Raw genomic sequence first — 230,686 nt, 5'->3', positions numbered from 1 at the left:
TTATGCTTTATGATGGCTTATTGACGTTTTTGTATACAAATTTAGGGTCTAGGAAATTAATGCCATGAAGGCAATTGAACAACCTCATTCGCAGAACTTGCATGAAGCGATCTTCCAAAAGCTCAGACTGCTGTTGGTGGAAGGCAAGATTGCACCTGGCAGCAAACTCAATGAGCGGGAACTCGCTGAAAGCTTGAACGTTTCTCGTACTCCGATTCGGGAAGCAATTCGTCGCTTAGCGGCAGATGGCCTAGTCGAACTGATTGCGAATCGTGGTGCAATTGCAGTGCAACTCAGTCTCGAGGATGTGATTAACACTTTTAATGTGATTGCAGACCTGGAAGGATTTTCGGGTGAGTTAGCCGTAAACAATATCAGTGATACCACCCTCTCAGAATTAGAAGCCCTCCAATATGAAATGATGGCTTCGTATGCGCGCCGTGATTTGTCCACTTATTACAAACTCAATTTGCGTATTCATCACCTGATTAATCAAGCAGCCAATAATCCAGTGCTCACCCAACTCTTTTCACAGGTAAATGCGCGTATTGAAGCATTGCGCTTTCGATCCAATCAAGACGGCGTCAAATGGGAGAAGGCAGTTGAAGAGCACCAAGAGATGCTCGATGCCCTCAAAGCCAGAGACAGCGCCCGCATGCGTAAGATTATGATCCAGCACGTTCACAATAAACGGGATGTTGTGGTCCAACTGCTTAATGCGGAAGCCATAACTACAGCAGAGGCAGTCAAATGAACAAACCCCTTGACCTTAAAGAGCTGATGGTAGACCAGGCGCAATTAGCGAAACGCTTACGCCAAGAAACTTCTGGCGATGTCATGACCGATAGTGCTAGTCGTGGTCGTTATGCTACTGATGCTTCTATTTATCAAGCGATGCCAGTCGCAGTATTTATTCCGAAGACTGCGCAAGATATTTCGAGCGCTATTCAGATAGCAGCAGAACTGGGTGTACCCGTTCTTCCACGCGGCGGCGGTACTAGTCAGTGCGGTCAAACCACTGGCGCAGCTTTAGTGATTGATAACACTAAATATTTCAGAAACGTTCTTAATCTCAATCTAGATAAAGGCTATGTCGAAGTGGAGCCAGGCATTGTGCTCGATCACCTCAATAGCTCACTAAAACAACATGGTCTTTGGTATCCAGTAGACGTATCGACTGCTGGGCAAGCAACGATTGGCGGCATGGCCGGTAATAACTCCTGTGGTAGTCGCTCGATCGCTTACGGCAATATGGTGCATAACGTTTTAGGAATCAATGCCTGGCTTGCCAATGGTCAGGTTGGTGAGTTTGCCAATTATGCGAATAGCTCTGGGGTTGCTAAAGAGCTTGGCAGCTTTGTTAAAGATCTGGCCTATACCCTCAAGCCTGAGATTGAAGCACGCTTTCCGAAAGTTCTAAGGCGTGTTGCAGGCTACAACCTCGATATCTTCCATCCTCAAAGTGAATTACCTTACACCCAAGATGGCAGCGTGAACTTAGCACATCTATTAGTGGGTAGCGAAGGAACACTAGCCTATTTCAAATCCCTCAAACTCAAATTAGCACCACTGCCACAACATAAAGTGTTGGGTATTGTGAACTTTGCCAGCTTTTATAAGGCAATGGATAGTGCTCAGCATATTGTCAAACTGGGCCCTACCGCGGTTGAGTTAGTTGATCGGACCATGATTGATCTTGCCCGCAGCAATCCTAGCTTTAAGAAAACTATCGAGACTGCACTAATTGATCACACGGCACAAACTCCAGAAGCCATTCTGCTGGTAGAGTTTTCTGGTGAAGCGCATGCACCGCTACTCGATAAACTCAAATCCTTGCAAGAGCTGATGAGCGACTTAGGTTTACCAGGTTCAGTAGTGGCGATGCCAGATGCAGCCTTGCAAAAGAATTTATGGGAAGTACGCAAAGCAGGTTTGAACATCATGATGAGCCTTAAAGGTGATGGCAAGCCAGTGAGCTTTATTGAAGACTGCGCTGTACCGCTAGAGAGTTTGGCTGATTACACTCAGGCTTTAACGGATGTCTTTGCTAAATATGGATCACGCGGCACTTGGTATGCCCATGCTTCAGTAGGAACCTTGCATGTGCGCCCTATTTTGGATATGCGCAGAGACGGCGCCCAGAAGATGCGTGCTGTAGCAGAAGAGGCCTCAGAATTAGTCCGTAAGTACAAAGGTGCTTATAGCGGTGAGCATGGCGATGGTCTGTGTCGCGGCGAGTGGATCTCTTGGCAGTTTGGCCCTACGATTACTGAAGCACTCTCTGAGATCAAGCATGCATTTGATCCTAAGGGATTGTTTAATCCCGGCAAGATTGTGAATCCACCGAAGATGGATGACTCCATCAACTTTAGATTTCCGCCGAACTATAAAGTCATTCCTTTGCAGCCTGCATTAGATTGGTCTGCCTGGAACGTGCAGAACGATCCTGTTACAGAAGAAACGACCGCGCCTGGCACCGGCGGTGATCCAGCAATGGGCCTGGCTAAAGCCGTGGAGATGTGCAATAACAATGGTCATTGCCGCAAGTTTGATGCTGAAGTAATGTGCCCAAGTTATCGCGTCACTCGGGATGAGAAGCATCTCACCAGAGGAAGAGCGAATACTTTGCGTCTGGCACTATCCAATCAACTCGATCTTCAGAGTGGGGCATCAACACAAACCTCCCCACTAGCCAGCGATGCTATTAAAGAAGTGATGGAGCTTTGCGTCAGCTGTAAAGCCTGTCGTCGTGAGTGCCCTACTGGCGTAGACATGGCCAAGATGAAGATAGAGTTCTTATCAGCGTATAAGAAACGGGTAGGTCACTCTTTGCGAGATCTTGCAGTAGCTTATCTACCAAAATATGCTCCTACGATTAGTAATATTCCATTATTGCCAGCACTCTTGAATCTACGTAATCACCTTGCACCAGTAGCAAAGCTGCAAGAGTGGATCATGGGCATCTCCGCGCAGAGGAGCTTGCCGATCTGGAAGAGTAGAACTTTCTGGAACCAGAAAGCAGCACAAAAGTATCAGTTCACACCAGAAGAATTAACGCAAGATAGCAATAGCAAAGGCGTAGTCTTGCTTGCTGATACTTTTAATGCCTATTTTGAGGATGAAAATCTCCAGGCCGCACTGAAAGTTCTCAAAGCAGCAGGTTACCGGGTACATATTCCGAATAAGAGCAGCGGTAAGGCAAAAGCAACAGACAATGCCTGCTCTAAAGAGTTTTGTTGTGGCAGAACCTATCTTGCTGCGGGCATGGTAGATAAAGCCAAAGAAACTCTTGGTGAATTAGTCGATCATCTTGCGCCTTATGCGCAAAAGCACATTCCAATTATTGGCTTAGAACCTTCCTGCCTCTTCACTCTCAAGGATGAAGCTCTAGTGATGGGCTTTGGCGACAAGGCTATCAGCGTTTCTAAACAGGCCCAACTCTTAGAAGAGTTTTTAGCAAGTGAAGTTAAGGCAGGAACTCTCAAACTGAATCTTAAGGAGGCTAGCAAGCCAGTACTCTTTCATGGTCACTGTCATCAGAAGTCTTTTGCTGCCGTTACGCCTGCCATGGAATTACTCAAACTCATTCCTAAGGCAGAGCCTAAGTTAATTGAATCTTCTTGCTGCGGTATGGCAGGTAGTTTTGGCTATGAGGCTGAGCACATCCAAGTATCTAAACAAATGGCTGAACTCAGTCTATTGCCTAGTATTCGTAAATCACCCGATAGCTGGGTGGTAGCGGATGGTACGAGTTGTCGCCATCAAATTGCGGATGGCACTCAAAGAGAAGCGGTACACATTGCCAGAATTCTGGCAGCGCACCTATAAAGACAGCTAAAAGAAATTTTTAGCGAATCAACGTATCACGCCGTAACCCACCATCAGCAAGGTTCCAGTTAGCAATGCTGGGACCAATCGCTTGGTGGGTTTGGATACCATGACGCCAATTGCCAAGCTGCAAATCAGAATGCGTATCCATAAAGGCACGGTTGCCATCAAGCCTAAGGGCATCACAATCAAACGAATGGTTAAAGCAGCTACCATTGCATAAGTGACGGCAGCCAACCAACGAAAGATCTCGCTTTCCTGATTGATGCTATTAGAAAGTAGTACGCCAATTGCGCGACAGAAGTAAGTACCGAGGCTAGCGCCAATCAAAGCAATCCATAAACCCCAACCAGAGAGTGCATTTGCCATGGTGTTCATCATCCGATGACTCCAGGCTTCTTACGCAAGAACTTGCGATCAATTAAGTAAGCTAGTGTTCCTGCTACAAGACCTGATGTGAGCAAGCTGGTATCGCGATCAACGATAAAAAAGATTGGGCCAAAGATACAACCCAACATCAATGCAATACGATTAATCCAAGGCTTGACTTCAGTAAAGGTTAATAAGAAGAAGAGTGGATTAATAAAAACGAGGCCTAAGGTCACGGCTGGCGGCACCATACCTGCTAAGTAAAAGCCTAAGATCGTTCCCGGAATAGAAATCAACCAGCAGAGTAAACCTAAGCCTACAAAGTAAGCTAGGCGGTGCTTAGTCTCGATCGCATGAAATTCTCTCATCGAGATTGCCCATGCAGTCATCGCCAATAAATGGACTGAAGCGTATAAACTGCGATTGCGATCTTTTTGATGAAACTGCGGAAAGAGTGTCACCGTCATCGTGATAAATCGGGTGGAAGTTAAGGTGACTGCTAAAGCAATTGCAATTACAGATGAGCCAGTAATGGCCATCTCGAGCAAGACTACCTGTCCGGGTAAGGCGAACATCAAAAATGAAGTGGAGGTAGTGAACCAAACATCAAAGCCATTGGTCTTTCCCATTGCTCCAAAGCCCACCATACCGGCAAAGAGCACCATCGCTGGCGCGCCAGCAGCGTCTTTGATTCCTATCCAGAATGCGTCTTTGGGGCTCTTAAAGCGCTCGGCCGTCGAACCCTCTATCGCGATTTCGCTAGAATCAATATAGGGCTTTTCGGACGATGACATGACTTAATTGTAAGCTCTTCGTAAGCCTTTAGTGAGTCTTTAGAGCCCACTCAATATGTTCAGCCACTAAAGAATCGGCGGAATTTAATGCACCACTTAAAGCCTGATGAATAAGACTCTTATCAGCTACATCTGTTTTGGGGTTTGCCAGCGCATTACCCATGGCTACCGCCAGATTACGCCGCCAACGACTATAGCCAATTCTCCGAATAGCACTACCTTCATGGCGCTGCTCAAACTCTGACTCAGTCCATGACCATAGATGCAAGAGGCTGGCCTGACCTAAGCCATGACGCTGAGCGAAGTCTGGTAACTCTGAGCGCTTGGCAAATTTATTCCATGGGCAAATCAATTGGCAATCATCGCAACCATAAACACGATTACCCATTGCACTTCGAAACTCAATCGGAATTGCCTCTGGGTTTTCAATGGTGAGGTAAGAAATACACCGTCGGGCATCTAATTGATAAGGGGCAGTAATGGCTTGGGTTGGACAGATATCAATACAGGATTGGCAGGTGCCGCAATGCTCTTCCTGCTCTTGATCAATTGGTAATGGCACGTCCACCAAGATCTCGCCCAAGAAAAAGGTAGAGCCAGATTCTCGGTTGAGTAAGAGCGTATGTTTGCCGCGCCAGCCTAAGCCTGCTTTACGAGCAAGCTCTACTTCCATCAAAGGCGCTGAATCTGTAAAGACGCGATAGCCAAAAGTACCAATCTTTTCCTCAATAGCTTTAGCAAATTCTTGCAAACGATTGCGGAGTACTTTGTGATAATCACGCCCACGCGCATACATCGAGACTACTGCTTGAGAAGGATCTTCCAATCGCTGCCACTCAGCATCAAAATCACTTTCGGGTGGGAGGTAATTCATCGAGACGCAAATGACCCGTACTGTGCCTGGAACTAGTAACTGAGGATTGGTGCGTAAGTCTGCATGGCGTTGCATATATTCCATATGGCCATGACGCCCTTCTGCTAGCCATTCTTGCAAACGCTCAGAGGCAGGACCTAGGTGGGTATCAGTAATGCGTAAGCCATCAAAACCCAAGCTCTCAGCCTGCTCCCCCAGCCAAGCGCGAAGCTTGGGCTGATCTAGAGACTTAGAGTTTGTAGATAAAGACATAGGCAATACAGAATGTAGCGCAATAATTGAATAAACTAGGACAATGACCGGAAATCAGATGCCTCAGGCATCTCCCAAAGCATCGCTTAAGCAATATTGTAGGCAGGAAGCAGAAACTGCGTCCCTAGCCCAGCATCTTGCCGCCTCCATACAGAAATGGCTTGGACAATCGCCAGCAGCTCACCTCAACATCTCTTTAGAAGGCGACCTAGGAGCAGGTAAAACGACTTTTGCCAGACATTTGATTCAAGGCTTAGGCTATGCAGGAAAAGTAAAGAGTCCTACCTACACCTTATGCGAGCCCTACGAACTCCAAAGCCATCAACAAACTTTTACTGCGCATCACTTTGATCTCTACAGAATGCGCGATCCATTGGAATGGCAAGAAGCAGGATTTGCAGAATATTTTGATGTGCCGGGATTTTGCTTAATCGAGTGGCCAGAAAAGGCTGAGGGCACTCTACCCGCATTTGATATTCAGATTGAGTTAACGGCTGGCGAAGATGAAAATGAACGCGTTATTCATATCAGTGCATTTTCTGAGCAAGGCAAAAAAGTAGTGGATATCATTCAGGTAGCGCCCAACTAAATATATGAGTAGTAAAAAAACTAATCTCTCTAGACGCCAGCATCTCAAGACTTCAGTCAAGTTCTTGAGCTTTGCCCTCCTTCTTACTGAGATTGATATCGCTTGGGGCGCCAAGATATTGGGTGTTCGTATTTGGCCCTCAGAGGATTACACCCGTATTACTTTAGAGTCTGACACCCCACTACCGATTACACAGCAGATCCTCACCAATCCAGATCGATTAGTGGTTGATGTGCAGGGCTTAGAGCTGAACCCAACGCTGAAGGACTTGGTGGCTAAAGTTAAGCCTAATGATCCTTATGTATCGCAGATTCGGGTCGGGCAATTTCAACCGGGGATTGTGCGTTTGGTATTTGACTTAAAAGAACCCATCAAGCCACAACTCTTCACACTCGATCCTGTTGCTGAATACAACTACCGCATGGTGTTTGATCTTTACCCTACAACTCCACTAGATCCACTGATGGCTTTGGTGAGAAGTAGTGCTAAAAAAGAAATTGCGCTTGAAAAAGCCAATGAAGAGATTGATCTAATTGCACAGTTTGCAACCAAGAAAGATAAAGAAGCAGCAAAAGCACCTTCAACACCAGTAGCGCAAGCCATTCCAGAAACAAAAGAGATTCCAGCGCCCGCCAAATACAAACGATTAATCACGATTGCGATTGATCCTGGACATGGCGGTGAAGATCCGGGAGCTATTGGAGCTGCAGGATCTAGAGAAAAGAATGTCGTGCTCTCAATTGCAAGAAGACTCAAAGAAAAGATTGAGAGCGAGGCGTATATGCGCCCCTACTTGACCAGAGACGGTGATTACTTCGTACCACTGCATGTCAGGGTTCAAAAAGCCAGGCGTGTTGAAGCGGATTTATTTGTATCGATTCATGCAGATGCCTTTATTGAGCCTAGAGCCAAAGGTGCATCCGTATTTGCACTCTCCCAAATGGGTGCAAGTAGTTCAATGGCCCGTTGGATGGCCAATAAAGAAAATGCTTCGGACCTCATTGGTGGCATCAATATTAAGACTCAAGATCGTCAGGTGGCGAACCTACTTCTCGATATGTCGACAACCGCTCAAATCAAAGACTCCATGCAAGTGGGTCAATCTATTCTGAAACAAATTGGAGGTTTTGCACCTCTGCATAAGACAAAGGTTGAACAAGCCAGCTTTGCTGTTTTGAAGGCCCCAGACATCCCTTCGATCTTGGTAGAAACTGCTTTTATCAGCAATCCACAAGAAGAAGCCAGATTGAATGATGAGAACTATCAGGATCGTATTGCAGAGGCTATTTTGAGAGGAATTAAGGAGTATTTTTCCAAAAACCCACCAGTGGCCAGACGGGTTAACTCATAACGTACTTGTAAGTACAAGGGCTTACGGGCAGACGGCCTAGACCCCAGGAGCAGCTACAAACTTCTTGCTATAATTTCTGTTTTACCGGGTCGGTAGCTCAGTCGGTAGAGCAGCGGACTTTTAATCCGTTGGTCGCGAGTTCGAATCTCGCCCGACCCACCAAGCATCACTAAGCCTCGCTCTGCGGGGCTTTTTTAATGCTCAATGTCTATGAGATCATATTGACATGACTAGCAAACTATACGATTACTTTCTCGCAAGAAATCCAAGCCTGCAAGAGCGGCTTGATTTAGGAAAGTCGATTCGCAAAGAGATCAATCGATCCTCAATTGGAGAATTTACTGTAAAAAGTAAGCGCCAAGAACCAATTGAGATTTTACTTGCTCAAGCAAAAACCAGAATCCCAGATTACGTCCCAATTCGCCATGCTCGAATGGCGGTCGATCCCTTTGCCTTTTTTAGAGGCGGTGCTGCGTGCATGGCCCAAGACTTAGCCAAACTACCAAGCCCCTCTATTGAGGTTCAATTATGTGGGGATATGCATGTTAGCAATTTTGGATTCTTTTCGACTACAGAGCACCAACTAGTCTTTGGAATTAATGATTTCGATGAAACTCTACCGGGTAACTTTGACTGGGATTTAAAGCGCCTTGCAGCCAGTGCCATGATTGCCTCCCAATTGCTTGGTCAAGATCAGACTTATGGTGAAGAATTAGTACGGAATATCGCTAGAGCATATCGAATTAATCTACGCCAATATGCCTCTATGCCATACATTGATTTAAAGCGTACCTATATTGATGAAAAATCACTGAAAAGTATTGCAGCGAAAAATGCAGCACCAGCAAGCCAACAATATTTAAAGGAATTACTAGATAAAGCGCGGAAAAATAGCGGTCACGGTATTCTCGGGAAATTAACAGAAATAACCGAAGCAGGAATTCGACTCATTAATAACCCTCCGCTTATAGAGCATCCCGAATTTTCACCTCATGGAAGAAGTATTACAAAGCTAAATGACGAAGGTCTTAATTCCTACATTCAGTCTCTACCACCAGATCGCAAACATTTATTAGCGCGCTACAAATGGATTGATTGGGCAAGAAAAGTTGTTGGGGTTGGTAGCGTAGGAACCGGTTGCTGGGTAATGTATTTTGAGGGACTCGATAAAAACGATCCGCTTTTCCTCCAAACAAAAGAGGCTCAAAAATCTGTACTTGCATCATTTTTTCCCAATTCAAAATTTAAGTCAGAGGGGGAGCGCGTTGTCCATGGGCAATGCCTAATTCAGGGAGCCCCTGATCTCTTTTTAGGTTTTGGCAAATCAGCAGAATCAGATTTCTATGTTCGGCAGTTACGCGATATGAAGGGTGGAATTTCAGTTGGTGGAGATGGTATCAACACTGAAGTATTTCCTGATTTTGCAAAACTCTTTGGATGGGCATTAGCCAATGCCCACGCCCGTTCAGGAGATCCTGCCGTTCTGGCTGGCTACTGTGGAAAAAGCGAAGCCCTAGATGATGCTCTAGTAAAGTTTGCGATTGCTTATAGCAAACAAAATGAGGCCGACTATGCCACATTTTTAAGAGCGATTAAATCTGGAAAGATCTCTTGTGCAACTGAAAACTTTTAGCTAAAGCATGAGTTCGAATCCCGCCCGACTCTCCAGCAATACAAAAGCCAACCTCGGGTGGCTTTTTCTTTTTAGGTTTTATACCCATGAAAATGATTGTCTTTTTTGGATGCTATTGCGTAAGGCCTGGCAAAGAACCGCTAATAACCAAATAAAAAATGTATCCCGAAGCCAGTATTAGTAAGCCTCCAACTACATACTGTGGATATCGAATACCCTGATCAGGTAACCCCTGTTTTTTTCCATCTACCATTGCTTTCACCAAATTCTCTTTTTGTAGAAAGCTCATCATGATGGCAGCAGCAACGTGAATCGCAACTACTGCTAAGGCTAGGCTTGATATCGCCTCATGTGCCTCACTCATCAAATCCCCCAAAGACTCCTTCACACTGAGGTAGCCGGTGAGACCTATCAATAAAATCAGTAGCATTAGACCAACCATCACAATGCCGCCTAAGGGATTATGTCCGGGGTTCGCATCTTGATGGTTGCCCAGTAATGTCTTAGCGTGTTTCCACATTTCTGCTGGGCCCTTAACAAATTGGGTAAAGCGCGCGTACCTTGTGCCAACAAAACCCCACACAACCCTAAAGAGAATTAATGCACACGCAGAATATCCAAATGCATAGTGGATCATTTGGAGGCGCTCACTCTCTGCAGTAAGCCAAGCGCCAGCAAAGCAAACCACTAAAAGCCAATGAAAAACCCGGGTCGGTACATCCCATACCAAAATTGTTGTCTTATTAATCATTTAGCGGGTATTGAAATATTCTTTTCGCTGAAGATGCCCTCAGTCGCATTAATATGACAGGCCCCGCAATTAGCCGGACTTTTGATACCAACTCTTTTCCAAACATCAGACTTGATCTCGTCATGTTCACGAATAAACCATGGTGTTTTAGTAATGCGATTATCTGGTGCTAACACGTTATATTTTTGCTTAGTGGCGGCATTTTTCTTTAACCAAGCACTGATTTCTTTTTTCTCTTTATCGTCAATGCTGGCGTCCGCACCAAAATGCTTACTAAGTCCGCTCATGATGTTTTGCCAAGTCTGCTCTCCAAGCAATCCAGGTGGATATAGCATATGACAGCTAGCACACTCGGCTTCATATGACTTAGGCATATCAGATGGCATGGGCATTTTTGCTCCCATGGCTGGACTGATCAGTAATACAGCTAGCAACAAGCTTAAGTAATTTTTCATATACACCCTACTTAATACTTAAAAGCCAAACAAGAACATCTGCTTTTTCTTGCGCAGTACATTCACGCCCTAGAACATCATTACAGTTACGCTTAAACCACTTATCCGCCTTAGCTTCATCAGTAAAGCGAGTTGGATCAGTATTGGGTGATAGGGGTTTAATTACCTTACCCGTAACGATATGCTTAGTTTCATGGTTTGGTGGATTCTCATGACATGAAGCGCAGCTCCACTCTTTTCCATGTTTGGCATTAAAAAATTGCTCACCCTTGCTTACTGACGCTTTGCCAGACTTGGACTCATAAGTCTTCAAAAGATCCCGTGGCGTGATTGCATGAGCGACGCCACAGCAAGTCAAAGATAAAGCCAATATTAATACTCTCATCCGCATTTATTCCCCATATATCCTACTAGTATGCGCCTTCAGGATGAGAGCATTGAATACCCCATCTAATTACTGGGGATAATCTCGTCTAACCTACCAGTAATACAAAAGCTACCTTCGGATGGCTTTTTCTTTTAAATTTATTAGGCTAAAAATATAAACTCAATAGCTGAAATTCAATCTAGATGCTACATTAGCCTAATGCAAAAAATTTCCTACTTAATTAAATTAATCTTCATTCTCGCTCTTCAAGTATTTTTCTTAAAGGCCGCATTTGCATGGGGAGCTGAGGGCCACCAAGTAGTCGCTCAAATCGCCCAATCCCAACTGTCACCGAAAGCCAAGAGTCAAATTAGTAAATTATTAAGCTTGGAGCCCGGCTCTTCTCTGGTAAGTATCTCAACCTGGCCAGATGAGCATGTAACCAAGATTTCTGCTCGGTGGCATTACATTAATTTTCCAAAAGGGTCTTGTTTATATGTTCCCGAGCGAGATTGCGCAAACGGGGGTTGCGTAATTGAGGCTTTACAACAACAGATGCAGATTTTGGGATCAAAAGAATCCGACCAGAAAAGACTACTTGCCCTTAAATACGTTGTTCACTTTATGGGTGACATCCACCAGCCTTTGCATGCGGGCTACATTGAAGATAAAGGCGGCAACAATTACCAAATACAAGCTTTTGGCAAGGGAACTAATTTGCATTTGTTTTGGGACTCTGATCTTATTAAGAGCTTTAACATGCCAACCAATACATTAGCACTGGATCTAACATCCAATCAGATGAAATCCGGGGATTACTTAAATATAGATCCGCTCAATGCTGCCACCGAGTCCTGCAATATCGTCCATGAAAAAAATTTCTATCCAATACGCATTGTTGATCAGCAGTATATAGATCACTACACCCCAATTCTTAAAGCCAGACTTAAGCTTGCGGGTGATCGGCTGGCCCAGTTGCTTAATACCATCTTTCAATAGCAATCAAAGATCGATAAATCCAATGTAGTCATGCTCACTCACTATAAAAGCCACCCTAGGGTGGCTTTTATTTTCTTAATCAAAATTATCTACTGCGATATGCTCCATTCATTTTGATGACACAACTAGCTGAGCTGCATAGTCTTCTGGGAGCAAACGATTCTGAAAGGTTGGCACCCTTTTTAATAAGGCATCGACAGTACTGTATTTCGTATCCGCAACCCAAGGACGCCGAGCCAAAATACGATCATTTAGCCAATAAGCGTTCCACCCCTTGGTCGTTGCGATAAGTTCCCTAGCGTACTCCTCGCCGTACTCAAGCCCGCCCTCAACCACAACATCAATGTAGGATTGGAGCAATGGATACCTGCCATTAGGTATAGGCAACCCAACGCCTGGCTCACCTCCTGAGCGAACTGGTACATAGACCCAAATGCGCCCCTCATTGGGAAGACTTTGCCATGAGAGAGCTTCAATTTGTGAGCGGGGTACTTCTATACGGGCATAGCCCTCTTCCCGCTTGTCGTAAGCAGCAATATCGCCACCAGCCACTGGAAATAATACGCCATTGATAGTAGTGGCGGGCATAGAGGAATCTGCTTTTCTTAAACCGAGTGCAGTAAAACCTGATGGTGCTCTATCATTCCATACACGAGCAAAGCCAAACTGAGCAGATACTCTTACAGGTATCGCAGGAATTGGCGTGGTGACTGAAGAATTTCTGCTGGCGGTATTAATTAAACTTCCATAACCAAAAATATAATCGCTGGGCTGCTTGATAACACTCTTGCCCCAATAATCTTGAGCAAATGCCATCGGCAAAATGCCGATGAAGCAGATGATAAAAAAAATAAACTGTTTTTTTAGAAAATAAATTCTGCTGTTCATAAAAATTCCAGAAGTAGAGGATGTTGACCATAGAGTTGGCAAGAAATAAGTGTGGTCATGCAATTTCTAAACAGTATTAATAATGTCTAATAAGCTGTAAGCCTGTGTTCATTATTACATCAATAAAAGATATGGGTCTGAATTCACAAATTTAATATACAACAACCCAGCACATTTTATTCCCTCCGAAAGGAGGGTTTGAGCTTATCTAGGAACGATAAAGCCAGTGAATTTTTAAAATTTATAACCGCAAGCATTCACTCTAAAAAATAATATCTAGTGTGGTTTTCCGCGTTAAATTTTGTCTTTCGGAGTTAAAAAACTCTTTAAATCCGTTGGTCGCGAGTTTGAAAACGAAGTTTCGACGCAGTCAATCTCGCTTGACTCACCAGCATCCAGAAACCTTCACTAGCAATAGCGGGGGTTTTGTCTTTCTGGGCTTGTGAAATGTGGCACCCTTTGGAAAAAATAAGGGGCCTACTGGATAGTAGCGATTGAGGATGTATGATTATTAATACTACGACTACTCCGCAGAGAAAATGATGCTGGATGATGAAAAGAAAAAATTAATTGCAGCTGAAGAGCGTTATCGCAACGAAATAGCCAACAAGCTTAGAGATGCAGAAAAGATAGTTATAAAAGATGTAGAAACGACTAGCAATAAAATATGGGCTAAGATATTTGGCGTCCTTAATAGCAATGTAGGCATGTTAGTCATATCCTCAGTGTTAATAAGTGGCGGCGCTACTTTATATCAAAATATTCAACATCAATATGAAGCTCGTAGTCATGCTCTAAAAGAAATTATGTCGTGTGAATTTGAGATTGCCAACCGACTTTATATTATCAAGCATTTATTAAGCAATGCGACGACGGTTGCAGATGCTCAGCTTGCATTAGCTGAAGCTAAAAAAAGTATAGGCCCAATTAAACCTGAGTATGAAAATGTCGGCCTTGCAATTTTATATTTCAACCTATATCAGTTAACCGGGATAAGAAGGCCTCTCACAGAGCAATATGTGAAAGAAATTGAGCGAGTAAATTTATCTTTAAGGGTACAAAATCCAAGGGGGGCTTTTGATAAAACGGAAAAAGCATCTCTATTAAAAATTATCAACGCAATGAATGACGATATTATTGAGGATATACACCACTTAAAATAATAGATTTTGTAGGCTCTTCACGGCCGAAAGTAGTCACTTGAGGCGATAGGATCAATCATCCGTTGGTCGCGAGTTTGAAAACGAAGTTTCGACGCAGTCAATCTCGCCCGACTCACCAGCATCTAAAAGGGTTTGCAGAAATGCAGTGTTTTTCAGTTAAATAGAATGTGTTCGTCGCTATTGGCGACATTGCAGGATCTTAAATATTGTTATGGGTCAGCACAAGATAGACTGAGCTGAGACTAATTTATACACAACTGACAGTCAAGGTGAAAGTATGAATGGTTTTACTAATAAATACCAGGAATTAATTTTTTGACCCGAGCCTGATAGTCCTTATAGCTTGAGAAACGCTCCGCCAGCCAAGCCTCTTCACGCCTAGCTTTGATGTCAAATAATAGAAATAAGCAGATCGAATATGCCAATATATACAGCCCAGGAAAAATGAGTAGCCATGCCAGTGCCGCCAAGAGGACTCCAAAATAGATTGGGTGCCGAACATATTGATATAAGCCAGTCTGAATTAATACAGAATCATCTTTAGGATGAGGCAAGGGAGTGAGATTTCTACCTAGATTGATCGCAGCAAGCACCATAATTAAACAAGCTAGCAAGCCAATGGCGATGCCGCAGGATTGAAGGATGGTGACGAGAGGCTCCGAACTAATGAGCGGGGATCCTTGGGGCCCGAATAAGATTAGACCAATCAGGATTCCCTGAACCACCACATACCATGCACCTCTCTTGAATATGGATTTATGGGGTGATGAATTCATGTTTTAGCCTTATGTAGATAAGACCATAGTCTATCTCTCTTTACTAGCTGAAGGTCTGACTTGGTGATTATCGATAATGCCTGATCTTACGTTGGAACATACTGCGCGATAAAGAATAATGCCGACCTGCCAAGCCTCACTAGACCTCGCTCCGCAGAGCCTTTCTTTCTTGACATCCCGATAGTGTGCCAATACTCAATCTAGGTAGATTTCTGCACAGAATTCTGAACGGCATCATAATATTCCTCATATGACACTTACAGAATTACGCTATATCGTCGCAGTTGCTCGCGAGCGCCACTTTGGCAGAGCAGCAGATGCCTGCTTTGTTTCTCAACCAACCTTATCAGTGGCCGTCAGAAAACTTGAGGAAGAGCTCAATACGCAAATTTTTGAGCGGACCAATACTGAGGTTTCGATGACCAGCTTAGGTGCACTCATTGTTGATCAAGCCCAAAGAGTACTCGAAGAGGCAAATTCTTTAAAACATCTTGCGATGCATGGGCAGGATCCCTTATCGGGTCCTTTGCGACTCGGCGCGATTTATACCATTGCGCCCTACTTACTTCCAAGCTTGGTGAGGATTGCAAGAGAGCGCTTACCTAATGCTCCGCTATTTTTAGAGGAAAACTATACCGTTCGTTTGCTTGAGATACTGCGTCAAGGTGCTTTAGATTGTTTAGTTTTAGCGGAGCCCTTTACAAACTCCGGCTTAAACCAAATTGATTTATATGATGAACCATTTTTAGTTGCTGTACCTAAGGGTCATCCTTGGGAGTTCCGCACCTCAATACCGCACCTTGAGCTCAAGGAGCAAAATACTTTATTGCTCGGAACCGGTAACTGCTTTCGAGATCATGTCCTAGGGGTTTGCCCAGAGCTAAACCGCTTTGGCTCAGGAGCTACTCTTGGTGAACAACGCAGCTTTGAAGGATCTTCTTTGGAAACCATTCGACAAATGGTAGCCAGCGGCATTGGCATCTCTGTGATGCCTCGCACCTCGGTTAGTGACCCAGATGCGACAGATCAACTCATTCGCTATATCCCTTTTGAAGACCCCATACCGACCAGAAGAGTTTGTCTTGTCTGGCGCAAAAACTTCCCCCGTGCTACTGCCATGGAGGAGTTAGCCAAAGTCATACGCGAGTCCGCTCTACCGGGAGTTACCTACCTTTAGAGCGAACTTTGCTAGCTTAAGTCAGAAACTAAAGATGCCAAGGTTTCCAGTGGCAATGTTTGAACATGCATTGGGTAACCCTTGTGATCACAACCCACCATTAATTGAGCGCCGGCTTTCAAGGCTCTTTTCATATCGTCGCTCAGATCAAAGCGCATGAAGTGCACTGCAGATGTTTTCTCAGCAGTAGAACGCTCTAAATCTTCATCAGCAATAGCGTAGACACGGGGCTGCCCTTCTACTTCAATAAATATCTGATGCTCAATACCGACTAATTTAGCAAGTGCGACTTTACGATCGGCTTCATTAGGATACTCAATCATCATGGTTGCTTTGAAGTCAGAGCCTCCTGGAACCAAGGGGTTGTAGGCATTCAATTCATCCTCAATGCCCTCTTCCTCAAATGTCTTTTCTACGCGTAACATTTCTTGTATCTGATAACGCATGAGAAATTCATTCTCAAAAATCATCGTCACATGATCACCAAGATGAACAGTGCGTAAACGACGCTCTTTAATTGCCTTCTCACGAAACTCAGGGCGCTCTTTGTGATAAGCCTCAAGACTTAGAAGGCTATCGCGTGTAATAGTTGCCATACTTTAATAATTCCTTTGTATTTTGTTTGTTTTACTTACAGACCGTATGCTTTAGCGAGCAAGGTGAGTGGATGCGCCATTTCTGATTTAGGCAATCCCAACTCTTCCATGCCTTGCTCAATATGATGACCAGCAAGCTGACAATCTGAGCTAATGTAATTGGGCTCTTCCTCTGCCATTCTTTTGAAAACAGGCTTGCCAATCTTCATCGCTGTTTCATGAAACTCTTTTTTGACGCCCCAAGTTCCAGAATGTCCAGAGCAACGCTCAACAACATTAACTTCCGTACCAGGAATGAGCTTCAGAGTTTCAGCAGTTTTTTGACCCACGTTTTGTACGCGAGAATGGCAAGCCATGTGATAGCTAACATGCCCCAACTCTTTGCTGAAATCTTTTTTCAGCAGCCCATCAGAATTGCGCGCCATAAAGTATTCAAATGGATCCCACATCGCCTCTTTTACCAACTGTGTATCAGCACAATCTGGGAACATCAAGGGCAGCTCTTGCTTAAACATCAGGGTGCATGATGGGATTGGGGTCAAAATCGCATATCCTTCACGCGCTAATTTAGCCAATTTAGGAATATTCTTTTCCTTGTTCTCTGCAACAGACTCCAAGTCACCGAGCTCCAGCTTTGGCATGCCGCAGCAGGCCTCCTTGTCCACTAACTCATATGGAATTTGATTGTGTTTGAGAACTTTAATGAGATCCTGACCAATTCCGGGTTCGTTATAGTTAATGTAGCAAGTGGCATAGATGGCCACCTTGCCTGGAGTCTTAGCGCCATCAACGACTGGCCATGCGTCTGACTTCTTCGCTAACTGTGGAAAAGTCTTCGGTGCGTATTCAGGAATCCAAGCATTCTTATCAACACCTAAGGCGCCTTCCATTACCAAGCGCGCAAGTCCAGTGCTATTTACTGCATTGACTGCTTGAGTGACAATCGGAATTCCAGCGAAGTGGCCAAGCTTGTCCGTAGATGAAAGTAATTTATCGCGGAAGGTTGCTTTGTCATCTTTGAAATTTACTGCTTTTGCGCGCAACATCAGGTGCGGGAAATCAATATTCCAAGGATGAGGTGGAACATAAGGACACTTAGTCATATAGCAAACATCGCAGAGGTAGCACTGATCAACTACCTTCTGGTAGTCAGCCTTATCGACCTGCTCCATCTCGAGATCTTCAGTAGCATCAACCAAATCAAATAAAGTTGGGAAAGAACCGCAAAGACTGACGCAACGACGGCATCCATGGCAAAGATCGAATACACGTTCCATCTCGGCCTCTAAATCAGCCTTATCGTAGAACTTAGGATTTTTCCAATCCAAGGGGTGTCTTGTTGGAGCCTCTAGGCTGCCTTCACGTGTAGTCATATTCGTTCTCTTCTGTTTTTCTGCATGGGCCATGCAACTCAATGAGGCTAGTGTATGACCCAACGATCTGATAGTAAAATTGTATTAATTAACAATTTCAATAGAAAATAACTAAATACCTAGAAATCTGGGGTTAATTGATTCCAAGAGAATGCTAAACCCTCAAATAGAGCCTTTATTTGAAGGTTTTTGCCCTAAAAAATCATCTTAATGAAGTTTGGGTGTTTTATTTTATTAATTGAAATATTTATATCAGTTGTTTTTAACTATCAAGACCATACAAAAATACGATTATTCAGGGTGCTAATTTTGTCCATAATAGGCCCGTGGTGACGCAATCACCCCTATTTCAAATAACCCGTTTTTAGGAGTCAAACATGGCTAAAACTGTAAAAGGTACGAAGACTGAACAGTCTTTGAAAGAAGCATTTGCTGGTGAATCACAGGCAAATCGTCGTTACTTGTATTTCGCGAACCAAGCAGATATCGCTGGTGCAAATGATGTTGCAGCAGTATTCCGCTCAACAGCTGAAGGCGAAACAGGCCACGCTCACGGTCACATGGAGTACTTGATCGAAGGCGGCGCAGGCGAGCCAGGCACTGGTATGCCAGCTAAGACAGTTGCTGAAGCATTGCAAGCAGCTATCGCCGGCGAAACTCATGAGTACACAGATATGTACCCAGGTATGGCAAAAACAGCACGCGACGAAGGCTTTGATGAAATCGCTGACTGGTTTGAGACATTAGCTAAAGCTGAGCGTAGCCACGCTAACAAGTTCACCAAGACTTTAGAAGCACATTTAGCAAACGCTTAATTAGCTAAGTCATTTAATTAAAAGCCCTCGAATGAAAGTTCGAGGGCTTTTTCTTTGGGGTCGAACTAATAAAAATCATTAGTGCACGAATTAAATCTCATTTGGCATCGTCTCAATCCTTGGTCGGGCACAGTCGCAGGCCTGACAAGATTAAAAGGTCAATTTACTAACCTTACCTTGTCCAATGCTAATCTTGGTAAGCTTACAGATATGGCAAAGAGTGCAGGACTTCCTTGGTACTTAATTCTTTCAGCTGAAGTATTTCCCTACAACAAGGCAACTCCAGAGGCTTATCTGGATGTTGCGGACATCTGGGATGTCCGCCCTGAGCAAGTGGTGCTTGTAGCAGCAAAATGCTGGAGACTGCAAACCGCTTTTATAGAAAGGCCTCTAGAGTTTGACCCCATTTTTTCAAGGCAAGACTTGCATTGAGAATTTACCAACCATCAGACTAAAGATCTCAAAGATCTTGCAAGCCAATTGCATTGAAAAGTTGATTGCAATAAAAAATTGACTACATGGAGTTTATATAGAGAAATTTGGCTAACTAAGGCTATGCCACAAATACAAAAGCCTGGGTTATGATTCAGGTGGACTAGTGGCCTTAAGCCCATTTTGACGCTGCTATAAACGGCCTGAAATCAATTCAATACTTTTAGGGAGAGATTCAATGTCTCGGGATAAATGGGGATTATTTGCATTTGGTCTGGCATTTATAGGTTTTATTGTCTACGTCAAAACAGGATCTTTTTTACTCTTTGCCATAGGAATCGTATGCGTTGCTTTCATCATTTTCTCAAAAAGCAAATACATTAAATAGATGACTGGAGAAATGTTAGCGCTCATAATTGAGTTTAGCGTAATTTAATTTCACTGATTATCTATTGCATCTATCTTTTAAAATATAAAAAATTCTCGAGAATTTTTTTTAAAGACTCAATTTAAAACTTACTTGCGGTAAATTGATATTTAAAATTATGAACCAATTGGAACAAAAACAATTAATAAAGTTAGCAGAGCATTACTTTCAAAGTAATCACTATCAGCTTGCTAAAGACGTTCTTAAAATAATAATTAACACAGATCCAAGCAACTCAAAAGCTAATGAATTGCTGGCATATATATATGAAAATCAAGGCGATAGGAGTGCATCCTATCGATTACTGGAGTTAGCCTGCACAAAAGATGACTGCTCCCCAGAGGCCCTTTACTACCTAGGCTCAGCCCAGCTAGAAAAGAGTCTTTACGATGAAGCTTCAATTACGTTACAGAAGTCCATTAAAAAAGCAGGGGTATTTTTTGAAGCCCTACATGACTTAGGGACAGCGTATGGTCAACTAGGAAAGATTCAAGAAGCACTCTTGTGCTACGAAGACTGCCTCAAATTAAATCAAGGCTCCCATGAGCTTCACTACAATATCGCTAGATGTCTTGATGATCTAAAACGTTACGATGAGGCGCTCACCCACTACGACCGAGCTATCGAATTGAAGCCAGATTATGCTTCTGCTTGGTATAACAAGGGCGTCACCCTGCATGATCTAAAGCGCTACGATGAGGCGCTCACCCACTACGACCGAGCTATCGAATTGAAGCCAGATTTTTTTGATTCTCATTGGAATAAGGCTTTAACATGCCTAGTCTTGGAGGACTTTGAAAATGGATGGAATTTTTTCGACTACAGATGGAAAAAAATAGACGCGGATCACTATCGTCATTACGAATTTCGCGAACTTGAAACACTGGAAAATATAGCTGAAAAAAATATTCTAGTTTCTCATGAGCAAGGTTTAGGCGACACTATTCAATTTTTCCGCTACATACCTAAGCTAATTGAGCTTGGAGCTCATGTAACCTTTAAGACACAAAAACCGCTATTAAATCTCCTAAGCCACCAAATAGAGTGTGTGACGACCTGTGAGATAGAAAATAACTCTCAATTTGATTTTCAAGTGCCGTTATTAACACTACCAAAATTATTTAAAACAAATATTACCAATATCCCTCCGTCGATCGATTTAAAGATAAATAATAATGAAATATTGAAATGGAGAAATCAACTCAATCTATCTAAGGATAAGCTTAATATAGGACTGGCTGTATCAGGCAGCCCAATTCATAAAAATGATCTAAATAGATCAATGCCCTTAGAGTATTTTTCATCACTTTTCCATTTTGGAAAATTTTTCTTAATCCAAAAACAAATCAATAATTTAGATAAAGAAGTTTTAAGCCAACATAAAGAGGTTATTTTTCTTGGTGATGAAATTAATGATTTTGTAGATACGGCTTCGATAATTCAGAATATGGATTTAATTATCTCTGTAGACACATCCCTTATTCATCTGGCAGGAACCTTAAACAAGGAGTCATTTCTCATGCTGCCTTGGTGTCCCGAATGGAGATGGTTCTTAGATAAAGCAGAATCACCTTGGTACCCATCAATCGCGATCTACAGACAAAAATCGCCTGGAGATTGGGATTCAGTGGTTGCTCAAATAAAGACTGCCCTAGAAAAAAATCTTGATTAATGGGCAATTTTCATTTACTGACTTACTCTTTACTTACCTCACTAATGATTCCGAAAAGTAAATATTCCAAATAGATGAATGGAAAAATATTAGAACTCATCATTGAGTTTAGCGTGGTTTTGATATCCCTAATTATCCGTCACTTTTATCTTTTAAATTATAAAAAATTCCTCTAGAAATTTTTATAAAGATATCAAAATTTAATTCATCCTGTATGGACTGATCGCAATCACCGGCGCATTTCTGCGCTGCAGGTGAAACCTAGCATCGGGAATGAAGAGCTCTAGCTAGTCTGGTGATTGATGTCTCACCGGGCCTGCTGGCAATAGAAAAGGCAATCTCGCAACACCGTCTTTTTTAGCAAAAAGCTGATACGCTTAATGCTCCTGAATGCGTAAACTTAAAAATTAAGGCTTGATAGAAACCAGGCGCAAACTGCAATTGTTGAGAAAATACCTGTGAATACTACAATACCTATCAGATAAATATTTTTTGATTTATCGCGTACTGTAATCATGCGTTTTTGGTCCATATATACCTCCTGGTGTTGGTTAACATAAACATATTAATACATGCCAATTAATGTGCATAGGAAATTTCACTCAAATTACGGGCCTTTCTCAATAGGATATGCGTCAACCGCAAGCAAATACATTAAATATAGATGTATAGATGCTGATTTCCTATATAACTAAAGGATGTTGATGCCCCTGCAACGATGAAACAAGCCCCCCCTAATCCGAGTACAGTCTTATTAGCAATAACCCATGATGAGGAATGCTTTTTCAGCTTACTGCAGAGTACTTAAGTAAATAGCAACGGCCTCAGCATCTGAATCAGAAAGAGCCTCCTTTTGCATTAATACTCCGCGAGGACGGGCAAAGGTAACGGTTCTCGGAGCCCAGGTATTGCCACCCACTTCCATGAAGCGTTTTTGATTTGGGTATTTCCAAACATGGAGCTGTTGGATTAAGTAGTAAGCCTTTTGACCTGCTAACCTAGGAAACGTTGCCATACCAGCACCACTTGGTCCATGACAAGAATTACACTGAATAACACCCTGCTCCGGAATGCCCTTCTCGAAAATTTCTTTACCACGTGCCAATTGAGGATCACCAGGAATTCCATTACTTGCTTTAGCGGGTAATTGTTTAGAAAAATAATCTGCCAAGTCTTGTATCTGCTTATCTGTCAATGGGCCAGCCATACCCCACATATACTGCACAGCATATTCGTTACTTCTACTGCGATCTCGGTAATCTTGTAATTGATTTATCAAATACTCTTTTTGCTGAGCAGCCAGATTTGGAATCATTGGTGATTGGGATTGCCCATTAATGCCATGACAAGAGGCGCACACTTGAACCGCCACAACTTTACCGGCAACCTCATAGTCACCTAATGTTCTGCTTCTAGTCGGGTTTTCCAAGGTGCTGACCGGGGGAATGTTATTGAAATAGGTACAACCCGCTAAAACAAATGCAGGAATTAAAACCAGCATGAGGAGAGCTCTAGAGATATTCATCACATAGCCACCCATAAATAGAGCCAGCTTGCATTATTTGCACTAGCGTTAGTTCCTAAACCGTTGTAATTGATGGTTCCGCCGTTATATTTGGTAAATGCTGTGTACTGAAAAGTGAGACGTACATTTTGTAGAGGCTGATACCAAATTGAAGGAATCCATGCGGTGGAATTAGGATTCAAATTAGCGCCAGTTACTGCGTTAGTGCCGTAATACGCATCACTTGTTCCACTAAAAGTCTGAAATGCAACAGCAGCTCCATAGGTAGCGTTATATACATAGCTGACCTTGGACATAAAAGAATTGGTTTTATTATTGGGGTTGCTATACAAGATGCCAGTTGGATCAGAGATACTTTCTTTGGTATAGCGGGCTTGCGCAGTGACTGTATGGGGATCAACTAAATATTGATACTGTCCATCAATCGCCCGATCCTGATACTTCACAGTTCCCCCGCTCAAGGCGGGTGCATTTACGGGGCCACTACAAGTAGGTGCAGTCCCTCTATATGAACTGCTATCCGCCACGGTGTTGCAGCTAGAGTATTGATTGATGTTGGCACCCAAGAACCCTAGCATCCAATTATGGCCAGCATGCTCATCACTCTGGTATGCAAACCGAAAATACGGATTTAATCCCTGCAGATAGACTGGCGCATTATTGGGATTGCTATTGGAGGCAGGATAGGTTATCCAGGAGAGCGCCCCCGATCCACCTGATTGATAGAGGTTCACTTCACTATAAAAATTACGATTCACATAACCATAAACACCATACCCAGGGTTATGAATAGAATATGCAGATAGTCTCGAGTTATAGGGTAGTCCATAAGTTGAGTAGTTTCTAGTGGATCCCATATAGGGATACATCCACATCGGAGAGGAATTCCATACATCAGTAGCGCCAGCATAGTTATTGAGAGAAGCCCCCCAAATAAAATCCTTGACAATATCTTTGTCGTTTCCTACATAGTGATCTGCATAGCGCCAGTCTTGTATATCTGCTGCAAATTGATTTTGATTGGGAATGGTCCCATTACCGCTAACCTGCTCATCAAATGCGTAATACCACTGGCTGAAGGCGCCAAAGTTATCCGTGATCTTTCCACCGACATTTAAGAAAAGATAGTTAGGCTCTAACTTACCACTTTGATGTGCCTGACCCGTGCCATTGTTTCCATTGGTACTTGTAGCGGCACCACCAACAAACTGGACTGAAATCGGAATATCGGTACGCTTTCCAAGCGTATAGGCCGTCAACTTAAAATAACGACCGTATGGAGTGAGTTCTGGATACTGACCTCCAGCATGACAAGAAACACAATTTTGCCCCGTTTGCCGAGAAAATAAGGGTAAAGCGTTTGCAGAACTAAAACAAAGTGCGAGCAGAAGTCCGAGTAAAAGCCTGGCAAGCAGGTTCTGAAAATTAGTGCGCATATTTCAAAAAGTTACTTTAATAATTCTTGCGCTTGAGATGGCATAGGGCCCAAAAAACATTATCTGATCAGAGTGTTTTTTTAAAATATCATCTGAAATTTTTGAGAATCGATCTACGCTTTCATAAACATAGAACTCATATACCGTTTCACAATGAAGCCTTAGGGAGCGAATTAACTCTTCCGTTTTTTTAAAATCATTCAGATCACAATGCGCAATTAATGACATTCCATTTTTTGTCATTCGCTGTGGCAATTGATGAATTAACCGATCAACCAAGCCTCTTCCACCCCCTCCCCAAGTTGGCGGTCTATCTATAGAACCTATATTTATTGGTAATTGAGGTAAGTTAGCAACAATCAGATCAAAACTCAAATGAGGATCAAGTTTTTCAAACATATCTCCATGCACTAAGTTAACGCGATCTTTTTTAAACTCCGAGCAAAGTAACTGATTTGCAAATTCAATGCTATCTTTTGATATGTCTAGGCCCCACATATTAGAAGCACCCAATCGCCCTAGTGCTGCAAGGCATATACCACTTCCAACGCCGACATCTAAAACATGGTTCATGCTGAAATTAGCACAGTTGCTATCTATCGCTTTTAATAAAGAAGCCGTATAAATACTAGGACGGTATAAATCAGAGCTACTAATAACTGTCATATTGGTATAGATAGGCCAAGAAATAGCCTGATCTTATCAACCTGAGGGAGCTTGACAAGCCTACGATCGGAGGGATATTGAACCCCATTAAGTGATAGCAAGAGTGAAGTTTTGACTCAACGATTCTCAAACAGCCTAAAAGATAGTAATAGTATGGCTAAATATATTTCTAGGCCTGTACTCAACAATAATTCACCACTTGCATTCTCAAGAATAGACCTTTAATTGACTGGCTTTACTAAATCAGTCTTCCATAGCTCAAGAATTTTATTGAACTCAACTGGTTGAATAGCGTTAGAACCAGAGAATGGCGTGTTGTAGCTTAGGATTAGAAAGAAGATTAAACCTAGTGAAATAGCTAGCAATGAGATCATCAATATATGATGCCGCCGTTGAGCCATTACATATAGAGACTGATAAAAAATATAGACAAATGCGCCTAGGCATAAGGTCAAAAGCATTGAATAATCTAAAGCCGCTTTAGAGCTAGTAATACGCTCTAAACGTAGTTTGTAATATTCAGAGATCAATCTCAGTTCTTCTTGCTGTGCAATTAACTCCGCATTATTGATTGGAATATGTCGCAGCATGAGTAACTGGAATTGATGAAATTCAGAAAAATTTTGGTCGTCAAATTGACTTTTAGCCATCATTGGCCACTCTTTTGTAATTACATTTTGAACATAGTTCGTTAAGAGCTTGGTGCTTTTCACTTTGAGCTCAGGCTGAAATGCATCCAAGGATCTATAGATGGTTGTGAGGGTTGTAGCCTCCTGCACGACAATTGAGTTAATACGGTTGTAATTTTGCCAGGTCGAAACTGTGATAAAAGCTAAAGTTAATCCAAAGATAGTGCCTATGGCAAACGAAAAAATCGTTGCATGACTAGTGTCATCGATTGTTAAGAAAGAAAGAAATTTTTGGACTACAAAAAATATGACTAATGCGCCAGCAAGAAAAGCTGCAAGAACAAGTAGAAGAGTTAACAGAATTGTTAGCATGGATTTTTAGAGGTAAAACTCAATATAGCGCATATCTCATGCAGCGCTATTTATGGGGCAACCCATTGCTTTGTGAGAACCCTTCTCACCATTGGATCAAAGGTAGATAGAGGCTCGCTTTTGTAATTGGGGTCGAAAGAGATTTCATCGTACTTGGCACAAAACTCTGCAGTTTGCTCATAGGCAGGATCAGATTTGTATTGATCACGTGCATTAGGATCCAGACCAAGCTTGTCGCCATAAAAATAAGTCTGGAATAAACCATGCTGAACCAACATCCAATAATTATTTCTAGAGATAAAGGGATGCAGGATGGATGCAATTACCTCCCCATGATTAAAGGGCCCTAATGGTTCTGCAATATCATGAAATAGAGCAACGACAATATATTCTTCGTCTTTACCATCCCGCAAGGCTCTAGTAGCGGTCTGCAAACAATGCTCTTTTCGAGTGATGTTGTAAGCCGTATCTTTAGAAAGATTCTCCAGAAGTGCGTAGAGCTGATCTGGTAAAACAGCCAATGTATGCTCATGTACCTTTTTCAACATCTCGAAATCAGCAACCGTTCCTTGATCCATTCTGGTGAAATGCATTTTTTCCATAAGAAGCCTCTAAATATAAATGGAATAATCTTATTAGTTTACTTGCATCAAGAATGGGAACCTATGGCTGTCTTGTAATGTCATGACAATCTGCAACTGGTCCAGCTGACTTGTCATAGCGATCCGTGGTTGTGGAGGCAAAACAGACTGACATCTCATTTGAGTTGCTCATCTTAAAGGTATAGGTACCATCTTTATCTGCCATTGTGCCACTCATTAGATCACTGCTAAATGAGCCAACGATTTGAACTGTATGTCCCTCAATAGTAAACGTTCCTGCGAATGCCCGATTAGACTGCTGGTTGAATTGATAAGTCACTGCTAGACCAAGAAATCGAACTTCACCTTTCTCGCCATTGGGATAATGGCTTCCGCCCCCAATCACCGTATCATTTGTCTTTCCCACCCATGTGCCGATGACATTAGGAGCTTGTTTGCTTGAATCAGACATACTCATTACCCTTTCAATTAACGAAATTACACTCTAGCGTTTGCTTTTGCCACATGGCTTCCCCATTCTGCTAATTCTTTAGAACAGTCATCGCGTAATAGTGGGCACTCAATTAAAACGGGGCCTCCCCGATGCGTAATAGCTTGGCTAATGGCAGCAGTCAGATCACCTGCTGTCTTCACCTTAATTCCAAGACCCTTGCCATCATTAGCATTAAAAACATTTATTAAGCCTGCGTAATCCCAATTCTTGATCTGGTTATAAGGTCCATCATGCAGTTCAACCTCAATGGTGTAGCCACCATTGTTCATGAGAAAAATGATCGGATTAACTTGATAGCGAATCATCGTTGATAGCTCTTGTGCTGTCATCTGAAAGGAACCATCGCCTATCAAAGTAATGACTCTCGTGTCTGGCTTGCTTGCCATAGCCACTCCCAAAGTTGCCCCAGCAGACCAGCCTATAGAACCATACTGCATTTGTACGTGATAGCTTGCGCCCTTTGGCAAACACATTCTTTGGCCATTAAACCAAGAATCGCCAGTCTCTACTAATAAACTTGTCTCAGAGTTAATCATTCCCTGTATTTGCCTTCTCAGCTCTCGCAATGTCAAGACATCGCCAGCTGCTGCAACAGCGACTGGAGCAATGGGCTCTTGATAACGTTGAAACTCAAGCATTGAGGCATCTTTTTTAGCTACTTTTACTACCAACGCTTTTAAAAAATCGGCCATATAAATTTGAGAAAAGACACCCTCAGGCATGCTGACTTGATCAATTCCAATGTTAATTGCGCTATCCATCTTATAGAGCGCTGTCCATCCAGTGGTGGTGTAATCTGTTTGCTGCACTCCAATCAATATCTGGCAATCGCTTGACTCAATAATTTCTGAGCAATTAGGGCTACTGACCTCAGACCAGTATGTTCCGATGAAATTGGGGTGATCTTCTGAAAAAATTCCTTTGGCATCTGGAGTTGTAGCTACGGCACAACCCATTGCATTCGACAAACCCAAGCTTGCATCACCTGCCTGAGCAGGTCGCACTTTGACTCCGACAACTATTGCTGGCTTGACAGCAGCATTAATACGTTGTGCAGCAGCCTCGACGGCGGACGCTAAGGCGGTAGGGTCGCTTTTAGCAGCAGGAATTGGAAATAACATTGAAGTAGGCGCCGAAATTTTAAGCCCAGTTAGATTGCAAGCTATCTCTAAGTACACCGGTTTTTTCTGCGTCAAGCATGTGACAATCGCCTCATCAATCATTCTGGCCGCATCATCTAGATGGCGAATATTAAATACAGCAGCTACCACAGGAGCAAAGCAACGCTCAGCCTGATAGAGGTCTAATTCTCCGATCGTATGATGAATTCTGTGATGATCATGTTGATCATTTGAGTTAGGGCCCCCAGATACGGCCAACAAAGATAGATCATCTCCATAAGCCCCTGCAACAGCATTGATCAAACTAAGACCGCCAACGGTGTAAGTGACAACCGCCGCTGAAAAACCAGCAGTCCGTGCATAGCCATCAGCGGCATATCCTGCATTGAGCTCATTACAACAACTAATCATTCGTAAACCAGGCGTGGCTATTAATTGATCCAGCAAGACCAAAGTAAAGTCGCCGGGTACGGTAAAAAAATCTTTTAGACCGGCTTCGACCAGACGCTGACCAAGATAAGAACCAACGGTGACCTGCTTAATGTCATTCATATTTAGATCCTTTCGATGTCTGAAGAAAAATACTATAAGCGCAACTCAAATTATTGAATGCTGATTACTGAGGTGGCCCAAAAAAAACATTGAGACGCGACTTCCAGCTTGTAGCATTTATGAGGCCCATGGCTATTCTCCGATATTGCCCAAAAGCAATATCGAACACATTAGAGGGCCTAGGCAGCGCAGGGACTAATCCAAATTGAGCTTTGTTATCGGGAAGCTCAGCTTGATATGTGCCGAAGATATGATCCCAAATCATCAAAATTCCACCGAAGTTCTTATTGATATAAATATCATTAGTACCATGATGAACTCGGTGGTTCGACGGCGTATCAAAAATATAATCAAGCCATCCTAAGCGTGGGACCAATTCTGTATGGACAGCAAACTGATAGGCTAAAGATGCACTTACCATTCCAAAAACCCATTGGGGCGTAAAGCCTAGCCAAACAATTGGTAAATAGAATAGAAAAACACCCGATATTAGGGGGGTCCATGTCAATCTGATAGATGCTAAAACAATCATTCTTTGGGCAGAATGATGAACCGCGTGAGAGCCCCACAGTAAATTTACAGAATGACTAGCCCGGTGCATTACATAATAAGCAAAATCACATAGTACAAATAGAAGCACTCCCATATACCAATGATTCATATCTACTGTTATTGTAAATAATCGATAGTGGTATACGCCAAAAGCAATAATTCCAAAAATGATTCCATGAACTGCAGCGCCAGCAAGCAAGTGCCCCGACATCAGCGCCAAACTAACACCAGCCTCTTCCCAGGGATATACCTTTTTTTGCATTCGATAGGCAATAACCTCAATGAGCATGGCGAAAATGATTAATGCAAAAGCCACTCTTCCGGCTGCATAACCTTCATTGAAAACTAACTTATACCAATCCTCTGTACTTAAAAACCATTCCATCTAGTATTCCCTCTGAATGGGCAAATGTTTGTTTGAATAACTTGTAGGCTTGCTTACTATAGATATTATTTTCTGCTTATCTCATGACAATCCGCTACAGGACCAGCATTCTTATTGGCAGGATCTATAGTGGTAGTTGAAAAACAGAGAGCGATCTTATTGGGATCGACAATCTTAAATGTTGTTATTCCCTGCTTGGTCGCAATTGCACCGCTTGAGAGATCATTAGACAAAGAGCCAACAAATGTAATACTGCTGCCTTTAATGGTAGCGGCACCTGAAAAAGTTCGACCCTCTTGCTTATCGACTTTATAGCTAATTTTTTCTTTTAAAAATCGAATTTGGCCTGGGCTACCACCAGGATAAATACGGCCCTCACCAATCGTAGCGTCATTGGTTTCACCATTCCAGGTGCCAATTAAATTAGGTGCCTGTTGCGCAAAAGCACTCATAGAAAAACCAAGAGTGAGAAAGAGGGTGACGAATTTTTTCATTTTGAATTTACTTTCATTAACGTAAGGATAAAAAAGGATGAGGGATTTCAAAAGCAAATCATTAAGTAGCTATCTGCCATCAAAATGTTCTACTCAGTGAGCTACAAATGACTCTACAGATTAGAGAATTTCATTTCTAAGATAGATTATTTATGAGCAGGTTGTATCGGGATACCCGCCGATCGAAGGGAAAGCTTGAGAGTAATGAAGAGTGAGCCGCGATTAGTGAACTCAAGAACCCGGGAAATTAGTAGACAGGGCAATCAACTCGGCAAGAGAGCGTAGTCGTAGTTTATACATGACCTCAGATTTGTATTCTTTTACGGTTGATAGCGAGATACCCAAGGCTTCAACTAGCTCCTTGTTGCCATAGCCCTTTGCCAATAAATGAAATACCTGCAACTCTCTAGGGGATAGAGTCTTCAAAGCCTCCGCTAACCGCGACTTACGTATTAATTCTTGCATTGCAATACTATCTTGCTCAATTGCCTTAGCAACTGTACTTAAAAAGGCTTCGCGACTAAAAGGTTTTAATAGAAAATCAAACGCTCCATTTTTAAAGGCTTTAACAATTTGTTCGTCCAAACTCTCACCACTAATAAAAATAATGGGTATCTTATGACCTTTTTCAATGAGCTCAGACTGCAATTCAACCCCAGATAACTTCGGCATACGCATATCGGTCACTAATACCGCAGGAACTAGCGGTTTGAATTCACTTAAAAATTGCGCAGGATTGGAAAATGTAAAAACGGTATAGCCGCAAAATTGCAAAGCACGCTCTAGATCAGAGCGTAAGCCATCATCGTCTTCAACCAAAAAAATGAATTTTTTATTTGAGTTCATTATTTACTGAGCAAATGTATTTACCAGTTGGACCACCCAATACATTTTGACAAACATACAGTCTTGCCAATACCCTACGAATGGGGGATACCAATGCGATTAGGTTCTCGCAAGACTCATGCACCCATCCCGCTAGTCTTTAAATTCCTGGGAATAGTAGCAATGAAGCTTACACCGGCATCACCTGGTAAGTTCTTATAGATGAGTGATCCTTTATGCCGCTCAATGATGTAGCGTGAAAGCCAAAGACCTATTCCAGTGCCAGAAGACTTGGAACTTGCAAATAGGCTGAATATTTTAGCTCCTTGCTGAGCATCAATTCCAGGACCGTTATCCGTAATAATTAAGCAATAATCTCCGAACTGATCAAGACTACTTTGAATTTGAATCACCTTATCACCCCTAAAGCTTGTATCAAGCGCATCAATAGCATTCGAGAGTAAATTAACAACAACTTGTCGAATTAACGACTCCCAAATGAATTGCTGCCCGCCAGCCTGAAGATCCATCACTATTTGTATATGTGATTTTTGAATACGGTTCTGAAACAGCGCAACAACATCTCTTGCTAAATCATCAACACTGCATAATGAAGAATCTACTTCGCCTCGATTAAATAGCTTTCTTAAACTTACAATTAATTTGGCCGCTGAATCATTCGCCCTCTGAATATTATCCAGCGGTAACTTGATGTCTTCAGGCTTTATAACTGGTTGGTTAATCAACGTCAGCACTTCGTCTCGATTGAGCGCTATGCGACCTAGAAATTGGTTAAGCTCATGTGACAAACCCGCAGATAAAGCACCGCTCTCAATCAAGGCACTATTATTAGAAAGATTTTCAATGAGCATATCTTTTTCCTGCATCAAATCTTGAATCTGCTCGTCCCTGATCTTGAGCTTAATCGCGTTATACGAAAAATTCTCCATCCAGTGCATCAGAATTAATAGCTGGATAAATAGAAAGAGGGTGCCTCTTAAAACACGGGAAGAAACATCAAAATGTGAAATTTCAAGAAGTGTAAATCCAAAAATATGGCCTTGATGATTAGCGACAAAGATAACCAGCATCCAGATCAGAAAAATTCCAATGAATATCAAGCTGGTAGAGCGAATTAAATTAAACCAGATTGTTGGGAGCTGCTTGTTACTGATAGTAGCTTCGATAAGCGTCCAACTCAAAAGGCAAAGAATAAAGATATAAACGGCAAATGATCGATCTAAATAGTTTCCTTTTTTTCCGACCACCAAAAAGCTAAAGTAAAAAAGAATTAAACATCCCAAACTCGCTAGAAAAAACCTCTTGGAAACTCTTTGCCGAAGAGCCCTAAAGTAAAGAGGCTGACACAACATCGCGAAGCCAAAAAGAAAATACCCTATAAAAAATGTTTTTTTAAAGTCAGAATCTGGCAACTCTTCAAAAAAACGGTACGAATCTAAATCACGCCCCAAAAATATAAAGGCCATGACAACTATTGCCGTACCCAAAAAACCAATCAGACTCGTAAAAGACATGAAATAAAAACTCTGATTTCTTGAAACTCCTTTAGATAGTTGAATTCCCGAAATCAACATTGACAACAAGATCAATGATATTGAGGCGAAATAGAAAGATAGATACTGAGACATTCTTGATATTTTAAGGCTTGTAGACGTAGCCGATTCGAGAAAGAATCAAAACTGGTAGCCTAATCCTATAAGAAATTGACTGGTTTTTGGCGTTGTTGTCACAGAAGCATTGATGGTGAGGCCTGAGGAGACGATGGATCTCTATAGTTTGCGAACCATAAGAGGAGGAATCAAACTCACCAAATGCATAAATTGAATCATAAATTAACTGCTTATAACCAAGGCCCAATAAGTAACCATTAAAGTTAGGACTCGTATTGCCGTTATTAACCTGGGTCTGAGTGCCTAACTTTCAATATGCCAAGCCATCACCATGCCCGGTGCAAGAAAGAAGCCATAGTTATAGAGTGACTTAATGCCAGCCAGTGGAATCGTTTGGTTTGATAGCCCACAAGAACTAAGCCTCGCATAAGCGAGACTTTTTCATTCTTAACTTGATGATTTGGCAATGAAGAATGCCTTGGGAACAGGGGTGCACCAAACGACACCATCCCCCATTTGCCCGGTCTGACAGACTGCCACTATCCTATCCATCAGGACTTCTGCAATTTCATCGTTACACACAATTTCGAGGCGAACCTTTGCCGAGTAATCTGTTAACTCATCTTTGATATTGGCTTTACTAGTTTTAGAAGGTGCACTGCAGCCCTCAACCTTAGTAACAGTCATTCCTGGAAATCCAGGGGTTTCTAATAAGGCCGTTCTAAGAGTAGCCAATTTATTTGGGCGAATCACCGCCTTGACTTCCATCATGCTTCCACCTCTTTTTCTTCAAACCATCTATATAAGACAGGTAGTACTAATAATGTTAAGGCTGTTGAGGTCACCAAGCCAGCAATAACCACTGCAGCAAGAGGGCGAGTAACCTCAGACCCCGGTCCACCCGAGAACAACATTGGCACTAGGGCCAACATCGCAACTGAAGCTGTCATCATGACAGGCCGAAAGCGATGGCCGCAACCATGTAATAAAGCATCTTCCATGCTGTAGCCATCCTCGCGCAGCTGCTTAATAAAAGAAATCAGGACGACTCCATTGAGCACTGCTATACCCCAGAGATTGATAAACCCTACTGCTGCTGGCACGGAGAGATACTCGCCAGTCAGGAATAATCCAAAGACCCCGCCAATGGAAGCAAATGGCAGCACCAGAATAATTAAGCTAGCCAATCTGAGCGATTTGAAGAGCATAAATAGCAGGAAGAAAATTGCCAGAATGGTTAGCGGAATAATAATCATGAGGCGCGCCATCGCTCTTTGCATATTTTCAAACTGACCGCCCCATTGCAAGGTATAGCCTTCAGGCAGCTCTACGTTTTTAGCGATCAGACTTTGGGCCTCTTGAACGAATCCGCCCAAGTCTCGACCTTCAACGTTAACACCAACAACTAAACGACGTCTACCGGACTCACGAGAAATTTGGGCAGGCCCCTCAACCAGTGAGATCTCAGCTAAATCTCGCATCAATACCTGAGCGCCATTAGGTGAATGCAAAATAATATTCTCAATTGCATCAATGTTATTTCTATAGGAACTTGGATAACGGAGTACTAAAGGAAAGCGTCTCTCCCCTTCGTACACAATACTGGCTTGCTTGCCACCAATCGCTGTTTCAATCACTTCGTTGACATCAGAAACATTAATGCCGTAACGCGCAATGGCATCGCGATCAATTTTGATATTGAGATAGTTCTGACCAGAAGCCTGCTCTATGCGCAAGTCATTGCTACCCTTCATCTTGGTTAAGATTTGACCAATCTGTGAGCCCAGCTTTTGCAAGACAGCAAGGTCCTCACCAAAAATCTTCACAGCAACTTGTGAGCGGACCCCAGAAACCATCTCATCCACACGAGCAGCAATCGGCTGAGAAATTGCCAACTCAATACCAGGTAGCGTTTTCAGCTTTTCTCGAATTTGTTGCGCAATTTCTTCTTGGCTTAAATCTCTATCTCCCAGCGGCTTCAGCGTAACGATAGGATCTGACTCATTCGGCTGCCCTGGATCAGCAGGAGATTCCCCTCTACCTAAGCGAGATACAGCCATCTCTACGCCGGGAATAGTCATGATGCGTTTAATCGCCTCGAATTCGAGCTTAATCGATTCATCGAGAGAGATATTAGGCGCTCTCACAATCACCGGTGTAATTGAGCCCTCTTGCATTACTGGAATAAAGGCCTTACCCAAGAGAACAAAGCCTACTAGGCTGATACCCAATGCAATTAAGGAGCGTTTGACTACTAACTTAGGATTTGCCAAGCTCCAATGCAACCAACGCTCATAAGGTGCTCGCAGTTTTTTGACAATTTTCGTATCGTCCTCGCTGCCGCCTTTCAATATATAAGAGCAAAGCACTGGCGATAAAGTAAATGACAAAATCAGGGAGATGGCCAAAGCAATTGCAATCGTAATTGCCATTGGCGCAAACATCTTGCCTTCCATCCCCTCTAAAGATAGTAATGGCATAAAGACTAAGATGATGATGCCAACACCAAATAGCACTGGCGTACCTACTTCAGATGCCGCTTCTAAAATAATTCTGTTCTTAGACTCGCCAGACTTGAGGCGCTCACCCAATTTTGCAAACGTATTTTCAACCACAACTACTGAGCCGTCGACCATGATGCCAATCGCAATCGCCAGACCGCCCAATGACATCAAGTTCGCAGAAATACCGTAACGATTCATGACCAAGAATGTGAGTAGTGGCGTGAGCAATAAAGTAGCAACCACAATCAGGGATGAACGAACATCGCCTAAAAATAAGAAGAGCAAAATGATGACGAGGATGACGCCCTCGACCAGAACCTTAGCCACGTTAAACATGGCAGCATTGACTAAATCGGTTCGATCGTAGAAGGGTACGATTTGCAAGCCATCCGGTAGCAATTTACCTTCATTAATCTCTGCAACCTTGAGCTTAATGCGATTGACTACTTCCCGGGCATTGCCACCACGAATCATTTGCACAATACCGGCAACGCTCTCGGTATAGCCATTCTTAATCGCAGCACCTTGGCGGATTTCGCTACCGATGGTGACTTCAGCTACGTTCTTCACGTAGACCGGGATGCCCTTCACTTCTTTCAGAATAATTTTGCCAATGTCTTCAGGCTTGGTAATTAAGCCCAAACCACGGATGAGATAGCGCTCAGCATAGCTAGGTAGCTGACCACCGCCAGAATTTGCATTATTTCTTGCGAGCGCTTGATAGACTTCCTGTAGGCTAATTTGGTAATGGCGTAAACGCTCAGGATTCACCAGGACTTGATACTCTCTTGCATAACCACCCTGAGTATTAATCTCTGCAACCCCTGGGATAGAACGCAACATGGGGCGTACGATCCAATCCTGTACGGCACGCCTATCTGATAAGTCATCAATCGAAAGCTCTCTGTGTCGATCCGAAGGGTGATCTAGGGTGTATTGATAGATCTCACCCAAACCAGTAGATGGAGGTGCCAAGACCGGAGTAATCCCTGGTGGCATCTTCGAGGCAACTTCAATCAATCTCTCGGTAACTAGTTGGCGCGCAAAATAAATATCCGTCTTTTCAGTAAACACTAAGGTAATTACAGAAATACCATTGCGATTTAATGAACGCATTTCTGTCAAACCAGGTAAGCCAGTCATCCCTAATTCAATCGGAATAGTGACAAAGCGCTCCACTTCTTCCGGTGATTTACCGGGGGCTTCTGCAGCGACCTGCACTTGGACGTTCGTTACATCCGGAAATGCATCTACTGACAAACGTTTAGTAGCCAGTAGTCCTGCCACCATTAACACAATGGCAATAATGACTACCAGCAAGCGCTGTTGTAAAGAGAGGCGGACTATTCTTCCAATCATCTACTCATCCACCACTCAGCTGACGCTTACGTTCCGTATTTAAGTGATAGGCGCCTTCGATGACAATTTCTTGATGCTCTTTTAGGCCAGAGATCACAGGGCGGTAGCCTTTACCTTCAGGACCTAACTTGACCGGCACCATGCGATATACATCATCATCCAACCTCACAAACACGTGATCATGATTATCCTCACGAACCACAGCACCGACAGGCACAACTAACTTATCTAATGGCTGGCTTTCAATTAACATTGTTGCCAACATTCCAGGCTTAATTTGCCCCTCTTTATTGGCGAGCTCCATACGCACTACTACAGTACGAGTTTGTGGATTCACAATCGAGTCCACATGAGCAACCGTGCCCTCAATCTCTTGATTGCGCAACGCCGGAATAATGACGGAAGCTTTTTGACCTTTACGAATTAAATACGAGTTACTTTCAGGAACTTCGGAGATTGCCCATAAGGTACTTAGATCCGCGACAGTAAAAAGTGCATCGGCAGGCTGCACAACCTGCCCTTTGTTGATCTTACGCTCAACAATCTCGCCAGGGATAGTAGCAACGACATTATTAATTGACTCAATCACACCTGACTTCGCTAACTTATCAATGCTCGCCTGATCCATACCCTGCACACGTAACTGGTCATTGGCCGCACGAAACTCTGCCTTTGCACTATTCGATTCAGCTTCGCGTCTTTGTAATTCTGCAAGCGCAATAACATCCTCTTTATACAAAATCTTGGCGCGACTAGCTGCTTGATCAGCCAATTGACTGGCACTTTTTGCTTTGAGGTAAGAGAGTTGTGATTGAGTTAACTCAGTAGAGGTAATTTTTGCCAACACATCGCCTTGCTTCACCATTTGGCCAGGGACAGCCAAAATCTCTGAGACTCGGCCAGTAACGTTAGCACCAATACGAGATAAGTAGAGCTCATTAAAATCAATTCGTCCTGAAGCACGCAACTCTTCTACAAATGGAGAGATCTGAGCCTCACCATCTACCATCATTTTGCGCAAATCTTCGTTAACAATGACAACGTTAGGATCTTGCACAGATTTAATGTGTGGACTTCTATCAAACACATTGAAATAATTCAGAATGATGATGAATGCGCAAAACCAAGGTAAATAAAACATTCCCTTTTTGAACCATGGCGCAGTTTTATCGTAACGTCCGCCAATAGCTGGTGCATGTTCTGAGATCCACTGATGCACATGCTGATACAGTTGATTTTGCGTCTGAAGAACCTGTCCACAGAACTCTTTCTGAAAGAATTTAATCTTTCCAATCAGAAATCTCTTCCAGACTCTTAACCGCTTCATCATTGCCGATAGCTCTTGCTTCATTGCATTCCACTTTCTATCTTCGCCAACCACTCTGGGCTTGCTCTTAATCTCTGAATTTCCGTTACCACCGATGCCAAATCAAAACGGGCTTTTATCAAATCATTTCTAGCCGCACGAAATGTCCTCTGCGCATCTAAGTACTCCAGCATGCCTCGCTCTCCATATCGATAGGAGACCTCTGCAATACGTTGCGCACTTGCCGCTAATTGCACAACCTCTTGGCTCAGCACCTTAACTTGATAACTAGTCATTTGATAAAGCTTATAAGCTGTCTCTAGTTGCTGGTCCAGACTTTGAATCTGAGCATTTAATTGATTCTTTGCCTTAGATGCATTTGCTTGCGCCTCATCAATTTGACCGCCCCTAAAGTCCCAGATGGGGATGCTAATTTGCAAGCCATATAGTCGATCGGTGAAGTTGGGATCGTTATATTGAGAGGCTTTAAAGGCCAAACGGGGTAAGCGAGAATTTTTTTCAAAGCTTAATTTTGATTCAGTTGCCTCAACCTCAGCCTTTGCTTTTTGTAACTCAGGGCTTTGCGTCTGCACTTCGTTCAATAATGCTGACAAGGGCGGCAAGGTTTCGATCTTGGGCTGCTCTGCTACCACTTCATAATCAGCTGGTAAATTATGGCCCACCACCTGTCGAAGTTGACTGCGTGCTTGCTCTACCCGCAGCTTGCTAGACTCGTTGGCGATTTGTGCATTCAGAAATTCGGTTTGTACTCGAATTAATTCAAACCTTGCAGTTTCACCAACGTCATAACGAATTTGCATACGATCACGAATCTGCTTGGTTAAACTCATATCCTCTTCTGTCGCCTTAGATTCTGCTTCACGACGCATCAACTCGTAAAAACGTTGCTGTACTCTTGAAATAGTTTCAATCTCAAAGGCGATCCGAGTTGCCTCAGCTGCCCGTAAATTGGCTTCGGCTGCATTGACTCTGGGATAACGGGTGTATGGCATATCCAATGGCTGCGTTACTGCCCAAGAAGAGACATTGCCAACTGTTAATGGCCCAGTTACTGACCGCTGCTGACCTGTGCTGATCTCAAACTCTGGATTCGGAATCGCCCGAGCGGTTGATAACTGACCCTTAATGGCTTTTGACTGATCGCGTGCTGCCAAGACTTGAGGGCTAGACTCCAGTGATATCGAAATCAAGTCGTTTATCGTATAGGACTTCTTGGTCTGCGCAGAGGCACTAGCAAGCAATAAAGTACTAGCGAATACAAATAGAAGCCAACGGTACAACCTCATGCGATCAACTTGTGATGAATTTAAAGATGAATTATCCAACCCCTCTGCTAGAAGCACAAGGAGACGTCCCCAATTTGGGGCAAACAGACGATAAAAAGTGCTAGTGACTATCAATTGGGGTAAAAAGTTCAAAATTTGGCCATTTACATAAGTTAAATGGTCTTGCCTTAGTAAATTACCCATATACCGGACCTTGCAGTCGTAATGTCGATATATAGGACCCATTGCTGGGCAGGCTACTCCCCGTTTATCTGCCTAATTAGATCACAGTTCTATTAAAAAATAGGATGCTTGATCAAGCATAGACATATTGAGATATTCGTCCATATTTTTGGGTCTTATTCAATGCCCTCTGAATGTGCTTGTAGACTTTTTTCAAGCCCATCTCTGGGGTAGCACGGCGATCTCTGGCAGTAATGCTGACCTCAATCAAGCGATGATCAAAGGTTTGCAGCTCGATGCGGCAATTTTGGTTACAACTGGATTTTGCGTTGGTCACCAAAGAGTATTTCACTTTGATTTTTCGGACCAACCAAACCAGGCGCTTAAGAGAAAACTTCGCGCGATTCTCAGTAAAGGTTTTAAGTTCTGCTTCAATGCCGTCTTTACTGTCTAGTATGACATCCATCATTAATCTCCTGAGTTGATTGAGCTCTTAATATAAAGAACGCTTTATTCTTAATAAAGCAGAGTTTTATTGATATTTATTCTGTTTTAAACGAATATATAAACAAAAAAACGCCCTCGCGAGGAGGGCAAAAGAGAGAACAGCGGGAAAACTATTCGATCACAGCAGCCATGATTGCGGTTGCGGCACCTGCGCCAATTGCTGGGATACCCCAACGCTCTAGGGTAGGAATAGATTTGCCAGTGACCACTTCAACTGGGATGTCACTGATTTCCAACAATTTAGCCGTAGCAGAATTTTCAAACAATCTGCTGAGTGAGTTTTTCTTAGATGAGCCGATAACAATTCGACTGCAACCTAGTCGCACCGCCTCATCACGCAAGGCCTCGCCCTTGTCACCGGTAACGTAAGTAAAAGAGAAACCTACTCCAGCCCTTTCAAGATACTCTGCAGCAGACTGTGCAGCTAACTTTGCACGCTCTTCTTGCCACTCAGAAATCGTTTGTTTACTCAAAAACTTACCAATGTGGCGGTAAATTCTGGGCTGTACATTGCAAATATGAAACTCAGTTTTGGAATCCTTGCCATATGCACTGACTGCATGTTTCAGGGCCAATAAGGTGTTGCTTGAATCATCAACTGGAATGAGAACTTTATTCATCACTTCATCTCCTAAGATATGGGACTGCTTTTGGGACTGCTTTTCGAACAGCACTTCAGGTACAACACTAACAACTTCAGCTGGCGCAATAATCTCTTCAAGCGAGCGCCGACTGTTAATAAATCCACCAAACAACACACCTAGAATGACTAGTGCTTGTATTGCATAGTCGAATGCTGGATTTTGGAACAAGGGTAATTCGCGAACCATCGGCTCGGAAGTCATCATCTTTGCAGCTGTCCAAGCCAAAACGCCAGCACCTATATAAGTGACCGATGGGTAGCGCTCTACCAGCTTCAGAATTTGAGTGGAACCCCAAATCACAATAGGAATACTGATTAAAAGTCCTAATACGACTAGGAGATAACTTCCATGGGAAGCACCTGCTACAGCTAAGACATTATCCAAACCCATCACAGCATCAGCAATCACGATGGTTTTCATTGCACCCCAAAAACTGGTTGATGCATGATCATTCCCACCATCATCATCTTGGGCAGGATTAAGTAATTTATAAGCGATCCATACTAGCAATAGACCGCCAATGAGCATTAATCCTGGGATCTTTAAAAGATAAACAACCACCAGCGTCATTGCACTTCTTACTGCAATAGCGCCTACCGCACCCCAGATAATGGCCTTCTTCTGTAGGTGTGCCGGCAGATTTCTGGCAGCCATCGCAATCACAATTGCGTTGTCACCAGCTAAAACTAAATCAATCACAATGATTGCAAGTAGTGCCGAAAAAAAATCAGGGCTAAATAGTTCCAATTTAATAACCTCATTTCAAAAAAGGAGCACATGAATGCCATGGCTCTCGATGGGGTTAATTTAGGCATATTTGCACTAAGCTAAAAGCAGATATATATTGACAATAATTTCGGAAAAACCTGACTATGACAAATTCCTATAATTACCGACACCTCTACTACTTCTGGGTAGTAGCTAAAGAAGGCAGCATGTCCAAAGCAGCAGAGCGTCTGGATATGGCTATTCAAACGATTAGCGCTCAAGTGCACGAGCTAGAAAAATCACTGGGATATTTACTCTTTAAACCCGCTGGACGCGGTATTGCTCTCACAGAATCTGGCTTTGCCGCCCTAGAAATTGCTGATCAGATTTTTTCTATCGGAGAAAAACTACCAGAGGCGGTACGAGATGCTGCTAAATCTCCAAAAACAAAAATCAGCATTGGCGTATCAGATGGCTTACCAAAACTAATCACTAGACAGCTACTGGAACCGATCCTAAAAAATAAGGATGTTCAGCTCATTGCTCATGAGGGTGATTTTGAAAGTTTGTTAGCAGATCTTGCTTTGCATCGTCTGGATATTATCTTAGCAGACCGCCCTGCACCGCACAATAAAAACCTGAATGTTTACAGCGAAGAGCTTACGAGAACTTCAATGGCTTGGTTCAGCCCAAAACAATTTGTGAAAAATTCTAAAAGAAATTTTCCTGAATGCCTTAGAGAGTTGCCAGTGCTTCTTCCAACAGCACACTCTACAGTTCGCTTCTTGATTGACCAATGGTTTAGCAAGCATGGCATTACCCCTAATATCGTTGGCGAGTTTGAGGATAGCGCCCTACTCAAAACCTTTGCAGCCAGTGGTCTCGGAGTTTTTCCAGCAGGCAAAATGGTTGAGAAAGATCTCAAGGAGACCTATGGGATGGAGTTCCTAGGGGACTGTGAGGAGATTTATGAATACTTCTATGCCATCAGGTCTGAGAAGAAAATTCAGCATCCACTCGTGCAGGCAATTATTAAGCAATAGCCTGTGATTGCCGTGTAAAGCAAATCTATGACTAACTTTCTTGATCCCGCCATTCTATTTTTTATCTTTGGCGTATTTGCTGGAAGCGTTAAATCCAATCTCGAGATACCCCCACAAATCTCTCGATTCTTATCGCTTTACTTATTAATGGCTCTAGGTTTAAAAGGCGGCTTTGCTCTACATAAGTCGGGCTTTACTAGTGAGATTGCCTTTTCATTAGGTCTAGCCATTTTTCTAGCGATCATTATTCCAATCATTGGATATCTTTTGCTGAGAAGAACCTTAAGTGTATTTGATGCTGCAGCAATTGCTGCTACTTATGGATCAGTTAGTGCCGTTACGTTTATTACTGCCACCCAGTATTTGGATCAATTTAATATTGATTATGGTGGTCATATGGCTGCTGCTATGGCGCTCATGGAGTCGCCAGCAATCATTCTGGCAATTGTGTTAGCCAATAAAGCACGTGCATCCCAGTCAAATGACCCAACGGTAAAACAAGAAGCCTCCAGTATTTCCAAAATACTGCATGAATCCTTTACCGATGGCGCGCAGCTACTTCTTCTGGGCTCGATGGTGGTAGCTCTAGTCAGTGGTGATGCTGGTCAAAAACTCATGGCGCCTTTTTCAATTGATTTATTTAAAGGCATGCTGGCATTTTTCTTACTAGATATGGGTTTGATGGCAGCGAGAAACATCAAAGGCTTAAGAGGTAAACCTCCTATCACTCTCCTCTATGCTATCGGGTCACCCCTCTCCCATGCATTACTCGCTTTAGTACTTTGTAAATTGATTGGACTGCCATTAGGCAATACTATTTTGCTCATGGTGCTTGCCTCAAGTGCATCTTATATTGCAGTACCTGCAGTATTACGTCATGCCCTGCCAGAGGTGAACCCAGGGCTCTATATGGGAATGTCTCTAGGGATTACCTTTCCGTTCAATATCATTCTTGGCATTCCGCTGTACACCATGATTGCCAAACTATTTTTGTAAAGCAATAGTTTGATGAGCATCTTTCGCAATCGATCGGCTAGCTTATTAACTAAGCATGGTAAGGAAGCAGTCATTTCTTCTGTATTGGATGCAGAACTTGGGTGCCAGATAAAGCAAACTGATGCTTATGACACAGATTTATTGGGTACCTTCACACAAGAAATCCCCAGATATGGATCGCAACTAGATGCAGCTCGTAAAAAAGCGCAGCTTGGCATGGAACTGCTCAATCTCGACTTAGGAATTGCGAACGAAGGCGCCTTTGTGAATGACCCCTACGCAGGTATCCTGTCTTGGAATAATGAATTAGTAGTATTAATTGATCAGAAAAATGATTTAGAGCTCACTGGCTTTTCTGGGGCGCCCGCTCAAAGTGATAGTGGCTACTTTAGTCATTGGGAAGAGTTATCGCAGTTTGCTGATTCAGCTCTTTTCCCACCACATTATTTAGTGATCAAGCCTACCGATGAGTACCACCCACAATCTAGAAAAGGCATTAAAGACCTAGCTGAATTGAAGGATTCATTTAAGTGGGCAAAAGCACTTTCATCCAAAGGCATTGTCTATGTTGAAAATGATCTTCGTGCTTTTGCAAACCCAACTCGCATGGAAAACATTCGCAAGGCCACCATGGATCTCGCTCAGAAGATGAAGTCCTTGTGCCCTAAATGTCAAACACCAGGATTTTGGGTCAAAGATATTCAGCGTGGGCTACCCTGTAATGCCTGCGGACTGCCTACCGATCAAGAGGTTGCCAAAATTTGGGGGTGCCTCAAGTGTGATCATCAAGATACCGAAGGCATGAAAGTTCTACGCTTTGCAGACCCCTCAAAATGCAAACATTGCAATCCATAATAGTGAACTTTTGACTAGTTAGCTGAAAGCTACTTTAGCAATACCGATGGTGAAGCCGGAATACTTCCCGGAACCTTTTGTAGCGACATCAATTGCGCTAACAGTTTGATTGTTAGAGGTGAATAACCATTGTTCTCACTGGGAATGCTATAAGTATCCCCATCAAGCCCTTCGATTACCGCAAAAGGTTTTGGTTTTGGCTTATCTTTGTCCACAACTAATAAAGCATATTGATTTAATTTACCGCGATTGCTATTAAAGGTGTCTGCCGTAGGAGGCAAGGTAATTAGATAAGGCTTTTCAGCTAGTTGAGCTCTAACCACTTTCCCTAAATATTCAAAAACATTATTCGTAGATCGAATACGAACAATCAGTGTAGGTTGCGCTTTTTTAGCAGCACTTGTTTTTGCCAAGTCTTCTTGATTGTTGTTTTCGCAGTAAAAGGTTTGGCCATACTTTTTTGTTGGCAGGTAATTTGCAAACTGATCTGAATTAATGCAAAGCTTATACATGCTAGAGACCTGAATCGGCTGATAGAGTGGGTTTTTAGGGCTGCCGACCGATTTGAGTGTGATATTTGAATCTTTAAACATCGTAAAAGCAGTTTCTCCAAACCTTGGGGTAACTTTTTCCATGGTAATTGGAGGGCCCAGCTTCTCTGATGTATCAATTAGCTCCGCAGTAAAGCCATTATTGATGAGCCTATAAAGAGATTGCTGAAACTGTGGGTGCTCTGGTCTTAGTGGATTATTGACTAATACTGTAGTTTTGCCATTTGCCTCAAAGATTTCAATCTCATCAACCACCAAACTCAAGAGCACTTCTTTTGGAATGTGATTGTGAGAGAAATATTTTACAGTCTCCTTTGGTAGCTCACTGAGATAGTTCTTCCAGAACACCGCATTATCCAAAGAGGATTGGGTGAAATTAAACGTATTATTCAACGTCAGTGAAGTACTTGGTGTTGCATATGAAAGCCCGCCTTGAATTACTTGATAGCTAGCGTTGTAGGGTATTGCTCCGCCAGTAAACAAAGCGCTCACAGAAGGTGTTACGCCAATTGATCCAGAACCATTGATTGTTGGCATATCCAAAAAGCTTACTGGTCTATTCTCTGAGGCGCGCAATATATTTTGGAAAATCATATTGATCTGGTATTGCTCAAGAGAGTTGGCATATTTAGCAGACATCTGCCCAAAGTCTGGAGTCAGCGGAGAGGTGCAGCCGCCTAAAAAAAGACTGGCAATACCCAGAGAGATGTATTTACGAATTCTTAATGGTGCTTGCATATCAATAGTATTTCGTTAATTTATGAGAAATAAATCGCAGTAGTTCATTTATACCAAAGATATTTGAGAACGAACCCCTACTTTCGGAGGATATTTGATATTACGTTGCCACTGTTAGTATTAAAACCATATTACTCCGATTCATATTGCGAATGATCCAAACTAGATACTTAATTCACTTTATGAAACAGAAAATGGGATTTGATCTTCCAGGAATCTTGACCCTGATTTCCTTAGGTGGATGTGCCTCTGGGGACCCTGTCTATGTTGTACCCGCTGGGCCAGACTTTCCGCCCCCACCAGCACCTTTCTTTGCACCACCTGGCGAACCAGGTTTTGGACCACCTCCTGGCCTTGGAGTCCCGCCGCCGGGTCCTTAATTATTAATCCTCTTCGACTGGCTAATCGCTCGAAACTCTTCTGAGTTTTTAATTTTGCTTGGTTAGATGGTCGACTTTGATGAAGATACATACCAGCAGCAAGAGCAAGCAATGAGAAAGCTATAACTCCCAACCGAATCCTAAAAGCAAGAAGGCACAAAGAAGTTTGATTTTTTTATTCAGGATGAGATAAATAGCCTCAATATTTAGTTAAATGCTAATAAGAAAAACTTGCTTTATGGTGAGTATCATAACTAAGATGTGAAGTAGCTTACTACCCTGAAATATCAAATTAGAGTGAAGTTATGAGCAATCAACTAGACACCATCGCACCCCTGCGAGAATTCGTGATCGACATGACCAATTTAGTTTCTCATGAGTCTACGGAACCCAATCTCATTGCAAAGTGTTCTGAGTTACTTAAAACACTGATAAAGTCAGATGACTGGCTTCCAGAATTTTGCACTATTCCACACCCGGAGTTTTATCAACAGTATTTGCTGCATGCAGATCCATTAGGAAGATTTTCTGTAGTGAGCTTTGTATGGGGTCCCGGTCAAAAGACGCCAATACATGATCACTGCATCTGGGGACTCATTGGCATGCTCAGGGGAATGGAAAAGGGGCAGCGCTATCAGCAATTGCCCTCAGGTGAATTAGTTACCGATGGTCCTCAAACTGTTTTACGTCAGGGTGAAATTGAAGCCGTTGGTCCGACTATTGGCGATATTCATGTGGTGAGCAATGCCATTCCAGACAAAACCTCTATCAGCATTCATGTATACGGAGCCAATATTGGCGCTGTGAAACGTCATACCTATGACTCCCTAACCGGCCAACCCAAGCAATTTGTTTCCGGATACTCCTCCAAACAAGTGCCCAATCTTTGGGATCGCTCAGCCGAAGTAAGAGCAAGCCTGAATTAATCTGGCTTTTTGCGCCTACAGGCATCCGAACAATATTTCACGGATTCCCAGTTCTTAGCCCAAGATTTCCTCCAAGTCATCTCTTTCTTGCAAACGATGCAGGGCTTACTTGGTAAGAAGCTTTTATTTCCCTTGAAACTGGTTTTCATCATCGCGCCTAGATTACATCCAAATTACTGAGAATCTTTTTGGCATGAATAGTGATTGATTGTTGATCTTCATCGCTAATTCTTTTTAAGTTAGCAGTCATTAGCCTAGTCCGTGGACTTGCTTCAAATTGATTCCGATGTTTGATTAAGAAATTCCAATACAGGGTAGTAACTGGACAAGCATTTTCCCCAAAACGCACATCAGGCTTGTATTTACAATCATTGCAGTAATTACTCATACGCTTAATGTAAGCGCCGCTCGCAATATACGGCTTACTGGTAAATCTTCCCCCATTAGCAAATAGCGCCATCCCTGCAGTATTCGGAAGCTCAACCCATTCAATGGCATCCACATAAATTGCTAGATACCAATCACACACCTCTGATGGAAGCACTTCTGCCAATAATGCAAAGTTTCCAGTAACCATTAAGCGTTGTATATGGTGTGCGTAACCGTATTGCAGTGTTTGTCCAATGGCATCTTTCATGCAAGCCATCTCAGTCTTACCGTTCCAATACCAGCTTGGTAGCTTGTTTGTATGCTTGTAATGGTTATCCTGCGCCATCTGTGGCATATCCAAGTAATACATGCCACGCACAAACTCTCTCCAGCCCAGTATTTGACGTATGAAGCCCTCTACCGTAGAGAGGTCTAAAGAATACTTTTTCCAAGCGATCAGTACTGCGTCCACCACTTCCCTGGGGTTGAGTAATTTTAGATTCATGGAGCTAGAAAGGATGGAGTGCCAACCAAAGGGGGTATCGGTCCACATCGCATCTTGGTAAACGCCAAAGTTTCTGAGGCGATACTCAACAAAATAATCTAGCGCCTCTAGAGCTTGTTTTCTAGTTACAGGCCAGTCAAATGCATCCAAGGATCCCGGGTGATCTTTGTAGGTCTTGCCAACAAAATCAAGCACCTCTTTGGTAATCGCATCGTGCGCAAAAGAAAGCGGCTTATCAATCAGGCCAGGACCTTTCTTTGGGTATGGCTTGCGATTATCCTGGTCGAAATTCCATTGGCCGCCCTCAGGGTTGCCATCAGCGTCCACCAAAATGTGATGGGTCTTACGCATGAGCCGATAAAAATATTCTAGCCTGAGCTCTTTTTTATTGGCTACCCACTGAGTAAATTCTTGATGAGTGCAGTAAAAATGATTGTCTTCACGCATATCCAAATCAATGCTCAGCTCTTGGGTTAGCTTCTCAATAGCAACTTTGAGTCGATATTCTCCAGGCTCTACACAAACCAGTTGTTGAGTACCTTGCTGTTGTATGTACTCCTTTAAGGTATCGGCAATCGATAGGCTTGATTCTTTGATATAGACGAGGGGATACTTAAGGTCCTTGAGAGCTTTAGCAAAATGCCGCATAGCAGATAAAAATAGAGTTATTTTGGCTTTATGAGACCAAACATATTGAGCCTCATCGACCGACTCAATCATGATGACTTCATCGGTCTCGAAATTAAAATTCTGGAGCGCTGCACTCTGGAGATCTAATTGATCTCCCAGAATCAATATCAGCCTCTTTGGTTTACTCATTTGTGTTTATATTGAGTTGGGCAATGTGCACGATTAACCAATTTACTCCTCAAGGCTACATGCTTAGTTGTCCTGCCGGTGACACGCTTGCGCCATAAATTAAAGGAACTGCGCTTTAATTGACTGCGCATTAACTCAATGACTGCAGATTCAGATAGGCCAAACTGGCTCTCAATGGCATCAAATGGCGTGCGATCCTCCCAGGCCATTTCGATTAAGCGAGATAGATCAGCATCTGTCAGATTATTTTTGGAAAATTTTGTCACCCTGCAAGTTTAAGACTTATTTACTAAACTGGCTGGAACCCTTCACCTTTAAAAGTACCAACATTAGACCCTATGCTTGGCAAAGTTCGTAAAAAGCTAATCTCTCTTGAGCCCCGGCCTATCAATAAGGCGGAGAAACTCGTATGTCCAATTTGCGAGAGACTTATTCCGGAATCCCAAAAAGACGCCCATCACCTGGTACCAAAATCTAAAGGGGGTAAGACCACAGAATATCTGCATCGTATCTGCCATAAACAAATACATGCTCTATTTACTGAATCTGAATTAGCTCAGCAGTTTAATACTGCCGAAATTTTGAAGAGCCACCCAGAGATGGATAAGTTTATTACTTGGGTAAAGTCAAAACCGGATAACTTTTACGAAAGAACTCGCAAGAGCGCTCGTATCAAGAATTAATTACCTAAGCCAAGTAGTAAATTCTTCGGCAGCAACTCGAGGCGTATGGAAGGTATTCACAATATCGGTCTTATCAGCATAGCCAAGTGCCATACCGCATACCAACATCTCATTCTCTTTTGCACCGATGAACGGTAAGATGATTTTGGAGTAATAATTCCAAGCGGCTTGCGGGCAAGTATCTAAGTCCTCACCCCTAGCCGCCACCATAAAGCTCTGCAAGAACATGCCATAGTCAAGCATGGAGCCTCTGCCCAACTCTTTATCAATGGTAAAGAAGATACAAACGGGTGCACCAAAGGCCTCAAAGTTCTTACGGTGCTGTGCATGCATCTTATCTTTATCGCCCTTGGTAATTCCAAGAAGACCGTATAAGCTCCAGCCATTTTGACGACGTCTGTCGATATAGGGACTAAACCATTTAGTGGGGTAATAGTCGTAGCCAGCTTGATATTCTTTTTCTAGTTCAGGGTTAGCAGCGATACTGTCATATGCTGCACATACCTTTGCACATAAATCTACAAGAGCATTGCCCTCTAATACATAAGCCTTCCAAGGCTGAGTATTAGTGCCCGATGGCGCTCTAGCAGAAATATTTAGAAGCTTAGTGATGACCTCTTTTGAAACACTCTCTTTAGTGAAAGCTCTGACAGACTTGCGTGAGGTAATAGCATCTTCAACTGTCGACGACTTCATCTCTTCATTCTTCTATTTATTTTTCTTGATTACTTATTTTCTATGCCACTGCTTTAATGCCACCCATACAAAGATACTTCATCTCTAAGTAGTCTTCGATACCATGCCGGGACCCCTCGCGACCAAGACCGCTTTCTTTGGCGCCGCCAAACGGTGCTACCTCATTACTGATGAGACCCTCATTAATGCCAACCATGCCGTATTCCAGTGCTTCAGCTACACGCCAAATTCGACCGATATTCTGACTATAGAAATATGCCGCCAAACCAAATGGAGTGTCATTCGCCATTTCTATAGCTTCAGCCTCGCTAGAGAACTTAAAAATTGGAGCCAATGGCCCAAAGGTTTCCTCTCTGAAGGCCAACATATCTCTAGTAGCGCCTGAGACCACGGTAGGCTCATAGAAAGAACCTCCTAAGGCATGACGTTTGCCGCCAAGAACCACTTTTCCGCCTTTTGTAACAGCATCGTTGACCTGCTCTTCCACTTTCACAAGTGCACGTTCGTCAATCAATGGCCCAATCACAGTCCCCGTATCAACGCCATTACCAACCTTAAGGGCGCTCACTGCTTTAGCGAATTTTTCAACAAAGACATCGTAGATTGAGTCTTGCACCATGATGCGATTCGCGCAAACACAAGTTTGTCCTGCATTTCTATATTTAGAAATAATGGTGCCCGCCACTGCTAAATCAATATCGGCATCATCAAAAACAATGAAGGGCGCATTACCACCCAACTCCATCGAAACTTTCTTTACGGTCGTTGCACATTGCGCTAGTAAGAGCTTGCCAATTTCAGTTGATCCAGTAAAGCTAAGTTTTTTGACAATCGGATTTGATGAAAGCTCGCCGCCAATAGCAGTTGCGGAACCTGTTACACAAGAAAATACCCCCGGAGGAATGCCCGCCTCTTCAGCCAATTGGCATAGCGCTAGTGCGCTAAATGGTGTTTGGCTAGCAGGCTTCAAAACAATCGTACAACCGGCCGCCAAGGCAGGTCCGACTTTACGGGTAATCATGGCAGACGGAAAGTTCCACGGTGTAATCGCAGCACAAACACCAATAGCCTGCTTAATCACAATCAATCTTTTATCGCTTGCATGGCCAGGAATAGTTTCGCCATAAAGACGCTTTGCTTCTTCACCAAACCATTCAATAAAGGAAGCGCCGTATGCGATCTCACCCTTACTCTCAGCCAAAGGCTTTCCTTGCTCTGCAGTCATCAACTGAGCAAGGGCATCTTGGTTCTTCATGATGAGATCAAACCAGTTACGCAAGATTCGCGCACGCTCTTTAGCAGTTTTAGAGCGCCATGCAGGTAAAGCCTTATTTGCAGCCTCAATTGCTCTGCGAGTTTCGGTAGCCCCCATATTAGGAACGGTGCCAATGAGCTCGCCTGTTGCAGGATTGGTAACGTCAATAGTAGATTTATTATCAGAATCTACCCATTGGCCATTAATGTAGGCTTTTTCAAATTGGAAAGCGAATTTACTCATATCTTATGGACTCAGTGATCAGTTATTTATTGGGCTCTTCATTTAGAAGGAATGAGTAATCTTAACCCTTTCTGATAACCTCTTCAGAGACAATTGAAACCTTTTCTTTTTCCATTGAAATAGTTTAGGCTATAGCCTTCACTCCGCAGTATTGGAGCCTCCTATTTTTACTCTTATTGATACGGCGCCACCATGGATTTTCCTTTATTAAGACATGTCCTCGAGTTCTCTGACGTTGGCCTAAGAATTACGCTTATTACCGTAGTCCTAGGGCTCTCCTTCTCCGTATTCTGGGTTTTTCAGAAATTATTTCCAAGTTATCTTTTTGGGGAAGATTCAGAGTATGCCGGCTATATTTATAACGCCATGGGGGTTATCTTTAGCCTTGTATTTGCCTTTGTGACCGTATTGGTTTGGCAGAACTATACCAATGTGAGTGATGCTGTTGCTAAGGAGGCAAGCACTCTAAACAATATGTACCGATTATTTTCTGCGTTTCCACCCGAAGTGGATCGCAAAGGAAAAGAGGCTCTGAAAAGTTATACCAATATGGTCATCAATGAAGAATGGCCACTGCTTAGCAAGGACCAATTTAGTCTTGATACCTATAAAGAATTATTAAAAATTGAAGATATTGTGATCCACATCCAACCTCAAAATGTTGGACAATCAAATGCACATCAGCAACTAATGAAATTGGCTTTAGAGGCAACTGAATTGCGGAGAAGTAGAATATACAACGCCCACTTCGCCCTTGCCCAACCTGCCTGGATGGGATTAATTAGTAGTTCCATGGTCTTTTTATTTTTCTCGTGCTTATTTAAGATGAACTCAGGCAAGACTCATACCATGTTGATCTTTTTTTTAGGATTAACTGTTGTTGGTGTCATCTATTTCTTGGTGCTGTTTATTCATCCCTTCTTAGGTCCGATGGCAATTAGCTCCGACCCATTCGTCAATCTGCTCAAGCTATCTTGGGCATATTAAAACGAGTAGGCTGTAAATATGATCAATACCAATCGTCCAAGGCGCTCTGTTCTATACATGCCTGGCGCAAATACAAGGGCCCTAGAAAAAGCCAAAAGCCTGCCTGCTGATTCTTTAATATTAGACTTAGAGGACGCAGTTGCCCCAGATGCGAAAGTAACTGCACGAGCAAATATACTTGCAGCATTAGAGTCAGGATTCGGCTATCGCGAGGCGGTAGTCAGAATTAATAACCTTAATACTCCTTGGGGACTCGATGACTTAAAGACTTTTGCCAATAGCAAAGCAGATTCCATCTTATTACCCAAGGTAGAGTCTGCTGCACAAGTACAAGAAGTGGCCTCTCTACTTCAGCAAATGAATGCCCCTACGAACATGACCATCTGGGCCATGATTGAAACTCCGCTTGCCATCTTTAGGCTACAGGAAATAGCGAGCTCACACCCGCTTCTAGAGGCCTTAGTCTTAGGAACCTCAGATCTCGTAAAAGATTTGCATGCCCGCCATACGCCCAATCGGATCGAGAACCAAGCCGCACTATCCCTTTCAGTACTCGCTGCTAGAGCTTATGGTCTTTGTGTATTAGATGGGGTTCACCTCTCCTTAGATGATGAAGCCGGCCTAAGGCAGTCCTGTATTCAGGGAAGAGATATGGGGTTTGATGGCAAGACCCTAATTCATCCAAATCAAATTGCTTTAGCCAATGAAATCTTTGGCCCCTCAGATCTTGAAATTACTGAAGCACAAGAAAAAATTGCTGCTTATGAGGTAGCAATTAAGTTGGGTGCAGGAATTGCAGTACTCAATGGCAAGCTCATTGAGGAACTACATATTCAGGATGCTAAAAGAATCTTGGCCCTAGGAAGGGCTATAGCTAACGCACTGAATCAACCGACTCCTTGAGCATCAAGAACTCTCGATTAATTTCCTCATAGGGCATCAAGATATTCGGAACCTCTAAAGAGAGAATGACGTAGAGCGAGAAACCCACCAAAATAATGTAAAGGCTAGCTAAGAGCCAGTCACTCTCATTCTTTACTGCCATCGTGTACCCAATTAAGAAGGCGCCAACACATAAAAGTGCATACAAAAATCTCATCAATAAACTTGGTGGGTGAGACTTAGTATTAATCAGTCCTTCTGCAAATACTGTAGATAGACTTCTAACTTGAGGTAGGAGTATTTCATTGGCAAGCGCTCGGCTACTAGCTGGAGCATTAGAAATGGCCTGAGTAGCCTGCTCATAAACCTTTCTGATGGCTGCTGACATTTTTCCTGCGCCCCGATCAATATCTAGTCGACTGTTAGCATCTCTATAGACGGTTAAGCGTAAGTTTAGCAAGTCATTTAAGGATTTTTTAAGTTCGATTTGATCGCTGGGGGCAAGATACTTGAGTGAACTATATACATCCCCCAAGATTTGAGCTTGGGCACGGATTGAATCTACTCTCATAGAGTATCGATTGGCAGCCGACGAGAAAGTAAAACCAAGCACTAAAGCGGATAGGCCAAAAATCGCTGCGGCTAGCGAGTCGCGAACTGCAACCCCGCTACCTCCATGTAGCTTTAAACGGTAACGGCCAAAATACCAACCGATAGTCGCAAATATAAAAATAGACCCGGCAAAGAAATAAGGGACGTAAGCAATTACACTGAGGTTAGACTCGAAGAGTGAATTCATAGGTTTTTACAGTTTATATAAGGATATTCTATGCTTTTGGCTAGATAAAAGTTTTACGACTCAATTCTCGGTTGTCATCTATAAAATCGCCAGATTCAATACGTTCTAGATTATTGACATCTAACAGATAGATATATCCAAGCAGGGATCACTTGTTCAAATAGTGACAATTTAGTGACTTGCACTACTTTGGCGCAAACGGCAGATCATATTTACACCGATACCAGAATAAAGCTTTGCCAAAAGGCTTTATTGGCATTCATTTTTAAAACCCAAAAATGGTGCATCGGCTTGTCTAGACTGTGCAAACCAAGAAATGCTGCTAATTTCTATAGCCTAAGATACGGCATGCGTATCAAAATTACAAAAAGCCTTGTACTGGAGCAAATGCAGGAGATAAAAACTATTCCAGAGGCCCTCTTTCTGGAAGGCGAGTATCTTGCTAATTTAACCCCCGAGGGCAAGATCGAAGTTATTAATACCAGCAAAATAAAGGTGCTATTTTCTTTTTCTCAATTCAGAGAAAAATTAATGCTTGGTGAATTCGTGGTCGTGGAAAGCTAAACTAGTTCAACGATCTAAATCTAGGTTCCCCCATCAAACTCCAATGGGAGAACAGCTGATTTAATAATCGACTCATCATTTGATTCAGCTTTATTGTTGGGGTTGGCTACCCCAAAGCTTTTTGAGGTACTCTATTGATCTTCAAGATTAAGAACCTCATACCTACCGGATACCTTATGGCATTACTACCTTGCATCGAGCTAGAAACCATTCCAAACCCGACAGCAGCTGTTATTTGGCTGCATGGCCTTGGCGCTGACGGCAACGACTTTGTGCCGATCATTCCAGAGCTCAATTTAACCGGCTGTCCTGGTATTCGATTTATATTCCCAAGTGCGCCAAGTATGCCCGTCACCGTGAATGGTGGTTATGTCATGCCAGCTTGGTATGACATTGTTGGGCGGAACCTGATGGATCAAGAAGATGCTGCTGGTATTCAGAAATCGGCTGCATCGATTGTTCAATTAATTGAGCATGAAGCCAGTCGAGGTATTACTTATGAAAATATTGTCTTAGCTGGTTTCTCACAAGGTTGCGCAATGGTCTTGCAAACTGGCTTGCGCTTTCCACATAAGCTAGCTGGCATTATCGCGCTCTCAGGTTATCTACCGCTGGCAGTTACCCTCCCTATTGAAAAGCATTCAGCAAACCAAAACACGCCAATCTTTATGGCTCATGGTGAATATGATCCGGTTGTTGCGCTTGACCGCGCTCAAGCCTCTCATGCGCTGCTTGAAAAGATGGGGTATTCGGTGGATTGGAATGAATATCCAATGGAGCATTCGGTTAACCGTGAAGAGCTGGCAGATATCTCACGCTTCTTGCAGCAGGTTCTTGGCTCTAAATAAGTCTAGATCAAACCATCAGCAATCAGCTTGATGCTGGCTATGAGTAGGAAGAACTGCACGATACGGTAATACCATTTCATGGAAATTTTCTTAGCCAGATAAAATCCAAGATACACGCCGACTGGCACACAAGGCAGAAGAATCACCGATGTTGCTAACTGCTTAAAATTGAGTAAATCCAAATAAGCATACGGACCTAACTTACCAAAGTTAATGAAGGTGAAAAATACCCCCAGTGTAGAGGTGTACACCATGGGTAATAACTTCTCGCGCAACATAAAGATGGTAATGGGTGGGCCACCATTGTGTGCTACAAAAGAGGTAAATCCAGAAGTAAGCCCCATCAAGCGACCCAACCAAGGATAGGGCTTAGCCTCCTGTAAATCAAAGTGGGATATCACCAGCATTTGAATTAAAAATAGCATGATGAAAATGCCCACGAAAAGCGTCAAAGCTTTAGGCGTAATGATGGTGAAAAAAATCATTCCGAGTAGCATTCCAATAAACGCAGGGGGAATAATAAGTTTAAGAATTCGCCAATTAGCATGCTTCAGAAAGCGCTGAATACCCACTAAATCAATCGCAATGAGTAGTGGCAGCAAAATGGCCAGCGCCTCATTAATACTGGATTGACTAGCCATGATTGGCAAGGAAAGGACCCCTAGGCCAGCACCAAAGCCACTCTTAGATATTCCCACTACAACCACGCTCACAATTGCGCAAATAAAAAATGTGAGCGAGTGCGTATTGAAGGATTCAATGACTGGACTAATAAGAGTATCGAGCATCAGACAATACTAACAAGTCATGTGGAGTTGGGTAGAAAAAGAAAAAGGGCTTTGCAGCCCTTTGATGGCATTAGTCAATTATTTAAAGTTTCTTATTAAAGCTATATTGCGCAAAGGCTTGCTCTGCCACCCCAAACCACTGGGCCTCCATATTCCTGAAGACGCGATAGTCTTCGAAAATCTTCTTAAACTGAGGATTCTTAGCAGATTCTTCTGCATAGGTCTCTTGAGTGGCTTTAAAGCAGGCATCCATAATGGAGGCATTGAACTTGCGTAACACCGCGCCATTCTGAAGCAGGCGTTGTAATGCTGGCGGGTTCAACGCATCGTATCTAGCGCACATATCAGTGTGGGCCTCAAAGCAAGCAGACTCCCAAGCAGCTTGGTAAGAGGGCGGCAAGGCATCCCACTGCTTCTTGTTCACCAAGAAAGAAAGGTTTGCACCCCCCTCCCAGAATGCTGGGTAGTAATAGTTCTTGGCTACCTTGGCTAAGCCAAGTTTTTCATCATCGTATGGCCCAACAAATTCAGCGGCATCGATCGTACCTTTTTCAAGAGCCGAATAAATTTCACCAGCAGGTAATTGCTGTGGCACTACCCCTAATTTCGCTAACACTTGACCTGCAAAACCAGCAATGCGGAATTTCAAACCCTTGAGATCTTCTGGTGATTTGATTTCTTTACGAAACCAACCACCCATCTGGGTTCCTGTTTGTCCACCCAAGAAATTCACGATGTTGTAGCTGGCATAAAGCTCACGCATCAGCTTCATGCCATTGCCATGCAGCATCCATGCTGACTGCTGGCGTGCCGTCATGCCAAAAGGTGCCGCAGTATCAAATATAAATGCACTGTTCTTACCTAAGTAGTAGTAACTAGCTGTATGTCCACATTCAACTGTGCCATTCTGAACGGCATCTAAAACTTGCAAAGCAGGAACCACTTCGCCCGCTGCAAATACTTTGACATTGAACTTACCGTCAGTGGCTTTTCTAAGCGCATTAGCAAATACCTCTGGAGTGCCATAGAGAGTATCTAAAGACTTCGGAAAGCTAGAGACTAAACGCCAATTGAGAGTTGGCAGGCTTTGCCCAATGGCTGGTGCAGCAAGGGCTACAGCACCTGCGCCAATAGTCGCTTTCTTTAAAAATGAACGTCTTTGCATTCTCATAACCCTTCAGAATTTATTTTCCACCAACCGTCATCGAGCCAATCAAAATGGAACCGGTTTCTTTCGTACCCCGTATCAGGGTATCACTCCCAATCATGGCAATATCCAAGAGCATATCGCGAAGATTTCCGGCAATCGTTACCTCTTCTACTGGATATTGAATTACACCATTCTCAACCCAGTAACCAAAAGCTCCACGGGAATAGTCGCCAGTAACGTAATTCACGCCCTGCCCCATTAACTCAGTCACCAATAAGCCAGTACCCATTTCTTTTAATAGCGCAGGCAATCCACCTTTGGGCGTTTTCTTACTTTGTAGTATTAAGTGATGTGAGCCGCCAGCGTTACCAGTGGTCTTCATTCCTAATTTACGCGCTGAGTAAGTTGATAGAAAGTAGCCTTCTAATGTTCCTTTATCCACTACTGTTCTTGCGGTAGTCTTGACACCTTCCTCATCAAATGGAGCGCTACCCGTCATTGACTTTAGGTGGGGATTTTCATAGAGACTGATGTGTTTTGGTAGCACCTGCTTACCCAGACTATCGAGTAGAAAACTAGAGCGTCTATATAGTGCACCACCTGATACCGCCTGCACTAAGCTACCCAATAACCCAGCGGCCAAAGGCGCTTCAAAGATCACGGGGCAACGACGGGTTGTTAGTAATCTCGCTTTTAAGCGAGAAAGTGCTCTTTGCGCCGCGTACTTACCAATGGCAGCGGGCTCAGCCAACTCCTCTGGAATTCGTGAGCTGGAATACCAATCATCGCGCTGCATATTAGATTGCTTGCCACCTTCACTTGCAATGGGCGCACAAGAAATATAGTGGCGAGAAAATGGATAGCCGCCCATAAAGCCATGTGAAGTTCCCATCATGAAATGCGCATGATGCGCAGATACAGAGGCGCCATCACTATTCTGAATTTGCTTGCTCACTGAGAATGCCGCGCCCTCTGCAGTGCGAGCGATTTCAATCGCATGTGCCGCATCAATATTCCACGGATGAAATAAATCTAAATCACGAGGATTTTTTTCCAAGAGCTCACGCTCTGCTGGTCCTGCACAATTATCTTCGGCCGTATGTTGCGCAATGTGATACGCAGCATCTACCGTTGCCTTTAAAGAAGCTTTAGAAAAATCACCTGTACTCGCGTTACCGCGGTGATGACCTAAAAATACGGTAACGCCAACCTGCTTATCTAGACTCTGCTCAATCGTTTCGACCTCGCCCTTACGAACCGTTACGGATAAGCCTTGCCCTTCCGAAACTTCGGCAACAGCGTCCGAAGCCCCTCTTCTTTTGGCTTCTTTTAGCAAGAAATCGACGATTTCTTGAAACTGGCTGGATGTATATGTAAACATGCCCTAATAATAGCTAGAATAGAAACATGAAGCATACCGAAGACCAAAAACGCAGCTCCCCAAATGAAGTCAGAATTGGCCTAATCTCAATCTCTGATCGAGCCAGCAAGGGTGTCTACCAAGATGAAGGCATCCCTGCTCTCCAGACCTGGCTAATGAATACCCTCACCAACCCCTGTGCTTTTCATGAGCGCTTAATTGCTGACGAATCTGAAATCATTACCGAGACCATCGTGGAATTGGTAGATGAACTGGGATGCGATTTAGTGCTGACTACGGGTGGTACAGGCCCCTCTCGCAGAGACGTCACCCCAGAAGCAACTCTAGAAGCTGGAACCCGTGAAATGCCCGGCTTTGGCGAACAAATGCGCCAGATTAGCCTGAAGTTTGTCCCAACAGCGATTTTGTCTAGGCAAGTTGCTGTTCTGAGAGAAATTGAGGGACATGCGGCCCTGGTGATTAATTTGCCAGGTCAACCAAAAGCGATTGCGGAAACACTTGAGGGGCTTAAAGATGAGAACGGGAAATCGATTGTTCCCGGCATCTTTGCCGCAGTACCTTACTGTATTGACCTTATTGGCGGGCCTTATATTGAGACCCGTGAAGAGGTCATTAAAGTCTTTAGGCCTAAGAGCGCCCTGAAGAAATCACTTTCCTGAGTCCTGCCTGTATTACTACTTACTGCGGCAATGGAACGATAAATTTCTCGCGGTAGTACTTGAGCTCTTCAATCGATTCTTCAATGTCGGCCAAAGCAGTATGAGCCTGGTTTTTAGTGAACCCCTTTACCAACTCAGGATGCCAGCGCTTACATAATTCTTTCAGGGTTGAGACATCAATACTTCGATAATGAAAGTAAGCTTCTAATTTGGGCATGTACTTGGCCATAAAGCGGCGGTCTTGACCAATGGTATTACCGCACATTGGCGCAATGCCTGCCTTAATGTGTTTCTTTAAAAAGGCAATACACTCCGCCTCAACCGTTGCCTCATCCAATGTGGATGCCTTGACTTTATCGATCAGGCCGGAACGCCCATGGGTTCCCTTATTCCAGGCATCCATAGCATCTAAAACGGTGTCATCCTGATGCACCACCCAAACAGGGGCAGTGGCTATCGTATTGAGATGCGCATCGGTCACGATAATCGCAATCTCTAAAATTCTCTCAGTTTCGGGGTTTAAACCCGACATTTCCATATCCACCCAAATGAGGTGTTCGCTGGCAGGGGGTGCCTTATTCTCGGCCGTGTTCGTTTGTTCGCTCATATCTATAATGATCTCATGACATTCACAATTGTTTTTCTAATCGCCTTTATCGCCAGTTTTGGCCTACGCCACTGGCTTTCTCAACGTCAAATTCGCTATGTAGCCCAGCACCGCGATCGGGTTCCTGCAGAATTTTCCGAAAAAGTGAGTCTAGCCGAACATCAAAAAGCGGCTGATTACACTATCGCCAAATTACGCCTTGGTATTTTAGAAAACGGTGTCAGCGCCATCATTTTAATTGGCTTCACTTTATTAGGTGGCCTACAGATTCTCAACATGGCTCTCCTGCAATTCTTCGGCGAGGGCATTGCCCAGCAGATTGCTTTACTAGTCTCTATTGTGATCATCTCCGGAATTCTTGACCTACCCTTCTCTTGGTACAAACAGTTTCATCTAGAGGAACGCTTTGGTTTTAATCGTATGAATACGAAATTATTCTTTAGCGACATGATCAAAGGAATCGGTGTTGGTGGCGCAATTGGCGTACCACTACTTTGGGTCATTCTGAGCTTAATGGATCAAGCTGGTGATCTATGGTGGCTTTGGGCCTGGGGAGTATTGACTGTATTTAGTTTACTAATGCAGTGGATCTTCCCAACATTTATTGCACCCCTCTTTAATAAGTTTCAAGCTTTGGAAGCAGGTCCTTTAAAAACTCAAATTGAAGCCCTCCTTAATCGCTGTGACTTTGCAAGCCAAGGATTGTTCGTAATGGATGGCAGTAAGCGCAGTGCTCATGGCAACGCCTTCTTTGCCGGTATGGGCAAAGCCAAACGCATTGTGTTCTTTGACACCCTCATTGAAAAGCTCAATCCCGGTGAAGTAGAGGCTGTACTTGCACACGAGTTGGGTCATTTCAAGTGCAACCATATTCGCAAGCGTCTATTAGTTTCTTTTGCTTTGAGCTTTGGAATGTTTGCCTTGCTGGGCTGGATTAGCACTAAGGTGTGGTTCTATACCGATCTAGGTGTTATGCCCAATCTCAATGGCTATAACGGCGGCCTCGCACTAGCACTCTTTATGCTGATCTCTCCGGTATTTAGCTTCTTCTTTACACCTCTAGGTAGCCTTGCCTCACGCAAACATGAATACGAAGCAGATGGGTTTGCTGCCGAGAAATCTTCTGCAAAGGATTTAATCTCTGCTTTAGTGAAGCTATATCAAGACAATGCTTCAACCCTAACTCCTGACCCAATTTACACCGCCTTTTATAGTTCACATCCGCCTGCTCCACTACGAATCGCTAACTTACAGCGATTTAATTCGTAAGCATGGATCAATTTCACGCGCTACTGAGTGCCTCCTATGGAAGACACTATCTAGCACAGCGTTTGGTGAAAGATGCACAAGGAAGTGAATCCCCTCAAGGGCCATTAATACAAGTTAGCACTCCTGCTAAACAGCACGTTGGCGCAGTGGGTGATCGCCTGCTCCTAGAGATGACATCAGCAGATCAAGCACGCATTATTCAAATTGAACCACGTGAAAATATTCTATATCGCTCAGACGCATTTAAGAGCAAGATCATCGCCTCTAATGTAGATCAAATCTTGGTAGTACTAGCGACACAGCCCGCCTTCTCACCCGATCTTTTAGGTAGAGCAGTAGTGGCTGCGGAAGCTAATCAAATTGGCTTACATATTCTCTTAAACAAATGCGATCTCAAAGATAACTTAGAGTATGCTCGCAAAATCATTGCGCCCTATGCCCGCATGGGCTATCAGGTGAGCGAGGTCTCTGCCAAGTTTGATGCCGCGTCGATTGATGCGCTCCAAGGTGCACTGCGGGGTAAGGTATCGGTCTTCGTAGGTCAATCCGGCATGGGTAAATCTAGCCTGCTTAATGCTTGGGTCCCCAATGCTGCAGCCCTCACCCAAGAATATTCAGTCCGTCTAGATACCGGCAAGCACACCACCACTGCTTGTCGTTATTTTGAATTGCCTGAAGCCTGGGGCAGAGATGAATCTGGCAAGCTTGGAGCGCTGATTGATTCGCCAGGCTTTCAGGAATTTGGCTTAGCGCATATGTCGGTAAGCGAATTGCAACATGCCTTTAGAGAATTTAAAGACTTGTTAGGTAAGTGCCGCTTTCATAATTGCGCACATCAATCAGAACCTGATTGCGCTGTACGTGATGCGGTAGACAGAAATGAAATAGCGCCAGAAAGACTAGCGCTATTTAGGCAACTACGTTCTGACTCAAAAACTGCCGATACCCAAATTCAGGGAATTAGCCAAGCCAAAGAGCGATGGTCAGCATTAGCAACAAAGCCATCCAAGCGATAACTAAGCGCCAGACCAAACCAACGGCAGAGCGCATCGTACGCTCAGTTGGCTCAAGACCTACCTCATAGATTAGCGGCTCTCCAGCCTCTGCCATACGCAAGGCCTCATCGCTATCGGGCTCACTCAAAGGCTCACCCAAGCGCACGCCTAGAGCGCCACCACCGGCAGCCAAGATAACGGCTGATAAAGAATCGGCCCATTTTTGGGTGAGGTAACGCCAGGCATAAACAGCACCTTCGAAGTTGCCAACGATTGCAAAGCCCATTGCAGTAATACGAGATGGAATCCAATCGAGAACATAAAAGAAATGGCGCGCTGCTTCGCTCAAGTTAAAGTCACCACGCTCGGACCAGCGTTGTGCAGCAATATCAGCTAAACGATAGAGCACAACACCTGCAGGTCCCATTGGCATCATGAACCAAAACAAGACACCGAAGACATGGCGATGTGAACCAATGATGGCGCGCTCCAGTGCCAAGGAAATCACTTGAGTCTCTGTCAGATTGGTAGCATCCAAATCTGGACCATACCACTCAGCTAAAGCAGCACGGGCTGCCGGCAAATCATGTGCCTCTATGGCTTCATGTACTAGGGTAAAAGAATGACTGAACTGACGGAAGCCAAAAAATAAATAGGCAATAACTACGTTCCACAAGAAACCTAAAATTGGGTAAGTCACCATACAAACGACATACACCAAGAAGACCAAAAAGGTCGGCAAAATAAAGGCGACCAAGCAGGCCATACGAGCGCCAATAGGGCTTGAACCATCTTCAGTCTTACCGCCAAACTCTCCGGCGACCCAATTTAACCAACGGGTGCTCATACGCACAATCCAATGGCTTGAGGTTACTGGGCGATATTGCTCAGCAATAAGGGCGAAGAGAATAGAAAAGAAAGTCATACTTTTAATAAATGATAAAGGTTGCGCAACATTCCCGCAGTAGCACCCCAAATAAAGCGGTTCTCATACGGTATTGAATAAAAACGACGCCCACCCTGCTCACTTTGCCACAATCTGACCTGATGGTTTGCTGGGTCCAACAAAAAACTTAAGGGCACTTCAAAAACATCTGCCACTTCAAATTCATCTAAGACATATTCTGCCTGAGCTTGTACCAATCCTACTACTGGGGTGACGCTATAGCCAGAAACAGTTAAATATTGAGGCAAATGCCCAATAATCTCGACCCGCTTGGGATCCAAACCAATCTCCTCTTCGCTTTCTCGTAAAGCAGTGTCATTAGGACTGAGATCTTCAGGATCCATACGCCCCCCAGGAAAACTAATTTGCCCAGCATGATCACGCAGATGGTTGGTGCGTTGGGTTAGAAGCACTGATAAACCATCTTCCTTTAACACCAAGGGTATCAATACTGCTGCCTTAGTGACCTTACCTGCTGCCTGCCGCTTGGCAATAATGTCTGCCGCAATCACATGGCGATTTTCATCAGTAATCTCGGGCTGCCACTCTGGTGGAGATTGCAGACGCAGCCTTAAAGCCTCTGGCTCTAAAAATATCGAGGATACCTTTTTGTCGCCACTACGAACCTCATGAATCGGAATAGCTTGCGCGTCAAATCCTGGAGGCGTAGCAACGTTGATTACGTCTACTTCAGGCTTGGGGGTCTTGGGCATATTTATATTCTAAGGCAGCAAAAAAGGCGACCTAGGCCGCCTTTCTATTTGCATCAAAGCAGCAATTATTCAGCAGCTGGAGCAGCTACTACCTTAGTGCGAGCTTGAAGCTTTTCTTTAATACGGGCTGACTTACCAGAACGATCGCGCAAGTAGTACAACTTCGCACGACGTACATCACCGCGACGCTTCACTTCAACGCTAGCGATCAATGGTGAGTATGTTTGGAAAGTACGCTCAACGCCTTCACCAGAAGAAATCTTACGCACGATAAAGCTGGAATTGAGTCCGCGATTACGCTTAGCAATCACAACGCCTTCAAAGGCCTGGGTACGCTTACGTGTACCTTCAACAACGTTAACGCTAACAATGACAGTGTCACCAGGCGCAAAGCTTGGCAATACTTTATTAACGCTTAAGCGAGCAATTTCTTCTTGCTCAATTTTTTCGATCAAATTCATTTTTAATCCTTAAACATCTTATTAGCGTTTAATCCCGAGATTTAAATCAACGGACCTAACAGAGGATGCAGTTAAAACAATTTCACTAAACCAAAAACTAAACTTTTAATCACAACTCGATTTATAGAGAGCGAAGAAATTGTTCATCTTCTCGGGTTAGCAACCCATTGGTTCTGGCCGATTCAATTAAATCTGGCCGGAGCCTGAACGTCAGCTCTAAAGACTTCTGCCGACGCCAATCCGCTATTTTAGCGTGATGTCCGCCTAAAAGCACGTCCGGCACCGATAAATTTTCATATATTTCAGGGCGGGTGTAGTGCGGATAGTCCAAAAGACCGTTCATAAAGCTATCCTGAGTGGCTGATTCGCCATCCCCAAGAGCCCCTGGAATCAACCTAATAACCGCATCCATCATCGCCATAGCAGGGATTTCACCCCCGGAAAGCACAAAATCCCCAATCGAAAGCTGTAAATCCACGTTTCGATCCACAAAACGTTGGTCTACCGCCTCATAGCGACCACAAATAAAGCTTAAATTGCCGTAATTGAGCATATCCGTAGCAATTTTTTGAGTAAATCGCTCCCCCTGAGGTGCCAATAGGCAAACTGGGCCTGATTTGATATTGGCTGCCTGGTGGGCTGATTTAATACCGGCAACGGTATCTTCTAAGGGCTTGGCCATCATGACCATTCCTGGACCACCACCATAGGCACGATCATCTACCGTCTTGCGAGGATCAGAACAAAAATCTCTTGGATTCCATAGATGAACGTTAGCTAGGGATTGTTCACATGCGCGACCAGTCACGCCCCACTGCGTGAGAGCGGAGAACATTTCTGGGAACAGAGTTACAACATCAAAGCGCATATCTCAATTTGTCGGTTTTTACCAGTCACTCTGCCAATCGAGCGTGATGGTTTTATTTTCTAAGTCTACGTTTTTTACCACTTCTTTTACAAAGGGTACCAATTGCTTAATTGCATTGGTGACGATATCTCCAATGACAATCACACCATGTGCGCCGTGCTCGGTAACATCAATCACTGTACCAAGGGCTTCGCCTTGCTCATTATTTGCCTGACAACCAATCAGATCAACCCAATAATAAGAATCACTATCTGCTTTCGGAAAAGCATCACGTGCCACTAATATTCTGGCGCCTTTTAAGGCCAGCGCTTGATCGCGATCGCTAACGCCCTCTAGCGCCATGACAACATTACCGCTATGCATCTTGGCGCTCTTCACTTTGTATTGAGTTAAAGAAGCTTGCTCAACAGACGCAGAAACGCCTGCACCCCTGCGCTGGACAAGAGATAGCCAAACAGCTTTAGAAGATAGAAGTGCTACAGGTTCTGATGAGTGAGGTCTCACCTTCACTTGACCCTGCAATCCTTGTGCCTCAGAAACGGCGCCAAGTTCAATCAAATCATTTAGGGATGGTGTACTCATTTGAAAGACACCTTATTTTCCCGAAATAGAACTACTGAAAATCCTGCCACTAAAAACTCCACCGCAAAGATGAAGTCTTTAGCAAATTACTTAAACAGCAGGATTGTTTTTGATCAAACGAACAACGGTTGGAGATACTTGCGCACCAACACCAGTCCAGTAAGTCAAACGATCTTGAGCGATGCGCATAGCTTGCTCAGATTCAGCTGCTTTAGGATTGAAATAACCAATGCGCTCGATAAAGTTCGAGTCACGACGGTTGCGCTTATCAGTAGCAACGATGCTGTAAAAAGGGCGCTTCTTAGAACCGCCGCGTGCCAGTCGAATGACGACCATACTTATTCCTTAAAAAATCTAAAATGAAAACAGGTTGATTACAACCCAATGAAATTTCTACAAAAAATCCTAGGCTCCTACTCACCAACTAAACGTACGGTAGAGCGGAAAACCTCATATTCTAGACGAAAACCCTTACTTCTTCCACCTATTTAAGTGTCTAAGACGATAGAATACAATGCTATAACGCATAAAAAATATATATAAAACAATAACTTAGATGAATATCTCCAAAAAAATAGTAGCCCAGACCTCTTTTAAAGGCCTCTCTAGGAGCTTCTCCAATAGCTTATTTGTGGTGTTTTCATCTCTTGGCATTGCCCTTTTGAGTGGTTGCGCCAATGTCATCCCACCGTGCAGCGCTAAAACCAGTCCGCCAAGCAGCGAACTGCGCAACACTAAATGGGAGCTCACTCGCTGGAATTTACCCCCCAACAGTAATGGTGAGGTACGTACCCGCCAAATTCCTCAGGGCGAAGCTAGCAACCCGATTCAAATTCATTTTGATGCGAATGGTCAGCGTGTGAGCGGCTCAACTGGCTGCAATAAATTCACAGCACAACTAGATGAAGACTCTCGCGGCTTTACCTTCTCAAAAATTACCAGCACCAAAATGGTATGCACACCACAACGCAATGAATTAGAAAATGACTTTCTGTATGAGCTCAATGACTATCGCAGCATTGTGCGCAATGGCGATCAATTGCTCATGATTGGTGCTGATAGACAAGTGCTGAGCTTCACACAACGTCCAAACACTAGTAAATAAACAATTACCAAGATTAAAGATTCATGAAAAACTCTAAACTCCTTTTTTGCGCTCTCGGATTCTTTTTGCCTGGCAGTGGTCTCAACTGCTTTTACCTACAAGGACTTAAATCCTTTTGGGCATGGGTGCAGTTATTTGCGCTCATTGGTGGAATCGCTGGCTGGACTATTCTGAAGAGCGAGCACTTTCACTCTGCACCCGGCTGGGTCCTATTAACCTTTGGCTTCATTGCTATCGAAGCCAGTTGGTTAACCACTATTACCTTTGGCCTTCGCCCTGATGAAAAATGGGATGCGCAATTTAATCCCGGGATTGGAGAACAGGGTCGTACCCGCTCTGGCTGGCCAGTCATCCTTACGGTGATCTTCTCACTCGTCTTTGGTGCTGGCGTCATGATGACTTTTTTAGCCGTTTCTTTCGAGCAATTCTTTATTTCTCAAATCCACGAAGCAAAAAAGCTATCTCAATAATTGTAGATAGACTTAGAACTGCTCTACCTCTAAGGCATTGGTAGAGTGGCCGCTTTCAATAATGGAAGTTGCTAAAGCGCCAGCTTGTGGCAATAAATTCTCGGCAAAGAAACGTGCTGTAGCAATCTTGGCACTATAAAAAGCAGGATCGTCATCATGCAAACGCTCCGCAGCTAAGAGACTCCGTGCCATTTGCCAAGCACCCAACACCAAGCCACATAAGCGCAAATACGCAAAGCTACCGGCATACACTGCTTTGGTATCACTCTTAGCGTTTGCCACGATGTATGCCACAGCCTCTTCAAATGCAGCACGCCCAGCAGCTAGCTGTTTAAGTACTGCCTTGGCATCTGCTGAACCACTAGCCGCTAATGCTTTTTCGGTCTCTGCAATCTTTTGTACAAATACTTTTGCAGTAGCACCACCATCACGTACGGTTTTTCTACCAATCAAGTCATTCGCCTGAATAGCAGTGGTTCCTTCATAAATCGTCAAGATACGAGCATCGCGATAATGTTGTGCTGCGCCCGTCTCTTCAATGAACCCCATACCACCATGCACTTGAATTCCTAAGCTAGCAACCTCAATCGACATCTCCGTAGAGAAGCCTTTCACAATCGGCACTAAGAACTCATAAATAGCCTGGTTCGCTTTACGCTGTGCTTCATCAGGGGCTGCATGCTGTGCATCATAAGCAGCAGCAGCGTAATACGCTAATGCGCGGGAAGCTTCTGTGTAGGCACGCATAGTCATCAACATGCGCTTGACATCTGGCTGATGAATAATTGCCACTGGACCCGGAGATCCAGTGAGATCACGACTTTGCACACGATCCTTTGCATACTGCACTGCCTTTTGATAAGCGCGCTCAGCAACTGCAATCCCTTGCATGCCTACTGCAAAGCGAGCTGCATTCATCATCACAAACATATATTCCAGGCCGCGATTTTCTTCACCAACCAGATAGCCAATGGCGCCACCATGATCACCAAACTGCAAGACTGCTGTTGGGCTCGCCTTGATTCCCAATTTGTGCTCAATCGAGACACAATGAACATCGTTACGCTCACCTAAAGAGCCATCCGCATTAACCAAGAACTTCGGAACTACAAACAAAGAGATTCCCTTTACACCTTCTGGCGCATCTGGAGTTCTTGCCAAGACCAAGTGGACAATATTCTTCGCCATATCGTGCTCACCATAGGTGATATAGATTTTGGTACCAAATATTTTGTAGGCGCCATCACCTTCAGGCACAGCTTTGGAACGAACCATAGATAAATCAGAGCCTGCTTGTGGCTCGGTCAAGCACATGGAGCCGGTCCACTCGCCTGAAATCATATTCGGTACGTATTGCTCTTGAATCTCTGCGCTAGCAGCTGTTAATAAAGCCTCAATTGCACCATCAGTCAGCATCGGGCACAAAGCAAAGGACAAACTTGCTGAATGAACCATTTCAAAACAGGCGGTAGCAATTAATTTTGGCAGTCCTTGACCACCAAACTCAGCAGGATGCACTACACCCTGCCATCCTGCAGCAGCAAATTGCTCAAATGCTTCCTTAAAACCAGGAGTTGTTGTAACAATACCCTCTTTCCAAGAACTTGGATTTTGATCGCCGGGCCAATTGAGCGGAGCAACCACGTCTTGATTAAATTTTGCAGACTCTTCCAGAATTGCTGGCGCTAAATCAACATCAACCCCAGCCTCGGCATAAGAAGGATAAGCAACAACTTCCGATAGCCCAGCTAACTCATTCATCACAAACAACATGTCTTTAACTGGGGCTACGTATGGCATTACTACTCCTCTTTATTCACATCGAATAACTCAATTACCTTTAACTGAGTGCTTTAGTTAACTCAGGTACTGCAATATTAAGATCTGCAACCAAACCATAATCTGCAACACTAAAGATTGGCGCTTCTGGATCTTTGTTGATTGCAACAATCACCTTAGAGTCCTTCATACCCGCTAAATGCTGAATTGCACCAGAGATGCCAACAGCAATATAGAGCTGTGGAGCCACAATCTTGCCAGTTTGACCAACTTGGTAATCATTTGGGACATAACCTGCATCTACCGCAGCACGTGAAGCACCTAAAGCAGCGCCTAGCTTATCAGCCAATGGAGCAATCAGCTCTTGATACTTCTCTCCAGAGCCTAAACCGCGACCACCAGAAACAATAATCTTGGCAGCTGTCAATTCAGGACGATCAGACTTTGTTAATTCACGACCAACAAATGATGAAGAAGATTTGCTATCAACAGCCGCTTGTTTTTCAATACTAGCTGTACCACCAGTTGCAGCCACCGGATCAAAGCCGGTAGTACGCACTGTGATTACCTTTATTGGATCAGCAGATTGCACAGTAGCAATGGCATTACCGGCATAGATTGGGCGCTCAAAAGTATCCGCACTGACTACCTTAGTAATGTCGGATAACTGAGCAAGGTCTAACTTCGCAGCCACACGTGGCATCACGTTCTTACCATTCGCTGTTGCAGGCGCCAAAAGATGACTGTAATGATTTGCAATCGAAAGAATTTGGGCTGCCAAAGGCTCAGCCAACTGATCACCTAGAGTAGCTGCATCAACCTGAATCACCTTACGCACACCTGCGATTTGCGCAGCTGCTTGTGCAGCCACATCAGATTGGTTGCCAGCAACCAACACATCCACCTCAGGAGAGCACTGCAAAGCTGCTGCTACGGCATTTAAGGTTGCAGCCTTTAAAGATTGATTATCGTGTTCAGCAATAACAAGAGCCGCCATTTAGATCACCTTCGCTTCATTTTTTAATTTATCAACAAGGGCTGCTACATCTGCAACCATCACGCCAGCACTGCGCTTAGGGGGTTCTTCAACCTTGAGCGTTTTAAGATGCGGCGTGATATCTACACCCAAATCCTCAGGCTTCACGATATCAATTACCTTCTTCTTGGCCTTCATGATATTTGGCAGAGTCACATAGCGTGGCTCATTCAGACGCAAGTCAGTCGTGATGACCGCTGGCAAAGTCAGCGCAATTGTTTCCAAACCACCATCTACTTCACGAGTCACAGTAGCCTTACCATCTGCTATTACTACCTTAGAAGCAAAAGTGGCTTGTGGAATATCTAAAAGACTGGCCAACATCTGACCGGTTTGATTGCTGTCATCATCAATTGCTTGCTTACCGAGAATAATGATTTGGGCCTGTTCTTTTTCAGAAAGGGCTTTAAGAAGTTTCGCTACTGCTAGTGGTTGCAGATCAGCATCAGACTCAACCAAGATCGCACGATCAGCGCCGATGGCCAAAGCAGTGCGGAGCGTTTCCTGGCACTGAGTCACACCTGCACTCACTACCACTATTTCTTTAGCAACACCAGCTTCTTTAAGGCGCATCGCCTCTTCAACTGCAATTTCATCAAAAGGATTCATGCTCATTTTGACGTTTGCAAGATCGACGCCCGAACCATCGGACTTCACTCGAATTTTGACGTTGTAATCAACGACTCGCTTTACTGCAACTAAGATCTTCATTTGGAATTCTCAATATTGATAAAAATTTGCAAACATTGGTTTAGCCTCATATTTTATCCGCCCTAGCCTCTAGGAGGCTAAACATCAATAGCGGTGGCAGAGCCAGCTTGCTTGCGCAGTTCAAACTTCTGGATTTTTCCAGTTGAGGTCTTCGGCAACTCACCAAACACAATCGCCTTAGGCACCTTAAATCCCGCCAAATGCTGTTTACAATGGGCAATGATGTCCGCAGGGGTCACCTCAACTCCTGGCTTGATTTCTAAGAAGGCGCAAGGGGTTTCGCCCCATTTTGGATCAGGCTTGGCAACTACCGCTGCAGCCAGTACTGCAGGGTGGCGATATAAAACATCCTCAACTTCAATAGAAGAAATATTTTCTCCGCCAGAGATGATGATGTCTTTACTGCGATCTTTAATCTTGACGTAACCATCGGGGTTCATTACCGCCAAGTCACCCGAATGAAACCAGCCTCCTTCAAAAGCTTCTTTGGTGGCCTTCTCATTCTTGAGATAACCCTTCATTGCAATATTGCCTTTGAACATAATCTCGCCCATGGTTTCACCATCGGCAGGAACGGGCTTCATTGTTTCTGGATCAAGCACATTAATCGCTTGTTGCAAGTGATAACGAACACCTTGACGCGCATTCAAACGAGCACGCTCACCAATATCTAAATTGTCCCATTCATCTTGCTTCACACAAATTGCGGCGGGACCATAAGTCTCAGTCAAGCCATATACATGGGTTAAATCAAAACCGAGCTTTTCCATACCTTCGATAATGGAGGCTGGCGGTGCAGCGCCTGCGATGAGCCCCTTCACGCCAGCAGGTACGCCTATCTTCATTTCATCTGGGGCATTTACCAAAAGGTTGTGCACAATCGGCGCAGCACAGTAATGAGTAACACCATGCTCTTTAATGGCTGCAAAAATATGTTGGGCATCCACACGGCGCAAACAAACATTAATGCCAGCACGGGCAGCAACAGTCCATGGGAAGCACCAACCGTTGCAATGGAACATAGGCAAAGTCCATAAATACACCGGATGCTTATTCATATCCCAATCAAGTACATTAGAAATAGCATTGATTGCAGCGCCACGATGGTGATAGACCACGCCCTTGGGATTACCTGTAGTACCAGAAGTGTAGTTAAGGCAAATCGCCTGCCATTCATCTGCAGGTAGCTGCCAAGCAAATTGGGGGTCTCCTTCGGCTAGCAATTGCTCGTAGGTCAGTTTTCCTAATTTCTCACCTGCCACATCAAATTCTTTTTCCTCAACATCTATCACCAAAATATCGCGGCCACTTTCTTTCTTGGCAATTTCGAGTGCCTTTTTCATCACCGCTGAGAATTCTGGATCAACGATGACTATCTTAGCTTCACCATGGTTCAACATAAAGGCAATCGATTCTGCATCTAAGCGAGTATTCAAGGCATTTAATACAGCACCAGCCATCGGAATACCAAAGTGAGCCTCCACCATAGGCGGTGTATTGGGTAGCATCACCGCAACCGTATCTCCCAGGCCAATGCCATGCTTTTGCAAAGCGCTCGCAAGTCGATGGCAACGTTCATTGGTTTGCCGCCAAGTTTGACGCAATTTCCCATGAATGATGGCTGTCTTATTTGGATAAATCTGGGCAGAACGTTCCAAAAAAAGTAGCGGAGTAATAGGAGTAAAGTTCGCTGAATTGCGATCTAACCCCTGTTCATAAATATTTGCCATCACACACTTTCAATAACAGTTTTTTTAATTCGGTTGGTATCGCTTAAAGATCAGCTAACGCCTTGACATGAGCCACCACACTTCGACCCAAAGCAGAGAGGTTATACCCTCCCTCTAGGCAACTCACGATGCGATTTTGTGCATAGTCTTTTGCAATTTCTTTGAGGCGTTTTGTAATCCAAACATAATCATCCTCAACTAAGCCCATTTGACCCAAGTCATCTTCGCGATGTGCATCAAACCCAGCGGAAATAATGATGAGCTCGGGCTCAAAATTACGCAGGGCAGGCAACCAGCGCTCCTCCACAATGGAGCGCACTACGTCGCCGCGAGTAGTTGCAGGCAATGGCACATTCACCATATTGTCTGAGGGATCTAGACCGCTGTATGGGTAAAAAGGGTGCTGGAAAAAACTGCACATCATCACATGAGGGTCGTTGATAAATGCCGCTTCAGTACCATTGCCGTGATGTACATCAAAATCAATGATGGCGACACGCTCTATACCGTAGGCTTCTTGTGCATAACGAGCTGCAATGGCAACGTTATCAAACAAACAAAAGCCCATCGAACGGGTTGGCTCAGCATGATGTCCAGGCGGCCTTACAGCACAGAAAACATTTTCAACTTCACCCTTCATCACGGCATCAACCCCTGCGATTGCAGCGCCTGCTGCACGTAAGGATGCTCTATAGGTATGAGGGTTCATGATGGTGTCACCATCCAGCATGAAATAGCCACTTTCTGGCGCGCGATCTCTCACAAATGCCACATGGTCTGGGCTATGCACTAATTCCAGTTGGTCTTCAGTTGCTAGGGGAGCATCCAAATGATGAAGAAAGCGATCTAAACCGCTACGAATCAATTGATCATTGATCGCCTGAATACGCTCGGGGCACTCTGGGTGGTGACTTCCCATCTCATGTTTTAGAAAATCTGGATGAGTTATGTATCCTGTTGTCATTGCTCTTAATCCTTAATAGCAAAACTCTTATTTTTATAATCTAATAAAATGTGTTTATTTCTCAAAAATCGACTAAAGCGCACATGAATCTTCGCGCCTCCTGCTTACTACTAGCTCTCGCTCTTGCTGGCTGCTCTAGCGCGCCAACACAACCAACTAAGCCAGAGCAATCCATCGTAAACCAAGCTGATGATGCAGCCTCTGAAGTGCGGTTTAGTCAAAACATCAATGAACTCCTAAACCAGGTTTCCCAAACCCAAGAAATCCCTCTACAAAGCCTAGAATCAGGCTTTCTTGATGGTAAAACGATTCCTTCAATACGCAAATTGGTATTACCCCCATCGGGGACTTTTAAGAAAAATTGGCTGGCATACCGCAAGCGCTTCATCGAACCAGTTCGCCTGAAGGCTGGAAAGGCCTTTTGGGATGAAAACCAGGCATTTTTAAGTCAAGTGGAGCAGGATTCCGGAGTCCCCGTCGAGATCATTGTTGCCATTATTGGCATTGAGACCATTTATGGGCGCCAGACCGGTAATTTTCGAGTTAAGGATGTCTTATCAACCCTAGCGTTTAGCTACCCTGAGACGGTCAATAAGCCAGCCCGTGAACAGCTTTTTAAGGATCAACTGAAAGAACTCATTCTTCTATGCTGGACTGAAGCCGGTGGAAAGTTGCCAGCAAAGAACAGCATCCAGGGCGTCAACAGCGCTCGCTTTAGCGCTTGCCTCAATCAAAATAGCTCCTATGCTGGCGCCATTGGTTTACCGCAATTCATGCCCAGCAGTATTCGCAGTTTTGCAGTCGATGGTGATGGCGATGGAAAAATTGATTTAAAGCAGAGCCCCAAAGATGCAATTGCCAGTGTTGGTAACTTCATGAAAATGCATGGCTGGCAAAGCGGCATGCCAATCTCTTTTTCCGTGCAATCTAAAGGCATAGCGGCCGCCAAAGAGCTCGCTGATGGACAACCAGAACTAAAATATACGGTTCAAGAGCTGATTGAAAAAGGTATTTTGACCAAGCAACAAGGTGATTTGCAAAGCGGTGGTGTTGAACCCAGCAGCAAAGCATTTATTGTGGATCTACCCTACCCAGATAAAGATGGTTCAGACCAAGTCCAGTATTTTGTAGGCTTAAATAACTTTCTGACAATTGTTCAATACAACCGCAGTTATTTCTATGCACAAAGTGTTGCTGAGTTTGCAGAAGCCTTGGGATACAAGAATCAAAGCGTAGTGCCAGTCGAAAATACTGGTAAAGCAAAAGACGCCAAAAGTACTAGTGAAAAATCGAAGCCAAAAAAATCTAGCGCAAAGAAAAAACCTAAAGTAAATTAAGCTGGGAACACACCGGTAGATAGGTAGCGATCGCCACGATCGCAAACAATAAAGACAATCGTAGCATTCTCAGCCTGACGTGCAATGCGCAGAGCCACTACCAAAGCACCGCCAGCTGAGATACCGCAGAAGATACCCTCTTCGGCAGCTAGACGGCGAGCCATCTCTTCCGCATCGGCTTGTGTGACATATTCAATGCGATCGACTTTATCGCCCTGATAAATCTTCGGCAAATACTCTGGAGCCCATTTACGAATTCCCGGAATTTGCGAGCCCTCTTCAGGCTGCGCACCAATAATCTGAATGGCAGGATTCATTGATTTGAGATAAGTCGACACACCAGTAATCGTTCCAGTAGTTCCCATTGCAGAAATAAAATGGGTGACTTGACCATCAGTATCGCGCCAAATCTCTGGTCCGGTAGTTTCAATATGGGCCCGAGGATTATCTGAATTGGCAAACTGATCCAATAATCTACCGCGCCCCTCTCGTTGCAGTTGGAGAGCATAATCGCGCGCAAACTCCATACCACCAGAGGCGGCTGTCAGGATCAACTCAGCTCCATAAGCAGCCATACTTTGACGGCGTTCAATGCTTTGATTCTCTGGCATGACTAATACCATCTTGTAACCTAACATCGCGGCTGTCATAGCCAAAGCAATGCCGGTGTTGCCACTAGTTGCTTCAATCAAGGTATCACCGGGTTTAATTTCGCCACGCTCTTGCGCACGCATGATCATCGACAGCGCAGGTCGGTCCTTCACCGACCCGGCTGGATTATTTCCTTCTAACTTACCCAAAATCACATTATTGCGAGTCGAGTTCTCGAGCCCGGGAATACGTTGCAACTGAACTAAAGGCGTATTGCCTACAGTCTGTGAAATAGTGAGGTAAGAAGGTTTGCTCATAAGGCCATTTTAGCCATAAGCCCACCTACACGCGGAAGGGTTTAATTTCTGCGACCTGCTCCCGCACGCTCCGGCTGATGGCGATGACTATTTTGATTACGAGAATGGCGTCTGCCAGAGGCGCTGCCTTCCTTCTGAGTTCTGCCATTGGGCTCCCGAAAAGAGCCAGGAGCCTCAATCGTTAAACCGTTATCCACCATCTTTTCAACGGATCTCATCCCAATGCCGCGGACTCGTTTCTGTAAGTCATTGGCATCTTGAAAGTGACCGCCATCCAAACGCTCAGAAATAATGGTTTTTGCCTTAGAGGGTCCAATCCCCTTAATGCTCTCTAACTCTGATTGAGTAGCAGTATTAACATTAATTGGGGATGCATTAGCAACACCAAGGGCAGAAACAGTCAACACTGCAGCAAGTCCAGCAGATCTCACTAAACTAGTTACAACACTAATATTCAAATATCGACTCATACGTTCTCCAGTAGTAAATAAAAAATCCACGAACACAAAGTGCGCATGGATCGTTTACAACGAATGGCTATGAGTATGGTTGACTTAAAACTTGAGTAGACGCAGTAATCAGTAAAGTCTGATAGGGGACTATTTATTGGCCCAGAATAAATTTGGCAGCACGCTTGACTAGCTCTGGCTCAGTTTGATTAAAGCCATGATATCCAAATGAATCGCAAACATTACCTTCACTGATGCCACCTTCAATAATCTCTAGTTGAGAAATATAGCTTTTAGGTCTTGATGAAATAATGTATTCAGAGGCGGAAAGAGGTGTACCAGCGCACTGATCATTGATATGATGAATTGCCAAAACGGGAAACTGAGGGTCGCCACTCAATCTGGCGGTTCGTACCGTCCCCGCAATAATAATTCCGGCTAGTGAGTTTGTTTTTACTTGATTTGCATAATATGTAGCGGTAGATGTCCCCATGCTATGACCAAAAATCCAAATCGGTAAGCCAGTTTTACTTTTATAAAAACTAAGCACTTCACCCACTCTTTTGAGATGATCTTCTTGATCTCTACGATCACCCCTTTTTAGATCGCCTAAGTCATATGGAGTGTCGACTAGCACGGCATCAATCTGATATTGTGCCCAGAGGTCAATTGAACGGACAAAGGTATGGCGATTTCTAGTCGTGCCGTCATCTTTCAGACGTAGCATGCCTCCGCCACCTGGAAATAACAGAACTAGGGCTTTTGGATTTTTAGCATCAACCAAAAGTGTACGTGTAGGGACATCCTGTTGATGCGGAACATCAAATACCTGCCCATGAGCGGCAATACTAATTTGACATAGACACCATGCCAATAAAAATCTAGTTACCAATGATTCCCTTAAGACCGGTATAAATCGATACAGCAGTAGTGCCTAATGCAACAACCGTTCCACCATACTCTTGCAATTTTTTCATTAAGCCATGTACATTTTTTATAGATGCTCCGCCATCCTTTAGGTTTAACGATGCAACTTTCATCATCGAATTTACAAGACCAGCCCTTCTGGCTCTTTGCTTGGCCAAGTATGAAACTCTCCCCAGCAGCATGCCCGTTAAGAAACTAAACGCAATGCTGGCGGAATACTCCAATACCTCTTTCCATTCAAATAGATTCTGGGGTAATACAGGAGTTTTATCCACCAGGCTCGTAATCCAACTCATGCCAATGACTGAGGAGATCGCCAAAAAAATTACCCCAATAAACCAAGGAAATAATTTATATGCGCTCTTATTAAATAATGCATAAGCAAATGGCAGGGGCAGGACCATTGAAATAATGCGCAGATAGAGCATCTTGGTGTCGTACACCACCACAATCAACCAATGTGCTGAGAGTAATAGCAGTAATGGGATGATGAGATATAAAGCAATATCTGATATCCACTGCAATGAAGACCTTTTTTCCAGCTTTTGATTTTGCTCATCCAATAACTGTTCTAGCTCAGCTATTCTGAGCTCATAAAGCGCTGGGCTTGGTGCTGCTGCTAATTGACCCTCTAGATCTGCAACCTTCGCCATCATTGGCTTAAATAAATAGAGGTCGCGACTACAGGTTTTGCAGACGTAAGCCTCATCAGAAACTTCTGAAAGGCAATAAGGGCAATTCATCATTTATTGACTACTAAATTTAATACTGAATTAGTCTCACGACCTTCAGAGTCTTTAACAGTGACTCGTATTGTGTGCGTTCCTGGAGGAACTTCTGCTTTTGCAAAATCAATACCATTGGCTGAGATTGCATTTTTAAGGCGCGGGGTGAGATCCACAAAGGGTGACTTCATATAAACCACCTTCACAGAGCTGGGGTCAATCTTTGCATCACCGCGTGGCTCAAAGTTCACTTTGAAATCAAATGGAGCAGCTACCGGCGTATCAGCTTCTGGTGATGTCAACTTAATCGCAGGGCCACGAGAGATTCCACGCGTAGCTAAAGTGCCAGCAGCTGGTGGAAGGGCTGCCTCTTTTGCGCTAATCAATGGCGCAGCGATCACCAACTGAGAAAAAATGAATAAGAAAGAGGTGAGTAATAGTTGAGTCAATTTCATAAAAAACTTTCAATAATTAGAGTTACTCAATGGATAAATCTTAAATCAATCTCCAACCACTACGAATGGGGCCCAGAACAAGGGGTGAGCATAAGCGTACTTCATGTTACCGCCTTCCTTCATGCCGCCCTGGTCAATTTGGTTGAGCATTGCCTGCCTTAGGAGCTCAGCCTTGCTAGTTCCCTGGGCTTTTTGCTGACTTTTAAAGAGGTCTGTCATTAAAGCTCGAGAAGCGACTGAATCTACTGGCCAGTTAGAGACTAACAGTGCTTTAGCACCCGCAAAGAAGAAGGCTCTCCCAAGACCTGAGACTGCCTCAGAACCAGCACCCTCACCGGCAGCGGTATTACAAGCAGAGAGTACTACCCAGTCAGCATCTAACTTTAACGCAATTACCTTATCCATAGTCAGAAGGCCGTCATCTTTGTCACCCGTTACGTCAGGAGACGATAGTGCTAGCGCAGGTTGAGTTAAGCCATTAAGCTCTCCAGGCACTAAGCCATGCGTAGAAAACATGACGACTTTGCGATCTGATAAATCCATTGAAGTTACCTGCTTCACGCTAGCTTGTTTATGCAAAAAGATATCACCAGGCTGAGCGCCAACTACCTTAGCAATTTCTTCGATTTCTAAACTAGTGTCAGGTAAACGCGGGAGCAGGGCTAACTCTGCTGAACTTACTCCAGAAGTCTTAGGTGCACTTCTTAATTTCAAAGGCATACCTCTTGTTGCAAACTGTGTTAAAGAACTTTTTTGAGCACTTTTTTCCTGAGCACTACTGAAGTAGGGGTCACCAAAACCAACGAAATTCTTTCGATTAGGATTGCCCTCAGGAAGACTTCTTAAAGCCGTGAGAGCAGTTACAGAAGGTACCTGAGCAACTGCGATATCTCTCGTAAGCCATGGAACTGACTTATAGCCAGCGAAAGCAATTGCACCACCTTTTGCCGGCTGATTTGTTGCACGAGTAACTAACAACGATATTGGCAACTGACCCAGCTCTGCATGAGGTACAACTAACATAACTTTTTTGCCTTTAAAGCCTGCTTCTACTGGTGCCAAAATTTCCTGATAAAGCTTAAACGCCAATGCAACATCAAAAGGGGGGATTTCATCAATTGTTGATACACCAGGATCGAGCGCTTTTCGCAATTGCGCCACTTCCTTAGCCATTTGCTTCCGACCAATTGATAATTGTGAAAACTGGGCTCCCTGCTTGCTGATAGCCCAAACATAGCCAGTATTTTCAGAAAAATACCACGATACAAGCACCTCATCAGCCTTCAATAGCCGCTGGGTTCGCTCAATTGAAGCGGGCTTAGGCTCAACCAGCTCCGCATAGTCAGGAAACTTTTTCTCAATCTCTTTTTTAAGCGCTTCACGCTGTGATTTAAATGCCTCTATGTCTGACCGAATCTTGCCTTGAACTGCAGGCAATTGCTGATCGGGAGATGCTGAACGTAAGCCCGTTAATAATTCTGAGAGTGTATTAATTCGCCTTTGTAAGTCCTGCTCCTGCCTTGCAAGACCCGCCAATTGAGGATCTTTAATACTTGCACGAGCAGCACTAGCAGTAAGAGCTCTCTGAACACCGCTCCCCCTAGCAATATCAGCAATCTGAAAAGCCTGTGCTGCTGCAGTCGCAGCTTGGTTAGGATCGGTTTTTGCCGTATTTGCCAATGAGGCTAAATAACTCTCCAAAAGAAAGGTCATGCGTTGTTGTTGCTTAATACTTGTTGTGTCGTTCTCCGCATCATTACGAGCTTGATCGATCAAGATAGGCATGGATAACTTATATGCAGCGTCTGCCTCAGTCCATTTATTCTCGGCCTGTAAGCTTGCCGCATCAAATGCCCGAATCATAGCCAATCGAGGAGAATTTCTATCGGCGCTAATCTCCTGCCTCTGAAGCATACTACTCACCATCTCATTAGCTTGATTAGATTTGCCAGTCTTGAGCATTGCCAGCACCCAATCCAGATCCCCAAATTGATAACTTTTCGCCATCTCTGGGTCCGTTTTAATCCCAGCAGCCATCTCCTCAAAAACTTGATTGGCCTCAGCATATTTTCCATCGGCCACAAGCGCGGTGCCTAATGACCTCTGGGCTGAGGCAAGGGTAGAATTGGCGCCTGTCGCTCCTGCAGCCTTAACTGTCGCCAGTGATAATCTTGACAGTAAAACGGCCTCGGCATATCTCCCTTGCTCGTTGACAATGATAGCTAGACTTCTTAGACCACGAGCAACTTCAATCGAATTTGAACCAAAGCTAGATAGAGAAAGAGTGATTGATTTTCGAGCATAGTACTCAGCATCAATTAATTTTCGCTGCCGCAGTAGAACATTGGCTAAATTTAATTCTCTGTTTAAAATTTGGCTAACATAAATTCGGGGATTATTAGAGGCATCAGCAGCAGATCTAGCCTCATCTCCGACAACATCGATTTTTATTGAACTATTTTTAACTTTTTGATACTGGGCTTCAAGAAAGTGCAGCGTTTTTCTAAGGGATCGCTCGCTCTCTACCCATTGACCTTGGCCTGAAAAATATATACCCCGCGCACTTTCATATGCTGCCTCCCAATTAGGCCCATATTCCATATATACTCGGGACCTTTTTAAGTTGCTTAACGTAACATTCATATTCTCAAGTGTTTTTTGGGCTGCCTCAAAGTTACCTGAATTAACATAGTAGCTAAGTAATAATCTGCCCATAGACATCTGAAAACCACTCGAGTTAGGTAAAGCTGATAACTGATGTGCTTGAGCTTTCTGAATGAGGGTGATAGCTTTTGACTGCTGACCAACTGAACTTTCCAATATACTCAAATGAATCAAATCATTCAAATAAAGTCGAGGATTGTTAGATGGGTATTGAGTAACGGCAATCTCTAGATTTTTTAGAGCCTCGCCGGTACTTCCTAGATCCTCAAAAGCTGCTGAGCGCCTAGTATAAAAATGGTTTAGAACTTCATTATCTTGTGAGGCAGGCAAAGGCATTGCCACTACTTTTTGCGCACGTTCAACAATCGCTAAGTCTGGTTTGGTTTGCTCCACCAGTTTGAGGATGTCTTTAATATCTCTAGGTGGAGCTTTAATACCCTCAATATCCACTTCTTCCTTGATAGTTGTGGCCAAGGCGGTGACTGAGAACAACAAAATTCCGCAGCCAATCAAGAATGAAGGGATTAAAGTGTGCTTACGCATAGGATTCCCCTAGTTTTTATAAGGGGTATATTAGCTCAAAACTAGTATGGGAGCGCTTAGCGCTGTCTTCTAGCTATCCTTCAAGATTAGCATCTATAAAAGATGCTTTTTATAGCCTAAAGGGGATTAGCTAAGAAACCAGAGTTCGCCTCTAACCATTCAATATAGCGACCTACACCCTGCTCAACATCTAGGAAGGACTCTGTGTAGCCAGCAGCTCTGAGCTTGGTGAGATCAGCTTGAGTAAAGCACTGGTACTTACCTCTAAGTGCATCTGGGAATGGAATGTACTCAATGGCTTTTTCTTTTACTAATTCCTGCAATGTTGCTGGCTTGGCTTTATCAAGCTTACGCATTGCATTAGCTACGGCGTGAGCAACATCATTAAAGGGTTGTGCACGACCACTACCTAAATTGAAGATGCCGCTGATTTCCGGGTGATCTAAGAAGTAGAGATTTACTTTTACAACGTCCTCAACTGAAACAAAGTCACGACTTTGTTCGCCCGGACCATAACCACCATATTCACCAAAAAGCTTTACATGGCCATTGGCCTTGTACTGGTGATATTGATGAAAAGCCACAGATGCCATACGACCTTTATGGGACTCGCGTGGACCGTATACATTGAAATAACGGAAACCAACTACCTGAGTAGCATTTGCCTTTTCTGCAAAACGCTGACGCATAACTTGATCAAATAAGAACTTAGAGTAGCCATAGATATTGAGTGGTTTCTCATGCTCACGACTCTCTACAAAAACATCGGAGCCGCCGTAGGTGGCTGCTGATGAAGCATACAGAAGTTGTACTTTTTGAGCAGTGCAAATATCTAGCAAGTCCATGGTGTAGCGATAGTTGTTCGCCATCATGAAAATGCCATCAGTCTCCATGGTGTCAGAGCAAGCACCCTCATGAAAAACTGCTTTGACCTTACCAAACTTGCCACTTCTAAACGCCTCTAGGAACTCATCTTTATCAAGATAATCAATGATGTCTAGGTCAGCAAGGTTACGATACTTATCGGCGGGACGAAGATCATCAACCGCAATAATATTTTTTTCACCACGCGCATTAAGCGCTTGAACAATATTTGCACCGATAAAACCAGCAGCGCCAGTTACGATAATAGTCACTGTAGTTCCTCTGAAGTAACGGTTGCAGTTCCAAGTTTGCCAACAACAATACCGCCAGCCCGATTTGCCAAAGCTATTGCTTTCTCTATAGGCCACTTCGCAGCTAAAGCAACAGCTAAGGTTGCGATGACGGTATCACCAGCACCAGACACATCAAACACCTCGCGTGCCTGCGCATTGACGTGGCTAACACCAGCTTCGGTATATAAACTCATACCCTCTTCTGAGCGAGTCAGCAGCAATGCCTGAAGATCTAATGACTTTCTGAGTGCTTGAGCCTTATTGGCGAGATCCTCTTCGCTAGTCCACTTGCCAACTACCTGACGCAACTCACTGCGGTTTGGAGTTAAGACAGTAGCGCCACGATACTTTTCGTAGTCCTCGCCCTTAGGATCAACCAAGATAACTTTGTTCTGCGCCCTAGCCTGCTCAATCATATGAGCCACCTGACCTAACGCCCCCTTGCCGTAATCAGACAAAATCACAACATCAGCGCTACCAACTAATTTTTCAAAACGCTCTAATTTATGAGCCAAAGCCTTTTCACTAGGGGTCTCTTCAAAGTCAAGGCGAATTAACTGTTGCTGACGAGCAATCACACGCAACTTCACAATTGTTGGTACATCGACATCAATTTCTAGCTGACTATCAACGCCACCTGATTTCAATAAATCGACAACCCGCTTGCCAGGCTCATCATTACCAACAATACCGAGAATGGTTGTATTGGCGCCTAATGCCGCAACGTTACGAGCAACGTTCGCCGCTCCACCTAAACGCTCATCGATCTTGCCAACCTGTACAACTGGAACAGGAGCCTCAGGAGAAATCCGATTGGTATCGCCAAACCAGTAGCGATCAAGCATGACATCGCCAACCACTAATAAACGGGTTTTAGAAAACTGGTCTCGGTTCGCTTTTTCCATAGGACTATTTTGTATTTTCTTAATTATGTCGCCCAATACCGTAGTACTCAATACCCAGTTCCTGCATAGCACCTGGTTCATAGAGATTACGGCCGTCAAAAATGATTGGGCGCGTGAGTTTTTGCATCACTTGGTCAAAGTCTGGACTACGGAAAGCCTTCCACTCAGTCACAATCACCAGTGCATCGCAACCCTCTAAGGCTGCCATTGGGCTATCCACCATGGAGACTTTCTTGAGACCCTCTGCATTGGCCTTGAAATCCAAATCCAAACAATGCTGAGCTTCTGGCATCGCCACTGGATCATGAGCAACCACTGAGGCGCCGCGCTTTACCAACTCTTGAATGATCACGCGGCTTGGAGCCTCACGCATATCGTCAGTATTGGGCTTAAATGCCAAGCCCCAAAGCGCAAATTTCATGCCCTTAAGATCTTTACCGAAGCGTTTTTCGATCTTTTCAACCAAGATGTATTTCTGGAGTTCATTCACCGCTTCTACAGCATCCAGAATCTTGAGATCTCTGCCATACTCCCTAGCCGTTTTAGATAGAGCCGAGACGTCCTTTGGAAAACAAGAGCCACCGTAACCAGTTCCTGAATATAAAAATCCATAACCAATACGGGAGTCAGAGCCAATACCTTGACGCACAGCTTCAATATCCGCGCCAACTAAATCTGCCAAGTTTGCCAACTCATTCATAAAAGAGATGCGAGTAGCTAACATGGCATTTGCCGCATATTTGGTTAACTCTGCACTCTTCACATCCATGTAATAAGTACGTTCATGGTGACGATTAAATGGTGCATAGAGCTTGCGCATCTGGTCTTTAGCACGCAAGCCTGCTGGCGTATTTTCTGTGCCAATGACGATCCGGTCAGGGCGCATAAAGTCTTCTACTGCTGCGCCTTCTTTTAAAAACTCTGGATTAGAGACTACCGAACACAAGTCAGCTGGCTGCCCTCTTTTTTCTAACTCCTCTTTGATGGCGGCGGATACCTTATCTGCAGTACCGACTGGCACAGTAGATTTATCGACAATGACCTTAGGGCTGGTCGCATGACGTCCAATATTACGAGCGGCGGCAACAACATATTGGAGATCAGCAGAGCCATCCTCATCGGGAGGTGTACCCACTGCAATAAATTGAATATCTCCATGGGCAACAGATTCGGCAATATCGGTAGAGAACTGCAATCTACCTGCGGCACGATTGCGTTCAATCATCTCTTTCAATCCCGGCTCATAAATAGGAACGCCACCAGAATTCAAAATATCAATTTTTTTAGGATCTAGATCTAAGCAGAAAACATTATTACCCTGCTCTGCTAAGCAAGCGCCGGTAACTAAACCTACGTAACCGCTGCCGATGATAGTGACTTTCAAATGAACTCCTAATTAATCTCTAATGTATTGAAGACAATTACATTGAAGGGCCGCTTGGTGCAGCTCCTTCAGTACGTCTTGGGGAGTATGCCTCCCAATGATTACAACCAGGACACTGCCAATAAAATCTCCGCGCCCTAAAGCCGCAATTACCACAAGTATATCTAGCTAGACTGGTAGTGCGCTGACGTAATAGATTCAGAATCGATTGCAACTCCAGGACTCTCTCTGGATTGGCGCTACCCTCTTCTAAAGCCAGGCGAGTTTCAGCCAACTTAGATAGCGCACTTAAACTAGGTGAATGCTGCATGACATCAGCAAGCATGATGTTGGCTGCTTGAGGCCCCCGAATGTGCATCAGCTGCTTATGCACTAGATCTAACAACTCACCAGAAGCCTGAGTCTTTAGCAAATTACACAGAAGATCCAAACCTGCATCAACCTGATGAATTGCAGTATGAGCAATCATCCAGCGATCTGCCAATAAATGCATATAAGCCGGATGAGATGCGGGCACTAAGCCCCAAGCATCAATTGCTTGTGCTGGACGTTCCATGGCCATTAAGTAATCACCCTGCAAAATCAATGCACGAGCATGATTCGGCACTGCTTGCAAAGCTCTTTGTATTGACTGCTCTGCTTCCTGCAGATCTTTGCGACGTAAGGCCTCTTGACCTAATTCACAATGAAACTGGGCAATCTCAGTTTGATGAGATTTGCCTTGCAGCGTCTCTAATTCATGGGCAGCAATGATGGCTTTTTTCCAATCACGCTCAACTTGATACATTTCAAGCAAACTTTCTTTTGCCGGAACTGCAAACTTACCTTCACCCACACGATTTAATGAAGCTTCAGCACGATCTAGCAGACCAGCACGTAAAAAATCACGGCCTAATTCGTAGGCAGCATGATCACGATCGCGCGGCTTTAAGTCATCGCGATTAGCTAGATGCTGATGCACCTTAATGGCTCGTTCAGTTTCACCGCGGCGACGGAATAAATTACCCAATGAAAAATGTAGCTCAACCGTTTCAGGATCTAATTGCGCAATTTTGACTAAGGTTTCAATCGCTTGATCTGGCTGCTCATTTAATAAAAGACTTAAACCTTTAAAGGTTGAGCGCTGCTGACGCATGCGCTCGCGCTCATCCATACGGTTCTCAAGACGCAAATCCCAGCGCGATGCTAACCACCCAATACCGAACATAACCGGTAGTAGCAATAGCCAAGATGTCGCTATCTGAATCATGGCGTACAGAAATTAAATAAAAAAATGGCCCGTATGGACCACTGAGGATGAGCCTGAATGTTAGGCACCGGAACCCTCTTTGGGGCCCGCCTGTTTCAGTGGCTTATAGTCCACTCGCTCGCGCAACTCTTTGCCAGGCTTGAAATGCGGAACGCGTTTTTCTGGAATCAAGACCTTATCTCCAGACTTGGGATTACGACCAGTGCGCGCAGGACGATGGTGAAGTACAAAACTTCCAACGCCGCGCAACTCAATACGCTTACCCTCAGCCAAAGCATGAGTCATGGTGTCCAGCAAAGTTTTTACTGCTAGCTCCACATCCCTAGGTAAAAGCTGCGGAAATTGTTCCGCGAGGCTCTCCACTAGTTCGGAGCGAGTAATGGCTTGTTGCTCTTGATCTGTCATGATCTATCAAAAAAGATCGCCGCTCTCCTAATGGAAAGCGGCGATATTGCTTTAACCCTGATTGTCCATTTTTGCTTTTAACAAAGCACCCAAATTGGTTGTGCCAGACTGCGCATCACCCTGGAGCTTGCTCATTGCATCTTGTTGATCAGAACTGTCTTTTGCTTTGATTGAAAGATTGATTACGCGTGACTTACGATCAATATTAATGATCATTGCAGTAACGCTATCGCCTTCTTTCAATACATTGCGTGCATCTTCAACGCGATCGGTTGAGATCTCAGAAGCGCGCAAATAAGCTTCAACTTCATCAGCCAAGTGAATAGTTGCACCCTTAGCATCAACAGCCTTCACAGTACCAGTAACAAGGCTACCCTTGTCGCTTACGGATGTGTAGTTGTTGAATGGGTCACCAGACAATTGTTTGATACCCAGAGAAATACGCTCTTTCTCAACATCAATTGCCAATACGGTGGCTTCAACTTCATCACCTTTTTTGTATTTCTTAACAGCTTCTTCGCCTGGTTCATTCCAAGAGATATCAGAAAGATGAACTAAACCGTCGATGCCGCCAGGCAAGCCAATGAACACACCAAAGTCGGTAATCGACTTAATTGCGCCAGTAAGCTTGTCGCCTTTTTGTTGAGCGCGTGAGAACTCTTCCCATGGATTTGCTTTGCACTGCTTGATGCCCAAGCTAATGCGGCGCTTGTCTTCATCAATATCCAGAACCATTACTTCAACTTCGGTTCCTAATGCAGTAGCTTTACTTGGAGCAACATTCTTGTTAGTCCAATCCATTTCAGAAACGTGTACCAAACCTTCGATACCAGATTCGATTTCTACGAATGCGCCGTAATCAGTCAAATTAGTTACTTTGCCGAATAAACGGGTGTTCGGTGGATAGCGACGAGCGATACCAACCCATGGATCATCACCAAGTTGCTTCACGCCGAGTGAAACACGGTTCTTCTCTTGATCGAACTTCAAAATCTTTGCGGTAACTTCTTGACCAACAGTCAACATCTCGCTTGGGTGACGCACACGACGCCATGCCAAATCGGTAATGTGCAAGAGACCATCAATACCACCGAGGTCAACGAATGCGCCGTAATCAGTGATGTTCTTAACGAGACCAGTAACAACTGCGCCTTCTTTAAGGTTAGACATCAACTTAGCACGCTCTTCACCTTGGCTAGCTTCAACAACCGCACGACGTGACAACACTACGTTGTTACGCTTACGATCAAGCTTGATAACCTTGAACTCCATCGTCTTACCTTCGTAAGGACTGGTGTCTTTAATTGGACGTGTATCAACGAGTGATCCAGGCAAGAATGCGCGGATACCGTTCACCATCACAGTCAAGCCGCCTTTGACCTTACCGGTAACAGTACCGGTAACGATCTCAGCTTGCTCAAGAGCTTTTTCCAAATTCATCCATGATGCCAAGCGCTTTGCTTTGTCACGGGAGAGGATAGTGTCGCCATAGCCGTTTTCAAGGGCATCGATAGCAACAGAAACGAAATCGCCAGGAGCTACTTCAATCTCGCCAGCGTCGTTATGGAATTCTTCAACAGGAATAAACGCTTCAGACTTTAAGCCAGCGTTAACAACGACGAAGTTATGGTCGATGCGAAGAACTTCAGCCGAAATAACTTGGCCGGTCTTCATATTCGATCGGGTTAATGATTCTTCAAATAATTCTGCAAATGATTCAGACATGTGTATTCACTTTGTGCCGTCAGAAGGCCCGACGGGTTAGATTAAAAAAGCCTTAAAGAAACACGCTAATGAAATAATCGCGTTGTGGAGTTTCTTAAGACACCAAAACTACCTCTACAACTCACTACTACTACTGATAAAACTAAGCAATCGCAGATTGATACCAATCCAAAACTGTCTTAACTGCTTGATCTATCGATAAATCTGATGTTTCAAGCACTTTTGCACCATCTGCAACTAGTAAGGGTGCGGTACCACGACTACTGTCTCTAGCATCGCGCTCCTGCAAATCTTGCAGTAAGTCGGTAAGTTTAGCAGAAATTCCCTTAGCTATCAATTGCTTATAGCGTCGTTCGGCTCTGGCAGCTGCTGTTGCAGTCAAGAAAACCTTCAAAACTGCATCTGGGAATATAACGCTAGCCATATCCCTGCCATCCGCTACCAAGCCTGGAGACTGGCGAAAACTATGCTGTAGACCCACTAAAGCGGAGCGAACCTCGGGATGAACTGCGACTGCGGAGGCTCTCAAGCCAATGCTCTCAGTACGAATGAGATCTGTAACATCCTCACCGTCCAAGAAAATATTGCTATTTTTGAATGAAATCAATAACTTAGCGACTAAAAGGCCTAATTCAGGGCCATTTTTAACATCGATACCCTGTTTTTCGCTAGCCAAAGCAACCAGCCGATAAAGAGCGCCGCTATCCAGATAATGAAACCCCAGCATTTCTGCCACTAATGAAGCAACCGTGCCTTTGCCTGATGCAGTCGGTCCATCGATTGCAATGACTGGGTAAGCACTCATGAAATCAGCTCACTACCTTTGAAAATTCAGCAAAGTAAGTTGGGAAGGTTTTGGCTACGCAATTGGGATCATTGATCTTGAGCGCATTTGGACCAAAAGCTGCCAGCGAGAAACACATCGCCATGCGATGGTCATCATAAGTATCAATGCCTTCGTTGGGCGATTTCCAATTGCCTTGCGATGGGGCATTCACAACAATATAGTCGGCACCCTCTTCAACAACCGCACCAACTTTTTTTAATTCTGCTGCCATGGCAGCGATACGATCCGTTTCTTTCACGCGCCAACTCGCAATATTATTCAAGCGTGTAGGGCCTTCGGCAAATAGGGACGCGATAGCGAGAGTCATCGCTGCATCTGGAATTTCTGTGCAATCTATTGTGATCCCCTTGAGTTTGCCATTGGCATTTTTTACGCCAGACACCTCAATCCAATCCTCACCAGCAGAAATATTGGCCCCCATCAATGCAAGCGCATCAGCAAATGCCACATCACCCTGAATACTGTCATTGCCGACACCGAGCACTCTTACAGGGCCAGCACCAATAGCTCCGAGCGCTAAGAAGTAGGAAGCAGATGAAGCATCTCCCTCAACCGATAACTGACCAGGACTCTTATAAACAGTATCCGACGTTTTTGCTGGAATCACAAATGACTGCGCATCAGGGCAAGCAACTGTTACACCAAAGCGTGCCATTAATTTCAGGGTGATATCAATATAAGGACGTGAAATGAGCTCGCCAATCACTTCAATGCGGACAGGATCCTTTGCCACTAAGGGCAAAGCCATGAGCAATGCAGTCAAGAATTGGCTCGATACATCACCACGCACTTTAACGACATCCTTAATCTGAATATCTGCCGCTAAGATTTGAATTGGCGGATAACCTTCTTCTAATTCGTACTCAATCTTCGCTCCTACTTGACGGAGTCCATCAACCAAATCCCGAATCGGTCTTTCATGCATACGAGCAACACCAGATAGGCGGTAGTTACCGCCCTGCATTGCTAAAGCGGCAGTTAACGGACGCATGGCCGTGCCTGCATTACCCAAAAAGAGATCACCTTCTTGGATAGGAAATTTGCCACCACAACCTTGGACCACGCAAACCTTATCAGCTTGATCAATGACGGATAGGCCTAGTTGACGCAAGGCATTACGCATGACCTGTGTGTCATCAGCATCTAATAAATTCTTTAACGTAGTAGTGCCTGTTGAAAGCGCGGCCAGTAGAAGTGCGCGGTTTGAAATACTTTTGGAGCCAGGCAAAACAATCGAGCCCTGAGCTCGCGTGAATGGACCAATCTGAATGCTAGGCAAATGACCCATCAAGCCTCATCCAAGTTTTGTCGTGCTTTACTTGCCTTGTTGAATAGCTTTTCTAGGCCCGCGCCATCATTCTCGGCAACCAATGTACGCAGGTGATTCACGATCAATAAATATTGGTCTAACTCTTTCAGAATGGCAGTCCGATTACCCAAACAAATATCACGCCACATTTCTGGGCTAGAGGCAGCAATCCGAGTGAAGTCTTTAAATCCGGCGCCGACATGATCTAACTTTTGATCAGCATCTTCTGAGTTCACCACACTGGCCATTAAGGCATAAGAAAGTAAGTGTGGAAGATGAGATACAGCCGCATAGATAGCATCGTGCTGTACGCTGCCAATTTTTTTCACCACTGAACCCACTGACTCCCAAAAACCAACGATCAAGGTCGTGTCTTCAGGTAAATTCTCTTGCAAAGGACAAACAATCGTTTGCTTGCCCTGAAATAAATCTACCTTTGCAGCGCTAGCCCCATGCTGCGCACCACCGGCAATCGGGTGGGCTGGTACAAACTGACAAGCCTTCTTGCCTAACACTTCTTTAGCTGCCAAGATGACATCGCCCTTAGTGCTACCAGCATCAGTAATCATGGTGCGAGATTCAAGATGGGGCTCCATCACTTCAAAGGCAGCGCGCATTTGTGCAACTGGCACGCAAAGCACAATCACATCAGATTGTTTTGCTGCTTCAACTAAATCTACTACACCATCAATCGCACCCATCGTTTGCGCTTGATCTAAATTTGCCTTACTACGACCAACACCCAAGACCTTAGTTACCACTCCCGCTTTCTTGAGAGCTAAACCTAAGGATGCCCCAATCAAGCCAACACCAACAATGGTGACTGTGCCGTAATTACTAGCTGGATTAATGATGGTCATAGATCGATATCTCTTTAAGCCAGGATGGCTTTTAGCGCCTCAATGAATGCTGCATTCTCTTGAGGCAAGCCAATCGAAATCCGCAACCATTGCGGTAGACCATAATTACCAACTGGTCGAACAATAATGCCGCGTTTGAGTAACCCCAAATTAATACGCGCGCCCGCCTGATCATCATCACCCACTTTAACTAGAACAAAGTTTCCAGCAGATGGTAGGTAAGCGAGATTTAATTGCTCAAATGCTTTAGTAAGCTGCAGATAACCAGCACGATTTAACTCGAAACCTTCTTGCAAAAATGCTTTGTCCTGAAAAGCTGCAATTGCAGCAGCCTGGGCAAGACTGTTCACATTGAAGGGCTGACGAATACGATTGAGTAAATCTGTTAAGTGAGGTTGGGCAACACCATATCCAATTCGTAGCCCAGCAAGGCCATAGGCTTTGGAGAAGCTGCGTGACAAGATCATATTGGGGAAGCACCCTACCCAAGCAATTGCGTCATAGCGCTGCTCTGGTGTGAGATATTCGTTATAAGCTTCATCCAAGACAACGACAACATGTGATGGCACTGCCGTCAGAAAATCTTCAATTTCTTTTGCACTGAGATAACTGCCAGTGGGATTATTAGGATTGGCAATGAATGCTAATTTTGCTTTATCTCCAGCCGCTTTAATTGCCGTTAACATCGCCGGCAAATCATGACCATAACTTTCAGTAGCAGCAACTTCAACAGCTTTAGCACCTACCGCCTGGGTTGCTAGGGGATAAACAGCAAATGCATGTTTAGAAAAGAATACTTCGTCGCCCGCTTGTGCAACAGCACGTGCCGCTAGTTCCAGAATGTCATTACTGCCATTGCCGAGCGTAATCCAATCGGTTGGCACACCCAAGGAGGCAGCAAGAACATTCTTAAGCTCAAAACCATTCGAGTCTGGATAACGACCTAAGTCACCTGCCGCCTTGAGCATCGCATCTTTCGCCGACTTTGGCATACCCAATGGATTTTCATTGGAAGCCAATTTCACAATCTTGTGTTCGTCCAAACCATACTCACGAGCCACCTCACTGATGGGACGTCCACCAACATAAGGTGCAATAGCATGAATGTGTTTAAGACCAATCTTAGATGTCATTTGGCTTTATTAATGTATTTACTAATTATCAAAATTACTTAAGCAGAGTGCGGATAAGACCCCAGGTTCTTATAAAACGCTGCAGTTTCTTTTAATTCCTCTAATGCCTTCACCACTTTGGCATCATCTGCATGTCCGGCGATATCAATGTAGAAGTGATATTCCCAAGTGCCTTTGCGCGCCGGGCGAGACTCAAAACGGTTCATCGAGACACCATGCTTTGCTAAAGGAGCAAGTAAGCGATGAACTGCGCCTGGCTGATTATCAACCGAGAGAACTAAGGATGTCTGATCTTTACCAGTTGGCTGGCATTCATAAGCACCAACGACGACGAAGCGAGTGCGGTTATGCGGATCATCCTGAATCTGCGCAGCAACTGCTTGTAATCCATAAGTCTCTTGTGCAGGATCACCAGCAATTGCAGCCAAAGTTGGATCACTGGCAGCTAAGCGTGCCGCCTCAGCATTACTACTGACAGCCTGGCGCTTTAAATGCGGAGCATGCACACTCAACCATTGTTGGCACTGAGCCAATGCTTGTGCATGAGCACACACTGTTGTCACGCCATCCAGATTTCCAGTTTTGGTTAAGAGGTGATGACGAATCGGCAGCACTACTTCGCCGCTAATGCGCATTGAAGAGTCTAATAACAAATCTAATGTCCGTGAAATAGCGCCTTCACTAGAGTTTTCAACTGGCACAACACCAAATTGCGCAGCGCCCTTCTCAACTGACTTGAAGACCTCATCCAGGCTTGCGCAGGGTAAGCCAACAATCGAATGACCAAAATAGGTTTGAGCGGCCTGCTCGGAGAAGGTGCCTGCTGGCCCAAGATAAGCAATCGTTTGACGAGCTTCTAAAGCTCTGCAGGCGGACATAACTTCACGCCAAATAGCTGCAATCCCATCGGGCAATAAAGGTCCAGCATTGATTTCTTGAAGACGAGCAACAACCTGGCGCTCACGCTCAGGACGAAACACTGGCGATGAAAAACCACCTTTAACATGCCCAACCTCTTGCGCTGCTTTAGCACGCTGCGTCAGCAAATCTAAAATCTCTGCATCTAATGCATCGATTTTTTCTCGCAGGGGAGCTAAGCGCTGTTCTTCAGTACTCATTAAGCCCGCCTTTCAAAATCACGCATAAATTCAATTAATGCTTTAACACCTTCTATGGGCATCGCATTGTAAATACTTGCGCGCATGCCACCTGCTGCTTTATGACCGCGCAATGCAACCAAACCAGCAGCGCTTGATTGCGCCAAGAACTCCGCATTCAAAGACTCATCTTTTAAGAAGAAAGTGACATTCATACGAGAGCGATATTGCTTTTCAACACGATTCTCATACAGGCTACTTTGATCTAAGAACTGATAGAGCAAGTCAGATTTTTCTTGATTGCGCTTTTCAATAACCTTAACACCGCCCTGCTTAAGAAGCCACTTAAATCCGAGGCCAGCCATGTAAATCGAGAAAGTCGGGGGCGTATTAATCATCGATTGGGTGCCGGCCTGGACAGCCCAATCCCAAATCAAGGGAGTGATCCCCATAGAGTGACCTATCAAATCTTTGCGAACAATCACAATCGTCACGCCGGATGGGCCAATGTTTTTCTGAGCGCCGCCGAACCAGACACCACATTGAGTGACATCCATTTCCTTAGAAAGGATGTTGCTAGAAATGTCTGCTACTAAGGTGGTGGTGGTACCAACATCAGGAACATCTTGAAACTCAACACCACCAATAGTCTCATTCGCACAGTAAAGAACATAAGCCGCATCATTCGATAACTTCCAAGTATTTCTTGGAGGAATGGTGTTGAACTTCTCTGCAACAGAAGTTGCAGCTAAATTTGCTATGCCATACTTTTGCGCTTCTTTATATGATTTTTCTGACCATACGCCAGTAACGATGTAATCCGCCTGAGGACCATTCTTAGCCATAGGCATCAGATTCATTGGAATGGCTGCATTCTGCCCCAGGCCACCGCCTTGCAAGAGCAACACTTCATAGTTGCTTGGAATATTCATCAAGGTGCGCAGATCCTGCACTACCTCTTCATACACTTCCATGAACTCTTTACTGCGATGGCTAATCTCCATCACGCTTGTGCCGAGACCTCGCCAATTCAGCATTTCATCAGCCGCCTGCTTCAATACCTCTTCAGGCAAAGTAGCGGGCCCCGCAGCGAAATTAAAGATGCGGTGGTCGAAGCTCATAGTCTTAGCTAGTCTAGTAGTGACGCTTTACGCATCACCTGCCGCATCAGAAGTGGAATCAGTTGCTGGATCAGCAGAGATATCACCCTCTTCTAGCTCATCGCCCTCGTCATCCGAATCACTTTCAGCAATGCGTTGCAAGCCAGATAAGCGAGTACCTTCATCAACGTTGATCAAAGTAACGCCTTGGGTTGCGCGACCCATCTCACGAATTTCAGAAACACGTGTACGCACTAAGACACCGCCAGTAGTGATCAACATAATTTGATCTTCTGGGGATACCAATGCAGCGGCAACCACTTTACCGTTGCGCTCAGAGGTCTGAATCGCAATCATTCCTTTGGTACCACGACCATGGCGGGTGTACTCAGCAATTGGTGTGCGCTTACCGTAACCATTTTCAGTGGCAGTTAAGACGCTACTTGGAATTGCAATACCATTAGCATCAACTACTGCGGCTTCAGCACCTTCAGCAGCCTCTGCTGGAGCAACCAACATCGCAATCACCTGATGACCATCACCCAGATTCATGCCGCGTACACCGCGTGCAGTTCTTCCCATTGGACGGACATCATTTTCATCAAAGCGCACTGCTTTACCAGCATCAGAGAACAACATCACATCGTGCTGGCCATCGGTAATCGCTGCGCCAACTAGGAAGTCATTCTCATTCAAGTCGACAGCAATAATGCCGGCCTTACGAGGGTTAGAGAAGTCAGATAAGCGGGTCTTCTTCACTGTACCCAGGCTGGTTGCCATAAAGACGTAATGATCATCTTGATACCCCTTAATCGGGAGAATCACAGTGATCTTTTCACCTTCAAACAATGGGAACATATTGACGATTGGCTTGCCGCGTGAAGTACGACTGCCTTGCGGCACTTCCCAAACTTTGAGCCAGTACATACGGCCACGGTCAGAGAAGCACAGAATCGTATCGTGTGTATTTGCTACGAATAAAGTATCAATCCAATCTTCATCCTTAGTAGCAGCAGCTTGCTTGCCGCGACCACCACGTTTTTGCGCACGGTATTCGCTGAGCGGCTGACTCTTCATATAACCAGTATGTGAGAGTGTTACCACCATATCTTGCGGCGTGATTAAATCTTCTGTGAAGAGTTCAGTAGCATTCATTTCAATGAATGAACGACGCCCACTATCACCACCAGCTTTACCAAACTCGGCTTGAACTTCTTTGAGCTCACTCTCAATGACAGAAGTAACGCGTTCTGGTTTTGCTAATAAATCTAACAAGTCAGAAATCTCTGCCATCACTTCTTTGTACTCATTAACAATCTTATCTTGCTCAAGACCTGTCAAACGTTGCAAACGCATTTGCAAAATCTCTTGCGCTTGACTATCAGAGAGGCGATACAAGCCAGTAGTCTGCATACCGTACTCAGGCAACAAACCTTCAGGGCGATAAGCGTTACGGCCACCTGGCGTATTTGTCTCAGCACGCGCAAGCATCTCACGCACCATTGAAGAATCCCAAGCTTTACCCATCAACTCTTGCTTTGCAATCACAGGGTTTGCAGCAGCTTTAATAATCGCAATAAACTCATCAATGTTTGCGAGTGCAACAGCTAAACCTTCTAAGACGTGACCACGCTCACGCGCTTTACGCAATTCAAAAATAGTACGGCGCGTAACCACTTCGCGGCGATGCTGCAAGAAGTACTCGAGCATTTGCTTCAAGTTGAGCAAGCGTGGCTGGTTATCCACCAATGCCACCATATTCATACCGAAGTTATCTTGGAGTTGCGTGCTCTTATACAAATTATTGAGAACAACCTCAGGCACTTCGCCGCGCTTGAGTTCAATCACAACACGCATACCGGATTTATCTGACTCATCACGCAAATCAGAGATACCCTCAACTTTTTTCTCATTCACCAACTCAGCAATACGCTCGAGCAAGTTCTTTTTATTAACTTGATATGGCAACTCATCAACGATGATCGCTTGGCGTGCACCTTTGTCGATATCTTCAAAATGAGTCTTGGCGCGCATCACTACGCGACCACGACCAGTGCGATAGCCCTCGCGAACTCCTTGAACGCCGTAAATAATGCCGGCGGTCGGGAAATCGGGTGCTGGAATGATCTCAATGAGCTCGTCAATCGAGCACTCTGGGTTATAGAGGACGTGCAGACAGGCTGTAACCACCTCATCTAGGTTATGAGGAGGAATATTAGTTGCCATACCCACAGCAATGCCTGAGCTGCCGTTAATCAGCAAATTGGGCACTTTTGCAGGAAGAATCAGGGGTTCTTTCTCGCTACCATCGTAATTTGGCCCAAAATCGACGGTTTCCTTGTCCAAATCGGCCAAAAGCTCATGGGCGATCTTGCGCAGGCGGATCTCCGTATACCGCATTGCAGCAGCGTTATCGCCATCTACGGAGCCAAAGTTGCCCTGGCCGTCAACCAGCATATAGCGCAGGGAGAAATCCTGGGCCATACGTACGATGGTGTCATACACCGCAGAATCACCGTGCGGATGGTATTTACCGATTACATCGCCAACTATACGGGCAGATTTTTTGTAAGCTCGGTTCCAATCGTTGTTTAATTCATACATTGCGAATAAGACCCGGCGGTGAACCGGTTTGAGGCCGTCACGTACGTCTGGCAGGGCTCTGCCGACGATGACGCTCATAGCGTAGTCCAAATAGGACCGCCGCATTTCGTCTTCGAGGGATATTGGTAGTGTTTCTTTAGCGGCTTGTTCCATCTATAAATAATATCATTTTGATGACAGGTAGCCCCTATGCTAAGATTCTGTCAGTTTGTACGAAATTGAGATGTGTCGCTTTGCGGTCTTTTGCTTCAAAGTAGGGCGAATTACATTTAAGTTTGACTTTAATTAAAAAAGAGATTTGAGGACTAAAAATGAACAAAACCCTAAAACTGGTACTTGCTGGTGTAATTTCTGTTGCTGCTACTGCTGCTTCTGCTCAAAACGTTGACAACTGGGTCAACGCGACTGGTACAGCTTGGAAAAACGGCGACGGCACATTGTGCTGGCGTGATGCTAGTTGGACTCCTGCAACTGCAGCTAAAGGCTGTGATGGTGCCTTAGCTCCTAAGGCTGCTGCTCCTGCTAGATCTGGCGTTAGCCAAAGCAAAATCACTTTGCAAGCTGACACACTCTATGACTTCGACAAAGCTACATTGAAGCCAGAAGGTCAAGCTACATTGGATAAGATCGCTAGAGATTTGAGCAAGATCAAGTTAGAAGTCATCATTGCTGTTGGTAACACTGACAGCGTTGGTTCAGATGCATACAACATGGCCCTCGGTCAGCGTCGTGCGCAATCCGTTAAAGCATACTTGGTAAGCAAGGGTGTTGACGGTAGCCGCATCTACACAGAATCAAAAGGCAAGAGCAATCCAGTTGCAAGTAATGCAACTGCTGAAGGCCGCGCTAAGAACCGCCGCACCGACATCGAAGTTGTTGGTACAGCTGCTAAGTAATTCACTTTACTTGTAAAAAAGCCCGCTTCTTGCGGGCTTTTTTATTTCCGCTATATTCATAGAATCCTTTAATAGCCCTATACAAAGCCAAGCTGCCATGAACGTCGACCAATCTGAAATTGCTAAATTTAGTGCTCTAGCCCATCGTTGGTGGGATCCCAATAGCGAATTCAAGCCACTTCACGCTATCAATCCATTGCGCCTGAATTGGATTAAATCCTTCGTAAATCTAGAGGGTAAAAAAGTCGTAGATATTGGTTGCGGCGGTGGCATCTTAGCTGAATCTATTTCTCAATCTGGTGCTGACACCACTGGCATCGATCTTTCTGAAAAGGCGCTCAAGGTTGCTGAGTTGCATGCACTAGAAGTCGGCGCAAAGCTCACCTACCGCTCTATCTCAGCAGAAGCATTGGCTGATGAACAGCCAGAGCAATACGATGTGGTCACTTGCATGGAGATGCTTGAGCATGTGCCAGATCCCGCCTCCGTAGTTCGTGCCTGCGCTAAACTTTGTAAACCCGGCGGCACGCTTTTTTTCAGCACCCTGAATCGCAATCCAAAGTCCTACTTATTCGCCATTATTGGGGCCGAATATATTCTCAAACTGCTCCCCAAGGGTACTCATGAATACGCCAAATTCATTAAGCCATCCGAACTTGTTGCATTCACCCGCAATGCAGGTCTAGAAATGATCGGCATCAAAGGTCTTAGTTACAACCCTCTAACTCAGGTTTATAGCTTGAGTGATGATGTCACCGTCAATTACATGATTGCCGTTCGGAAGTGACCCCTGGCGTGAGCATTACAACAAGCCCCTATCATGGCGTCTTTTTTGACTTAGATGGCACCTTAGCGGATACAGCGCCTGATTTAGTTGCCGCCACCAATCAACTGCTTATTGCCCGCAATCTGGCTCCTAAGCCTTATGAATTTCTGCGCCCCCATGCCTCCGCTGGAGCACGTGGCCTCTTAGAGGGTGCCTTTGGAATCAAATCAGACCATCCTGATTTCATCCCACTTCGAGATGAGTTTTATGCAAACTATGAGAGCGCACTTCTTGTCCACAGTAAATTATTTGATGGGACAGACCATTTGTTAGAGCAAATGGAGAAAGCAAATCTTCCTTGGGGAATTGTTACTAACAAAAGTGAACGTTTCACTAACCCACTTACTGATCTGATGGGTTTACGTCAAAGAGCTGTTTCAACAGTTTCTGGCGATACAACGCCTTATTCAAAACCGCATCCAGAACCGATTTTGCACGCTGCCAGAATTGCCAACATTGATCCTAAAAAATCAATTTATGTAGGCGATGACATTCGTGATGTGATTGCAGGTAAAGCTGCTGGCATGCTCACAGTTGCTGCCGCATACGGTTACTGCGGCTGTAAAGAGCCTCCTACGCTCTGGGGAGCCGATTACATCATTAATCACCCTCTCGATTTATTGCAAATCATCTTCCCCAATAGGGGATAACAACACTTCCAAAAGATATTCGGCAATTTAAGGCTAGCGGCTTTAAAATGGAGTTTCCTATGCATGAACTCCGGGGTCGACATGGTTTCGACGTGGATTACAAAGCATCAAGGGCATACCGAGGACCCGTTATCTCGTAAATCAATGGGAATGTAATAACTGCTAACGACGAACGTTACGCACTAGCCGCTTAATTGCGGTTGCCCCTGAACTGATTCTCTCTTGGGTCAGGTAGCGCAAGCTACATCAGGGTCATTTACAAGAGATAAGACTATTTCGCGTCACGAGGGATAGTACGAAAATTTAGTGAATCGTCAGCGAGGAACGTGTCAATCTGTGCCTAACTGATTAAATTAAATGATATGACTAAGTATGTAGAACTTGTTGTGGAGGATTTGCGGACGCGGGTTCGATTCCCGCCGACTCCACCATATAAAGCAAACCCCTCTGAATTTTGGAGGGGTTTTGTTTTTGATCTTTTATTGCTGAATTTTTATTTGGTACTCAAACGCCATAGCGAAGTGACCTCTTTAGATCTCGCAGCATGCAGCGCATCTGTTTTATCAAATACTTTTTGGTGCTGTGGCTTGGTATCTAAACGACCAGCGACTTTTAAGCCAGCAGCATCAAACCAAGAGAGTAGCTCCTCTCTCGATCTCAAACCTAGATGTTCAGCTAAGTCTGAAAGAATGAGCCAGCCTTCACCACCCGGTAACAAATGTTCTTTTAATTTACTCAAAAATCCTTTCAGCATCTGGCTATCTGGGTCATATACTGAATGCTCAAGAGAGGAACTAGGTCTAGCCGGCAACCACGGTGGATTACAAACAATCAGTGCCGCTTTTGCTGTTGGAAATAAATTCGTTTTCTGAATCTCAATCTGCTCACTTAAGCGTAAGCGATCAATATTGTCTTGAGCACAAGCAATGGCGCGATCATCTGGGTCAGTTGCAATTATCTTTTTAATCTCTCGCATTGCTAGCACTACAGACAGGACGCCCGTTCCGACACCGATATCAAAAGCGATGGAGTTTTGTTTCAGAGCAATTGGCAAAGGTGCCTTGAGGACCAGCTCAATATATTCCCCACGGATTGGCGAGAACACACCGTAATGCGGATGAATGCGAATCTCCTCATCATCTCTTGCAAGAACTGGTACACCCTTTTTTCGCCACTCATGGGCGCTGATAACGCCAAGCAGCTCCCTTAAAGAGATAACATAAGGCTCAGCCTGCTCCCCATAGACCTCAAGACAGGCTCTGGCAACATCAGGCGCACGTCTTAATGAAATACTGTGATCGGTATTAATCGGGATGAGTACCATCCCCAAAATACGCGCTCTTTGGGATTGCGCTAAGCGATGCAGATTGAATGTATCCAAGGGAGTCTTGGTTTTCTCCTTAGCGACCCTGTCAGCTCTGGTGGATTTTTTAGAGGGCTTATCAACCCTTCTCACCAAGGCTTGCAAGAGCTGTCTGGCATTCTGAAAGTCGCCCTTGTAAAGCATTGCAGTACCTTCACAAGCTAAACGGTAAGCAATGTCAGCTGTTAAGGTGTCGTCAGCAACCTGGATCTTCTGATGTGGTGCAATCCCATTTTCTGAGTGCCACTTTGCTGAATGGATTTGGCCATCCTCATCCCATTGGATCATCACTTCAGTAGCACCTAGGCGACCACAAAGCGATTGTTTTGATAATCACTAATTGCTTGTTCAATCTCAGCCCGTGTGTTCATTACAAAGGGGCCATACTGCACAATCGGCTCATGCAAAGGCAGGGCTGCTAGCACAATGAACTGCGCGCCCGATTCTCCTGACTTGGCTTTTAAGCGATCACCATCACCAAGCACACTCGCTGCTTGCTTGGGAGCTGGCCGCATAGGGCCACCTACCTCAAGATCACCTTCATATACATAGATAAATGCATTGAGCTCTTTAGGGATGTGATGCTCAAATTCTGTATTAGGTGGTAGGTGGACATCTAGAAATAATGGTGATGTTGTAATTCCCTGAATTGGGCCTTGAACTTCATTGCCCTCTTCTTTATAGGATCCCGCAATCACTTTTACAGAACCGCCGTTAGCAAGGGATAACTTCGGAATATCTTCTACTTGAATATCTTTGTATCCTGCAGGCTTCATCTTTTCCACTGCGGGTAAATTAATCCACAATTGAAAGCCGCGCATTGCACCACTCACCTGCTGTGGCATCTCTGAATGAATAATGCCGCGCCCAGCTGTCATCCACTGCACACCACCCGTCTTGAGATGACCCTGATTGCCTAAATGATCCTCATGCAACATATGGCCTTCAAGCATATAGGTAACAGTCTCAAAACCTCGATGTGGATGGGCCGGAAAGCCTGCAACATAGTCATTTGGATCATTGGATGAAAACTCATCGAGCATCAAGAATGGATCTAATCTGACTTGCTGCTGACCACCAAGACTACGGCGCAGCTTAACGCCTGCACCATCTGAAGTGGCAACACCAGGAATAACAGTTTGAATATTACGGATCATCTATTGGGCATTCAATTAAGCCGGAGGATGATCTTCAGGATTGACATCTAAAGCAATCAAGAAACGGGACACCATGTTGTAAGCGGCAATCACGGTAACTAACTCAACCGTATCGGTGCTACCCAATTCTTTTTGCAGGCGCTTCATTAATTCAGAATCCACTTTGATCTGACGAGTCATCTGAAAAGTTAAATCAGCGGCATCATTTTCAACTTGAGTAAAGAGCTTTCTTGGAAAGCTAGCCTGCCCAATCAATCGAAGTCCTTGTACTTGCTCTTCAGTGCCTCCAGCCTTCTTAAAAGGAGGGGCATGATGAAAAAACTCGTACTCTGCACCATTCAGAACTGCTACGCCACACATTGCGAGCTCACGCAGCTTAGGATCTAAAGAAAGATTGTTCCGAATTTCGCCAATGAAATGATTCCAACCCTCCGCGATTGGAACGCTGTGAAGAAGCATGCGGTCTAAATTAATAAACTGACCACCACGTCTTTTGCGAATAGCGGCAACTAGCTCAGCTGGCTCTGCTAAATCCATTGGTTGATAAGGAATTAAACGTTCAGACATATCTTCTTTCTACTGAGCAGCTTCTTTAATGTTGTTCTCAATCACGAACTTGCCCCAAATACCAATTTGTTTACCAATAAATTCACGGGCGGTTTCAGAGGTACCACCAATAACCTCAATCCCCTGAGATTTAAATTTCTCAGCAACTGCCGGGGTTTTTAAGGCTTTGTTTAAAGCTTTATTCATCGCATCTACAATCGCAGGTGGAGTTTTTCCTGGCGCTAACACCGCCCACCATGCTGGCGCATTAAAACCAGGGAAGCCACTTTCAGAAACCGTAGGCACATTCGGCAAAGCGGCGGTTCGCTTAGCCGTCGTAATCACCAAAGGAATTACGCCGCCACTATCCACATGGGGTTTGACCAAGAACTCTGAACCAACAGCTAGCTGTACCTGTCCACCTAAAGCGTCCTGCATTAATGGACCGCCGCCACGATAAGGAATGTGATTCCAATCAAAGCCCGCTTGCTTAGCAAGACGCGCCATTGATAAGTGCCCCAAGCTACCAATACCAATAGAGCCGTAACTAAATGGTTTGCCTGCCTTAGACATCTCTGTCAGCTGCTTGAAACTGGTGATGCCTGAATTTTTACTTGCCACCAAAACCATTGGTGAAGTACCTATCAAAATTACAGGTGCGATATCTTTAATCGTATCGTAGGGCAGTTTATCTTTGAGACTGGGATTAACACCATGCGTATCAAATACCACAGCAAAGGTATAGCCATCTGCATCAGCCCTCGTCAATGCTGCAGTACCAATCACACCAGATGCGCCACCAATGTTTTCCACAATGACGTTTTGCTTTAACTCGGATTGCAAAGCTGGAGCCAACACACGTGCAACTTGGTCAACTGATCCACCTGGTGGAAATACTGCAATGATCCGAATCGGTTTTTGGGTAGGCCAAGTACCCACTCCAGCCGTCTGGGCAAGTGCCATACTGGCCGCCCCTAAGGTAAACAAGCCTAGAAATAGGACTCTTTTGGCCATTTTAGCTAGATGCAGCATGGGTTGTCTCCTTTGAATAAGACCTCAAGATTACCACCCCCAAGGTCTATTTGCTCGATAATGACGGAGTAGCTTGAAGAGAGAAGAAATGAAGTCGATTCTGAATATTGCCGCATATTTATTTGTCAGCCTGGATGGCCTGCCAGACTTGCGCACCAAAATGCTGAACGAATGTAATAGCCGTGGACTAAAAGGGACCATTCTGCTCACTGGCGAAGGTATCAATATGTTTCTAGCTGGCAAAGAGATAGAGTTGCGCGGCTTTTTAGATTGGCTGCGTGAAGACGCTCGCTTTCAGCCGCTCCAAGCAAAAGAAAGTTGGTCAGACGAACAACCGTTTAAAAAGATGCTGATCAAACTCAAGAACGAAATTATTCGCATGAACCACCCTGCGATTCGTCCTGAAGAAGGTCGCGCCAAGTTTATTACCCCAAAGAAATTAAAAGAGTGGCTTGATCGCGGCACCGATGATCTGGGACGCCCCGTAGTGATGGTAGATACTCGTAATGCATTTGAAGTCGACTACGGTACATTCGAAAATGCTCTGCACTTCAATATTGAAAAGTTCACAGAATTTCCGCAGGCCATTACAGCCCATAAAGATGAGCTTGCAGACAAAACCTTAGTGAGTTTTTGTACTGGTGGTATTCGTTGTGAAAAATCAGGTCTTTATATGCGTGAGATTGGAATGCAACATAGCTACCAACTCGAAGGTGGCATTCTGAAATATTTTGAGGAAGTTGGCTCCGCACACTACCAAGGCAGTTGCTTTGTCTTTGATGAACGCGAAGCCCTTGAGCCGAATCTTGACTCTATTCCTGTCGAGCGCTCGATTAGGAAAAAGCTGAAAGTAGGTTAAATAATTTAGACTGACTTAGCAACCAAAGTCATATGCTCTACATGGGGTGGCTTTGCGAAGTATGGCCCAACAATGGCACGCCAATCTGCAAAGGCTGCAGATCCCCGGAAATCGACCGTATGATTCTCTAGAGTGTCCCAGTAAATCAGCAATAAATAGCGAGATGGGGTTTCCATGCTGTGATTTACCTTGTACCCACGAAACCCTTTTGCCTTAGCAATCACAGTCTCAACCCCCTGCACAATGGCTTCCTCGAAGTCTTTATGCTTAGACGGGTCAATTTCAATGTCGCAATGCTCCAAAATCATAGGGTTTCCTTCGTCAAAATAGATTACTCATCAATAGTAAACTTATTACACCAGAATTATATTCATACAAAACAATCGTACAGACCTAAGGATGTCTCAAGCCATTAATCGGCCAATGCCGATTTTTTTATCCACACTCAACACTCCTTTGCACCTAGGACTAATTCTTCAGAAAGTATTTCTATGGCCTCATTACCAAACATTGTCATCTTAGGGGATTATGAGCGCGCCCTGCGTCGTTTTTCAAGCTGGGATAAGTTGGATCAAAATGCAAAGTTGACCATTCATCACGAGCCTTTGCGTGATGAGGCTTTATATGAAGCCGTTAAAGATGCTGATGCAATTGCGATTGTGCGCGATCGCTCACCATTTAATGAGGCGCTGATTGCGCGCCTACCAAAGCTAAAGTTTTTAATGTTTACTGGGGAGCGTAATGGCACCCTTGAAGCAGCATCCCTAGTGTCTCGTAATATTCCCATGGCTTGCACACCAGGTGGCCCCTCTAAAGAAACTACGGCAGAACTTACTTGGGCTTTAATTTTAGGGGCCTCTAAACGCCTCATTGAACAAAACAAACTCATCGCTTCTGGTGTTTGGCGCGACTCACTCTCAGTGCTGCCAATGCTCTCTGGAGAGCGCTTGGGTGTCATGGGGCTTGGTGCAATTGGGAGTCGTGTAGCTCGCGTCGGCGCAGCTTTTGGTATGGAGGTGCTTACCTGGAGTCCACGTATGACCCCAGAGCGTGCTGCTGCCGAGAATGCCAAGTCCGTCAGCATGGAAGAGTTACTCAAAACTTCTAAGGTTGTCACCATGCACTTGGTAGCAGGACCCGGTACCAAGGGTTTGATTAGCGCCGATCAATTAGATTTAATGCGACCAGACTCTATCTTAGTAAACACGTCACGCTCCGCCCTCATCAATATGACAGATTTACAAAAGGCTCTTGCTGCAGGCAAACCTGGGCAAGCAGCTGTAGATGTATTTGATATTGAGCCTTTGCCTGAAAAGGATCTTCTGCGCAATACGCCGAACTTACTCGTGACACCGCACCTTGGTTTTATTGCTGAGCCTATTTTTGCCGCCTTCTCTAAAGGCATTACTGAAACTTTAGAGGCATGGCTGGAACAAAAGCCAGTGCCTCATCCATTTAAGCCTCAATAAATTTCGCGCATTTTGAAAACACTCACGCCTAAACAACTTTTTATCAGCTTTAGCAAGATCGGGATGTCTGGTTTTGGCGGCGTCCTTCCCTGGGCGCGTCGCACTTTAGTAGAGCGCGACAAGGTTTTGACCTCTGAAGAATTTAGTGCGATTTTAGGAATTTGCCAAATTGTTCCAGGCCCGAACATTATGAATCTAGCGGTGTGCGTTGGATCTAGATTTGCAGGAGCAAGAGGTGCATTAGCCGCAATTCTTGGCTTATCTTTGGGGCCTATTGCAATCGTATTATGTTTGGCACTGCTTTATGAGCACTACAGCTATCTCGAATCCGTTAAGGGCCTCCTACGTGGTATATCAGCGGTAGGGGTTGGCTTAATAGCCTCAACAGGCTTCAAGATGCTACGGGATGAATTTCGTTACCCAGCGATGTTTCTGGTTGTGATTCTCACCATCATTGCTGCCACAGTATTCCATCTTGGTTTAGGTTACGTTGTCCTGCTGGTTTCTCCGATTGCAATCTTCTTGGCGAGAAAAAAGGCGCAAGTTCTATGAGTATCTTGCTAAGCCTTTTCTTAAAGCTGTCAGCCTTTTCACTGGTTGCCTTTGGCGGAGTAAATGCCTTATTGCCAGTCTTATTTAATCTAGCCGTCAATCAAGAGCATTGGATTGATGTCCAGACATTTTCTGACTACTTTGCAATAGCCCAAGCTGCACCAGGCCCTAACTTTATGACTGTCACCTTAATTGGCTGGCATATTTATGGTGTGATTGGTGCACTCCTAGCTACCGTCGCTATAGCCTGGCCATCGTCAATTCTGATTTACTTCTTACAGCGCTTCATTAGGGGAATGAAAAACCCATTAAGAAAAAAAACGATTCAGTATGCCGCAGCAGCTCTTGCTATTGGCCTAGTTCTCTCTTCAGCATGGGAAATTGCCCTGCAAATTAATCACAGCTTAGCTGCATACCTATTGACGATTGCCACAATCGCCATTACCTTCTTTACACGTTGGCATCCACTTTATTTGATTGCAATTGGTGGGGCGCTGGGAGTTTTAGGATTAATCTAAACCTGAATTGGGATACAAGCATGCGATTCATTCAAAGATTTTTTATCTGTGCACTCAGTCTTGTAGGTATCTACACCTCGACTGCTATTGCGCAAAATAATTACCCAAATAAGCCCATTAATTTCATCGTGCCTTACGGTGCTGGTGGAAGCGCAGACTCCCGCAGTCGTCAGCTCGCACAAAAAATGAGTGTGCTGCTCAAGCAGCCAATGGTGATTGATAACAAGCCTGGTGCGGGTGGCAATATTGGTACCGAGTTTATTGCCCGTGCAGCTCCAGATGGTTACACGATCGGTATGGGTAACTTTGCACCGATGGCAGTGAATAAAACACTATTTGGTAATTTACGTTACGACCCTGAAGTTGATTTGAGTCCAGTCATGCTGATTGAAAAAGGTCCACTTGTATTAGTAGTGAATCCCAATTCCCCATACAAAACCATTGGCGATATTGTGGCTGCAGCCAAAGGAAAGCCCGATACCCTCACCTTCTCGTCTGGCGGGATCGGTGGAAGCCACCAGCTTTCTGCAGAGCTCTTTGAGCTCAATGCTGGCATCAGCATGATTCATGTTCCATACAAAAGTGGTTCAGCTGCCTTGACAGATCTCATGGCCGGCAATGTTGACATCATGTTTGATCAAATGTATTCCGCAGTACCAAACATTAAAGGAGACAAGCTTCGTCCAATTGCGATCACAAGCAAAAAACGCTCGCCGCTGTTACCAAACGTACCGAGCTTTGCTGAACTGGGATACCCCAAGGTTGAGGTTCTCAATTGGCAAGGACTCATTGTCCCCAAGGGAACGCCTAAAGCAATCATTGATAAGTTGAATGCCGCTGCGAATGAAGCCCTGAAGGATCCAGGGATTCGGGAGATCATGCTCTCTCAAGGAAATGAGATTGGTGGCGGTAGTCCAGCAGAGTTTGCTGCGCTGATTAAATCAGAGTCTGCAAAATGGAGCGCTGTTGTTAAGGCGGCCAACATCAAGCCAGAGTGAAGCTATTCAATCCTTACTTGAGAGCTTGATAACTCAGGATACCCAAGAAGGTTAAAACCAGCGAACCTACTAAATGAAGGAGCGCTGTTCCTAGGGCCCAGGTAATTTCTCCGCGCTGCATCAGAGTAACTACTTCAGCAGAAAAGCTCGAGAAGGTAGTTAAGCCACCCAGAAAGCCTGTGATCACAAACAGCCTCCATTCGGGAGTGAGGTTTGGATTGTTGCCAAAAAAAGCAATCGCAATTCCAATCAGATAGCCACCCACCAGATTGGATAGCAGGGTTCCCAACGGAATCATGGATGCTGAACCTACAACTAGGAAATTAAATCCCGCTCTTAGCAAGGCACCAAAGCCAGCACCGAAGAAAATCGCGAAGATAGAGAGCCACATAGTCAGTATTTATTGAATTGAAAAACCCAGCATACTGATGGAGCTCATCTCTATGCCGTCTGTATACACTTTGGCATGCTCACCCTCTGCTTGTAAAGCTAAAGTATATAAAGCGGGCCAGTAGTGCTCTGCAGTCGGAACCGACATGTGAGCAGCCTCGCCATACTTTTCCCAATTGATCAGAGACTCATGATGATTTACTTGAATCTCTGAGGTAAAAAAATCATTAAAGTCTTTAGCCCACGGATAGGGCTCTGCATCCTCTTGCCAATGAATAGTGCGCAAGTTATGTACTACATTGCCGCTTGCCAGAATTAGAATATTCTCATCACGCAAGGGACGAAGTTGCTTTGCTAATTCATAGTGCTCACGGGCTGACTTAGAGCCATCTAGACTCAACTGCACCACTGGAACATCTGCATTTGGATACATATATTTAAGGACCGACCAGGCACCGTGATCAATACCCCATTCATTCTCTTCCATCACGATCGGTACGTTCAGCAATTCTTGAATGCGATCTGCTAGAGCAGGACTACCTGGAGCGGGATACTCAATCTCAAAGAGCTCTTGCGGAAAGCCGCCGAAGTCATGAATGGTTTTGGGTTTTGGCATTGCAGTAACCCAAACTCCACGGGTTACCCAATGCGCCGAGATCACTAAGATTGCGTCTGGGCGTTTTAATGATTTACCGAGAGATGCCCATGCTGAAGTGTAGCGATTGGGCTCAATGGCATACATCGGACTGCCATGGCCAGCAAATACTGCAGGTTGGCGATGGCTAGTCATTAATACTGGTTAACCGAATACGTAACCAGTATGAGCAGCAACCAATGCAAACAAGATAGCCAAGCTAGTAGCTGCAGCCAACATCACAATTAAGGTAATGATCTTTTTGTTAACTTCTTCTTTAGATTCGTTGTGCCATTCGTTCATACTAAATCCTCTGTAAATACATTAATTAGTGGGGTAATTATCCACTATCGTCCGCGGCCAGCCTTGCGCATCATGCCTTTTCCGCCTCCGAAGCCTGCCTGAGGCCTTCCGGCTGGGCCAGATGGGCCTTTGGGTACTGGTGGACGTGCTGGCGGCTTAGCAATTACAGGCTTTGCCGGGGTTTTTGGGTCGGGTTTCTTATCGTCAGTCACTTTTAGCTCCTATAGATATCATATTGCCATGATTACTGACTATTCTATCCAAGCCGTCGCCATCAATGCGATTCCTCTCATTTTTGCTATCACCATCCATGAGGCAGCCCATGGCTATGCTGCCCGCAAATTTGGAGACAACACGGCTTATATGATGGGTAGAGTCAGTCTAAATCCTGCCAAACATATAGATCCCGTGGGCACGATCTTGATTCCCCTCTTACTCATACTCACTGGATCCCCCTTTTTGGTGGGCTATGCCAAACCAGTACCGGTGAACTTTGGACGACTACGAAACCCCAGAATTGATTCAATCTGGGTCGCTTTAGCTGGGCCGGGGTCCAACTTTGCTCAAGCACTAATCTGGCTAATCTTTTTAATTGCGCTCGTTGGACTTGGAATTAATGAGAAGTTTCTAGTTTCGATGTCTCAAGCCGGGGTGACCTGGAATCTTGGCTTATTGGTGTTCAATTTATTCCCTTTACCTCCCTTAGATGGTGGGCGCATTTTGTCGAGCCTTCTTCCAGCGCGTCAGTCAATTGCACTGGGACGATTAGAGCCTTGGGGATTTTTCATTGTTTTGGCCCTAGTATTCACTGGGGTCATTGGGTCGTTATGGATGCAGCCCCTAATGAACTTCTTTGAGTGGCTCATACTATTCTTAACCACCCCCCTAAGAATGATCTTTTAATTTAGACAAAAATTGGTATTCTGAGATATTCTGATCCAAGCAATCCTTATCCACCAGAGGGAAATAACCATGAAATTACAAAAGATTGTTTTAGCAAGCACTACAACAGTTTTAGCAATCAGCGCTGGCTTTGCTTTTGCCCAATTCCAAAAACCTGAAGACGCTATTAAATATCGTCAGAGTGTATTTACTGTGATGGCCAACTCCTTTGGAAAAATTGGCGCAGTAGTAAAAGGTGAAGCGCCTTACAACAAAGATGAAGTTGCTAAAAACGCTGCTGTCGTTGCCATGATGTCTACATTGCCATGGCAAGCATTTGGTCCTGGTACAGAAGGCGGCAAAGCACAAGCGCTTGTGTGGTCTGATAACGCTAAATTCAAAGCGGCTTCAGAAAAGATGCAATTGGCTGTGGTTGATCTCAACAAGGCGACTCAATCGGGCGACTTAGAGAGTATCAAGAAGGCTTTTGGCGCTGCAGGGGCAACTTGCAAAGGCTGCCATGACGACTTTAAGAAGAAGTAATCAAGTAACCTACCATCACCGCGATTAGACTCAAGAGCACAAGAGCTACACTGCGCTGTAAAGCGCCATCCCGGGATGCACGACCCAAGTCAGAAGGCAAATAACTTGCTTCCTCGCTTGGGTCAATTTCTTTATCGCCGCTGATCATTGGCTTAATCAGATCTTCACCTTTGAATTTCTTGTAATAGATGATGGCAGCAATATGAATAGCAATTAAGGTGTAGATCACCACTTGATTGCCTTCATGAATCTCAGATAAAAAAGAGGCTACCCAGTTAGGTACGTATTTTGCTAGTGGCCCCTGGAAGGCAATCTCATCATCGACAAATAAGCCAGTGACGACTTGCACACTCAAAGTAAAGAGTAGCGCAAATACAGACAGTGCCCCTATTGGGTTATGTCCCAAGACTCGTGGTGCATTACCTTGCAGGTAATTCAAAATCTTTTCGCGATTCGGAAAGAATGATGCAAAGCGAGCATGTGTAGAGCCGACATAACCCCAAGTGATACGGAAGATCAACAAGGTCAAGATACTGTATCCAAAGTAGGCGTGCCACTCGATTGCATTACCGCCAAGATTAACGCTAATTAAGCTACCGATAATGCAAAGCACTAATAGCCAGTGAAATACACGAACTGGCAAATCCCAGACACGAATGATTTTCTTCATGCCCCTAGGATAAGCCATAAAAATTTCGTTTATTTGATCTGGGGCAAGTCTTTCTGGATTATCTTTAACCCCGCTCTTAAAGCTTCTTGATAGCGGTCCCGTTCAGCCTTAATCGTTTCGGCAGTCCAAGGGAAAAATCCTTCGCCAGTTTTCATGCCAAACTTTCCACTAGCAACACGATCACTCAAACACTTGGCAATATTGGGCGAGTTATTGAGGCTAGGGTAAATCTTGGCGCCTCCAGCGGCATGCACCTCTAGGCCAGCATGATCTCGTTGCATAGCAGGGCCGGCAGCAATATAACGAAACCCAAAGCCAAAACGTACTGCTTTATCAATATCCTCAAGACTACAAACACCCTCATCAACCATTGAAAATGCTTCGCGGGATAAGGCATGTTGTAAGCGATTTGCCAAAAATCCTGGTAAATCTTTTTTAACGCTCACTGGAACCATGCCACATGCCGTCATCAATCTCGATAAGCTATCGCCGACCATTGGAGAAGTCTTTGCTCCATAAACTACTTCCACACAAGGAACTAAATGAGCGGGCATGAAAAAATGCAAGCCGATCATACGGGCTGCTGTTTTTAAGCCTTCAGCAATTTCACTAATCGGATAGCTGGTGCTATTACTAGCCAACACCGCCTCAGGCTTTGCATATTTTTCTAACTTTGCAAATAATTCTCGCTTGATATCAAGACGCTCCGGTACACACTCAATCACCAAATCAATCTCAGGCCAGTCGACCTCTTCAAGTGAACCCGCTACAGTCAATAAGTGGATGCGATTTTCATAACCAAGCTCAGTCATGGTATTGATGAAGTAGTCTGGCAATAAAGCACGACGCTCTGTGGTTGGCTCTACCACTTGGACGGCGCAGCCGCCCCGCGCACAGACCGCGGCAACATCCGCGCCCATCGTTCCGCCGCCGACAATCACCACCTTGGTTTCAGCTGGGGTAAACAACATTACTTATTCTCCTAAAGGGGCAGACTTTTCATTCAAAATCCACATACAATGTGATCATTATTTCAATAAAAAATATAGTGAGACATGATCCCCGTCAATTCGGTGCTACAGGTCGGCCATTTCCCTGAGTTAATGCAGGCAGAAATTGATCGACGCTTTACTCCTACTTACCATCTAGATCCTGCGGCCCCGGCCCCCGCAGGAAACTTTGAGGCTATTTTGATTCGCTCCAATACCAATCTACCTGAGGCCTTGGTCAAGCAGATTCCCAGTATTCGCATGGTTGCAACCTGCGGGGTTGGTTATGACAACCTGCCTTTGGCATACCTTAAGCAGCAAGGTATTCAAGCCACAAACACCCCAGGGGTGCTAAATGATGCCGTCTGTGAGCTGGCCATTGGCATGATGCTTGGACTAATGCGCCGCATCCCTGAATCTGAGGCCTTTGTCAAAAGCGGCGCTTGGGCAAAGACCCCTTTTAAGTTAACAAGCACTCTCGCTGGGAAGCAGGTAGGTATTGTAGGTATGGGTCGTATTGGCCAAGATCTAGCCAAGCGCCTTGAGCCTTTTAAGGTGGAGATTGCTTACAGCGGTCCCAGCCCAAAGCAGGTGCCTTACACCTACTACCCCAAGGTTAAGGATTTAGCCCAGAATTGCGATGTTTTATTCCTAGCCTGCCCTGCCACCCCCGATACCGATAAGATGGTCAACGCTGAGGTTTTGGGGGCTTTAGGGCCCACTGGTTTTCTAGTCAATATTGCTCGTGGTAGCGTGGTGGACGAGAACGACCTTTTATATGCACTGCAACATAAAAAGATCGCTGGTGCTGCGCTGGATGTCTTTGAGAATGAACCAAATCCTAATAAGGTCTTTTTAAATCTTGATAATGTTTTACTAACACCTCATATTGGTAGCGCCACCACGGAAACACGGATAGCCATGACCAATTTAGCTGTAGATAATCTAGAAGCATTTTTTGCAAAACAACCACTTCTATCAGAAGTGCATCATTAAAACGGAGTCAGCATGACCATTTCTTTACATCCTTCCACCTTGCCGGCGGTGTTGTCACCTGTAATGACGCCCTTCAAAGCAGATGGCTATCCAGATGAACAAAAATTACTCAAGCAATGTAAATGGTTAGAGGCGAATGGCGTTGGTCAAGCAATCTTTGGCACAAACTCCGAGGCGAACTCGATGTCTGCCACACAAAAGATGAATACGCTTACTGCGCTGATTGAGGGTGGGTTAAACCCACAGCATATGATGCCGGGAACTGGATCCACCTCCATCGAGAGCACTTATCGGATGACTGCCCATGCTTTGAGTTACCAATGTGCTGGCGTATTGATGCTGCCACCCTTCTACTATAAAGATATTACTGATGATGGTTTGTTTGCCTACTTCTCTGAAGTCATTCAAAAGATAGGTAACCCAGCACTACAAATTTATATTTACAACATACCTCCAGTCACCAAAATCAATTTAAGCCTCTCATTACTGGAGCGTTTAACAAAAGAGTATCCAAAAACTGTGGTTGGTATGAAAGATAGCTCTGGTGATTGGGAATATACAGAATCGGTAATCAAGCTATTGGCGCCACATGGCTTCCGAGTTTATGCAGGCAGTGAAGTATTCTTGATGCGCGCACTGCGTGCCGGCGGCGTTGGCTGCATCTCTGCTACTGCAAACGTGAATCCAAAAGCAATTGCTGAATTAGCTGCCCATTGGAGGGAATCTGATGCCGATAAACGCCAAGCTGACTTAGATCAAGTGCGCGGTATCTTTGCGAAGTACCAAATGATTGCTGGTATGAAAACAGCGGTAGCACATTACAGCAAAGACCCAGAGTGGTTAAGAGTACGTCCACCCCTCATGCAATTGAGTGCTGGCCAACAAGCTCAGTTGTTAAGCGAGCTCAAAGCAATTAATTTCAGCATGCCAGGCCTTTAATTTACAAAACTAATTATTACTAGGAGACAAAATGAAACTACTTAAAGTCATTACCCTTTCCCTTAGCCTCTTATGGGCAACTGCACACGCACAAAATCTATCCATCGCAACCGGTGGTACTGGTGGTGTCTACTACCCAATGGGTGGAGGCCTAGCCTCAGTTCTATCGAAGCATGTACCAGGAATGTCTGCGACCGCTGAAGTTACCGGGGGTTCAGTGGATAACTTAAAACTGATTGGCACTGGCAAGCCTTACGTTGGCTTCTCAATGGCTGACGCTGCTAAAGATGCCTTAGTTGGTGAGGATAAATTTAAGGACAAGCCAATAGACCTGCGCACCCTACTCATCCTGTATCCAAACTTAATGCACGTAGCTACCGTGGAATCAACCGGCATTAAAACAATGAAAGATTTAAAAGGTAAGCGTGTAAGTACTGGCTCCCCTGGTAGCGCTACTGAAGTGATGGCCTTTCGTTTGCTAGAAGCTGCAGGCCTTGATAAAGATAAAGATGTCAAACGCGAGCGCTTGAGCGTTGCAGAATCTGTCAATGCAGTAAAAGATCGCAAGATTGATGCTTTCTTCTGGGTAGGTGGTTTACCAACTGCTGCAGTAACTGATCTTGCAAACAGCCCCGGCATGAAAATCGTGATGGTAGACACTGCTGCTGAAGTTCCTGCGATGAATAAAAAATATGGCAATCTTTACTTCCCATCCGTTATCACTAAGCAAACTTATAGCGGCATGGAAAAAGATAATAACGTTGCAGCCGTTGCTAATTTATTGGTTGTAAATGCTTCTATGTCTGATGCTGAGGCATACAAAATTGTCAAAGCTATTTTTGACAATCAGCTGGAACTAGTTCGCTCACATGCTGAGTACAGAAACATCAAGCTAGAGAATCAAAAAGCGAATGCGACACCAGTTGCTTACCACCCTGGTGCATTAAAGTACCTTAAAGAAAAAGGTGTCAAGGTAAACTAAGCTACATCGGGGTGAGTTAATCTCACCCCTTCTGCTTTAATGCGGCACATAAATAGAAATAAAAACAGGCTGAGAGATGAATCAAAACGCAATTGACAATGAAACCCAAGAAAAGTTAGATGCTTTCATTAAGCAAGAAGAAGGTGACTCTAATGACTATAAAGGGCTGCTAGCCAAATTCATCACCTTGGTTGCTGTTGGCATGTCTTTGTTTCATCTCTATGCGGCCTATTCGATTGTTCCAACGCAGCAATTGCGTGTAATACACGTTGCCTTAGTGTTATTTTTAGTTTTCTTAAGTTTTCCGATTGCTGCTCGCTTTAAAAACAAGTTGATGTTTTGGGATGTTTTATTTGCTGTCGGCTCCGTTGCGATTGCCTATTACATTCTCTCGGGTGGCGATGATTTCATGGACAGAAACACCGCGCCAAACTCTACTGATGTCATGGTTGGCATTGCTCTTATCTTGCTCATCCTTGAGAGCGTCAGAAGGACCAATGGCATGGTCTTAGTAACCGTTACTGTTCTCTTCTTGCTGTACGCTTTCTTTGGTAACTATCTGCCCGCTCCATGGACTCATAAAGGCTATGATCTTGATCGCCTAGTTGGTTATATGTATATGAGCCTGGAAGGAATCTACGGTACCGCAGTCGATGTCTCTGCAACGCTCATTATTCTGTTCACCATCTTTGGTGCCTTCTTACAATTTACGGGTGCCGGTAAGTTCTTTATTGACTTCTCTTTTGCTGCAATGGGTGGCAAATCCTCAGGGGTTGGCAGAACCATCGTGCTGTCCTCATTTTTAATGGGTGGTCCTTCCGGATCAGGTGTTGCCACTACCGTCACTGTAGGCTCAGTTGCCGCACCCATGCTTGAGAAGGTTGGCTATGAAAAGAATGCTGCCGGCGGCCTCTTGGCAGCTGGAGGTCTTGGCGCCATTATCTCGCCACCAGTTCTGGGTGCAGCGGCATTCTTGATTGCTGACTTTTTAAAGATCTCTTATTTAGATGTATTGCTGATGGCAACCATCCCAACCATCCTCTTTTACCTTGGTTTATTTGTCATGGTTGAGATTGATGTTCGTAAATACGGGATGAAGAATATTCATTTTGAATCAGCAGAAAGCGCCTGGTCGCTTACGAAAAAATACTGGTTCCATTTCTTCTCACTGATTTCGATTGTGGTATTCATGATGTATGGCTTCTCACCAGTGATGTCGGTGTTTTGGGCAACCGTGGTATCCGCCTTCTCTAGTATGTTGCGTGAAGATACTGCGATCATTCCTTGGGCGTGGTTTAAAGGTAAAGAGCCTATTCTTTCAGGACTTTACAACTCTAGTCTCACGAAAGCACTGGCATCAGGATCTACTGGAGTTTTGGCTATCGCTGCAACCTGTGCAGGCGCCGGCTTAATTGTGGGTACCGTGACTCTAACTGGTCTTGGATTGAAATTTAGCTCGATTGTGATTCAGTACGCAGGTGGCTCACTCTTGCTCACCGCAATCTTCACTGCCTTAATTGTTTGGATTGTGGGTCTCGCTGTTCCAGTCACAGCCTCATACATCATCTGCGCAGTGATCGCAGCGCCAGCATTAATTAATTTGGGTGTGCCTGCCTTTGCAGCCCATATGTTTATCTTTTACTATGCCGTTCTCTCTGAGGTTTCTCCTCCAACAGCGCTCTCTCCATTTGCAGCAGCGGCAATCTGTAAAGGCAATCCCTATAGGACTACTTTACAAACCTGGAAATATGTAGCGCCAGCGATTCTGGTGCCATTTATGTTTGTCTTGGATAAGTCTGGAGTCAGCCTGCTATTGATGGGATCCAGTAGCGCTCTGGAACAGGCCGATTGGATGCAGATTGCTTGGATCTCCTTTACTGCAGTGGTAGGAATCATCTGCTTGGCTGGCGGCCTTCAAGGTTGGTTTATTGAGAAAACCAAAATTTTTGAGCGCGTCATCATGGTAGTTTCTGGCGTTGCCCTAGCCTACCCATCAACTGAGGCTGACCTGATTGGCTTTATTGGCTTTGGTCTCGTATTGATTACCCAATCGATCACGTATTTCAAACTCAATCGCAAAGCTTCATAAGATAAACAAGTATCGCCAACGCGATATCTGAGTGGATATCAACAATAAAGCCCGCATTTGCGGGCTTTATTGTTTTACAGGCTTATATTGATTTGCTTAAGCAATCTTTGTCCAAGCAGCCTTACCGGCATACTTCTTGACTGCAGCCTCATCAAACTCAAAGCCTAATCCTGGTGTTTTGTGCAAGATCAGATCGCCGTTCTTGAAAGTCAATTGCTTATTAATCAATCTACGGAAATTGAGAACTTGATCATCCAAGAAGAACTCCACAAAACGGGCATTGGGTGTAGCAGCAACCAATGGTGCATGTAGATCATGCATCCAGTGAGGGCAAACGATGACGCCCTTCAAATCCGCATATGCTGAAATCCTGCGCCATTCTGTAATTCCGCCGCAGACAGCAGCATCGGATTGCAAAATCATTGCGCCGCCAGCATCAATCAACTCTCTAAAACGCCAGCGACCTGCTTCCATTTCGCCGGTAGCAACGTTAATCTTTGTCAGACGAGCAAGGGCAGCATGTAAATCAATCGCGTCTGGTGAAAATGGCTCTTCAATCCAATATGGGTTGTAGGCTTCAAAACGACGCACATACTCTAGTGCAGTAGGTAAATCACGCCAAGCATTATTAGCATCTAGAGTCAGCAAAATATCATCGCCAACAGCCTTACGAGCTGCTGCTACTCGTGTCTCTTCTTCGGCAGGTGATAGACGACCTACTTTCATCTTGACGGCTTTGAAGCCCTGCTTTACGTAAGACTCCATTTCCTTACCAAGCTTGGCTGGAGTTTTACCCTCAAGGTAATAGCCACCACTTGCGTATGCAGGGACTCGATCATCCACCACAGAACCCAGATACTGATGTAAAGGCAGGCCCACTGAACGCGCATTTAAATCCCAAAGCGCTGTATCCAAGATCGAGATACCGCGCATAACTGCACCAGTACGTCCCTGCAAAATGGATTCGTTATACATCTCCATCCACAGACCTTCACTGCGATGGCTATTTTGGCCAATTAGCTTTGGCGCCAAGAGTTGCTCGACAGCAATTTTGGCAATATCTCCACCAGCGCTACCAACATAACAAAAGCCAATACCCTCATTACCATCCTTGCCACGTACCTTTACCAGGCAATAGTGACGCTCAGAAACAGTACGAGTGGAAAATGAGGTCACTTTATCTAGCGGAACGGCTACTGAAGCAACCTGAACGGATTCAATAATCGGCATCTGGACTCCTTAATTCAAAAAATGATTGTATCGATAATTTAACTAGTCGGCATCAGTCGGAATAGGGAATAATTCAGCTATTAAGTAACTAACTGGTGAGTAGGCTATGGGTAAAGTTGTTGTCATTGGAACCGGAACTATGGGTGTAGGCATAGCAGCAGGATTTTTAGCCTATGGGACCGATACCGTCATTTTGGGGCGCTCCGCAGAAAAATCTGAAAAGTGCTTTGAGGCAATTCAGGCCTGTGCCAACTCTATCAACACTGATTGGCAACAGCTCGGAGCAAGCTTGCGTGCCGGCAGCATAGCCGAATGGAATGACTGGGAAGATACTGCATTAATCATTGAAACTATTTCTGAGCGCTTGGATCTTAAAAAAGCAATTTTTGCTGACCTTGATCAACGCGTGCCATCACACATAGCAATTGGCAGCAATAGCTCAGGCTTTCCAATCAGCGAAATAGCGAAGGATCTTAAGACTGCGCATCGCATGCTCAATACCCACTATTTCATGCCGGCACATATCGTGCCTTTAGTAGAAATTGTGCTGGGAAAAGACTCCGATCCAGATATAGCAAATCAAGTATGCGAGCTCTATCGAGTACACGGTAAAAAACCAGTGCTAGTCAAAAAGGACATTCCGGGATTCTTAGCCAATCGCATTCAACATGCCTTGATGCGTGAAGCGCTTTCTCTATTACAAGATGGAATTGCAACACCAGAAGATATTGATACTGCTGTTCGTTATAGCTTTGGCTTTCGCTATGCCGCTGTTGGACCAATGACGCAAAAAGAAATTTCCGGATGGGAAGGTATGACCCTAGCTGCAGAATTGATTTACCCATCTCTATCCAATATCACCGCGCCCCCAACTTGCATCACTAACTTAGTGAAAACTGGCAAAACTGGTATCAATAAGGGTGAAGGCCTTCGGAGCTGGAGCCCCGAGGAGGCAGCAATCATGAAGCGGAATTATGAAGAGCGCCTCAAGGCTGCATTTGCTGTGCTCAAGATCGCGCCAGATCAAGATTAAATTGAATTTGCTGCACTACAGCATGATTATCGAAGTACTGACTCACATTATTAGATAATTACGGGGTGAATAAAAAAGTAACTCGTAGCTCACTCCTGTTGAGAGGAGCACTCATTCTGATTGGATATACCTGCCTCAGCGGACTGCCTGAGGTTATATCTTCAGTTCAGGCGCAATCAAACCAAAGTAATAAAAAGGTAATTGTCCAAAATACAAAACCTGTTGGCTTCAAAGATAGTGCAGCAACAGGATCCTCAAAAACCAATAGTCTAAATCCTATCCTGTTTCAGCGTAAAGATCCGAATGAGATAGATCTTGATAGCGCCAGTAACCTTGACTATCGAGTCATTCAGGGCTGTCTGAGACGCAATTTTAATGAAGATAATTTGCCCTCCAGCATCGGCATCGACAACCAAGCATTTTCAGAGTTTTTCAAAAACCAAACGAAGACATTCTTTGATCGGATGCGCGGGGACTGCATTCCTTACGCTGCCGCATTCGGCAGTCGCAATCGCTTTGACTCTCTCAGCATTATGAATGGCCCTATTCAAGACAATAAAACAGAGGTATGGACATTCACACCCTCTGCTTTTGGTGGATTCCTGGTTCAGCAGGATTATCTTAAGAATGAATCGAAACATCTCACTGAGATACAACTTCCATTGCGCGATGTTTTATATGATCCACGTAAAGTTGGAGATATTCTGCCAGTCGAATTGGTTTGGGAATTGAATTCTCTGATTAAACAGATTTACCCCGAAGACAATAGTTCGCTAGAAAATACTAATAGCGTAGTACGTTTAATTGTTGATTTTGGTGACCGCGAGCGATGGGCGCAAATCTGGGCTACTGAGATTATTGATCCAGAGAATAAAGAAGTATTTGCAAGCGCCTACTGGGTCGATCGTAATGATATCCCCGGCGGATTTTTTACTGGCAGCGGAGAATCTTTAGAGCGATCTTTTTGGACTAATCCACTAAGCTACAGACGTATCTCACGCGGCGTTGGCAGCGTGCGCGCTGGGAGTAAGCGACCAAGCAATAGCGCTCCAGCAGCCCAAACGGCGTCGCCCAAGCAACGCTATCGTACCCATATGGGTATTGATTATGCAGCTCCAACCGGAACGCCTGTCTTCAGTGTAGCCAATGGCAAAGTTGCCCATCTTGGCTATAGCGGCGCTTTTGGAAATTTAATTATCTTGGAGCATCCTGGCAACTATCATACTTACTATGCTCATTTAAGTAACTACAACGTTGAACTTAAAGTTGGCAATGAAGTGCGTCGTGGTTTAGAAATTGGTTATGTTGGATCTACCGGAAGATCTACTGGTCCACATCTTCATTTTGAGCTCAGGAAAAATGGTGTGTATGTTGACCCGTACGCAGCGAAGACTCAGCTAGATTTATGGTCTATGCGTAACAATGAGAGCGGCCAACTCACAAGAGAAATTCTGTTACTGGGAAGCCCCATCAAACACAACTGATCGCCAATAAAATAGGGTCCATGTGGACCCTATTGCTTTAACGTTGCTTAAGTGACTTCATTAACCAAGAACTAATACCGGCAACTTGGAATGCACAATTACTTCATGTGTTTCACTGCCAAGCAAAATACCTTTGATACCTGTGCGCTTATGCGAAGCCATCACAATGACATCAGCTTTTGCTTTTTTAGCGCCATCTAAAATACCTTCAGATAAATTGGTATTGGAGATATGGAGTGCCTTTGCTTTAATACTTGCACCAAGCGCGGTAGCAGCTTTTTTGAAAACATCTTTTGCATAAGCCTCACATACCTTCTGGTGATCTTTTTGGGTAATTCCATAACCCATAGTGCTATCGGAGTACACCATCGGGGGTAAAGGGTCAGATATATAAACTAAGGTCACTGCAGCGCCATCGGCTTTTGCAAGCTCAGCCACCTTCTTCAAAGACTTTTTGCTGACATCCGAGCCATCGACCGGCACCAATAAATGCTTAAACATAATTGACTCCCTTTAAATTGAACTACTGATCTACACTTTCCATCATAATGCTTATTATTAGGCTATAACAGCTTGAAAGGGTAACTGAATTGCTCAAGTATTTCGCTATCTACGGTTCATTTTTATTCACCATGCTTGCCATCGATCTCATTTGGCTCCTGGGGATTGCTAAAAGCCTCTATCGAGATGAGATGGGCGATTTGATGGCCGCCGAACCTAAACTCATTGCAGGACTAGCCTTCTATCTACTCTATGCATTAGGTGCGACTATTTTTGTCATCCTTCCGGCCCTTTCAAAACAGTCATTGATGTATGCATTGCAATTTGGTGCTTTATTCGGTCTGTTTTGTTATATGACTTACGATCTGACTAATCTTGCCGTCATTAGAGACTTTCCAACCCGGCTAGCATTCATTGATATTGCCTGGGGAAGCTTCGTTACTGCGCTAGCTGCTGGGATTGCCTACTGGATTGGCAACCGCTTTTCATAAATAGCGCTTAGCGAACATCAACATGTTCATTCAACCCAAGATCCTGACATCTTTTGCTGGCTATAGCAAAACGCTATTTGCCAAAGATGTATTAGCGGGAATCACTGTGGGGATTGTGGCGCTACCTTTAGCAATGGCATTTGCTATCGCCAGTGGACTCAAACCAGAAGCGGGTATTTTTACTGCCATTATTGCTGGAGGGCTCATCTCTCTTCTGGGTGGTAGTCGCGTTCAAATTGGTGGTCCAGCAGGCGCATTCATTGTGATTGTGTACGGTATTGTTGAGCGTTATGGCGTCTCCAATTTGCTACTAGCCACAGCAATGTCGGGCGCATTTCTGATTTTGATGGGCGCATTCCGCTTGGGAACGCTGGTGCGCTTTATCCCCATCGCCGTCATTATTGGCTTTACCAATGGCATTGCTTTTTTGATTGGCTTATCGCAACTCAAGGATTTCTTTGGGCTCAGCATTGATAAGATGCCAGCGCAATTTTTTCCGGCCCTACAAACACTTTATCAAGCAGCTGACACCTTCAACCCAATTGCACTTTCAGTTGCCTGCGGTAGCCTTGCAGTCATTATTTTGTGGAAACTATTTCATAAACACTTTGGGCATTTAAGTCATATTCCCGGTACTGTGATTGCGATGGTAGTGGCAACAGTCGTCACTACGCTGTGGGACTTACCAATAGATACAATTGGTAGTCGCTTTGGTGGTATTCCTTCTGGACTACCCCATTTTGAGTGGATCCCAATTAGCTGGGATAACGCTCAATTTATGCTCGCTCCAGCCCTCACTCTCGCTTTGCTTGGTGCAATTGAGTCCCTGCTCTGTGCTCGTATTGCTGATAGCTTGATTCATGATCGCCATAATTCCAATCAAGAGCTAATGGCGCAAGGGGTCGCTAATGTGGTGACTCCTTTCTTTGGTGGAATGCCTGCAACCGGCACCATTGCAAGAACTGTAACTAATGTTGAAAGTGGCGCGAGTACCCCAATTGCCGGTATTGTGCACGCACTCACCTTACTCATCATTATTCTATTTGCAGCGCCTCTTGCAAAAGATATTCCTTTGGCAGGTCTTGCTGCAATCTTGATGTATGTTGCCTGGAATATGGGTGAGTGGAAAAAATTCATTGAGCTCAAGCAGTTCCGTTTACCTTATCGCATTACCATCTTGAGTGTTTTTCTATTAACAGTAGTGATGGACCTGACGGTCGCAGTTCAAGTTGGTTTATTGTCTGCATTCATCACTTTTATTTATAGAATCTCCAGCCTATCTCGCTGCGAAATTGCTGAAGCAAATCATTTTCCTGCACTAGAAAATCAGCGAGGCCGCATTGATGCCTACCGCATCCATGGAGCCATCTTCTTTGGGGCGGTCAAACTCTTAGAGAAGATTGAGGAAAACTTACCATCTCAAACCCTGCTACTTGACCTCAAAAATGTGATCTATGTTGATACCTCGGGCATAGATACAATCTCTGAATTAGCGCATCTTTGTAAGGTACGTAATATCCGCTTCATCATTTGTGGTCTTGATCATCAACCCTATGAAATGGCGCAGCGCAGCGGCTTTATTGAGAAACTGCAACAGGGATCCCTCTACCCTGATCTGATTTCTGGAATAGAAGCAGCCTTACATTCTTAAGCGGTCTACTCAAGAAATACAGAAGCCGCCTTTTAATAAAGCTTCTGGCAAAGTCCAGGCGCGGAACAAACCAAATCCGCCAGCAGTAAATAGCAATGTAGCGGCGAAATAGCGCACCCAGATATATTGGCCAAATTGCGTTAGGGCTGCAGAGAATTTAGAAATCAACAATAAGTTGGGTAGCGTCCCCAAACCAAATGCAAGCATCAATGCTGCACCTGTTGTCACATCACCAGAGAGAAATGCCAGTGGCAAAACACTGTAGACCAAACCACAGGGGACCAAACCCCAAAGCATGCCGCTAAACCAGCGTGAAGGTCCGCTGGCCATTTGTCCTAAATATTTAGCCCAATAGCCTGCAATTTTGGTGCTTAACCACCTACCCCCCAGAAGTCCCTCCGACTTTCCTAAACGCAAGAGACGAAAACCCATCCAGATCAAAATGAGAGAGGTGAAAGCAAATAAGGGGCGTTGAATGGGAATGATGTTTTGTTGCCAAACTACCACCCCTACCCACGCAGCAATCGCCCCCAATATGACGTATGTTGCTACCCGTCCTAGATGCATGACTAGCTGTAGGTAAAAAAGCTCAGATTTTGGCCTTAAAAGACTCTCTGAGGCGATTGGTCGCTCAATGGCAGCTGCGATACCTCCACACATCAAAGCGCAATGCCAGCCACTAACTAAGGCCCCCAGGAAGACTGCCAAAAGAAGGCTGCTGGTTAGCATCGACACAAGAAAGAATAGGTGAAAGTGCTGATTTTCATATTAATAGAATAAACTGCTTGATAATTAGCTCCAAGATGAATTACAAACCTACTGACTCCCCAACCAGCAAATGCTCGGTCTGCGTGCTGGGTCAGTTTTGCCTTCCCGTTGGACTTAGTAGCAGCGATGTTTCTAGAGTGGATAGCTTAATCAAAGAGCGTGTCCACCTCCAAAAAGGTGAAAGTCTCTACCGCCATGGTGACCCCTTAAGCTCAGTCTATAGCGTTCGCTTTGGCACACTCAAAACAGAATATTGTCTACAAGATGGTCGTCAACAAGTCATTGGCTTTCATCTTCCCGGTGAAATCCTGGGTCTTGATGGCATCGGCGAAGGTCACTATCAATCAGATGCGATTGCATTAGAGGAAAGTGAAGTTTGCATTATTCGCTATGATGCCTTTGAAGATTTAGCCCGTCAGCTTCCAGTGCTACAAAATCAGTTTCATAAGATCATGAGTCGCGAGCTGACTCAAGATCAACGTCATTTACTTTCCCTGGGTACGATGCGAGCCGAAGAAAGATTGGCAGCATTCTTACTCAGTCTCTCACAACGTTTAGCAGCCCGCGGTTACCTCAATAATGAATTCGATTTGCGCATGAGTCGTGTAGAGATTGGCAGCTATCTTGGTATTCAAATTGAAACTGTCAGTCGGATGCTCTCGCGCTTTGCGGAGTCTGGCTTGATTCAGATTAAACAACGTCATATTAAACTCATTGATATGGACGGCTTATACGAATTAGCTGGTATTCCGAATCCTGATAGGCATGGCTGCCACACTGAAGTGCCTCTTAAGCAGGTTTAAAGCAAGCCACGATCGACGTCTTTAGTATCCGGTGCCTCAATACCAGGCAGAATATAGGCAGTTAAAGCACTAGAGACTGCGCAAAAGATCCAAATCATAAAAAACCCAATGGTATAGATACCTTCATCTGATAGATCAGGATGATGACCAAAAAATAATAAGTCTTGCGGATGAATCACCGTAAATAACAAGCCCTCTGCCATGCCTGCCACCAAGAAAGATGGCCACAAGATCCAGATCAGCAAGCGGTATTTCATTTGTTTGCCTGCGCGTCTTTAAGCTGCTCTACTTTTAAGCCCTGCTTCACGACACCTTCGCGTAAAGGTTTATCAACGTGAAGATTCAGAGCTAGCCAAATAGTAATAATGCAGCCAACCATTGCTACTGCTGGTCCGCTAATCAGTAACCAAGGCCATAACTGCTTCCACCAAGGTTTTGTAGTTTGCTGTTCTGTCATATGCATCCTCTTCATTGCCTCTATGTTTAACGGGGAATTATAAAAGTAGACTTCTCTTCGCGAGTTCTCATGATTGCCTTATCACCTACAAGTTCTTGCGCCACTACATCAAAATGAATCGGATAATTCCCTGAAAGATTTTGACCAATTGTGCTGCTAACCTTTACTGGGAGCAATTGATTGCTCGCTGGGCCCACATTAATCTCGGAGATTTCTTTACCCTGAGAGTTTAGAATCCGCAAATCATCTAAGCCCGCTGCCTTAATCTGCACTTTCATCGGATGCTCGGAGGCATTCATGATCTGAATGCGGTAAATATTCTCAATCCGCACACCTTCAACTTCACGAGCTAAGGCACCACGATCCCGCATGATATCGACCCGCAACGGATTACGCGTTACCAATGAGATCAAGAAGGCAGAAGCAAGCACAGTAATAAAGGCGGTATAAATCAAAACTCTTGGGCGCAAGATATGTTTGATTGCACTCTGATTAGATGCTTGATCTTCAATCGCACGTTCAGTTGTATAACGGATCAGTCCCTTTGGATAATCCACTTTTTCCATTACTTGATCACAAGCGTCAATACATGCACCGCAACCAATACACATGTATTGCATGCCATCACGAATATCAATGCCAGTTGGACATACTTGTACACAGATACTACAGTCCACGCAATCGCCCAAGCCCATAGAGCCATGATCAGCAGATTTACTGCGACTACCTCTTGGCTCGCCACGTACTTTGTCGTATGTAACCAAGAAAGTATCTTTATCGACCATCACACTTTGGAAGCGCGCATACGGGCACATGTACTTGCAGACCTGCTCACGCATAAAGCCTGCATTACCCCAGGTAGCAAAGCTATAAAAGCAGAGCCAGAAGGTTTGCCAAGGGCCCAAAGACAAATGGATTAATGCGGAACCTAAGGTTTCAATGGGAGTGAAATAACCAATGAAGGTAAAGCCTGTCCAGAATGCGATGAGCAACCAAAGAAGATGTTTAGTGATCTTCAAACGCCATTTTGTAAAACCCCAAGGCCATTCCTCACCGTCCAAACGAATGCGTGCAAAACGATCCCCTTCAACCTTGCGTTCAATCCACATAAAGATTTCGGTGTAGACCGTTTGTGGACAAGCGTAGCCGCAGAATAAACGGCCAGCCACTGCAGTAAAGAGAAATAAAGCTAGTGCAGACAGAATTAATAAGAGCGTGAGGTAGATCACGTCTTGTGGCCAGAGTACTAGGCCAAAGATATAAAACTTACGTTGAATTAAATCAAAGAGAACTGCTTGGCGATCATTCCAACTAAGCCATGGCAAACCGTAAAACAGTAATTGCGTGGCAATTACCAGAATGAGGCGCCAACGTGCAAAGAGTCCGCTTACCGAGCGTGGGTAAATCTTACGCCGGACCTCATAAAGAGATTCCTCTATCACTTCAATCGGAATAGGCTTTCCACCCGGCGTATTACTTGGCACCGCTTACTTTGCGTCTGGTGATTGCTTATTATTAGAGAGGCCCCAAACGTAGGCAGTCAGCAAGTGAATCTTCTCAGGGCTCAATACTTTGTCCTGAGCAGGCATCATTGCCATGCGACCTTTGGTAATGGTCTCAACAATCACCGCTTCCGAGCCACCATATAACCAGGTCTTATCAGTTAAGTTCGGGGCACCCAAGGCAATATTGCCCTTACCATCGGCACCATGACAAGCTGCACAATTTGACTTAAATAGATCTGCTCCACTTGCCACTTTAAGATCATTAGCTGGCAGTCCAGAAAGGCTACGAACGTAGTTCGCTACCTCCACAATCTGCTTACTATCCAATTGTGGGAATGGAGGCATTACACCGCCACGTCCATTAATAATCGTAGTCTTGATATTTTCTGGTGAACCGCCGTATAACCAATCACGGTCTGTCAAATTAGGAAAGCCCTTTGAGCCACCGGCGTCTGAGCCGTGGCATTGTGCGCAGGAATTTAGAAACAAGCGCTGACCCATCTCACGCGCTTTAGGATCAGCAGCAACTTGCTCGATATCCATCTTCATATACTTTGCATATACAGGCTTCAGTTCGTCGTTTGCTGTTGTCATTGACTGCATCAGAGCGCCATCTGTGCTGTAACCCAAAATACCAGGATAAGAACCTAAACCTGGATACAGCACAAGATAAACCAATGCAAAGATGCATGAGAGCAGGAACATCCACATCCACCAACGTGGTAATGGATTATTTAACTCACGCAAATCATCATCCCAAACGTGACCAGTATCAGCTACTGCACCGTCAGCTGTGTGAATAACCTTGGCTTTACGTTGAGAAAATAATAGCCAGACGCACCAAATAATACCGACCAGTGTTACTAAGGCGATATAGGCACTCCAACCGGCACCAAGAAAGTCACTCATGATTTATCCTTACTGAATTCATCGGGAAGATCGAACGGAAGTTCGGCGGATTCTTGATTGGCAGCTTGTCTTTTTGCAGACCAAGCCCACCAAATGATTCCTAAAAAAACTACCAAGCCAAGCACGGTAGAGATTGCTGAGAGATAAGGGGCGATATTTTGCATATTTTCTCCATTACTAAGAATTACTTAGCAACTACCTCGTCAACAATGATGTATCTACGATTGACGCCAAGGCCCTGAAGATATGCAATCAAAGCATCTTCTTCAGTTTTACCTTCTAACTCTTTAGGTGCATTTGCAATCTGCTCATCGGTATACGGAACACCTAAGCGACGCATTGCAGTCATATGTGAAGCAATCGTGTCGGCAGCTGCTGGCTTTTGCAAGTACGGATATGCGGACATATTAGACTCAGGCACCACATCGCGTGGGTTACGCAAGTGGATGCGATGCCAGTCGTCTGAATAGCGACCGCCCACACGAGCTAAATCCGGTCCAGTACGCTTACTGCCCCATAAAAATGGGTGATCAAATACAGATTCACCAGCTAATGAGTAAGGGCCATAACGCTCTACCTCCGAACGTAGCGTCCGAATCTGTTGTGAGTGACAGCCTAAGCAACCTTCACGCTGATAGATATCGCGACCTGCTAAACGCAAAGCTGAATAAGGCTCAATTCCGGGGCTTGGCTCAGTAGTGGAATGCTGGAAGAATAAAGGAACGATCTGCACCAAGCCAGCAACTGAGATTGCTGCGATGGTAGCGATGATCAACCAACCAACATTACGCTCAAGCGTATCGTGGGAGAAAAATCGACGTTGTTCTGACATGTTCTTATCCTTAATGAGCAGCTATAGACGCTTGTGGAATCGCAGCATCAATGAATTTCTTACCAATCACTGTCTTATATACGTTGTAAGCCATGAGCAACATACCGCTTAAGTAGCACAAGCCGCCCAATAAACGAATCACATAGAAGGGATAGGTTGCTTTAACGGATTCAACAAAGCTATAAGTCAAAGTTCCATCTGGCTCGAATGCTCTCCACATCAAACCCTGCATCACACCAGCAATCCACATTGCAGCGATATAAATCACTACACCAATGGTTGCAATCCAGAAGTGCACTTCGATTAACTTGGTGCTGTACATATCGCGCTGGCCTACTAGACGCGGAATAAGGTAATAGAGAGAACCGATAGTGATCATGGCAACCCAACCTAAAGCGCCAGAGTGAACGTGGCCAATAGTCCAGTCTGTGTAATGAGACAAGCTATTCACAGTCTTAATCGACATCATCGAACCTTCAAAGGTAGACATGCCATAGAAGGACAATGCCACCACCAAGAATTTCAAGATGGGGTCGCGACGTAATTTATACCAAGCACCAGATAAAGTCATGATGCCATTGATCATGCCGCCCCATGAGGGAGCCAATAAAATCAGTGAGAACACCATACCTAAAGACTGAGTCCAGTCTGGCAATGAGGTGTGTTGCAGGTGATGAGGTCCTGCCCACATATAGGTAAAGTTCAAAGCCCAGAAGTGAACAATAGATAGGCGATATGAGTAGATTGGACGCTCGGCTTGCTTTGGAATGAAGTAATACATCATGCCCAAGAAGCTCGTGGTCAAGAAAAAGCCCACTGCATTATGTCCATACCACCATTGAATCATGGCATCTTGCGCGCCAGCATATGCAGAATAAGACTTAAACAGGCTTGCTGGCATCTCAATATTGTTGACGATATGCAATACAGCAATCGTCAAAATATATGCGCCAAAGAACCAGTTTGAAACGTAAATATGCTTCGTCTTACGCTTAATCACAGTACCAAAGAACACAATTGCGTAGGCAACCCAAACTACGGTAATTAATAAGTCAATTGGCCACTCTAGTTCTGCATATTCCTTAGAGGTAGTGATACCTAATGGCAAAGTGATGGCCGCAGCAACAATGACAGCCTGCCAACCCCAAAAGGTGAATGCTGCCAACTTGTCACAGAATAGTCGCACCTGACAAGTACGCTGAACAATATAGTAGGACGTTGCAAATAAGGCAGAACCGCCAAAGGCAAAAATGACTGCATTGGTATGTAAAGGACGTAGGCGGCCATAGCTAAGCCATGGAATATTAAAAGTAATTTCAGGCCAGATCAGCTGAGCTGCGAGGATGACCCCCACGAGCATGCCAACAATTCCCCAAAGCACAGTAACGATGGCAAATTGGCTGACAACCTTGTAATTGAAGGTATCTTGATTGCTCCCCACGGTAAGTCCCATGGTTTCTCCTTTTTTGTGACCAAACAGCGACATAATCCAAATAGACTGGATTGATTATCAAAGTAAGGTTTACAAGGGGGTTTGATCTATATCAAAAAGGATGGGTCAAAATACTGGCTGCCCTATCAGCAGCTTGGAGAATTCAGAAAGATTGAATATCTATATAGCTATTTTTGAGAGTTTTCACTGACTTTCTTGGTCGGCGGAGCATCATCATCCATCAGAATAGACTGGCCTGGACCATCTAAATCATCAAACTGGCCACTCTTAATTGACCAGTGCAAAATCCACGCTAAGAGACCCACTAAAATCAAGGACAAGGGTATTAAAAGAAATAAGCTTTCCATCCCTATAGTCTAAGCTTTTCGTAAACGCCAGGCGTTTAAAGTGACCGCAAGTGAAGATAAAGACATTCCGATGCCGGCCACCCATGGATTGACTAAGCCCATCATCGCAGCCGGAATGGCAAGCAAGTTATAGATTAGTGCCCACAATAAATTTTGCTTAATGATTGCTTGAGTCTTATCGGCTAAACGCAGAGTTTTTGCCAAAGGCTCTAAGGATACGGCGGTCAGAATGGCATCTGCACCAGCAGCAGCCAAAGGAGCGCCAGCGCCAACCGCAATTGAGATATCAGCGCGCGCCAATAATGGTGCGTCGTTTACGCCATCACCAACTGCCCACACAAAATGATGATCTTTTTGCAGACGCTCAATAAAGTCATACTTATCCTCAGGGGTACAAGCACCTTGATAATTTTCAATACCTACATGATGTGCCCACCAAGCAACTGTTGCTGGATCATCACCAGACACTAAGTGCACATGAATGTTTCGAGATTTAACCGTCTTCAGAAATTGCGACAACCCTGGTCTTGGTGTATCCAAGAAAATAAAGCTCGCAATCAGCCCCTGCTCATCCACTAAATGCACTTGACCATACTGCCCAACACTTCCATCTTGCTCTATTCCAAGCCAAGCTGCGCTACCCAAGCGATATGAGCCTGAAATTAAACCCTTACCCAATTGATTGATCACCGGGTCATTTAAATTTGGCAATACCAAACCCTCCAAGTGGGCTGCACGTAATACAGAAAGGGCTAGCGGATGTCTTTGGCCAGCTTCTAATGCCGCTGCTAGAGCAAGTGCATCTTCACGACGATAACCGGATCGCAAATGAATGATTTCTTGTAGCTCAGGCTGTCCCATTGTTAAAGTGCCAGTCTTATCTAATACAAGATCAGTCGCTTTAACCAAGCCCTCAAGAACATGAGCGCGCACAATCAGTAATCCCAATTTCGTCACTGCGCCTTGTGCTGCTGCCATAGCTGTCGGTACAGCAAGCGATAGAGCGCAAGGGCAACTGGCTACCAAGACAGAAACCAATACAGTCCAAGCTTGGCTAGGATCAAAATATAGCCAAATTGCTGATGAGATAAATGCGCTCAGCAATAAGAAGGCAACGAAGTATGCCGCCCACTTCTCAGCCAGACTTACCATGACTGGCTTGGCAAGTAATGCTTGATCCAATAATGATGCAATACCCGCAATGCGGGTAGATTGTCCAACGGCATCAATTCTCATAAACAAAGGGTTGAGAATGTTATGCGTTCCTGCATAAACAGGGTCACCAATCTTTTTTTCTACCGGCTTAGATTCCCCAGTGAGTAAAGATTCATCTAGTGCACTGGGATTTTCAATTAAGACGCCATCTGCGGGAACCACTTCGCCAGGTGATACACGTAGCACTTCACCAGACTTGCAATTAACCACTGGCACTACCTCAATCTCTTGGGATGATGGAAAATTGATTGCACGCTCACAAGTTGCAGGCAATTGCTTTGCAAGCGCTTCTGCACCACCTTGCGCATCTTGTCTTGCCAGCAACTCAACATATCTTGCAGCCAAAATAAATGCTACAAACATGGTGATTGAATCAAAATAACTCTGGCCCGAACCCGTGATTAAATTAATCGTGCCGGCTGTAAACGCTAAAGCTAAAGCAATGGCAATGGGTACATCCATGCCCAGCATATGAGTTTGCCTAAATGACTGCACACTACGCCATGCAGCCTGAAAGATAGGCCCCGCGGAATACACCATTACTGGCGCTGTAAGAGCCCAACTGGTCCAACCTAGTAACAAATCAAACTCTGGCGTAATATCCGCACCAACATACGTGGGCCACGCATACATCATTACTTGCATCATGCCTAGCATTGCTACACCTAAACGCGTAAGTAACTGCCGTCGCTCTTTTTTTGCGCGGTCTAAAACTAAAGACGGCTCAAAAGGCCAGGCTTCATAACCAACACGCTCGATCTCAAAAAGCAATCTTGCTAGACTTGTTTTACTTGGTGAGAATCGCACAATGACTTTTTGTGTGACGTAATTAATCTGCACATCTTTCACACCATCGAGACGTCGTAGATGTTGCTCGCATAACCAAACACATGCTGCACACCGAATTTTCTCCAAACGGAGTGTTGTCTCTAGATTGCCAATATCGCGAGAGGGTCTCGTAAAACGACCCAGTAAAGACGGGTCATCATAGGGCTTCAGTTTTTCTGGGATTGCATTAAGAGCAAGGTAGGCTGCTGGCTTATCGCCTGACTGTGATCGTCTAGCGTAAAAAACTTCCAAGCCTTCGCTATGAATGGTTTGGGCGATCGCCATACAACCAGCGCAACAAAACGCATGGCGTACGCCAGCTAAGTCTGATTCTATTAATTCGCTAGGCGAAATTGGGCTGGAGCAGTGATAACAAGTAAGCGTCTTACTCATTGAGCCGCTTTACTAATCCAGCCATTACGACGTTCATATAAAACAAATAGAACGCCCCATATGACCACAGCGACATAAGCCCAAACCCATGCAGCTTGTGATGAACGTGAACCTGAAATATCCAAGACAAAACCAAAAATCGCAGGGCCTAACATACCGCCACCAAAGCCCATCAGAGAATGTAAACCCATTGCAGCACCTTTAATATCTTCTTTGGCGCTAATAACCAAGCCTGCAGTTAAGGTTGCAGAATCAGCCATAATAAAAATGGCATGTCCAATAGCAAAAGCAACAATCAGCCACCAAGATTGGCCCGTAGAGCAAGCTAGTGCGATTCCTAAAACTGCACTCGTGAGCATCACAATACATACCCACTTTTGACGCCCTATACGAAGCGCAATCTCATTACCGAGAATGGATGCAGGAACCCCAAAGAAATTAATGACCCCTGCCAAAGTTGTAGCCGCCAAGAGAAATGACTCTCCAGTCACTGCTGCACAAAACACAAAGAAGGCTACGAGCCAACTTCTAGATGCAAATAGCTCCAAGGAATGGGCGGTATACCCAAAAATAAAGCCTGAGGCTTTTTTATCTTGCAATACTAATTTCCATTTGTTGATCGGAAAGATGTCACGCAAGCGAATTTGGATTGATCCCTTCCACTTCTCATGTTGCAGCGGAGGAATCAAAAGCAACACAATCAAAAATGCTGTGAACGGTCCAAGTGCAATGATGCCAAAGACATAATGCCAATCAAGCACACTTAAGATCCAGCCTGAACATAAATAAGAAAATCCAGTACCAATCCCAAAGAAGGCGGTATAGAAGGCAATGTGACGCGTAAGCTCACCAGACTGAATTCGGTCTGACAAAATTTTGAGGCCAGGCATATAAGTTCCAGCAAGCCCAGCGCCATTAATCGCCATGAAAAATAATGCTGTCCAAAAATTGAATGCCAATAGGCCCATACCTAAAAGACCACAGGTTGCAGAGAGGCCACCGATTAAATAGACCTTACGTGCATCGACTCGATCTGTTAATGCAGTCGCCAAAGGGACCGCCAACATATACCCAAAGAAAAATGCGCTAGCAATTAAGCCAGACTCCAGGTTACTTAAATGCCACTCCTCCTGCAAGGTAGTGAGAACTACTGCGTAGCATGCAAAGCCCAATAAGGCACAGGTTTGTGCCATGAGCATGAGGGGGGTGTAACCAACCGATCGAAAGCGCATAAAGTATCAGTAAAAACGTGAACCCATTCTACTCGCCCTAATAGCCAAGACCCGCTACACTAAGAAAAAACCGATGGAGACAGCATGAAAAATAATCGCATTTTGGGGAATTTAATCAAACTGGGTGTCGCCCTTTCAATTGGCCTTGGAAGCACCCTAGCGCTGGCCGATAACTATCCATCCAAACCCATTAAGGCCATCGTTCCATTTGCTCCGGGCAGTACAACCGATCAAATTGGTCGGGCCTTTGCAGCCAAAATGTCGGAACTCCTAGGCCAGCCAGTGGTCATTGAAAATCGCCCTGGAGCGAATGGACTCATTGGTGCTGATTTTGTTGCTAAAGCACCCGCAGATGGTTACACAATTTTGTTTGGAACCAATAGTACGAATGCTGCACTCAAAAGTTTAGTCAAAAATCTACCTTATAACCAAGATACTGCTTTTACTCCCATTGGATTCCTTGGCTCAGCACCACTCATCATTGCTATTAACAATGATGTGCCTGCTAAATCACTTAATGGATTTGTATCGCTTGCTAAAGCCAATCCTGGAAAAATGACTTTTGCTTATGCTAGTACATCGCAGCGGGTTTCCTCAGAAATGCTAGCTAGTGCGGCAGACATCAAAATGACCGGGGTCTCTTACAAGAGCGGCCCCAATGCGATGACAGATGTTATCGGTGGACAAGTCAATATGTTCACATCTGACTTTGGAGTGAGCTTGCCACAAGTACAGGCAGGTAAAATCCGAGGTCTTGCGGTGACATCACTGAAGCGCTCACCCGCTATTCCAGAACTGCCTACCGTGAATGAGGCTCTTGGAATTAAAGGCTATGAATTAATTGCTTTCTTTGCCGTATTTGGCCCTGCCGATATGCCCAAGGATGCGATTCTTAAACTCAATAAGGTGATTAATGAGGCAGCCAAATCCAAAGATGTGATTGAGCGCTTTTCTGCAATGGGCTTTGAAACTCAACCCGGCACTCCAGAGGCGCTTTCTCAAAAAATTAAATTAGAGACTGCAAAATGGGCCAAGGCTATTAAGGAAGCAGGTATTGAACCAGAATAAGGCTTTTATTGCTGACTTCGATTTGGAGAATCCTGAAAACCATTCGATCTAAAGGTAAGAACCAAGGTATCCCGATAGCCATAATCTCCAAGTGGCTGAATCGGAGTTGACTCATGAATCATTTTCTCATCATTCATGAGTAATACCGACCATGGTTGAGCTAAGGTAAAGCGTAAACCGGCAGAACCAGAGGCATCAAAAATTCTGGTTTCTCCACCCTTAATACCCACGCGATCGAGTAAAAATACTGCCACAAAATCGACACCATCACGGTGAGCACCCTCAGGTGTTGGTCGGCCAATACCATCAGTGGTATCAATTCGAAATTGATGGGCCTCTATAGACCAAGTCTTAACTGGCTTTAGCCCACTCAAGACTTGAGCAAGTCCCAACAGAAGAGACTGCCAGGCAGCATCATTTAATAAAGTTGTTTGAACAGGTTCAAACCAACGCTCAATCCCACCATGTAAAGCGTTGTAATCAACAGACTGCCAATGAGCGCGATGTGGCACTAAATTGAGATGACCGCCCTCAATCTCATAACTTGCATGACGACGAAAACGGTAACGGCCACCATCTTTTAAGTAAGGATCGCGCGGTAAGCCCTCCCAAAACTGAGTTAAGTTCAGCAAATTTGCTAGCGGCACCTTGCTCATTTCAGCGACAGTCTCGGCTGATGCGACAACATATCCCCGCGACCGCAAAGCTTGAGCAAGCTCTTTAGTTGGAGTCAGTTCTGGCGCTGGTATAACATTGGTCATATGGGCATTTTAGGGCAATCATCTCAATCGTATAGATTTAAGCGTGCTCGCACATCTCCTATATGCCCCTTAAGGTCATACCACTCCTTGGCATCCATCATTGAAACTTTCATGCCTCTGACTCGATGCTCTATTGCCTCCAAATCCTTCAAATTCTTTTCTGTGAGTTCAGGATTTAGGGCATTTTTCTCAATGACTTTAAGCTCTTCATAAACCTGTGCAAGCTTGAGCTTTAAGAAAAAGTTCTTTACCGCTGGAACGTATGTAAATAAAGGAATGAAAATTACTAGCAGTGGAATCACAATTTTTACAAAGCGCCCAAACCAAACCGCAGTCCAAAATGGCAGGTGACGATGCAAGAAAGAGGGTCCGTCCTTTAAATAAATCTCTGCATCCACATGCAAAGGAAAGTCTAATCCCACACTAGAGGGAAACTCCCCCACTTTTTGCAAACGTGAGTACGATTTCAGGATATCGTACGAAGCGCCTAGCAAAAGGGACACCAAGGCAGGGCTAATATCCTCCTTTGCAACTAGTGTAGCTGTAGGTGCAATGACCTGTATATCTTGGCGTGGTAAGTCATGCTCAATGCTCAGTAAACCCCTAGGCACATTTACTTTGGAAAGGTAGGGCAAATTGCGTGTATAGGCGTCTGCCTGTTCAAAGTTCATTAAACGAATGCCTGGCACTTCATAGAATTTTTTGATGATAGGCGCTTCAGCAGCTACCACAATAAACGCTACATCCAATTCACCACGATTCAGCTTTTCTACAGCCTGATCAGGCTTTAGCTTTTCTGCACGCAATTGACCCTCTGAAAGGCCGCTGATTTTTAGCAATGCATTGCTAAGCGCTAAGGTGCCACTACCCTCATTACCAATAGAGACACGCTTACCTTTTAATTGATTGAGCAACTTCAGCCCACCCTCACCCTTAAATGCTTCCTCACGATACCAAACCCAAACTGGCTCATAAAATATTCCGGCAATGGATACGAGATTAGGATATTGAGCAATATCAGCGACACCACCTTGCACGATCGCAAAATCTACCTCTGATTTTGTATCTGACAGCAACTTCAGATTGTCAACTGATCCACCAGTTTCTAAAACATCTAGCTTGATCCTATCTTGTGTGAGTTCGGCCTTTAAGCGCTCTCCAAACTGATAATAAAGACCAGTCGGTAAACCGGCTGCCATCTCTATTACCTTTGGAGGAGGTGGAATCAAGATCCACAGAATACTAAAAATAGTGGCTATCACCACAATAAAGCCGGCCATTACGGCTACAGGATTAAAAAAGTGTTTTTTCAGGGATTTCATAGAAGTCTCTAATGTTTTTTGCATTATGCCCCGACGATAAAAATAGGCAAATGTCTGCCTAATTAGGGGGCTAACTAGGACTTACTGGCGTACCTGGTCAATCACTAGCCTGACGTTGCTTGCTCCAACCTTCACCGTTTGCGGGGCTGAAATCAAATCTCCTGGCTCGGGCTTTGCCATCCCGGTTTTAGAGATTCTGACCTCAATAGAGGCTTCAGCAATTTGAGAAAGTGGTGCACTTGGGTTCATCGCCAAAGCATCCGTTAAAGAGAAATTCATCGGAAACTCTGAAGCCGAAGTCTTGAGCACTGCCACTGGCATACGTTCACCTGGCTTGCGCGCAATCACCATCACAATATCGCCAGATTTCACTTGGGATTTCAAACTAGCAGATATCTCAATCTTCCCGCTAATTTCTTTATTACTGATAGCTACCTTGGATGAGAGGCCGCCCTTAGTACGCGCATCAGCAATGGACTCGGCAATGGATCGTGCTTCTTCTGTGCCTGGAGGCAGCTGTTGTGCAAGCTTTTCCCAAGTTTGTACAGCCGCTTTGTAGTTTCCAGTGGTGTAGGAAGCAGTTCCAGAGAGCCATAACGCCATGAGATTATTCGGATCTAAGTTAAGCGCTTGATTAATAAGCTTTAGAGGTTTACCGGCAAAGCTACCATTGGCATTAGCAGCCAGCACATCAGCATAATCAGCCAGGAGCTGAGGATCTGAATTAATAAAATCTCCTGCGCGCTCATAAGCCTTTGCAGCATCTTCATTGCGACCTAAGATGCGATATGAACGGGCCAGTATTACCCAGCCCTTCAAATTCGTTGGATCCTTTTCCATCTTCGCCGCAAACTCAGAAACCATTGCCTCAACACCTTCTTGAGTCATAGGCTGCTGATTACCCTGCTCAGCAATGCGAGTAGCATCACCTAATGAAAAATAAAAGCCTGCCGAAAGGACCGACACAAATAGACACAGACTAATCACCGTGAGCTTGCTTGAACCCATCACAGAACGATCATCCTCCTCGTTTGTGTCCTGAAAGAGGCGTTGACGCATTTCAGCGTGGGCAATTTCATAATCAGCAGCGCTGATCGAGCCTGCAGTGCGTTCTGCCTCTAATTTCTCAAGTTCTTCACGATAAATAGCGGCATTCATTTGACGGCGAGAAGTTACCTCTACTTTTGCCGGGAACATGAATGGACGCAACAGCAGAAGTAGCACTAGCACCAACAATAGAAAAGCGGAGATCAGAAAAGTGGTCATAGCACCCCTCTCTCATCTTTGGCATTAAGCAGGGCATCAATTCTCTTATTGTCATCATCCGATAAGGCGATGGTAGTAACGGCACTATTTCTGCGGCGTAAATAAGTAAATAGCACTGCTATGCCAATCAAAAGAATGATGAAGGGGCCAATCCAAAGAAGCCAGGTAATTGGCTTTACAGGTGGACGGTACAGAACAAAATCTCCATAGCGCTCAACCATAAAGTTTCTGATTTGATCATCGCTCTTACCCTCTTTAATCAGAGTGCGAATTTCTCGTCGGAGATCATTGGCTAAATCAGAGCGCGATCCAGCCAGAGATTCATTCTGACAAACCAAGCAACGCATTTCTTCAGAAATGCTAATCAAGCGTTGTTCAGTCACAGGGTCGTCTGCTAAAGGCGTAGCATCTTTAGCGAATGATGAGCTAAAGCTCAGCGCACAGAGAATCATGAGCAAAAATATTTTCATGATTTCTGAAGCTCGCTGATCAATGGATAAATCTTCTTATTGAGTAAATCCATCGTAATCGGGCCAATATGCTTAAAGCGGATAATGCCGGCCTTATCAATCACATAGGTTTCAGGGACACCATAGACGCCATAATCAATCCCAACCCGCCCATTGGAATCAAAAGCAGACAGTAAGTATGGATTGCCTTGTTTAGCCAACATGGCGAGCGCATCTTCACGCTTATCTTTGTAGTCCAAACCAATAATAGGTGCCATCTTTGACTTGGCAAGCTCGACCAATACTGGATGCTCTTCGCGGCAAGCTACACACCAAGATGCCCAAACATTCAATATCCAGACCTGGCCCTTCATACTGGCAGGAGAAAAAGACTGGTTCGAGTCTGATAACTGGGGGATCTCAAATGCTGGTGCAGGCTTATTAATTAATGGCGATGGCACCTCATGTGGATCACGATTGAGGCCGATCGCCAGAAATACTGCCAAGACCAAAAATAACACCAGAGGAATTAAAAACTTCGCTTTCATGAAGCTTGTCTTTTTAATTTGATGCGATAGCGCTTATCAGATATTGCTAACACTCCGCCAAGAGCCATCAGCAAACAGCCGCCCCAGATCCAATCTACAAAAGGCTTGTAATACACACGTACTGCCCAAGACTTATCAGGCAACTCTTCGCCAAGTGAAACATAGATGTCTCGTGTCAAACCAACATCAATCGCAGCTTCAGTCATTGGCATAGTTGAAGAGAAATAATTCCGCTTCTCAGGGTACAGGGATTTCTGGGAACCGCCATTCTTGCTAAGCAAGAAAGTACCACGCATGGCTTGATAGTTTGGCCCTGGCACGAGATTGACGCCTTGCAGCTGAATTTGATACCCACCTACTGTCACTATCTCACCAGCAGACATGCGAACATCTTTTTCTTCTTGATACGCGCCGACCATCGTGACACCAATCACAAATACAGCAATTCCAAGGTGGGCTACTTGCATACCAATAAAGGAACGCGTTGGCTTACCTGCTTTTGCCTGACGAATAATCTGCAAGCACCCCGAGGCAATTACCCAAAAGGCCAATAAGAAACCAATGCCAGCAAGCCAAGTGAACTCACCCATCATCATGGGAATAGCAACGCCGGCAACAACTGCAACTAATCCTGCAAGCCATAAACGTTTGATTACTGCCGGTAGATCTGAATTTTTCCAGCTCGTCCAGGGACCGACACCCATTAATACCAACAGAGGAATCATGATGGGCACAAAAACGCTATTGAAATAAGGGGGGCCTACTGAAATCTTTCCTAAGTGAAGAGCATCGATTAATAAAGGATATAAGGTCCCAAGCAATACCGAGCCAGCAGACACAACCAAAAAGACGTTTCCTAAAAGGATAAATGTCTCTCTGGAGCTAAAGCTAAATTTACCGCCAAGAGAACTCTTTGGCGCACGCCATGCATATAGAGTTAAAGATGATCCAACTACAACTACCAAGAAAATCAGAATAAAGATACCGCGCCTAGGGTCAGTAGCAAAAGCATGGACTGATGTCAGCACACCTGAGCGCACTAAGAAGGTTCCCAACAGAGATAGCGAGAATGCAGTAATTGCTAAGAGCACAGTCCAACTCTTAAAGCCACCGCGCTTTTCCGTAACTGCTAAGGAATGTAATAGCGCAGTACCAACGAGCCAAGGAATAAAGGATGCGTTCTCCACTGGATCCCAAAACCACCAACCACCCCAACCCAGCTCGTAGTAAGCCCACCAAGAACCCAGAGCAATACCAAGAGTGAGAAACACCCAAGCAGCCGTTGTCCATGGCCGGGACCAGCGCGCCCAAGCTGCATCCAATCTTCCAGATAGTAAAGAGGCAATCGCAAAAGCAAAAGCTACTGAGAAACCAACATACCCCATATACAACATCGGCGGATGAAACACCAAACCAGGATCTTGCAAAAGTGGGTTTAAAGAGCGGCCGTCTTGCGCTGCAGGAAGCAAACGCATAAATGGATTTGAGGTTGTGAGAACAAACAATAGTAGTCCGCTGGTCACTAAGCCCAACACGCCGATTACCCTAGCAACCATAAACTCATCTAAGGCCTTAGAGAGTTGAGCCACCAAAATAGTCCAAGTGCTTAATAAGAAAACCCATAAGAGCAAGGAACCTTCATGCCCACCCCACACAGCACCCAAACGATACATCACAGGCATCAGAGAATTAGAGTGCTCAGCTACATAAAGAACTGAAAAGTCATTGCTATAAAAACTCCAAGCTAAAATTACAAAGGCAATAGCCAGAAGTAAGAAGACGGTTTGAGCAGCAGGTCTTGCCAGTACTAACCACTCACGGCGGCCTTGGTGGGCACCAACAAGCGGAAGCACCCCTTGGATTAGTGCTACACAAAGCGCGAGAATTAATGCGTAATGCCCAAACTCAGGAATCATTTATTGTTTCCATTTTTTTGAGCTTGGTCTAAAGAATGCTTTGCTTCAGGCGGCATATAGTTTTCATCATGCTTAGCTAGAACCTCGCTAGCGATGAATTCTCCATTTGCATTCATACGACCTTGAATCACAGCGCCCTTACCTTCTTTAAATAAATCTGGAAGGATGCCTGTGTAAGCAACTGGAATGTCTTTAGCAAGATCAGTAATCACAAAATGTACTGTCAATCCATCGCGCTTTACAGAGCCATCTTTAACCATGCCGCCAATACGAAATACTTGCCCCTGTGGAGCCTTACCTGCAGCAACATCACTAGGAGTTACATACAAAGCAATATTGCTATTGAGTGCATTGAGAATCAATAGTGCAGCAACTCCAATCACCACTAGAGCGGCAATAATGATTAATGCGCGTTTATGTCTCGGCTTCACTGACTACCTTCTCTATCAAACTGCTCGGCCAACTGTTCTTGCTTGAGTCTTTGCAAAATTGCCTTAAAACGAGCACGTACTGCTAAGGGTTCAAACAATAGAACTAGGGCACACGCACCAAAGCTGCTCCACACATACAGCGCGTAGCCGCCCATTGCAAAGAATTCTGCTGGACTATTCCACATTAGCTCTTGACCTCGCTCAATTGTCTCACCCAATCAGTATGTGCCTCACGCTCCAAAATGATGGCTCGCACTCGCATCAAACCGACCGCAATCGAATACATCCAAAAACATAAAGCCATCAAAAGCATTCCCCACAGCATAGTCTGCGCCATTGCGGGTGCTTTTGTTAGAGAAACTGAGGCACCCTGATGCAAGGTATTCCACCATTTCACTGAGAAATAAATAATCGGTACATTCACTACGCCTACTAGAGCCAAAATAGCGCCTGCTTTATCGGCACGACGGGGGTTGTCAATGGATGCCTGTAAGGCAATAAACCCCAGATATAAAAATAGCAAGATCAATTCGGAGGTTAGACGTGCATCCCAAACCCACCAAGCGCCCCACATTGGTTTACCCCAAAACGCTCCAGTCCATAAAGATAGAAACGCCATCCATGCCCCAATCGGAGCTAGGGCTTGAGCCATCATGGCGGACAAGCGTGTATTAAAAACTAAGCCTAGTCCAGCCCATGCAGCCATCACAAGATATAAAAACATCGACATCCATGAAGCGGGGACATGAACAAAAATAATGCGATAACCCTGACCTTGAACTGCATCCACTGGGGCAACAAAAAAGCTGATCCACAAACCAGCTAAACCAAAGATGGCAGCAAGAGTCCAAAAAATAGGAATCAATTTTCCGGCGAGCGGATAAAAGGCGCTAGGGCTTGATAACTTAAACCAGTTAATCAAGCGACTATTAGAAAAAGAAGAATTATTTACCTGATTCATTCAATTGCAATCTTTACGGCAGCGGTACTAACCCAAGGTACAAATGCTAAAGCCAAAATCAATAAGGCGCTGAGCAAGGAAAAATGGCCAGATGTATCCAAACCTACGCTATTGGCATATACGGCACCAGCACCGAAAATTAGCACTGGAATATACAAAGGCAAGATTAATAAGCTCATCAATACACTACCCCCTCGGACACCCAGGGTTAAAGCCGCACCAATAGAACCCAATAAAGATAGTACTGGAGTTCCTAGCAAGAGGGTGGCTATCAATATAGATAAAGAATTAGCATCCAAATCAAATTGAATGCCAATAATCGGGGCCAATAAAACCAAGGGCAAGCCACAAACCATCCAATGTGCAATGATTTTTCCTGCAACTAATAACACCATGGGTTGAGGGGATAAAGCCATCTGCTCCAGAGTGCCGTCCTGATAGTCAGCAGCAAACATGCGATGTAAACCCAATAAGGTGGCTAGCAACGCTGCAACCCAAATGACGCCTGGAGCAATTTTTCGCAATAAAGCAGCATCAGCGCCAATACCCAATGGAAATAGGCTTGTTACCACGATAAAGAAAAACAATGCAGTAAGGACTTCACTCTTTCGGCGCATCACCAAAAGCAAGTCTCGACGAATGATGGCAAGTAAGGCTCTCATAGCTCTAGAACCTGTACGTTCGGAATATGCACTTCCTGATGGCTTGTTAATACAACAAGCCCACCGCTAGCAATATGCTCAATAATCAGATTCCGAAGCTCATGAACTGCCTCTATATCTAAGGCATTAAAGGGTTCATCCAAAATCCACAGCCTAGCCTGACGCGTTAACATGCGCGCCATGAGAACGCGTCGCTTTTGTCCGGCAGACAAACAGTTGATCGATAAATTTTCACGACCTCGCAAACCAATTCGCCATAAAGCAGCAAATGCTTGTTCTTGCGAAAGAGCAACATCATCTAGTGCCGCATACATCTGTAGATTTTCTAAGGCAGTGAGATCTTCTTTTAAAGCATCTCGATGACCCAGAAATAATAGTTCGCGATGATAAGTAGCTGAGTCAATAGTGATTGAGTGATCACACCAGAAAACCTCACCAGACTCTGGTTTTGATAAACCCGTTAAGAGTCGTAACAGACTTGTTTTACCTACGCCATTCTCACCGCGCACATGCAAACAATTTCCAGATGTAATCCGAATATTGAGATCCGTAAATAGTTGTCTTTCACCTCGAACACAGCGCAGTCCACGGCCTTCAAGTACGAGGGTGGATTTACTGGAGGTTTTGGAAATATTGGCTGTCATTTGAGGTTGTGGCTTGAATCAAACCACCGCATGCATTGTCCAAGAGCCCAGAGGGGCTGTCAAACCAGCAGAAATGGATTTTTAGGAATAATTCCTTTTAATTCAGATGCTTAGAGAATTATAGACGAGTCTTGAGCAAATAAAATCAAGGAACGGCAACCTATCCGTCAAAAGACATGATGCCCTTAGGGTCTTAAGAAGCCCAGTTTGAATAGAGTGAAATTTCTCGAGTAGCAATAATGAAAAGCCCCGCATAAGCGGGGCCTGTATCACAAGAAACTGAAATACTAAGGAATCATGACAATAGCGCCAGAGAACTTTCTGCCTTCAGCAGTACGATGGGCATCTGCAGCTTGTTCCAAAGGAAACTTTGCGCCGATTTGTACCTTAACGTAGCCCTTGGCAATTGCATCAAACACTGCCTTGGCATTCTCTTGCAATAATGCATGCGTAGCATTATGAGGAAACACAGAAGGTCTAGTTAAAAATAGACAGCCCTTCTTATTCAAAATCTCTGGCTGAATTTCAGGAGCGGGCCCTGAAGCTGCACCAAACAAAGCCAATGTTCCAAAAGGAGCCACGCAATCTAGTGAGCCCATGAAAGTTGTTTTAGCAACAGAGTCATAAACCACGTTTGCCTTCTTACCACCAGTCGCTTTCAACACCTCTTCAACCCAATTTGACTGGGAGTAGTCCACTACTGCATCACATCCAGCTTCCTTAGCCGCAGCCATCTTTGCTTGCGAACCAACTGTACCTACTACAAACGCGCCAAGTGCTTTTGCCCAACCCGCGAGAATTTGGCCAACACCACCAGCGGCAGCGTGAACTAAGACAACGTCTCCTGCTTTAACTTTGTAGGTTTTCTGAATAAGGTACTGGGCAGTCATTGCTTTAAAAAATACTGCTGCTGCAACTTCATCAGATACATTGCTTGGTACTGGTACTAACTTATCAGCGGCAACATTTCGAGCGCTTGCATATGCACCGATACCAGCATTCATATACATCACGCGGTCGCCCACTTTAAGACCAGTAACACCATCACCTAAAGCTTCAACGACACCCACTGCCTCATGACCAAGGCCGGTAGGCAGATCAAGCGGATAGTAGCCAGAACGCTGATACACATCAATGAAGTTAAAGCCAATAGCCGTTTGACGAATTTGTACTTCACCTTTTGCTGGAGCAGGCAACTCTTGATCAATCACCTTGATTACCTCAGCACCACCTAGTTCAGAAAGACTAACAACTCGAGCTTTTGTCACGTGTCACCTTATTTATTATTGTTAAATACAAAAATCATACAGTAAGGGCATCTTCCTCAATCACGGCCCAGGTACTGTCGCCCAATTTCTTCACGGCCATTGAATAGGTCCAGCCATCTGGAATACCACAGCTCCACTCTTTAGGGCCATTCTGAATCAGGACGTTGACAGCATTTCTGCTGTCGTAATACAGGTGATAAATTTTTCCATGAATGGGATTGAAACTAAATTTTGCACTATGAACCATCTCAGTAGCATCGAGCCTTGCCTGCAATGCGCGTGCCTGCTTCATCAAGACCTCTGCCTGCTCCATGATGCGCTCGTACTCTAGCTTGGCATTTTGGCGTGCAACATTAACCGCTTTATCTTTTTCTTCAACTACCTTGATAGGGGCAAATACAGGGGCTCCAACTTCCATTGGATATTCAATACCAGCATGTCTTGCTGGATCGGCATCTTCTATTCTCATTAAAACCCCTGCGTATCCCTAAATGATGATTTACTTAATCAAGCCACAAGCAATACGTGGCCCTGAATTTCCTGCTGGCTGAGACTTGTAGTCATCTGGATCACGATGCACTACAACTGAGCGACCCACAATTCCAGTTGGGCCGGTGTTCACTGCAAAGCCATGCAATGTTACTGAGTATGTAGCATTACCATTTGCATCAGACTTAATATTAGGCATATCACCGGCATGGCTCATGCCACTATTGGGCATGCCATGAGCTTTAGTCTCTGGATTGAAGTGACCAGCAGCGCTCGTTGCATCCGGTGCAGAACAATCACCTTTTTCATGAACATGAAAACCTTGCTCTGCATTAGGCTTCAAGCCAGAAAATTTACCGTTAACCAAAACGTTGCTACCTTGCCAAGTAAAGGTAACCTCGCCCTTTGCATTCGATCCAGATCTAGACTCTAAATTTGCTGTTGCTTTTTGACCTGTGCCTTGCTCCATTGATTGGCATGCAACCAGGGTAAATAATCCTGCTACAGATAAACCGATCGCAACTTGCTTTAGTTTTATATTCATCATTCTCTCCACGGGGGTTGAGTTTTTCCTGGAGTTCTATGACCCCTCTGTATGACACTTCATAGAAAGTGTGACACAAATTTAGGGTATCTGCTTAGCGCTTATAAAAGCTCAGGGTGACCTCTCCAAGCTCAATACCAAACTTGCTCATTTTGGCCTTATTCAACATCACTTTAGGGCTGACAAGGTACATCCAGTCATTAAATTGCACGTGGTAAATCGTACCATCTACGGGCAAGGCCAGGGTATAGGTCCAATTAAGTGCATTGCCAGCCAGATCGCCTTGAGCATCGCCCACGACATCATCCGCTCTACCAATATATTTTCCAGGAGATTGCTCTATCAAAGTCCAAATACGTTTTTGTTTGCTGCCATCCGAATAATCAAAACTCTCATCTAGAGTGCCGACCTTCTTACCATCAACCACTTTCCAATCTGCTTTTATCAAGACAGTAAAGCGCTTCTTCACTTCACCACTGCGATCAGTGAAAATTCCATACGCATCAATGGTTCCAGAAAAATACTCGCTCAAATCTAATACGGGCTTCTCATTGGCGTATTGCTTCACATTCGGGCCCGAACAAGCAAGCAATAAAAATGTACTGATCAGTATGGCGAGAGACTTCAGAGAAAAATGGTGGTTCACTTAGCAAGCCTCATTAAATAGTGGTGGTGGGCAACCTTGCCCTAGTAATTCATTGCGCAACTTGGGTGCGCTCGTTTTAGGATCTAACCAAATACCAAAGAAAGCTTTTGAAAATTCTGTACTAGTAATCTGGCCAATCCGCTTGCCATCATGATAAAAAATGGTTCCCTGTTTTGGAGTGTAAATTGCCGTCAAGCTTTGGCCCGACTCAATATTGGGCAAAATATTGGTGAGCTCCCTTGCCCATGTCGCTGCCTGGGCATCAGGAACGCCTATCTTTTTCATCTCATCAGAACTGCTACTGGCGATAGAGCTACCTTTAAATGATTTTTGGTAGCGAACATTGAGAGCAAAATCCGGGGAAGATGGCATGCCCGCACGATAAAAAGATGCATCATAAATATGAAAACCCAACCAATTTAATCTGCCACTACCCTGTAGCTTGGCCGGATTTAATACGCTGTCAATATAAGCAATATCTCGCGCAAAGCTATTAGAAGCTAAGACAAAAATAGCTCCGCATAAAATGAAAAGATTCTTCAATATTTTCAAGGTGTGCTCTTTGAGGAAGTAGCTTTAACTAAACTTAAGGCTGCCGGACCGAATAAGCCGGAAATAGTATGCCGGTTTTTAGCGAAGAATCGATAGCCCACTTGCAATATTGGTTGTAACAACTTTCTCGAGAACATCCAAGCTAAGAATGGAAGATTCGCGCGACGATAGGCCTCTGGGAAAACAGCTACACCCTGAATTAAGACTCCATTGGCGTATTGGCCATACATAGATGCTAAGGCTTGTTCACAAGAAATACCTATTTTTTCAGAGTCAAAATGCTCAGAATTGATATCCACGAAATCCAACAGACCAGCTTGATTTCTTCTGGATAAAAATAGAATTTCTGCCTGACATAAAGGGCAGGCACCATCGTAAAAGAGGGTGAGTTTTTCTAGTGTATTCATGGCTCAGCAAGTTTAAGGCTTATTGAATAAACTGGCTGACAACAACACTATTTAGGAATGTCATGCAAAAGGAAGTTGCCTTAAACGTATTTGGAGAGCCTTTAATCCCCTGTTCCTTTGATCCACTAACAGGCTTCTTTAGAGATGGCTGCTGTAAAACCAATGAAGACGATGTGGGTAGTCACTTAGTTTGCGCTGTTGTCACAACAGAATTTTTACAATTTAGCCTTGAAAAAGGAAATGATCTAACTTCACCAAGGCCAGAGTACCAATTTCCAGGACTGGTTGCTGGAGATCAATGGTGCCTGTGTATTTCACGCTGGGTAGAAGCTGCCAATGCACAATGCGCACCACTCATCAAGCTAGAGAGCACCCACATCAATGCTCTAGAAACTGTTTCCTTAGATGTCTTGCAGCAGTACGCGAGTGAAGTGTGAAGGCTTTTTATACAGATCATTTTGTATTACCCCTGCCAGCAGGACACCGCTTCCCGATGGAGAAATATTCTCGCCTAAGAGATCTAGTCAATACCATTACCGCTATCGACTTAGTTGAAGCACCAGCGGCTAGCGACACCCAAATTCTCTATGCCCACGACCCCAACTACCTCATCAACATCATTGAAGGAAAGCTAAGCCCTCTAGAGCAAAGAGAGATTGGTTTCCCTTGGAGTGAAAAAATGGTTGAACGCTCTCGCCGCTCGGCAGGAGCAACTGTCGCTGCTACAAAAACTGCTCTTACAGAAGGCATTGCAGTTAATTTAGCAGGAGGCACGCACCATGCCTATCGCGACATGGGCAGTGGATTTTGCGTCTTCAATGACTCCGCCATTGCGGCGCGCACCCTACAAAAAGAAGTCAGTTCAAAATTAAAGGTCGCCATTATTGATTTGGATGTCCATCAAGGTAATGGCACAGCCTCTATTCTGCAAAACGATTCCTCAGTCTTTACCCTCTCGATTCACGGTGAGAATAATTTTCCCTTTAAAAAAGAGCAAAGCGATCTGGATTTAGGCTTAGCCGATGGATGCACTGATGAAACCTACTTAAGTTCATTAAAAAAGTGCCTTGACGAACTGAGCTCTCGCTTTCAAGCGGACTGCTTGATTTATCTTGCAGGGGCAGACCCTCACGAAGGGGATCGCCTGGGAAGATTAAAGATTAGTAAAGATGGCATGCGCTTAAGAGATGAAACCGTTTTTCAATATGCCTTAGATAGAAAACTACCTGTAGCCATGTCAATGGCAGGCGGCTATGGAAAAGAAATTGAATCTACTGTTGATATTCATTTCCAAACCATCAAAACCGCCCTGCAGTTTCAGCAGCAGTACTAGCAAAAGTAGTCTAAAAGAACGAGCCTTGCTTACTTCTTGCTCGGCGTCACCTTAGGCGTAGGAAGCTTGCTCATACTTTCTATACCCTTCTCAAAGTTGGCATATGAATCGTTCATTGCAGAGCGAATCAATTCAAAATTTTGCAGCGCATTGTTGAATGAAGTCTTAAAAACCGATACATAAGCCTCGCTACCGATAGGTGCATTATTAGTTGCATCGTTTACAAAATGAATTAAATCTGCCTTAGATTCCTGAATCAAATTTTCTGCGATGGCAGCCAATTCTTGATTACCGCTCTTGAGAATCTGCATGAGCTGATGTTGATACTGAGTCACTTCTTTAGCAGCATCTTGTAAAACTTCAGCATGAACATATTCAAACGCAGTGCGAGGGTCTTGAGTCTGCATGAGCTCAGAGACTCTTTTCTGAACCAACTCAGCCAATTCTTGGGCAGCCTGTTGATTAATTTTTGCAATAGCTTGGGCACTTTCAGTGGCTACACGCCCTGCAGCCGTAGTGGCATCTATAGCCCTTTGCTGACCAGGCATGGCGCTCATATCAAATGGATTTTTGCTCATATAAACCCCTCAAGTAGTGATCACTAATAACAATCTACTCTCGTTAGAGGAGCTTTCTATAGAGGAATACCAGTAGAAACTGAGGGCTTACTATCACCAGGCCTGCTTTTTGCCATCAATCCAGGTTTCCCGGACTTTGATATTGGCAATTTGTTCAGGGCTTGTCTTACGAGGATTTTTATCCAGAATGACTAAGTCAGCCTGCTTACCCACCTCCAAGCTACCAATCTTATCGTCAGACATTAATTGATAAGCGGCATTAATGGTTACGGCACGAATAGCATCGTCCACAGTCACGCGCTCATTTGGACCTAAGACTTCGCGTGGTGGCTTTTGCCATAAACGATCAACGCCTTCAGAGATATAACGTAATGGACTTACTGGAGAAATCGGAGAATCGCTATGGTACGTAAAACGTGCACCCTCTTTTTTAAATGAGGCGCCGGGAGCAATCCGACTAGCGCGCTCGGGGCCAACAATGTGATTATGAAACGCTGCACCCCAGTAGTCCACATGACCAACAGTAAACCCCGGCACAATGCCTAACTGCACTGCCTTTTTAACTTGTTCTGGTGTATTGATAGTGAAGTGCTCAATGCGCAAACGGCGAGTTTCAGGTTTTGTATTACCCAACAATAGCTTTGCATAGTTATTGAGAGTTTGGTCAACAGCACGATCACCATTAGCATGAATAGATAGTTGCCAACCTTGATCAAAGAATGGCTTGATCAATCCATAGATATCCTCATCTTTATAGTCAAGATCACCCAGTCTCTTAGTGCCAGCTGGATAAGTATAGGGTTGATTTAACGCAGCAGTTAAGCCTTGAGTGGAGCCATCGGATACAAATTTAACCCCCACAAAACGCAGGCGATCATTTCCATCATTTGGCTTAATAGCATTAAAGCCTTTTGGAATCGCGGGACCATATAAGTAGCCCCTCACGCGCAGTGGCCAATCTTTACTCGCAGTCGCACCTTGAAGTAGCTTCACTTCATTATCCAAACCTAACATGGCGCCTACGGTAATTTCGGTAGTAGTAGTCACACCCTTGGATGCAATCATCTTGCCAGTTTTTTGAACTGCTTTGAGCAAATCTGCATCAGTTGGAGGGGGCATTTTTTCCATGAAAGGCGCATAAGCGGCGCCTTCAATCAACACACCTGTGAGTTTGCCTTGGGCGTTCTTCTGAAATACCCCTCCACCAGCTGGATTAGGAGTGCTATCAGTGATGCCCGCAATTTCATAGGCCTTGTGATTGACGTATGCAATATGCCCAGATTGATTTAAGACAAAAATAGGCACTTCAGTACTAACCTTGTCCAAAACATCCGCAGTTAATTCAGCCATGAATGGATTAGTACGCGATGGATCAACCCCAAAACCCATAAGCCATTGCCCTTTTGGCAAAGTCTTTAGGTGCGCCTTTAACTTATTACTCAAACTTGCTACCGTATCGTACTTAGTAGTGAAGTTAGAGAGATCTAGCCACAGGTATTCACCAACTGCCGTCAAAATAATATGAACGTGAGGATCGATTAAACCCGGCATTGCAGTTTTACCCTGCAAATTCACAAGCTGAGTAGAGCTAGCCTGCCATCCTTTGGTTACTTCAGCCTTAGTGCCTGTAGCAACAATTTTTCCATCCTTGATAGCAAGTGCTTCTACCTCATCATTCTTTGCGTTTACGGTCAGAATAGATCCACCATAAAAAATGGTGTCCGCATTATTTTGTGCAACAGTCATTGCGGAATAAGTAACAAGTGCTGCAATAAGAATCTTTGATGAAAATTTCATGAAATAGAATCCAAATAAATTAAGCGTGATATGAGACTGGTAATGATCCGAAAAGAACCCGAATGAGCATTGAAAGATTCACTTCACTAGGTCTGGTGTTAATATAGAAAAAACACATGTAGTAATAATTAACAGTATACCGATCCATAAGGTCAACAATTTTGAACACTGATTCAAGCTGACTCCTTGTATTGGATCAGGACCATTTTCATTGGAATTGAGAGCTTCTGGCAGATACTTTAATTTACCACCTCTGTATACGAACTATATCAATTACAGGAGAGTATTTAGGGCTAGGATGAAATGATGGCATACCGCCACCGGATTGGATCCAACTTTGAAAACTCACCATGCTCTCCTGCTTACTTTCTTAATTTTGATTGCGAGCACCGCCCATGCGAATCGACAGCTAGCAGTTCGTAATGGCTGCATGAGCTGCCATGCGGATACCGAACTAGATGCCCCACCCTGGCCTGAGCTTGCCACTAAATATGAGAAATAACGTGGTCAACCAGATGCAGCAAGTATTCAAGAAGAGAAGCTAAGGCAAGGCAAATTCTTTAAGAACGTCAAAGCACATCGAAAATTAAGCCCGACCAATGCGACCGAGATAATGCAATGGATTATTGATGGTGCCAATTGGCATGATTGCACCCAACAAAAGGCCCTAACTTAAATTAAACTAATCACTCTGTATGGAAATTAAGTTCAAGGGAAAGTGATGAGTCTGATTGATAAGCTGCAGTGGCGCTATGCCACCAAAAAAATGGATCCAGCAAAAGCAGTGCCACCAGAAAAGGTTGAGCAAATTCTGGAAGCCATTCGTTTGACAGCGAGCTCTAGTGGCCTACAGCCATATGAAGTGCTAGTGATTACCAATAAAGAGGTGCGAGAGAAAATCAAGCCCATTGCTAATGGCCAATCTCAAATTACCGATTGCTCACATCTACTAGTTTTTGCTGCCTGGGATACCTATACCGCAAAGCGCATCAATGATGCCTTTGATATGACTGAAACAATCCGTAACTTTACTAGTGAATCCGGAACAGCTTATCGCCAAATGCTACTCAAGGTTTATCCAGCGAGAGATGCGGAGATTAATTTCACGCACGCTGCCAAACAGGTCTATATCGGCCTTGGCACTGCACTCATTGCGGCAGCCTATGAACAAGTCGATAGTACGCCAATGGAAGGCTTTGATCCACAAGCACTCGACACTATTCTGAACCTCAAAGAAAAAGGTCTGCGTAGCGTGGTCTTGCTGCCATTGGGCTACAGAAAAGCTGATGAGGATTGGTTACTTAACCTGAAAAAGGTTAGAAGAGCTAAAGAGAATTTTGTTAGCTGGATCCAGTAAATACTAGCTCAATAGAGGCAAATAAAAATACCAACCCTAGAGTTGGTATTTTTATTTGTTTGATCCGCCAGAATTCGAGCATTAATCACACGTAGCAAGGTCCATCAATCAATGGATGATCTTTAATAAAATCGAGATTGATTTTCATACCAATGCCTATACCCTCATATGGTCGTACGTAGCCCTCTGAATCGAGTTCATATGCACCTTTATCCATCATCTCATCCCTAAAAGGGTTAAGGGATGTAACATCGCCTTCAAAATATCCTGGATTATCAATCGCAGAGAGAAAGTGAATCGTTGTACCCATATTAATTGCGGTAGCAGAGGTATGCGGATTAATGGTTAACTTATTAGCGCTCGCCATCGCAGCAATCCTCATCGACTCAGTCACTCCACCAGTCTTTGACAAGTCAGGCTGAATAAATTGAACATCGCCATCATCTAATAGAGTGGAAAAGTCATAACGGGTGTAGTGATTTTCACCAGCAGCAAATGGGACTCGCCCTAAACTACGGGCCATGTGATATGCCTTTCTATCCTGAGGTGGAAAGGGCTCCTCTAACCAGCTCACGCAGGCCTCATCAAAGGCGGGCATTACCTTACGTACATCAGATAATGTGTAATTCGTATTAGCGTCAACTAGTATATCGATGTCTTCACCCACAGCTTTACGAACCGCTTGAACTCTTGCGATATCTTTCTCGGCGGTATCACCAACACGCAGTTTTAAAGCTCGATACCCTGTCGCCACATGCTCTTGCGCCTCTTTGGCTAAGGATGCTGGCTCCTGCCATCCCAAGGCAATACCACCCGCATACGCTTTAATCTTTTTAGAAGCTCCACCCAACATCCGATATAAAGGTTGCTGAAAAATTTGAGAGCGAATATCCCAAAGTGCAATATCAATACCGCTCAACGCAAGTACTGCAGCTGCACCCATACCATGGCTTGAGACCTGCATCTTATAAACACGAGCCCAGATACCATTGATATCCATTGCATCTTGGTTTAGCACTAACTCACGCATCGTTGTATCGATTAATTTTGCAATTGCGCCCGGAGCTCGTCCATGATGAGCTTCGCCCCAACCAATATGGCCATCTTCAGTTTCGATCCGAACAAGTACTGAGTCTCGTTTGACGCATTTACCAATACCTAGTCGCACAGACTTATTCTCGGGTACAGGAAAAGAAATAGGCACCGCCTCTAATTTGACAATACGCATTAGATTACTCATAGTCATTAAGCTTTATTTAAAAATACTTCTGGGTTGACAACGTTTTCTACTTTAACGCCATTTAGGATCGCTTTAATAGTTTCAACTGAACCCTTGCTCATGCCGCGCATACTAGTAGCGGTCATTGAAGCTATGTGGGGTGTAAGCAATAGATTGGGGCAGTTGAATACAGCCTCATCCCCCGACAATGGCTGCTGATTATGAACATCCATCGCAGCCCCAGCAATTTTTCCCGCTACCAAGGCATCTAGAACAGCTTGTGTATCAATAACTGGACCTCTAGCGATATTGATGAGAATAGCATTCGGCTTCATTAAAGAAATTGAAGCTCGATCAACCAAACCGCGCGTTTGATCATTCAGTGGACAGCATATTGCTACTACATCAGATTGAGCAAATAATTCTTCTTTGGTAGCCGCAGTGATGTTAGACGGCAAGGTTTCAGGACGTCTGGTTAAAGCAATTACATTCATTTGCAAAGCTGAAGCAGCTTTTGCCAATTTACTGCCAATGGCACCCATTCCAATAATGCCCAATGTAGTTGTTGATAATTCTGTTGATGGATCTGCCATCGGACGTGCCTTCGCCCAACCCTGGCTTCGAAGCGCCGAATCAATCAAATCTAGGCGGCGTCGAAAATAAAATATTGCAGCCAGACAATACTCAACTACAGCAGTTGTATTTGATCCAGGTAAGTTTGCAACTGGAATACCTTTTTTAGTAGCAGCAGCTACCGGAATAAAGTCTAAGCCCACACCATGTCGCACGACAGCCTTCAAGTGAGCGGCATTATCAAATATGTCATCAGGCAACTGACAACGAACAATCAAACCATCGCAGCCTGAAATGAGACCTTTAAGCGTATCAGGCTTGATGTCGGGAGACACGATAACATCAAACTCTTTCGATAGCTCCTCGTGATACAAAGGATGAATGGGATTCGTTAACAAGACCTTAAATCTTTTACTCAAGAAATGGCACTCCCTGTTCAATCGGATTATTTAAAATTCCTAGACCTTCGAGCTCTATGCGCACTGTCTGCCCTGGCTTAAGCCATGCACTTGGCGTATGCATCATTGCTAAACCAGCTGGAGTGCCTGTTGCAATAATATCGCCTGGTTCTAATGGCATTTGCTTTGAAATATAAGAAATAAGCTCGGCAATTTTAAATAGCATTGTGGAAGTCGACCCATCTTGCAGTGTTCTACCGTCAATACTGAGCTTAATATCAATTGCATAAGGATCAGGGACTTCATCAGGAGTAATCAAAAATGGTCCAAATGGCGCTGACGCAGGCATATTCTTCCCACGTACAAAATTACCTTGATCTTCTTTAATCATGCCACTGCCACTAATGTCGTTATGCATGGTATAACCCGCAATAAAGCTCATCGCAATTTCAGGTTCAATATGTAAAGCACGCTTACCAATAACAACCGCTAACTCTGCCTCATAGCCCACATTACCAACATCAGGTGGTATTAAGATGGGATCATATGGCCCAATCACAGTGCAGCCTGATCGTATGAAAATCACTGGCTCTTTTGGATAAGCCATAGAACGCTCATCCAATGCATCTGTAAAGTTATATGCCGCTCCAACAATCTTCCCTGGATTGATAATTGGGGAGCATATCGAAATAGAATCGATACAGACTAAAGCAGCTTGGTTCACCTTACCGCTCTCAATTTTGCTAGCAATTATTCTATTTAGAGAGGGTAGACCAGCTTGTACTATCTCCAATAAATTTGGATGATTGCCTGCCATCAAGTCATGACAACTGCTATGCGAAAGATCTAAGACATGTGCAGAGTCTTTTAGTAGTACACCGACGGAGGGAGTTTGACCATTTTTTGTAAAGGTTAAATAGCGCATAGCTGAATTTATGCGACTCGATATTGATCAAGAATATGGCGATTAATCTCAATGCCTAGGCCTGGACCCTTTGGCACGCTGACCTTACCGTTAAGCTGAATAATCGGCTCAACCGATAATAAATCTCGGAATGGGTTTTCGCATTGCTCAAATTCAAATAAGGGAGGATTTCCTTTGAAGCTAGGGGGCTGATCTGGAAGTGCTGCCAAGAAATGTAAAGTTGCAGCTACGCCAATCACCGATCCCCAGGCATGCGGAACGCACTCTACACCATGTGCACTAGCAAGGGTTGCAATCTTGCGGCACTCACTAATACCACCAGCAGCACAAACGTCAGGCTGGACTATATCCATAGCCTTGCGTACGACGATATCTCTAAATCCCCAACGGGTAAATTCATTTTCTCCACCAGCTACAGCCATATCCAAAGCACGAGTCACCTCAACATAGCCATCTAAATCTTCTGGAGAGATCGGCTCTTCAAACCATTCAATATTTAACTTTTCAAGCTCTCGGCCAATCTGAATTGCTTGGGGCACTGTAAAACAATGGTTAGCGTCAACCATGAGTCGCATATCGTCTCCTACCGCTTTGCGAACTGCCTCCACCCGTCTGATATCTAGCTTTAAATCGCCCAAACCAATTTTCATCTTGATAGCAGTAAAGCCGTTTTGCTTAAATTCAATGGCTTCCTCTACAGCCTCTTCGATCAAGCGATTCATATCAATAAAATATAGGCCTGTTGCATAAGGCGTCACTTCATCACGATAGGAACCGCCAATCAGTTTATGGATGGGCTTGCCGCAAGACTTTCCAATAATGTCCCAGAGTGCAATATCAATTCCGCTAATCGCAGAAATTGCCATGCCGGTAGTGCCGTAGTCCTTAATGCGGTTATAGAGATCTTCCCAAATTACTTCCACATCAAATGGATCTCTGCCGACAACGCGGGGAGCAAATTGGGTATCAATAAATGCCTTTGATACAGCCGATGGTCCATAGCACTCCCCCCAACCGACTATGCCGTCATTTGTTTCAATTTCAACAATGCAAGAGCCTCTGGTTTTATAAACCCATCCTCTAGAAGAGGTAAATGGCTTTGCTACAGGTGCAGAAACAACGTGACAGCTTACTTTTTTGATTTGACTCATGAATCTTCTTTCAGTTTCGAATACTTCATCAGATATTTATTTTTTAGGCTCAGAAAATACTTTTTTTCCAACTACAGCCAAAGTGTTTGTCACGGCAATAATTTCGGCGCCTAGCGCTTTTCCAGTCAGGTTATCGACTCGAGCACCACCATCCTCTGAAGCAGCTTTGAATCGTGGGTCCTGAATCGCCTTGCTAAAAATAGCGATTAATTTTTCCTGAATTTCTGGAGGCGTTTTTGCTGGTGCTGCAAGATAGGCCATTTGCACCAATGGTCCATATGGGAAAACGTTATAACCCTTCTCTTTAAAAGTGGGAACATTGGGCATTGATTTAATTCGCTCATTTGCAAATACACCCAATGGCATCACCATATTGGCATCAATCTGCGCCTTACTCTCAGAAGGTTTTAAGACTGCTGCATCAAGCTGCTTACCAGCAAGATCAATAATCACTTTGGAGCCCCCAGTATATGGAACAGTGATGATTTCTGAATTCACAATATTGCCTGTCATTACCGCAAAAATATGATTCAAATTATTACTACCTGGCGTACCGATAGAGATTTTTCCTGGCTTCTTTTTGACCATTGCTTCAAAACTATCCAAGTCTTTTGTTGGGCTATCTTTAGGAACCAGAAGCAATAATTGATCGGTTGTAACTCGAGCAATCGGAGCAAATTGCTCGTTTTTTAATGGCGTTAGACCCTGGGCAATCATCGCCATAGTCGAGCTTGTACCCATGCCAATGGTGTAACCGTCAGGTTCTGCATTAGCTACTTTTGTCATGCCAATAGTTCCAGTTGCACCTGCAACGTTATCTACAACAACCGTTATTCCATCATCAGCCAAAATTTTTGAAATTAAGCGAGCGGAAATGTCATTCGATCCGCCAACGTTCCAGGGCACCACCAACTTAATTTCCTTGACAGGAAAATCAGCGGCTACGACCGATCCAGTTGCTAGAAAAATAGTGAGGGCAGCAATTGCAGTAACAGCAGTTTTAAATGTCTTCATATCGACTCCTTTGACTATGGTCTATGAATGTTATAACAAATAACATTCGTTAAGAGAATAACTTATTAACCCTGGTTTCAGTACAGATTTAATCCAATAAATTACAGATATCTAGTCGGGCACTGTCAATATCGGCCCGAATGGCTTTGGCGACCCCAACACCGTCACCCTTCTTGAGGGCGTCGAGGGCAGCTAGATGATGTTTGTGTCTCTTTTGTCCCGGCTTGTATGCTGGCAAAGCAAGATTTAGTGTTGGTCCGCAGCGAAGCCAAGCACCTTCAATGGCCTGGAGAAGGATTGATTGTTTGGCTAGCTTATAAATCCCAAAATGGAACTTGTAGTGGGCATCCAAATAAGAGGCGAGATTTCCAGTTTCTGCCAGACTCCTCATCTGGTTCAGCAACTGAGAAATTTCTGCGATTTCCGTTTTAGTTGCATTTTTGGCGGCTGCTTCTGCAGCTAATGGCTCCAAGCTAATGCGTATCGACATGAGTTGACCAAATTCATCCGCATTTAATAAGGGTACCGAAGCTCCCCCACTTTGACCAACACCACCTCGCTCAAGAACATTTTCAGCGGCCAAACGGTTAATAGCATCTCGAACGGGTGTAAGGCTAATTCCTAAATCCTGAGCAACTTTTCTGAGGATGATTCGCTCTCCAGGGGCAAACTTACCCGCCAATAATGCACTTCTCAAAGATAAATATGCTTTATCCCAAAGGGTATCTTTGTTTATTAGCTTAAGGCCGCCCTTGGAAATGCTTGGCATTAGAGTGTTTTCTAAAAATAGAGTTAAGAGCTAATATAAATCAAAATTGAGGGCCCACTTCAATTAGTTCAAAAAACAAAAGTCTTACTATTTTAAATTTCAGCTTGTTATAGACAATATTTCTATACATAAGCTCGGTAGAATATAGCTCATGAAACCAACCATCAAAATTGACTTCGTATCTGATATTGCCTGCCCCTGGTGCGCTGTCGGACTTGGTAATCTCAATCAGGCCATTGTGCAACTCAGCGACAAAGTCAATTTTGAAGTGCATTTTCGGCCTTTTGAACTCAATCCCCATATGCCTATTGGCGGTCAAGATGCGATTGAACATCTCACGCAAAAGTACGGCCTAACTGAAGAACAAGTCAAAGCGAATCAAGCCAATATCCGCACTAAAGCATTAGATGCAGGATTTGAATTTCATCCAGAGGGTCGTAAACGGGTCTACAATACTTTTAATGCCCACCGCCTTTTATATTGGTCCGCAAAAGAATATGACTTACAGAAGCAAGCAGCCTTAAAAGTGGAGTTACTCAAGACATATTTTTGTCTTGCGGTGAATTTAGATGATCAGAAAAATTTGCTCGACGCAGTAGCTCGTGCTGGTTTAGATGCCCAAATAGCTAAAGAGATTTTGAATGGGGCTGAATTTGCGAATGAGGTACGGCAAGAAAAAACTGTCTATACGAATGCTGGTATCAACTCTGTTCCCTCAATCATTCTGAATGATCAGTATCTTCTACAGGGCGCCCAACCTCCTGAATCATTCGTGGCAGCATTTGAGCAATTAATGCAAAAGAGCTAAAAGGTAAAACTAGCTCTATACATCTAATAAGTGCCCAGTCTTTACAAAAATAGTGCAGCCCTCTTTACTAAAAGGCTGATGAAGACTAAGGTGCGGACTTCTAATCCATGAGCCAGCGGGATAGCGTCCGTGCTCATCTTCAAAGACGCCATCTACTACAAAAATTTCTTCACCGCCATAATGCTTGTGCGGATTGAAATAAGTTTGATGCGCCCATCTCACTAAGGTAGATCCCGTTCCTTGTCGCATCAATGGCATCACTGTTAAACCAGGTACCATCCCCTGAAACCACTCTGCGGAGCATGTATCTACAATCTCTCGTTCCAGCTGTTCTGACCCAAGATGCCTCAACTTTACAAAGAGAGTGCAACCCTCTTCACTAAAAGGAGCATGAGATGAGCCGGGAGGATTCATGATGTAGGTACCTGCGGGATAGCTCCCAGTCTCATCGCTAAATACCCCATCTAAAACTAAAATCTCCTCACCGAATTCATGAAGATGTGACGCAAATCTTGCGCCTGCTTGATAACGAACAATCGAGGTTGCCTTAGCAATTTCATCGCCCTGACGATCAAGCATGCGCCTTTCAACTCCTAATGAGGGGCTAGAGATCCAGGGGAGATCATGCTGGTTTAGGACCACACGCTGACTGTAGTCAGAATTAATATGCATTGGGTAATTATTGATCGTTATTCATGATTCTGCACAAGAATACCAATGGAATGAAATAGGCACCCTAAAACAATGCTCAAGTAAGAAGCTAGTGGGCTTACACTAAGCTATCACTGAAATCTGTAGTCACACTATTAAAAGCTTTTCTATGAAATTACTTCCAAACCCTTTTCGTGCCCTGGTAATCGGCTCCTCCGGAACTATCGGGATGGCTTTTGTAGATCTCCTCAAAAAGAATCCATCCTGCTCTGAGGCCATAGGAATCCATCGCCACTCAGAGCTTCCTATTGATTATCAAAATATTGCATCAATAGAGTCTTGCGCCAATGCGCTTGTTTCAGCAGCACCTTTTCAGCTCATTATTAATACAGTCGGGGTTTTGCACACAAGCCACTGGATGCCTGAAAAGAGACTTGAGGATCTTAATGCTGAGCAACTCATGGAGCTCATGAACATTAATGCAATTGGTCCGGCGCTCACCATACGTCACTTCTCTAAATTACTAGATCCCCAAAATAGCGTCATGGTGACTCTCTCAGCCAAAGTTGGCAGTATTGAAGATAACCGTCTCGGCGGATGGTATAGCTATCGCAGTTCTAAGGCCGCCCTGAACATGTTGTTAAAAACGGCATCTATTGAGTGGGCCCGCACAAAACCGAATACTGCCTTAATTGCGCTGCATCCTGGAACAGTGAACTCGAGACTCTCCAAACCATTTCGTGGCGAGCAGATTGGTAGGCCTGCAGACCAGGCGGTCGCGGATATGTTTCAGGTAATCCAAAATCTTCGAAGAGAGGATTCAGGAAGATTTATATCGTATTCGGGTGAAAAGCTGCCTTGGTAAAGAGATCATGGCCATTAGATACGGATAACTTGGTTTTTATATCGCCCTGATAACGCTTTTTTAACAATCTTATAGATATCTAAATCAAATTCAGCATCACCGGCGCTTTTCAGTTCGGATAATTCATCTTCATTGATGGCGGTCCCCAGGTAGCACCAATTATCTAAGACAATCATTTCACCACCATCATCAATTGCAATCGGCCCCTTATAAGGCCAGACTTGCACTTTATACAGACTCATTGCGGTTTGAAGTTGTAGGTTATGCATTTCGGTAGGCATCACTCCAATGCAAGCGCCGCCGCATTGTTTTAGCTGATATCCAAAACAGGATTTACCTTCGGCACCCTTTTCCAGCCCTAGCAATACTTCGCATAAGCGATACTTTTTAGCTACTGCTTTTAAATAAGAGTGAGCCTCTCTTTTACTGTAAAACAATCCATATAAGTTCTCTTGAAGGCCTGGTAGCAAATCTTTCTGATTGACTAGCTCTGGCACAAGTATTCCTGAAGAATTTTTTTCTAGACTCCAAGCGCATAGATCTTTAGAGCGACGTAGCTTGATGTTCATACTAGGCATGCGCTCTTTAATCAGCTGAGACTCCAGAATTAAAGCGCCTAACTCGCCACTAGTCTCTATCCAGTCAATATCTCTGACTTGTAGGGATAGCTTCATTTCTTTACGCTGCGTTAATGAGCCTTGAAAGTGGCCCAATACCCTACTGCGCAAAGAAATACTTTTCCCAATATACAAAGGACTCTTATTTTCACCATAGAAAATATAGCAACCCGGCGCATCCGGAATTGAATCAATCAATTCCTGATTAATATTGGGCGGCAAGCTTGCATTGCCCGTCAATTGATTAATGGCTTCAAGCAATCGCTCTTTACCAACTGTTTTTTCACACACCTGCCAAAATTGAAGCAGTAAATCAGCATCACCAAGCGCCCTATGCCGTGCGCTGACAACCAGGCCATGAGACTGAATGATGGTGTCGAGGTTATGACGGGACTGATTGGGAAATAGCAATCTTGAGAGCTTTACTGTACATAAGACCTTGGGTTTGAAATCGATTCCAACCCTTTTAAGAGATGCTTTAATAAAGCCATAATCAAATCTTGCGTTATGAGCTACAAAGATTTTTCCCTCAAGCTCTTCTTTAATTTCTTTTGCAAGATCATCAAAACTTGGCTGATCAGCAACCATTTTTGGAGATATGCCAGTTAATTTCTGGATATTTTGAGGAATATATATCTGGGGATTAATTAATTTTTCCCAAGTGCTAACCTGCTCGTCTGCCAGCGTTTTAATACCAATCTCAGTAATACGATCCCGCTCGAAATGGGATCCTGTGGTTTCAATATCAATAAAAGCTAGCTTGGGGTATTGAATGATTTGCTGCTTCATAAAAATTCAGGCTTGGTGGGTAATTGGCTTGGCTATATAGAACCCATTGCAGTCATTACCTGATTTTAGCTTGGGTTACGATTCAAGTAGTTAGCAAAGTCAAATACGGAATTAGGTCCGCATGGAACTTCTACTGCCTTCTTAAATTCAGCCTTCACTACATACTGAATCTCACCTCGTTGCTTCTTTTCTTTTTTTGGATCCAGGGGAACATATGGCTTACGCTCAGGCGCTTTTTTAGCTTCACTAAAACTGGGTACGTAATCTTTGATAGTAGATGCGAGGGATACATTTTCCATGCAACCTAGCATATAAGCCTCTAGAGATTGATAAAGATCCTTAGCAATATCTGATAGCTCAACCTTACGCTTTTTGATTAAATTCATTGCGAGCACGATGTCTTTAATAGTAATGATGCGGGGATCTTTGGAGAGTTGGTAGCCACCTGTTCGCCCCTTGACCGCAATGACGATCCCTGACTCTCTCAATGGTCGCAAGAGGAGCTCAATACGGCTAATAGATAAATGTTGTCTCTTAGCTATCTCAGGGACCGGCACAAACTGACCATTGCTTGAATGACTAGCAATATCGACCAAGGCATTAAGTGCTGTTTTGACTGCTTTAGTGACTTCCATGACTCATTTGGCGAAAAAATTAGATTAGAGCTAGTATGAAACCGAATCTAATATCTTGCTGCAGCGCACTACTTAACCCTTTTTATCATATGGTTGAAATAAGCAAACCCTACTACCCCCTTGCACATCGATTGCTCAGATTCATCGCCTATATATTGGCAGGGGGCATTTTCGCGCAAGCTTTGAGCTGCGGGATCTTCTATTTTTTAATTTATGACTCTCAAGCAGCTGGCATGCTAGCCCACCTGATGATTCAACATCTCTCTTATTTCTTCTTGGGGGGCGTATTTATCATCATGAGCGTTTCGAATATTCTCATTAAAAGAGGTTTATCTCAGTTAAGAGCGATTCGCATACCATCGCTCACTATATTTTTAGCAATCGCTACTACGAGCTTCCTACTCATACCTCGTATGGATTATTTGCGAGAGACTGCCCTGATCGATGGCATGCCCGTCATGCTCTCTCCTTTTGCCAATTACTTTGCAATACTCAATGCCATTGCACTACTTCTTCTTATAGCCCAAATGATATTCAGCGGCCTTATGGCATGGCGCTTAAGCGATCCCCAATTAACCCAGATGACGCCTGACTGAAGCAATTAAAGGGATCTGTTGCTCCGGCCTGACAAACTGCCCTAGCTCAACTCGCAAATCTGATTGAGTAATGAAAAAGGTTTTTGATCCCTCTAGGGGTGGCTCAATTTTTGCCCATTGAGCATTAAATTCATAAACCCTTTCTCTATAGCCAATGAATTTTTTGACCAAAAGGCGTTTACCTTCAATTTCAATCGTTTCACAATCTAAGGCATGCCTACAGTAGATTAAAAATCCAATCGTGACCGCAGTTAATTCCAGAGCTGTAAAAACGGGAATCATCCATACTCCCGCCAAGAAGAAACCAATCCCCACGATTAAGGAAAGGCAGACCAAGACAATATAAAACTCGAGAAGCTGCTTAGGTGTTAGAGCGCAGTTTCTACGCATTTGCCAAATCTTCATACCAAAACATGATTACCGAAAATTAATGGGTACTTTTACGCTCTTGGGATTTAGCCAGCTGGTCAGCACTTCTTTGCTGAAAATCGACCATGGTGTGATAACCCATTTGATAGCAGGGGCAATGCTTACCCAGAATCCAGCGAGCAAGCTTAACGCGAAATTTTTGAATCATTTATATCTCCCAATATTGAGCCTTAAATGTAAACCCAAATGGAGTTTGGTGCTGGCTACAAGGATAAATGAGGGGGCATTTAGCCCTAATTCGGTGCCAGCAAAGATGAGATAAATCCATTACATTGAATAGATGACTAATTCCACCCCCTCTACTCGTAAATTACCTTTATTTCCACTGGGCACCGTGCTTTTTCCAGATGGTGTCATTGCGCTCAAGATTTTCGAAGCACGCTATCTCGATATGATTAAGCAATGCCTGCGAGAAAAGACAGAATTTGGTGTGGTGAGCATCATCAAAAACGCCGACACTAGTGACGAAGATATATCTCAATCATTTTCCAAGATCGGCACACTAGCTCAAATTGAGGATTTTGATCCTGTTCAGCCGGCTCTTTATATGACCAAGTCATTTGGTACGCAGCGCTTTAAGTTATTAAGTAGCAGCCAGGAAGTCAACGGTCTATGGATCGGCGAAGTAGAGCTTTTGGCAAATGATCCGCTCATGCCAATTCCGCAAGAACATCAGGGTGTAGCTCAATTACTAGATCAAATTATTTCCGTCATTCAAAGTGAAGACTTGTTAGGAGAGGCGCCTTTCAAGAAACCCTTTAAGGTGGATGATTGCGGATGGGTTTCTAATCGTCTGGCGGAACTACTGCCAATCTCTCTTGCCCAGAAGAATCATTTGCTAGCCCAAACCAATCCCCGCATAAGACTCGATCTGATTACTGAAATTATTGAAGATGACGATTTAAGAAATCTCATGATGCATTAATACCATGCTTGATGAGTTGATCCGTAAAACAATTCGAGAGATGGTTGGGGGAAGCGGTCCACCCATTGCATTTTTGACCCCGCAAGGGGATCGAGGTTTATTTGGCCCCGAGTCAGTTGCCTGGAAAATTCACGCGGACTTTATTTCCATGATGATTGGCGGTATTAGCTCATTGATTTTGCAAGCCCTGCATCCACAGGCTTTAGCTGGAGTGTGGGACCACTCCTCCTTCAGAGAAGACCTCAAGGGTCGCCTTGGTAGGACTGCGTTTTTCATTGCAGCAACGACCTACGGCCCTACTGATATGGCAAACAATATCATCACGAAGGTTAATCACATTCATACCAAAATTACTGGCCTAGATGAATTTGGTAAACCGTATTCAGCAACAGACCCTCATTTACTTGCCTGGGTACATCTCACAGAGACGCGCAGCTTCATTAACTCTTTTGAAGACTATCGCAAGGAAAAAATTAGTCCACAAGAAAAAGATCAATATTTCTTAGAGATGAGCTCCCTAGGAGAAAGAATGGGCGCTATCAATCTTCCGGCTACTTATGCCAATACTGAGAAGGCCATTCAAGGTTATATACCGGAGCTCTATTTTGGAGAGCGCGCCAAGAGCATTATTGATTTACTGGATAACTTCCCCAGCAATCTGACAGCTAAGCCATTTATTAAGCTGATTAGTCGTGCCGGCTTTCTGAATCTTCCAGACTGGGTATATCCCATGATTGGAAAATCTACCCCGAGTTACTTTGAACGCCTAGCAGTCAAAAAGAGCATTGATTTAATTGCAATTCCCGTTCGTGAAGCTCTTAAGAATGGGGTTGCTGCTCACTCCTTACGTAGAGTTTATGGATAAATATAGAAAGCAATCATGATTACAAATTATTTTTTATCTGGCATGGTTGGCATCATGCTCTTTTTTACAGTAGTTGTTGCACCAACTGTATTCAAGGTTCTACCTGTCGAATGGTCCAGCAAATATGTGAGAAACTTTTTCCCAAAGTACTACGCAATATTGGGCTTAATCACATTAATCTGTGTATTCACAGAGGCAAATTCAACAAATAAAGTATTGCTAGGAATCTGCGCGGCCCTTTTTGCGTTTACTCTGTTCTACTTAACTGGGAAAATAAATCGCGCTAAAGATAGCGGAAAAAACCGCCAATTTCACTGGCTTCATGGTGCCAGTGTAGTGATTAACCTATTTCAACTGATTTCATTTATCTACCTACTGGTCATCTCTTTATGAAAACATGTTACACGATCACCCTCATCTCACTGATGCTGCTGTCTATGGGCGCTACTAGCGCACAAACTAACCCGAATCAGAAACTGAGTTCAAGCTATGTTGAAAGCTGCATTCAAAGTCAGCTTCAAATACATCAGAATTTAAAGGAGGTTTCTCAAAATGATTTTCGAGCGTATTGTGAATGTACGACTAAACAACTATCTAGCACTCTTAGCTCAACACAGCTAGATGAACTCCCCAAAACCAATCAGTCACCTAAGTGGCTTAAATCGGCAGAAGCAGCAGCAAGCAAATCATGCCTTAAGCCCGTACCTAAGACTCAGGCTTAGCTTTATCAGAATCTTGTTCTAAATTCTTGAGGGTGCTTGGCTTCAAATTTAAAGAAGGTGCCGCCATTTTTTCACCATCCCATACTTGCCCACACCAACACTCGCCAGCATCATTAATAATGCAAACGCCAGACCCACAGCAGCGCTTATCTGGAGATTTCATAATTCAGCCCTTATCAATTCAAGATTGGAAATTAAGGCTATTCTAGAGTTTTTATTGATTTAGTGTTGACCTCTATTTACGCGATGAAGCAAACTGCCTTATTCGAAATTACTCCAGTACAGCACGGACAAAACCTGTTGCCCAAGGACGGGTCTGCTTACTACTATCCAGAATGGATGAGTACAGTAGACAGTACTCAGTTGATGGATCAACTAGAAAAAACATTGCAATGGGAAGCAGATCACTTATTCATGTTCGGAAAACAGATGACAACCCGGCGTAAGGTGGCTTGGGTAGCAGATCCAAACTGCACTTACACCTACTCTGGGGTAAAAAAACAAGCTCAACCATGGATTCCGGAATTACTAGCCCTTAAAAGCCAAATTGAAGAACTTGCCCAATCCGACTTTAACTCCTGCTTACTGAATCTTTACCATGATGGGAAAGATGGAATGGGCTGGCATAGCGATGATGAAAAAGAGTTAGATGCAGACTCCCCGATTGCCTCAATGAGTCTTGGTGCTACCCGTAAATTTTCATTTCGGCATAAGAGTGATAAAACAACTATCTCCCTGCCCCTAGAAAATGGTAGCGCTCTCGTAATGTATGCACCGACACAGCAATTTTGGCGGCATGCCCTACTTAAAACCACAACTATCCACATGCCTCGCATCAATCTCACTTTTAGAAAAATTAATCCTCACTATGAACGCCACGACAATAAACGCATGTATTGAATTAAAAGATCTGAAGCTCCAGACACAAATTGGAACTTATGCGCCTGGCGCAATCATTCCTAAGCAACACCTATTGGATTTAACGCTATGGATTGACGAAAAACTCGTCTTAATCACAAAAGATCTGATGGAGAATGTGTTTGACTATGACCCCCTAGTGATTGAGATCAATAGGCTTGCAGGCGATGGCCACTATGAAACGCAAGAGAGACTCATGACCCGAATAGTTCAGGCCTGCTCACAATACTCTGAAATTCAATCCCTTGAAGTCAGCCTGAGAAAATCACCTGTTAGTGCAGGCTCTGGCTCACTTGGTGTCAGACTCAAAGTAGATCAAACTACCTTGGATGATTTAAGGGCTTCTAAGCTCTCATCGTAAATAAGCTCTAATGAGACTCAAAATATCATCGTATAGCTGTCTCAGTTTTTGCAAGAATTTCATTGATTAATTTTGAAGCGGTAGCTCCTGCTTTTCACTAGAAGACTTAATCTATACCAGTATTATCGGCTATCTCTCAAGGCGATGAGTAAGGGATGGTCTACTGGAAACTGAGCATCTTCAATAGCAGCGCTAACTTCTGGAAGGGTTTCAGCTATCTCTTCACTTCCTTGAAAAACCATTGTCCACTTACTAAAACTTCGCTCACTGATCTGTTTTGACTCTATTAAGCGAACATTTTTGTGCCGGTCATCCTTTTGAATTTTTTGCCACAAGGCATTGATATCCTTTTCAAGCCCTTCAATAACTTGCCCAAATTGATTATTCTCATAAATAAGAGCACCAGTAATCCCTAAGGCTTGGTTATTGGAATATGAGTGATACAGGAGCCTCATGAGGCCCAAGAACGACATATTTTGGGCTGGTTGACTCACATAAGTTAATTCAATTAGCTTAGACATCAATCAATACTAGAGATACCCCACATCAATTACTCTAGGCGTTTACCCGAGCGCTTCATAAAGTAACCTCAAATGACAAAACCCTCACCATTGCTGATGAGGGTTTGCTTTTCTGGTGGGCCCACCAGGACTTGAACCTGGGACCAAAGGATTATGAGTCCTCTGCTCTAACCAACTGAGCTATAGGCCCGTTAATCCTTAGATCAATCCTCTTCGAGGAAGGTCTTGAGTTTATCGCTGCGGCTTGGATGACGCATTTTGTTTTACCTTGCTGTAATCTGTATAACGCTATTGTAATAGTTTCTCTATGCTGACGAATGTTCTGACTGTATAAATCCTATCAAACCTATATACCTTATAGGGTGTGAGTGTTTAATAATACCTAAGTCTAGCTAGAAAGTGGCTGACGAGCCTTAGCTAAATGCTGTTGTGCCTTAGCGACTTGCTGACGCTGACGCTCTGCTTTGACAGCTTCTTGACTGCGTTTAACTTGTTGCTTGAGCGTGTCAATACGCTGTTGCTGTGGCGTCAATGGCTTTATAGGCTTAATGGTGGTGACTTCTTTAACGAGCATATATCTACTTATCAAACACCTTGCGAACATTGACGCTTGCATTATTAATTTGTGTGTCAAGCTCTCCACATTCCACTGCTTGCTTAACAGTCTCTAATGCTTTGATCAATGCTGATGCACTATCTACTTCAATACTGTATTTTCCTTTGGCAAGCTCAATCATCTGCGTCCCATACTTAATGTTCACACACATCTTGCCTTGTTCATTCTTAAACCACCACTCCCTTAAACGCTTGGGAACTTCTACTTGCTTACGCAAACCAGTTTCTTTATCAACAACACTTCTGAACTTTTTCACAACAAATTGTGTTCCATCAATTTGACTTTTAGCTAACTGTATTTGTTCCCAAAGCTTATTGGACAGCTTATTACGACGAAATACCACTGCTGGTATATGTGCTGGTTTTTTTGCTGTGCTAAGTTTTAATCCATCTAATGTGCTCATAGCAATCTCCTATTTAAGTAAGCATCTTTAATATAGTTTCGAGAAAGCAATGAGAACAACCAGAATTTTGGTTAAATCAATACTAATACCAAATAAATGGATGGAAAATATTACGAATCATTTGGTTATGTATAAATATATATATGCGTAATGACGAACAAGTAGCAAATGATTGGTTAAAGCAAAATGGTATTGCTATAAAGCATATGGACAAAATGGACTTATGTTTACAGCAAGCACAAATGGTTGCGGCTAACTTACTCAAACATCACGCAAATTGGCTAAACAGTGAGCAACTCAATTTACTAACAACATATACGAAAATCGTGCAGATCAAGTCCAAGCAGAATATGGCTTGTAGGGCGATGGCTTATAAAGTGATGAATTTAGGAAAAAAATTGAATAGGCAACTATTTAGGCAGCACAAGACAGCAAATGCACACAGATAAGTCACTGTGTAATAAAGGACAAAAACACGAAGTGAAATATAACGGCTAATGACTTCGTGCTCGTTTAGCAATCGCTGTAAAGGTTGCGATACTTATGAGCGAGCCGCAGAATTACTGTTTAGCAAATCAATGCAAAAACTGGTTGAGAGTTTTAATACATTCGTCTCTCGTTAAATTCTTTTACAGTTGTATGCGATGGAATCAGAACATTACATACAAACGACGACTATCAATGCTACTTTATATAAGTCGCATATAGCCGTTGTTTGCTCCAAAATCAGTCAAACAACAAAGCAAAAGTAAATCTTTAGTGAGTGGAGAAAGTGTGACGAGCGAAAGCGATAGCTTTAGCGAAGGCACGGCAAGTAACGAAGTTGCTTGCTCTATATAGTCACTACTTTTCCGAATCTAGGCAAACAATATTTGTGTTTAGTCGAGCATCACCAAATGACTGATAGTCTTCCAACTGCTCTATTCCCTTATACCCACCAACGAAAAAGGACTTTTCACTCAGATTCATCTTGTCTGCACAAGCCATAACCTGAGCACCAATCTTGGCGCCACAGCTTCCCCACATTTTATTGAATTTATTGACTCTTTTTATATACTCACCACTCGTCATAAGATTTATTACACTCGAATTAAATAATTTAGCGACATTTTCTGGTGGTGGTGAATATTTCATTAATGCTCTATCTAGCATAAGAGCACATTTTGCCTTTGAGTAAATAGAAATATCTATTGATGTAGTTTGGGCAAAAGCACTTAATGACGAAATAGAAATTAAAATAGTAATTATAATTTTTTTCATTTTTAACTCTTTAATAAATTTAATAGCCTAAATATTAGCACTCAAATCCACGCTACAAAAGCTTAGTAAGCATTAGCGAATATCAATGCAGTAGAGAAGTGCTCAAAAAGCGTGTAGATGCTATATACAAGTCTACTTAATTTTGTAGTCTATCTACAACAAATCCAGTAAATACAACAATGTAACGATTTATACAAATCCTTACATTACGCATTAAAAACAGTGGTTCTCGTCTGTATCGCATTAATTATTGGAAGGATTTTAATTTGACGAACTTTTTTCAAAACGAGGTAGGAAAAAACAATAAAAGAAAACAACATATAGCTATTGCAAGATTATATTTAGGGAAGAAAGCAATGGCAAAACAAGCAAAAACACTTACACAAGTAGAAATTCGTAGAGTTTTAGATTTTATTGCTACACGCAAACACAGCACACGCAATCGTGCATTAGTAATGACAACCTTTTTGAGTGGTGTTCGAGTTGGAGAATTAGCAAGTTTGCAATACAAAGATGTTGTTGACGCAGAAGGCAACATACGCAATGAAATTAGATTAAGTGCTGAGCAAACAAAAGGAAATGAAGCAAGAGTTGTATTCGTTAGCGAAAAGCTACGAAAGGAATTGGAACACTATACAAAATTCTATCAACCTAAAAACATCAACTGCAAGTTCTTTTACAGTCAAAAAGCAGATAGCGATGGATTTACTGCAAATACGCTAACTCAATTCTTTCACTACTTGTATAAGCGTAGTGGAGTATATGGAGCAAGTTCGCATAGTGGTAGACGCACTTTCATTACTAATTTGGCAAATAAAGGAATTAGCGTAAGAGTTTTGGCAAGTTTAGCTGGACACAAAAATATCAGCACTACGCAATGCTACATAGATGTTAATGACGAAATGAAGCGTAAAGCTGTAGAGTTGGTTTAACTTGGTTGGGATGGTTTGGTTGGTTTGGATGGTTTGAGAAATTATCACAGTAGAAAAACAAGCATATGTAGGACATATAGCTATTGGGCTGTATATGTTGGTTTTTCTGCTGTGTTATTAGCAAAATCAACCATCACCAAACCAAACAACTATCTACGCTTCTTCAAATCTGCAAGCAAGCTCTTTAACTTCAATGCTTGTTGATTATTACGCTCAATTTCAGCTTCAACATCTTCTGCTGTTACTTCTTGCTTATCAAACTCTTCAAATGCTTCACGCAACACATCTAACTTAACCTCAGACATTGTTTGCCAACCAAACCTTTTCATTCCTTCGTCTTTTGCCAAGTTATCCAAACTTTTACTTGTTATGACACGAGGCATACCTATAGGGTCAATACTTAAATGACTGCCAAAATTAAAATCAATATCCCTATCAAACCAAATGCGTAATGTTTGATCAGCTGAAATTATTTCTTCCAATCTTTCCATTGCATCCTCAAATAAACTATCTGTCTTATTGCTTAGTTCGTCTAATATTTTCTTACGCTCTATATAAGTGCCAGATTTGTCATTTTTATCCACAGTAAATTGTTCATATCTACCATACATCATTAGTGCTTCTTGTAGCATTCGCTCATACTCTTTAACTTCACTTGGGGCTTCCATTTTTCGTATCTCTTGTTGCTCAGCCCAACGCTGTTTGTATAGCTTTGCAAAGTTTTTACCAACAGCATTCTCAAAATCACGCTTGGTAACTTCCAAGTTTTTTTCGAGCATACGCATTAGCTCTTTAATTCGCTTCTTGCGTGTCTCGTTATTAAAGCGTGGCATATTTACATAAACAAAAAGTAAGCAGATACCTAAATATTACAACTATGCCAACATTTCAGCACTAAGCATTGGGGTTATCTTGCTATAGTGCTTTTCAATCATCAAAACACTTGTTCCCATTTGGCGTGCCAATGTGTGTATATCAACACCTTTTGCCAAAGCTCTTGTTGCGTATGTGTGACGCAAGCTATACAGCGTTCTTCGCTGTCCTCCACTATCAAACATTAGCTCGCTATGTTTCATTAAATTACGAAATATATTTTCCATATTGCTAATTTGCTCACCAGTCGTCAGTCTAAATATCAACTTATCCAACTTATCTTCAATCAATGCATCTAATGTAGCGTATGGAAGTTCGTGCCAAAGCATTATCTTCTCCAATACTGCAATTACTTCATTCTTAGCAATCAAATAGCGTGGTCCAGTTTTACCACTCACCCAAATTCTCAAATACTTCTTCTCACCTATCCAATGCCACTGCAAGTGTTTCCATCTCAATGGCAATGCTTCAGTTCCGTGTCTAATTCCAGTATTGACGAGAAACTCTATATACGCACCACACAATATTCGCATCAACCTTGTTCTTGTTGTATAAGATTTTTCAATCCAACTTGGGACAAATGCAATCATCGCCTCCAACTCCCTGTCAGCAAAGGCTGGGCGAGCCCTACTCTTTTCTCCTTTGCTATCTAACATTGGCACAATACGAGTGCTACTAATTACACCTTTTTCTTTTGCTAAGTTGATAACGCGAATATATGCTGACGAGTGATTACGCTTGGTGCTTGCCATTGGCATCTTGCCCATCATCGCAATACGCCAACCTTCAAAGTCTCTTACTAACTGTGCTGTAATATTTTCAATTGCGTAGTTGCCAAAAAAGGGGATAAGGTATTTGTTGATGGCAAATGTATAGTCTCTATAAGTTCTCTTACCTATTCCGTTTGTCATAGCTTGTGCCATATTCGCCAACTCATCTTTAGCTATTTGCTTAAATGTTTTTGTTATTGGCGATAGTCCAGCCTCAGTTTTAATTTGAACTGTTTGATAGATATAGACAGCATTCGCTTTTGCTTGCTCAATATCTGTTGTATTAGTTGATTGGCAATACCACTTGTTGTTAGCTAACTTAAATCGCACTTGCCATTGCGTAGACCGTGGACGCTTATACAGCGTGGCTTTGCCGTCTATGAGTTTGATTGCTTTGTTAGCATCAGCGTCAATTTTGGATTGATGGAATTGTTGTAGTAGTGACATACACGCAAGTGTGCTGTCAAAAACTTTTTTCTGCGACTGCGAATGCCATCGTTTGTTGTCGCAAACCCACGCACCACCTACTTAGATGGTGCGTGTTGAATTGAATGTTTTGCGATGCTAAGAACTAATGTTGTAAAACTGTATTAGTCCTCTATTCAACTTTATGAGTCCTCTGCTCTAACCAACTGAGCTATAGGCCCGTTAATCCTTCGATCAATCCTCTTCGAGGAAGGTCTTGAGCTTGTCGCTACGGCTTGGGTGACGCATTTTACGGAGTGCCTTAGCTTCAATCTGACGAATACGCTCACGCGTTACATCAAATTGTTTGCCCACTTCTTCGAGAGTGTGGTCTGTACTCATCTCAACACCAAAGCGCATACGCAATACTTTTGCTTCACGTGGTGTTAATGAATCTAGAACATCTTTAACTACGTCACGCATTGATTCGTGCAAGGCTGCTTCAGCTGGAGCCAAGGTATTACCGTCTTCAATGAAGTCACCTAAATGAGAATCTTCATCGTCACCGATTGGAGTCTCCATGGAGATTGGCTCTTTAGCAATCTTCATGATCTTACGAATCTTATCTTCTGGAATCTCCATCTTCAGCGCCAAGGTTGCAGCATCTGGCTCATGACCAGTTTCTTGCAAGATTTGACGACTGATACGATTCATCTTATTGATCGTCTCAATCATGTGAACTGGGATACGGATCGTACGTGCTTGGTCAGCAATAGAGCGGGTAATCGCCTGACGAATCCACCAAGTTGCATAAGTAGAGAACTTATAACCACGACGGTATTCAAACTTATCTACCGCCTTCATCAAACCGATATTGCCCTCTTGAATCAAATCTAAGAACTGCAAACCACGGTTGGTGTATTTCTTGGCAATGGAGATTACCAAACGTAAGTTGGCTACGGTCATCTCACGCTTTGCTTCACGAGCACGCTTCTCGCCAGCAATCATTTGTTTGTTTACTTCTTTTAACTCAGGTAACGGAATGACGACATTCTTCTGAATATCAATCAACTTCTGTTGGAGTTCCTGAATCGCAGGTACATTACGTTGCAAGAGAGCGGTATATGGCTTGTTCTCTTTGAGTAACTTATCTGTCCAAGTCAAATTCATGGACATCTTCGGGAACTCTTTCAATACTTCACTACGATTTACACCAACTTTATCTACCAGCAAACTCACAATGCCACGCTCAAGCTTCCATACTTGATCAACCTGGGAACGCATCGTATCGCATAACTTCTCAACGCTTTTTGCAGTTAAGCGGAAACCGAGTAACTCACCACGAATCAGATCTTGCGCCTTGATATACGCTGGGCAGTTATAGCCGTCTTTATCAAACGCACGACGCATCTTGTCGGCTTGGGTGCGAACAATGGCAAATTTCTCGAGAGAGATTTGTTTTAATTCTTCAAGCTGCTTGGCATTCGCTGTAGCAGCACCACCGCCACCGCCGCCTTCATCTTCGCCCTCGTCTTCACCTTCTTCAGCATCAGGGTCAATCTCTGGCTCTTCAGGTCCAAGTTTAATATCTTCAGCGTTTGGATCTACTAAGCCATCTACAAACTGGTCGATCTCCATCTCGCCACTAGCAATCTTGTCAACGTTACTCAAGATTTCACCGATCGTGACTGGGCAAGCGGCCAAAGCCATGACCATATCTTTGAGGCCAGCTTCAATCTTCTTGGCAATCACGATCTCGCCTTCGCGAGTCAGCAAATCTACAGTACCCATCTCGCGCATATACATGCGAACTGGATCAGTAGTGCGACCGAATTCTGAATCAACCGTAGAGAGTGCTGCTTCAGCCTCTTCTTCGGCCTCTTCTTCGGAGGCTGCAGCCGCTGTGTTATCTGACAGAATTAGGGTCTCTGCGTCTGGAGCTTGCTCGTAGACGGTGATACCAATGTCATTTAAAAGACTAATCAAGGTTTCTAATGCATCGGCATCAGATAACTCATCAGACATCACGTCATTCATCTCGCCATGGGTTAAGTAACCCTTGGACATACCCATCTTGATCAAGGTCTTTAAGCGAGCACGACGTAACTCTTGTTGCTCTTCACTACCTAACTGCTGGGCAGCAAATTCTTTTAAGAGTGCTTTCTCTTTTGCTTTGCGCTCACGTGCTTTTTGACGATCCGTTAATACTGGCTCTGCGCCATCAGCAGGAACTTCGGCTTTTGCTTTACGGCCGCGCTTTTTTTCTTCTTCAACTACTGGGGCAGCGGCTTCTACTGCCTTCGCTTTTTTACCTTTGAGCTCTTCAACTTTTGGCGCTGTTGTTGCTTTACCTTTTTTTGCTGGCTCAGCCTTTACTACTTTTTCAGGTGCTGACTTTGCAGCAACTTTCACAGGCTTTGCTGCTGTCTTCGCTGCAACCTTAGTTGGAGCCTTTACTGGTTTAGCGATTACCTTTTTTGCTGCGGGCTTTGCAGCAGCCTTAGGTGCTGGTTTAGCAGCTTTTACTGGTTTGGCTGGGGCTTTTGCTTTAGGTGCCGGCTTTGCTACTTTCTTAGCAACTGGCTTAGCCGGGGCTTTAGCCTTAGGCGCTGGTTTAGCAACCTTCAATGGTTTCGCTACTTTTTTAGCAACCGGCTTCGCTGGGGCTTTAGCTTTGGACTTAGCTACAGGTTTAGCTGGAGCTTTGATTGGCTTAGCTGATTTCTTGGCTACTGGCTTAGCTGGTTTTTTGGTCTTGGTATTAGGCATTTATTAGCACTTACTCACATTACTGTTATTGATATCGACTGATTAAGTACAGCCCCGAAGTCTACTTGCCCCAAATTTCTTCAAAATAAAGCGCAAGTGGCTGAATTAATTCATTTTTTTCTTGGGAACAGAGGATTATAGTCGATTGCGACTTTTTTAGCCCTCATTTACCTAAAAATAAGGACTAATTTCAGATGCTTCTGAGGGTGTTTGGGGCAATTCTTACGAGAATTTCAGTTTCTCGCCTAATTCCCGATATCTGGCTCGATCTTGCTCATTGGCAGTACTCCCGGCAATTTTTTGCGCAATGGCGGTCATTTCTTGCTTGAGGTGAGTCAGCTCTAGCTTTTTGAAGGCTCCTTCTAAATCCGCTTTAGCACCATCAAGATCTAAATCAGAGCCCATCACCCGATTTCTGAGCACTTCATACAAAGGGGCAAGCTCACTGCGGGAGAGTTGATCCTGGAACATTGCAAAAGCCCCAGCACCTACTGTTGCAGACTTTCCGTCCTCACTTGGAATCAATTCAACTAAATCGCATTGAGATAAGAGATCTTGCATCAAAGCAAGTGCTTTGGCTGATCGTTGCTCTGCCGCCTTGAAGGCGAGTGCACGCTGATCACTATTCAACGCTTTACCCAAATGGGGAAACTGAATGAGTACGCGCAACATTTGTTCCGCTAAATCGGTTGGCGCTTTAGGCGGTTCAATATTTTGTGTGGAAACTCTTTTTGCAGAACCTTTAGATGCTTGCCAAGGCGCGCCCTGCCGATTGCTATTAGCAAAATTATTTTGTGACCTTGCTGGGGCAGCTTGATATGAGGATTGCTGTGTAGCAGCTGGAACTACAGTTAAACCGCAAAATGATTCCAGTTCTACTGGCGTTGTATTGGTTCGAATCGCGAGCTCACGCAAAATCTGAGTGCGCAATGCAATCGGTGGCATTGAAAGCAGTAAGGGTTTAGCGGCATGATGCGTATGGGCTCTACCCTCTGGGGTATTTAGCTCATGATCTTCGCTAACAACCTTAAAGAAGAAGCTTGAGATAGACATGGCCTCTTTAATCACTTTTTCAAAAGCAGGCGCACCATAAGCACGAACATAACTGTCGGGATCATGCTCAGTTGGCAAAAACAAGAAACGAATTTCTTTATCGTCAGACATAAGTGGTAAGCAGGCTTCTAATGCACGCTGTGCCGCACGTTGACCGGCGGAGTCACCATCGAATGAGAAAACAACTTTGTCCGTTTGTCTTAGCAGCATACGCAGATGGTTTGCAGTACAAGCTGTACCCAAAGTTGCTACTGCATTTGGGAAACCCAACTGTGCAAGTGCTACTACATCCATATAGCCTTCGCATACCAAGACATATTCTTGCGCACGAATTGCTTGTCTTGCTTCAAATAATCCGTAGAGCGTATTGCCCTTAGAGAACAGTGGTGTCTCAGGAGAATTTAAATACTTTGGTTCGCCTTGATCCAAAATGCGGCCACCAAAGCCAATTGTTTGACCTTTAGGATTACGAATCGGGAACATCACTCGATCACGGAAGCGGTCATAGCGCTTAACTGGAGAGCCCTCAGACTGTTCACCCTGAATGACCAAACCACCTTCTACCAAGGTCTTAGCTACTTCATCATTGGTGTAAGGACCAAAGACCGCCTCAAGACCTTGCCAGCCATCTGGGGCATAACCCAAGGCGTAGCGTTTAGCGATCTCACCAGTGAGGCCGCGACCCTTTAAATATTCCACCGCTCTAGTGTTGCCTTTGAGTTGCTGGCGATACCAATCAGCCGCCGAGCTCATTACTTCACTTAATGCCATGGCTTGCTGCTGTCTTGCGACATCATTAGCAGTGCGCTCTTCGCGCGGCACATCTAGGCCTGCAGATCTTGCTAGATCTTCAATCGCATCCACATACCCAAGACCGGAATACTCCATCAAAAAACTAATGGCTGATCCATGGGCTCCACAACCAAAGCAGTGATAGAACTGTTTAGTAGGCGAAACGGAAAATGAAGGGGATTTCTCTGAGTGGAAGGGGCACAAACCTTGATAGTTTGCGCCGGCCTTTTTTAACTTTACGTGCTGCCCAACCACATCAACGATGTCAACCCGATTTAAAAGATCGGCAATGAAGGATTGTGGAATGAGCGCCATCAGGCTAGCAGTATGAAACTGTTTTATTGACTTAGCTAGTCTCTTAATTACTTATTTAGCGAGTGCGGCTTTTACTAAAGCAGAAACCTTGCCCATATCAGCCTTACCAGCCAATTGACCCTTTAGGGCACCAATCATCTTACCCATATCCTGTGGACCAGCAGCACCGGTAGAAGCCACTGCTGCGGCTACTGCAGCCTCTACTTCAGCATCTGACATTTGTGCAGGCAAATAGGCTTGCAAAATTACCATCTCAGCAGCTTCGATTGCTACCAAATCATCACGATTGGCTTTTTCAAACTGAGAGATCGAGTCTTTACGCTGCTTAATCATTTTTTCAACAGTGGCAATCACTGCGGCATCATCTAAAACAATTCGGTCATCCACCTCACGTTGCTTAATAGCGGCCAGTAACAAACGAATCGCGCCAAGACGTGCGGTCTCTTTTGCACGCATGGCATTTTTCATATCTTCAGTGATTTGATCTTTTAGACTCATGGCATTTTCCTGATGTTGAATATATTTAGCTGTAGTTAGCAATTCAAAAAGCAAAAACCCGCTGCGTTTCACCGTCAGCGGGTTTCAAAGCTTCTCGGTGAAGAGAGCTTTTAAATTCTATTAGTAAAGCTTCTTGGGCAACATTTGGCTGCGAATACGCTTGTAATGGCGTTTTGCAGCAGCAGCCTTTTTACGCTTACGCTCAGCCGTTGGCTTCTCGTAAAACTCGCGGGCACGCAAGTCTGTCAAAAGACCATTTTTTTCAATGGTGCGCTTGAAACGGCGCAATGCCACTTCAAATGGTTCGTTTTCGCGGAGGCGGACTGTAGTCATACTTATTTAACTCGTATATGCTCGATAAATATCGAAAAATTAACTGAATTGCGATTCTAGCACGACCAAGCCAAAAAATGATTGTTTTAGGAATAGAAACTTCTTGTGACGAGACCGGGGTGGCTTTATACAACACCACCTCCTGGGAAGAGGGCAAACCGGCATTCCAGGGCATTCTGGGCCAGGGTTTGCACTCCCAGATCGCTATGCACCGGGATTACGGAGGCGTAGTTCCAGAACTAGCCTCAAGAGACCATATTCGGCGTGTTTTACCCCTTTTAGACCAATCTTTAGCCCAATCTGGGCTTAAATTGGCTGATATTGATGCCGTTGCTTTTACCCAAGGCCCAGGTCTTGCTGGAGCTCTATTAGTGGGCAGTGCTTTTGCCAAATCCCTCGCCCAGGGTCTCAATTTGCCTTCAATCGGGGTTCACCACCTGGAAGGGCACCTACTTTCCCCGCTGTTAGGTCAAACCGCCCCTCAATTTCCATTTATTGCGCTTCTGGTCTCGGGAGGTCATACCCAACTCATGAAAGTTTCCGGAATTGGCCAATACGAACTTTTAGGTGAGACCCTGGATGATGCTGCCGGCGAAGCTTTTGATAAGACTGCCAAATTATTGGGCTTAGATTACCCAGGTGGTGCTGCGATTTCTAAATTGGCCGAAAAGGGTCATGTTGGAATTTTTGATTTACCAAAACCGATGCTGCACTCTGGCGATTTGGATTTTTCTTTCTCAGGCCTCAAGACTGCAGTTCTGAATCAAGTCAAAAAGTTTGAAGAAAAAAAGATTTCAGAACCTGCTGAGGTGGCGCAATTTCATGTAGACCTTGCACGCAGCTTTGTTGACTCCATTGTTGCGGTATTGGTGAGCAAGTCAGAGAAAGCACTCAAGCAAACTGGCTGCAAACACTTAGTGCTTGCTGGCGGCGTGGGTGCAAATATACAATTACGTAATGCGCTCAATGACAAAGCAAAGAAAAATGGTTTTGAAGTGCACTACCCACCACTAGAACTCTGTACCGATAATGGCGTGATGATTGCATTTGCGGGAGCACTACGTATGCTTGCTCAAAATAATGGCTCCACAACATCTGGAGCCTTTGATATCAAACCTCGTTGGGATTTGCAAAGCAATAATTTGATTTAGCTTGCTTTACTTTTTATGGCTAATACGTGCAAAAGCACTGTGATTGTGAATCGATTCAAAGTTCTCAGCCTCAACCACAAAAGACCGAATACGCTCATCAGCCTTGAGGTTGCCGGCTACATCGCGTACTAAATCTTCGACAAATTTAGGATTGCTGTAGGAATGCTCAGTCACCCACTTCTCATCAGGACGCTTAAGTAATCCCCACAGCTCACTAGAAGCTTCGCTCTCTGCAGCAGTGATTAAATCTTCAACTGTCATTTTCGTTTGTGAATCGAGCATGACATCCATCGTTACATGAGAGCGTTGGTTATGCGCACCAAACTCTGAAATCTCTTTAGAGCAAGGGCATAAACTCATCACTGGCACTTGAGCACGCAATCCCAACTCAACATCTAATTTACCTGCAGGGCTTTGCTTGGCTCTTGCCATCCAAGTCACTTCGTAGTCCATCAAGCTTTCAACACCAGAGACAGGCGCAGCTTTTTTGACGAAGTGAGTGTAAGTAAATTGCACATGACCTTCTTTAGCATCCAGCAAAGGCAGCATATCGCGCACCATGGCAACTACCGTTGTGCTATCAACAGCCATTGCTTGTTTTTGTAAGAGTGCCATGAAACGCGACATATGCGTTCCCTTCACATGCGCAGGTAGTGCTACGTCCATCTCAAACTGACCAACAGATGGAAAATCTCCAGATGCACTGCGAATAGTAAGAGGGTGACGCACGCCACGAATACCAACCTGCTCAATGGGCAAAGCGCGCTCATCCAATGTGGATTGCACATCGGGCATTGCACTGGCTTTGAGAAAGGCGGGGTTCATGTCATTCATGGCTCTATTTTCAAGCAAAACAGGCTTATTTGCCTGAAATAACTGAATTTGCTATTAATACTGCAGGAAAACGCTGCTTAATCGAATGAGCGATGCCTTCTGCATCCAGGCCACACTTGGTCATGAGCAGGTTATAGTCGCCGTGCTCAATAAATTGATCCGGAAGACCTAACTGTAAAAGGGGTTTATTGATTCCCAGTTTTGAGAGCGCCTCTAAGCAAGCGCTACCTGCTCCACCCTGAATAGCGCCATCCTCAATCGTCACAAAATAATCATGATCTGCTGCCAAAGATTTGATGAGATCAATATCGAGCGGTTTTACAAAACGCATATTGGCAACTGTTGCATCCATTCCTTCGGCAACCTCTAGCGCAGGGTATAGCAAAGTACCAAACGCCAAGATGGCCACGCGATGCCCAGAAGGAGCATTTGATTTGCGACGAATCTCTCCCTTGCCAAATGGCAAGGTGCGCAGCTCTTTAGAAGGAATAGTGCCAACACCCGCACCTCTTGGATAGCGCACAGCACTTGGATGTGGTTGATGGAATGCAGTAGTTAAAAGATCGCGGCACTCTGCTTCATCTCCCGGCGTCATCACTAACATATTCGGAATACAGCGTAAGTATGGAATGTCGTAAGCACCAGCATGGGTTGCGCCATCGGCACCAACCAAGCCAGCACGATCTAATGCAAATAAGACTGGTAGATCTTGTATTGCCACATCATGAATGAGTTGATCGTAAGCGCGCTGCAAGAAAGTGGAATAGATTGCCACTACTGGCTTCATACCCTCACACGCCATACCAGCAGCGAAAGTGACCGCATGCTGCTCAGCAATACCAACATCGTAATAACGCTTCGGAAAGTTTTTTTCAAACTCAACTAGGCCCGAGCCTTCACGCATTGCGGGTGTAATACCAACTAAGAGAGGGTCTGCATTTGCCATGTCGCATAACCACTCACCAAATACCTGGGTGAAGGTTTTCTTGCTGGCGACAGTTTTTTTAACGCCCTCTTCAGGATTAAATTTACTAGGGCCGTGATAGAGCACAGGATCGGCTTCAGCCAACTCATAGCCCTGACCCTTTCTAGTCACTACATGCAGAAACTGGGGGCCGCTGCCTTCCAAAGCTAAGCGGCGCACATTCTGCAACATTGGTATTAAGGCATCTAAGTCATGGCCATCAATTGGGCCAAAATAATTAAAGCCAAATTCCTCAAAGATAGTCGAAGGTGAAACCATGCCTTTAGCATGATCTTCAAGACGTTTTGCAAACTCACGCAGTGGTGGTGCGATCGATAAAACGCTATCGATTCCTTTTTTGGTAGCGGAGTAAATATTGCCGCTCAGCAATCTGGCAAGGTGACGATTGAGGGCGCCCACAGCCGGAGAGATCGACATATCGTTATCGTTCAGAATAACTACTAATGGCAGGTCTTCATACACGCCAGCGTTGTTCATCGCCTCAAACGCCATGCCGCCAGTCATTGCACTATCGCCAATGACGGCCACAGCTACATGACGCTCACCTTTTGTTTGAAATGCGCGCGCCATACCCATCGCTGCAGAAATACTGGTGGATGAGTGCCCAGTACCAAAGGCATCGAATTCGCTTTCAGAGCGATGTGGAAAGCCTGACAATCCTTTGAACTGACGCAAGGTACTCATGCGCTCACGGCGGCCAGTCAATATTTTGTGTGGATAACTTTGATGTCCCACATCCCATACGATGCGATCGTCTGGAGTATCAAATACATAGTGCAGAGCAATCGATAACTCCACGGTCCCCAAGTTGGACGAAAGATGTCCGCCAGTTTTAGATACAGAATCTAAAACAAATTGGCGTAACTCATCAGCAAGCGCAGGCAATTCTTCGCGAGTGAGTTTTTTTAAATCATCAGGAGAGTTGATGGAATCTAAAGTCATTAAATTGATTTAATCTGTATTTATTTCGCTCTATTCACCACTAAGAGCGCCAAATCTTTTAAAGCATCCGCCCTATTACCAAAATCGTCTAGGCTAGCAATTGCCGTTTCTTGCAATTCTTTAGCCTGCTTTTGGGCATAGTCTAAACCCATCAAGGTCACATAGGTGGGCTTATTGGCGGCCGCATCCTTGCCTGCTGTTTTTCCAAGGGTTTGGCTATCGGCCGTTGCATCCAGCACATCATCAACGATCTGAAAAGCCAGGCCTAGGGCTGTAGAGTATTTTTGTAGTTGTGCCAATTGAGCAGTAGTCAGATGTGCCGCAATACCGCCCAGCTCAACCGCGCAAGAAAGTAAAGCGCCCGTTTTCATGGCATGCATTTGTTTTAGTCCGGCAAGATCTAACTTTTTGCCAACACTCTCTAAATCAATCGCCTGACCGCCTGCCATACCGCGCGAGCCAGAGGCGGCAGCTAGAACAGCAATCATTTTCAAGCGCGCATCTACATCACAAGGTGCATTCGCAAGAACTTCAAAGGCGCGGGTTTGTAATGCATCGCCAACCAGTAATGCAGTAGCTTCGTCAAATGCCTTATGCACTGTTGGACGACCACGACGTAAATCATCATCATCCATACAAGGTAAATCATCATGCACCAATGAGTAAGCATGAATACATTCAATCGCAACGGCTGCAGCATCCAATGCTTCAGTCTTCGCGTCACCAAGAGAGCCGGCTGCATAAACCAGTAAAGGACGAATACGTTTGCCACCACCTTGCGCTGCATAACGCATCGCTTCGTGTAAACGATTTGGAGTAGTGCTAGCAGAATCGAGCAGATTATCTAATGCTGCTTCGGCTCGCTCAGAGTGATGACTGAGCCACTCCTGAAATTGAAAAGCGGAAGTCATTAAGCCTCGAATACGCGAACTTGTTGCTCAACCTGAGCAAGAACACCCTGGCAATGCTTTAACAAAGCAGCACCGCGTTGATAGGCTAAAAGAGTCTCTTCCAAAGAAAATTTACCTGACTCCATATCTGAAATCAGCTTTTCGAGCTCTTTCACGGCTTGCTCGTAGCGAAGATCTGGGTCAATTTGGACCTCAAGGCCTGGTTTTTGAGTCTCTGACTTTTTGGCTGGCATAAGCTGATTCTTTCTTATTTCCCGTACTAATAGCCCTACATCTTAAAGCGAGAAGCCCCTCGGATGGGTATAATCCATCCCTTCCTTTCCAATATCGATCCGTCGATGGTTGAATTGGTTATTCCGCTTAGCTTCGGCTGACGTTTTCGGGGGTGGGGAGAATGACTAATCTGGCTACCGCGCAGAAGCTTGCGCCGTCCAATCTGCAACTGCCGGTTTCGGCATATTTTGACGCTGAGCTGTTTCAGCGGGAAATTGAACTGCTTTTTAAGCAGGGGCCAGGCTATGTTGGCCACGAACTCATGGTGCCTGAAATTGGCTCCTATCAAACTTTGAGCGCAGAAAATGAAGGTCGCATCCTGGTTCGCAATGAATCTGGTGTCGAGCTACTTTCCAATGTCTGTCGTCATCGCCAAGCACTCATGCTCAATGGCAAAGGTAAAGCAGACAATATCGTTTGCCCACTGCACCGCTGGACTTACGACTTAGGCGGAAATTTATTAGGCGCACCGCACTTTGAAGACAAGCCTTGTTTAAATCTCGGGAAGTCCCCTTTACAAAATTGGCAAGGACTTCTCTTTGAAGGTCCGCGCGATGTGCGCGCTGATTTGGCAAAACTGGGTGTTGCTGACGATCTCAAATTTGATGGTTATATTCTTGATCACGTTGAAGTGCACGATTGCAACTACAACTGGAAAACCTTCATTGAAGTCTATCTCGAGGATTACCATGTTGTGCCGTTTCATCCCGGCTTAGGCAAGTTTGTTTCTTGCGAAGATTTGCATTGGGAATTTGGTGATTGGCATAGCGTACAAACTGTTGGTATTCATAAAGATTTACAAACCCCAGGGTCACCTACCTATCGCAACTGGCACGATGCAGTCTTGCGTCATTTTGGCGGCAAAGCACCACGCCATGGGGCAATCTGGCTGACTTATTACCCTAACGTGATGGTGGAGTGGTACCCAGGCGTTCTCTGTGTTTCCACACTTCATCCAATGGGCCCAAACAAAACCCGCAATACTGTTGAGTTCTACTACCCAGAAGAAATCGCCTTGTTTGAGCGCGAATTTGTAGAGGCAGAGCGTGCTGCTTACATGGAAACCTGTATTGAGGATGATGAGATTGGCGAACGCATGGACCAAGGTCGTGCAGCCCTGTTTGCGCGGGGCATTAATGAGGTTGGCCCTTATCAAAGTCCAATGGAAGATGGTATGCAGCATTTTCATGAGTGGTACCGTCGCGTCATGAACTTTCAGGGCGCATAATTCATAAACACTCTTCAACAACTCTGCCTTCAATATAGGAAGCTATATGACTCCTCTCATTAGTGCCAACCAGTTAGAAGAAATCCTCAATAGTGGCGAGAATGTTTTACTCTGCGATTGCCGCTTTGATCTAGCCAATCCAGAGGCCGGTAGAAAAGCCTACGAAGAGAGTCATATTCCTGGCGCCATTTATGTCGATCTTGATCAAAATATGTCAGGTAGCAAAACGGGAAGCAATGGTCGACATCCACTTCCTTCACCTGAAGCGTGGGCTAAAACCAAAGCGCGTTTAGGTATTAGTCCAAATACCTTAGTTGTCGCTTACGATAAACAAGGATCGGTGTATGCAAGCCGCCTTTGGTGGATGCTCAAAGCGACTGGGCATGCCAATGTCCGTGTTTTGGATGGCGGTCTAGATGCTTGGAATGGCCCCATGGGCACCATGCCCCGCAAACCAACCCCGACTCCCCAAGCAATTGAGCCGATGCCTTATGTTGGCCTAGTTTTGGTTGATGAAGTAGTGGGCAATCTTCAGTCTCAGAAAAATCTCATACTGGATGCTAGGGCAAATGATCGCTTTCATGGTCAGAATGAAACCTTAGATCCTATTGGCGGACATATTCCAGGCGCAGCAAATCGTTTCTTTAAAGAGAATCTTTCAGCAACGGCATTTAAAACACCAGAGCAGCTCTTCAAAGATTTTGTAGATCAACTTGGATCCAGAAAGCCATCTGAAGTGATTCATCAGTGCGGTTCGGGCGTTACTGCCTGCCACAATCTGTTAGCAATGGAAGTTGCTGGACTAAGAGGCTCTCGTCTTTATGCGGGCAGTTGGAGTGAATGGTGTGCCGATCCTACAAGACCGGTTGCTACTGATTAAATTATTAATGCAGCAGCGATAGCAAGATTACGAATCCTACGCCGCACGCTATCAGAACTGTTTGACGCAATGACTCCACCCAATGAGGGCGGCGGTGCATTTGTGGAATTAAATCACTCACTGCGATATAGATAAAACTACTCGATGCAATCACCAGAAGATAAGGCATCGCAGCATGCGCCTTCTCTAAGAAGAAATAGGCCAACACTCCGCCGAGTACTGCCGCTAATCCACAAATCAGGTTGTACAACAATGCGCGAGCTTTTGAAAATCCCGCATTGAGCAACACAATAAAGTCACCAATCTCTTGCGGAATCTCATGAGCGATGATCGCTATTGCAGTAAAGATACCAACTTGATAGTCGGCCATAAATGCAGCAGCGATCAAAATACCATCGACAAAATTATGAATGCCATCGCCTACCAAAATCATCCAACCACTACGGCCCGCATTTTCAGCATCATGCCCATGATGGTGGTGATGACCATCACCTTCGTGATGATGGTCATGACGTAGTAAGGCAATTTTCTCAAGCAAGAAGAACCCCAAAAGCCCAGCAAGCAAGGTCGCGAACAACAATTGTGGGCTAGTGCCGTCCATGCTGAATGCCTCAGGCAATGAATGCAGCAAAGCAGTGGCTAACAAAATGCCCACCGACAAACTCACCATGTTGTTGACCATCTTAGACAATAGCGCTACAGAAAAGCTAGCAGCTACCAACACACTAGCAGTGCCTGCTAGTGCGGTGACCAAGAGAATTGTTTGCAGAACAGTCATGCGGATTAAGCTACTCCATTTTTCTTAAACCAAGCAATGCACTTCTCCCAACCATCTTTAGCGGGGCCTTCGCGATAGGTTGCGCGATAGTCGGCGTGGAATGCATGCGGAGCATCTGGATACACTTCAAACTGAGAGGCTTTAGCAGCAGGATTCTTGGTAGCAGCTTGCGCTAATGCTGCTTTCATTTGATCAACGCTTTCCAATGAAATGCCGGTATCCGCACCGCCATACAAACCCAGCACTGGAGCCTTTAAGTCAGCAGCGATGTCTACTGGATGACGAGGATTGCCTTCAGTCTTCTCGCCAATCAAACGGCCATACCAAGCAACACCGGCGCGCACTTGCGGCAAGGTTGCAGAAAGCCAAGTAATGCGGCCACCCCAACAGAAACCTGTGACGCCCACTCTTTTCAGATCACCGCCATTTTTACCAGCCCATACCAAAGCAGCCTGCAAATCAATTAAGACCTGTGCATCTGGAGTTTTGGCCACAATATTCTTTTGAATCTCTGCCACTGTTCCATAGGAATTGGGATCGCCAGCGCGAATGAATTTTTCAGGGGCTATCGCAAGATAACCTAGCTTTGCAAAACGTCTTGTGACATCTGCAATATATTCATGCACACCAAAGATTTCACTCACCACAATAATGATGGGCAAAGATCCTTTGGATTTTTCAGGGCGCGATACGTAAGCAGGCATCTGAAAGCTTCCTACTGGAATCATTTCCTCGCCAGCTTTCAGACCCTTGAAATCGGTCTCAATGGCAGCGGCTAGTACCGGCTCAGATGCCGTCACAAATCCAACGCCAAGGGCGCCTATTGCCGAAGTTTTAATGAAACCTCTTCTACTATTTTGTATTTTTTCAGTCATTCCTGTCTCCTCATCTCTGTTTCTAGTGCGCTTCTTCCCAATTATCGCCAATGCCAATACTAACTACTAAAGGTACCTTTAATTCGGCAACATTGCACATCAAACCGGGTAATTTAGCCTGCAGGAGTTCGATTTCGTCCATCGGGACGTCAAACACCAGTTCGTCATGCACCTGCAGGAGTAATTTTGTTTTCAATTGCTCTTTTTCAAGCCAATCCTCAACTGCAATCATGGCTAATTTAATGAGATCTGCGGCAGTACCCTGCATCGGAGCATTAATCGCAGCGCGTTCAGCCCCCTGGCGACGTGGACCATTCGAACCCTTGATCTCCGGTAACCAAAGACGGCGTCCAAAGACCGTCTCCACATAACCATTCTCTCTAGCCTCTAAACGAGTGTGCTCCATGTACTGAGCAACCCCAGGGTAACGGTCAAAGTATTTAGCAATATAGTTTTGGGCTGCGGAGCGCTCGATACCTAAATTGCCAGCCAAACCAAATGCGCTCATACCGTAGATCAAACCAAAATTAATGACCTTGGCATAGCGGCGTTGCTCGGAACTCACTTCGTCTAATGGAATACCAAAAATCTCAGCGGCGGTTGCTTGGTGGACGTCCTTGCCATCTCTAAAGGCGGCTAACAAATTGTCATCTTCAGCAATATGCGCCATGATGCGTAACTCAATTTGAGAATAGTCTGCAGAAAGTAATTTGCAACCATCGGCTGGCACAAACGCCTCACGAATACGACGACCCTCTTCGGTCCGCACGGGAATGTTTTGTAAATTGGGATCGCTAGAGGCTAAGCGCCCCGTCACAGCGGTGGCTTGCGAGAAATTGGTATGCACACGACCCGTTTTTGGGTCAGCCATGCGCGGCAGTTTCTCAATATAGGTGGACATCAACTTAGCCAAACTACGATAGTCCAAGATGCGCGCTGGCAAAGGGTAATCTTCTGCTAACTTTTGTAAAACCTCTTCATCAGTAGATGGCGCTCCAGACGGAGTCTTCTTAATCACCGGTAATTCCAGTTGAATAAATAAGATTTCAGCAATCTGTTTGGGCGACTGAATATTGAAGGGTTGTCCCGCAAGTTGATGAATCTCACCCTCTAATTCCAGAAGACGTTTACCAACCTGCTGACCTTGTTTAGCTAATAAAGCGGAATCAATCCGAATACCATTACGCTCCATGATCCCAAGCACCCGCATTGCTGGCAATTCAATCTTTTCATAGACATACAACAATCCAGGGCTTTCCTGAATCTGCGGCCAGAGCTCTAAATGGAGGCGGAGAGTAATGTCTGCATCTTCTGCCGCATAGTCTGTAGCGATCTTGAGATCAACTTGATCAAAGCCAATTTGATGGACTCCTTTGCCGCAGACCTCTTCATAGCGAATCGTCTTCATACCTAGATGACGCTCTGCCAAGCTATCCATATTGTGGGGAAGATGTGACTCCAATACATAAGACTCCAGCAGGGTATCAAATGCAACACCGTTTAAGGTGATTCCATAATTCGCAAAGATATGTGCGTCGTACTTGAGGTTTTGTCCAAGCTTTAAATGTGTCTTACTTTCTAGCCAAGGCTTTAATTTCGCAAGTACGACATCACGATGAAGTTGAACCTCGCCATTACGATGCGCTACCGGAATGTAGCAAGCCTCACCTGGCTTTACCGATAGTGAAATGCCCACTAACTCTGCAGCAAGGGCATCAAGGCTAGTAGTCTCAGTATCGACAGCAGTGAGTTCTGCAGACTCAATTTTCTTTAACCATTTCTCAAGACCTGCTTCATCAGTAATACATTCATAGTTTTTGATGATGGCATCTTGCAAATCTTTCGTGTCTTGTGATAAATCTTTAGTGGGCGAGCTTGCAATTGCCCCAGATTTTTTAGGCGAGGCGCTTTCATCACTTGCTTGATTAGCGATTGGCGTACCCGCTAAGTCAAAGCTAACCTCAGGAGCCTCATGGGGCGGACTTGTCAGCTGTTTTTCAACATCTCGCAACCAAGTCTTAAAGGCATAACGTTCAAATAGCTCTCGCAGTAAAGCAGCATCTTCAGATTTCGCATGAAGATCATCTAAGCCTGGTAAATGTGGCGATAAATCACAGTCGGTTTTAACCGTAATGAGTTGACGTGCTTGAGGCAACCAATCTAATGAAGCTCGTAGATTTTCTCCAACAACGCCTTTTACCTGATCAGCATTGGCCATTAAATGATCAAGATCACCAAATTCTGCTAGCCATTTATTTGCTGTCTTAGGTCCCGCTTTTGGAACACCCGGCACGTTATCAACTGCATCACCAATAATGGATAAGTAATCGACAATACGTTCAGGTGGCACTCCAAATTTTTCAATTACGCCATTGATATCTAACTTTTCATTCGTCATCGTATTAATCAAGGTGACCGATGGATTTACCAATTGCGCTAAATCTTTATCTCCAGTGGAGATGATGGTTTCCCAACCAGCTTGAGTCGCCTGACAAGCCAATGTGCCAATCACATCATCGGCCTCCACGCCAGAAACCATTAATACCGGCCAACCCAAAGCTTTCACAATCGCATGGATCGGCTCGATTTGTTTGACTAAATCCTCGGGCATCGGTGAGCGATGAGCCTTGTACTCGGAATACATTTCATCCCGAAAAGTCTTACCCTTGGCATCAAAAACGCAGGCAATATGGTCAGCCTTGAGCTCAGACCGAGCTCGGCGCATCATATTGACCATGCCATAGATGGCCCCAGTGGGCTCTCCAGCCCCATTTCTGAGGTCTGGCATAGCATGGAAGGCGCGATAGAGGTAGCTAGAACCGTCTACTAACAAGAGTCTATGTTTAGTCATACCGCAATCGTACAATCTAGTTGTGAATTGCCTACAGGTCTGGTTAAGGAACCAGCCTAGAGTAGGCTTAAAAAGGTGAAAAATGATGCATGTTCTAACTAACTTAACTAGCCACATACTCAATCAAAACCTAGCTCTCATGAGTATTTTGGTGGTTTTTGGACTTCTAGGATCTAGCTCAGCACAGGCCCAGAATAACAGCCAGGCCCTAAGCCCTTCAGAACTGAACCGAATCAACAATCAGCCACTTGCACCTATTGCAACCCCCTCTGGTGCTCTGAATTCCCCCCAAAGCCGCAGCCCTAGCTATAAGTACAAAGATGCAAATGGTACAGAAATCACAGAATACAAAGATACAAATAGCCCAACGCAAGTTCAAGTAAAAACAAAGTACACGACCTATGAAATGTCTCCACCAGACTCCGTAAAGCCTGGAGCGCAATCTGGTGAAGGTAATTTACTGAGCGTACCGAGTATCAGCATTCCGATTCAGTAAAAAATTCACAGAATATTTGCTGCTATATGGCTGTTTTCACCCCGATTGAACTCGACGATATTTCTCATTGGATCTCCGAAGACTTCAACATTGGTCAAGCCAACGAAATTCGTGGAATTCATGGCGGTATTGAAAACTCGAATTTTTTTCTCGACACCATTCAAGCTGGCAAAAAACAAGAATATGTTTTAACCATCTTTGAAAGACTGTCCGCACAACAACTGCCCTACTACCTTGAGTTAATGCGCCACCTGGCAAACAAGGGCATCCCCGTTCCAAAGCCGATTGAGAATCACAAAGGTGAAATTCTGTTTTCCCTCAAAGGTAAGCCAGCAGCCATTGTTAGCAAGCTACCAGGCCTATCCAGGCTTCAGCCAGAAGCAAAGCACTGCGCTATGGTTGGCGAGATGCTCGCCAAGATGCATTTAGCTGGAAAAGATTTTGCAAAGACTCAAGAGAACTTGCGTAGTTTAGGGTGGTGGCAAAAAACTATTCCCTTGGTAGTACCTCATCTTAATACCTCACAAAAAGATTTACTCACTCACGAGCTAGCCACTCAAGAAGCATTTTTCAGCTCAGCTGCTTATGACACCATTCCCCAAGGTGCTAGCCACTGCGATCTCTTTCGCGATAATGTCTTGTTTGACACACAAGGATCTACCGATACTTCACAAGATCAATTAGGCGGTTTCTTTGACTTTTATTTTGCTGGTACTGACAAGTGGTTGTTTGATCTTGCAGTTACTGCAAATGATTGGTGTCTTGCGGGCAACAAACAAGACTTAGATCCTGAGCGTCTTGATGCGCTCATGAATGCTTATCAAGCAGTACGCCCCTTAACCAAAGAAGAGCAAGCAAGCTGGCCTCTCATGCTACGTGCAGCAGCTCTTCGTTTTTGGGTATCCCGCCTTTGGGACTTTTATTTACCGAGAGATGCACAAATACTGACACCTCATGACCCGACTCACTTTGAGCGCATTCTTCTAAGCCGTCGATCCCTATGAAACTCAATTCCGTCGCCCCCAAAGAAGGCTATACCTGGATTAGACAGGGTATTTGGCTGTTCAAGCAGAATCCCCTTGGATTCTTGATGCTGGTCTTTATGTATATCTTTGCTGCTCAATTGGCAGTCATTGTCCCAGTGATTGGGGTATTTGCTGTTCTATTGCTGACGCCAACATTGTCGGCTGGCTTTATGACAGCTTGCCGTCAAGCGATTCAGAAAGAGCGCATCAGCCCAATGGTGTATTTAATCGCACTGAGGTCTAGCGCAATCGTTCGTAAACGCATTTTGCAGTTGGGCTTGGTATATGCAGCGCTGATTTTGCTGATGAGTTTTGCATTAAGCCTCTTGGTTGATTTTGAATTACTGATCCCATTAATGACAAGTGATAAAGCCATCACGCCTGAAGCACTCCGCCAAATTTATTTGGTACTTTTTTTCGGAGGTCTTCTATACGTTCCGATAGCAATGCTGATGTGGTTCTCTCCAGTGCTGATAGCCTGGGCAGATATGTCAGTTGCTCAAGCGCTCTTTTCGAGCTGCCTTGCTTGCTGGACCAATAAAGCAGCGTTTTTTTTGTATCTCTCGATTTGGAGTGTGATTCTGATTGCCATCCCACTAACAGTAGGCATGATTTTTGATGCGATCGATTTGGGTCAAGCAGCTTCTTTCATCATTGCACCGCTTTCCATGGCTGGCTTAACGGTAATGCACTGCTCTTTCTATGCAACTTGGAAGGCCTGCTTTACTGAAGAAGAGGTATTAGCTTCTTAAGATTTTCTAGAGCCATCAGTCAATGGCAGCAAGCTTAGCAATACTAAGTTGCAACCACTTTACGCCGTGGCGCTTGAAGCTCACTTGAGCACGCGCATCAGCATCAACACCTTCTAAGCCTGTAACACGACCCTCGCCGAACTTGGTGTGAAATACATTCTGGCCAATCGTAAATGGATAATTGCCCCGTGGAGGAGAGGCTAATCTCTTCACCTCCATCGAAGCAGACCCTACTCGCTTAGTAGGTCTTTGATGTTCGCTACCAGAGTCAAAGAAGTCATTGGATTCATACTCGCGTTGGCGGGTGTAGCCATCTTGCCATGTAGATCCCGATCTAGTGCTGCCGCCCCAGCGTGCATCTTTTGCTTTGGGCGTTAACCACTTCAAAGATTCGGAGGGTAGTTCTTCTAAAAAACGTGACGGCATGTTGTAGCGCACTTGCCCATGCAGCATGCGCGACTGGGTATGAGACAAATACAAGCGCTCTTTCGCACGCGTAATCGCAACATACATCAAGCGCCGCTCTTCCTCTAGGCCATTTTGTTCATTGATACTATTTTCATGAGGGAATAGACCCTCTTCAAGACCCGTGATAAATACCGAAGTGAACTCCAATCCTTTTGCAGAGTGCACAGTCATTAACTGCACTGCATCTTGCCCAGCTTGGGCTTGGTTATCGCCCGCCTCTAAAGAAGCATGAGATAAGAAGGCCGCCAGAGGCGACACCTCCACAACGCCAGGCGCATTTTCACCAGGCAGCATCGCTGCCGCAGCATCCTGGCCATAACCCTCTTCTGCAATAAAGGCAGTAGCAGCATTAATTAATTCTTGTAAGTTCTCTACGCGATCTTGACCTTCGCGCTCTGAAAGGTAATGCTGAATTAAACCACTATGCTGAATGACAAACTCAACCGTTTCAGGCAGTGTGTTGTGACGCGTAGCTTCACGCATATGATCGACTAAACGTACGAACCCACCGAGTGCAGCACCAGCCTTGCCCTCCAAAGAAGATGCAGCTGTATATAAAGAAGATTGCTGATTTCTAGCAGCATCTTGTAAGGCTTCGATGGATCTTGCACCAATACCGCGGGTTGGGAAGTTAACTACCCTTGAGAATGAAGTGTCATCATTCGGGTTCTCAAGTAAACGCAAATAAGCAAGAGCATGTTTAATTTCAGCGCGCTCGAAGAATCGTAATCCGCCATATACCCGATAGGGAATAGCAGCGGAGAACAAGGCGTGCTCAATGATGCGGGACTGTGCATTGCTTCTATACAGCAATGCTACTTCCGTACGTTTGATTCCGCTATTGATGAGTGCCTTAATTTCATCAACTAACCAAGCAGCTTCAGCATGATCACTTGGTGCCTCGTAAATTCTGACTGGCTCACCATGGCCTGCATCAGTTCTGAGATTTTTACCAAGACGCTCAGAGTTATTGGCAATCAAATGATTTGCCGTGTCCAGAATATGACCGTGTGAGCGATAGTTCTGCTCCAACTTCACCATCAATGGGTGAAACTGCTTTTCATAAAGCCGCATGTTTTCAACGTCAGCGCCACGGAAAGCATAGATACTTTGATCGTCATCACCCACTGCAAAGACGGAACTACTTCCGGCACCACTCACATTAATACGACTAGCATCATGGCCTGACAATAATTTGAGCCAAGCGTATTGCAAGGCATTAGTGTCCTGAAACTCATCAATCAAAATATGACGGAAGCGTTCTTGATAATGCGTCCGAATTGCCTCGCTGTGCTTCAGTAATTCATAGCTACGCAACAGGAGTTCAGCAAAATCTACTACACCTTCACGCTGACATTGCTCATCATAGGCTGCATAAAGTTGCGCCATCTTTGCCTGAAAATCATCGCCAACCGATAAATCTTTGGCGCGCTGTCCGCGTTCTTTGGCATGAGCAATAAAGTACTGCAACTGTTTTGGAGGGTACTTTTCATCATCTACCTTCAAACCCTTTAAAAGACGCTTGATAGCCGAAAGTTGATCTTGGGTATCCAAAATCTGAAAAGTAGATGGCAAACCTGCTTCTTTATGATGAGCTCGCAATAAACGGTTACAAAGGCCATGGAAGGTGCCGATCCACATGCCCCGAGTGTTGATAGGCAACATGGCACTTAAGCGCACCATCATCTCTTTAGCGGCTTTATTGGTAAAAGTGACCGCTAGGACGCCAATAGGGGATACCTGACCAGTCTGAATCAACCAGGCTATACGGGTGGTGAGGACGCGGGTCTTACCGCTACCAGCCCCAGCCAAAATCAAGGCTGATTGGGCTTGGCCGTTTTCATTGACAGGCGGGAGGGTCACTGCCTCGCGCTGTTCTGGATTGAGGTTCGCGAGCAAGTCAGAGTACATCGCCCCAATTATAATTTGCCTCTTATGCCAAATGCCTCAAATACCCCTAATTCACCAGCGGCCAGTTCTGCAGACGAACTCGCCAAATCCTATGAACCCGCCCCGATCGAAGCCTATTGGGGCCCTGAGTGGGAACGCAGGGGAATTGCTGATGCCAGCATGGATGAAGGCAAAGGTGACTTTTCAATTCAACTACCACCACCGAACGTCACTGGCACCTTACACATGGGTCACGCTTTTAACCAGACCATCATGGATGGCTTGGTACGTCATGCCCGTATGTCTGGCAAAAATACTTTATGGGTTCCAGGAACTGACCACGCAGGTATCGCCACCCAAATCGTTGTCGAGCGCCAGCTCGATGCCCAAAAAGTTTCTCGCCATGATTTAGGTCGTGAGAAATTTTTAGAAAAAGTGTGGGAGTGGAAAGAAACTTCCGGCAATACCATCACCCGTCAGATTCGTCGCTTAGGTGCCTCGATTGATTGGGGTAAAGAATATTTCACAATGGACAGCAAAATGTCCAAAGCAGTGGTGGAAGTATTTGTACGCTTACATGAGCAAGGTTTAATTTATCGCGGCAAACGTTTAGTTAACTGGGATCCTGTTTTAGGAACTGCCGTATCTGATTTAGAAGTAGTCAGCGAAGAAGAAGATGGTTCGATGTGGCACATCCGCTATCCACTGGCTGATGGCTCGGGCCACTTAACCGTTGCCACCACCCGCCCAGAAACCTTGCTGGGTGACGTTGCGGTGATGGTCAACCCAGAAGATGAACGCTACAAACATCTCATTGGTAAGTCGGTCAACCTGCCTTTATGCAATCGTCAAATTCCGATCATTGCAGATGACTATGTTGATTTGAACTTTGGTACTGGTGTGGTGAAGGTAACTCCTGCGCATGACTTTAATGACTACGCAGTAGGACAACGTCATCAATTACCGCTCATCAACATTCTCACTTTGGATGCCAAGATTAATGAGAATGCGCCAGCTGCTTACCAAGGCATGGAGCGCTTTGCTGCTCGTAAAAAAATTGTTTCTGATTTAGATGCAGCAGGCCTATTAGAAAAAGTTCAACCACACAAGCTCATGGTGCCACGCGGTGACCGCACCCAAACGATTATTGAGCCCATGCTCACAGACCAATGGTTTGTAGCAATGTCTAAGCCAAGTCCTGATAACAAATATCAACCTGGCTCATCCATCGCTGGCGCTGCCTTAGATGCAGTTACTAAAGGTGACATTAAGCTCGTTCCAGAAAACTGGATTAATACTTATACGCAGTGGCTAGCCAATATTCAAGACTGGTGCATCTCTCGTCAACTCTGGTGGGGCCATCAAATCCCGGCCTGGTATGGCGATGATGGTCAGATCTTTGTTGCGCGCTCTGAAGAAGAAGCCAAAGCGAAAGCTGCTGCTGCAGGCTATACCAGCAAACTTAATCGCGACCATGATGTTCTAGATACTTGGTTTAGCTCTGCCCTGGTTCCATTCAGCTCTCTGGGCTGGCCTGAAAAAACGCCTGCTTTAAATCACTTTCTACCGTCGTCAGTTTTGGTAACCGGCTTTGACATCATTTTCTTCTGGGTAGCACGCATGGTCATGATGACCTGCCACTTCACTGGCAAGGTACCATTTCATACTGTCTACGTCCATGGCTTAGTGCGCGATGCCGAAGGTCAGAAGATGAGTAAGTCCAAAGGTAATACCCTGGACCCAATCGATTTGATCGATGGCATCCAGATCGAAGAGTTAGTGGGGAAACGCACTACTGGCTTGATGAACCCCAAACAAGCAGAAAGTATTAGCAAGAAAACTAAGAAAGAGTTTCCAGATGGCATTCCTGCTTTTGGAACGGATGCCTTGCGATTTACATTTGCATCTCTAGCTTCTCTTGGTCGCAATATTAATTTTGACCAAAAGCGTTGTGAGGGCTATCGCAACTTCTGTAATAAGCTTTGGAATGCAACCCGCTTTGTTTTGATGAACTGTCCAGGCGGTGATGAAGACAATGGCTTAGCGCCTTGTGATAATCAATGCGGGCCCGAAGGTTATTTAGATTTCTCACCAGCAGATAAATGGATTGTTTCTCAATTACAAAGAACTGAGGCTGAGGTTGCTAAAGGCTTTGAGAACTATCGCTTTGACAACATTGCCGGCAGCATCTACCAATTTGCTTGGGATGAGTATTGCGACTGGTATCTAGAGCTTGCTAAGGTCCAACTGCAAACAGGAACTCTGGCACAACAACGCGCTACCCGCCGCACCCTATTGCGCGTCCTTGAAACCATCTTACGGATGGCGCATCCATTGATTCCATTTATCACCGAGACCCTTTGGCAAACGGTTGGACCAAAGTCTGGAAAAGATTTGGCTAAACAAGCAAAGCAAACGATTGCACTCCAGCCCTACCCCGTTTCTCAGCCAGAAAAAATCGATGAGAAAAGCGAAGCCTGGGTAGCACAAATCAAAGCGATTGTGGATGCCTGCAGAAACTTGCGCGGCGAGATGCAAGTTCCTCCCGGTCAAAAAGTACCGCTTTGGATTTACGGCCCAGAAGAATTCCTGGTAAGAGCTACTCCATATTTGACAGCGCTTGCCAAATTAACTGAAGTCAAAATCTATAGCGACGAATCTGCTCTCGAAAAAGATGCGCCGGGAGCGCCAATTGCTCTGATAGGTGATATCAAACTCTTGCTCAAAATTGAGGTGGATGTTGCCGCTGAACGCATTCGCCTTAGCAAAGAAATTGAGCGCCTTGCAAATGAGATCAGCAAGGCCAAGGGCAAATTAAGCAATGAGAGCTTTGTGGCTCGCGCCCCAGCTGAGGTTGTCGCCCAAGAAAAGCAACGTCTGACTGGTTTTGAGCAAAATCATGAGAAGCTTGTTGCACAATTAGAGCGTCTGAAATAAAACAGTAGTAAATCCAGAGCGATCGGAATCCTTATGCCATTAGCCACTAAAGCCGTTACCAAAGCCGTTTTTCCTGTTGCCGGTTTAGGCACTCGTTTCTTGCCTGCTACTAAAGCAAGCCCGAAAGAGATGCTCAATGTGGTTGATAAGCCTCTCATTCAGTATGCTGTTGAAGAAGCCATTGCAGCAGGCATTACTGAAATGATTTTTGTTACCGGTCGTAGCAAACGCGCAATTGAAGATCACTTTGATAAAGCTTATGAACTTGAAGCAGAGCTTGAGGCTAAAAATAAAACAGCTTTACTAGAGATCGTTCGTAGCGTTAAACCCAGTCACGTGGATTGCGTTTATGTTCGCCAGCCTGAAGCCTTAGGCCTTGGCCATGCAGTATTGTGCGCTGAAAAATTAGTTCGTGACGAACCCTTTGCCATCATCTTGGCAGATGACTTATTAGATGGCCAACCACCAGTACTCAAGCAAATGCTCAAGGTATTTGATGAGGAAAATGGTTCTGTGATTGCCGTAGAGAAAATCGATCCCGCTAAGAGCGGTTCATACGGCATCGTCTCTGGCGCTGAAGTGGCCAAGGGCATTTACCGCCTTAACGGTATTGTAGAAAAACCGCAACCTAAAGATGCTCCTTCCAACTTAGCTGTTGTGGGTCGCTATGTTCTATCTTCTGATATTTTCAGTCACATTCGCAATCTCAAACCCGGTGCTGGTGGCGAGATTCAACTAACCGATGCGATTGCATCCTTGCTTAAAGAAGAGCCTGTATTTGCTTATGAATACGATGGTGTTCGCTATGACTGCGGTAGCAAGCTTGGCTACCTCAAAGCTTCGGTTGAATTCGCCTTACGCCATCCTGAATTGAGCTCTGACTTTGCAGCCTACTTAAAGGGCCGCTCTTTAACCTAAGACGTTCGGCTTTTTTCGGATCTTGCTTATCTTCTCTTAAGGAAGAAAACCAAGACGTCACCTTCAGTAGTACTAGCAATGAGTTCATTACCAGTTTGTTTGGCAAACGCTGGAAAGTCGTGTGCCGCGCCTGCATCAGTAGCCTTAACCTTCAGCACATCTCCCGATTGCAAAGTTGCCAAAGCCTTCTTGGTGCGCAAAATTGGCAACGGGCAATTCATACCAATCGCATCTACCTCTGCGGTAAAAGCAATATTTTGATCACTCATTTGCTAGCCACCCAGTCTTTAACACCCTCTAATGCCGCGCCCAACTTGCTAGGGTCGTTACCACCAGCCATTGCCATTTCTGGTTTACCGCCGCCCTTGCCACCTACTTGCTGAGCAACAAAGTTCACGAGATCGCCTGCTTTTACTTTTCCGATAGAGTCTGCAGTAACGCCCGCAATCAAACTTACCTTATCACCCTGTACGGATGCCAACACAATTGCTCCAGTTTTAAGTTTGGCTTTAAGTGCATCCATCGTTTCACGCAAGACCCCTGCATCAGCACCATCTAAACGGGCCGCTAATACTTTGAGGCCATTAATATCAATTGCTTGACCAGCTAACTCGTCACCTTGGCTTGCAGCCAACTTCGAGTTCACTTTTTCTAGCTCACGCTCCGCCTGGCGTAAGCTTTCTTGCAATTGAGCAACGCGATTTACTAAATCACCTGGATGGGTTTTCAGAATCGCTGCAGCCTCATTAATCTTATCTTCCATGCTTTGCAGGAAGTGAAGTGCATTGTTGCCAGTAACTGCCTCAACACGACGAATACCAGCGGCTACACCACCCTCAGAAACAATCTTGAGGCTACCGATATCACCGGTGCGAGATACGTGCGTACCGCCACACAACTCTTTAGAGCTACCAATTTCTAGAACGCGCACTTCTTCGCCATACTTTTCACCAAAAAGCATCATGGCACCAGTCTTTTGCGCATCGTCTAAAGACATCACCTTGCCTGAGGTAGCAGTGTTCTCCAAAATCTCTTGATTCACAATGTCTTCTATTTTGCGAATTTGCTCGGCTGTAATGGGGGCATTGTGCGTAAAGTCAAAACGGGTCTTAGAAGCATCTACTAATGAACCTTTTTGCTGCACATGATCGCCCAGCACTTCGCGCAAAGCTTTGTGTAGGATATGGGTAGCACTGTGATTACGCATGGTATCGGTTCTTTGCTGAACATCGACTAAGGCATTGAGCGCGTCACCCACCTTCAGCTCACCCTCGAGTAACTCGCCTTGATGCCCAAAGACATCAGCCTGAATCTTGAAGGTATCTTCCACTGCAAAGCGGACGGTCTCATTGCGAAGCTCGCCTTTATCCCCAACCTGGCCACCAGACTCCGCATAGAAAGGGGTGTGATCCAACACGATCACTACAGCATCACCCGCCTTCACTGACGTCACAGGAGATCCATCCACATACAAAGCGCTTACCTTAGCGCCCTCATGTTTTAAGGTGTCGTAACCATGAAATTGAGTAGGCTGGCCTTTGTAATCTAGACCTTGAGCAACTTTGAACTTACCGGCTGCCCTAGCTTGATCGCGCTGCTTTTGCATCGCCACCTCAAAACCTGCGGCATCAACTGTCACACCACGCTCACGACAAACGTCAGCCGTTAAATCTAGCGGGAAACCAAAAGTGTCATGCAAGCGGAAAGCAGTTTCTCCATCAACTACTTTTGCACCGCCTGCCAATGCGCCATCCAGTATTTCCATGCCATTGGCAATCGTTTGGAAGAACCGCTCTTCTTCTTGCTTCAGCACTTCACCCACTTTATCTTGAGCAGCACGCAACTCTGGATAAGCGTCGCCCATCTCTTTTACCAAGGCAGGTACTAATTGGTAAAAGAATGGTTTACGTGCACCTAGCTTATAGCCATGACGAATAGCACGACGGGCAATACGACGCAACACATATCCGCGCCCTGCATTACCCGGAATCACACCATCCACAACAATAAAGCTGCAAGCACGAATATGGTCAGCAATCACTTTCAGTGATGGGCTTTGCGCATCACAGTTTTGACCACCAGCAGCATCCACTGCATCCTTGGAAGCCTTGAGGAGATTGACGAAGAGATCAATCTCATAGTTAGAATTGACATGCTGCAAAACAGCAGCAATACGCTCAAGACCCATGCCAGTATCCACACTAGGCTTGGGCAATAAATGCATGACACCTGCTTCATCGCGGTTGAACTGCATGAAGACGTTGTTCCAAATTTCAATATAGCGATCACCATCTTCATCTGGACTGCCTGGAGGGCCGCCAGGAATATGATCACCGTGATCATAGAAAATTTCTGTGCAAGGACCACATGGTCCGGTATCACCCATCATCCAGAAATTGTCAGAAGCGTAACGCGCGCCCTTGTTATCGCCGATCCGAATAATGCGGTCTGCTGGAATGCCAATCTGCTTATTCCAAATCTCATAAGCCTCGTCATCTTCTGCATACACAGTGACTAACAGTTTTTCTTTAGGCAACTTAAATTCTTGCGTCAATAAATCCCATGCAAGCTGAATCGCATCTTTCTTAAAGTAATCCCCAAACGAAAAATTACCCAACATCTCAAAAAAGGTGTGATGACGTGCGGTATAGCCAACGTTATCCAAGTCATTATGTTTACCACCTGCTCGGATGCACTTTTGAGCAGTCGTGGCCCGGCTGTAGGGACGCTTATCAAAGCCCAAAAACACATCTTTGAACTGGTTCATACCCGCATTTGTAAATAGCAGGGTTGGGTCATCCCCCGGAACTACCGGACTGGACGGAACGATTTGGTGGCCTTTTCGGGCAAAGAAATCCAGGTATGCCTGGCGAATTTGGGAGACTTTCATGGCAATAATTATCGCATTGGCCACCTTCTAGGGCAAACCCTAGAAAAGATACCCCTTGGGTGCTTTACAATCCCACAACATCAATAAATAGATCGGCGTTTGAGTCGATTCACAAGGAGCACAACTTGAAAGTTCGCAACCAACGGGATTTGGGGGCTGGGATCATGTATATGGTCATTGGCGCCTTCTTTGCCATCGTAGCAACCCGATACCAAATGGGCACTGCGGCCAAAATGGGTCCTGGCTATTTCCCATTCTATTTAGGCCTTCTGATGTTCTTCCTGGGCTTACTAGTAGCCGTTAAGGCATTTAGCGCTAAAGCTGCGATTGAATCAATCCCCAAATTTAACTGGCGGATCATTGCTCAAATTACTGGCGCAGTAGTTCTCTATGGACTTTTGCTTCCAAGACTCGGTTTTCTGATCGCTGTGGTGGTTTTGGTTTTCGTAGCAGCAAGTGCCAGCAGAGAGTTCACCTGGAAAGGTACTCTGATTAATGCTGCCTTCTTAGTGACCTTCACTTACTCAGTTTTTGTATTGGGTCTGAAACTTCAGTTCCCGCTCCTGCCAGCATTCCTACAACAATAAAGAACCGGGACACTACAAAATGGATTTATTTGCTAATTTAGGTCTCGGTTTCGAAACCGCATTTACCTTACAAAATCTCATGTACTGCCTCATCGGCTGTATTTTGGGAACCCTCATTGGCGTGCTGCCTGGCTTAGGCCCTATCGCTACTATTGCGATGCTTTTGCCAGCAACCTACGCATTACCTCCAATTGCCGCATTGATCATGTTGGCTGGTATTTACTACGGCTCACAGTACGGCGGATCCACAACAGCGATTCTTCTCAACATTCCCGGGGAGACGTCGTCGGTGGTGACCGCAATTGACGGCTACCAAATGGCCCGCAATGGCCGAGCTGGTGTGGCTTTATTTACAGCTGGAACAGCGTCCTTCTTTGCAGGATGTGTAGCAACTTTGGTCTTGGCTGCTTTTGCCGCCCCACTCTCGCAGCTCGCATTTAAGTTTGGTCCTGCGGAGTACTTCTCACTTATGGTCTTAGGTCTAATTGGTGCGGTTGTTCTGGCATCCGGCTCTTTGATCAAAGCGATCGGCATGATCATCTTGGGTTTGTTAATGGGCTTAATAGGTACTGACGTGAACTCTGGTGTCTCACGCTATGCGTTTGATATTCCTGAATTGAGCGATGGTATCGGCTTCGTTGCGGTTGCTATGGGTGTATTCGGCTTCGCTGAAATCATGGGCAACCTTGAAAAAACTGGTGACGACGAAGGCTTCCTCAATAAATTGACCAGTATGGTTCCAAGCAAAAACGATTTAAAGCGTATGGTCCCATCCATTTTGCGTGGCACAACGATTGGTTCCGTCTTAGGTATCCTGCCTGGCGGTGGAGCAGCTTTAGCAGCATTCGGTGCCTACTCAGTTGAAAAGAAATCCTCCAAGTACAGCCATGAATTCGGCAAGGGTGCGATTGAAGGTGTTGCAGGCCCTGAGGCAGCAAACAATGCTGCAGCTCAAACCTCATTCATCCCACTACTGACTTTAGGTATCCCACCAAATGCTGTGATGGCCTTGATGGTTGGTGCGATGACCATTCATAACATTCAGCCTGGTCCACAAGTAATGACCAGCAACCCAGCATTATTCTGGGGCTTGATCGCTTCGATGTGGATTGGTAACGTGATGCTGATTCTCTTGAACTTGCCACTGATTGGTATCTGGGTAAAGCTCTTGAAGATTCCTTATCGTTTCCTATACCCAGCAATTTTGGTGTTCTGCTGTATCGGTGTGTACACCGTTAACAACACCGTGTTTGACGTATATGTAACTGCAGGCTTTGGCTTGATTGGCTACCTGTTCTTCAAGCTTGGTTGTGAACCTCCTCCATTACTGTTGGGCTTCGTGCTCGGACCAATGATGGAAGAGAACTTCCGTCGTGCTCTATTACTGTCACGCGGCGACTTCACTACCTTCCTGACCCGCCCACTTTCCTTAGGGTTGCTAATTGCAGCCGCCCTACTGGTAGTGATCGTGGCCTTGCCAGCAGTGAAGAAGACTCGCGAAGAGGCTTTTGCCGAAGAGGATTAAATTTAATCATCCATCAGGAAACGAGCCCGCAGCAGTTTGCGGGCTTTTTCTTTATTGGCCCAGGCTTTTCTCTACAATGTGGCTATGTCCCAAGATAGCAAACCCTCTAAAGCCAATGCTGGCGCTGTGGCCGAGCCCTCCAACTTCTTACGTCAGATCATTGATCATGACTTAGCAAGTGGTGCTTTTTCACAGAGAACCAATTTGGCTGGCGAGGCAATTCCGTCGATCATTACCCGTTTTCCGCCCGAACCAAATGGCTATTTACATATTGGTCATGCAAAAAGTATTTGCTTGAACTTTGGCCTTGCCGCTGACTACAACAATCAACCCGGTGGTGCGCGTTGCAATATGCGCCTTGATGACACCAACCCAGTTAAGGAGGATGTTGAATACGCCGACAGTATTTTGGATGCTGTCAAATGGTTAGGCTTTGATTGGGATACTCACCTTTACCATGCTAGCGACTACTTTGATCGTCTCTACGAATTTGCCGAAATTCTGATTCAGAATGGCAAAGCTTATGTCGATAGCCAAAGTGCTGATGATATTCACACTAATCGCGGCAACTTTGGTCAAGCCGGAAAAAATAGTCCGTACCGCGATCGTAGTCCCGAAGAGAATCTCTCCCTGTTTCGTGAGATGCGGGATGGCAAATTTAAAGATGGTGAACATGTTCTACGCCTAAAGATTGATATGGCGCATCCAAATATCGTGATGCGTGACCCAGTGGTCTACCGTATTCGCCATACCGATCACCATCGTACGGGCAGTAAGTGGTGCATCTACCCCTTATATGACTTCACGCACTGTATTTCTGATGCACTAGAGAATGTCTCTCACTCGATTTGCACTCTTGAGTTTGAGAACAACCGCCCGCTATATGATTGGATTGTGAACTCCCTTAAAGAATTGGGTGTGTTTAAAGATCCTGTGCCACATCAGTATGAATTTGCACGTCTGAATCTGACCTACACCATCACCAGTAAACGGAAGTTACTGCAGTTGGTTGAAGAAAACCATGTTGATGGTTGGGATGACCCCCGCATGCCAACGATTGTCGGTATCCGTCGTCGTGGCTATACCCCAGAAAGCATTCGCTTGTTCTGTGAGCGCATTGGTGTCTCTAAAGCAGACAGCTGGATTGATATGAGCACCTTAGATCAAGCGCTGCGAGATGATCTTGAAGTCAGAGCGCCGCGCGCCACAGCAGTGCTCAAACCACTGAAGTTAGTGATTGAAAACTTTGATGCTGCTAGTAAAGAACCATGCTCAGCACCACGTCATCCACAGCACCCCGAATGGGGCAATCGGGAATTTCATTTCACCCGCGAATTGTGGATTGAAGAAGATGATTTTATGAAAGAACCCATTAAAGGTTTCTTCAGATTATTTCCACCCATTGGGGATCAGCCCGGAAGCCGTGTTCGTTTGCGCCATGGCTTTGTAATTGAATGCACCGGCTTTGAGACTGACGCCAATGGTAATGTGATTCAGGTGAATGCGACCCACTTCCCTGATAGCAAGAGCGGCACTACTGGCTCAAATAACTATAAGGTGAAAGGCAATATTCACTGGATTAGCGCTGCTGAAGCTATTCCGACTGAAGTGCGTCTATACGACCACCTCTTTAGCGACCCGCATCCTGATAGTGGTGACAAGAATTTCTTGGACACCATTAATCCGAACTCTAAGCAAACCATTTCTGCTTACCTAGAGCCTTGCATGAAGGATGTCAAAGCTGGAGAACGTTTCCAGTTTGAACGCCATGGTTACTTTGTTGCTGATGAATCTGATTCCAAACCTGGTAAGCCAGTATTTAATCGTACCGTTGGCCTTAAGGATTCCTGGAAATAGTTTTCAGAAAATGGCCTACGCTCGGATAGCGTAGCGGCCTTTTTAATTCATGCAGGCGAGTATTGGTTACTCTTCTTGACTCACGCATAAATGACCACAGCATTGGGCTGACTAATTTTTGCAATTGAGCGCCTGGCATTCTGGGTGGTCGATCTAGACCGAAAGCATCAGCCACCTCATCAAAGTAATCGCCCATTTTAGTTTCACCGCCATCACACGTATTAATCACTCTTTGTGGCCTACCGTGATAAACCGCAGCGCATACTAAGCTCGCCAAATCATCGCTATGAATGTGATTGGAATAAGCGTCCTCTTCAGAAATTAGTGCCGGTGTTTTAGACTGCAGGCGCTCAATAGGTAGACGGTTAGTGGCATAAATTCCCGGCACACGCAAAATCGTTAAAGCCACCCCATGAGTGGGTGCCCATAAACGTAATGCGCGCTCAGCATCCACTCTTCTTTGGGCGCGCTCACTCTGAGGGCTGACTGGGGTTACTTCACTGACTTTGGCGCCCCCATGATCCCCATAGACACCTGTGGTGCTGATATAGATCAGACGCCTGACGGCATTAGATCCTTGGGCTAAAATTCGGATTAGGTTGCGGGTTCGGCAATCACGATTTCCCTGGTTTTGGGGTGGTGCAAGATGAATGACGGTTTGAGCTAAACCCGATAGGCGCCACAAAGTTTCTGGCTGATCCAGATTACCCAACAGTGGAATCGCGCCTACCTCCCTCAACTCCTGAAAACGACTTTGTTGAGAAGTTAAAGCGAAAACTCGATGGCTACGGGCAAGCTGTTTTGCTACCCGAAGACCAATGTCACCGCAGCCAATAATCAGGATTGAAGGTTTACCAAAAGATTGCATAAGTAATATCGTAACGATTTATTGAAAGGAATGAGAGTGTCTTACCAGGTCACGCTCAAAACGAGCGGCAAACAATTTACCGTTAACCAGGATGAAACGCTCCTGGAGGCCGCTCTGCGTCAAGGCATCAAGCTGCCCTATGGCTGCAAAAACGGTGCTTGTGGATCCTGCAAGGGCAAAATCATAGAGGGTCAGGTAACCCATGGCCAGCATAGCGAGAGCGCCTTAAGCAAGTCTGATGAGACTACCGGTAGTACTTTATTTTGTTGCGCCCATCCCCAGTCCGATCTATTGATTGAGGCTCGTGAAGTTCAGGGCGCTGGCGATATTGCTATTCGGAAAGTTCCTTGTCGAGTCAATACGATTGAGCATCCTAGCCATGATGTCGCTATTTTGAAGCTGCAACTTCCCGCTGCTGAACGCTTTCAGTTCCTAGCTGGCCAGTATCTGGAGTTCCTCCTCAAGGATGGCCAGCGCCGTGCCTACTCCATTGCCAATGCCCCAGACCAAGAAGGTCCGCTTGAGTTACATATCCGTCATTTACCCGGCGGCGTATTTACCGACTTTGTATTTGGGACAAGCAGCCCGGCATTGAAAGAAAAAGATATCCTGCGCTTTGAAGGTCCTTTGGGCAGATTCTTTCTCAGAGAAGATTCTCAGAAACCCATCATTTTTGTTGCTGCAGGGACTGGATTTGCTCCGATCAAATCCATCATCGAGCAAATGCAGGCTAAAAAGATTCAAAGGCCCATTGAGCTCTATTGGGGTGGACGTCGTCCCGGCGATCTCTACCTAGATGATTTATGCAAGGCCTGGCAAAAAGAGATTCCTAATCTCAAGTACATTCCGGTGATCTCAGATGCCCTCGAAGAGGATGCCTGGAGTGGTCGAACTGGTTTTGTCCACCAAGCTGTGATGGCAGATCATCCTGATATGAAAGACCTTCAGGTCTATGCCTGTGGCGCACCAGTCATGGTAAATGCCGCACGGGACGACTTTTCATCCAAATGTCACCTACCTGAGGAAGAATTCTTCGCAGACTCATTTACTAGTGCCGCAGATTTAGCCACCAACTAAATTCCGATAAAGTTAGATAATAGAAACCTCATTAGCCCCAATTACTCAAGTTCAGTATGAATAAGCCAGCCCAAGCGATCGACACCCATGCAGTGATGTTCATCACCCAACGTCCAGACGTCGTCATGGTCGAGGGTAAGGGTTCATGGTTAACAGACAACAATGGCAAACGGTATTTAGATTTCTTGCAAGGTTGGGCTGTGAATTGCTTAGGTCACAGCAATTCTGGAATGATCGAAGCACTCAACGCGCAAGCAAAAAAACTGATTAATCCAAGTCCAGCGTTTTATAACGAGCCAATGATTGGTTTATCTAATCTGCTTACAGAAAATAGTTGCTTTGACAAAGTCTTTTTCGCCAACAGCGGCGCTGAAGCAAACGAAGGTGCTATCAAGCTTGCGCGCAAATGGGGTCAACTTCATAAGAATGGCGCTTTTGAAATTATTACCTTTGATCATAGTTTTCATGGTCGCACCATCGCCACTATGAGCGCCTCTGGCAAGCCAGGCTGGGATACGATGTTTGCTCCACAAGTTGCTGGATTTCCAAAAGCAGATTTGAATGACTTGGAGTCTGTCAAAAAATTGGTGACTGATAAAACTGTTGCAGTCATGCTTGAGCCAGTTCAAGGTGAAGGTGGCGTGATCCCCAGCACTAAAGAATTTATGCTTGAACTACGTAAGTTCACCAAAGAAAACAATATTCTTCTCATTGCCGATGAAGTGCAGGCCGGCTGCGGCCGTACTGGCACCCTCTTTGCCTACCAGCAATACGGAATTGAGCCGGACATCATGACTTTGGGTAAAGGTATTGGTGGTGGTGTTCCATTAGCAGCCCTGATGGCCACTAATGCAGCAGCTTGCTTTGTACCAGGCGACCAAGGTGGTACTTATAACGGCAATCCACTGATGACTGCTGTAGGCATTAGTGTGATTGAGCAATTACTGGCCCCAGGATTTTTAGAGAGCGTCAAAGCTAAGGGTGAATTACTAAAATCAGAATTACTCAAGCTGGTTGCAGAATTTAATCTTGAGGGTGAGCGTGGTGAAGGTTTATTGCGTGCCCTTATGCTTGGCAAAGATACCGGCGGAAAATTGGTTGAGCTCGCTCGCGATCGCAGCCCTGAAGGTCTATTAATCAACTCGCCAAGACCAAACTTATTGCGCTTTATGCCTGCCCTGAATGTCAGTGACGATGAGATTCGTCAGATGTGCGGCATGCTGCGTGAGCTACTTAAACAAACCGCTTAAGGCTATTCACCCAAGTAGGCTGTTCGCACTCTAGAGTCTTCCAGCAACTCTTTACCAGAGCCGCTCAAGGTAATTAATCCACTTTCCATGACATAAGCACGATTAGCCATCTGCAAAGCCAATCGTGCGTTTTGCTCCACCAAGAGAATGGTCATTCCATTGGCTGAGAGATTGCGGATAACATCGAAAATAGTTTCGACCATGATAGGCGATAAACCCATAGACGGCTCATCGAGCAGCAATAACTGAGGTTCCGCCATCATCGCCCTGCCCATCGCTACCATTTGCTGCTCGCCACCGGAAAGCGTTCCTGCCAATTGCGATAAACGCTCTTTCAGTCTCGGAAAATAGGAGTAGACCTCCTCTAGCTTTTGTTTAACGGCTGTGGCATCCTTTTTCAAGAATGCACCCATCTGTAGATTTTCCAGAATGGTCATGCGCTTGAACACACCGCGACCTTCCGGAACCATACCTAAGCCCAGCTGGACCAACTCATATGCCGGCAGTTTCTCGGCACGCTGACCTAAAAACTGAATTTCACCTGCCGATGGAGTCAGCACACCCGCAATCGCTTTCAAGCTTGAACTCTTACCAGCACCATTGGCGCCAATTAAAGCGACTAGCTCACCTCGATCAACGTGCAAATCAATTCCTTTGACGGCATTGATACCGCCATAAGAAACTTTGAGATTTTTTACATTCAGTAAGGCGCTCATTACACCGCCCCTTGACCGAGATAAGCCTTAATCACTTCTGGATGTGTACGCACATCTGCAGGTTTACCAGAAGCAATCACTTTGCCATAATCAAGCACTGTCAAGCTATCGCAAATACCCATCACTAAGCTCACATCATGCTCAATTAATAGAATGGTTTTGCCATCCGCCTTAATACGCAGCAATAGCTCGCGGAGTTCTAACTTTTCAGTTGCATTCATGCCCGCGGCTGGCTCATCCAAAGCTAAGAGCTTAGGTTCAGTAGCTAAAGCCCTAGCAATTTCAAGGCGACGTTGATGGCCATAGGAAAGATTGCGTGCCTCCACACTGGCAAACTCAGTCAGCCCAACATAAGCAAGTAACTCAAGGGATTTATCGCGGATAGATTGCTCTTCACGTTTTGTTGCTGGAAATCGAAAGATTGCCCCAAGGACTCCAGCGTTTGAGCGGCAATGACAACCCACCATCACATTCTCAAGAGTAGACATTTCACCAAAGAGGCGAATGTTCTGAAAGGTTCTGGCTAAACCAGATTTCGTTACCTCAGAGACTGACTCTGGAAAGTAAGACTGTCCATCGAATAAAAAAACGCCTGAGTCTGCTGGATATAGACCTGTAATGACGTTAAAGAAAGTCGTCTTGCCTGCGCCATTAGGCCCAATCAAGCCCACAATCGATCCATGCGGCACCTGCAAGCCAACCGATTCCAGTGCGCGCACTCCACCAAAACGCTTAGAGACGTCTGCAACATCAAGGAGTAAATGGGCTGACATCATTTAGCCTCACTCTTTTGCCAAATACCGCCTGGGCGATACAACATGATCAATATGAGGGCTAAGCCATAAATCAATTGGCGAAGGACTTCGACATCTACCAATACATGTCCAAATAAAGCTTGCTGCACAGGCTGCGCAATGGCACGCAATACCTCCGGAAATATCGCCAGAAGAACTGCGCCAAGAATGACACCAGGAATGTGGCCAATGCCACCTAACACTACCATCGCCAAGACGACAATTGACTCCCAAAGCGTAAATGACTCCGGAGAAACAAAGCCTTGAAAGGCGGAAAAGAGAACACCAGCAACGCCTGCAAAGGATGCTCCAATCGCAAAAGCCAGCAACTTCATATTGCGCGTATTAATGCCCATCGCCTTGGCAGCAATCTCATCTTCGCGAATTGCGACCCACGCCCTACCAATCCGTGAATCTTGTAAGTGAATACAAACAATCGCTACAGCAATCGCTAAGAGTAGGAATAGATAAAATACCAAATACAGGCCTGGAATTTGTATAAAACCGAGATCTAAAGGTTTTGCAAATGAAATCCCAAAGAATTGGATTGGATCTATTGAAGCGATACCTTTAGGCCCATTAGTCAGATTGAATGGGCGATCAAGATTATTCATAAAGATACGAATAATTTCCCCGAAACCCAAAGTGACGATGGCTAAGTAATCACCCCGTAACTGCAATGTTGGAAATCCTAAGATCACTCCAAATAGAGCGGCCAGAATGATTGAAAATACTGCAACGGTCAAAGGAGAAAAATGCATCCCCTCCGGAAAGGCTGATGCAATCGTCTCAAACTGCTGCGGTAAATGGGGAGATGCAAGCAATGCAAAGCTATAAGCACCAAGAGCATAAAAGGCGATGTAACCCAAATCCAATAAACCAGCAAAACCAACAACTACATTGAGCCCTAGCGCAAGAACGATATAGAGCAAGGCAAAATCAAGTACTCGCACCCAGTAATTTCCGCCACTGGAACCTACCACCCAAGGCAACAGAATTAATGCAACAACACCAATCCACCAGTAAGCAGATTTTGGTAAACGCTGAAATAGCGCGCCCTTAAGCACGATCGGAAACCCTTTCGCCCAAGAGGCCAGTGGGACGCAAGACTAGCACCAGGATTAATACCAAGAACGCAAAGATATCTTGATAGTTCGAACCAAAAACACCGCCAGTCAATTCTCCAATATAGCCTGCGCCTAATGATTCAATTAATCCCAAAAGGAGGCCGCCTAACATCGCTCCTTTTAAATTTCCAATACCGCCCAATACAGCGGCCGTAAATGCTTTCAGTCCGGGAATAAATCCCATATAAAAATGGACATTGCCATAGTTACTCGCAATCATTACGCCAGCTAAACCGGCAAGAGCCCCACCCAGCATGAAAGTAATGGAGATGACACGATTAGGATTAACGCCCATCAAACCGGCAATTTGAGTATTCTCGGCAGTGGCTCGCATTGCTCTACCCAGTTTTGTTTTTTCAACCAAAAACAATAAACCGCACATCACAGCCAGAGCAACAATGATGATGACAATCTCTTTGCCGGTAATCGTTGCACCACTTCCCCATAAATCAATTGGAATTGAGGGTAATAACTGTGGATAAGTCATTGGATTGCGCGACCAAATCATCATGGCAATGGTTTGCAACAAGATCGACATACCAATTGCTGAAATCAAAGGAGCTAAGCGTGGAGCGTTGCGCAAAGGACGATAGGCAATACGCTCGATCCAATAACTTAGGCCCGCACACACTGCCATCGTCACCGGTAGAACAATTAAAAGTGTTAGCCAACCTGGAAGACCGCTAGTTAAGCCTAATACCAATTGCAGCAATGAAAGCGATACCATGGCACCAATCATGAGTACTTCGCCATGAGCAAAATTAATAATCCCCAAGACCCCATAAACCATGGTGTAACCCAAGGCAATTAGGGCATAGATGCTACCGAGCACTAAGCCATTAATAATTTGCTGAAGGAGAATATCCATTGAGAAAATTGCACTCTATAAAAAAATAGCACCGCATCAGCGGCGCTATTTTGATCAGAGTAAATTACATCTTAATAACATCAAGAACTGTTTTCTTCTTGTCTTTGAAGTCATATAAAGTAATCACGCCTTCTTTCATATCGCCTTTATTGTCAAAGGCGATATTGCCAACCAAACCATTCATCTTTGTATCAGGCATCACAAGCAAGATCTTTGCTTGATCAGTTGAATTGGCTCGCTTCATTGCGTCGACCAAGACATAAACGGCATCATAGGTAAATGGCGCATAAATCTGAACATCGGAGTTAAAGCGCTCCTTGTAGCGTTTCTGGAAGTCGGCTCCCTGCGCCATCTTTGATAGAGCCATGCCAGCCTCCGAGCAAGTGACATTCACCACAGCATCACCAGCTAGTTCTGCCAACTTCTCTGTACACATGCCATCTCCACCAACCACCTTAGCCTGAATACCAAGCTCTGCTGCTTGCTTTGTTAATGGGCCGCCAGTAGCATCCATACCGCCATACATGATGACATCAGGCTTGCTACCTTTAATCTTGGTAAGGATGGCCTTGAAATCCGTTGCCTTGTTATTACTTGCTTCACGGGTAACTACCTTGACACCAGCAGCTTTGATGGTCTTTTCAAACTCATCCGCCAAACCTTTGCCATACTGCGTAGAGTCATCAATGATGGCTACTGTTTTCGCTTTCAGAGTGCCCACAACATAGTTAGCTAATGCTGGACCTTGCTGTGCATCTGTGGCAACTAAGCGATAAGTCGTTTTAAAACCTTGCTTGGTGTAATCAGGATTGGTAGCTGATGGAGAGATTTGAGTAATCCCAGCATCACTATAAATTTTTGATGCAGGAATACTAGTTCCAGAATTGAGGTGGCCAACTACACCGGCAACCTTAGCATCCACCAATTTCTGTGCAACTTGAGTAGCAGTCTTCGGATCTTCAGCATCATCCTCAGGCACTAAAGTCAAAACTACTTTCTTTCCATCGATGGTGAGACCAGATTTATTAATCTCTTCAATAGCCAAGCGAGCGCCATTTTCATTGTCTTTACCCAAGTGGGCGATTGGACCAGTCAACGGAGCCACATGTCCAATTTTGACTTCTGTTCCATCTACCGAAGCCTTATCGCCACTCTTGCCACAACCCAACAAGATGACGGTCGCTGCCGCTACTGCAATAGTACTTTTTACAAAAATCACTTTTGACACTTTTGAGTTCATCATGCGCAGCTCCTCTTTTATAGATACTTCAGTCGACTAAATTTTTTGGCAATGAAAAGATCACGTCTTCGACAACGCCCTCTAAGGCACGAACCTGTCGTGGACCAAATTCTTGAATACGCGCCACTATAGATTGCGCAAGGCTTTCAGGGGCTGATGCACCAGCAGTTAAGCCGATACGCTTTTTACCCACAAACCATTCGGGCTTCAGTTGCTCGGGGGCATCCACCATGTAAGAAGGTACGCCCAATTTTTCTGATAATTCTCTCAGGCGATTCGAGTTTGAACTTGCTGCACTTCCCACCACAATAACTAGCTCCACTTGTGGAGCCATAAATTTCACAGCATCTTGACGATTCTGAGTGGCATAACAAATATCTTGTTTACGCGGCTGAACAATATTAGGGAATTTTTTCGTGAGCGCCCCAACAATTTCTTTAGTTTCATCTACTGACAATGTAGTTTGGGTCACGAATGCAATCTTTTCATCGCTTGGGAAAGACAAAGATTGGACATCAGCAACATTCTCAACCAGAAAGACTCCCTCTTTCACCTGGCCCATAGTTCCCTCAACTTCAGGGTGCCCTGCATGACCAATCATCAAAACAGTAAAGCCGTCTTTGCACATCTTGACCACTTCAAAATGGACCTTAGTGACCAATGGGCAAGTAGCGTCATACACCTGCAAGCCACGTTCTTGAGCATCTTTGCGTACCTCTTGAGAGACGCCATGGGCGCTGAACACCACGATTCCACCCTTAGGAACCTCATGCAGCTCTTCCACAAATACCGCGCCCTTCTCACGCAATTCATTCACAACATAAGCGTTGTGAACAATTTCATGGCGTACATAAATTGGCGCGCCAAAACGGGTCAGAGCTTCATTCACAATATTGATTGCGCGATCAACACCCGCACAAAAACCACGGGGCTGAGCCATCAAAATTTCAAACTTATCTGGATTAGTCATGTTTTAAAGAATCGCTACGATTTCTGCTTCGAAAGTAACCGGCCTACCGGCCAAGGGATGATTAAAGTCAAACCACGCACCTTCATCATCAATCGATTGCAAAACACCTGCATATTGAGCGCCGCCCGGCGCATTAAATTCAATCACATCGCCTGGATTAAATTCCGTATCGGCATCGCGACCTTCCTTCAGGGCATTCAAAGAAACCCATTGCACCAAATCTTCTTTGCGCTCACCAAAACTTTCTTCCGGCGGTAGTAAAGCACTTTTCTTCTCACCAACCCCAAGCCCTAACAACACTTTCTCAAAACAAGGTGCAAATTGTCCAGAACCCATCAGAACCGTCGCAGGGCGATCAACAAAAGTATTGATGTAGTCCTCCCCATTGGGCAAAGTGAGCCGATAGTTGAGGGTCAAGTAGGAATTCGGCAGAACGGCAAGCTTAGTCATAAGATGATTGTATCTAGGCCAGCGAAAGCTGTGCACTCCCCAATTACCAATTGGCCCAAAAATGAGCAGCCTCGGGAGAAATTGAGGCTTCATGGCGCAGCCGCGCTTTCTGATGCGGAACTCCTCGCTATTTTTTTGCGGGTTGGCGTGCGGGGTAAAAGCGCAGTGGCCCTAGCAAAAGATTTACTTCACCATTTTGGAAGCCTCCCCCGCTTATTAGGCTGTAGTCGCGAAGAATTGACCCGCATCCATGGGATGGGGCTATCTAAATGGTCGCAAATTCAAGCAGCTTATGAGCTAGTTAAGCGCAGTCTTGAAGAGGGGCTGGCACAGGACTCCATCTTTTCCTCCCCAAGCCACGTCAGAGAGTTCTTGCAGGCGAAAATTGGCCGTTTGCCACATGAGGTCTTCCTTTGCCTCTACCTGGACTCACGCCTTCACCTCATAGAGTGTCAGGAGCTATTTAGGGGGTCTATTACCCATACAGCGGTGTATCCCCGAGAAATCCTGAAGGAGGCCCTTTCTAGAAACGCGAGCGCCCTCATCGTGGCCCATAACCACCCCAGTGGCAACCCATTGCCAAGCGAGTCGGACCAAGATCTAACTAGAACCCTGCAAAATGCCCTGCAGTTAGTAGATATTGCACTTCTTGACCACTGCATAGTTAGCGGTAGTGGTTTTTTCTCTTTTTCGGACTCAGGCCTTATGAATATTAGCAATTAATGGTAGTAATTACTAACTTATTGGCTATTTAAAAGATTTTTCAGCTGTTTTGTCATCAAAAGGCCAAAGCCAAAGCCATTTAGGGCTAGCCCAAAATAGGCTAGGACTGATACAATCTTCTTTTTTCGCAATTAATGGAGTTATGTCATGGCAAAAGTTTGCCAAGTCACTGGGAAGAAGCCGATGGTTGGCAACAATGTATCCCATGCAAACAATAAAACGAAGCGTCGCTTTTTGCCGAATTTGCAAAACCGTCGTTTCTGGGTTGAATCTGAAAACCGCTGGATTAGCTTGCGCTTAACCAATGCTGGTTTGCGCGTTATCGACAAGAACGGCATTGATGCTGTGCTGTCTGATCTACGTGCACGTGGCGAAATTTAAGGAGCGCACAAATGGCTAAAGGCGGCAGAGAAAAAATCAAGTTAGAGTCATCAGCTGGTACTGGTCACTTCTACACTACTTCCAAAAACAAGCGTACTAAGCCTGAGAAAATGGAGATCATGAAGTTTGATCCAACTATTCGCAAGCACGTTGCTTACAAAGAAACAAAGCTGAAGTAATTTACTTCAAGCAAATAAAAAACCCGCTTAGTTGCGGGTTTTTTATTGCCTAAATCTTTTAACTCCTTACGCTTATCTCAACTCCTTAAGCGTAACGACGCAATCTTAATGAAAACTCACGCAAACTTGTTAAGCCGCTATCTTCAGCGCGCTGACACCATGCGTGTAACTGCAAGACCAACTGCTCTCTAGTAGCGCTTGAACGGCTCCAGATCGCTTGTAGATCGCGACGCATCTCAATCATCTTACGTAGTTGTGCATTACTAGCCATAAGTTCCTCAAGCTTTACTTTTTCATCATCACTCAAGCGAGACTCATCTTTAGATAGCCAAGTACGAGCATCACCCAAATGAGATGCCAGAACTTGCATATGTTGTACTTCATTGCTAAAGAAATTGCGCAAGGTCTTACTGTAGCGCGCCATGATTTCATAACGATTTGCAATGATGGCCTCTAATGTATTTTGATCAGCAGGACGTAAATCACTCAGCACTGGTTTAGGTGAAGTCTTTTTTACTGTTGCCAAACCAACAGCACTCATCATCTGAATATAGAGCCAACCAATATCAAACTCGTACCATTTATTTGATAACTTAGCGCTCGTAGCAAAGGTATGGTGATTGTTATGCAACTCTTCACCACCAATCAAAATTCCCCAAGGCAAAATATTGGTAGAAGCATCTTCGCAATCAAAATTACGGTAGCCCCAGAAGTGGCCAATACCATTAATCACCCCAGCTGCAGTGATTGGGATCCACAACATTTGCACAGCCCAAACTGTTAGGCCGATACCACCAAACAAAAATACATCGATGATGAGCATGATGGCAACGCCCTGCCAAGAAAACTTGGAATAAATATTGCGCTCAAGCCAGTCATCGGGAGTGCCATGACCAAACTTCTCCATCGTCTCTTGATTCTTGGCTTCATTTTTATAGAGCTCAGCACCCCGAGAAAGTACGGTACCAATTCCTAAAACTTGTGGGCTATGGGGATCGTCAATGGTTTCGCATTTGGCATGATGCTTGCGATGAATGGAGGCCCACTCTTTAGTCACCATACCAGTAGTTAACCAGAGCCAAAACCGGAAAAAATGAGAAACAATCGGATGCAGGTCCAAGGCGCGATGAGCTTGGCAGCGATGCAAAAAGATAGTCACGGCAGCGATTGTGATGTGGGTTACCGCCAAGGTGAACAAGGTAATCTGCCACCAAGACCAATCCAAGTAGCCATTTGCTAGCCAATTGAGGGATAAATCAAAACCTGAGCTTGAAACTGTATTCAAAATTGAATCCTATTTAAGTAATAGCTCTTATTTTAGAGCTTTTTAGGTCTTTTTTGGCTTATCTTTCGCTAACTCTTCAGATTTTGGCTTTTCAGCCTTTTCAGGCTTGCTGCCTTTTTTCTGGAAAACAGCCCCAAAAAAGCCATCGGTACCATGAATATGCGGCCATAACTGCCACCATGGATTATCCAGAGAGCATCCTAAAGGTAATTTTTGCTTTGGAAACAATGACTTCAGAACTTCTGCAGCTGGAACAACCTCAAACTCCGGGTGTTTGGCCAGAAATTCTTCTGCAATTCCTTGATTTTCTTGGGGTAAAAGGCTGCAAGTGGCATAAACCAGACGGCCACCAGGTTTAAGTAAACGGGCAGCTGAACTCAAAATATTCATTTGCTTTTGGTTGAGCTCTAAAACCCCCGTTGGAGTTTGACGCCATTTAAGGTCTGGATTACGCCTTAATGTGCCCATTCCACTGCAAGGGGCATCTACCAAGACCCGATCAATCTTTCCGGCTAAACGTTTGATCTTGGCGTCATTCTCACTATCAATCCATACCGGATGAACGTTAGAGAGGCCGCTACGGGCTTGTCGTGGCTTTAAATTCGCTAGGCGGCGCTCAGATGTATCAAACGCATAAAGACGTCCGGTAGAACGCATCAGGGCACCAATCGCCAAAGTCTTACCACCCGCCCCAGCACAAAAGTCGACAACCATCTCACCACGCTTAGGGGCAAGCAAATACGCTAAGAGTTGACTACCTTCATCCTGAACTTCAAACATGCCCGCTTTAAATCCAGCAGTATTTTGCAAAGCAGGCTTGCCCATAATGCGCACACCATCTGGCGCATAGGGAGTTGGAATTGCTTGATAACGACCGCCTAATGCATTCATCTGCACAAGTAATTCTTCGCGATTCGTTTTCATGGTATTTGCGCGTAAATCCAAAAGTGCTGGATGCATTAATGACTTAGCCAACTCTTCACGAGTTTCTTCGCCAGGATATTTTCCAAATGCATCCCATAACCACTCTGGCAAATTATTACGAACCAAGGGATTTAATGCGGCAGGGTCTACCGTAGCAAAACGTTGCAGCCATTCATACTCACCTGGCTTAAGAACGTGTGCCAAATCTGCAATGGCACTTTCGGCACGATTCGCAGAGCCGAGCCCACCCTCAGACAGCGCAGACAGCAAACCCAATAGGGCTAAGCGTCTAGCCTGGGACCCTTCACCACTCGAAGCGAATTGTGAGAACTCATTTTTACGGCGCAAAATTGCGAATGCGCTTTCAGCAATTAATGCGCGATCACGATTTCCGAGTTGTGGCTCAGCACGAAAATAACGGCTTACTACGCGATCTGCGGGCTGCTCAAAACTGAGTAGCTCAGGTAGCAATCTTTCCAAATGAATCGCATGCTGCGGCAACGCCTTGGCATTCGAGAAATTCTTTTGACCCTCTGGCGCAATTAAATTACCGCTAGCATTACGTCGCTCTGGGCGACGAAGCGGATCTTTAGATTTGGTAGCGTAGCTTTTATGCGGAGCTAGTCTGTTTCCAGATTTGCGGGGTGGACGTTCTGCACTCATAATTTAAAAAATTGCGACTCGGGGGGTTGTAACTTCACTTGATTACCTTCTATTCGCAATCGTCCATCAAGAAACCATTTTACGGCCCGTGGGTAAATCTGATGCTCAGCAGTTAAAACACGGGCTGCCAAGGTAGCGGGATCATCGCCATTCAGAACCGGAACGGAGGCTTGGCAAATAATCGGTCCCTCATCAACCCCTTCAGTGACAAAGTGGACTGTAGCGCCATGCTCCTTGACGCCAGCCTCTAAAGCCCGCTCATGGGTGTGCAAACCTGGGAATGCAGGCAAAAGGGCTGGGTGAATATTGACTAGGCGCCCCTCAAAATGGCGAATAAAGCCCGGGGTGAGAATTCTCATAAAACCGGCTAGTACCACTAAATCAGCCCCTAAAGCATCAATTTGCTCGATTAAGGCGGCATCAAAGGCTTCTCGAGAAGCATGCTCTTTATGTTCCACGACCAAAGCCGGAATACCCTGGGAGCGAGCAAAATCAAGGCCCTTAGCCGCTGAGTGATTGGCTATGACTCCCGCAAATTTGACTGGCCATTGCTCTTTTTGGGCAGTTTTAACGATGGCCTCGAAATTGGATCCGCGGCCCGAGATTAAGGTAACGATAGAAAGCATGCTCACAATATAATTGATGGCTACCCTGAAAGCGATTTTGTGAACGTATTCCGTGGCCCGACCCAGTTTTCTGCAGGACCTGCTTGTGCCCTCAGCATCGGTAATTTCGATGGCGTGCACAGGGGTCATCGCGCCCTACTGAAACAGCTCGTGGATGGCGCCAAAGAACGGGGCCTAGTAAGTTGCGTCATGACCTTCGAGCCACACCCAAAAGAATTCTTCTCACCAGAGCAAGCGCCGCCGCGCATTCTGAATCTGCGCGACAAACTTGCCGCCTTGGCCGAACTCGGAATTGATCGTGTCATGGTGGAGCATTTCAATACAGCATTTGCTCGTCTCACTCCAGAAGAATTTGTTTCAGAAATTATTGTGAAGCGCCTGAATGCCAAATGGATTTTGATAGGCGATGATTTTTGCTACGGTGCAAAACGTACAGGCAATTTTTCCAGCCTTAAAGCAGCCGGTGAAAAATATGGTTTTGAAGTCTCTAGTATTCAAACGATTTTGGAGGATGGTGAGCGGATTTCAAGTTCCGCATTACGTACTGCACTTGCCAATGGCAACATGCATTTAGCTGAAAAATTATTAGGCCGTCCCTATGCAATTTCTGGTCATGTCATTCATGGACAGCAATTGGGCCGCAAACTTGGCTTCCCCACCTTAAATCTTGCAGTTGGCAATCACTTGCATCACCGTAAGCCGGCAACTACTGGAATTTTTACTGCGCAAGTCTTGGGCCTCAGTGAAAAGCCCTTACCCGCTGTAGCCAGCCTGGGTATTAGGCCCACAGTAGAGGATGAAGGACGCGTACTACTGGAGACGCACATCTTTGATTACCAACAAGATGTCTATGGAAAAATTATTACCGTAGAGCTCTTAGAAAAAATTCGTGACGAGGCTAAGTATGATGACCTCGACACCCTCACAAATGCAATTGCAGCAGATGCAAAGCATGCCAGAAATTATTTCCAGAAAAAAGCTTATGTCTGAAAAAGAAAACTCTTATCCCGTGAATCTTCTTGATACCGCATTTCCAATGCGAGGAGATCTAGCGAAGCGTGAACCACAATGGGTCGCTCAGTGGCAAAAAAATAAGCTCTACGAAAAAATTCGTGCGGCACACGCCAATCAACCGAAGTTCATCTTGCATGATGGACCCCCATATGCAAACGGTGATATTCATATTGGTCATGCGGTCAATAAAATCCTCAAAGACATGATTGTTAAATCTCGCTGGTTGATGGGCTTTGATTCTGTATATGTTCCTGGCTGGGATTGCCATGGCATGCCTATTGAGATTCAGATTGAAAAGCAGTTTGGCAAAAACCTACCAACTGCTGAAGTGCAATCGAAAGCCCGTGCCTATGCGCAAGTGCAGGTCGACAAGCAGAAAAAAGACTTTGAGCGTTTAGGTGTTCTCGGTGATTGGAACAACCCTTATCTCACCATGAACTATCGCAATGAGGCTGATGAAATTCGCGCCTTGGGCAAGATCTGGGAAAAGGGTTACGTCTTCCGCGGCCTCAAGCCAGTGAACTGGTGCTTTGACTGCGGCTCAGCCCTAGCAGAAGCTGAAGTCGAGTACCAAGATAAAACAGACCCAACCGTAGATGTTGGTTTTGCCTTTGATGATGCGCAACGCCCACAACTTGCCAAAGCATTTGGGCTGTCAGAGCTTCCCAATAAGCCTGGCCAGATTGCGATCTGGACAACAACCCCTTGGACCATTCCTGCAAACCAAGCAATGAACGTTCACCCAGAACTGACTTATGCATTAGTAGATGTTGGCGATAAGTTATTAATCCTAGCAAAAGATCGGGTTGAAACTTGTCTACAAGACTATGGCCTCGAAGGCAAAGTGATTGCAACGTGTACCGGCACTCAATTAGCCAATATTTCTTTCTGGCATCCGCTTGCGCCATTGCATGAAGGCTACAAACGTCTTTCACCAATTTATCCAGCCGAGTACGTCACACTCGACACTGGTACGGGCATTGTTCACTCTGCACCTGCCTATGGCGAAGAAGACTTTAAGTCTTGTAAAGCAAACAAACTGGCTGATAAAGACATTCTCAATCCAGTCATGGGCAATGGCGTATATGCATCATGGTTACCGCTCTTTGCTAACGAGTACATCTGGAAAGCAAACCCCAAGATTGTGGAGGCAATGCGCGAAGCTGGCAGCTTGCTCCGCGATAAGACCTATACCCACTCGTATATGCATTGCTGGCGTCATAAGTCACCCATCATCTATCGCGCTACTTCGCAGTGGTTTGCAAGCATGGATAAGAAACCATCCGATGGTAAGGCGAGCTTGCGTGAGACTGCATTAGCGGGCATTGATAGCACTGAGTTCTTCCCTGCCTGGGGCAAGCAACGTTTGCACAGCATGATTACCAATCGCCCTGACTGGACTTTGTCACGTCAGCGCCAATGGGGTGTGCCAATGGCTTTCTTTGTGCATAAAGAAAGTGGTGAACCGCACCCACGCACCGTTGAGTTACTCGAAGAAGTAGCCAAGCGCGTAGAAAAGGGTGGCATTGAAGCCTGGCAGCAACTTGAAGTGTCAGAGTTGCTTGGTGATGAAGCTGCTCAATATGAAAAGAATCGTGACACTCTCGACGTTTGGTTTGATTCCGGAACAACGCATTGGCACGTGATCCGTGGCTCGCACCATAATAAGCTTCTTACAGCTGATGCAGAAACCCCCAATGGACGCCTAGCTGATTTATACCTTGAAGGCTCAGACCAACATCGCGGCTGGTTCCATTCCTCCCTACTCACTGGTGCAATGCTTGATGGTAAGCCACCTTATAAAGCACTCCTCACCCACGGATTTACTGTTGACGGCCAAGGGCGCAAGATGAGTAAATCTGTTGGCAACGTAATTGCTCCACAGCAAGTTGCTGACAAGCTCGGCGCTGAAATCATTCGCCTCTGGGTAGCCTCAACCGACTACTCTGGTGAGATGACGATCTCGGATGAGATTCTCAAACGGGTTACCGAGAGTTATCGCCGCATTCGCAACACACTTCGCTTCTTATTAGCCAATCTCTCTGATTTTGATCCTAGCAAACATGCCATGCCTGCTGAGCAATGGTTAGAAATTGATCGCTATGCCGTCGCATTAGCAAATCAAATCCAGGGTGTTGTTGAAGCGCACTACAAAGCATATGAATTCCATCCTGCTGTAGCTCGTATGCTGTCATTCTGCTCAGAAGATTTGGGTGGATTCTATTTAGACATTCTGAAAGATCGTCTCTATACCAGCGCACCTGACTCACCGGATCGTCGTGCGGCACAGAATGCTTTATTTCACATTACGCGCAATCTCTTGAAATGGCTCGCTCCATTCCTCTCCTTTACCGCAGAAGAGGCATGGCAAGATTTTCCACATGGCGCAGGGAATAAGGCAGAGTCGATCTTCATGGAAGAGTTTGCTAGCTTCCCTGAAATTGCCAATGCAAATGAGTTACTCGATAAGTGGAACCGTATCCGCGAAATCCGCTCTGAAGTCACTAAAGCAATTGAAGTAGAGCGCGAAGCCGGAAATGTTGGCTCATCACTACAGGCTGAACTGACTATTAAAGTTGGTGATGTTGACTTTGCAATCCTTCATTCATTAGAGGATGACTTACGCTTTGTAACAATTACCTCAAGTGCCAATATTGAACTTAGTAATGAAGGTCTAGAGGTCTTAGTGCGTGGCAGTCAATACAAGAAGTGTGGTCGCTGCTGGCATCACACTAAAGATGTCGGTAGTAATGCCGATCATCCTGAGCTCTGTAGTCGCTGCATTAGCAATCTTTTTGGCGATGGTGATCACCGCCTCTTTGCTTAATAGCTAAATTTATGAGCCTGGCATATCTACGCTATCTCGCAATTGCACTGATCACCCTGCTCTTGGATCAATTGAGTAAATGGTCAGCATTAAGTAATTTGCAGCTAGGTGTGCCGGAGCCAGTTCTTCCTTTTGTGAATTGGCTCCTCCTGTTTAATCCTGGAGCAGCGTTTTCTTTTTTGGCGGAAGGCTCTGGTTGGCAACGCTGGTTCTTTACCATTATTGGCCTAGCAGCCTGCGTTTATATCCTCTGGCTACTACGCAAAAGTCTCAATGACAAAATGCTATGCGTATCGCTAAGTCTGATCCTAGGCGGTGCTCTTGGTAATGTTTTAGATCGAGTCATGTACGGAGCCGTTGTTGACTTTATTGATCTGTATTACTCAAGTTGGCATTGGCCCGCCTTCAATATTGCCGATAGCGCTATCTGCATTGGTGCTGGCCTCATCATTTGGAGTGAATTACGCAAGTCATTTGGCAAATCTGCCCAATCCCATTAAGCTGGCGCCATGCAATCACTTTTAAATAAGAAAATCGTTCTCGGAATCTCTGGCGGTATTGCCGCCTATAAGACTCCTGAGCTTGCTCGTCAGTTGATGCAAGAAGGCGCTTCAGTACAAGTTGTCATGACTGAGGCTGCAACGCAATTCGTAACGCCTGTCACTATGCAAGCGCTCACGGGTAATCCGGTTTACACCAGTCAGTGGGATAGCAGCATTAGTAATAATATGGCCCATATCGAGCTATCGCGTGCTGCAGATGCCATTGTGATTGCACCTGCCAGTGCTGACTTAATGGCCAAGCTATCTCTAGGGTTAGCTGATGATTTACTCAGCACTCTGTGTCTTGCAAGAGATTGTCCGCTTTTACTCGTACCCGCAATGAATAAACAAATGTGGGAACACGCTGCTACCCAACGCAGCGTAAAGCGGCTAGAGCAAGATAAGGTTACCCTTCTTGGCCCAGCAAGCGGCTTTCAGGCCTGTGGAGAGGTTGGTATGGGCAGAATGCTTGAGCCATCTGAAATTGCTGAACAAGTGATCGCTTTCTTTCAGAAAAAAACTTTGCTTGGAAAGAAAGTTTTAATTACTGCAGGCCCAACCTTTGAAGCCATTGATCCAGTTCGCGGCATTACCAATCACAGTTCAGGCAAGATGGGATTTGCAATTGCACGCGCTGCAGTCGAAGCTGGTGCACAAGTACAGCTAATCGCCGGCCCTTGTGATTTGGCAACACCATTAGAGGCGACTGGAAAGATTGCGCGCACTAATGTCACTAGTGCCAGAGAAATGCATCTAGCAGTACTCAATGATGCTGATTACGACATCTTCTTTGCTGTTGCTGCAGTAGCCGATTGGGGTATTGCAAAGCCCTCAAAAGAAAAGATTAAGCGTCAAGGCAAAGATGCGCCGAGTATTGAATTTATTGCTAATCCCGACATTCTGTTGGATGTGGCAAAGACCGTTAAGACCAAAGGTGGCAAACCATATCCATATTGCGTTGGCTTTGCAGCCGAATCTACCGACCTCGAGGCGCATGCAGCTGAAAAGCGTCAGCGTAAAGGGATCCCAATGGTTGTGGGTAATATCGGTCACGAAACCTTTGGTAGCGACCTCAACCAATTGCTGGTAGTTGATGAAACTGGAAGCAAGAAAATTGCTAAAGCTGAAAAGCTTCAGCTCGCACGTCAACTCATTACGCTAGTTGCCAAGAAAATTTAAATCATTTTTTAATTTATATCTACCGCTTTAGGAAATTCCATGCAATCCCTTCAAGTCAAAATTCTCGATGAACGTATGCGCGATCAATTGCCAACCTATGGCACGCCAGGCAGCGCAGGTCTAGATTTACGTGCGTGCATTGATGCAACTATTGAGATTGCGCCAGGCCAAACTGTTTTGGTACCAACCGGCCTAGCAATTTATGTGGAAGATCCCCGTTATGCCGCATTTATTCTCCCGCGTTCTGGTCTTGGGCATAAGCACGGGATCGTGTTAGGAAACTTAGTTGGCTTAATTGATTCTGACTACCAAGGGCAACTGATGGTGAGTACTTGGAATCGTAGCTCAACCCCATTTAAGTTAGAACCAATGGAGCGCCTAGCCCAATTAGTGGTGATGCCAGTCCAGCAAGTAGAACTCAAAGTAGTTGAGGAATTTACTGAGAGTAGTCGTGGTGCTGGCGGCTTTGGTAGCACTGGCAGAGCTTAAGCTACCAAGCCTCAATAAAAAAGCCACCCTCAGGTGGCTTTTTATTTCAGTAACTTCACTTACTTACGAATATGCGCTTTGCGTGCTGCATCTTGCGACATGCCAGCACCGGCGCCTTCTCGAGACTCCTTCTCAGCAGAAATTTCTTTACGACGCTCTTTACAAGAGCCTGCAATTTCCTGCAAGGCCTTACGAGCACGAGTAGCGGAAGCTTTAATTCCTTTACCTTCAAACTTTTCATGCTCAGCTTTATAAACCTCAAAAGCATCCAGCAATTTATCGTGATGGGACATGTTTTCCTTTTCTTATTATGTGAATTTAAATTTCTTCTGCAGGAACTACATCTACTTTTGCAGTCTTTCCGGGAAGCGCGGGGGCCTCAAAGTTCAATTGCACTTTGCCATCAGCATCAATATCAACATCTACATGGCCACCCTGCGCCAACTTACCAAAGAGCAACTCATCAGCAAGCGCCTTGCGTACAGTATCTTGAATGATGCGCTGCATAGGACGAGCACCCATTAATGGATCAAATCCGTGTTTGGCCAGATGAGCACGCAATGCTGAGCTGAATGTGGCGTCAACCTTCTTCTCATGCAACTGTTCTTCCAACTGCATTAAGAACTTATCAACCACCCGCATGATGATGGTTTCATCAAGGGCCTTAAAGGAAACGATGGCATCCAAACGGTTACGGAACTCTGGGGTGAAGAACTTCTTAATGTCCGCCATCTCATCACCAGACTCGCGTGCATTAGTAAAGCCGATGGTCGATTTCTGCATCGCTTCAGCGCCAGCGTTGGTCGTCATGATGATGATGACATTACGGAAATCCGTCTTGCGACCATTGTTGTCCGTTAAAGTGCCGTGGTCCATTACCTGCAAGAGGATATTGAAAATATCCGGATGGGCTTTTTCAATCTCATCTAGTAAAAGCACGCAATGTGGCTTCTTGTTTACAGCCTCAGTCAGCAAGCCGCCCTGATCAAAGCCAACATACCCTGGAGGCGCGCCAATCAAACGGCTGACCGCATGACGCTCCATGTACTCTGACATATCAAAGCGAAGCAACTCAATACCTAAGATATAGGCGAGCTGCTTTGCAACTTCAGTCTTACCAACACCCGTTGGGCCGGAAAATAAAAATGAACCAATTGGACGATCGATCTTGCCTAGACCGGCACGTGTCATCTTAATGGCGCTAGCGAGTGCTTCGATTGCGGGATCTTGGCCGAAGACCACACTCTTAATATCGCGATCCAAGGTTTGTAATTTGCTACGGTCATCGACCGTAACGGACTGCGGTGGTATACGTGCAATCTTCGCAACAATCTCTTCGATCTCTGGACGACCGATCGTTTTCTTCTGTTTAGACTTCGGCAAAATACGTTGAGCAGCACCAGCCTCGTCAATCACATCGATTGCTTTATCCGGTAAATGGCGATCGTTAATATAGCGCGCAGAAAGCTCTGCTGCAGCCACCAAGGCCCCAGCAGCATACTTCACACTATGATGCTCTTCAAAACGAGACTTGAGGCCTCGCAAGATTTGTACTGTCTGATCCACGGTTGGCTCAACGACATCCACTTTTTGAAAGCGGCGTGACAAAGCAGCGTCTTTTTCAAAGATGCCGCGATACTCAGTAAAGGTTGTTGCGCCAATGCACTTCAGTTGACCATTGGATAAGGCAGGTTTTAAAAGATTGCTAGCATCCAAAGTTCCACCTGATGCGGCACCCGCACCAATCAGCGTATGAATTTCATCGATGAATAAAACGCCATGAGCATGATCCTTCAGGGATTTGAGAACACTCTTTAAGCGTTGCTCAAAGTCACCCCGATATTTAGTACCAGCAAGCAGGGCACCCATATCTAAGGAATAGACAGTTGCATTAGCCAAGATGTCAGGTACGTCACCCTTTACGATGCGCCAAGCCAAGCCCTCTGCAATGGCGGTTTTACCAACACCGGCCTCACCAACCAATAGTGGGTTGTTCTTACGGCGACGGCAAAGGACCTGAATTACGCGCTCTACTTCGCTTTCACGCCCAATGAGCGGATCAATCTTGCCTTGGCGAGCTAGTGCATTGAGATTTTGTGTGTACTGATCCAGCGGACTCTCTTTACCAGAGGAGGCAGCCTCTTCTGTTTCTTGAGCGGCATCTGCAGGCTTTACATGCTCGGTTTGATCTTTACGAACGCCATGACTAATAAAGTTCACTACATCCAATCGGGTCACGCCTTGCTGCTGCAAGAAATAGACTGCATGTGAATCTTTTTCGCCGAAGATAGCAACCAAGACATTTGCGCCAGTGACTTCTTTCTTACCATTCGAGGTTGATTGCACATGCATGATTGCGCGTTGAATCACACGCTGAAATCCAAGCGTAGGCTGTGTATCAACCTCATCATTACCCGGCACAACTGGAGTGTTGTCATTGATAAAGTTTTTCAGTTGTGCACGCAGCTCGGCGATATTGACCGCGCAGGCCTTAAGAACCTCGACCGCGGTTGCATTATCCAAGAGCGCGGCCAACAAATGTTCAACCGTAATGAACTCGTGTCGTGATGCCCTCGCGTCAACAAACGCCATATGCAAACTAACTTCTAATTCTTGGGCAATCATGCTTCCTCCATAGTGCACTGTAGTGGGTGGCCCGCTTCACGCGAGAGTTCGATAACTTGATGCACCTTTGTGGCAGCAACATCGCGAGTAAATATCCCGCAAACACCTTTGCCAACTAAATGAACTTGCAACATG

Annotated in this window: 238 protein-coding genes, 2 tRNA genes, 1 other RNA gene and 2 pseudogenes (1 of these 243 cut by a window edge); 84 read left to right on the top strand and 159 right to left on the bottom strand. The window is 44.8% G+C overall.

All coding sequences use genetic code 11. From position 1 onward, the window contains the following. Positions 1–64: 64 nt before the first annotated feature. Complete coding sequence (locus ICN17_RS05945; protein ID WP_216236552.1) at positions 65–754, top strand: GntR family transcriptional regulator; 690 nt, start codon at positions 65–67, stop codon at positions 752–754. Continuing rightward, positions 751–3,828, top strand: a complete 3,078-nt coding sequence (locus ICN17_RS05940; protein ID WP_216236551.1) for an FAD-binding and (Fe-S)-binding domain-containing protein — start codon at positions 751–753, stop codon at positions 3,826–3,828. Before ICN17_RS05945 ends, ICN17_RS05940 begins: the two co-directional genes overlap by 4 nt. A 27-nt stretch (positions 3,829–3,855) precedes the next feature. Here the strand turns inward: ICN17_RS05940 and ICN17_RS05935 are convergent, their stop codons facing one another. The 3 genes from ICN17_RS05935 to queG are packed head-to-tail and all read right to left on the bottom strand — an operon-like array spanning position 3,856 to position 6,117. Beyond that, positions 3,856–4,209, bottom strand: coding sequence for an AzlD domain-containing protein (locus tag ICN17_RS05935; RefSeq protein WP_255538308.1), 354 nt, complete (start codon positions 4,207–4,209; stop codon positions 3,856–3,858). Beyond that, positions 4,206–4,991: an AzlC family ABC transporter permease gene (locus ICN17_RS05930; protein WP_216236550.1), complete on the bottom strand. Its 786-nt coding sequence runs from the start codon at positions 4,989–4,991 to the stop codon at positions 4,206–4,208. The genes ICN17_RS05935 and ICN17_RS05930 overlap by 4 nt, the downstream gene beginning before the upstream one ends. Before the next feature lie 28 nt (positions 4,992–5,019). Next, positions 5,020–6,117, bottom strand: coding sequence for a tRNA epoxyqueuosine(34) reductase QueG (queG, locus tag ICN17_RS05925; RefSeq protein WP_216236549.1), 1,098 nt, complete (start codon positions 6,115–6,117; stop codon positions 5,020–5,022). A 43-nt stretch (positions 6,118–6,160) separates the two neighbouring features. Between queG and tsaE the strand changes: the two genes are divergently transcribed. The 4 genes from tsaE to ICN17_RS05905 all read left to right on the top strand — a co-directional run bounded on the left by tsaE (position 6,161) and on the right by ICN17_RS05905 (position 9,690). Next, a complete protein-coding gene (gene tsaE, locus ICN17_RS05920) occupies positions 6,161–6,706 on the top strand; it encodes a tRNA (adenosine(37)-N6)-threonylcarbamoyltransferase complex ATPase subunit type 1 TsaE (RefSeq protein WP_255538307.1) in 546 nt (181 codons plus the stop codon). Between the two features lie 4 nt (positions 6,707–6,710). Next, positions 6,711–8,057: an N-acetylmuramoyl-L-alanine amidase gene (locus tag ICN17_RS05915; RefSeq protein ID WP_216236548.1), complete on the top strand. Its 1,347-nt coding sequence runs from the start codon at positions 6,711–6,713 to the stop codon at positions 8,055–8,057. Between the two features lie 86 nt (positions 8,058–8,143). Continuing rightward, positions 8,144–8,219: transfer RNA gene (locus ICN17_RS05910), tRNA-Lys, on the top strand. A 64-nt stretch (positions 8,220–8,283) separates the two neighbouring features. Further along, positions 8,284–9,690 (top strand): DUF2252 domain-containing protein, encoded by a 1,407-nt coding sequence (locus ICN17_RS05905; RefSeq protein WP_216236547.1) that lies wholly within the window; start codon positions 8,284–8,286, stop codon positions 9,688–9,690. A gap of 112 nt (positions 9,691–9,802) precedes the next feature. Here the strand turns inward: ICN17_RS05905 and ICN17_RS05900 are convergent, their stop codons facing one another. Genes ICN17_RS05900 through ICN17_RS05890 form a run of 3 tightly spaced genes read right to left on the bottom strand, consistent with a single transcriptional unit; the run spans position 9,803 to position 11,281 of the window. Next, positions 9,803–10,441, bottom strand: coding sequence for a cytochrome b/b6 domain-containing protein (locus ICN17_RS05900; protein WP_216236546.1), 639 nt, complete (start codon positions 10,439–10,441; stop codon positions 9,803–9,805). Continuing rightward, positions 10,438–10,896 carry a diheme cytochrome c gene (locus tag ICN17_RS05895; RefSeq protein WP_255538306.1) on the bottom strand — a complete coding sequence of 153 codons (459 nt, stop codon included), beginning with the start codon at positions 10,894–10,896 and terminating at the stop codon, positions 10,438–10,440. The genes ICN17_RS05900 and ICN17_RS05895 overlap by 4 nt, the downstream gene beginning before the upstream one ends. A gap of 7 nt (positions 10,897–10,903) precedes the next feature. After that, a complete protein-coding gene (locus ICN17_RS05890) occupies positions 10,904–11,281 on the bottom strand; it encodes a DUF1924 domain-containing protein (RefSeq protein ID WP_255538305.1) in 378 nt (125 codons plus the stop codon). A gap of 201 nt (positions 11,282–11,482) precedes the next feature. Between ICN17_RS05890 and ICN17_RS05885 the strand changes: the two genes are divergently transcribed. Next, the gene (locus tag ICN17_RS05885; RefSeq protein ID WP_216236544.1) at positions 11,483–12,262 is read left to right on the top strand and encodes a S1/P1 nuclease; all 780 of its coding nucleotides are present in this window, start codon (positions 11,483–11,485) and stop codon (positions 12,260–12,262) included. A gap of 108 nt (positions 12,263–12,370) precedes the next feature. On the opposite strand, the gene ICN17_RS05880 is transcribed toward ICN17_RS05885, so the two are convergent. After that, positions 12,371–13,150, bottom strand: a complete 780-nt coding sequence (locus ICN17_RS05880; protein WP_216236543.1) for a gamma-glutamylcyclotransferase family protein — start codon at positions 13,148–13,150, stop codon at positions 12,371–12,373. A gap of 539 nt (positions 13,151–13,689) precedes the next feature. On the opposite strand from ICN17_RS05880, the gene ICN17_RS05875 reads away from it, so the two are divergent. Beyond that, complete coding sequence (locus ICN17_RS05875; protein ID WP_216236542.1) at positions 13,690–14,313, top strand: hypothetical protein; 624 nt, start codon at positions 13,690–13,692, stop codon at positions 14,311–14,313. 290 nt (positions 14,314–14,603) lie between these two features. Here the strand turns inward: ICN17_RS05875 and ICN17_RS05870 are convergent, their stop codons facing one another. Further along, positions 14,604–15,089, bottom strand: coding sequence for an isoprenylcysteine carboxylmethyltransferase family protein (locus ICN17_RS05870; protein ID WP_216236541.1), 486 nt, complete (start codon positions 15,087–15,089; stop codon positions 14,604–14,606). A gap of 250 nt (positions 15,090–15,339) precedes the next feature. Between ICN17_RS05870 and ICN17_RS05865 the strand changes: the two genes are divergently transcribed. Continuing rightward, a complete protein-coding gene (locus tag ICN17_RS05865; RefSeq protein WP_216236540.1) occupies positions 15,340–16,266 on the top strand; it encodes a LysR substrate-binding domain-containing protein in 927 nt (308 codons plus the stop codon). A gap of 11 nt (positions 16,267–16,277) precedes the next feature. Here ICN17_RS05865 and ICN17_RS05860 read toward each other — a convergent pair whose 3' ends face one another. Then, the gene (locus tag ICN17_RS05860) at positions 16,278–16,862 is read right to left on the bottom strand and encodes a DUF3501 family protein (RefSeq protein WP_216236539.1); all 585 of its coding nucleotides are present in this window, start codon (positions 16,860–16,862) and stop codon (positions 16,278–16,280) included. Between the two features lie 35 nt (positions 16,863–16,897). Further along, positions 16,898–18,235: a heterodisulfide reductase-related iron-sulfur binding cluster gene (locus ICN17_RS05855; RefSeq protein ID WP_216236538.1), complete on the bottom strand. Its 1,338-nt coding sequence runs from the start codon at positions 18,233–18,235 to the stop codon at positions 16,898–16,900. 377 nt (positions 18,236–18,612) lie between these two features. Between ICN17_RS05855 and ICN17_RS05850 the strand changes: the two genes are divergently transcribed. From ICN17_RS05850 to ICN17_RS05840, 3 genes are all read left to right on the top strand, one after another. Further along, on the top strand, positions 18,613–19,050 hold the full coding sequence (locus ICN17_RS05850) for a rubrerythrin family protein (protein ID WP_046329724.1): 438 nt from the start codon (positions 18,613–18,615) through the stop codon (positions 19,048–19,050). A gap of 81 nt (positions 19,051–19,131) precedes the next feature. Continuing rightward, positions 19,132–19,482 (top strand): HAD-IA family hydrolase, encoded by a 351-nt coding sequence (locus tag ICN17_RS05845; protein WP_216236537.1) that lies wholly within the window; start codon positions 19,132–19,134, stop codon positions 19,480–19,482. 545 nt (positions 19,483–20,027) lie between these two features. Further along, positions 20,028–21,581 (top strand): tetratricopeptide repeat protein, encoded by a 1,554-nt coding sequence (locus tag ICN17_RS05840; RefSeq protein ID WP_216236536.1) that lies wholly within the window; start codon positions 20,028–20,030, stop codon positions 21,579–21,581. A gap of 790 nt (positions 21,582–22,371) precedes the next feature. On the opposite strand, the gene ICN17_RS05835 is transcribed toward ICN17_RS05840, so the two are convergent. From ICN17_RS05835 to ICN17_RS10370, 18 genes and pseudogenes are all read right to left on the bottom strand, one after another. Continuing rightward, positions 22,372–23,106: a c-type cytochrome gene (locus ICN17_RS05835; RefSeq protein ID WP_216236535.1), complete on the bottom strand. Its 735-nt coding sequence runs from the start codon at positions 23,104–23,106 to the stop codon at positions 22,372–22,374. Next, positions 23,106–24,542: a hypothetical protein gene (locus tag ICN17_RS05830; RefSeq protein ID WP_216236534.1), complete on the bottom strand. Its 1,437-nt coding sequence runs from the start codon at positions 24,540–24,542 to the stop codon at positions 23,106–23,108. The genes ICN17_RS05835 and ICN17_RS05830 overlap by 1 nt, the downstream gene beginning before the upstream one ends. Before the next feature lie 3 nt (positions 24,543–24,545). Beyond that, positions 24,546–25,208 (bottom strand): methyltransferase domain-containing protein, encoded by a 663-nt coding sequence (locus tag ICN17_RS05825; RefSeq protein WP_216236533.1) that lies wholly within the window; start codon positions 25,206–25,208, stop codon positions 24,546–24,548. Between the two features lie 221 nt (positions 25,209–25,429). Beyond that, a complete protein-coding gene (locus ICN17_RS05820; protein WP_216236532.1) occupies positions 25,430–26,209 on the bottom strand; it encodes a DUF4239 domain-containing protein in 780 nt (259 codons plus the stop codon). A 50-nt stretch (positions 26,210–26,259) separates the two neighbouring features. Beyond that, complete coding sequence (locus ICN17_RS05815) at positions 26,260–26,811, bottom strand: hypothetical protein (RefSeq protein ID WP_216236531.1); 552 nt, start codon at positions 26,809–26,811, stop codon at positions 26,260–26,262. Positions 26,812–26,872: 61 nt separating this feature from the next. Beyond that, positions 26,873–27,262, bottom strand: a complete 390-nt coding sequence (locus tag ICN17_RS05810) for a hypothetical protein (protein WP_216236530.1) — start codon at positions 27,260–27,262, stop codon at positions 26,873–26,875. Between the two features lie 26 nt (positions 27,263–27,288). Next, the gene (locus ICN17_RS05805; protein WP_216236529.1) at positions 27,289–28,977 is read right to left on the bottom strand and encodes a thiamine pyrophosphate-binding protein; all 1,689 of its coding nucleotides are present in this window, start codon (positions 28,975–28,977) and stop codon (positions 27,289–27,291) included. A 64-nt stretch (positions 28,978–29,041) separates the two neighbouring features. Next, positions 29,042–29,914 (bottom strand): sterol desaturase family protein, encoded by an 873-nt coding sequence (locus ICN17_RS05800; RefSeq protein ID WP_216236528.1) that lies wholly within the window; start codon positions 29,912–29,914, stop codon positions 29,042–29,044. Positions 29,915–29,979: 65 nt separating this feature from the next. Further along, positions 29,980–30,408, bottom strand: coding sequence for a hypothetical protein (locus ICN17_RS05795; RefSeq protein ID WP_216236527.1), 429 nt, complete (start codon positions 30,406–30,408; stop codon positions 29,980–29,982). Between the two features lie 231 nt (positions 30,409–30,639). After that, positions 30,640–31,254, bottom strand: coding sequence for a response regulator transcription factor (locus tag ICN17_RS05790; protein ID WP_216236526.1), 615 nt, complete (start codon positions 31,252–31,254; stop codon positions 30,640–30,642). 116 nt (positions 31,255–31,370) lie between these two features. Further along, complete coding sequence (locus ICN17_RS05785; protein ID WP_216236525.1) at positions 31,371–32,882, bottom strand: sensor histidine kinase; 1,512 nt, start codon at positions 32,880–32,882, stop codon at positions 31,371–31,373. A gap of 429 nt (positions 32,883–33,311) precedes the next feature. After that, positions 33,312–33,635, bottom strand: coding sequence for a P-II family nitrogen regulator (locus ICN17_RS05780; protein WP_216236524.1), 324 nt, complete (start codon positions 33,633–33,635; stop codon positions 33,312–33,314). Continuing rightward, complete coding sequence (locus ICN17_RS05775; RefSeq protein WP_216236523.1) at positions 33,632–36,727, bottom strand: efflux RND transporter permease subunit; 3,096 nt, start codon at positions 36,725–36,727, stop codon at positions 33,632–33,634. Before ICN17_RS05775 ends, ICN17_RS05780 begins: the two co-directional genes overlap by 4 nt. A gap of 4 nt (positions 36,728–36,731) precedes the next feature. Beyond that, entirely contained in the window at positions 36,732–38,078 is a 1,347-nt protein-coding gene (locus ICN17_RS05770) for an efflux RND transporter periplasmic adaptor subunit (protein ID WP_216236522.1), read from the bottom strand. Continuing rightward, a complete protein-coding gene (locus tag ICN17_RS05765) occupies positions 38,075–39,340 on the bottom strand; it encodes a TolC family protein (protein WP_216236521.1) in 1,266 nt (421 codons plus the stop codon). Before ICN17_RS05765 ends, ICN17_RS05770 begins: the two co-directional genes overlap by 4 nt. A gap of 295 nt (positions 39,341–39,635) precedes the next feature. Beyond that, positions 39,636–39,971, bottom strand: coding sequence for a hypothetical protein (locus ICN17_RS05760; RefSeq protein ID WP_129560406.1), 336 nt, complete (start codon positions 39,969–39,971; stop codon positions 39,636–39,638). A 148-nt stretch (positions 39,972–40,119) separates the two neighbouring features. Next, positions 40,120–40,629: a universal stress protein gene (locus tag ICN17_RS10375; protein ID WP_255538333.1), complete on the bottom strand. Its 510-nt coding sequence runs from the start codon at positions 40,627–40,629 to the stop codon at positions 40,120–40,122. A 105-nt stretch (positions 40,630–40,734) separates the two neighbouring features. Next, a pseudogene (locus ICN17_RS10370) lies at positions 40,735–41,400 on the bottom strand (TerC family protein); the annotation flags it as partial. A 125-nt stretch (positions 41,401–41,525) separates the two neighbouring features. On the opposite strand from ICN17_RS10370, the gene ICN17_RS05750 reads away from it, so the two are divergent. From ICN17_RS05750 to ICN17_RS05740, 3 genes are read left to right on the top strand one after another with little or no spacing between them, the layout of a single operon-like run. Continuing rightward, positions 41,526–42,404 carry a LysR family transcriptional regulator gene (locus tag ICN17_RS05750; RefSeq protein WP_216236520.1) on the top strand — a complete coding sequence of 293 codons (879 nt, stop codon included), beginning with the start codon at positions 41,526–41,528 and terminating at the stop codon, positions 42,402–42,404. A 27-nt stretch (positions 42,405–42,431) separates the two neighbouring features. Then, positions 42,432–43,400: a sodium-dependent bicarbonate transport family permease gene (locus ICN17_RS05745; protein ID WP_216236519.1), complete on the top strand. Its 969-nt coding sequence runs from the start codon at positions 42,432–42,434 to the stop codon at positions 43,398–43,400. A 12-nt stretch (positions 43,401–43,412) separates the two neighbouring features. Further along, on the top strand, positions 43,413–44,255 hold the full coding sequence (locus ICN17_RS05740; protein ID WP_216236518.1) for a DUF6671 family protein: 843 nt from the start codon (positions 43,413–43,415) through the stop codon (positions 44,253–44,255). Between the two features lie 29 nt (positions 44,256–44,284). Here ICN17_RS05740 and ICN17_RS05735 read toward each other — a convergent pair whose 3' ends face one another. After that, on the bottom strand, positions 44,285–45,544 hold the full coding sequence (locus ICN17_RS05735; protein ID WP_216236517.1) for a hypothetical protein: 1,260 nt from the start codon (positions 45,542–45,544) through the stop codon (positions 44,285–44,287). Positions 45,545–45,726: 182 nt separating this feature from the next. Between ICN17_RS05735 and ICN17_RS05730 the strand changes: the two genes are divergently transcribed. Continuing rightward, positions 45,727–45,924, top strand: coding sequence for a hypothetical protein (locus ICN17_RS05730; RefSeq protein WP_216236516.1), 198 nt, complete (start codon positions 45,727–45,729; stop codon positions 45,922–45,924). Between the two features lie 305 nt (positions 45,925–46,229). Beyond that, positions 46,230–46,850, top strand: a complete 621-nt coding sequence (locus ICN17_RS05725) for a cysteine dioxygenase (RefSeq protein WP_216236515.1) — start codon at positions 46,230–46,232, stop codon at positions 46,848–46,850. Here the strand turns inward: ICN17_RS05725 and ICN17_RS05720 are convergent. The 5 genes from ICN17_RS05720 to gabD all read right to left on the bottom strand — a co-directional run bounded on the left by ICN17_RS05720 (position 46,847) and on the right by gabD (position 51,420). Next, positions 46,847–46,999, bottom strand: coding sequence for a DUF2256 domain-containing protein (locus ICN17_RS05720; protein WP_087909220.1), 153 nt, complete (start codon positions 46,997–46,999; stop codon positions 46,847–46,849). The two genes, ICN17_RS05725 and ICN17_RS05720, sit on opposite strands and share 4 nt — an antisense overlap. Before the next feature lie 8 nt (positions 47,000–47,007). Continuing rightward, complete coding sequence (locus ICN17_RS05715; protein ID WP_216236514.1) at positions 47,008–48,543, bottom strand: cryptochrome/photolyase family protein; 1,536 nt, start codon at positions 48,541–48,543, stop codon at positions 47,008–47,010. After that, the gene (locus tag ICN17_RS05710; protein ID WP_216236513.1) at positions 48,540–48,809 is read right to left on the bottom strand and encodes a TIGR03643 family protein; all 270 of its coding nucleotides are present in this window, start codon (positions 48,807–48,809) and stop codon (positions 48,540–48,542) included. The genes ICN17_RS05715 and ICN17_RS05710 overlap by 4 nt, the downstream gene beginning before the upstream one ends. 417 nt (positions 48,810–49,226) lie before the next feature. After that, complete coding sequence (locus ICN17_RS05705) at positions 49,227–49,922, bottom strand: nitroreductase (RefSeq protein WP_216236512.1); 696 nt, start codon at positions 49,920–49,922, stop codon at positions 49,227–49,229. A gap of 40 nt (positions 49,923–49,962) precedes the next feature. After that, a complete protein-coding gene (gene gabD / locus ICN17_RS05700; protein WP_216236511.1) occupies positions 49,963–51,420 on the bottom strand; it encodes an NADP-dependent succinate-semialdehyde dehydrogenase in 1,458 nt (485 codons plus the stop codon). A 192-nt stretch (positions 51,421–51,612) separates the two neighbouring features. On the opposite strand from gabD, the gene ICN17_RS05695 reads away from it, so the two are divergent. Beyond that, complete coding sequence (locus ICN17_RS05695; protein ID WP_216236510.1) at positions 51,613–52,407, top strand: DUF4239 domain-containing protein; 795 nt, start codon at positions 51,613–51,615, stop codon at positions 52,405–52,407. Between the two features lie 18 nt (positions 52,408–52,425). Continuing rightward, positions 52,426–53,310, top strand: a complete 885-nt coding sequence (locus tag ICN17_RS05690) for a CoA ester lyase (RefSeq protein WP_216236509.1) — start codon at positions 52,426–52,428, stop codon at positions 53,308–53,310. Here the strand turns inward: ICN17_RS05690 and ICN17_RS05685 are convergent. Further along, positions 53,282–54,088, bottom strand: a complete 807-nt coding sequence (locus ICN17_RS05685) for a hypothetical protein (protein WP_216236508.1) — start codon at positions 54,086–54,088, stop codon at positions 53,282–53,284. The two genes, ICN17_RS05690 and ICN17_RS05685, sit on opposite strands and share 29 nt — an antisense overlap. Positions 54,089–54,436: 348 nt before the next feature. Here ICN17_RS05685 and ICN17_RS05680 point away from each other — a divergent pair, with 348 nt between their 5' ends. Together ICN17_RS05680 and ICN17_RS05675 are read left to right on the top strand one after the other, a co-directional pair. Then, positions 54,437–54,652 (top strand): hypothetical protein, encoded by a 216-nt coding sequence (locus tag ICN17_RS05680; protein WP_216236507.1) that lies wholly within the window; start codon positions 54,437–54,439, stop codon positions 54,650–54,652. Between the two features lie 176 nt (positions 54,653–54,828). After that, complete coding sequence (locus ICN17_RS05675; RefSeq protein ID WP_216236506.1) at positions 54,829–55,500, top strand: alpha/beta hydrolase; 672 nt, start codon at positions 54,829–54,831, stop codon at positions 55,498–55,500. 2 nt (positions 55,501–55,502) lie between these two features. On the opposite strand, the gene ICN17_RS05670 is transcribed toward ICN17_RS05675, so the two are convergent. The 3 genes from ICN17_RS05670 to pmbA all read right to left on the bottom strand — a co-directional run bounded on the left by ICN17_RS05670 (position 55,503) and on the right by pmbA (position 58,819). Then, entirely contained in the window at positions 55,503–56,288 is a 786-nt protein-coding gene (locus ICN17_RS05670) for a sulfite exporter TauE/SafE family protein (protein ID WP_216236505.1), read from the bottom strand. 82 nt (positions 56,289–56,370) lie between these two features. Beyond that, positions 56,371–57,453: a TRAP transporter substrate-binding protein gene (locus ICN17_RS05665; RefSeq protein WP_216236504.1), complete on the bottom strand. Its 1,083-nt coding sequence runs from the start codon at positions 57,451–57,453 to the stop codon at positions 56,371–56,373. A 19-nt stretch (positions 57,454–57,472) separates the two neighbouring features. After that, positions 57,473–58,819 carry a metalloprotease PmbA gene (gene pmbA / locus ICN17_RS05660; protein WP_216236503.1) on the bottom strand — a complete coding sequence of 449 codons (1,347 nt, stop codon included), beginning with the start codon at positions 58,817–58,819 and terminating at the stop codon, positions 57,473–57,475. Positions 58,820–58,845: 26 nt separating this feature from the next. Between pmbA and mog the strand changes: the two genes are divergently transcribed. Next, the gene (gene mog, locus ICN17_RS05655) at positions 58,846–59,478 is read left to right on the top strand and encodes a molybdopterin adenylyltransferase (protein ID WP_216236502.1); all 633 of its coding nucleotides are present in this window, start codon (positions 58,846–58,848) and stop codon (positions 59,476–59,478) included. Between the two features lie 19 nt (positions 59,479–59,497). On the opposite strand, the gene orn is transcribed toward mog, so the two are convergent. Continuing rightward, positions 59,498–60,085, bottom strand: a complete 588-nt coding sequence (orn, locus tag ICN17_RS05650) for an oligoribonuclease (RefSeq protein ID WP_216236501.1) — start codon at positions 60,083–60,085, stop codon at positions 59,498–59,500. Between the two features lie 15 nt (positions 60,086–60,100). Between orn and ICN17_RS05645 the strand changes: the two genes are divergently transcribed. Beyond that, positions 60,101–61,354, top strand: a complete 1,254-nt coding sequence (locus ICN17_RS05645) for a M48 family metallopeptidase (RefSeq protein WP_216236500.1) — start codon at positions 60,101–60,103, stop codon at positions 61,352–61,354. A gap of 2 nt (positions 61,355–61,356) precedes the next feature. Then, on the top strand, positions 61,357–62,370 hold the full coding sequence (gene rsgA, locus ICN17_RS05640; RefSeq protein ID WP_216236499.1) for a ribosome small subunit-dependent GTPase A: 1,014 nt from the start codon (positions 61,357–61,359) through the stop codon (positions 62,368–62,370). Here the strand turns inward: rsgA and ICN17_RS05635 are convergent. From ICN17_RS05635 to rpsP, 6 genes are all read right to left on the bottom strand, one after another. Continuing rightward, positions 62,315–63,274, bottom strand: a complete 960-nt coding sequence (locus tag ICN17_RS05635) for a CobD/CbiB family protein (RefSeq protein ID WP_216236498.1) — start codon at positions 63,272–63,274, stop codon at positions 62,315–62,317. The genes rsgA and ICN17_RS05635 overlap by 56 nt on opposite strands. Next, a complete protein-coding gene (locus ICN17_RS05630; RefSeq protein WP_216236497.1) occupies positions 63,271–64,008 on the bottom strand; it encodes a CoA pyrophosphatase in 738 nt (245 codons plus the stop codon). The genes ICN17_RS05635 and ICN17_RS05630 overlap by 4 nt, the downstream gene beginning before the upstream one ends. 65 nt (positions 64,009–64,073) lie before the next feature. After that, complete coding sequence (gene rplS / locus ICN17_RS05625) at positions 64,074–64,469, bottom strand: 50S ribosomal protein L19 (RefSeq protein WP_216236496.1); 396 nt, start codon at positions 64,467–64,469, stop codon at positions 64,074–64,076. A 121-nt stretch (positions 64,470–64,590) separates the two neighbouring features. Then, a complete protein-coding gene (trmD, locus tag ICN17_RS05620) occupies positions 64,591–65,337 on the bottom strand; it encodes a tRNA (guanosine(37)-N1)-methyltransferase TrmD (protein WP_216236495.1) in 747 nt (248 codons plus the stop codon). Between the two features lie 18 nt (positions 65,338–65,355). Then, on the bottom strand, positions 65,356–65,919 hold the full coding sequence (gene rimM / locus ICN17_RS05615; protein ID WP_216236494.1) for a ribosome maturation factor RimM: 564 nt from the start codon (positions 65,917–65,919) through the stop codon (positions 65,356–65,358). Positions 65,920–66,009: 90 nt separating this feature from the next. Further along, a complete protein-coding gene (gene rpsP / locus ICN17_RS05610; RefSeq protein ID WP_087909239.1) occupies positions 66,010–66,255 on the bottom strand; it encodes a 30S ribosomal protein S16 in 246 nt (81 codons plus the stop codon). A gap of 220 nt (positions 66,256–66,475) precedes the next feature. On the opposite strand from rpsP, the gene ICN17_RS05605 reads away from it, so the two are divergent. Both ICN17_RS05605 and ICN17_RS05600 read left to right on the top strand, forming a co-directional pair. Next, positions 66,476–67,024: an META domain-containing protein gene (locus ICN17_RS05605; protein WP_216236493.1), complete on the top strand. Its 549-nt coding sequence runs from the start codon at positions 66,476–66,478 to the stop codon at positions 67,022–67,024. A 23-nt stretch (positions 67,025–67,047) separates the two neighbouring features. Beyond that, on the top strand, positions 67,048–67,494 hold the full coding sequence (locus ICN17_RS05600) for a hypothetical protein (RefSeq protein WP_216236492.1): 447 nt from the start codon (positions 67,048–67,050) through the stop codon (positions 67,492–67,494). Positions 67,495–67,506: 12 nt separating this feature from the next. Here the strand turns inward: ICN17_RS05600 and ICN17_RS05595 are convergent, their stop codons facing one another. The 5 genes from ICN17_RS05595 to ICN17_RS05575 all read right to left on the bottom strand — a co-directional run bounded on the left by ICN17_RS05595 (position 67,507) and on the right by ICN17_RS05575 (position 73,714). Next, on the bottom strand, positions 67,507–69,294 hold the full coding sequence (locus ICN17_RS05595) for an acyl-CoA dehydrogenase (protein ID WP_216236491.1): 1,788 nt from the start codon (positions 69,292–69,294) through the stop codon (positions 67,507–67,509). 40 nt (positions 69,295–69,334) lie between these two features. Then, a complete protein-coding gene (locus ICN17_RS05590; RefSeq protein WP_216236490.1) occupies positions 69,335–70,270 on the bottom strand; it encodes an electron transfer flavoprotein subunit alpha/FixB family protein in 936 nt (311 codons plus the stop codon). Next, positions 70,271–71,020 (bottom strand): electron transfer flavoprotein subunit beta/FixA family protein, encoded by a 750-nt coding sequence (locus ICN17_RS05585; protein WP_216236489.1) that lies wholly within the window; start codon positions 71,018–71,020, stop codon positions 70,271–70,273. Positions 71,021–71,097: 77 nt separating this feature from the next. Beyond that, on the bottom strand, positions 71,098–72,750 hold the full coding sequence (locus ICN17_RS05580) for an acyl-CoA synthetase (RefSeq protein WP_216236488.1): 1,653 nt from the start codon (positions 72,748–72,750) through the stop codon (positions 71,098–71,100). A 43-nt stretch (positions 72,751–72,793) separates the two neighbouring features. Further along, on the bottom strand, positions 72,794–73,714 hold the full coding sequence (locus tag ICN17_RS05575; protein ID WP_216236487.1) for a histone deacetylase family protein: 921 nt from the start codon (positions 73,712–73,714) through the stop codon (positions 72,794–72,796). A gap of 83 nt (positions 73,715–73,797) precedes the next feature. Here ICN17_RS05575 and ICN17_RS05570 point away from each other — a divergent pair, with 83 nt between their 5' ends. After that, positions 73,798–75,051: a lytic transglycosylase domain-containing protein gene (locus ICN17_RS05570; RefSeq protein ID WP_216236486.1), complete on the top strand. Its 1,254-nt coding sequence runs from the start codon at positions 73,798–73,800 to the stop codon at positions 75,049–75,051. Here ICN17_RS05570 and cysM read toward each other — a convergent pair. The 19 genes and pseudogenes from cysM to gyrA all read right to left on the bottom strand — a co-directional run bounded on the left by cysM (position 75,048) and on the right by gyrA (position 97,650). Next, the gene (gene cysM, locus ICN17_RS05565) at positions 75,048–75,959 is read right to left on the bottom strand and encodes a cysteine synthase CysM (protein WP_216236485.1); all 912 of its coding nucleotides are present in this window, start codon (positions 75,957–75,959) and stop codon (positions 75,048–75,050) included. The genes ICN17_RS05570 and cysM overlap by 4 nt on opposite strands. Positions 75,960–76,000: 41 nt before the next feature. Further along, positions 76,001–76,429 carry a helix-hairpin-helix domain-containing protein gene (locus ICN17_RS05560; protein ID WP_216236484.1) on the bottom strand — a complete coding sequence of 143 codons (429 nt, stop codon included), beginning with the start codon at positions 76,427–76,429 and terminating at the stop codon, positions 76,001–76,003. Between the two features lie 133 nt (positions 76,430–76,562). Next, entirely contained in the window at positions 76,563–77,300 is a 738-nt protein-coding gene (locus ICN17_RS05555; RefSeq protein ID WP_216236483.1) for an alpha/beta hydrolase, read from the bottom strand. Beyond that, positions 77,290–78,081: a hypothetical protein gene (locus ICN17_RS05550; RefSeq protein ID WP_216236482.1), complete on the bottom strand. Its 792-nt coding sequence runs from the start codon at positions 78,079–78,081 to the stop codon at positions 77,290–77,292. Before ICN17_RS05550 ends, ICN17_RS05555 begins: the two co-directional genes overlap by 11 nt. Continuing rightward, positions 78,078–78,515: a hypothetical protein gene (locus tag ICN17_RS05545; protein ID WP_216236481.1), complete on the bottom strand. Its 438-nt coding sequence runs from the start codon at positions 78,513–78,515 to the stop codon at positions 78,078–78,080. Before ICN17_RS05545 ends, ICN17_RS05550 begins: the two co-directional genes overlap by 4 nt. Positions 78,516–78,560: 45 nt before the next feature. Continuing rightward, positions 78,561–81,722 carry a CHAT domain-containing protein gene (locus ICN17_RS05540; protein ID WP_216236480.1) on the bottom strand — a complete coding sequence of 1,054 codons (3,162 nt, stop codon included), beginning with the start codon at positions 81,720–81,722 and terminating at the stop codon, positions 78,561–78,563. A gap of 116 nt (positions 81,723–81,838) precedes the next feature. Continuing rightward, a complete protein-coding gene (gene rfaD / locus ICN17_RS05535; protein WP_216236479.1) occupies positions 81,839–82,858 on the bottom strand; it encodes an ADP-glyceromanno-heptose 6-epimerase in 1,020 nt (339 codons plus the stop codon). Continuing rightward, positions 82,855–83,784 (bottom strand): D-glycero-beta-D-manno-heptose-7-phosphate kinase, encoded by a 930-nt coding sequence (gene rfaE1 / locus ICN17_RS05530; RefSeq protein WP_216236478.1) that lies wholly within the window; start codon positions 83,782–83,784, stop codon positions 82,855–82,857. Before rfaE1 ends, rfaD begins: the two co-directional genes overlap by 4 nt. A 19-nt stretch (positions 83,785–83,803) precedes the next feature. After that, on the bottom strand, positions 83,804–85,168 hold the full coding sequence (locus tag ICN17_RS05525) for a UDP-glucose/GDP-mannose dehydrogenase family protein (protein ID WP_216236477.1): 1,365 nt from the start codon (positions 85,166–85,168) through the stop codon (positions 83,804–83,806). Between the two features lie 37 nt (positions 85,169–85,205). Beyond that, positions 85,206–86,417 carry a lipopolysaccharide assembly protein LapB gene (lapB, locus tag ICN17_RS05520; RefSeq protein WP_216236476.1) on the bottom strand — a complete coding sequence of 404 codons (1,212 nt, stop codon included), beginning with the start codon at positions 86,415–86,417 and terminating at the stop codon, positions 85,206–85,208. Between the two features lie 66 nt (positions 86,418–86,483). Then, positions 86,484–86,822 (bottom strand): annotated as a pseudogene (locus ICN17_RS05515) (integration host factor subunit beta); the annotation flags it as partial. Between the two features lie 51 nt (positions 86,823–86,873). Further along, a complete protein-coding gene (gene rpsA, locus ICN17_RS05510) occupies positions 86,874–88,547 on the bottom strand; it encodes a 30S ribosomal protein S1 (protein ID WP_087909260.1) in 1,674 nt (557 codons plus the stop codon). Positions 88,548–88,689: 142 nt separating this feature from the next. Further along, entirely contained in the window at positions 88,690–89,352 is a 663-nt protein-coding gene (gene cmk, locus ICN17_RS05505) for a (d)CMP kinase (RefSeq protein WP_216236475.1), read from the bottom strand. A gap of 4 nt (positions 89,353–89,356) precedes the next feature. Beyond that, complete coding sequence (gene aroA / locus ICN17_RS05500; protein ID WP_216236683.1) at positions 89,357–90,673, bottom strand: 3-phosphoshikimate 1-carboxyvinyltransferase; 1,317 nt, start codon at positions 90,671–90,673, stop codon at positions 89,357–89,359. A gap of 8 nt (positions 90,674–90,681) precedes the next feature. Then, positions 90,682–91,563: a prephenate dehydrogenase/arogenate dehydrogenase family protein gene (locus ICN17_RS05495; RefSeq protein WP_216236474.1), complete on the bottom strand. Its 882-nt coding sequence runs from the start codon at positions 91,561–91,563 to the stop codon at positions 90,682–90,684. Positions 91,564–91,577: 14 nt separating this feature from the next. Next, on the bottom strand, positions 91,578–92,696 hold the full coding sequence (gene hisC / locus ICN17_RS05490) for a histidinol-phosphate transaminase (RefSeq protein ID WP_216236473.1): 1,119 nt from the start codon (positions 92,694–92,696) through the stop codon (positions 91,578–91,580). Positions 92,697–92,734: 38 nt separating this feature from the next. Continuing rightward, entirely contained in the window at positions 92,735–93,814 is a 1,080-nt protein-coding gene (gene pheA, locus ICN17_RS05485) for a prephenate dehydratase (RefSeq protein ID WP_216236472.1), read from the bottom strand. After that, positions 93,814–94,914, bottom strand: a complete 1,101-nt coding sequence (gene serC / locus ICN17_RS05480) for a 3-phosphoserine/phosphohydroxythreonine transaminase (RefSeq protein ID WP_216236471.1) — start codon at positions 94,912–94,914, stop codon at positions 93,814–93,816. Before serC ends, pheA begins: the two co-directional genes overlap by 1 nt. Before the next feature lie 27 nt (positions 94,915–94,941). Then, entirely contained in the window at positions 94,942–97,650 is a 2,709-nt protein-coding gene (gene gyrA / locus ICN17_RS05475) for a DNA gyrase subunit A (RefSeq protein ID WP_216236470.1), read from the bottom strand. A gap of 158 nt (positions 97,651–97,808) precedes the next feature. Between gyrA and ompA the strand changes: the two genes are divergently transcribed. The 4 genes from ompA to ssrA all read left to right on the top strand — a co-directional run bounded on the left by ompA (position 97,809) and on the right by ssrA (position 100,300). After that, positions 97,809–98,393 (top strand): outer membrane protein OmpA, encoded by a 585-nt coding sequence (gene ompA / locus ICN17_RS05470; RefSeq protein ID WP_216236469.1) that lies wholly within the window; start codon positions 97,809–97,811, stop codon positions 98,391–98,393. 97 nt (positions 98,394–98,490) lie between these two features. Beyond that, positions 98,491–99,180, top strand: coding sequence for a bifunctional 2-polyprenyl-6-hydroxyphenol methylase/3-demethylubiquinol 3-O-methyltransferase UbiG (gene ubiG / locus ICN17_RS05465; RefSeq protein ID WP_216236468.1), 690 nt, complete (start codon positions 98,491–98,493; stop codon positions 99,178–99,180). A gap of 8 nt (positions 99,181–99,188) precedes the next feature. Next, positions 99,189–99,869 (top strand): HAD family hydrolase, encoded by a 681-nt coding sequence (locus ICN17_RS05460; protein ID WP_370625950.1) that lies wholly within the window; start codon positions 99,189–99,191, stop codon positions 99,867–99,869. A 72-nt stretch (positions 99,870–99,941) separates the two neighbouring features. Continuing rightward, positions 99,942–100,300, top strand: a transfer-messenger RNA (tmRNA) gene (ssrA, locus tag ICN17_RS05455). Positions 100,301–100,362: 62 nt separating this feature from the next. Here ssrA and ICN17_RS05450 read toward each other — a convergent pair. Genes ICN17_RS05450 through ICN17_RS05435 form a run of 4 tightly spaced genes read right to left on the bottom strand, consistent with a single transcriptional unit; the run spans position 100,363 to position 103,967 of the window. Beyond that, entirely contained in the window at positions 100,363–101,520 is a 1,158-nt protein-coding gene (locus ICN17_RS05450) for a class I SAM-dependent methyltransferase (protein ID WP_216236681.1), read from the bottom strand. A 14-nt stretch (positions 101,521–101,534) separates the two neighbouring features. Further along, positions 101,535–102,389: a pirin family protein gene (locus ICN17_RS05445; RefSeq protein WP_216236467.1), complete on the bottom strand. Its 855-nt coding sequence runs from the start codon at positions 102,387–102,389 to the stop codon at positions 101,535–101,537. A gap of 15 nt (positions 102,390–102,404) precedes the next feature. Next, complete coding sequence (locus tag ICN17_RS05440; RefSeq protein WP_216236466.1) at positions 102,405–102,956, bottom strand: carboxymuconolactone decarboxylase family protein; 552 nt, start codon at positions 102,954–102,956, stop codon at positions 102,405–102,407. A 9-nt stretch (positions 102,957–102,965) separates the two neighbouring features. Beyond that, positions 102,966–103,967, bottom strand: a complete 1,002-nt coding sequence (locus ICN17_RS05435) for a tripartite tricarboxylate transporter substrate binding protein (protein ID WP_216236465.1) — start codon at positions 103,965–103,967, stop codon at positions 102,966–102,968. Positions 103,968–104,055: 88 nt separating this feature from the next. Here ICN17_RS05435 and ICN17_RS05430 point away from each other — a divergent pair, with 88 nt between their 5' ends. Beyond that, on the top strand, positions 104,056–104,826 hold the full coding sequence (locus ICN17_RS05430; RefSeq protein ID WP_216236464.1) for a sulfurtransferase: 771 nt from the start codon (positions 104,056–104,058) through the stop codon (positions 104,824–104,826). 5 nt (positions 104,827–104,831) lie between these two features. Here the strand turns inward: ICN17_RS05430 and ICN17_RS05425 are convergent, their stop codons facing one another. Then, a complete protein-coding gene (locus ICN17_RS05425; RefSeq protein WP_216236463.1) occupies positions 104,832–105,134 on the bottom strand; it encodes an antibiotic biosynthesis monooxygenase in 303 nt (100 codons plus the stop codon). Between the two features lie 183 nt (positions 105,135–105,317). Between ICN17_RS05425 and ICN17_RS05420 the strand changes: the two genes are divergently transcribed. The 4 genes from ICN17_RS05420 to ICN17_RS05405 are packed head-to-tail and all read left to right on the top strand — an operon-like array spanning position 105,318 to position 108,363. Beyond that, positions 105,318–106,295, top strand: coding sequence for a D-2-hydroxyacid dehydrogenase family protein (locus ICN17_RS05420; protein WP_216236462.1), 978 nt, complete (start codon positions 105,318–105,320; stop codon positions 106,293–106,295). A 12-nt stretch (positions 106,296–106,307) separates the two neighbouring features. Further along, positions 106,308–106,847, top strand: coding sequence for a chromate transporter (locus tag ICN17_RS05415; RefSeq protein ID WP_216236461.1), 540 nt, complete (start codon positions 106,308–106,310; stop codon positions 106,845–106,847). Beyond that, a complete protein-coding gene (locus ICN17_RS05410; RefSeq protein ID WP_216236460.1) occupies positions 106,844–107,365 on the top strand; it encodes a chromate transporter in 522 nt (173 codons plus the stop codon). Before ICN17_RS05415 ends, ICN17_RS05410 begins: the two co-directional genes overlap by 4 nt. Positions 107,366–107,385: 20 nt before the next feature. Continuing rightward, positions 107,386–108,363 (top strand): tripartite tricarboxylate transporter substrate binding protein, encoded by a 978-nt coding sequence (locus ICN17_RS05405; RefSeq protein ID WP_216236459.1) that lies wholly within the window; start codon positions 107,386–107,388, stop codon positions 108,361–108,363. Positions 108,364–108,376: 13 nt separating this feature from the next. On the opposite strand, the gene crcB is transcribed toward ICN17_RS05405, so the two are convergent. Genes crcB through ICN17_RS05385 form a run of 4 tightly spaced genes read right to left on the bottom strand, consistent with a single transcriptional unit; the run spans position 108,377 to position 109,902 of the window. Beyond that, positions 108,377–108,754, bottom strand: coding sequence for a fluoride efflux transporter CrcB (gene crcB, locus ICN17_RS05400; protein WP_216236458.1), 378 nt, complete (start codon positions 108,752–108,754; stop codon positions 108,377–108,379). 9 nt (positions 108,755–108,763) lie between these two features. Next, positions 108,764–109,543: a 4,5-DOPA dioxygenase extradiol gene (gene ygiD / locus ICN17_RS05395; RefSeq protein ID WP_216236457.1), complete on the bottom strand. Its 780-nt coding sequence runs from the start codon at positions 109,541–109,543 to the stop codon at positions 108,764–108,766. A 9-nt stretch (positions 109,544–109,552) separates the two neighbouring features. Further along, on the bottom strand, positions 109,553–109,690 hold the full coding sequence (locus ICN17_RS05390) for a hypothetical protein (protein ID WP_172793433.1): 138 nt from the start codon (positions 109,688–109,690) through the stop codon (positions 109,553–109,555). Positions 109,691–109,734: 44 nt separating this feature from the next. Continuing rightward, entirely contained in the window at positions 109,735–109,902 is a 168-nt protein-coding gene (locus ICN17_RS05385) for a hypothetical protein (protein ID WP_216139378.1), read from the bottom strand. A 28-nt stretch (positions 109,903–109,930) separates the two neighbouring features. Here ICN17_RS05385 and ICN17_RS05380 point away from each other — a divergent pair, with 28 nt between their 5' ends. Both ICN17_RS05380 and ICN17_RS05375 read left to right on the top strand, forming a co-directional pair. After that, positions 109,931–110,593, top strand: a complete 663-nt coding sequence (locus ICN17_RS05380; protein WP_216236456.1) for a site-2 protease family protein — start codon at positions 109,931–109,933, stop codon at positions 110,591–110,593. A 69-nt stretch (positions 110,594–110,662) separates the two neighbouring features. Beyond that, positions 110,663–111,115, top strand: coding sequence for a cytochrome c (locus ICN17_RS05375; RefSeq protein ID WP_216236455.1), 453 nt, complete (start codon positions 110,663–110,665; stop codon positions 111,113–111,115). Here ICN17_RS05375 and ICN17_RS05370 read toward each other — a convergent pair. Together ICN17_RS05370 and ICN17_RS05365 are read right to left on the bottom strand one after the other, a co-directional pair. Next, positions 111,102–111,803 carry a cytochrome b/b6 domain-containing protein gene (locus ICN17_RS05370; protein ID WP_255538295.1) on the bottom strand — a complete coding sequence of 234 codons (702 nt, stop codon included), beginning with the start codon at positions 111,801–111,803 and terminating at the stop codon, positions 111,102–111,104. The genes ICN17_RS05375 and ICN17_RS05370 overlap by 14 nt on opposite strands. 11 nt (positions 111,804–111,814) lie before the next feature. Then, positions 111,815–112,756: a 3-hydroxyacyl-CoA dehydrogenase family protein gene (locus ICN17_RS05365; RefSeq protein WP_216236454.1), complete on the bottom strand. Its 942-nt coding sequence runs from the start codon at positions 112,754–112,756 to the stop codon at positions 111,815–111,817. Positions 112,757–112,840: 84 nt separating this feature from the next. Between ICN17_RS05365 and ICN17_RS05360 the strand changes: the two genes are divergently transcribed. The 4 genes from ICN17_RS05360 (at position 112,841) to ICN17_RS05345 (ending at position 117,780) form a co-directional block, all read left to right on the top strand. Then, on the top strand, positions 112,841–113,770 hold the full coding sequence (locus ICN17_RS05360; RefSeq protein WP_216236453.1) for a 2-hydroxyacid dehydrogenase: 930 nt from the start codon (positions 112,841–112,843) through the stop codon (positions 113,768–113,770). A 12-nt stretch (positions 113,771–113,782) separates the two neighbouring features. Beyond that, positions 113,783–114,709: a dihydrodipicolinate synthase family protein gene (locus tag ICN17_RS05355; RefSeq protein WP_216236452.1), complete on the top strand. Its 927-nt coding sequence runs from the start codon at positions 113,783–113,785 to the stop codon at positions 114,707–114,709. 31 nt (positions 114,710–114,740) lie between these two features. After that, positions 114,741–115,691 carry a TAXI family TRAP transporter solute-binding subunit gene (locus ICN17_RS05350; RefSeq protein ID WP_216236451.1) on the top strand — a complete coding sequence of 317 codons (951 nt, stop codon included), beginning with the start codon at positions 114,741–114,743 and terminating at the stop codon, positions 115,689–115,691. Between the two features lie 76 nt (positions 115,692–115,767). Further along, positions 115,768–117,780 carry a TRAP transporter fused permease subunit gene (locus ICN17_RS05345; RefSeq protein ID WP_216236450.1) on the top strand — a complete coding sequence of 671 codons (2,013 nt, stop codon included), beginning with the start codon at positions 115,768–115,770 and terminating at the stop codon, positions 117,778–117,780. 96 nt (positions 117,781–117,876) lie between these two features. Here ICN17_RS05345 and ICN17_RS05340 read toward each other — a convergent pair whose 3' ends face one another. Beyond that, positions 117,877–119,010 carry a mandelate racemase/muconate lactonizing enzyme family protein gene (locus ICN17_RS05340; protein ID WP_216236449.1) on the bottom strand — a complete coding sequence of 378 codons (1,134 nt, stop codon included), beginning with the start codon at positions 119,008–119,010 and terminating at the stop codon, positions 117,877–117,879. Between the two features lie 106 nt (positions 119,011–119,116). On the opposite strand from ICN17_RS05340, the gene ICN17_RS05335 reads away from it, so the two are divergent. Then, positions 119,117–120,043, top strand: a complete 927-nt coding sequence (locus ICN17_RS05335) for a 3-hydroxyacyl-CoA dehydrogenase NAD-binding domain-containing protein (RefSeq protein WP_216236448.1) — start codon at positions 119,117–119,119, stop codon at positions 120,041–120,043. Positions 120,044–120,108: 65 nt separating this feature from the next. Beyond that, the gene (locus tag ICN17_RS05330; protein WP_370625949.1) at positions 120,109–121,527 is read left to right on the top strand and encodes a M23 family metallopeptidase; all 1,419 of its coding nucleotides are present in this window, start codon (positions 120,109–120,111) and stop codon (positions 121,525–121,527) included. Positions 121,528–121,587: 60 nt separating this feature from the next. On the opposite strand, the gene ICN17_RS05325 is transcribed toward ICN17_RS05330, so the two are convergent. Then, positions 121,588–122,028 carry a universal stress protein gene (locus ICN17_RS05325; protein WP_216236447.1) on the bottom strand — a complete coding sequence of 147 codons (441 nt, stop codon included), beginning with the start codon at positions 122,026–122,028 and terminating at the stop codon, positions 121,588–121,590. 89 nt (positions 122,029–122,117) lie between these two features. Between ICN17_RS05325 and ICN17_RS05320 the strand changes: the two genes are divergently transcribed. Both ICN17_RS05320 and ICN17_RS05315 read left to right on the top strand, forming a co-directional pair. Next, the gene (locus tag ICN17_RS05320) at positions 122,118–122,519 is read left to right on the top strand and encodes a DUF2177 family protein (protein ID WP_216236446.1); all 402 of its coding nucleotides are present in this window, start codon (positions 122,118–122,120) and stop codon (positions 122,517–122,519) included. A 22-nt stretch (positions 122,520–122,541) separates the two neighbouring features. Further along, positions 122,542–124,170 (top strand): SulP family inorganic anion transporter, encoded by a 1,629-nt coding sequence (locus ICN17_RS05315; protein ID WP_216236445.1) that lies wholly within the window; start codon positions 122,542–122,544, stop codon positions 124,168–124,170. Between the two features lie 9 nt (positions 124,171–124,179). Here ICN17_RS05315 and ICN17_RS05310 read toward each other — a convergent pair whose 3' ends face one another. Then, complete coding sequence (locus ICN17_RS05310; protein WP_216236444.1) at positions 124,180–124,899, bottom strand: sulfite exporter TauE/SafE family protein; 720 nt, start codon at positions 124,897–124,899, stop codon at positions 124,180–124,182. 74 nt (positions 124,900–124,973) lie between these two features. Here ICN17_RS05310 and fnr point away from each other — a divergent pair, with 74 nt between their 5' ends. After that, complete coding sequence (fnr, locus tag ICN17_RS05305; RefSeq protein WP_216236443.1) at positions 124,974–125,741, top strand: fumarate/nitrate reduction transcriptional regulator Fnr; 768 nt, start codon at positions 124,974–124,976, stop codon at positions 125,739–125,741. Here fnr and ICN17_RS05300 read toward each other — a convergent pair. The 10 genes from ICN17_RS05300 to ICN17_RS05255 all read right to left on the bottom strand — a co-directional run bounded on the left by ICN17_RS05300 (position 125,738) and on the right by ICN17_RS05255 (position 134,912). After that, a complete protein-coding gene (locus ICN17_RS05300; protein ID WP_216236442.1) occupies positions 125,738–125,998 on the bottom strand; it encodes a hypothetical protein in 261 nt (86 codons plus the stop codon). The genes fnr and ICN17_RS05300 overlap by 4 nt on opposite strands. Then, positions 125,995–126,198: a FixH family protein gene (locus tag ICN17_RS05295; protein ID WP_216236441.1), complete on the bottom strand. Its 204-nt coding sequence runs from the start codon at positions 126,196–126,198 to the stop codon at positions 125,995–125,997. The genes ICN17_RS05300 and ICN17_RS05295 overlap by 4 nt, the downstream gene beginning before the upstream one ends. Positions 126,199–126,224: 26 nt before the next feature. After that, entirely contained in the window at positions 126,225–127,682 is a 1,458-nt protein-coding gene (gene ccoG, locus ICN17_RS05290; protein WP_216236440.1) for a cytochrome c oxidase accessory protein CcoG, read from the bottom strand. Positions 127,683–127,685: 3 nt separating this feature from the next. Beyond that, entirely contained in the window at positions 127,686–128,612 is a 927-nt protein-coding gene (gene ccoP, locus ICN17_RS05285; protein ID WP_216236439.1) for a cytochrome-c oxidase, cbb3-type subunit III, read from the bottom strand. Continuing rightward, positions 128,609–128,776 (bottom strand): CcoQ/FixQ family Cbb3-type cytochrome c oxidase assembly chaperone, encoded by a 168-nt coding sequence (locus ICN17_RS05280; protein ID WP_087909351.1) that lies wholly within the window; start codon positions 128,774–128,776, stop codon positions 128,609–128,611. The genes ccoP and ICN17_RS05280 overlap by 4 nt, the downstream gene beginning before the upstream one ends. A gap of 20 nt (positions 128,777–128,796) precedes the next feature. After that, positions 128,797–129,444 (bottom strand): cytochrome-c oxidase, cbb3-type subunit II, encoded by a 648-nt coding sequence (ccoO, locus tag ICN17_RS05275; RefSeq protein WP_216236438.1) that lies wholly within the window; start codon positions 129,442–129,444, stop codon positions 128,797–128,799. Positions 129,445–129,454: 10 nt separating this feature from the next. Next, a complete protein-coding gene (ccoN, locus tag ICN17_RS05270) occupies positions 129,455–130,897 on the bottom strand; it encodes a cytochrome-c oxidase, cbb3-type subunit I (protein WP_216236437.1) in 1,443 nt (480 codons plus the stop codon). 167 nt (positions 130,898–131,064) lie between these two features. Next, on the bottom strand, positions 131,065–131,244 hold the full coding sequence (gene ccoS, locus ICN17_RS05265; RefSeq protein ID WP_216236436.1) for a cbb3-type cytochrome oxidase assembly protein CcoS: 180 nt from the start codon (positions 131,242–131,244) through the stop codon (positions 131,065–131,067). Positions 131,245–131,253: 9 nt separating this feature from the next. Next, on the bottom strand, positions 131,254–133,680 hold the full coding sequence (locus ICN17_RS05260) for a heavy metal translocating P-type ATPase (RefSeq protein WP_216236435.1): 2,427 nt from the start codon (positions 133,678–133,680) through the stop codon (positions 131,254–131,256). Further along, positions 133,677–134,912, bottom strand: a complete 1,236-nt coding sequence (locus tag ICN17_RS05255; RefSeq protein ID WP_216236434.1) for an MFS transporter — start codon at positions 134,910–134,912, stop codon at positions 133,677–133,679. The genes ICN17_RS05260 and ICN17_RS05255 overlap by 4 nt, the downstream gene beginning before the upstream one ends. An 84-nt stretch (positions 134,913–134,996) precedes the next feature. On the opposite strand from ICN17_RS05255, the gene ICN17_RS05250 reads away from it, so the two are divergent. Then, entirely contained in the window at positions 134,997–135,980 is a 984-nt protein-coding gene (locus ICN17_RS05250; protein ID WP_216236433.1) for a tripartite tricarboxylate transporter substrate binding protein, read from the top strand. A 5-nt stretch (positions 135,981–135,985) separates the two neighbouring features. Here the strand turns inward: ICN17_RS05250 and ICN17_RS05245 are convergent, their stop codons facing one another. The 17 genes from ICN17_RS05245 to ICN17_RS05165 all read right to left on the bottom strand — a co-directional run bounded on the left by ICN17_RS05245 (position 135,986) and on the right by ICN17_RS05165 (position 148,846). Further along, positions 135,986–136,741, bottom strand: a complete 756-nt coding sequence (locus tag ICN17_RS05245; RefSeq protein WP_216236432.1) for a 2OG-Fe dioxygenase family protein — start codon at positions 136,739–136,741, stop codon at positions 135,986–135,988. Between the two features lie 23 nt (positions 136,742–136,764). Then, entirely contained in the window at positions 136,765–138,063 is a 1,299-nt protein-coding gene (locus tag ICN17_RS05240) for a TAXI family TRAP transporter solute-binding subunit (RefSeq protein ID WP_216236431.1), read from the bottom strand. 81 nt (positions 138,064–138,144) lie between these two features. Beyond that, entirely contained in the window at positions 138,145–139,329 is a 1,185-nt protein-coding gene (ccmI, locus tag ICN17_RS05235; RefSeq protein ID WP_216236430.1) for a c-type cytochrome biogenesis protein CcmI, read from the bottom strand. Then, positions 139,326–139,799, bottom strand: a complete 474-nt coding sequence (locus tag ICN17_RS05230; RefSeq protein WP_216236429.1) for a cytochrome c-type biogenesis protein — start codon at positions 139,797–139,799, stop codon at positions 139,326–139,328. The genes ccmI and ICN17_RS05230 overlap by 4 nt, the downstream gene beginning before the upstream one ends. After that, on the bottom strand, positions 139,796–140,326 hold the full coding sequence (locus ICN17_RS05225; RefSeq protein WP_216236428.1) for a DsbE family thiol:disulfide interchange protein: 531 nt from the start codon (positions 140,324–140,326) through the stop codon (positions 139,796–139,798). Before ICN17_RS05225 ends, ICN17_RS05230 begins: the two co-directional genes overlap by 4 nt. Beyond that, the gene (locus ICN17_RS05220; protein WP_216236427.1) at positions 140,323–142,242 is read right to left on the bottom strand and encodes a heme lyase CcmF/NrfE family subunit; all 1,920 of its coding nucleotides are present in this window, start codon (positions 142,240–142,242) and stop codon (positions 140,323–140,325) included. The genes ICN17_RS05225 and ICN17_RS05220 overlap by 4 nt, the downstream gene beginning before the upstream one ends. Then, on the bottom strand, positions 142,239–142,673 hold the full coding sequence (gene ccmE / locus ICN17_RS05215) for a cytochrome c maturation protein CcmE (protein WP_216236426.1): 435 nt from the start codon (positions 142,671–142,673) through the stop codon (positions 142,239–142,241). Before ccmE ends, ICN17_RS05220 begins: the two co-directional genes overlap by 4 nt. After that, complete coding sequence (gene ccmD, locus ICN17_RS05210; protein ID WP_216236425.1) at positions 142,670–142,858, bottom strand: heme exporter protein CcmD; 189 nt, start codon at positions 142,856–142,858, stop codon at positions 142,670–142,672. The genes ccmE and ccmD overlap by 4 nt, the downstream gene beginning before the upstream one ends. Beyond that, positions 142,858–143,634 carry a heme ABC transporter permease CcmC gene (gene ccmC, locus ICN17_RS05205; RefSeq protein WP_216236424.1) on the bottom strand — a complete coding sequence of 259 codons (777 nt, stop codon included), beginning with the start codon at positions 143,632–143,634 and terminating at the stop codon, positions 142,858–142,860. The genes ccmD and ccmC overlap by 1 nt, the downstream gene beginning before the upstream one ends. After that, a complete protein-coding gene (gene ccmB / locus ICN17_RS05200) occupies positions 143,631–144,296 on the bottom strand; it encodes a heme exporter protein CcmB (RefSeq protein ID WP_216236423.1) in 666 nt (221 codons plus the stop codon). The genes ccmC and ccmB overlap by 4 nt, the downstream gene beginning before the upstream one ends. Continuing rightward, on the bottom strand, positions 144,293–144,940 hold the full coding sequence (gene ccmA, locus ICN17_RS05195; RefSeq protein ID WP_216236422.1) for a cytochrome c biogenesis heme-transporting ATPase CcmA: 648 nt from the start codon (positions 144,938–144,940) through the stop codon (positions 144,293–144,295). The genes ccmB and ccmA overlap by 4 nt, the downstream gene beginning before the upstream one ends. A 287-nt stretch (positions 144,941–145,227) precedes the next feature. Continuing rightward, complete coding sequence (locus ICN17_RS05190) at positions 145,228–146,208, bottom strand: zinc-binding dehydrogenase (protein ID WP_216236421.1); 981 nt, start codon at positions 146,206–146,208, stop codon at positions 145,228–145,230. 34 nt (positions 146,209–146,242) lie between these two features. Next, positions 146,243–146,677 (bottom strand): DUF2452 domain-containing protein, encoded by a 435-nt coding sequence (locus ICN17_RS05185; protein WP_216236420.1) that lies wholly within the window; start codon positions 146,675–146,677, stop codon positions 146,243–146,245. A gap of 30 nt (positions 146,678–146,707) precedes the next feature. Beyond that, positions 146,708–147,244: a superoxide dismutase family protein gene (locus tag ICN17_RS05180; protein WP_255538293.1), complete on the bottom strand. Its 537-nt coding sequence runs from the start codon at positions 147,242–147,244 to the stop codon at positions 146,708–146,710. 91 nt (positions 147,245–147,335) lie between these two features. Further along, on the bottom strand, positions 147,336–147,887 hold the full coding sequence (locus ICN17_RS05175) for a DUF3833 domain-containing protein (RefSeq protein WP_370625948.1): 552 nt from the start codon (positions 147,885–147,887) through the stop codon (positions 147,336–147,338). After that, the gene (locus ICN17_RS05170; protein ID WP_216236419.1) at positions 147,888–148,439 is read right to left on the bottom strand and encodes a chalcone isomerase family protein; all 552 of its coding nucleotides are present in this window, start codon (positions 148,437–148,439) and stop codon (positions 147,888–147,890) included. It abuts the gene before it with no gap. Continuing rightward, positions 148,436–148,846, bottom strand: a complete 411-nt coding sequence (locus tag ICN17_RS05165) for a thiol-disulfide oxidoreductase DCC family protein (protein WP_216236418.1) — start codon at positions 148,844–148,846, stop codon at positions 148,436–148,438. Before ICN17_RS05165 ends, ICN17_RS05170 begins: the two co-directional genes overlap by 4 nt. A gap of 62 nt (positions 148,847–148,908) precedes the next feature. Between ICN17_RS05165 and ICN17_RS05160 the strand changes: the two genes are divergently transcribed. Together ICN17_RS05160 and ICN17_RS05155 are read left to right on the top strand one after the other, a co-directional pair. Then, positions 148,909–149,283: a DUF2237 family protein gene (locus ICN17_RS05160; RefSeq protein ID WP_216236417.1), complete on the top strand. Its 375-nt coding sequence runs from the start codon at positions 148,909–148,911 to the stop codon at positions 149,281–149,283. Continuing rightward, a complete protein-coding gene (locus ICN17_RS05155; RefSeq protein WP_216236416.1) occupies positions 149,280–150,179 on the top strand; it encodes a histone deacetylase in 900 nt (299 codons plus the stop codon). Before ICN17_RS05160 ends, ICN17_RS05155 begins: the two co-directional genes overlap by 4 nt. 29 nt (positions 150,180–150,208) lie before the next feature. On the opposite strand, the gene ICN17_RS05150 is transcribed toward ICN17_RS05155, so the two are convergent. Beyond that, positions 150,209–150,757, bottom strand: a complete 549-nt coding sequence (locus tag ICN17_RS05150; RefSeq protein ID WP_216236415.1) for a phasin family protein — start codon at positions 150,755–150,757, stop codon at positions 150,209–150,211. Between the two features lie 93 nt (positions 150,758–150,850). Next, positions 150,851–152,554, bottom strand: a complete 1,704-nt coding sequence (locus ICN17_RS05145) for an amidohydrolase (protein WP_216236414.1) — start codon at positions 152,552–152,554, stop codon at positions 150,851–150,853. A gap of 337 nt (positions 152,555–152,891) precedes the next feature. On the opposite strand from ICN17_RS05145, the gene ICN17_RS05140 reads away from it, so the two are divergent. After that, positions 152,892–153,056 (top strand): hypothetical protein, encoded by a 165-nt coding sequence (locus tag ICN17_RS05140; RefSeq protein ID WP_216236413.1) that lies wholly within the window; start codon positions 152,892–152,894, stop codon positions 153,054–153,056. A 219-nt stretch (positions 153,057–153,275) separates the two neighbouring features. After that, a complete protein-coding gene (locus ICN17_RS05135) occupies positions 153,276–153,911 on the top strand; it encodes an NAD(P)H-dependent oxidoreductase (RefSeq protein ID WP_216236412.1) in 636 nt (211 codons plus the stop codon). 85 nt (positions 153,912–153,996) lie between these two features. On the opposite strand, the gene ICN17_RS05130 is transcribed toward ICN17_RS05135, so the two are convergent. The 6 genes from ICN17_RS05130 to ICN17_RS05105 all read right to left on the bottom strand — a co-directional run bounded on the left by ICN17_RS05130 (position 153,997) and on the right by ICN17_RS05105 (position 159,960). After that, a complete protein-coding gene (locus tag ICN17_RS05130) occupies positions 153,997–155,139 on the bottom strand; it encodes a mandelate racemase/muconate lactonizing enzyme family protein (protein WP_216236411.1) in 1,143 nt (380 codons plus the stop codon). Positions 155,140–155,156: 17 nt separating this feature from the next. Then, positions 155,157–156,122, bottom strand: coding sequence for a D-isomer specific 2-hydroxyacid dehydrogenase family protein (locus tag ICN17_RS05125; protein WP_216236410.1), 966 nt, complete (start codon positions 156,120–156,122; stop codon positions 155,157–155,159). Further along, entirely contained in the window at positions 156,115–157,026 is a 912-nt protein-coding gene (locus ICN17_RS05120) for a fumarylacetoacetate hydrolase family protein (RefSeq protein ID WP_255538292.1), read from the bottom strand. The genes ICN17_RS05125 and ICN17_RS05120 overlap by 8 nt, the downstream gene beginning before the upstream one ends. A gap of 8 nt (positions 157,027–157,034) precedes the next feature. Beyond that, a complete protein-coding gene (locus tag ICN17_RS05115; protein ID WP_216236409.1) occupies positions 157,035–158,177 on the bottom strand; it encodes a mandelate racemase/muconate lactonizing enzyme family protein in 1,143 nt (380 codons plus the stop codon). A gap of 36 nt (positions 158,178–158,213) precedes the next feature. After that, positions 158,214–159,191: a tripartite tricarboxylate transporter substrate binding protein gene (locus tag ICN17_RS05110; protein WP_216236408.1), complete on the bottom strand. Its 978-nt coding sequence runs from the start codon at positions 159,189–159,191 to the stop codon at positions 158,214–158,216. An 88-nt stretch (positions 159,192–159,279) separates the two neighbouring features. Continuing rightward, a complete protein-coding gene (locus ICN17_RS05105; protein WP_216236407.1) occupies positions 159,280–159,960 on the bottom strand; it encodes a GntR family transcriptional regulator in 681 nt (226 codons plus the stop codon). A gap of 151 nt (positions 159,961–160,111) precedes the next feature. On the opposite strand from ICN17_RS05105, the gene ICN17_RS05100 reads away from it, so the two are divergent. Beyond that, positions 160,112–160,768 carry a DsbA family oxidoreductase gene (locus ICN17_RS05100; RefSeq protein ID WP_216236406.1) on the top strand — a complete coding sequence of 219 codons (657 nt, stop codon included), beginning with the start codon at positions 160,112–160,114 and terminating at the stop codon, positions 160,766–160,768. Positions 160,769–160,783: 15 nt separating this feature from the next. On the opposite strand, the gene ICN17_RS05095 is transcribed toward ICN17_RS05100, so the two are convergent. Then, on the bottom strand, positions 160,784–161,440 hold the full coding sequence (locus ICN17_RS05095) for a cupin domain-containing protein (protein ID WP_216236405.1): 657 nt from the start codon (positions 161,438–161,440) through the stop codon (positions 160,784–160,786). A gap of 148 nt (positions 161,441–161,588) precedes the next feature. Here ICN17_RS05095 and ICN17_RS05090 point away from each other — a divergent pair, with 148 nt between their 5' ends. After that, a complete protein-coding gene (locus ICN17_RS05090; protein WP_216236404.1) occupies positions 161,589–162,284 on the top strand; it encodes an SDR family NAD(P)-dependent oxidoreductase in 696 nt (231 codons plus the stop codon). Positions 162,285–162,298: 14 nt separating this feature from the next. Here the strand turns inward: ICN17_RS05090 and ICN17_RS05085 are convergent, their stop codons facing one another. Together ICN17_RS05085 and ICN17_RS05080 are read right to left on the bottom strand one after the other, a co-directional pair. After that, positions 162,299–163,690: a 3'-5' exonuclease family protein gene (locus ICN17_RS05085; protein WP_216236403.1), complete on the bottom strand. Its 1,392-nt coding sequence runs from the start codon at positions 163,688–163,690 to the stop codon at positions 162,299–162,301. A 65-nt stretch (positions 163,691–163,755) separates the two neighbouring features. After that, positions 163,756–164,325, bottom strand: coding sequence for an Rrf2 family transcriptional regulator (locus ICN17_RS05080; protein ID WP_216236402.1), 570 nt, complete (start codon positions 164,323–164,325; stop codon positions 163,756–163,758). A gap of 35 nt (positions 164,326–164,360) precedes the next feature. Between ICN17_RS05080 and ICN17_RS05075 the strand changes: the two genes are divergently transcribed. Then, positions 164,361–164,921 carry a hypothetical protein gene (locus ICN17_RS05075; protein WP_216236401.1) on the top strand — a complete coding sequence of 187 codons (561 nt, stop codon included), beginning with the start codon at positions 164,361–164,363 and terminating at the stop codon, positions 164,919–164,921. On the opposite strand, the gene ICN17_RS05070 is transcribed toward ICN17_RS05075, so the two are convergent. Together ICN17_RS05070 and ICN17_RS05065 are read right to left on the bottom strand one after the other, a co-directional pair. Continuing rightward, positions 164,898–165,326 (bottom strand): DUF2244 domain-containing protein, encoded by a 429-nt coding sequence (locus ICN17_RS05070; RefSeq protein WP_216236400.1) that lies wholly within the window; start codon positions 165,324–165,326, stop codon positions 164,898–164,900. The two genes, ICN17_RS05075 and ICN17_RS05070, sit on opposite strands and share 24 nt — an antisense overlap. A gap of 22 nt (positions 165,327–165,348) precedes the next feature. Continuing rightward, entirely contained in the window at positions 165,349–165,498 is a 150-nt protein-coding gene (locus tag ICN17_RS05065) for a hypothetical protein (protein ID WP_216236399.1), read from the bottom strand. Positions 165,499–165,630: 132 nt separating this feature from the next. On the opposite strand from ICN17_RS05065, the gene ICN17_RS05060 reads away from it, so the two are divergent. From ICN17_RS05060 to ICN17_RS05045, 4 genes are read left to right on the top strand one after another with little or no spacing between them, the layout of a single operon-like run. Then, complete coding sequence (locus ICN17_RS05060) at positions 165,631–166,275, top strand: LON peptidase substrate-binding domain-containing protein (protein WP_216236398.1); 645 nt, start codon at positions 165,631–165,633, stop codon at positions 166,273–166,275. A gap of 4 nt (positions 166,276–166,279) precedes the next feature. Then, positions 166,280–167,140, top strand: a complete 861-nt coding sequence (locus ICN17_RS05055; protein ID WP_216236397.1) for an oxygenase MpaB family protein — start codon at positions 166,280–166,282, stop codon at positions 167,138–167,140. A gap of 15 nt (positions 167,141–167,155) precedes the next feature. Continuing rightward, complete coding sequence (locus tag ICN17_RS05050) at positions 167,156–167,533, top strand: DUF4149 domain-containing protein (RefSeq protein WP_216236396.1); 378 nt, start codon at positions 167,156–167,158, stop codon at positions 167,531–167,533. Continuing rightward, positions 167,530–167,862 carry a hypothetical protein gene (locus ICN17_RS05045; protein WP_216236395.1) on the top strand — a complete coding sequence of 111 codons (333 nt, stop codon included), beginning with the start codon at positions 167,530–167,532 and terminating at the stop codon, positions 167,860–167,862. Before ICN17_RS05050 ends, ICN17_RS05045 begins: the two co-directional genes overlap by 4 nt. Here ICN17_RS05045 and ICN17_RS05040 read toward each other — a convergent pair. Then, complete coding sequence (locus ICN17_RS05040; RefSeq protein WP_216236394.1) at positions 167,846–168,025, bottom strand: hypothetical protein; 180 nt, start codon at positions 168,023–168,025, stop codon at positions 167,846–167,848. The two genes, ICN17_RS05045 and ICN17_RS05040, sit on opposite strands and share 17 nt — an antisense overlap. A gap of 83 nt (positions 168,026–168,108) precedes the next feature. On the opposite strand from ICN17_RS05040, the gene ICN17_RS05035 reads away from it, so the two are divergent. Continuing rightward, the gene (locus ICN17_RS05035; protein WP_216236393.1) at positions 168,109–168,762 is read left to right on the top strand and encodes an alpha-ketoglutarate-dependent dioxygenase AlkB; all 654 of its coding nucleotides are present in this window, start codon (positions 168,109–168,111) and stop codon (positions 168,760–168,762) included. Next, a complete protein-coding gene (locus ICN17_RS05030) occupies positions 168,731–169,141 on the top strand; it encodes a dihydroneopterin aldolase (protein ID WP_216236392.1) in 411 nt (136 codons plus the stop codon). Before ICN17_RS05035 ends, ICN17_RS05030 begins: the two co-directional genes overlap by 32 nt. A gap of 122 nt (positions 169,142–169,263) precedes the next feature. On the opposite strand, the gene ICN17_RS05025 is transcribed toward ICN17_RS05030, so the two are convergent. From ICN17_RS05025 to ICN17_RS05010, 4 genes are all read right to left on the bottom strand, one after another. Continuing rightward, on the bottom strand, positions 169,264–169,662 hold the full coding sequence (locus tag ICN17_RS05025) for a BLUF domain-containing protein (RefSeq protein ID WP_216236391.1): 399 nt from the start codon (positions 169,660–169,662) through the stop codon (positions 169,264–169,266). A 113-nt stretch (positions 169,663–169,775) separates the two neighbouring features. Then, a tRNA-Ile gene (locus ICN17_RS05020) sits at positions 169,776–169,852 on the bottom strand. Between the two features lie 198 nt (positions 169,853–170,050). Next, positions 170,051–170,236, bottom strand: a complete 186-nt coding sequence (locus ICN17_RS05015; protein ID WP_216236390.1) for a hypothetical protein — start codon at positions 170,234–170,236, stop codon at positions 170,051–170,053. 4 nt (positions 170,237–170,240) lie between these two features. Beyond that, complete coding sequence (locus ICN17_RS05010; RefSeq protein WP_216236389.1) at positions 170,241–170,681, bottom strand: DUF6641 family protein; 441 nt, start codon at positions 170,679–170,681, stop codon at positions 170,241–170,243. Positions 170,682–170,824: 143 nt separating this feature from the next. Between ICN17_RS05010 and ICN17_RS05005 the strand changes: the two genes are divergently transcribed. Beyond that, the gene (locus ICN17_RS05005) at positions 170,825–171,130 is read left to right on the top strand and encodes a hypothetical protein (RefSeq protein WP_216236388.1); all 306 of its coding nucleotides are present in this window, start codon (positions 170,825–170,827) and stop codon (positions 171,128–171,130) included. Positions 171,131–171,524: 394 nt separating this feature from the next. Here ICN17_RS05005 and ICN17_RS05000 read toward each other — a convergent pair whose 3' ends face one another. After that, positions 171,525–171,941, bottom strand: coding sequence for a hypothetical protein (locus ICN17_RS05000; RefSeq protein WP_216236387.1), 417 nt, complete (start codon positions 171,939–171,941; stop codon positions 171,525–171,527). Between the two features lie 356 nt (positions 171,942–172,297). Between ICN17_RS05000 and ICN17_RS04995 the strand changes: the two genes are divergently transcribed. Then, the gene (locus ICN17_RS04995; protein WP_216236675.1) at positions 172,298–172,873 is read left to right on the top strand and encodes a site-specific integrase; all 576 of its coding nucleotides are present in this window, start codon (positions 172,298–172,300) and stop codon (positions 172,871–172,873) included. Positions 172,874–173,022: 149 nt separating this feature from the next. On the opposite strand, the gene ICN17_RS04990 is transcribed toward ICN17_RS04995, so the two are convergent. The 6 genes from ICN17_RS04990 to rpsU form a co-directional block, all read right to left on the bottom strand. Further along, positions 173,023–173,658 (bottom strand): hypothetical protein, encoded by a 636-nt coding sequence (locus ICN17_RS04990; RefSeq protein ID WP_216236386.1) that lies wholly within the window; start codon positions 173,656–173,658, stop codon positions 173,023–173,025. Positions 173,659–173,748: 90 nt separating this feature from the next. Then, a complete protein-coding gene (locus tag ICN17_RS04985; RefSeq protein ID WP_216236385.1) occupies positions 173,749–174,963 on the bottom strand; it encodes a tyrosine-type recombinase/integrase in 1,215 nt (404 codons plus the stop codon). A 213-nt stretch (positions 174,964–175,176) separates the two neighbouring features. After that, entirely contained in the window at positions 175,177–177,690 is a 2,514-nt protein-coding gene (gene rpoD, locus ICN17_RS04980; RefSeq protein WP_216236384.1) for an RNA polymerase sigma factor RpoD, read from the bottom strand. Between the two features lie 222 nt (positions 177,691–177,912). Then, the gene (dnaG, locus tag ICN17_RS04975; protein WP_216236383.1) at positions 177,913–179,850 is read right to left on the bottom strand and encodes a DNA primase; all 1,938 of its coding nucleotides are present in this window, start codon (positions 179,848–179,850) and stop codon (positions 177,913–177,915) included. Between the two features lie 51 nt (positions 179,851–179,901). Further along, positions 179,902–180,348 (bottom strand): GatB/YqeY domain-containing protein, encoded by a 447-nt coding sequence (locus tag ICN17_RS04970; RefSeq protein WP_216236382.1) that lies wholly within the window; start codon positions 180,346–180,348, stop codon positions 179,902–179,904. A gap of 120 nt (positions 180,349–180,468) precedes the next feature. After that, on the bottom strand, positions 180,469–180,681 hold the full coding sequence (gene rpsU / locus ICN17_RS04965; protein ID WP_011903537.1) for a 30S ribosomal protein S21: 213 nt from the start codon (positions 180,679–180,681) through the stop codon (positions 180,469–180,471). A gap of 77 nt (positions 180,682–180,758) precedes the next feature. Here rpsU and tsaD point away from each other — a divergent pair, with 77 nt between their 5' ends. Next, positions 180,759–181,832 (top strand): tRNA (adenosine(37)-N6)-threonylcarbamoyltransferase complex transferase subunit TsaD, encoded by a 1,074-nt coding sequence (gene tsaD / locus ICN17_RS04960; protein WP_216236381.1) that lies wholly within the window; start codon positions 180,759–180,761, stop codon positions 181,830–181,832. Positions 181,833–181,838: 6 nt separating this feature from the next. Here the strand turns inward: tsaD and folE2 are convergent, their stop codons facing one another. From folE2 to xseB, 4 genes are read right to left on the bottom strand one after another with little or no spacing between them, the layout of a single operon-like run. Further along, a complete protein-coding gene (folE2, locus tag ICN17_RS04955) occupies positions 181,839–182,666 on the bottom strand; it encodes a GTP cyclohydrolase FolE2 (protein WP_216236380.1) in 828 nt (275 codons plus the stop codon). 25 nt (positions 182,667–182,691) lie between these two features. Continuing rightward, positions 182,692–184,593 (bottom strand): 1-deoxy-D-xylulose-5-phosphate synthase, encoded by a 1,902-nt coding sequence (dxs, locus tag ICN17_RS04950; RefSeq protein ID WP_216236379.1) that lies wholly within the window; start codon positions 184,591–184,593, stop codon positions 182,692–182,694. Positions 184,594–184,613: 20 nt separating this feature from the next. Further along, positions 184,614–185,504, bottom strand: a complete 891-nt coding sequence (locus ICN17_RS04945; protein WP_216236378.1) for a polyprenyl synthetase family protein — start codon at positions 185,502–185,504, stop codon at positions 184,614–184,616. Next, positions 185,504–185,737: an exodeoxyribonuclease VII small subunit gene (gene xseB, locus ICN17_RS04940; RefSeq protein ID WP_087909413.1), complete on the bottom strand. Its 234-nt coding sequence runs from the start codon at positions 185,735–185,737 to the stop codon at positions 185,504–185,506. Before xseB ends, ICN17_RS04945 begins: the two co-directional genes overlap by 1 nt. Before the next feature lie 161 nt (positions 185,738–185,898). Here xseB and ICN17_RS04935 point away from each other — a divergent pair, with 161 nt between their 5' ends. Beyond that, positions 185,899–187,005, top strand: coding sequence for an aromatic ring-hydroxylating dioxygenase subunit alpha (locus ICN17_RS04935; protein WP_216236377.1), 1,107 nt, complete (start codon positions 185,899–185,901; stop codon positions 187,003–187,005). A gap of 46 nt (positions 187,006–187,051) precedes the next feature. After that, a complete protein-coding gene (locus tag ICN17_RS04930; RefSeq protein ID WP_216236376.1) occupies positions 187,052–187,885 on the top strand; it encodes a sulfurtransferase in 834 nt (277 codons plus the stop codon). 4 nt (positions 187,886–187,889) lie between these two features. Here the strand turns inward: ICN17_RS04930 and ICN17_RS04925 are convergent, their stop codons facing one another. Genes ICN17_RS04925 through polA form a run of 3 tightly spaced genes read right to left on the bottom strand, consistent with a single transcriptional unit; the run spans position 187,890 to position 192,389 of the window. Next, entirely contained in the window at positions 187,890–188,663 is a 774-nt protein-coding gene (locus tag ICN17_RS04925; protein ID WP_216236375.1) for a ZIP family metal transporter, read from the bottom strand. Between the two features lie 5 nt (positions 188,664–188,668). Continuing rightward, positions 188,669–189,538: a dienelactone hydrolase family protein gene (locus tag ICN17_RS04920; protein ID WP_216236374.1), complete on the bottom strand. Its 870-nt coding sequence runs from the start codon at positions 189,536–189,538 to the stop codon at positions 188,669–188,671. Positions 189,539–189,560: 22 nt separating this feature from the next. Next, a complete protein-coding gene (gene polA / locus ICN17_RS04915) occupies positions 189,561–192,389 on the bottom strand; it encodes a DNA polymerase I (protein WP_216236373.1) in 2,829 nt (942 codons plus the stop codon). An 82-nt stretch (positions 192,390–192,471) separates the two neighbouring features. On the opposite strand from polA, the gene ICN17_RS04910 reads away from it, so the two are divergent. Genes ICN17_RS04910 through ICN17_RS04900 form a run of 3 tightly spaced genes read left to right on the top strand, consistent with a single transcriptional unit; the run spans position 192,472 to position 194,662 of the window. Next, entirely contained in the window at positions 192,472–192,885 is a 414-nt protein-coding gene (locus tag ICN17_RS04910) for a hypothetical protein (protein WP_216236372.1), read from the top strand. Positions 192,886–192,911: 26 nt separating this feature from the next. Next, positions 192,912–193,889 (top strand): homoserine kinase, encoded by a 978-nt coding sequence (locus tag ICN17_RS04905; protein WP_216236371.1) that lies wholly within the window; start codon positions 192,912–192,914, stop codon positions 193,887–193,889. Further along, positions 193,886–194,662 (top strand): BPSS1780 family membrane protein, encoded by a 777-nt coding sequence (locus ICN17_RS04900; protein ID WP_216236370.1) that lies wholly within the window; start codon positions 193,886–193,888, stop codon positions 194,660–194,662. The genes ICN17_RS04905 and ICN17_RS04900 overlap by 4 nt, the downstream gene beginning before the upstream one ends. A gap of 15 nt (positions 194,663–194,677) precedes the next feature. Here the strand turns inward: ICN17_RS04900 and ICN17_RS04895 are convergent, their stop codons facing one another. After that, a complete protein-coding gene (locus ICN17_RS04895) occupies positions 194,678–197,041 on the bottom strand; it encodes a UvrD-helicase domain-containing protein (RefSeq protein WP_216236369.1) in 2,364 nt (787 codons plus the stop codon). A 24-nt stretch (positions 197,042–197,065) separates the two neighbouring features. On the opposite strand from ICN17_RS04895, the gene ICN17_RS04890 reads away from it, so the two are divergent. Beyond that, positions 197,066–199,957: a valine--tRNA ligase gene (locus ICN17_RS04890; protein WP_216236368.1), complete on the top strand. Its 2,892-nt coding sequence runs from the start codon at positions 197,066–197,068 to the stop codon at positions 199,955–199,957. Between the two features lie 33 nt (positions 199,958–199,990). Then, positions 199,991–200,875 (top strand): UTP--glucose-1-phosphate uridylyltransferase GalU, encoded by an 885-nt coding sequence (galU, locus tag ICN17_RS04885; RefSeq protein WP_216236367.1) that lies wholly within the window; start codon positions 199,991–199,993, stop codon positions 200,873–200,875. Between the two features lie 26 nt (positions 200,876–200,901). On the opposite strand, the gene ICN17_RS04880 is transcribed toward galU, so the two are convergent. Both ICN17_RS04880 and alaS read right to left on the bottom strand, forming a co-directional pair. Beyond that, complete coding sequence (locus tag ICN17_RS04880; protein WP_216236674.1) at positions 200,902–201,129, bottom strand: sulfurtransferase TusA family protein; 228 nt, start codon at positions 201,127–201,129, stop codon at positions 200,902–200,904. An 11-nt stretch (positions 201,130–201,140) separates the two neighbouring features. Continuing rightward, positions 201,141–203,765: an alanine--tRNA ligase gene (alaS, locus tag ICN17_RS04875; RefSeq protein WP_216236366.1), complete on the bottom strand. Its 2,625-nt coding sequence runs from the start codon at positions 203,763–203,765 to the stop codon at positions 201,141–201,143. 125 nt (positions 203,766–203,890) lie between these two features. Here alaS and ICN17_RS04870 point away from each other — a divergent pair, with 125 nt between their 5' ends. The 3 genes from ICN17_RS04870 to ICN17_RS04860 all read left to right on the top strand — a co-directional run bounded on the left by ICN17_RS04870 (position 203,891) and on the right by ICN17_RS04860 (position 207,734). Next, positions 203,891–204,352, top strand: a complete 462-nt coding sequence (locus ICN17_RS04870; RefSeq protein WP_216236365.1) for a tripartite tricarboxylate transporter TctB family protein — start codon at positions 203,891–203,893, stop codon at positions 204,350–204,352. Between the two features lie 19 nt (positions 204,353–204,371). Continuing rightward, the gene (locus ICN17_RS04865) at positions 204,372–205,877 is read left to right on the top strand and encodes a tripartite tricarboxylate transporter permease (RefSeq protein WP_087909426.1); all 1,506 of its coding nucleotides are present in this window, start codon (positions 204,372–204,374) and stop codon (positions 205,875–205,877) included. Between the two features lie 84 nt (positions 205,878–205,961). Next, entirely contained in the window at positions 205,962–207,734 is a 1,773-nt protein-coding gene (locus tag ICN17_RS04860; protein WP_216236364.1) for a glutamine--tRNA ligase/YqeY domain fusion protein, read from the top strand. On the opposite strand, the gene ICN17_RS04855 is transcribed toward ICN17_RS04860, so the two are convergent. Next, a complete protein-coding gene (locus ICN17_RS04855; RefSeq protein ID WP_216236363.1) occupies positions 207,715–208,602 on the bottom strand; it encodes an SDR family oxidoreductase in 888 nt (295 codons plus the stop codon). The two genes, ICN17_RS04860 and ICN17_RS04855, sit on opposite strands and share 20 nt — an antisense overlap. Positions 208,603–208,638: 36 nt before the next feature. Between ICN17_RS04855 and ICN17_RS04850 the strand changes: the two genes are divergently transcribed. Next, on the top strand, positions 208,639–209,679 hold the full coding sequence (locus ICN17_RS04850; protein WP_216236673.1) for a 2Fe-2S iron-sulfur cluster-binding protein: 1,041 nt from the start codon (positions 208,639–208,641) through the stop codon (positions 209,677–209,679). 56 nt (positions 209,680–209,735) lie between these two features. Next, on the top strand, positions 209,736–210,929 hold the full coding sequence (locus ICN17_RS04845) for an acetylornithine transaminase (RefSeq protein WP_216236362.1): 1,194 nt from the start codon (positions 209,736–209,738) through the stop codon (positions 210,927–210,929). Between the two features lie 2 nt (positions 210,930–210,931). Here ICN17_RS04845 and ICN17_RS04840 read toward each other — a convergent pair whose 3' ends face one another. The 7 genes from ICN17_RS04840 to ICN17_RS04810 all read right to left on the bottom strand — a co-directional run bounded on the left by ICN17_RS04840 (position 210,932) and on the right by ICN17_RS04810 (position 217,094). Further along, positions 210,932–211,645: an ABC transporter ATP-binding protein gene (locus ICN17_RS04840; protein WP_216236361.1), complete on the bottom strand. Its 714-nt coding sequence runs from the start codon at positions 211,643–211,645 to the stop codon at positions 210,932–210,934. Continuing rightward, entirely contained in the window at positions 211,645–212,421 is a 777-nt protein-coding gene (locus ICN17_RS04835; protein ID WP_370625947.1) for an ABC transporter ATP-binding protein, read from the bottom strand. The genes ICN17_RS04840 and ICN17_RS04835 overlap by 1 nt, the downstream gene beginning before the upstream one ends. Then, entirely contained in the window at positions 212,418–213,455 is a 1,038-nt protein-coding gene (locus tag ICN17_RS04830; RefSeq protein ID WP_370625961.1) for a branched-chain amino acid ABC transporter permease, read from the bottom strand. Before ICN17_RS04830 ends, ICN17_RS04835 begins: the two co-directional genes overlap by 4 nt. 43 nt (positions 213,456–213,498) lie before the next feature. Continuing rightward, positions 213,499–214,434 carry a branched-chain amino acid ABC transporter permease gene (locus tag ICN17_RS04825; protein WP_216236360.1) on the bottom strand — a complete coding sequence of 312 codons (936 nt, stop codon included), beginning with the start codon at positions 214,432–214,434 and terminating at the stop codon, positions 213,499–213,501. 64 nt (positions 214,435–214,498) lie between these two features. Beyond that, entirely contained in the window at positions 214,499–215,674 is a 1,176-nt protein-coding gene (locus tag ICN17_RS04820; protein ID WP_216236670.1) for a branched-chain amino acid ABC transporter substrate-binding protein, read from the bottom strand. Between the two features lie 28 nt (positions 215,675–215,702). Then, complete coding sequence (gene ispH, locus ICN17_RS04815) at positions 215,703–216,644, bottom strand: 4-hydroxy-3-methylbut-2-enyl diphosphate reductase (protein WP_216236359.1); 942 nt, start codon at positions 216,642–216,644, stop codon at positions 215,703–215,705. Positions 216,645–216,647: 3 nt separating this feature from the next. Beyond that, complete coding sequence (locus ICN17_RS04810; protein WP_216236358.1) at positions 216,648–217,094, bottom strand: peptidylprolyl isomerase; 447 nt, start codon at positions 217,092–217,094, stop codon at positions 216,648–216,650. Between the two features lie 3 nt (positions 217,095–217,097). Between ICN17_RS04810 and radC the strand changes: the two genes are divergently transcribed. The 3 genes from radC to rpmG all read left to right on the top strand — a co-directional run bounded on the left by radC (position 217,098) and on the right by rpmG (position 218,377). Next, a complete protein-coding gene (gene radC, locus ICN17_RS04805; RefSeq protein WP_216236357.1) occupies positions 217,098–217,817 on the top strand; it encodes a DNA repair protein RadC in 720 nt (239 codons plus the stop codon). Between the two features lie 147 nt (positions 217,818–217,964). Beyond that, positions 217,965–218,198, top strand: coding sequence for a 50S ribosomal protein L28 (gene rpmB / locus ICN17_RS04800; protein ID WP_011903570.1), 234 nt, complete (start codon positions 217,965–217,967; stop codon positions 218,196–218,198). A gap of 11 nt (positions 218,199–218,209) precedes the next feature. After that, a complete protein-coding gene (gene rpmG, locus ICN17_RS04795) occupies positions 218,210–218,377 on the top strand; it encodes a 50S ribosomal protein L33 (protein WP_015421876.1) in 168 nt (55 codons plus the stop codon). A gap of 85 nt (positions 218,378–218,462) precedes the next feature. Here rpmG and ICN17_RS04790 read toward each other — a convergent pair whose 3' ends face one another. From ICN17_RS04790 to purN, 3 genes are read right to left on the bottom strand one after another with little or no spacing between them, the layout of a single operon-like run. Beyond that, complete coding sequence (locus tag ICN17_RS04790; RefSeq protein WP_216236356.1) at positions 218,463–219,662, bottom strand: acyl-CoA desaturase; 1,200 nt, start codon at positions 219,660–219,662, stop codon at positions 218,463–218,465. Between the two features lie 42 nt (positions 219,663–219,704). After that, positions 219,705–221,249 carry an RsmB/NOP family class I SAM-dependent RNA methyltransferase gene (locus tag ICN17_RS04785; RefSeq protein ID WP_216236355.1) on the bottom strand — a complete coding sequence of 515 codons (1,545 nt, stop codon included), beginning with the start codon at positions 221,247–221,249 and terminating at the stop codon, positions 219,705–219,707. After that, the gene (gene purN / locus ICN17_RS04780) at positions 221,246–221,875 is read right to left on the bottom strand and encodes a phosphoribosylglycinamide formyltransferase (RefSeq protein ID WP_216236354.1); all 630 of its coding nucleotides are present in this window, start codon (positions 221,873–221,875) and stop codon (positions 221,246–221,248) included. The genes ICN17_RS04785 and purN overlap by 4 nt, the downstream gene beginning before the upstream one ends. A gap of 39 nt (positions 221,876–221,914) precedes the next feature. Between purN and ICN17_RS04775 the strand changes: the two genes are divergently transcribed. From ICN17_RS04775 to dut, 5 genes are read left to right on the top strand one after another with little or no spacing between them, the layout of a single operon-like run. Continuing rightward, on the top strand, positions 221,915–222,865 hold the full coding sequence (locus ICN17_RS04775) for a bifunctional riboflavin kinase/FAD synthetase (RefSeq protein WP_216236353.1): 951 nt from the start codon (positions 221,915–221,917) through the stop codon (positions 222,863–222,865). Next, a complete protein-coding gene (gene ileS / locus ICN17_RS04770) occupies positions 222,840–225,716 on the top strand; it encodes an isoleucine--tRNA ligase (protein ID WP_370625960.1) in 2,877 nt (958 codons plus the stop codon). Before ICN17_RS04775 ends, ileS begins: the two co-directional genes overlap by 26 nt. Positions 225,717–225,727: 11 nt before the next feature. Beyond that, positions 225,728–226,216: a signal peptidase II gene (lspA, locus tag ICN17_RS04765; RefSeq protein WP_216236352.1), complete on the top strand. Its 489-nt coding sequence runs from the start codon at positions 225,728–225,730 to the stop codon at positions 226,214–226,216. Between the two features lie 9 nt (positions 226,217–226,225). Then, on the top strand, positions 226,226–227,437 hold the full coding sequence (gene coaBC, locus ICN17_RS04760; RefSeq protein WP_216236351.1) for a bifunctional phosphopantothenoylcysteine decarboxylase/phosphopantothenate--cysteine ligase CoaBC: 1,212 nt from the start codon (positions 226,226–226,228) through the stop codon (positions 227,435–227,437). A gap of 39 nt (positions 227,438–227,476) precedes the next feature. Beyond that, positions 227,477–227,926 carry a dUTP diphosphatase gene (gene dut, locus ICN17_RS04755; RefSeq protein ID WP_216236350.1) on the top strand — a complete coding sequence of 150 codons (450 nt, stop codon included), beginning with the start codon at positions 227,477–227,479 and terminating at the stop codon, positions 227,924–227,926. Positions 227,927–227,985: 59 nt separating this feature from the next. Here the strand turns inward: dut and ICN17_RS04750 are convergent, their stop codons facing one another. The 3 genes in view from ICN17_RS04750 to clpS are tightly spaced (at most 25 nt apart) and all read right to left on the bottom strand, a layout consistent with a single transcriptional unit that may run on beyond the window. After that, positions 227,986–228,219, bottom strand: coding sequence for a hypothetical protein (locus ICN17_RS04750; protein WP_087909442.1), 234 nt, complete (start codon positions 228,217–228,219; stop codon positions 227,986–227,988). Between the two features lie 25 nt (positions 228,220–228,244). Further along, positions 228,245–230,551, bottom strand: a complete 2,307-nt coding sequence (gene clpA / locus ICN17_RS04745) for an ATP-dependent Clp protease ATP-binding subunit ClpA (RefSeq protein ID WP_216236349.1) — start codon at positions 230,549–230,551, stop codon at positions 228,245–228,247. Then, positions 230,548–230,686 carry the final stretch of an ATP-dependent Clp protease adapter ClpS gene (gene clpS / locus ICN17_RS04740; RefSeq protein ID WP_370625959.1) on the bottom strand. 170 nt of this gene lie beyond the right edge of the window, so the window shows 139 of its 309 coding nt (coding positions 171–309); its start codon lies beyond the right edge, outside the window; the stop codon is at positions 230,548–230,550. The genes clpA and clpS overlap by 4 nt, the downstream gene beginning before the upstream one ends.

Origin of the sequence: Polynucleobacter sp. 73C-SIWE, assembly GCF_018882465.1 — a bacterium.
Classification (GTDB): domain Bacteria; phylum Pseudomonadota; class Gammaproteobacteria; order Burkholderiales; family Burkholderiaceae; genus Polynucleobacter.
This window is presented reverse-complemented; position numbering and strand designations above follow the sequence as displayed.

Bases quoted from the DNA above. Each gene is read 5' to 3' on its own strand.
- ICN17_RS05300 (WP_216236442.1), bottom strand. From the start codon at position 125,998: ATGAAATACCGCTTGCTGATCTGGATCTTGTGGCCATCTTTCTTGGTG.
- ICN17_RS04970 (WP_216236382.1), bottom strand. From the start codon at position 180,348: ATGAGTCTAAAAGATCAAATCACTGAAGATATGAAAAATGCCATGCGT.
- ICN17_RS05055 (WP_216236397.1), top strand. From the start codon at position 166,280: ATGCTTGATGAGTTGATCCGTAAAACAATTCGAGAGATGGTTGGGGGA.
- ICN17_RS05255 (WP_216236434.1), bottom strand. From the start codon at position 134,912: ATGCGCTTTCGATCGGTTGGTTACACCCCCCTCATGCTCATGGCACAA.
- ICN17_RS05765 (WP_216236521.1), bottom strand. From the start codon at position 39,340: ATGAGGTTGTACCGTTGGCTTCTATTTGTATTCGCTAGTACTTTATTG.
- ccmB (WP_216236423.1), bottom strand. From the start codon at position 144,296: ATGAGAGCCTTACTTGCCATCATTCGTCGAGACTTGCTTTTGGTGATG.
- ICN17_RS05405 (WP_216236459.1), top strand. From the start codon at position 107,386: ATGCGATTCATTCAAAGATTTTTTATCTGTGCACTCAGTCTTGTAGGT.
- ispH (WP_216236359.1), bottom strand. From the start codon at position 216,644: ATGACTAATCCAGATAAGTTTGAAATTTTGATGGCTCAGCCCCGTGGT.
- rimM (WP_216236494.1), bottom strand. From the start codon at position 65,919: ATGAGTACACCATCCCTAAATGATTTGATTGAACTTGGCGCCGTTTCT.
- lapB (WP_216236476.1), bottom strand. From the start codon at position 86,417: ATGATTCAGATAGCGACATCTTGGCTATTGCTACTACCGGTTATGTTC.
- ICN17_RS04935 (WP_216236377.1), top strand. From the start codon at position 185,899: ATGACTAATCTGGCTACCGCGCAGAAGCTTGCGCCGTCCAATCTGCAA.
- ICN17_RS05760 (WP_129560406.1), bottom strand. From the start codon at position 39,971: ATGATGGATGTCATACTAGACAGTAAAGACGGCATTGAAGCAGAACTT.
- ICN17_RS05705 (WP_216236512.1), bottom strand. From the start codon at position 49,922: ATGAAGTCGTCGACAGTTGAAGATGCTATTACCTCACGCAAGTCTGTC.
- ICN17_RS05090 (WP_216236404.1), top strand. From the start codon at position 161,589: ATGAAATTACTTCCAAACCCTTTTCGTGCCCTGGTAATCGGCTCCTCC.
- ICN17_RS05180 (WP_255538293.1), bottom strand. From the start codon at position 147,244: ATGATGAATATAAAACTAAAGCAAGTTGCGATCGGTTTATCTGTAGCA.
- gabD (WP_216236511.1), bottom strand. From the start codon at position 51,420: ATGAGTAAATTCGCTTTCCAATTTGAAAAAGCCTACATTAATGGCCAA.
- crcB (WP_216236458.1), bottom strand. From the start codon at position 108,754: ATGTGGCTCTCTATCTTCGCGATTTTCTTCGGTGCTGGCTTTGGTGCC.
- lspA (WP_216236352.1), top strand. From the start codon at position 225,728: ATGAGCCTGGCATATCTACGCTATCTCGCAATTGCACTGATCACCCTG.
- ICN17_RS05070 (WP_216236400.1), bottom strand. From the start codon at position 165,326: ATGAAGATTTGGCAAATGCGTAGAAACTGCGCTCTAACACCTAAGCAG.
- ICN17_RS05145 (WP_216236414.1), bottom strand. From the start codon at position 152,554: ATGAAATTTTCATCAAAGATTCTTATTGCAGCACTTGTTACTTATTCC.
- ICN17_RS05295 (WP_216236441.1), bottom strand. From the start codon at position 126,198: ATGACAGAACAGCAAACTACAAAACCTTGGTGGAAGCAGTTATGGCCT.
- ICN17_RS05440 (WP_216236466.1), bottom strand. From the start codon at position 102,956: ATGTCTGAACGTTTAATTCCTTATCAACCAATGGATTTAGCAGAGCCA.
- ICN17_RS05165 (WP_216236418.1), bottom strand. From the start codon at position 148,846: ATGAATACACTAGAAAAACTCACCCTCTTTTACGATGGTGCCTGCCCT.
- ICN17_RS05875 (WP_216236542.1), top strand. From the start codon at position 13,690: ATGATGCTGGATGATGAAAAGAAAAAATTAATTGCAGCTGAAGAGCGT.
- ICN17_RS05850 (WP_046329724.1), top strand. From the start codon at position 18,613: ATGGCTAAAACTGTAAAAGGTACGAAGACTGAACAGTCTTTGAAAGAA.
- ICN17_RS04840 (WP_216236361.1), bottom strand. From the start codon at position 211,645: ATGAGCGCCTTACTGAATGTAAAAAATCTCAAAGTTTCTTATGGCGGT.
- ICN17_RS05130 (WP_216236411.1), bottom strand. From the start codon at position 155,139: ATGCGTATTGTCAAATTAGAGGCGGTGCCTATTTCTTTTCCTGTACCC.
- ICN17_RS05750 (WP_216236520.1), top strand. From the start codon at position 41,526: ATGACAAATTCCTATAATTACCGACACCTCTACTACTTCTGGGTAGTA.
- ICN17_RS05075 (WP_216236401.1), top strand. From the start codon at position 164,361: ATGAAACCGAATCTAATATCTTGCTGCAGCGCACTACTTAACCCTTTT.
- ICN17_RS05310 (WP_216236444.1), bottom strand. From the start codon at position 124,899: ATGCTAACCAGCAGCCTTCTTTTGGCAGTCTTCCTGGGGGCCTTAGTT.
- ICN17_RS05220 (WP_216236427.1), bottom strand. From the start codon at position 142,242: ATGATTCCTGAGTTTGGGCATTACGCATTAATTCTCGCGCTTTGTGTA.
- ICN17_RS05105 (WP_216236407.1), bottom strand. From the start codon at position 159,960: ATGCCAAGCATTTCCAAGGGCGGCCTTAAGCTAATAAACAAAGATACC.
- purN (WP_216236354.1), bottom strand. From the start codon at position 221,875: ATGCTTTCTATCGTTACCTTAATCTCGGGCCGCGGATCCAATTTCGAG.
- ICN17_RS05185 (WP_216236420.1), bottom strand. From the start codon at position 146,677: ATGAGAATAGAAGATGCCGATCCAGCAAGACATGCTGGTATTGAATAT.
- ICN17_RS05870 (WP_216236541.1), bottom strand. From the start codon at position 15,089: ATGAATTCATCACCCCATAAATCCATATTCAAGAGAGGTGCATGGTAT.
- ICN17_RS05855 (WP_216236538.1), bottom strand. From the start codon at position 18,235: ATGACTACACGTGAAGGCAGCCTAGAGGCTCCAACAAGACACCCCTTG.
- ICN17_RS05715 (WP_216236514.1), bottom strand. From the start codon at position 48,543: ATGAGTAAACCAAAGAGGCTGATATTGATTCTGGGAGATCAATTAGAT.
- ICN17_RS04860 (WP_216236364.1), top strand. From the start codon at position 205,962: ATGTCCCAAGATAGCAAACCCTCTAAAGCCAATGCTGGCGCTGTGGCC.
- serC (WP_216236471.1), bottom strand. From the start codon at position 94,914: ATGAGCTTCGACCACCGCATCTTTAATTTCGCTGCGGGGCCCGCTACT.
- ICN17_RS05800 (WP_216236528.1), bottom strand. From the start codon at position 29,914: ATGGAATGGTTTTTAAGTACAGAGGATTGGTATAAGTTAGTTTTCAAT.
- ICN17_RS04895 (WP_216236369.1), bottom strand. From the start codon at position 197,041: ATGTACTCTGACTTGCTCGCGAACCTCAATCCAGAACAGCGCGAGGCA.
- ICN17_RS05790 (WP_216236526.1), bottom strand. From the start codon at position 31,254: ATGAACTCAAATAAAAAATTCATTTTTTTGGTTGAAGACGATGATGGC.
- trmD (WP_216236495.1), bottom strand. From the start codon at position 65,337: ATGCGCTTTGATGTTGTAACTCTGTTCCCAGAAATGTTCTCCGCTCTC.
- ICN17_RS05365 (WP_216236454.1), bottom strand. From the start codon at position 112,756: ATGTTGTTTACCCCAGCTGAAACCAAGGTGGTGATTGTCGGCGGCGGA.
- rsgA (WP_216236499.1), top strand. From the start codon at position 61,357: ATGGATCAATTTCACGCGCTACTGAGTGCCTCCTATGGAAGACACTAT.
- ICN17_RS05160 (WP_216236417.1), top strand. From the start codon at position 148,909: ATGCAAAAGGAAGTTGCCTTAAACGTATTTGGAGAGCCTTTAATCCCC.
- ICN17_RS05810 (WP_216236530.1), bottom strand. From the start codon at position 27,262: ATGTCTGATTCAAGCAAACAAGCTCCTAATGTCATCGGCACATGGGTG.
- ICN17_RS05110 (WP_216236408.1), bottom strand. From the start codon at position 159,191: ATGAAGACATTTAAAACTGCTGTTACTGCAATTGCTGCCCTCACTATT.
- ICN17_RS04945 (WP_216236378.1), bottom strand. From the start codon at position 185,504: ATGACTTCCGCTTTTCAATTTCAGGAGTGGCTCAGTCATCACTCTGAG.
- ICN17_RS05150 (WP_216236415.1), bottom strand. From the start codon at position 150,757: ATGAGCAAAAATCCATTTGATATGAGCGCCATGCCTGGTCAGCAAAGG.
- ICN17_RS04990 (WP_216236386.1), bottom strand. From the start codon at position 173,658: ATGCGTATGCTCGAAAAAAACTTGGAAGTTACCAAGCGTGATTTTGAG.
- ICN17_RS05260 (WP_216236435.1), bottom strand. From the start codon at position 133,680: ATGAGTAAGACGCTTACTTGTTATCACTGCTCCAGCCCAATTTCGCCT.
- ICN17_RS05695 (WP_216236510.1), top strand. From the start codon at position 51,613: ATGGATTTTCCTTTATTAAGACATGTCCTCGAGTTCTCTGACGTTGGC.
- ICN17_RS05900 (WP_216236546.1), bottom strand. From the start codon at position 10,441: ATGATTAATAAGACAACAATTTTGGTATGGGATGTACCGACCCGGGTT.
- ICN17_RS05885 (WP_216236544.1), top strand. From the start codon at position 11,483: ATGCAAAAAATTTCCTACTTAATTAAATTAATCTTCATTCTCGCTCTT.
- rpsU (WP_011903537.1), bottom strand. From the start codon at position 180,681: ATGACTACAGTCCGCCTCCGCGAAAACGAACCATTTGAAGTGGCATTG.
- ICN17_RS05445 (WP_216236467.1), bottom strand. From the start codon at position 102,389: ATGATCCGTAATATTCAAACTGTTATTCCTGGTGTTGCCACTTCAGAT.
- ygiD (WP_216236457.1), bottom strand. From the start codon at position 109,543: ATGACTAGCCATCGCCAACCTGCAGTATTTGCTGGCCATGGCAGTCCG.
- ICN17_RS05000 (WP_216236387.1), bottom strand. From the start codon at position 171,941: ATGAAAAAAATTATAATTACTATTTTAATTTCTATTTCGTCATTAAGT.
- ICN17_RS05880 (WP_216236543.1), bottom strand. From the start codon at position 13,150: ATGAACAGCAGAATTTATTTTCTAAAAAAACAGTTTATTTTTTTTATC.
- ICN17_RS04900 (WP_216236370.1), top strand. From the start codon at position 193,886: ATGAAACTCAATTCCGTCGCCCCCAAAGAAGGCTATACCTGGATTAGA.
- ICN17_RS04785 (WP_216236355.1), bottom strand. From the start codon at position 221,249: ATGAGTGCAGAACGTCCACCCCGCAAATCTGGAAACAGACTAGCTCCG.
- ICN17_RS05040 (WP_216236394.1), bottom strand. From the start codon at position 168,025: ATGAAATCTCCAGATAAGCGCTGCTGTGGGTCTGGCGTTTGCATTATT.
- ICN17_RS05605 (WP_216236493.1), top strand. From the start codon at position 66,476: ATGAATATCTCCAAAAAAATAGTAGCCCAGACCTCTTTTAAAGGCCTC.
- rplS (WP_216236496.1), bottom strand. From the start codon at position 64,469: ATGAATTTGATCGAAAAAATTGAGCAAGAAGAAATTGCTCGCTTAAGC.
- ICN17_RS04985 (WP_216236385.1), bottom strand. From the start codon at position 174,963: ATGTCACTACTACAACAATTCCATCAATCCAAAATTGACGCTGATGCT.
- ICN17_RS05600 (WP_216236492.1), top strand. From the start codon at position 67,048: ATGAAAAACTCTAAACTCCTTTTTTGCGCTCTCGGATTCTTTTTGCCT.
- ICN17_RS05085 (WP_216236403.1), bottom strand. From the start codon at position 163,690: ATGAAGCAGCAAATCATTCAATACCCCAAGCTAGCTTTTATTGATATT.
- gyrA (WP_216236470.1), bottom strand. From the start codon at position 97,650: ATGGAACAAGCCGCTAAAGAAACACTACCAATATCCCTCGAAGACGAA.
- ICN17_RS05560 (WP_216236484.1), bottom strand. From the start codon at position 76,429: ATGAGTCGATATTTGAATATTAGTGTTGTAACTAGTTTAGTGAGATCT.
- ICN17_RS05450 (WP_216236681.1), bottom strand. From the start codon at position 101,520: ATGATCCAATGGGATGAGGATGGCCAAATCCATTCAGCAAAGTGGCAC.
- cysM (WP_216236485.1), bottom strand. From the start codon at position 75,959: ATGAGCAAACCTTCTTACCTCACTATTTCACAGACTGTAGGCAATACG.
- ICN17_RS05335 (WP_216236448.1), top strand. From the start codon at position 119,117: ATGGGTAAAGTTGTTGTCATTGGAACCGGAACTATGGGTGTAGGCATA.
- ICN17_RS05240 (WP_216236431.1), bottom strand. From the start codon at position 138,063: ATGAAATCCCTGAAAAAACACTTTTTTAATCCTGTAGCCGTAATGGCC.
- pheA (WP_216236472.1), bottom strand. From the start codon at position 93,814: ATGAGTACTGAAGAACAGCGCTTAGCTCCCCTGCGAGAAAAAATCGAT.
- ccoO (WP_216236438.1), bottom strand. From the start codon at position 129,444: ATGTCAGAACAACGTCGATTTTTCTCCCACGATACGCTTGAGCGTAAT.
- ICN17_RS05340 (WP_216236449.1), bottom strand. From the start codon at position 119,010: ATGCCGATTATTGAATCCGTTCAGGTTGCTTCAGTAGCCGTTCCGCTA.
- ICN17_RS05775 (WP_216236523.1), bottom strand. From the start codon at position 36,727: ATGATTGGAAGAATAGTCCGCCTCTCTTTACAACAGCGCTTGCTGGTA.
- ICN17_RS05100 (WP_216236406.1), top strand. From the start codon at position 160,112: ATGAAACCAACCATCAAAATTGACTTCGTATCTGATATTGCCTGCCCC.
- ICN17_RS05325 (WP_216236447.1), bottom strand. From the start codon at position 122,028: ATGTTTAAGCATTTATTGGTGCCGGTCGATGGCTCGGATGTCAGCAAA.
- ICN17_RS05785 (WP_216236525.1), bottom strand. From the start codon at position 32,882: ATGTCTCAGTATCTATCTTTCTATTTCGCCTCAATATCATTGATCTTG.
- ICN17_RS05590 (WP_216236490.1), bottom strand. From the start codon at position 70,270: ATGGCGGCTCTTGTTATTGCTGAACACGATAATCAATCTTTAAAGGCT.
- ICN17_RS05280 (WP_087909351.1), bottom strand. From the start codon at position 128,776: ATGCAAAATATCGCCCCTTATCTCTCAGCAATCTCTACCGTGCTTGGC.
- ICN17_RS04920 (WP_216236374.1), bottom strand. From the start codon at position 189,538: ATGACTGAAAAAATACAAAATAGTAGAAGAGGTTTCATTAAAACTTCG.
- ICN17_RS05030 (WP_216236392.1), top strand. From the start codon at position 168,731: ATGAACGCCACGACAATAAACGCATGTATTGAATTAAAAGATCTGAAG.
- ICN17_RS05735 (WP_216236517.1), bottom strand. From the start codon at position 45,544: ATGCAAGCACCATTAAGAATTCGTAAATACATCTCTCTGGGTATTGCC.
- dxs (WP_216236379.1), bottom strand. From the start codon at position 184,593: ATGACTTTAGATTCCATCAACTCTCCTGATGATTTAAAAAAACTCACT.
- ubiG (WP_216236468.1), top strand. From the start codon at position 98,491: ATGAACGTCGACCAATCTGAAATTGCTAAATTTAGTGCTCTAGCCCAT.
- ICN17_RS05355 (WP_216236452.1), top strand. From the start codon at position 113,783: ATGACCATTTCTTTACATCCTTCCACCTTGCCGGCGGTGTTGTCACCT.
- ICN17_RS04865 (WP_087909426.1), top strand. From the start codon at position 204,372: ATGGATTTATTTGCTAATTTAGGTCTCGGTTTCGAAACCGCATTTACC.
- ICN17_RS05135 (WP_216236412.1), top strand. From the start codon at position 153,276: ATGAGTCTGATTGATAAGCTGCAGTGGCGCTATGCCACCAAAAAAATG.
- ccmD (WP_216236425.1), bottom strand. From the start codon at position 142,858: ATGTGGAATAGTCCAGCAGAATTCTTTGCAATGGGCGGCTACGCGCTG.
- ICN17_RS05250 (WP_216236433.1), top strand. From the start codon at position 134,997: ATGAAAAATAATCGCATTTTGGGGAATTTAATCAAACTGGGTGTCGCC.
- hisC (WP_216236473.1), bottom strand. From the start codon at position 92,696: ATGACATCTAAGATTGGTCTTAAACACATTCATGCTATTGCACCTTAT.
- ICN17_RS05635 (WP_216236498.1), bottom strand. From the start codon at position 63,274: ATGACTTTCTTTTCTATTCTCTTCGCCCTTATTGCTGAGCAATATCGC.
- rpsA (WP_087909260.1), bottom strand. From the start codon at position 88,547: ATGTCTGAATCATTTGCAGAATTATTTGAAGAATCATTAACCCGATCG.
- ICN17_RS05425 (WP_216236463.1), bottom strand. From the start codon at position 105,134: ATGATTTTGGAGCATTGCGACATTGAAATTGACCCGTCTAAGCATAAA.
- ccmA (WP_216236422.1), bottom strand. From the start codon at position 144,940: ATGACAGCCAATATTTCCAAAACCTCCAGTAAATCCACCCTCGTACTT.
- ICN17_RS05575 (WP_216236487.1), bottom strand. From the start codon at position 73,714: ATGACAACAGGATACATAACTCATCCAGATTTTCTAAAACATGAGATG.
- ICN17_RS05730 (WP_216236516.1), top strand. From the start codon at position 45,727: ATGAAACAGAAAATGGGATTTGATCTTCCAGGAATCTTGACCCTGATT.
- ICN17_RS05060 (WP_216236398.1), top strand. From the start codon at position 165,631: ATGACTAATTCCACCCCCTCTACTCGTAAATTACCTTTATTTCCACTG.
- ICN17_RS05890 (WP_255538305.1), bottom strand. From the start codon at position 11,281: ATGAGAGTATTAATATTGGCTTTATCTTTGACTTGCTGTGGCGTCGCT.
- ICN17_RS05390 (WP_172793433.1), bottom strand. From the start codon at position 109,690: ATGAACGAATGGCACAACGAATCTAAAGAAGAAGTTAACAAAAAGATC.
- ICN17_RS05915 (WP_216236548.1), top strand. From the start codon at position 6,711: ATGAGTAGTAAAAAAACTAATCTCTCTAGACGCCAGCATCTCAAGACT.
- mog (WP_216236502.1), top strand. From the start codon at position 58,846: ATGAAGCATACCGAAGACCAAAAACGCAGCTCCCCAAATGAAGTCAGA.
- radC (WP_216236357.1), top strand. From the start codon at position 217,098: ATGATTGTATCTAGGCCAGCGAAAGCTGTGCACTCCCCAATTACCAAT.
- tsaD (WP_216236381.1), top strand. From the start codon at position 180,759: ATGATTGTTTTAGGAATAGAAACTTCTTGTGACGAGACCGGGGTGGCT.
- ICN17_RS05345 (WP_216236450.1), top strand. From the start codon at position 115,768: ATGAATCAAAACGCAATTGACAATGAAACCCAAGAAAAGTTAGATGCT.
- ICN17_RS05770 (WP_216236522.1), bottom strand. From the start codon at position 38,078: ATGAAGCAAGAGCTATCGGCAATGATGAAGCGGTTAAGAGTCTGGAAG.
- ICN17_RS05895 (WP_255538306.1), bottom strand. From the start codon at position 10,896: ATGAAAAATTACTTAAGCTTGTTGCTAGCTGTATTACTGATCAGTCCA.
- ccoN (WP_216236437.1), bottom strand. From the start codon at position 130,897: ATGGGACTTACCGTGGGGAGCAATCAAGATACCTTCAATTACAAGGTT.
- ICN17_RS05380 (WP_216236456.1), top strand. From the start codon at position 109,931: ATGATTACTGACTATTCTATCCAAGCCGTCGCCATCAATGCGATTCCT.
- ICN17_RS05370 (WP_255538295.1), bottom strand. From the start codon at position 111,803: ATGGCTTATCCTAGGGGCATGAAGAAAATCATTCGTGTCTGGGATTTG.
- xseB (WP_087909413.1), bottom strand. From the start codon at position 185,737: ATGCCAGCCAAAAAGTCAGAGACTCAAAAACCAGGCCTTGAGGTCCAA.
- fnr (WP_216236443.1), top strand. From the start codon at position 124,974: ATGAATTACAAACCTACTGACTCCCCAACCAGCAAATGCTCGGTCTGC.
- ICN17_RS04930 (WP_216236376.1), top strand. From the start codon at position 187,052: ATGACTCCTCTCATTAGTGCCAACCAGTTAGAAGAAATCCTCAATAGT.
- tsaE (WP_255538307.1), top strand. From the start codon at position 6,161: ATGACCGGAAATCAGATGCCTCAGGCATCTCCCAAAGCATCGCTTAAG.
- coaBC (WP_216236351.1), top strand. From the start codon at position 226,226: ATGCAATCACTTTTAAATAAGAAAATCGTTCTCGGAATCTCTGGCGGT.
- ICN17_RS05435 (WP_216236465.1), bottom strand. From the start codon at position 103,967: ATGCTGCATCTAGCTAAAATGGCCAAAAGAGTCCTATTTCTAGGCTTG.
- rfaE1 (WP_216236478.1), bottom strand. From the start codon at position 83,784: ATGGAAAAAGCGAACCGAGACCAGTTTTCTAAAACCCGTTTATTAGTG.
- ccoP (WP_216236439.1), bottom strand. From the start codon at position 128,612: ATGAGTGACTTTCTTGGTGCCGGTTGGAGTGCCTATATCGCCTTAGTA.
- ICN17_RS05740 (WP_216236518.1), top strand. From the start codon at position 43,413: ATGAGCATCTTTCGCAATCGATCGGCTAGCTTATTAACTAAGCATGGT.
- cmk (WP_216236475.1), bottom strand. From the start codon at position 89,352: ATGAGTGCTTACCCAGTCATTGCAATCGATGGACCGACTGCATCAGGC.
- rpsP (WP_087909239.1), bottom strand. From the start codon at position 66,255: ATGGTCGTCATTCGACTGGCACGCGGCGGTTCTAAGAAGCGCCCTTTT.
- ICN17_RS05860 (WP_216236539.1), bottom strand. From the start codon at position 16,862: ATGGCAACTATTACACGCGATAGCCTTCTAAGTCTTGAGGCTTATCAC.
- rpoD (WP_216236384.1), bottom strand. From the start codon at position 177,690: ATGCCTAATACCAAGACCAAAAAACCAGCTAAGCCAGTAGCCAAGAAA.
- ICN17_RS05045 (WP_216236395.1), top strand. From the start codon at position 167,530: ATGAAAACATGTTACACGATCACCCTCATCTCACTGATGCTGCTGTCT.
- ICN17_RS05690 (WP_216236509.1), top strand. From the start codon at position 52,426: ATGATCAATACCAATCGTCCAAGGCGCTCTGTTCTATACATGCCTGGC.
- ICN17_RS05685 (WP_216236508.1), bottom strand. From the start codon at position 54,088: ATGAATTCACTCTTCGAGTCTAACCTCAGTGTAATTGCTTACGTCCCT.
- ICN17_RS04820 (WP_216236670.1), bottom strand. From the start codon at position 215,674: ATGAACTCAAAAGTGTCAAAAGTGATTTTTGTAAAAAGTACTATTGCA.
- ICN17_RS04810 (WP_216236358.1), bottom strand. From the start codon at position 217,094: ATGACTAAGCTTGCCGTTCTGCCGAATTCCTACTTGACCCTCAACTAT.
- ICN17_RS04750 (WP_087909442.1), bottom strand. From the start codon at position 228,219: ATGTCCCATCACGATAAATTGCTGGATGCTTTTGAGGTTTATAAAGCT.
- ICN17_RS04925 (WP_216236375.1), bottom strand. From the start codon at position 188,663: ATGACTGTTCTGCAAACAATTCTCTTGGTCACCGCACTAGCAGGCACT.
- ICN17_RS05720 (WP_087909220.1), bottom strand. From the start codon at position 46,999: ATGAAAACCAGTTTCAAGGGAAATAAAAGCTTCTTACCAAGTAAGCCC.
- ICN17_RS05315 (WP_216236445.1), top strand. From the start codon at position 122,542: ATGTTCATTCAACCCAAGATCCTGACATCTTTTGCTGGCTATAGCAAA.
- ICN17_RS05745 (WP_216236519.1), top strand. From the start codon at position 42,432: ATGACTAACTTTCTTGATCCCGCCATTCTATTTTTTATCTTTGGCGTA.
- ICN17_RS05935 (WP_255538308.1), bottom strand. From the start codon at position 4,209: ATGATGAACACCATGGCAAATGCACTCTCTGGTTGGGGTTTATGGATT.
- ICN17_RS05905 (WP_216236547.1), top strand. From the start codon at position 8,284: ATGACTAGCAAACTATACGATTACTTTCTCGCAAGAAATCCAAGCCTG.
- ICN17_RS05805 (WP_216236529.1), bottom strand. From the start codon at position 28,977: ATGAATGACATTAAGCAGGTCACCGTTGGTTCTTATCTTGGTCAGCGT.
- ICN17_RS05580 (WP_216236488.1), bottom strand. From the start codon at position 72,750: ATGGCAAATATTTATGAACAGGGGTTAGATCGCAATTCAGCGAACTTT.
- ICN17_RS05010 (WP_216236389.1), bottom strand. From the start codon at position 170,681: ATGAGCACATTAGATGGATTAAAACTTAGCACAGCAAAAAAACCAGCA.
- ICN17_RS05410 (WP_216236460.1), top strand. From the start codon at position 106,844: ATGAGTATCTTGCTAAGCCTTTTCTTAAAGCTGTCAGCCTTTTCACTG.
- ICN17_RS05540 (WP_216236480.1), bottom strand. From the start codon at position 81,722: ATGCGTAAGCACACTTTAATCCCTTCATTCTTGATTGGCTGCGGAATT.
- ICN17_RS05585 (WP_216236489.1), bottom strand. From the start codon at position 71,020: ATGAAGATCTTAGTTGCAGTAAAGCGAGTCGTTGATTACAACGTCAAA.
- folE2 (WP_216236380.1), bottom strand. From the start codon at position 182,666: ATGAATGACATGAACCCCGCCTTTCTCAAAGCCAGTGCAATGCCCGAT.
- ICN17_RS05550 (WP_216236482.1), bottom strand. From the start codon at position 78,081: ATGATGAATTGCCCTTATTGCCTTTCAGAAGTTTCTGATGAGGCTTAC.
- ICN17_RS04835 (WP_370625947.1), bottom strand. From the start codon at position 212,421: ATGATGTCAGCCCATTTACTCCTTGATGTTGCAGACGTCTCTAAGCGT.
- ICN17_RS05360 (WP_216236453.1), top strand. From the start codon at position 112,841: ATGATCCCCGTCAATTCGGTGCTACAGGTCGGCCATTTCCCTGAGTTA.
- ICN17_RS05120 (WP_255538292.1), bottom strand. From the start codon at position 157,026: ATGCGCTATTTAACCTTTACAAAAAATGGTCAAACTCCCTCCGTCGGT.
- ICN17_RS05630 (WP_216236497.1), bottom strand. From the start codon at position 64,008: ATGCCCAAGACCCCCAAGCCTGAAGTAGACGTAATCAACGTTGCTACG.
- ICN17_RS05945 (WP_216236552.1), top strand. From the start codon at position 65: ATGAAGGCAATTGAACAACCTCATTCGCAGAACTTGCATGAAGCGATC.
- clpA (WP_216236349.1), bottom strand. From the start codon at position 230,551: ATGATTGCCCAAGAATTAGAAGTTAGTTTGCATATGGCGTTTGTTGAC.
- ICN17_RS05080 (WP_216236402.1), bottom strand. From the start codon at position 164,325: ATGGAAGTCACTAAAGCAGTCAAAACAGCACTTAATGCCTTGGTCGAT.
- ICN17_RS04910 (WP_216236372.1), top strand. From the start codon at position 192,472: ATGATGCATGTTCTAACTAACTTAACTAGCCACATACTCAATCAAAAC.
- ICN17_RS05595 (WP_216236491.1), bottom strand. From the start codon at position 69,294: ATGCCATACGTAGCCCCAGTTAAAGACATGTTGTTTGTGATGAATGAG.
- ICN17_RS05005 (WP_216236388.1), top strand. From the start codon at position 170,825: ATGCGTAATGACGAACAAGTAGCAAATGATTGGTTAAAGCAAAATGGT.
- ICN17_RS05570 (WP_216236486.1), top strand. From the start codon at position 73,798: ATGAATCTTCGCGCCTCCTGCTTACTACTAGCTCTCGCTCTTGCTGGC.
- ICN17_RS04905 (WP_216236371.1), top strand. From the start codon at position 192,912: ATGGCTGTTTTCACCCCGATTGAACTCGACGATATTTCTCATTGGATC.
- dut (WP_216236350.1), top strand. From the start codon at position 227,477: ATGCAATCCCTTCAAGTCAAAATTCTCGATGAACGTATGCGCGATCAA.
- ICN17_RS05825 (WP_216236533.1), bottom strand. From the start codon at position 25,208: ATGACAGTTATTAGTAGCTCTGATTTATACCGTCCTAGTATTTATACG.
- ccmC (WP_216236424.1), bottom strand. From the start codon at position 143,634: ATGAATCAGGTAAATAATTCTTCTTTTTCTAATAGTCGCTTGATTAAC.
- ICN17_RS04855 (WP_216236363.1), bottom strand. From the start codon at position 208,602: ATGCAATCTTTTGGTAAACCTTCAATCCTGATTATTGGCTGCGGTGAC.
- ICN17_RS05930 (WP_216236550.1), bottom strand. From the start codon at position 4,991: ATGTCATCGTCCGAAAAGCCCTATATTGATTCTAGCGAAATCGCGATA.
- ICN17_RS05820 (WP_216236532.1), bottom strand. From the start codon at position 26,209: ATGCTAACAATTCTGTTAACTCTTCTACTTGTTCTTGCAGCTTTTCTT.
- ccoS (WP_216236436.1), bottom strand. From the start codon at position 131,244: ATGGAAAGCTTATTTCTTTTAATACCCTTGTCCTTGATTTTAGTGGGT.
- ICN17_RS04845 (WP_216236362.1), top strand. From the start codon at position 209,736: ATGAATAAGCCAGCCCAAGCGATCGACACCCATGCAGTGATGTTCATC.
- ICN17_RS05645 (WP_216236500.1), top strand. From the start codon at position 60,101: ATGACATTCACAATTGTTTTTCTAATCGCCTTTATCGCCAGTTTTGGC.
- ICN17_RS05035 (WP_216236393.1), top strand. From the start codon at position 168,109: ATGAAGCAAACTGCCTTATTCGAAATTACTCCAGTACAGCACGGACAA.
- ICN17_RS05675 (WP_216236506.1), top strand. From the start codon at position 54,829: ATGGCATTACTACCTTGCATCGAGCTAGAAACCATTCCAAACCCGACA.
- queG (WP_216236549.1), bottom strand. From the start codon at position 6,117: ATGTCTTTATCTACAAACTCTAAGTCTCTAGATCAGCCCAAGCTTCGC.
- ICN17_RS05430 (WP_216236464.1), top strand. From the start codon at position 104,056: ATGAAGTCGATTCTGAATATTGCCGCATATTTATTTGTCAGCCTGGAT.
- ICN17_RS05835 (WP_216236535.1), bottom strand. From the start codon at position 23,106: ATGAATATCTCTAGAGCTCTCCTCATGCTGGTTTTAATTCCTGCATTT.
- ICN17_RS05015 (WP_216236390.1), bottom strand. From the start codon at position 170,236: ATGCTCGTTAAAGAAGTCACCACCATTAAGCCTATAAAGCCATTGACG.
- ICN17_RS10375 (WP_255538333.1), bottom strand. From the start codon at position 40,629: ATGAATAAAGTTCTCATTCCAGTTGATGATTCAAGCAACACCTTATTG.
- rpmG (WP_015421876.1), top strand. From the start codon at position 218,210: ATGGCTAAAGGCGGCAGAGAAAAAATCAAGTTAGAGTCATCAGCTGGT.
- ICN17_RS05350 (WP_216236451.1), top strand. From the start codon at position 114,741: ATGAAACTACTTAAAGTCATTACCCTTTCCCTTAGCCTCTTATGGGCA.
- ICN17_RS05725 (WP_216236515.1), top strand. From the start codon at position 46,230: ATGAGCAATCAACTAGACACCATCGCACCCCTGCGAGAATTCGTGATC.
- polA (WP_216236373.1), bottom strand. From the start codon at position 192,389: ATGACTAAACATAGACTCTTGTTAGTAGACGGTTCTAGCTACCTCTAT.
- orn (WP_216236501.1), bottom strand. From the start codon at position 60,085: ATGAGCGAACAAACGAACACGGCCGAGAATAAGGCACCCCCTGCCAGC.
- ICN17_RS05815 (WP_216236531.1), bottom strand. From the start codon at position 26,811: ATGGAAAAAATGCATTTCACCAGAATGGATCAAGGAACGGTTGCTGAT.
- rpmB (WP_011903570.1), top strand. From the start codon at position 217,965: ATGGCAAAAGTTTGCCAAGTCACTGGGAAGAAGCCGATGGTTGGCAAC.
- ICN17_RS05375 (WP_216236455.1), top strand. From the start codon at position 110,663: ATGAAATTACAAAAGATTGTTTTAGCAAGCACTACAACAGTTTTAGCA.
- ICN17_RS05865 (WP_216236540.1), top strand. From the start codon at position 15,340: ATGACACTTACAGAATTACGCTATATCGTCGCAGTTGCTCGCGAGCGC.
- dnaG (WP_216236383.1), bottom strand. From the start codon at position 179,850: ATGGCGCTCATTCCACAATCCTTCATTGCCGATCTTTTAAATCGGGTT.
- ccmI (WP_216236430.1), bottom strand. From the start codon at position 139,329: ATGACCACTTTTCTGATCTCCGCTTTTCTATTGTTGGTGCTAGTGCTA.
- ICN17_RS05830 (WP_216236534.1), bottom strand. From the start codon at position 24,542: ATGCGCACTAATTTTCAGAACCTGCTTGCCAGGCTTTTACTCGGACTT.
- ICN17_RS05230 (WP_216236429.1), bottom strand. From the start codon at position 139,799: ATGAAAATATTTTTGCTCATGATTCTCTGTGCGCTGAGCTTTAGCTCA.
- ICN17_RS05665 (WP_216236504.1), bottom strand. From the start codon at position 57,453: ATGCAAAGACGTTCATTTTTAAAGAAAGCGACTATTGGCGCAGGTGCT.
- ICN17_RS05940 (WP_216236551.1), top strand. From the start codon at position 751: ATGAACAAACCCCTTGACCTTAAAGAGCTGATGGTAGACCAGGCGCAA.
- ICN17_RS05795 (WP_216236527.1), bottom strand. From the start codon at position 30,408: ATGAAAAAATTCGTCACCCTCTTTCTCACTCTTGGTTTTTCTATGAGT.
- ICN17_RS05050 (WP_216236396.1), top strand. From the start codon at position 167,156: ATGATTACAAATTATTTTTTATCTGGCATGGTTGGCATCATGCTCTTT.
- ICN17_RS05095 (WP_216236405.1), bottom strand. From the start codon at position 161,440: ATGCATATTAATTCTGACTACAGTCAGCGTGTGGTCCTAAACCAGCAT.
- ICN17_RS05065 (WP_216236399.1), bottom strand. From the start codon at position 165,498: ATGATTCAAAAATTTCGCGTTAAGCTTGCTCGCTGGATTCTGGGTAAG.
- ICN17_RS04825 (WP_216236360.1), bottom strand. From the start codon at position 214,434: ATGGATATTCTCCTTCAGCAAATTATTAATGGCTTAGTGCTCGGTAGC.
- ICN17_RS05545 (WP_216236481.1), bottom strand. From the start codon at position 78,515: ATGAAATTGACTCAACTATTACTCACCTCTTTCTTATTCATTTTTTCT.
- pmbA (WP_216236503.1), bottom strand. From the start codon at position 58,819: ATGTTTACATATACATCCAGCCAGTTTCAAGAAATCGTCGATTTCTTG.
- ICN17_RS05115 (WP_216236409.1), bottom strand. From the start codon at position 158,177: ATGAGTCAAATCAAAAAAGTAAGCTGTCACGTTGTTTCTGCACCTGTA.
- ICN17_RS05495 (WP_216236474.1), bottom strand. From the start codon at position 91,563: ATGACCATCATTAATCCAGCTAGTAATTACGGCACAGTCACCATTGTT.
- ICN17_RS05840 (WP_216236536.1), top strand. From the start codon at position 20,028: ATGAACCAATTGGAACAAAAACAATTAATAAAGTTAGCAGAGCATTAC.
- ICN17_RS05680 (WP_216236507.1), top strand. From the start codon at position 54,437: ATGCGTATCAAAATTACAAAAAGCCTTGTACTGGAGCAAATGCAGGAG.
- ICN17_RS05025 (WP_216236391.1), bottom strand. From the start codon at position 169,662: ATGTCTAAGCTAATTGAATTAACTTATGTGAGTCAACCAGCCCAAAAT.
- alaS (WP_216236366.1), bottom strand. From the start codon at position 203,765: ATGAAAGTCTCCCAAATTCGCCAGGCATACCTGGATTTCTTTGCCCGA.
- ICN17_RS05780 (WP_216236524.1), bottom strand. From the start codon at position 33,635: ATGATGGAAGTCAAGGCGGTGATTCGCCCAAATAAATTGGCTACTCTT.
- ICN17_RS05420 (WP_216236462.1), top strand. From the start codon at position 105,318: ATGGCCTCATTACCAAACATTGTCATCTTAGGGGATTATGAGCGCGCC.
- galU (WP_216236367.1), top strand. From the start codon at position 199,991: ATGCCATTAGCCACTAAAGCCGTTACCAAAGCCGTTTTTCCTGTTGCC.
- ICN17_RS05245 (WP_216236432.1), bottom strand. From the start codon at position 136,741: ATGACCAATGTTATACCAGCGCCAGAACTGACTCCAACTAAAGAGCTT.
- ICN17_RS04995 (WP_216236675.1), top strand. From the start codon at position 172,298: ATGGCAAAACAAGCAAAAACACTTACACAAGTAGAAATTCGTAGAGTT.
- ICN17_RS04890 (WP_216236368.1), top strand. From the start codon at position 197,066: ATGCCAAATGCCTCAAATACCCCTAATTCACCAGCGGCCAGTTCTGCA.
- ICN17_RS05225 (WP_216236428.1), bottom strand. From the start codon at position 140,326: ATGAAAGCGAAGTTTTTAATTCCTCTGGTGTTATTTTTGGTCTTGGCA.
- ICN17_RS05670 (WP_216236505.1), bottom strand. From the start codon at position 56,288: ATGCTCGATACTCTTATTAGTCCAGTCATTGAATCCTTCAATACGCAC.
- ompA (WP_216236469.1), top strand. From the start codon at position 97,809: ATGAACAAAACCCTAAAACTGGTACTTGCTGGTGTAATTTCTGTTGCT.